Genomic DNA, 230686 nt, shown 5'->3' with positions numbered 1-230686 from the left:
AGATCGTCATCTGACGGGAAGTTTTCGCCGGGCAGGTCGTCGCGGAATACGGTGATGTCGATGTCTTCCGAGAACCGCTGGATCAGATCGAAGGCCTTCGAGAGTGACGTGCCGCCCTTGAAAAGCAGACGCTGCTCGATGCCCGCCTTGTTGTAGAGCGCGTCGAGGATCCAACAGACCCAAAAGTCCTTTTCGATGTTCTCCGGGGGGCACGAGAGACGCTGTCCGGTTTGTTGGAACAGTCCCCGCCGGTCTTCAGCGCTTGCTCGAATGATCTGCGGCAGGTCGGTCATGATCGCATCTCATTGGCCGCGGATCGGCGGGAGCGGATCTGGCGCCGTTGCGTCGGACTTGAGGATATCTTTTACGATAGGAACGAGCCAGTCGGGGAGATCACCCAAGTGGTCCTGCAAATCCTTTCGCATGCGGTGCCCGTCGTCGCCGTCGTTCAGGATGGACTTGAGGCGCTTTGCGATCTTGTCGCCATCCGAAGGAAGAACGTCGCGCAGCCAAATCAGAGCTTGCACCAACTGCGCGGCCGGGCGGTCAGCCCACAGAAGTCGACTTGGCGCGACTTTCTTGAAGTCGATGACCATTTGGTCGAGTTGGATCGGCTTCACGCGGGCGTCCGTCCACACGACCACCTTCGCCGGGACGGCGTTGGTAAGTCCCAAGTTGTTGGCGGCGGTTATTCCGTCGACCAGTACTTTGGCGCCGTCCCGTCTCGCGACCGCCTGAATCACCGACTTGTAGTCCGGTGGCGAAATCTTCTTCGTCAGTTGGTTGGTGCGAGCAAGATCGTAGAGACCTTGGTCGATGCGCCTGATGCGGTTGTCACTCCGGAGGCGGTGGAGGGCGACGTCGACAGCCGATCGAGTGCCGGTGTCCGCAAAATCGCGTGCGGTCCATACCTTGCTCGGCTGAGGGTCATGGCTCATCCGATCGTATATCTGGTTCGCTGTGCTAGCCATTTTACGGTTCCCTTGTAAGAAATTTGCGCCTTAAATCTTACAAAGTCAAGACCGCGTAAGAAATATGACTCATATTCCTTACGGCCGTCTAATTTCGGCGCCGGAACATATCGGAGCAGCGAAGCACCACGCGATGGGCCTCTTCCAGGAGCCATCGCGAGATTTCCGGCTGTTTCGGCGTCTTTGCCCAGTCAGATTACGTAAAATAGAGGATTCCCTCGGGTTGGTTTGGAAAAGTGCTAATTTACTTAGTATGGCTGAGCAAAAGGACAGAAAGCTAAACAAGCTCGAAAGGACTCTCCCTCAGGGGCTTCTGGTCGATGCTGCCTGGATGGAACGACAGGGTTATTCCACCAGCCTGCGCAGCCAATTGGCGCTTGATCCTGTTTTGTTCTCATCTAGAATATATTCCCAATAGAACGGCTCGCCCTGAGGCGTGGCCTTACGTCGACATGTCGTGATGCCTTCCGTGGAAAATCCCCCGGCCAGGTCGATATCGGCGACGCGGATGTGGACATCGAGAGCGGCGACATCGCAATCGCGCGCGGATGGTGTTCAATCCTGCTCTACGATGACGGGGGAATTCATGAGTTTCAAAGTAACCGCAGCCGGCGCTTCACACGAACCTACCCTGCATTGTCCCAACTGCAATCACGAGATCCGGTTGACGGAATCATTGGCCGCTCCCCTCCTCGCTGAAATTCGTCAGCGCTTTCAACAGCAGCTGGCCAGCAAAGATGCAGAGATGGAGCGTAAGACCGAGGCACTGCGGCTGGAACGCGAGCAGGTCGCTAAGGACCGCGAGCAAATCGAGGACCACGTTGCGAAACGATTGATCGCCGAACGTGCCCAGCTGGTCGCGGCCGAAAGCAAGAAGGCGCGAGAGGCGGCCGCGGCCGAGCTGCAGGCGAAGGAAGCGGAAGCCGCGGAGCTGCGAGCCAACCTGCTTACCAACAACGCAAAGCTTGCCGAGGCCCAAAAGCAGCAAGCCGAACTGATGCGACAGCAGCGCGCACTCGAGGGGGAAAAGCGCGAGCTCGACCTGACAATAGAGAAGCGCGTGCAGGCCTCAATCAGCGAAATCCAGATCAAGGCCAGGCAGGAAGCCGACGAGGCTGCGCGCTTACGCGTTGCAGAGAAGGACCAGACTATCGAGTCGATGTCTCGAACGATCGAGGAGCTCAAGCGCAAGGCCGAGCAGGGATCACAGCAATCCCAAGGGGAAGTACTCGAGCTCGAGCTCGAAGAGCTTCTGCGCGGACGTTTTCCGACCGATTCGATTGAGCCGGTTGGAAAAGGTGAGCTTGGGGCGGACGTTATTCAACAGATAAATGGCGCCATTGGCAAACCTGCCGGCATCATCCTTTGGGAAACCAAGCGAACCAAGGCATGGAGTGACGGATGGCTTGCCAAACTGCGTGACGACCAGCGTCGTTCCGCCGCCGACGTCGCTCTGATCATCTCTCATGCGCTGCCGAAGCACGTCGAGCAATTTGACCTAGTCGACGGCGTATGGGTGGCCCATCCGCGTTGCGCATTGCCGGTCGCCGTGGCGCTGCGCCAGGGGCTGATCGACGTAAGCGGATCGCGCCTCGTTCAGCAGGGTCAGCAGACCAAGATGGAGCAGGTTTATCACTACCTGACCGGCACGAAGTTTCGGCAGCGGGTAGAAGCTGTGGTTGAGAAATTCAACGATATGCGCGACGACCTGGACAAGGAACGCAAGTTCATGGGCCGGCAATGGGCCAAGCGCGAAACTCAGATCCTCGCCGTGGTGGAGTCGACCGTTGGCATGGTGGGCGATTTGCAGGCGATCGCCGGCAAAGCCATGCCAGAGATTCCGAGCCTGGATATGCCACTGCTTGAGAGCCACGCCGCTCCTGAACGAAAGGTGGGATGATGGCGGAAGCTGATGGCGAGCTCGAGTCGGAGAGCATACCTCGCTCCCGCCGCCTCCACCCGAGCCGGCGGACGGGATCGACTGAAGCTGGAGGCGTGAGGGAGCCAGGATAGCGGCACTCCTCGTCAGATCTCGTCTCCTCACCGGTTCAAGCGATTAGTCGAGGAAGCTAATCTCGATGCCCTTCATCCCCTCGCCGCTTCGCTGCTTACCTTTTTCACTTTGACTACCTGCCCGCCTTGCAACCTCTGATTATGTTGCTTTAAGACTTACTAGCGGGGACTCAGGTCGGTCCTGCAACTCGTCGCGAGGGTCCATGGAGTGGAAGGCGCACGGTTACCGGGTTGGTGCATCGAGCGAGACCTTCGATAGCATCCCAGAAAGCGCAGACGAACTTGATCGGTTCATCGCGCTACACCGCCGAAAGATCGAGCCGTGGCTCTCGGCGGTATTCCAAGCTGAGCATCTGAACCTCCTGCTTGGCAGCGGCTTTACCATTGCTGTGGGCTTCGCTGCCGGCGTCAAGGCGACGGGTATGGCGATTGCGACGGGGAAGTCGAAACATGCCAAGGCAATCCTCGTCACGCGACCGCAAGCGCCAAAAAGATGGGTCGCGGTCAAGCTAACATCGAAGATCAGTTGCGTAGCGCCATTGCTGTGCTCGATGGTCTTGACATCATCGATAAGGGGTCGGCGCAAGGTGTTCGCGACGACATTAACTCCGCAATCGCGACATTCCTAACCTCACTGCTTGCTACCGAGCGAGGTATTTTCGAAGCAAACAGTGCATCAGCACTGGCGACGGTGCAGTCATTTCTGCTCAGCTTCGTCAGCCGCGCCGCTTCACGCGAGCGTTTACATATCTTCACGACCAACTACGACCGGTTGATCGAACATGGCTGCGATCAAGCGGGGCTACGGATCATTGATCGCTTTGTGGGGAGCTTGCGTCCACTGTTCCGCAACACTCGGATCGAGCTCGATTATCATTACAACCCACCCGGGATCCGCGGTGAGCCGCGCTTTATGGAAGGCGTCGTCCGTCTGACCAAGCTCCACGGCAGCCTTGATTGGCGCTTCGACCCCATCGCGCATCGGATCTATCGGTCAGAGACACCATTTGGTGCCGACGACGATCATCCGAGCTTACCAGATTCTCCAGTTGATACCGTGATGATCTATCCTAATCCGGCTAAGGACGTGGAGACCACCCAATATCCTTATGCGGAGCTATTCCGTGATTTCGCCTCGGCAACTTGCAGACCCAACTCGGTGGTGGTGACCTACGGCTACGGGTTCGGTGATGACCACATCAACCGTGTTCTGCTCGATATGCTGTCGGTTCCGTCCGCACACCTCGTGATCATCGCCTTTGAACTAGACGATCGCATCAAGGGATTTCTCAATCAAACTCGTCCTGCACAAGTCAGCCTCCTCGCCGGCAACCATTTCGGAAGCCTCCAGCACCTCGTCGACGATTATCTGCCAAAGCCCGCGCTCGATTACATCACCGGGCGTATGTCTGACTTGCTGAAGAACCGCGCTTTCGCAGATGCCGCTGCGGGCCTGGCGCCAGCCGAACCGAGTCAGCCGCCAGCGGGCTCTGGAGGAGGAACGTGAGCTCCCCGATCGAACGGCTCGCTGAACTGGTCATCGGCACGGTCGAGTCGATCTCCTCGGATGAGATCCGTGTGCTGCTCGATCTCGATGCGCCACAGGCTACTGCGCTCAACACCGGCACACCGATGAGCTTCCCAAGGCTCAATAGTTACGTGCTGATACCGAATGAGGCTGGTGCTACCGTCGCCTACGTCACGTGGATCGGGATTGAACGATCGCCGTACCCCAAACGGTCGGGGCTTAAGGATTTCGGCCTGATCGATCTGCCATTCCCTCTGCGGAAGATGTCGCTCACTCCGATCGGCACCCTGTCTGTCGCTCGAAACCGACGCGAGGGAAGCAGTATGTTCGAATTGAGTCGAGGAATCGTTGCGTTCCCTTCGGTAGGCGATCAGATACCAATCCCAACGCCGGAACAAATCACAGCTATCGTCGGAGCAAAGGACAAGGACCGCCGCGTTCGCATCGGCTCGTCACCGCTGGCTGCAGATACCTCAATTATGGTCGATCCCGATAAGATCTTCGGGCGGCACGTCGCCGTACTCGGCAACACCGGTAGTGGAAAATCCTGCTCCGTCGCTGGGCTGATCCGCTGGTCACTCGATGCGGCGCAGGCCGCTCTTGAGAATGGCACAGAACAGCCGAATGCGCGGTTTATTATTCTTGATCCTAATGGGGAGTACGCCAAAGCATTTGCAGATAGGGGCGGAAATATCCGCCTGTTTCGTGTCCCGCCCATCGACCTCAACAGGGGTGAACGCGCGCTCCGTCTGCCGGCCTGGCTCTGGAACGGTCACGAGTGGACCGCGGTATCGTTCGCACGACCCGGAGCGCAGCGGCCCCTGCTGCTCCAAGCGCTTCGTGAACTAAAGAACGGGCAGCTGGCGGGGACGCCTCGCCAAACTATCGTCAGGCGGCATTTGTATTCCTATCGCATCATGATCGCCGCTATGTTGGCCGAAGGTGCCGCGACCTACGCTGGCAGCGCAAGCAATCGGCGGCGCTGCGGCGAACTGCTAGACAACATTGCATCAGACTGCAGCAATATGACGGAATCCGTTGATGGTGAGCACAAGACAGCTCTGGAAGAGATAAGCAGCATTATCGAAACTATCGCTAATTCCCGTCGGTCAGGAGACTGGTTCAACTCCTTCTCAGTACAGGACATGGAAGCGGTGCGGAGGTCACTGCAGAGCTTCGTAGATCTGGTAGAGGATGCTTTCGCCATCGCGCATCTTACGGAAGATGCACCGATACCATTCGACGTACACATGCTGCCAGAGCACCTTGAGAGGATAGCAGCGACGGAGGGAGGTGCGTTGGCCGGATTCATCAGCACGCTCGGCATGCGCATCCGCGGCATGATGTCGGACCCGAGACTCGGTCAAGTGATTGGAAGTGACCCGGCGATCACCTTCGATGCCTGGCTTGACGCGTTCGTGGGCAGCAACGCCTCGGCCAACGGACAGGTCGCAATCGTTGACCTTTCGTTGGTGCCTTCAGAAATAATCCACGTAGTCGTTGCGGTTCTGGGACGGCTGACGTTTGAGGCATTGCAGCGCTACCGACGGCTTCATCCTGATGGCAAACCTCTGCCCACGACCTTGGTTCTAGAGGAAGCACACAACTTTGTTCGGCGAGGCGCCAACGAAGATGGGCCGGCAGAAAACCCGACCCAGCTCTGTCGCGAGACGTTCGAAAAGATCGCGCGCGAAGGTCGCAAGTTTGGTCTTGGATTGATGCTATCGTCACAACGCCCATCGGAGCTCTCGCCCACGATCCTTGCACAGTGCAATACTTTCCTACTGCACCGGATCGTAAACGACCTCGATCAGGCGCTAGTTGGACGTCTCGTTCCCGACAATGTGGCGGGCTTGCTAAAGGAGCTACCTAGCCTACCATCCCGTCAGGCAATTTTGCTGGGATGGGCCACGCCGATTCCTTTGCTCGTGGAGATGGATGAACTTGCCGAGGCACATCGGCCGCAATCGTCAGACCCAGATTTCTGGGACGTTTGGATCGGCAAGAACCCACGTCCGATCGATTGGCCCACCCTCGTCGGCGATTGGACCGGCAGTGCGCAGAATTGAACAGACTGCGCTCCTCGATCAGACGTTTCCATGACTGCCGCACGCCTTATGAGTCCGACGGGAGAAAACAAGGTGAGCTGGTGATCTCATTGCTCAATGGCTTGCAGGACGAGACGGAGAGCGAGGTCGAGTTCGTCGAATCCGCTATTGTCATTCGGCGTCACAATTGATCCCTTCAGCATCCAATTTTGCATGCCGAATGACAGCTTGCCCGCTAAGTTGAGTGGCGTAAGTCGGCCGGCGTCAGCAGGCGATGAGATCGCTTCGACGGAAACACTGATCCGGCAGCAAGTGCCCGAGCATTGCTAACTGCGTTTCGTGTTGCGGGGACTTCGTGCTGAGCACAGACGAGGCTAGGGCCGAGATCGATCGGATCGACACCATTGCAATCAACTGGCGCCAAGTTTTTGAGGATGAGGGTGTCGACGAAATCGAAAGAATAGCACCTGCCTTCCCAATAGCAGACTGCTTTCCCCGCAAGCTCGTCTCCAGCCTTAGAGAGCTCAGCCGACTTTGCCGGCTGCGCTGGCCTTGCTTTTTACGGTCGTACTTCCACCGTTGTGACTGATAAGCACTTCTCTACGAGATGGAGAGCATGACCTTATCCCAGTTAGAGAATCCCTCCGCGAAAAAGGCCGGTCTTTTCGACCCCCGATCCTTATTCGATCGTTCAACTGCGCTCTCGACAAAGTCAGACGTATCGGCATTCAATGCCCGCACCACCTCTGATACAATATGGGGCCGACCACCGATGAGCGTGACCTCCGGCTCCGAGCGGCTCGATGATACAATCGGAAGTTCGATAAGCGCCGTATAGCACGACCCAAAACATTCGAGCGAAAAAGGCGTCAACAAAGCATCGTCAGAAGTCAGTTGAATTTCGTCAGGCCAATGGTTGAAGATGATATTGACGCCTGGCGTTGATGCTACGGCAAGAAATTCGATGTGAGTATCAACCCAATCGACGAAGTCGGCAAATTTAAAGCGGCGCGCTGTCTGCCGACCTGCCCGAACCATCGCCGATACAATCCTACGAAGAACTGGCGCGGCCGGAATCCAATGCGCAAATGGCCCTTCGCCTGGTGCCATTTCCAACTTGAGCTCTTTTCCCTTGAAACGGAGCGTTATCGATTTCTGCGGCCTGGCCAGTATGACGCCAATCTCGATGATGGCGACCGCCTCCTCCAGGTCGACAATTCGTTCACCGTCATAGTTGAGCGTTAGGTTCGCCTCCGCCTTCGGAAAGTCGATCAAAAATTCAAGGAAGTTGTTTGCAAGTCGCACCGGCCCGAGCTTTCCATCGAATATCGGAGTGACGAACATCTCGAGCTCTACCGAGGTCCACTCGCCTGCTTCCGAAGAAAGTTCAACCGTGGTTGACATCGATGACGATACGTTTAGCTCCAGCACCGCTTCCCGAAACTCATCGCGATCATTGTCGAGCGGAATTCCGAACCGGCGTCGCTCAATCGTCAGGTCCGTCACCTTAAGCGTGCGAGGGCCACCCAAAAAGAGCTGACCGATCTTTTCGCCCGCATTTTCTCCTGGAACGAAAAATCGACCGACAATGGATCTGTTATCAAAACCGCAAGTCTTGCGGTAGTCGACCTTCCCTGCAATATAATCGGCAGGTGCCCCTCCGAGCATTCCGTTTAAAGCCTTTGCCAGCCCTTCTCCTGCTGGAGACAATTCTACCGCACGATCGAGTGGCACAAGAATCGTGATTCTGTGAATGTTCCGCTTTCCTTTGGCTTCCTCGCTGCGAACCCGCTTGAGGGTGTCGTAGATCATTTTTTGATCGACCGGGACGAGGAGAGTGCGAATCGGCGTCCGCCCGTCTTTGACGAAAAACATGACGACGATCGCCGCCGGCAGGTCAGCATCAACGAGATGCTTGAGCGCCGACAGCTTGATCCTCGGCGGCTGAGATCCTTCTGTCGCTTTCACTTGGATCAAGAATTTCGGAAGATCGTTCTGGGAATCAAGCGGACGCTCTTTCATCCGCAAAGGCTCGCCTTCAAGGAGGTAGTCCCAGCCGAGACGGTCTGCCTGTGATTTCTGGGCACGAAACCCTTCCGGTTCACACCAACCGATGAACACATTCTCACCTCGCGCGCCAAGATCTGGAACGCTCACTGAATTCTTCATATTTTAGACCATAGCCTTAGCTACTGCTGAAACCAGATCGATAGTCGGGAAGAACCCGAGTTCGTGGAGTTGATGCAGTAATTCCTCAAATTGAAGGTGATTGGCGCTGCCCTTGGCGGCAAGCTTCGCCAGTTCATCGATTTTGCCGGCGAGTAATTCGATGTCCCGCTGGCGGCGTTTGGAGTCCGCAGGCGACAGCCGCTGCGGGCCATCGACAACAAACGCGGCCGAATGTTTTCGGACGTACTCCGCGACGTTGTCCAGCGCAATTTCGCTTTCGCCGGCCTTTGAAAAAGCCATGCTGATGCTGTACGCGGCATCTTCAAGGTACGGCCTGTCCCGCACGAGGTCCGGCGAGCTGTCTTTGCGGCGGTACCCGCTGAGAGAGAAGCTTCCGTTTTGCAGGTTGTAAAACCCGATCTCAAAAGGACCGAACGTCGCAACGCCTTTAGCGATATTGACCGACCATGGATTTTGCGGCCCGCCGCGAGCTTCGACCGCTTTGATCAGCCCGCTCACCTCTCGCGCATGAAGTCGCGCACGCTCGAGCTGAGCTTGGTCGTTCTCGAATATGGAAATGGCGTCCGGCTTCCAAGCCAAGTGCCGCGCGTGGAGTTGGTGCCAGGCACGCAGAGCGGCTTGGGCCGGACCGGGAATTTCCTCGCCTTCCATCCATCTTCGAAGCGTTCGCGTCGAAACTCCCAACAGTTGCGCAGCCTCGGCCAGGTCGAGGCCCAGAAATGTCAAAATTTCAGTCAGCTCAATACTTGTCATTATGTAAAATCCGTTTTGATAATTTGTCCTTCGTATTTTGACAATATGTCAGAAAAAAGAACCTGCTTTGTCCCCCTCCCCTTCCGCGGGAGTGTCGTCCCGACGCGCGAGTTGGCGAATGCCGTCACCAAAACAGATTGAAAAATGGACCGCCGCTACTCGGTCGTCGTCATCGCATTCCGTCGGTTCAGACGCAGATTTACCGCAAGAGTATTGGGATTCAATCCTGGCTGACGCGAGCGTCGGAACGAGTCCAGGCGTGCCAATTCAGCAGCGACGGCTATCGGAGATCCCTCGTCACGTTTTGCGGGTGACCTGCCAGCGCTGCAGTCGAATCGTTGAGATCCGAAAAGGCAGATGCGGTCGGGTCTTTCGATCAGCATGCAGTCTGGAAGGACGTCGGGCAGAAGTCGGCCGATCGGACATGTCAGAATCGTAGCGCGCGCTACGAGGAGGATGGCTGCTGGCTATCTTTCAAGAGCTCCTAAAGGATCCGCTCGCGATCGGTTTGTTACTCAATGGCGCTTAACCACCATCCAACACCCCTGTCCGGTGGCGATCGCAACGCTCTAAAGAAGGAGCTGGGCAAACGACTCCTTGAAATCGACGGGCAGGGCCAACCCGAAGGGGTAGGTCGTCGGAAAAGATCGGGGATGAAGGAGCCTTAACAAGCGGGACACGGATCGGGCTAACGACTTCACGCCGCCCGAAAAGCGGCCGGCTTCGAGTCCAGTTGAGAGGCCGCTGCCCGCTTTGGTGGCATCTGGCCCCTATCGAGCCCACGAGACGCGGCTTCCCGAAGTCTATCTTGTTGAGACGCTAGGCTGTCAGCCGGCGACCGCCGTCGTGCTGATCGTGTCGCCACGGTGGCGAGACTTGCCTGCCGATCGCCTGCAGATCATCCATCCAGGCAGCCGTTTGGTCCTCGACACCGGTAGCACACATCTCCTGCCCGGCGCCTACTATGTCGCTCTCCGTACTGGCACATCATCGCCACCGAGGAAACTCACTTTTCGCCGGCATCATCAGTCTGATCCCGACAGCCGCCTTCACAGGCATCCCGCAGTCGGGGCGCGCAGCACGCAAAGGCGTAGAGAGAGCGAAGCGTCTCCTTCTTGGCACTGTCGTGCAGCCCGCACCTCGTTCGTAATCAAAGCCTAAAGCTGCCGCGATCCGCATAACCTTTGGGCCGAATATCCAGCGCGGCGATCAGGTCCAGGCGCTGCTTCCGACAACCAAACTCGGGGTGATCTCCCACCTGGAGCCACGCTCCGTCACGGCGCTCAAGCCATCCGGATGCAAACACCTCGCCCGCCAGGAAACCGCCATTTGCCGTTCGGACCCAGCGTTCGCCGTCGATCGCAGGCCACAGAGCAACGTGGATTGATAGCTCGTCCCAATCCGCGTCGTGAACGCTGGCAATCGCCGCAATATCCTCGATCATGAATCGGTACGTTCGACCATCGTCCCCGTACCTCGGATCCAGCAGCGGCCAGCTGTTTTCTCCTGCACGCGGCGTAAACAATCCCTGGTCGATGCCAGCATTGATCCCGGCGACCATCACATTGCGCCAGGCCCGCCGCCTGCGGGACCCGTCGTATTTCACCTTGGTTACCCCCTTGGACGCGGTCGGAATCACGTCCGCACCCTCGTAGTTGAGGCGATCGAAGGAGAATCCGCGGAGGTCTTCGTCCGATGTCGGAACACCCGTCATCGCCGCGAGCCGGCTCAGGAACGGCAATTCCTCGAGCAATGCAAAGTCCGGATGCACCGGTGCACGCTCCAACATGCGGGCTCGCAGCGCTGCATGACTTGCAAAGCCGCATGCGGCTGCGATCGCCTCGGTCAGATGGGATGATTTGTAGTTCGGATAGCCCTGCCTAACCGCACGCTTCACGGACGTGAGCGCAGATTCAGTCAAAGGGATAGCGGTCAAAGGATCCACCTGTTCATATCGGCGGCCGATGTCCACAGATTACGCACCGACCTGGATATGACGGTCGATCCAAGGATTTGAAATAGTGCCCACTTTGACCCTGTGGCAGGTCCGGCGAGACGGCCGATTCGAAGAATGCACGATCTATCAGCCAGCTTTCAAGGACCTAGGCGCCTCAGGGCAGCCGCTCCATAGGGGTGTAACTTCCCGTTGACGGCTCCAATGCTGTTCGCGCGCTCGAGGAACATGACAAGCCGCCAGTGCACATCTACGTGCCAACCGATGAAACGGTTGGCGGAGCGCGCGGGCGCCTTACCTCGTCCGCTCATCGTCTCGCTTGTGACCGCGCAACTCGGCATCGATTCCCTGCTCTGCCTTGCGGCGACGGCTATTGGTGAGCTCCGAAAGCTCATTCTTTAGTGCATGCCGCCGGGTTTCAACGGCGGGCATGTCGTTCACGAATTGCCTAACCTGGCGCGCGAGCGCGTGATCTGCCGCCGCTCCAGAATGCTGCAGCTCGGCTGCGTAATCGAGATATCGCCGCCGGATCGCATCCTGACGTGACTTGATCTGCTCGTCCCAAGGACGTTTTGCAGTCGTGCCGCCCCTCACCTCCGAAAGCACCTCTTTCCGGGCGAGCCGGTCGACATCAGGTACGATTTTTCGCTTGCGCATAGCGAGCACCGCCCCGCGATCGGCCTTTTGAACTCGCCCGCGGGTTCGCCGCGGCGTTGCCTCGGCCGCTATCCCGCGAAGCCGGAGTTCGCCAGCAAATCGCTCCCGCCAAGCCTGCAGATCTGCCTTCCGAGGGTTGAGACGCTTGCCGTCGTGGCCCAGGGACCGGACGGTCAAGTGCACGTGGGGATGTTTGTCGTCGAGGTGCTGGACGAAGACATAGTCATGATTGTCCCCGAACGTTTCGATGGCAAATGCCCGGGCTGAATCCTTGACGGCGACGGCATCGGTGCCAGCCGGCATCGACAGAATGATGTTGATCGAAAGCGACCCATCACGGCGGCGCTTGTCGTCAAGGCCGGCATCATCCTCCCAGCGTTGCTGTAGGTCTTTCAATCCGGAACGACCGGCCAGACTCGCGCCCTGCTCTGTTTCCGCATCGAGCTCGCCGTTTCGCGTGATATACGCAAGGTGCGACTTGAGATGCGCCACGTCCTTGGTGCGGCCGGTGATCTTGACCATCACCTCTGGCGCTCGGCGCACGATCCGTTCGAGCTTCGCGCGCATAGCCGGCGTCAGGCGACTAGGAACCGCCGGATCGGGGATATCCCACTCGGCCCGCCGCGGGCGCCGATTGGGCGTTTCCCAAACATATGAGATCGGCGGAAGCTCGGAGGCCAGGTCTGCCGGCCGCGGCTTATGGCGCCGACTCATCGCCGCCCATCCCAATAATCCGCGTTGCCGTGCAGCGCATTGCGTAGTTGCGCGAGCTCTTTTTCGATGACCAACTGGGCCTCTTGAATTGCGGACAGATCGGGCTCGACCGCCCTGCCCTGCAGCACACTGGCGTTCGCTGCGCGCGCGATCTGATTGATGTTGCCGCCGATCTGGTTGAGCTCGCGAACAATCGCGCGGAGCGCCTCGTGCTCGCCTGGAGAATGCTGCACCGGTGATCCCAACCGCGAGCGCACCAATGCAACGATCCAGCCGGTTCGGGTCATGCCGCGCTGATGTGACACTTCCGCGAGCTGCCGCATCTCGCTCTCGCGAAATCGCACCGTCACCTTCTCCGGTCGCCCGACAGGCAGCACGGAGATGCGCGGCACTGGTTCAGCAAGTGCCTCAGCAATGAGACGCCGCAAGAGCGCGGATTTGCCGCCCTGGGTCGCTGCCAAAGCTGAGAACTCCGCAGCGACTTCGTCAGAGACGCGAAGCGAGATCAGAGCCATGCACTCCAATCCCAATCGCGATCTAATACATCGCTGGCGCGAAGCCTATCCTGCACTAGAAAAAGCGAATCCTTCCACTCCCTCCGTGTTGGTTCGAACCAACAGGCTCGGCATTCAAAGCTCGGGATTTGCTGCAGGTGAGATCCAACCCAGCCGACGATCGATGCGCAGAATTCCTCCGGGAATGGCGCCGCCGTCAGCCCCGGTGCTCTTATTCCACGAACGCCGCGCGTGGAGACCGGCAACATTGGCACCGGGTATGTGGACCGCGGCTTACCAGCAGCCTCCGGCCTCTCTACGGCGCTGTGGGGGGCGCGTTCGGCCTCCGGCTGCTGCGCTAACGCGCCATCCTTCGGATGGGAAATCCGCTCCGCCGGCATGCCAAGCGCAGCGGTCTTTCTGAGGAGACAGTCGAAGGCCAGCTTCATGCGAAAATGATCTCTTCGATGGTGATGGTCGATGCCGGCACCTCTTCCACTTCTTCTGCGCCATCGACCAACAGCACGGCATGGCGTGAGCCTTGAGACGCGAGCCGATCGACGAGAAGACAGCCCGCGCGATCTTGGTGGCGCACTCTGATCGTCACTGACGAACTCATTCGCTCATTTCGATGGACGGAAGACCTGGAGCTCTTCTCCGCGGCCGCCGTTACACGGTCTCTCTCTATGGGTCGCAATGCTACTTGCGGTGCGATCGGGCCTCGCGCCGATTGAGCTCCAGCGGCACCTTCGCTATCAGCATGGGAGCCCCCAACTCCGCTACGAATTTTGCGAGCCAGCTGGCGGGCGTGGGCGTCGGTGAAGCTCTCCTGTGCTGCACATATGGTCTCGACGGCGTTGGGCTGCTCACGCCAAGCCTGGTAGAGTTCATACACTGCACGGATTGACGAGCCCGCAAGCTTCGACCGGAGAAATTCCGGCATACCAGGCGGCGGGATCGCTCCTGATGGAAGCTGGGTTCATTGTCGCCCCGGCTTCTTCCTTCCCGTTCGCGTGCTATCACGATTGCATCGTCGGCTATTCCTGGAGCGCCTGCAGGCGGCGTTCGATGGCACCAAGCTCCAGTTGTTCGGCCATCTCGCGCACCTCGTCGAGCCAGCGGCATTCGCCCGCCATCTAAACGCCCTCCGCAAGGTCGAGTGGGTCGTCTACGCCAAGCGTCCCTTCGGCGGACCAGAACAGGTTCTGACTTATCTCGGGCGCTACACTCATCGCGTTGCGATCGCCAACGGCCGGCTTCTTACCTGTGAGCAGGGCCACGTCCGCTTCCGGTGGAAAGATTATCGCGCCGGGAACAAATCCAAAGTAATGACGCTCGACACTGAGGAGTTCCTTCGTCACTTTCTGCTTCACATATTGCCGAAGGGGTTCCGCCGCATCCGTCATTTTGGTTTCCTGGCGAACGCCTGCCGCGCCGCCAAACTCGCGCGCATCCGAGCGGCACTTGAAGCCCCGCAGCCACCTCCGCCTGCCGAAGCTGTCGACTATCGTGAGCGCTGCGCCATCCTCCTTGGTCACCGCCTCGACGTGTGCCCCATCTGCGGAGGCCGCATGGTCGAGATTGGGCCTGCGCCGCGTGCGCCGCCGCGACGCGCACCTCGCTGCGATACATCATGACCGACTACCTCGACTTATTCGCTCCCACTGCACGTCAAGCGACGCAGCAGCGCGCGCGGGAGGGACCTGTGGGCCGGTGGGGCGATCGGGCGCGCGGTGGTCACGCGTTTGTCCTATCGTCGGCCCGCCGGCGCAAGCTGTCGCCTCACCTCCGAGGACACGACCGCCGTGAGCTCCTCGTTCAACTGCGCCGCGATTGAATTTGCCACCCGCAGATTCTCTTCCTTCTTAGTGGCGGCCAGACGTTGCGCTTGCTGAAACACTGAGGCTGCGAAAGCAACCGCGGCGTGTTCCTCCGCTTGCCCACCACTATTATTGAGTTCGGCGGGGAGCTCGAACGATCCTCCCGTCTTGCCGTCCAGAAAATCCCAGCAGGTCCGAAATAAGTGGCGATAGCCTTGGGTTGCTTCCGGCCCCCTATCGACGACGCCGGCTTGCTTTGCGTACTGAAAATCCCGCTCATAACCGAGCTCTGTCAAGAGCTTCGCCCCAACCAGGTCGGTCACGACTTGCATCTCTTCGATGCTCAAGTCAGTTTGCCAAGCCTCCACTGAGCGGTCATCGACGGCCTTTCGCTCCAGGATCTTGCGATCTCCGAAAGTGCTGGAGCGGAGATAGTCCGTCTGCCCCCCCGGCGCCGATCCCGTCTCGGTCGGAGTGTAACCGAGGCCGGCAAGCACGCGCCGAATTTCGTCATCGGGGTGCGCCACAAGGGTCTCATAGTGGACCACCTGCGTCTGAGGTCGACTGCGGTATGCTGCTAGCGCAGGCAGGCCCAGGACAAGATCTGCGAGAGAAGATGCGATCGCGGGCGTGGGCTGGCCCAACGCGATATCGGCGAGACACGATGCGATGGCGGGCGGGGAACTTGCGGCCAGCAGAGGGACGCCCCATGTCGTCTTCAGTGATGCGGCGATGGCGTAGGGGTTACGCATGAGAACGAGACGCGGTGCTTCCGGATAAAGGGAATCCAAAAAGTCGAGCACCGTCCAATAGCGCGGCGTCTTGTCTATGAGAGTGCGTTTGCCTGCAGCAGCTAAATACTGGCAATAAGCTGCATCGGAAAAAGCGCGGGTAACGATCATCCGATCTATTCGCCCCAAGAACTGCGAGGTTGCGCTTTGAACCAATGATGCGCCGGCTGGGTGGCGGTGGTCGACTTTACCGAAGGCCTCAAGTGCCAACATGAGCCACGGTTCAGGCGGAGCCAAAATATCCGGGTGCCGCTGCAGCAAATGCGCTAGCAGCGTCGTCCCCGAGCGGGGAAGACCGAGCAAAAAGCACACCGCAGGCGCATGGCTTACATCGCGGTTCATCATTCAACAGCCTATCTTGGACAGACCGAGCGTCCGTCTTAAAACCTTCGTCCGGTAGAAAGAGACAACACCAGCAATGGCAATCCAGATAGGGTCAACCATCCCTATCCTCAGATGACGTGACATCCGCGAGGATGACATCATGCCGCGACAACATTCGATGGCCCTTGTGGCAGCTTTGGCTTGTTCGCTGCATGAGCGCCTACTGCGCGCTTCGGATGGACGCGCGCCATCTCCGATTGGCAATGCGTACGTAGATTGCCCGTTGTTCAGGTTTGTTGCAGATAGACCGTAACTCTCATCGATCCCATTCGTAGCGGAAATGGAAGACGACCCTATCCCTGTTTCGCATGATCTGGGTGCCATGAATTCAATCCATTTAGCCAGCCACAGCACCGCACCTGAGATCGGCTGCGCCCAGCTCCTTTCGGGGCCGGAGCCTCCAAGCATCGCCCCGCCGCGCGGAGCTAAGCCATATTGAGACCATCAGAAAAGCTATACCGTGGTTTATCGGAAATAAGCGGCAAAGCGACCGCGGAAGCCCGTCGCTTCGAGCCGCCACGATGCCATTCCCTCGCCAGCCAAAGAAGACGGTAGCTCATCTCGATGTCTAAGTGCGCCATCTGAACCCAATATCCGCCATTCGTAGGATCGGCAAAACTCAATAGTTTTGATGGAGCACATCCATACCGTGGATTGATGGCTTAACCGGCCAACGGCCTCTGCATCCAAAGAGACACGGCCGTGCTCTGCCTGTCATCTCGCAAGGAACAGAGCAGGGGTGCCGAAATCATTCCCGCATCTTCGGCATCCCCTTAAGCGCTCTTCTACTCCACACCATCATGCTCGTCGGCACGCGATCAGCCGCGCGAGCCCTCCAGAAGAGCAGGGAGCATCTCAAATGCCAGACCACCGCCGGCTGCCGCCGCGATACTTGCGGAGCCCCGAAGCGGCACGCTTTCTCGGCCTGTCCGCCGAACTTTGGAAAAGCATCGCACATACGGTACGGGGCCGACTTATCGCAAGCTCGGTGGGCTCGAAAACCTCGAAGCCTTGGTGGACCGCGGAGCCAAGAAATCGACCAGCGATCCCGGCACAGGAACGGTCTTGCTCGCAAAGCGGCAAATACCGCATTCCTTATGTGTCGCGCGCCATGGAAAACTGCCCCCCATATTGCCTCAGATGACAATGTTACCGAAGTCACCCTGGTGTCTTCTGGATCGACTGCCGCGAGTCGGAGCAAGCCGCTCGCGAAGCTCGCCCCCCAGAGCGCCGTAGCGAGCGAGCGGCTTGCGGTGCTTCAGCGAAAGAACCTGTCAGGATTAAATACGAAGGCGCGAAGCTTGGACCGATAGTGTGATCTCTGTGTTGCTGATGAGCTGTCGAGCGGCCTTTGATCGCCAATTCTTCACCAATCGCTGCACCGTGCGCCGCTGATGGCCGCTGAACCGACCGGGCGCATGCGCTTCCAGCAGGGAGAGAAGATCGACCGCAGACAAGTGCGGAGCTGCGGCGAGCCATTCCTCGATGATGGGAATGTATGGGTCGAGCATCGATGGCCGACGTGGCACAGGCTTGCGCCGCACATAGCGACGCCGATGAATGCCTCGCTGCTCACCCTGTTTCCAACCATCGCCGAGCTCTCGGGCAAAGGCCGCCAAATCACTGTGCCCCTGCGCGACAGTCATCGCTGACTTTCCAGCCCGTTGATCGACACGCTTACCCAACTCATTCTGAGCGTCCCGCATCTGTGCCAGCAATGCCACAGGATCAAGCGTCCGGTAAATCTCCCGCAGCCGACCTTTGAATGCCTCATTGAGCCTCGGGTGGACCAATGCTTTTTCGTACGGCGTAGCGGGAGGAAGATAGCACTTGATCATCTTGGCACCTTCGCGGTGCTTCTCCTTCAGCTTAAACGAGGGCTGGAAGAAATTGATGTATAGCCGGGCCGCCGCAAACAGGCGAACCAATGAACGGGCGGCATCAATGCCTTCAAACCGCCCGTAGCCCACCAGGCGGCGAACGATAGCTCCGTTCTTTTGTTCAACGAATGCCTGATCGTTCTTCTTGTAGGCCCTGGAACGAGTGACTTCGACATCGTGAGAACGGCACCACGACACGACCGTGTCGTTCATGAAGGCGCTGTCGTTGTCAAAATCGAGCCCCCGAACGGGCCAGGGAAATAGGTTCTGCGCGCTCGAGAGCTTCGACCACAAGAGCTGCTTCACGCACAACAAGCGGAAAGCATTCGGTCCACCCGCTGATCTGATCTCGCGCTTTGCGCGCATGCTGATCTTCCCTGCCATACCTGCCACCGAACTGATTCGGCAGCTCCGCCCCAGACACGGCAGAGAAGTTGTCCGGTAACATTTTTAGTGAGGCAATGCGGGGGGTCAGTTCCGGATGGCGGGAGCCGGTGACCATGTCGAATGACACATGCTCTGCTTGTGGGCAACAGCGCGGTCGACTCGATCTGTTTCACTCATTCCCGGCGATCTGGCGCCGCACGGATCCACGCCTCGCTTGAATAGCAACTGATGGAGCATTTCTATTATGGAGTTCGGTTGATCTCTCCTACTGAAACCATGACACTATTTAAATTCGCATAATTAATTATGGAATACTTTCGCAATTCTTGGAATATGGTCGAGTATGATCTCGGATTACTTTGATATACTTCCACTGACATTTTGTCCAGATCAGCCGACTTGTGGCGTGTCGCACGCCGGCTCCGAGCCCGGAAAGTGCCGCTGGACGTAACCGCGACGGGCGTTGCGCCTGAGCCAGGACTCAAGAGCCTCGACGGCTTGAACAGATCGAGTCGCCGTCGACCGCGCCCACCGAGACGGCCCCATTCGCGCACCAATGCCGTATCGCCAAAGAGCGTCGGCTCAATCGTGAGCACATAGAACCGCGCCATGTTACGGGCCGGATCGCGACGCTCGAGCACGAGATATTGCACGGTGAGTTCGGACATGCGCCAGAATCGCAGCCGCCGAATCGACCGTCCAATTAAATAAATGAATCGATCAGCGCCAACGATTCAAAAATTTCATGCTGACAACGAGACAGGTCGCGGCGAGGCTCGCGATGGGCGACTGAGCTGAGGCGCGCTCCGGCCTCGCTGGGTGGCAGCGTCTCCCCTGGAGAAGCCGTCTGAACAAGTTGCCATCGCATGGCCGCCAGGTAAATGGAGGGTTTCCTCCTCCGACCCCATGCGTTGCGCAAGACTTTCTCGACTTGCGCGACGAGCTTCGCCCTGTGCTCGGCAGGCAGTTTGTCCAGATTGATCTGCTTCCAGCGTATAGCCGGCAGGTCCGCCGCGCCAGGGACGCCCAGCAGGCTCCAATCCGGCTCGCCGCGCTTGAGGTCCGCCATCACGGCGAATGCGCAGGAGACATCGATATATTCTTCTCAACGGCTGCCTTCTCTGGATCCCAAACTAGAATCCAACACTGACCTTATCGGAATGCTTTGCGAGCTACCTTTTCAAGGTCTGCGGCCGCACTTGACGACCAGCCGTTCCGCTGAGCCCATCGGCGGACCTCAACTGGATCAAACGAATGCCCTTCCTGACGCAGCTGCGCGATTGTGCGCTCTGCGTGTTTCTTGTCTGAGGGATGATTGAGACCCGTACCCAAATTGACGGCTTGGGTCAGGCTCTGCAGCGCCTCCTCCACGGGCTCGGGCAAACTAACGGTCGGTGCCGGTGCAGTAGTGGCTCCTACGATCTGAGCTCCCCATGTCGCTCGCCAGTTTTTGCCGTCGGTATCGTTCCAAGGAAGGTAGACGATCGCTTGCGCGCCGATCGCATCGTCCAGCTTGTTCATGTCTTTGTCCGAGATGTGGCCGCCGATCAGCAGCCCATCTGACCAACTCCCCCGGGAGGTCTGCGCACTTTCCAACTTCATCTGAACGCCCTGCGCCACCAGAACGGGTTGCCCCTTGACGAGCGCCTTTACGACGTTCGGTCCGAGGAATTCGGCCACGATGGTCCGATCGAAGCCGCCCTTCTGCGGCACCACCAACGTCACGCTGGAGATATTCCTTTCCTTGCAAATTTCGAGGACGCTCTTGAAAGCGAGCCGGACCTGGTCCGGCGACCGCTCAACGACATATCGCGCGACTGATGCCACCTATTGTTCCCCTTTAATAGAAAAGCGACCGATCAAACGTAGTTGCTTTGCAAAAAGTTGCATCGCGAATGCGAGTGGTCCTTCGACAATGAGCGAGCGTCGCTTCATGTCTCCCGCCATGCTCTACCGATTTCCCAAGAGCTTGGTTCGAATGAGACTGAATAACTCGGCCTGATACTGCGCATCATGCAGGGCCTGATGATCGCCCTTCAACCGAGGCGACAGGCGCTCCGTCATTTTGCTCGATCGCGTATCGGCCCAATCGCACCCCGTCGCACCCATGAAAAGCGCCTTGATGTCCAAAGCCGTGAACCCGAATGGATTATCGCCCGTGAACCGATGGAAATAATAATTTACGAATGACCAATCGAACGGCGCGTTGAGCCCGACGAAGACGACCGAGCCGTCTTTTTCAACAAGCGCGTCGAGCCACTGCGCGAAGGCCCGCATCGCCTCCGCCGGTTCGAGCCCGTTCTTGGCAAGCTCATCCAGCGACAGGCCGGAAACCTGCAGGGCTTTCGGATCGGCATTGCGATTGATCGGCTTCAATTCGCAGGAGAAGGTCTTTGCCGGATCGTTGACAACGCAGGCGCCGATCGACAGAAGGCTGTACTCACCGGGGATCGGCCCGGCGGTTTCAACGTCGACTGAGACGAACACTTCGGTTTTACGCCTCATGAGATCAATGGCTCCGCCGGCACGAGCGAGGGTCGCGTGCGGATCGCCTGCCAATGTTCGCGGAAGGCGCGCCGGCGATCCTCGGCCGCGCCGCTGTTCTTCCAATGCAGGCCAGAGAGCGTGGTGATGTCAAACGGCAGGTCCGAGCCCTCACGCGCCGTCACCATAGTAGGCAGCCCGCGACCCAGAGCATATCCCAGCTCGAGGAAACAATTCGATCGTCCGCCGGTAATGTCGGCGATCACGACGGCGCTGCGGTGCAACTTGGCGAAGATTTCCTGATCGATACGGGCATGGTCGTGGGCTTGCCGGCCGTCGATGACGACGAGCCGGTAGCCAAGCTCGTTCTCGATCACCGGCTGCACGACGGTGTCGAAAAAGTCCTGCACGTCGGCATAGTCCGGCAGCGCCGGATTCAGCAGCCGCACCGCGAAGGCCTTTGGTCTTTCCAGGGACTCGAGCAGGTCGACGAGGACCGCGACGCGATCGGGGATGGACTGGCGCGGCGGAAACCGGATCTTGTTGAGCCAGTCATGGGCGTCGCCGTCATCCGCAACCTGGAACAGGCGGCGGGTTTGGCTGCTAGTCAATCCGAAGCTGTAGAGCCGGCGAGCGCCCGCCGTTTCCGGCGACACGGGAAGATTGAGGGGAATGATCGGCTTTCCGGCATCGTGGTAGAGATTTGCGAGGTAGAGGACCCCTTCCGTCCCCCCGAGCGCGACAAGAATATCGCCGAAGCGGGCCTGGGCTTCCATGCGCTTGCTGGCCATGTTCCAGTGCGCGGCGTTCTCGATCTTGACCATTGGCGAGCTGCGCAGCTCGTCCCATAGGTCGGCATACTCAGCCGGGACCTGATCTTCGCTCTTGTGGTGCTGCACGGCGACCGCGAGCGGGCCCGGAACATTCGCCGGGCGTGACGCGAGGCTCTCCCTGAGCGTCTTCCAGATCAGCCAGTCGAAGCAGATCGGAAGCCCGTCGGATTTGCGCAGAGGTTCAGCGTCGACAGGCACGACGAAATTCGCACCGCGACGGGCCAATTCCTTGACCAGCGCAGCAACGAGCTCGCGGGCCTGATTGACGTCGGCGGTCGAGGCGATGGCAAGGTCTTCGACGATGCTGCCGGCAATGTGGATGCGCCGGCCGAACAGAGGGGAGCGCGCCATCAGCGATCCTCCATCACCGGCGACGCGGTGATCGCCGCGGCGGCGAGCTTGAGTTGATCGAAGCGCAGTGGCCCGCTCGGGAAGGCCTTTGCCAGCGCGGCCGGATAGAGCCTCGTCCTGATATCCGAATAGGTCCAGGACGGCTTGCCTGCCCGCGCTCCGGTGGCTTCGACGAGCTGCGATAGCTGAATGGGCGTCAGAGACAACCCGGCCAGATCCATCGTGAGCAATTGGCGGCGCTCGTCGTCCGTTGGACGGCGGAACTCCTCGATGATGGCGGCGCGGCGGCACAAGGCAGGATCCAGGACCGACAGCCGGTTGGTGCACAGGATCACCACGATCCGGCCGCCGTACTGGCGCAGGTCATCGACGCCCTGAATGAGCGTGTTCACCGCTACCTTGTCTTCGTGGTGGCTGTGCTCCTGGGCGCGCGAGGCGGCGAGGCTGTCGCCTTCGTCGATGATCAGGACCGCGCGGCGGTGCTTGCCGGCCGATTGAATGACCTTCTTGAAGGCTTCCGCGATCAATGTTCCCATCTCGCCGACCATGCCGCTGCCGCGGACGCGGTTACTCAGCTTGAACAGGATCGAATCTTCGCTTCTGGCCTCGATTACCAACTTGTTGGCGATGCACTCCGCTGTTGCGGTCTTGCCGGTGCCGACATCGCCGTGAAAGATCACCAGCGGATACTGCTCGGCGACGAGATCGCAGATCGGAAGGCTCTTGCCGTGATTCTTGTGGCTCCAGCCCGCCAGCTCGCGGACATTCAGCAGCAGACGAAGCTGATCGTGGACCCGCGCATATCGGGTATCGAACCCCAGAAGGGTCTTCTCGCGTTTGGCCAGCGTATCGCTGGGCAGCGGCGTCTCGCTGTCGAAGATGCTGGGTTGACTCACGAGGCCCAATCCTTGCGCTGCATGCCATAGGCATTGCTGACATAGTTGCGGCCGCCAGCCGACGAGAGAGCGGCATGGCTGGTATCGTCGTAGCAGGTCACCCAACCGATCTTAAGCTTACCTTTCGTGGCTTCGCGTGCGGCACTGGTGTAGTCGTCGGTGTAGCTCAGCACGACACGAAGCTTGGCCCCTGCGACCTTCGGCCAAAGAACGCCGCCGGGCCGGCTCGTAGACAGCGAGCCGGCGTCGGTATCGACTTCGAACCTGACGGCCTTGATCTCGACCCCACTGCTGATCAGCGTGACGTCGACCCATTTGAGGTAGCCGTCCTTGGCCAGGACCTCGATGTCATGGGCGTAGTTGCGAGCCTCCTCCGGAGTCCAGCAGCCGGTGCTGTCCGCGATCATCACGAGATCGGCGTTGACGCGCCGAACGACGTTCTCGATGTCGACGTAGGTGTAGGTCGCGCTCGCGCTTCTGACCTGGGTCATGCTCATCTTCAGTCCTCCGTCTTGAATCGAGGGCCGAAGATCTCCTTCCAGACCTCATTGTCGTTCTCGGCCGATGCAAAATTGGACGTCTCCCAGGCCTCCTGGGCGGCGGCGACGATCTGTTTCCGCTCGTCCTCGGAAATCCGGCTGGTCACGTTGTTGAGGCTGTAGACCGGATCGAGAATGACCACCGGATCGCAGAACGTCGTGAATGGCGCGACATTCTCGGGAAACTTGATCTCTTCCTTCAACTGCGACTGCGCGACGTAGAGGAGGAAATTGCGAAAGCGCTGTTCGATGCTTGCACCGTTGCCCTGCTTGGCGAGGACATGCGCCATGATCAGCTCGATGGCGAAGGACTTCAGCGGCTTCAGTTCCGCCTGGTTGCGCCACTTCTTGGCCATGCGCACCAAGGTGCGGAAATCCGCGTCCTGGTCCTTGCGATCGCGGACGAACTTGATCTGGCAAGGCGCGCAGGTCTGCGTCTTCGTGCCGTCGTGAATGTCGAACTGCCAACCGTAGCCGGCGCGGTTCTCGTCTTCGATGACCGGCACGATATCAACGCTGAGGCCCGTGCCCACGAAGGTGACGGTCGCCGCCTTGCGCTGGATCTCAAAATCCTCGACCGACTTGTTCGGATACTGCTTGATCAGCAGCGCGTAGATCGTGTCGTTCAGGCTATCCAGCGTCTCCTTGCTGACGTCTCGGCCAGAAATGTAAAAAACGACATCGACATCGACCGGATCGACAGCGGTCTTCCGCAGAATCGTGTATTTGGCGAAGGCCGGCCTTCACGACCTTAGTGATCTTGATCTCGGTCTTGTCGCGAACGGTCTTGCGGAGTTCATCGATCAAGCGATCGACCTGCTCGTGGTATTCCTTGCGCTTGTCGGCAGGCAGGCGCAGCACGTTGCTGTCGTAGTACCGCAGTTGAGTATTGTTCAACATCGCTGCTCGATTCCTGCTGGTCGGTTTCGCCGGCGGCTGGCGCAAAAGTACGCCACAGTGGAACTTGTCCGACCCAGACCGGTTTACAAATCCGGGACAATGGAGCGGTATGCGGGCCATATAGGCTCAATTTTCCGCGCATCAAGGGTTTTTGGTTTACAAATTTGTGCCCATATCGTACTTCTGTAAACTGAGACGCAAAGGAGGCCCAGATGATCGGACACAAGCTTAAGGTCGCACGGTCGGCCTCGGGCCTGTCGTTGCGTGGCCTCGCTGACGCCATGGATGGCATCGTATCGGCCCAAGCCATTGGCAAATATGAGAGAAACGAGGATATGCCGAGCTCGCGGGTGCTGATCGCCTTGGCGGCGACGCTCCACGTGACGGAGGATTACCTGCTCAGCGAGGACGAACTTGCCCTTGAGGGCGTCGAGTTCCGCAAGAAGGCGGGCACGTCGTTCCGGGAAGAAGCCGCCCTCGAAGCCCGCGCGATTCACATGCTGGAGCGCTATCTCGCGATCGAGGACCTGCTCCAGATGCGCAGCATCGATTGGGAGCAGCCACGCAGCGCACCACATCCGGTGGCCGATGTCCGGGACGCCGAAGATGCGGCTCGCTCTGTCCGCGAAGACTGGGGTTTGGGAAACGATCCCATCCCGCAGCTCGCCGAGCTTCTGGAGGAGCGCGGGATCAAGATCCTGTCGCTCGATCTCGACGATATCGACGGGCTTGCCGCCAAGGTGCGACGCAAGGACCGCAACGCTGCGCGAGTAATCGTCATCAAGCAAAGCACGTGGTCGGAGCGGAAGCGCTTCAATCTCGCCCATGAGCTCGGTCATATGGTGCTGGCCCCATCCCCCGGCGTCGATGAGGAAAAGGCGGCGCATCGGTTTGCCGGCGCCTTCCTGATGCCGGCCGACGTCCTTCGGGCCGAAGTTGGGGTCAGCCGATCGTCGATCAGTCTTGGCGAGCTGGTCGCGCTCAAGAAGCGTTTTGGCGTCAGCATCCAGGCCATCGCCTATCGCTGCAAGGATCTCGGCATCATCAGCCAGTCCGCTTTTGGCCGGCTGTTCAAGATCTTCGCGGAACGGGGATGGCGGACGGCGCCCTATGAAGAGCCAGGCCGGATGAAGCCTGAACTCGAGGAGCCGAAGCGCTTCGAGAGGCTTTGCTATCGTGCGCTGGCCGAACGAGTCATCGGCGAAGCCCGGGCCGCTGAACTGCTGGGAATAACGGTTCGCGAACTGGACGCTCGTCTGGATCAAGTTGCGGCGTAAGCACCTTGGCGGTCCTCGTTTCCGATACCTCGGTTTTGATCGATCTGGAGCGAGGCGCCTTGCTCGAGGACCTGTTTCGTCTCCCTTTTGAGTTTGCGGTCCCCGACCTGCTCTTTGTTCGAGAGCTGGCCGGGGACCTGGGCGATCGCCTTACTGCGCTCGGCCTACGGGTCGAAGAGCTGTCCCCGGCAGAATTGACCCGCGCGACGACAGTCCGCGGCAACGCGCTCATCTCTCCACGCCGGACACGTTCGCGTTTGCCATCGCGGAGGCCCGCCAATGGACGCTTCTGACCGGCGACGGAGGGCTGCGCGAGTTGGCGACCTCGGTCGGGCTGCAAATGCACGGCGTGCTATGGATTTTCGACCAGCTCGCCGACGGCAACCACTGCGAACTGAGCCGACTGCACGCGGGTTTAACTGCCATTTCCAGGCATCCTCGCTGCCGGCTTCCAACGACGGAAGTTCGGCGACGACTGACCCGGTTCGGCGCGTGAACGATCCACCACGCCCCCCCCCGAAGACGACCGCGAAAGCGCCGAGCTCACGCCAGAGGTCGTATCCATACCCCCTGCCCGCCGGGACGGTCTCTGGACCATCGAAACCGGCGGCGCAAAGTCAATAGGCGCAAAATCCCTCGACGCTCGGCCTAGGTCCCGAGGAGGTTGGACCATTCTCCTTCATCAAGAGGAAGAAGTTTCATTTTGCCATCAAGCCCGACATGCAACTCAGACCAAGGGCTGCTGTCGCCCTGGCGCGCCAGCTGTCGACGAGGGAGTTTTAGGTCGATGGCGCGATAGACTCTCGCACTTCAATGCTAACGAAGGGCAACATCGTTCCTGGCGAACGCGAACCTCATAGGCGGCTCGCCGCTTTCTATCGGTCGTAGTGTTTGCCGCCGGTGCTGATTTGATAAAGGGTCGCCGAATAAGGAAGACGCAGGAGAATGGGACCTTCCTTCGTGACCTTGCCGAGGACGGCAGCCTGGCACAGGAGGCTGACACCACCCATTGTTCGGTCGCAAAAGGCGTCCGCGCTGTCGATAAAGTTCAGCTTTGTAAGGCGAGCTATGACGACGGTCCGCCCCTCGGGTAACGCGCCAATAGGCTGGACAACAAAGATGGTGATGAACTGCGCGCCAATGATGAGCGCTAGAAGGAGCGCACCAATACCGAGTCAGGCTTTCACCCTCCCCTCCGTCTACCTTGAATAATCTATTTCGGCATACTCGGCGCCGACCCGGGTCGCCATGATCAGGCTTCTCACCCGAGGTGGCGAATCCGGCTTGCAACATCGACGCGCGTTCAGCGGATAGGCGCATCGCGCGCCTTTTCTCGAGCAAGCTACGATCGGCAAAGACGATGTGGGCAAATCTCGCCAAGCCTGCCTCGCGCATCTTCTTGCCGCCAGAGGCGGTGATAAAGACGAGAACGATATTGCGGTTCATGCCCTCAATGCGCAAATCCGACAAACACAACAGCGAGCATTTCTGAGCGTCTGCTGTTGGAATAGGTGGTAGCCATTTTGGCGGCCGCGTGTCGTATGGTGGAGACCATCATACCTCTAGCCACGGCGGGACTTACATCGGCGGCTCGGGCTCTTCTCATAAAGGCGGCTCCTACCGAAATCCAAGCACCGGAAACGTGTACGGCACGCATAGGTAGGCGCGTCCACTGTTCGATAGGCGGCTGAGCTGAAGCCCGCAAGCTCTGGGCTCGCTGGGTGGCGGGCGTACCCCAAAAATTCTCTCAACAAGTTGCTACGAGCGTGCTCGACTGAGATCCCCTCCTCCGACCTCAGGCATTGCGCAAGACCTTCTCGAGCTGCGCGACGAGCGTCGCCCTGTGCTCGGCAGGAAGCTTGTCCAGATTGATCTGCTTCCAGCGCACCGCCGGCAGGTCCGCTGCGTCAGGGACGCCTAGCAGGTTCCAATCCGGCTCGCCGCGCTTGAATCCCATGAGGAAGTCCTTGCGAGCTTGCCGCATTTTTCCCGCGATTTCGGCGATCAGCGTTTCCCGGGTTTTGAGCAACTCGTCCAGGGTCACTTCATCGGCGGTCATGCCCTCAAAGCCGTGCGTGAATTCGTGCTGGATGTCCTTGCGACGAGGAACCACGACCTCGGAGATCGGCCGGTCATGGCTGATGAGGTAGACAATGAACGCTTTGCGGAGATCGTCCGTGATGCCTTCGTTGGCGAGCAGATCGCGGACATCGAAGAGGTCGCGCGGATGCTGCCGGTCGAGCGCCGCGACAAGCTTGCCGGCGTATAGATCGGCGAACGAAACGACTTTCATCTGCGCGAAGCCGAACGTCTCTTCGACGCTCGGCGACACGTCGCGCAGCTCCGGCTCGAAGACGCAGCCCCTGATCACCGGCGTGATCTCGATCTTGATCTGCGCGTCGCCTTTCTGGACGGTCAGCTTGGTGACGATCTTTTCACGGGGATTGACGACTTCCGTCAGCCGCGCGCCCGGCAATCCTTTCCTTATGGCCTCTGTCATGCGCTTCATCGCCGCATCTATCGCCGCAAGAGATTCGGGACGCGGAGCCACCGGCAGATATGTCAGGTCGATATCGACCGATAGGCGCGGCATATCTCGGTGGAAGAGATTGATGGCGGTGCCACCCTTGAGCGCAAAATCGGGCTCCGCCGCGACGAACGGGATCGTCTCGATCAACAAGGCCACTTGATGCCGATATTTTTCAGACAGGGGCATTGAGGTCGTCTGGGATGGTTATGAGGTATTTGGTGTCGAGTTTGCCGCCCTTGACGAGCATGCGCTTTCCCGTGCCGAGATTGACTTTCGACTTGTCGATCTGTTTGAGCCAAGCGTGCTGATGTCGCTCCGCGAACCAGAAAAACAATCGTTTGACCTTGACGCTTTTGCAGTCGTTCAGAAGCATTTGCAGCCGCCGGGGGCTCAGGCTCCTCAAGCCTTCCGCCAGTGCATCGACGTGATGGAAGCTTTCGTGGCGGGGCAATTCGTCGAGCAGTTCGAGAAACGCGCGTTCGGGCGTCGATACCGTGAGAGGCCAGTCGAATGGTCCCGGTATTTCCCGCGTTGTCCCCGACTCTGATGTGGGCAGGCTCCCGTGCGTTTTGAACAGGCTTTGCGTGCGGTGAACGCGGAATTTCTGTTTGAGCGGAAGTTTGCCGAGCCAGCCGGGAGCAGACCGCGTTCCGTATAGATGTATGGTCGAAGGACCCGTCTGGCTCAGGTAGTGGCCGAAGCCTTGCACTTCGATGGCGGTGCGTCCGCCAACGACGAAGTCGGAGCCGAGCAATCGCTGGAGTGACACGACGGCGCCCTGCCAGGAGAGTTCACCGAGCGGGCGCTTGAAGGTTCCCCGCGCCGGCTGAACGAGCCAGCCGGCCGATACGTATTGGCTGCGCAAGCTGGTGGAATATCCATGTCGTTCCATCCAGGCGGCATCGACCAGAAGTCCCTGCGGAAGGGTCCTTTCGAGCCTGTTTAGCTTTCTGTCCTTTTGCTCAGCCATACTAAGTAAACTAGCGCATATTCAAACTATATCCAAGGTTTAAGTTCTATCCATTTCCCATGGCCAGACTAAGTAAAATCGTCGTCATACAAACTCACCTCGGGATCCAAAGTTGACGCGCGTTCCTATTTTGTTCTATTCTGGACTACATTCGTGCGAGGCTGCTCGTGCACGCGTTCGGGTAGATCGACGTGTCGGTGGAAAACCCGCCGGCCAAGGTCGAAATCGACGACGCGTATGTGGACATGAAGTCGAGCGACATCGCAATCACGCACAGATCATGTTGAATCCGGTTGCAACGATGATGGGGAATTCATGAGTTTCAAAGCAACCGGCGCTTCGCACGAGGCGACCCTACATTGCCCCAACTGCAATCACGAGATCCGTCTGACGGAGTCATTGGCCGCTCCCCTCCTCGCTGAAACCCGTCAGCGCTTTCAACAGCAGCTGGCCAGCAAAGATGCAGAGATGGAGCGTAAGACAGAGGCACTGCGGCTGGAACGCGAGCAGGTCGCTAAGGACCGCGAGCAAATCGAGGATCACGTTGCGAAGCGATTGACCGCCGAACGTGCCCAGTTGGTCGCGGCCGAAAGCAAGAAGGCGCGAGAGGCGGCCGCCGCCGAGCTGCAGGCGAAGGAAGCGGAAGCTGCGGAGCTGCGAGCCAACCTGCTTACCAACAACGCAAAGCTTGCCGAGGCCCAAAAACAGCAAGCCGAACTGATGCGACAGCAGCGCGCACTCGAAGAGGAAAAGCGCGAACTCGACCTGACAATAGAGAAGCGCGTGCAGGCCTCAATCAGCGAAATCCAGATCAAGGCCAGGCACGAAGCCGACGAGGCTGCGCGCTTGCGCGTTGCCGAGAAAGACCAGACCATCGAGTCGATGACGCGCACGATCGAGGAACTTAAGCGAAAGGCCGAGCAGGGATCACAGCAATCCCAAGGGGAAGTGCTCGAACTCGAGCTCGAAGATCTTCTGCGCGGACGCTTTCCGACAGATTCGATTGAGCCGGTGGGAAAAGGTGAGCTCGGGGCGGACGTAATTCAGCAAGTAAATGGTGCTATCGGCCAATCTGCCGGCATCATCCTTTGGGAAACTAAACGCACCAAGGCATGGAGTGACGTGTGGCTCGCCAAATTACGTGACGACCAGCGCCGTTCCGGCGCCGACGTCGCTCTGATCATCTCCCACGCGCTGCCGAAACAAATCGAGCAATTTGACCTCGTCGACGGCGTATGGGTGGCTCATCCGCGTTGCGCATTGCCGGTCGCCGTGGCGCTCCGCCAGGGTCTGATCGACGTGAGCAGCTCACGCCTCGTTCAGCAGGGCCAGCAGACCAAGATGGAGCAGGTCTATCACTACCTGACAGGCACGAAGTTTCGACAGCGGGTCGAAGCTGTCGTTGAGAAATTCAACGATATGCGCGAGGATCTCGACAAGGAGCGCAAGTTTATGGGCCGGCCAATGGGCCAAGCGGGAAACCCAAATCCTGGCCGTCATCGATTCGACCGTGGGCATGGTCGGCGACCTGCAGGCAATTGCCGGCAAGGCCATGCCGGAGATTCCCAGCCTAGATGCTCCGCTGTTGTAGAACGCTGTCGAGGCCGAACGGAAAACTGGGTGATCCGTCCCCTACCCTCTTTGCGCTGCATCCAGCGATTGGGCTCGATCGCCATTGATGGCGAATACTAAAGCGGAAAACGATCAGCTGTTGCGACGATAGATAAAGGTGACCGGCTTCAAACGGTCGTTCTCTGGCTTCCACGGACGCTGCAAGTCGATCTTTCCCCCTGATTTCTTGCGTCGGCCCAAGGTGATACCGTGAAGGACAAACAGCACGCAGTCGTGCAGTGGATTCTGCGCGTGCCCTTACTTCGTTCGCCGTCAGCACGATCTGCTCACCAGCCGTCGTGGTCTAGTCGGCCAGGCAACAAGGTCCTTGCCTCCGAACTGGACCACTTTAGCATAGCTGTGTTCTTTGCGCCGGGTTGGAACTGCGACAAGGGTTCATCGGCATAGTCGTTGCAGCCCAGCCAGATGGGTAGGGTCTACGGCCTCCATCATCGCGATCAAGGCCGCCGTGGCAGCCTTACTCTCCTCCAGCGTCATAGAGGAAAACCCGATTAGGTCATCGATGTTATCGGAGTGCGATTCCAGTTGCACGAGACGTTCCAGCGCGGCCAGGCGCTCGCCGTCGAGCGTAGCATGATCTTTTCGCAACTGGCCCATCTTCGAAGCGAAACCTGCACTTCCCGGGCACCGGAACGCTAAGAAAACGTCGAGCACTCGCCGAAGTACATTCGGCATCATGTAGGCGTATTCGTAGTCTGGATCTGCGCTGGCGTTGAACTTCAGGACGTGATCCACCAAGTAGTGGTATTCAGACTCATCCTCACGGAGCAGCTTTGACATCTCAACAATAGCTGTTGAGCGTCCGTCCAGCCCTTTTGGAATTTTGACATCTAAAAACAGGAGGCTTGCCGTAGGCGGGGTCGCTTCGTTGCGAGGTTTGTGGAAACCCTTCCAGGCTTTCTTGAACTCGTTCATGCAGTTTTGGTTGTGTGTCAAAACGAACACCTGAGCTGCATTCCCAAGCCGACTTAAAAGAAGGGAACACGCTTAGTTCAACGCTCTGCTGTCCAGGCTAGAAATCGGATCATCCACGACGAGGATACGGTCCTTGATCGAACGCCCTTCAGCCTCAAGCCTTGAAAGGAAATAGCAGAGTGCGATCGCCGTCTTCTCCCCTTCGCTAGGACTGCTGTCTATCGGCCTACCGCGACGGTGGATTTCATAGCCTTTTTCTACGCTTGCAATAGAAAGTTCCTTGTGGCCAAGGTAGGCCTCGATCAAGCGATTGATTTTCTCCGCAGCCTGACCGTGCTCTTTGATCCGAGATCGCAAGTCCGTGGCTTGCTCTTGAAGTTGATTGTAACTGAGCGTCCTAGCATCAACGTCCGTTTTGGCTTCGCTCACCGCGTCGCACGCGTTCTGAAACTCCTGGGATTTGTCAGCCAAATGGTGGCGCCTCAGAGCAAGACGGGCTTCATCCTGCCGTTGGGTGAATTGCGCGAAGGTCTCGTTGTGCTGCTTGATGGCAGCGTTGAGCGTGCCCACCCAGGCGTTTACCAAGCCCAACGTCACGGCGATCGTCTCGTCGTCGTTCCACGCCAGTTCCTCCCGTAGCGCAATTGTCGGTCGGGCTAACTTTGCGTCGATGGCGGCAACCGCCGGACTGAGAACTGTCTCGACCGCTTCTAGCAGGCTGCTGAAAAAGTCGTTTCGTGAGGCGGCTGGAGTGTGATTCTGTGCATGCGGTTGATTCCTTTCGATTGAGGAACGGGATGCGCGGCGAAGATGAGCATGCGGAACGCCTTTTTAGCTACGTGCGGCTGGAGACCCGGATCCCGGCGGACCATCCGCTGCGAGCGATCCGGGAACTCGTTGATGCGGCGCTGAAGGATTTGTCGCGGTCGTTTGATCGGCTGTATGCCCGCGAAGGACGGCCATCGATCCCTCCGGAGCGGCTGTTGCGAGCGCTGTTGCTGCAGGCGTTCTACACGGTGCGGTCGGAACGGCATGATGGAGCAGCTTGACTACAACCTGCTGTTTCGCTGGTTCGTCGGCTTGTCTGCGGACGATTCGGTGTGGGACGCGACCGTGTTCTGCAAGAACCGCGATCGGCTTCCCTGCCGCAGCTCTGTTGAGACTGTACGAGCATGCGCACGCTTGAAGTTTGCTAGCTGTTGCTCCTTTGCGCGAAAGAGCGCTTCTGCCGCGATCTTGCGTTCGTTGGCAACCGGTAGCGCTGCCTCCTTCTTTGCAAGCTCGGCGGCTAACTCGGCCTGTTCTCGGCCGATGTAGAAGACGGGTTTGGCCCGACCAGCCGACCATTGCAGATTCAGGTCGATGAAATCTTCATTGAAGACTGCAAGGCGATTGCTCAAGCTATTGCCCGCACCCGCCTTTACCGTCGTTCCTTCGCTTGTCACAAACTCGAACTCGCAACCAGCGGGTACCCGCAGCTATACCCGCTACATGCGTGTCGCTAAGCTGAAGTCGGTCTGATCAGTCGGAGACCGACACTGCTTCAACTGTTCGACAGATGGTTCAATGCTGGCTTACTTGTTGCGATCTCTGACCGCGCGGAATTTCGCAATCGCCGCTTCTCCATGGTGAAGTGTGGCGTCGAGAAGATCGCGATAACCCACGGCGCTCATGATATCCGTGGGAAGCCCCTTATACTTCTCGGTGGGATCGGGAATATTCTTGAGCGGCAGCGGTGGATAACTGCTATGGCGGAGAATCCTCGAATAAGTAGCCATCGACATCGCGAACCAGCCGAGGGGATCGAGCTCATCCTTCAATTGAAGATATTCGTTTTGATCGGCCTCAGGCCAATGGGGAAACGAGGGCGGCAGGAACGGCTCGGAAAAGCCCATCAGCGGATCGAGCTTCGCTGTGATCACCGGAGTGAAACAATTTTCGAGCCAACTCGGCTCGAACGCGTTCTGAAACTGATCCCAGGTGACCAACTCGACATTTGTCATCTGCGCGGCATCGCGGGCTCCCGACTGAAAGCCCGAACTCGAGATGATGTAGCCCTTGTGGGCGCCGACATCCGTCATCACGCTGCGAAAGGAATGAACCACGGTTTGGGGAACGGCGGCCCTCCAATGCTTGCACCCACAAAGGATGATGTATTTTCGTCCTTTCAGAGTTTCCTCGGCATAGACGTCGATTTCCGCTTGGCCACGAACAAGCTTCACCTTTTTTTCGATTTCGACGGCAAACCCGCATTCCGCCAAGATGCGTGCGGACTGTTCCTGAAGATCTTGCCAGCTTGAGGGGGTTCTCGATGTGATCATGCGAAAGGCGATTGAATGAACATAGCCGACGATGGACAGGGCGGCGGCGCATCAATGTCGCTCGTTGGCACGCTTCTGCAAATCTGCGCAGCGCATCATCAGACCGGCAAAAGGCATGGCGTCGCCGAGAAGCAAACCGGCATCGACCATCTTCTGATAGTCGGCCTCAAGTTCTTTGCGCATTTCACCGTCAGGGACGAGCTGGAGTTTGCCGGAAACGGCGGCATGATAGTCAATCACGTTGCCGTCCCGATCTTTTGTGCGAAAGAATTTGCTTTTCCAGTCGGCGACTTCGTTTGCGAGATCCTGATCGTCGAATGCAGCCTTGGCATAGCCAGCATCATCAAGCTTCACAAGGTCATGCCAATGGCGGGAGATGCGATCGCCTTTGATGCCTTGGGCGCAAAGGACGTGGACGGCGGTGGCTTTCTCCCAGAAGGTGCGCTGAGGCAGCATGATCTTGGGCGCCGCTGCCGAAAACGATAATTCCGGCAGATAAGATGCTGCGTCGCATGTGACCTGGCGTATCTCGGCCGGCTCGCCGGTTGATCGAGCACCGAATTCGAGTTTGACGGACGGCGCTACATATTCGGAACCTTCGGAGACTTGGTGATAGTCGATATAGATCACATCCGCATCGACGCGGAATTTTACATTCACACCCGTCGCCGCGGCATGTTGCTGTAGAACCGGCAGGGCTTCATCTTTGACCCACACGACTAACTTTTCGCGCGCAGCCTTCGTCCATTTGTCGGCTTGGGCGCGTGTCTCGGGTATCGGGTGATCGCCTTTGGCGAGTTCGGGAATGATCTGACGAACGTCGTAGGTGAGATCGATATCTTCGGAGAAGCGCTGGATGATGCCATAACCTTTTGAGAGCGAGGTGCCGCCCTTGAAAACGAGATGTTCGCCGAGCTTCGTTTCAAACAGGCCCTGCAAGGCCCATACGACCCAACTATCTTTTTCAAGCAAATGAATGGGTCGGCTGAGGCGGTGGCAGCAACGCCAAGTGCCTCAAGCCGATCTTCGGCAGAAAACGTCAGAAAGGATTCAGCCATAGCTTAGCAGCGATTGGCTGATCGATTTTGACATCCACGCAGGCAGAGCGGGGCGCACGGCGATGAGGTCTTGCAACGTTTCCGCCGACAATTTCTGCTTAAGGACCCGCAGCGCATCGTTCGCTTGCCGTTTGCCGAGCCATTCCAAGGCGCGAATGGCTTGCCCGGCAGCCGGCTTTGCCGGAAACAGCATCCATTCTGGCGCATGCTTCACCTCAACGGTTTGTGCGCCGAGCTTAAGCTCCCGGTCAGGACCAGACGTCAGATAGACGAGTTTCGTTGGCACCTGGGTCGTAAGACCAAGTGCGTTTGCAGCTGCTGCCCCGTGCGGGACGATTGTTTCGGCACGCGTGGCAGCGAGCGCTTGGACGACTTTCTCCGCTTGCGGTGCGCGTACACCGAACCGGGTTTTGACCGGCAGGACGTAGAACCCATGAGCAAGGCGCATCAGCTCGTTGCGCTCAGAAAGCCTTTTCAGAGCTTGATCGACCGCTGCACGGCTCCCCAAATGCAAAGCATCCTTAGCACCAATCAAGGCGCCTTCGGGCAATGTTCGGGCATATTCCAGAATGCGCTCAGCTACGGTCTGCATGCCCCTCCTCCTATCTGTCAGAAATAGATAGTGATTTCTGACAGCCTGCAATACTTAGCATGCTTGCCAAGCAAAATCAGCAGGTTAGCTGCTAAATTCATCAAGCAGGTAGGTCGAAACACGCTGGATTTTGTTCCCGAGCGGGCTGATGGATCGCACGCCCGCACCCTAAGATAGTGTCATGAGGAATCCGTCACGCAAGCTAATTCACCGAGGTTCCGATGACCCGAATTGATCGTTACTCGCTGGCTGTCGTGCCGCTCGAACAGCTCTTCAATGAAGAGAGCCTGGACATTGCCATGGGTTTTATTTGGAGCCGAAACGGACGTTTCTATTTGGTCACGAATTGGCACGTCATCACATGCCGGCGATTTCCGACTGGCGAAAACTTGCATAGCCAAGGCGCGCGGCCGAACAGGTTGCGCGTCTTGTTCAATCTGGGATTTCAGCAATTTGGAAAGCAGGAGCACCTGATAACGATACGTGACGACGACTCTCGCCCTTGCTGGCTGATCCACCCGAACCGGAATGTCGATGTCGCTGTGAGGGGGCAGTTTTCCATGGCGCGCGACATGTTTCCTGCGCTCCCGCGGCATTACGGGTGTCTGGGCGCGCTCAGGGGCGTAACGAGTCTCCTACCACTCACTCCCGCAATCACGTTTCCGGGAACAATCGCGGAAACAGCACATCCAAGGCCTCAACCGGAAAGCGGAGCGATACCGCGCCCTTGGGCGTGTCTGATCCGAGCACGCCGTCGGCAAGCACGTCAGCAAGCACGCGACGCGCGGTGCGCTCAGGCAAACCCGTTATCCGGGCGACGTCACCACGCTCGAACTGCCCGCGAACCAGCGCCTCTTCGAGGAGGCGCTTTGCTTCTGGCTTGAGCGTGTCGCTGCGTTCGACATAGGTGTTTAAGCGCGAGCCTAGGTTATCAAGCTCAAACAGCCCGTCCATGAACTTCACCTGATCAAGACAGACCTGGAGAAACCATAGAACAAACTCGTTGAGCGCCTTCAGCGAAAGATTGCCCCGTCCGTCGAGGTCTCCCTGTCGTGACGAGTCCGCCATATCCATCATGCGCTTGTACTCGCTCGGCGATTTGAGGCCTCGGGCGAGGCCGCGCGAAATCGACCATAACCCGTGTGAACCGATGCCGGCCAGCTGGGCCATAGCGTGGCTCATCAAGCGGCTAACGCGGCCGTTTCCGTCAGGAAACGGATGGATGTAGTTGAAGCGGTGATGCGCCGCAGGGATCGCCATGATTCGGCCGGCTGTTTTCAGCGGCCTGAAGGCGTAGCGTTGCTCGAAATAGCGCATAAAGTCGTCAACACGCTCGCTAGATGGCGGAACGTGACGGCCTATCGCAACATCATGCTCAGGCTTCGACCGCCATTCGCCGGGCACCATCATAAAGGTCGTGTCGTTGCCGCGGATTTGGAGCATATCGCCCGGCGCCCCTCGATAGAATTCACGATGCAACCACTTGATAAACTCCACTGAGGCCGGCTCACCGAGCTCGCTGTCGGCGGTAAGGCGATCGATCTCCGTCTGCACGCGTACATGTGCCGCGGCCTCCAGCTGAAGGTTGCGACGGCCCTCGTCTTGGTCAAGCTCCCCCTCGAGCGCGCGAGCAATGTCCTTTGGCCGCGTGTTATGGCCCTCGATGAGGTTGCTGTAGTAGGTGTTCATCAGCCGCACCAAGTTGGCAAGGTTCGCAGCTGTGCGCTGATGAAGCCCGACACCGAGCCTGGCCGAGGCTGCCGACAGGTCGGCAACCACATCCGCGATGGCCTCGGACGTTTCCTCAAGCCGCGCCGGCTCAATGCGCTGGGGTGTTTCTATCGCCATTGGCCGATCTTATCGCAAATTAACTAGCTGATTTTACGCATGAATTTCCAAATTACAACCGAATTTGGCCCATTTATTGGCCGATCTCCGATTGCGCTTTCGTGACCGCTGGAACTTTCATTCAAGGCATTGACTTTAAAGCATATTTTAGACCTTTAACGTTTCGATTGGCCGGTATTTTGGCCGGTCCTGCGATCTCTACATGAAAGGTTCTTCATAGGCAGTCCTCTCACCCAACGGCCCTCCTCGCTGGCCGGTACATACATATGCCTCGCCGCCCACTACGAAAAATACCAGTCCCGACGTACTGGGATGTTTATAATCTTCGCGCGACATATTCGGCAAACTCGCGCGCCGTGACGTGCGGATAGCGGCCATGACGGCGAGTGCTGCGCTGCGGCGTTCCTACCCGAGTTCGTGCATCGGCCACGGTCTTGGGCAAACGCCTGCGTGGCGCTGACCGATGACGGTAAGGAGGCCAAGTAAAGCGCTGCCGCAGACATCACGTTCGCCGATTTGAAGCGAGCCGGCGTCCGCTGGGGCCGCACTTGGGTCGATGCCCGCGTTACTGTCGTTCGAACCACTGTTGCTCCCCCGAGCGGTTACTCGCGCCCAGAAGAACACGTCGTCGAGGTAGTTCAACGGCAATATCTCGGAGAGTGTCACCCGGTCTCCGGGCTTCAATTGGACGCGCGCGGGCGAGTAGTAGGCGGATCCAGACTCGACGACCGGACAATCGGATCGGAGGTTGACTGCGATATCCGGGGAAAGCCTCGTGCCCATCAAGAATCCACGCTTATCTGCGTCGAGGAGTATCTGCAGAGTACTCAATCCGAAAGGCATGTCGGGCGTATTTTTGGCGAGCCGAGCCGAACGTTTTCCGAGAAAGACGCACCCTGAAACCGCGATTTCGATAGCATCTACGGCCGTGCTCGTCGGCCTGGTTCCGCCGAGCTCGGCCATGCTCGGAATGGCTTTTCGCGCGATCGGTGACGCGGTCGGACCGCTGAGGATCGATGCGAAGCGCGTCACCGGAATTGCGATGCCTTGCGTCGCGCTGCCCGGCTGGTTGGTCGCTTCGATCATAAGTCCGATCACCCGGCCATCCGAATCCAGCACCGGCGAACCGCTGTCCGATCGGACGTAGTCGCCGGACAAAGTTATCTTGTCGGCGGTCTCATCGAGAACGCGCGCGGCCTGGGCCGTCGCTTTCGCACTCTCCTCGCGCAACTAATCTGCTAGCCTAGTGCTTTGCAGTGAGTCTCGGACGACGATGGGGAATTACTATGGTCTACGCAAGGTGCAACTGTGGTGCAGTCATGCTCTCGCTCCCGGAAGAACCGTCCAAGATAGTCGTTGCTTGTCACTGCATCGACTGTCAACGTCGAACAGGTGCGCCGTTCGGCGTGGGAGCATATTACCCCGCGGAGGTTGTTACCGTCTCAGGAACTTCAAAAGAGTTCGCACATGCCGCTGCAAGCGGCGGGGAAATGCATAACTATTTTTGTCCGCAGTGCGGATCAACGGTCTATTGGAAAGTCACCAGCTTGCCTTCGATGATCGGTGTTGCAGTCGGCGCGATGGCAAATCCAAAGTACCCAGCTCCCGGCATATCGGTTTTTGAGAAATCGAAACACGACTGGGTTCAAATTGAGGGTGCCGTAAAGCACTTTCGGGAAAACTACCACCCGGAAAATTCAGGCTGAAATCTCGCCCCGCGCCGACGAGGTGATTGACGCGTCGAACTTGCGGTCCGAGGTCGGCCACCGCCTGCTTAAACCAATCTTCGAGCAGACGAGGGTCGGATTCGATCCACTTGCCTTCCCGAAGAGCGAGCCGGAGTTCGTCCTGATTGAGGCGCTCGTATATCTCGTCATCGAGCGTCTCTGCATCAAGAAACAGCGCGCTGTCAGCCCGCTTGGTCAATGCGGCGTCCTCGGCCAGCCGAACGAACTCCTGATCCGGGATCGCGTACAGCGGAAGGTCGATGTAAGCTTTGCTGTCGAGGACGACGCGGACGCATTTTTTGGCTCGTCTATCCAACGTCCATTTTCGTTTTTCGCAGAGCGGCGCAAGGACCGTCTCGACCAACCGGTAGTAACCTGCGGCCGCGATCACGGGGTTTCCCGTCTTGGCGAGAAACGAGACCGGAAGGTAAACGCCATCGTCGTAATCAATCTGCTGCGGCGGATGTGCCGGATCATTGAGCGTGCGATACGCGGGCGAGGCACTACCCTGCATACGGAACTTCAGACGCAATCGAGGTTCGGTCGCGCCCTTCCGAACGGCAGTCGTTTCCATAACCAAACTACGATCCGCGAAGCGTTGCCAATCCGAAAATCCAGCCTTAAGCGTCTCTCGGATCTCGTCACGTGCCTTGCGGAGCTTTCCCTCGCGCGGCTCCGGTACCGTGAGCCGGGCGAGATAGTCGTTCTCGGTCGCCGCGTCAGTGAATGCGCGATGCAAGTTGAGTAGAGCCATTATCACCCCCAAATCGAGCGGAATATCAACAAAATGTGGTGGGCTGCTGCCCAGACACGAGAGGTGACGTGAACAAATAGGGTCCCGCCGGAACGCGCCTTCTTTCCCAGTTAAAAATGCGAGAGGATTCGGTCTTCCGGTGGGCAAGCCGTGGTTTGTAACAAAACTTCAAAAAAATATAAGTGATTTCAATACGATCTGGCAGAGAGAGTGGGACTCACCCCCTTTCGGGGTCGCGGACCCCTTGTTTACAAGCCTAACCTTCATTTTCAGGGGTTCTTGTACGGCCGGTCCCACACCGAGGTGCTCCACCATGTCGAATTTCAAGATGCCCAAGCCGATCAAGCGACCGACCTCCGAGAACTACTGGATCCGCAAGAAGGTGCCCCTGGTCGGCAAGACCGAGCTCTGGGCCACTCTGGGGACCAAGGACGAACGCCAGGGCCAACATCAAGATCGGCGCCGTCAACGTGGCCATCGAGGCTCAATGGGCCCGCCTGCGTGACGGGGCTGCCCGGGCGGCGAACTCGACCGAGGTAAGTGGCGACCCGCGCCAAGCTCAAGAAGCCTCTGTTCTACGATCCGGAACGTCGTCGCGGCGGAACGGTCAGGGCATCCTCAATTCCACAAGCTCGCGGAGCGGATCGGCGAATGGGTTCACGGTCCCGGAATCAACATACCCTACGACGTGAAGCCCAACCACGGCTGGCGCCATCTGTTCAAGAGCGTGGCGAGGCACGTCAAGATGGACCGCGAGGTCGAAGGCTTCATCACCGGCCACCGTCCCAAGGACTCGAACGCGGGCAACGACTACGGAGACTGCTGGATCGAGACGATAGCGGCCGAGATCGAGAAGTACCCGCGCTACGACATCGCCGCTCTTGATCATCCCCCGGTGCCGCACAAGCGCCGCGGGCGGACCAACTTCGACGTCGCGATCGCGAAGGTGGCGAAGGAAGGGCGCAAGGCAGCACGCGCGAGCCGGAACTCTGGTGCTGGCTAGGCGACAGAGGAGAGCGGGTGGATGGGGCAAGCGGAATTCGCTTCCCAATTTCCGGATTTCTCCGGGCAGGAGTAGCGGATAGTGAAGGAACTGGGGTAAAAACGACCTGTGATGTCGCAAAGCTGTCCACCTTCGCCGGAGTACCCGCCGATCAAGACCGCCGATCTCTACCTCATCGGATGCGGAATCCTGCCTGCGCGAGACGTCACTTTGGAAGCGCTCTCGATCCTGCGTCAGGTGGTCTCATATACGACGCTGCCAAGCCCCAATCTCCGGTCGTTTCTCGAAAGCAACGGGCTTGATTTCGTCAACATCGAGCACCTCTACGAAAAAGGGAAAGAGCGAGCGAAGATTTACGCAGATGTCGCCGCCCATATTTTCGAAAAGGCGACCAGGGAGCGTCCGGTCGCGTATTTGACCTACGGGCATCCGATGTATCTCGACGAGCCCGTTCGTTTGATGATAGCCGGCGCACCGGCAAGAGGTCTGCGGACGCACGTCGTACCAGGTGTCTCATTCGTCGATTCCATCATCGCACGATTGCCGCTTGTGGTCGGCCCGGCCGGCTTCCAGGTCATCTCGGCCGATCCCTTGGTCGAAGGCACAGCCTCGATCAATCCGTGGCGATCGACCCTCGTCGCGCAAATCGGCAGCTTTCGGATCCCCACCGCAGACGGCGAGCAGGCATTGGCTCCCGCATTGCTGGCACCATTGATGGAGCGGCTGCTCGAGCAGTATCCCGCCGACCACCGCATAACTTTTTGCGACCTCGATGAGAGCGGCGCGGAGCCGCTGTTTCTGACCGTTCCGCTTTGCGCTTGGAGCCTGGCGGCGGATGGGGTAAATTACGCGACGACAATCTACATTCCGCCGATCGACCCCGCCAATGGCGGTCGCGAGAACGGCTTTTGAAACGGGACGTTTGCCATGACTACCGGCCCACTTGAGCGCGTGCTCGCCAGAGCGAAGGAGTTGCTGCTGACGGCGCCCGACGATTGCGCCCGTGAAATCAGAGCAATGCCGGAATTCACACAGCTGTCATCAGCCGAGCGGTCGGCTGTCGCGCAGTTGCCCGTGCGCGAGATCGCCGGTTTCCTGGCGACCGCCGATATCAGGCGTGTGGCGTCACGGAAGGCTGCGCAGGCTTGACGCAGACAGGTGAGCCCGAACAGGACTCACCCCCGCCGTACCGCGAAGTCTACGCGGCGGCGATTATGCCGTTCTTGTACCAACCCAATATTCATGAGTTTGGGGGATGCGGGAGCACGAAGCACTTCACGCGAGTAAAGTCTGAAAAAAAGACGGCCAAGGCAGCGACGTCCCCCCAGCAGACGCCCGAAGCGGCGACACCAAGCTGGGTCAAGGCATTCGGCAAAGCTAGAGACAACATCTACAAGGCGCAACCGGCTTGGCGCGAGGTCACTCAGTTCAGCATCGAGGTGCCGATCGAAAAATTCGACCTCTATAAACAAGAGCTTGAAGAGAAGCCTGATAGAGAGGAGGCTAAAAAGCCGCGGAAATTTCCGATTGAGAATCCTCGCTTCAGGGCGATCGTTTCACTCTTCCCTGGGACGGGCGTCGGCACGATCGCCTTCTGGCTGAAAATCGGGTCAATCCATGCGTGCGATGCTTTGCAAGCGGTTGACCTCTTCAAGCTGACCGACCCCGCTGCGGCTTTCGGCTGTCTGAAGGTGGCTCACAGGTCGACCCCCTTTGAGCAGGTCTCGGACCTTGCAAAATTTTACCTGCAGATGTTCCGGGAAGAATCTCCGGCCTTATTCACCGAGCCCCCCGAGCGTCCTGCGGTTCATCCCGAGCTGCGACGATGGAACGAGACCTATAGGCAAGTCTTGGAACGTGCCCGAGCCTACTGGGCCAGATTTCAAGAGAAGTATCCGGATCTTTCGCGCGACTTCAAGGAACCAAGTCAAGAGGGTGATGAACAAGACCCGTCTTTCTCCTATCCTTTCTTGTACGTTTCCTCCGTCGCGGACACGAGAAATGCGGCCGACCTCAAAGAGGGGAAAACAGGGCAGGAGATCGTTTCGATCAACAACCGCTACCGCCTCTTGGACCAAACCATTGCGGCCTCCGAGGTCGAACAGGCGTTCGAGGCCAATCTACTACAATACGACTATGGGGTGATCCTGGTCTCGCGTGCGAGCACGGTCGAAATCCATGCGGAGATGCCGTTCTCAAGGCCGAAGGCCGGGCAGACGGTGCAAGACTCGATTCTCGACGACCTCTTCCAGTTGATGCTCCTCGCCGAGGTCCCGGTCATGCAGTTGTTTTCGCTGCAGCACGTGAATTTACGACTAGGGAGCGATCTCGAGAACGTTCGGACCGAGTTGCATCCTAGGACTTGGCGTAACCCGCTCGCTGTAGCCTTAATTTCGCTGGTGGCTCTCTTTGTTGCAGTAGTCATCATTTACGCATCTGTGCGGGCATCGTGGCCGCTAACACTTTTGAGATGGCCAGCGAGGCTTTTGGAAGTTTGCGCTTCCATCCTCTTCTGGCTGTCGATCTCGGTGGTCGCTTTCAGCTTAGCAGAACCGCTTTGGCAGAATTTGCTGCAAAAGCGGAAGTTCATGAACTTGATCAGCCGCTTCGGCACTGTGTGGGTAGCCGGTGAAGTGATCTACGGTCGATTCAACGATGCCTACCAAAGCGCGTTTCCGATCGCCCAACTGACGAAGAGTTACGAACAGAAGCAGGCGACACTCGATTCGCTGCTTGAGTCCGGGTTCCGTCTATTCGTTACGGTCGTAGGCCTGCTGGTCGGGCTGTTCACTGCGCTTGTTCGATGAGCACAAAGGCGCCGGTCTCGTCTCAGCGAATCCTCCTCGCCGACGATGGCACAGAAAGCATCTTCTCGGCGCCGGAACGACCAAGCTCGCTTACAAAGCCGCACGCCTGATCGCCTGGGCAGACGACACTGGAGGCTCTTGCGGAGCAAGGGGTCGACCGCGCGCTCGACCTCGGTCCGGGACACGCGCTGGCCCAGATGATGCAGAGCACATTCCCCTCGATCCGATGTTATGCTTCCGACGGATTCCACAGCATCAATGGTCTGCGCGACTGGATCGCCTTCAGGAAAGCGATCTCGTCCTCGGACGCTGTCTCGCAGACGTCGATGTACCCAGGATTTGGACCGACCGTCGCTGCCGTCGCTCCCGCGATAGCCGCGCCTCTTGAGTAAATCCTTGAGATCGAACGGGGATTGCTCCGCCCACACCCGCAGCGTCGGCTTGCGGGCGGTCCCGAGCAGGAGCGCGAGAGCAGGCTCTCCTGTTGTCGGCAGGTCGATCGAGAGGATTTCCAATAAAGCGTGGCAATCGTCGACCGCGCGATGCGCATGGTGGAAGAGGCCGGCACCGTTCAACAGGTAGCCGAGACGCGACCCCTCGAAGCCATGCTTCCGCCAGTCGACCTCGGTAGCCGAGCATCCCCAAGCCTTCGTCTCGAAGACCGGCCAACAGCGCGCCGCCATCTCTGCTGCGAATTGCGCCAGCCACGGCAGATCATACCGCGGTTTCATGAAGAGCGGCGATTTGCCTGTCAATCGGCCTGCAAATTTGACCCCTCATCGGCGTCCAATTTTGACCCCTTCGTGCGGCGGGCTTTGCTGGTAGCGCTCGTCTCGTCGGAGCTGGCCGGGATAGCGGAGGCGAGACGAGCGCGGTGGCGTGATCGTCGTCTCGGCTCTTGAACCGCCAGCTATCGTTGCCGGTTTCGACAATGTCGCAGTGATGGGTCAATCGGTCGAGCAGCGCGGTGGTCATTTTGGCGTCGCCGAACACGCTCGGCCATTCGCCGAAGGCGAGATTGGTGGTCACGATGACGGAGGCGCGCTCATGGAGCCGGCTGACGAGGTGGAAGAGAAGCTGGCCACCGGACTGGGCGAAGGGCAAATAGCCGAGTTCATCCAGCACGATGAAGTCCATCCGGGTCAGATGCTCGGCGAGCCGTCCTTGCCGTCCGTTGCGGGTCTCGGTCTCGAGGCGATTGACGAGGTCGACGACGTTGAAGAAGCGGCCACGGGCACCGGATCGGATGCAGCTTCTGGCGATGGCAATGGCCAGGTGGGTCTTGCCTGTGCCGGTGCCGCCAACCAGCAAGACGTTGCGTTGTTGGGCGATGAAGCCGCCGCCAGCGAGATCATTGACGAGAGTCTGATTGATCGGCGTGCCGTCGAACTGGAAGTCGGCGATGTCCTTGGCCAACGGCAGCTTGGCAATGGTGAGCTGGTATTTGATCGACCTGGCTTGCTTCTCGTTGATCTCGGCGTTGAGCAGGTCGCCGACAATGCGCTGAGGTTCGTGCTGGCGCTTGACGGCAGTTGCCATGATCTCGTCGAAGGCAGCCTTCATGCCGTAGAGCTTGAGTTCGCCCATGAGGTCGAAGATTTGGGTTCGTTCCATCAGATGGTCCTCCGGAGGTTGTCGTAGCGGGCACAATCGGCGATCGGCGCATGACGGAGCGTCAGTGCGGCCGGCGTCATGATGTTGGCCGGTGGGGCGGGTTCACGTTGACGGGCCAAGATATTGAGCACGACATCGGCGGAATGGACGCTGTGACTGAGCGCTTCGGCACAGGCCGCTTCCACCGCGGGCAGACCGTCAGTCAGCACCGCGTTGAGGATGTCGATCATTTGCCGATTGCCATCGTCCGTGCTGGCAAGTTTGCGCCGGATCCGCTCGATCGCGGCCGGCAGCACCCAGTCTTTGAAGGGAGCACCGTTGCGCAAGGCGCCGGGTTTGCGGGCGAGCACCGGCACGTAATGCCAGGGGTCGTAGACGGTATCGCCGCGGCCAAAGGATCGCGGGTGCTCGGCAACGATGCGTCCATCCTGACGGATCACGATGCGATCGGCATAGGCTTGAACCTCGACCGGCCGTCCGACTGCGCTGGCTGCGACCGAGTACTTGTTGTTGTCGAAGCGCACCAGGCAGGTCTTCGAGACCGATGCCGTCACCGCATGGAAGCCGTCGAAGCGGCCAGCATAGGGAACGAGTTTGGGGCGTTCGGCTTCGAACACTTCCCAGATCGTCTGATCGACCAGCTCCGGATGGCGATGAGCCTTGGCGTAGGCGATGCATTTGTCGAGCAGCCAGGCGTTTAACTCGTCGAGGTTTTTGAACCGCAGCCGCGGCGTGAAGAAGCGTTCCCTGACCAGCCCGACCTGGTTCTCGACCTGCCCCTTCTCCCAGCCCGACGCTGGCGTGCAGGCGACCGGATCGACCAGATAGTGGCTGCACATCTGCAGGAAGCGGCGATTATAGAGACGCCCTTTACCGACGAAGATCGTCTCTACGGCGGTCTTCATGTTGTCATAGATGCCGCGGGTGCAGGTGCCTTTGAACAGCGCGAACGAACGGTCGTGGGCGTCGAACACCATCTCCTGCGTCTCCCGCGGATAGGCCCGCACGAACAGCATGCGGCTGTGACAGAGCCGAACATGGGCGGCCTTCACCATCACCGTGGTGCCGCTCAGCAAGACCACCTCGTGGCTCCAGTCGAACTGGTAAGCTTCGCCTGGGGCAAAACTCAGCGGGACATAAGCGGCTGCGGTCGATTGCCCGCGTTCCTTGCTCCAGCGCCTGGCGTAACGCCGCACCGCATCGTAACCGCCGTCGTAGCCGCGGCGGCGCAGCTCTTCGAAGATCCGGATCAACGTCAGCTGTTCACGAGCCGGTTTGGCCGCGTTCGCCGCCAGCAATCCGTCAAGCTCTACTGCCCATCGGCCCAGCTTTGGCCGCGGCTGCACCTGCCGCTCGTACTCGAAGGAGGTCTCTCCCGACCTCAGCACCTTCCGGACCGTGTTCCGCGACACCTTCAGGTCACGGGCGATCTCCTTGATCGTCTTGCCCTTGATGAAGTGCTCGCGCCGGATCCGGGCAATCGTCTCCACGATCAGCATCCCCCACCACCTGCTTCGTTCCAAAGCAGGCAGCGCAACAGACCAATCTGTAGGGGGTCAATTTTGGACGCCGATCCCCCGGCTTAGGGGGTCAATATTGCAGGCCGAATGACAGTTTGAGGCCAAGCTTGATCACCTTGCACCGAAGAGCGACACGGCGAAGGCTTTGCGTTACGCGCTGCGTCATTGGAACGGCCTGGCGCTCTACCTTGATGACGGGCGCATCGAATTGGACACGAATGCTGTCGAGCGTGCGATGCGGCCGATCAAGCTCAACGCCAAGAACTCCCTTTTTGCCGGTTGCGACGAAGGTGCCGAGAATTGGGCATTGCTGGCTTCGCTCATTGAGACCTGTAAGCTCAATGGCGTCAGTGCCGAGCACTGGCTCGCTGACGTTCTCGCCAAGCTCGTCAATGGTTGGCCTGCGGCGCGGTTGGACGAACTGCTTCCCTGGGCGTCGACCTATACGATGCATACACTTGATCCGAGGCTGGCGGCATGAACCTGAACACGACCGCGGTCCGGATCAAGGTGACCCTCAAGGATGTGAAGCCGGCGGTGATGCGTCGCCTCGTCGTACCCGTCACCTTGCGCCTTGATCGGTTGCATCTGACGCTTCAGGAGGCATTCGGCTGGACGAACGGTCACCTCTTCGAGTTCTTCGCTGGCGATGTTCATTGGGGAATTCCTGATCCCCACAACGATTACGGCCACCAGCCCATGGATGCGAGCAAAGCGCGCCTCTGCGACATCGTTCGCGAGACCGGCGCCAAGACGATCCACTATCTCTATGACTTCGGCGACAGCTGGGACCATGTGATCAAGCTCGAAAAATGGTTCGAGAACACCACGACGGAGGGACTTCCCTTCTTGCTCGAGGCCGCCGGTCGTTGTCCTCCGGAAGACGTAGGCGGTGCGCCGGGTTATGCCGAATACCTCGAAGCCATCAGAGACCCCGCCCATCCGGACCACGAACATATGCGCCTCTGGGGCCCGGGGCGGTTCGATCCCAACGTCGTCGACCGGAAGGCGCTCGAAGCCGCCGTCAACGCGTTGTCCGACATATGGAAACCGCGGCGGCGCGCTACGCGAACAAAATAGGCGTCAAGCGCCATTCAAAAGGGCCGCAGAGCTACACTTACCATGAATCCGAAGGTAATGCTGTTCGACGAGGTCCTGCCGCGCTCGATCCGGAAACAAAGAAGGAGGATCTGGTCACCATTCGCGATCTCGCCGCAGAAGGCATGACCTGCATTCTCGACACCTACGAGATGGGCTTCGCTCGCGAAGTGGCGGATCATGGCTACTGCACCGATGGCGGCGTCATCGTCAAGCACGGTGCACCAAGTTCGATCTTGGGTACGCCACGCGAAGAACGGACCCGGGTATTTCTCGATAAAGTACTGGGTTGATCTAACCGCCGCAGTATGAAGATTCAGGAAACGCCGGTGGCGTGAAGGAAAGTACGCTTTCCGCGCCAGCAATAGGAGCGCTCACCGACTCCTACGGCGCTGCACCATGAGCGCCTTCTTGGTGTTAGAGATATGTGCTTCGAGAAGATCGACGGCCTTTTCAACGTTCCCGGCGCGGCAAGCTTTTAAGATATCCACATGCTCTTCTTGCGGCGTTTTCTTGCCTGACGCCATAGAGACTTGTGCCCGGACGAACAAGCTCACCTGCCCGTAGTTGCCTTCGATAAGAGACAGCAATCTAGGTAGATTACAGGGGATATAGAGGGTTTCGTGAAACTTCCAGTTCATCTCCGCCCATTGAGCGGGGTCGCTTTTCTTGTCGTATTCCACGAGAATACGTTTGGCCTCATCAAAATCACTCTGAATCATATTAGGAATGGCTAGACGCAACGCGCGGCACTCCAGCGCAATGCGAATTTCCATCAATTCGATCACCTCGGCCGAAGTGAATGAGACTACCTTGGCGCCCCGATTGTTTAGGAGCGTGACCAGACCCTCCGCCTCGAGGTGTCGCAAGGCCTCCCTTACCGGAATGCGGCTCGTTCCGAATTTGTCCGCCAATTCCTCTTGGCGAAGCTGCTCGCCGGGGGCGAATGTCCCAGCAAGAATGTCAGCCCGGAGAAGCTTTCTCACCGTCTCAGTCGCCGAAGGCCTTTGTTGATTGTCCAGTTCTGTCACAAACTTCGCCTCAAATGTATCCTCTTTGCCGAAATTATATACAAAAGGAGGACGAAAGCAATTCGCTCACCCGAACATCAAGCGTTTCTGGGCCTTCCGACCTCCGTTGTTCTCCCTAAATACCCACCACCAGCAGATGTTGATTCTGACAGATTGTATTGACTACTCATCCAGAAGGCTATCGACTTCCGACCACTGCACAGTTTCGAGTTTCATCAGCATATTCCAAAGATCCCTGGCTTTCGGCTTTCCAACAGAAAGCGCTGCACACGTTTCGAATTTTCGTCGGAGCCTTTCAGGCGGAGCCGGATATTGATGGTTGCCGACCGCCACGCTTTGCCGCTTGAGATGGATCTTCCCCGACTTGTGAACCGCTTCGATTTCGGTAAAGGCGGCTCCTTTGGTATAGACCTTTTCGAACTGCTCCTTGGTTGACAGGTCGGGATGAACATAGGCATTGACTTTGCCCATGCGGCCGCGGATCTCATTTCCGGCAACGGACTGGTCGGAAAAACTCCCAAGCGTTACGTCGCCATGCGCCAATGCCGCCGCTATGCAATACGGGATGCTGAACCTCGCCTGCAGTGCATCTTTCGGATCGTTGTATCGCATTAAATTCAAAGCATGGTAGCTGACGCCCACATTGATGACCTCGAGGTCGTCCGCCACGATTTCGCCACTCGCAATACCCTCCGTTACAAGATCCAGGGCCGGATGTACAAGCGAGCATGTCGGATAAAGCTTGGGGTTATTGCGGATGAGTTCGAGGGATAGGCCAAGATCGCGGATTGCTTCGTCCGCGTTCAGCTTTTCTGGATCTGTAAAGAGATCGAAAAACCCCTCGTGCCCCTCGATCGCATTAGGGCTTGATCGCATTCCGGCCTTAGCAAGTTTGGCGGCAAGGACGCCGTTCTGCGCTGCGAATCCTGCATGTAGCGGTTTGGTCATGTATCCGAAGTTTTGACGTAATCCAGATGCAAGCGAGGCTGCAATTCCGAAGGCTTCTAGCATGAGCTTGCCATCAAGCCCCAACAGGTTTCCGGCGGCAGCGGCAGCTCCGAATGTCCCGAGCGAGGAAGTTGTGTGCCAGCCACGACCATTGTGTTCATAGGTTACGGCGATGCCGAGACGGCCTTCCATCTCGACACCGGCCGCATAGGCCGCAATGATATCTGCACCCGAAGCTGCCAGTTCGTCTGCGAGCGCAAGGATAGCGGGCAATACTGGGGCGGATGGATGCCCCACCATCGCATAATTACCGTCGTCGAAGTCATGCGCATGAGCCATAGCGCCATTGGCCAGAGCAGCATTTCGAGCTGTCGTTCGCAGCGCAGTATTCCAGACACGTGCCTTTCCTGGTTCTTCGGCGAAGAACCCGCCCATGACTCCCGCAACTTCCTCAGCTTTCGCCGCTAGGGCAACAGACAACGTGTCGGCAATGCCCCTCTTTGCGGCCTCGACGGCGGCAGCGGACATTGATTCGAACTTCAGCTCCGCGCAGAAGTCAGCAAGGATGCGGCCGACTTCCGGTCGCTGCTTTTGAGAGTCTGACGCTCTTTTCGCGTTCATTTTGCTTCCTTTTGCTTATCTATCGATTATGCCGACCAGACGTTTTTGTCCGGCCAATTCGGTTCGAGCTCGATTGGCATAGGTCCGCCATTTTTCAAATCGCGCCTTCGGTGCGCGGCAGCGCGATCCGGCCGCTTACGCATCCAGTTCGGCGAGAATTCGCCGTACACTTTCGAACCTCCCAATCGTCTTGCGATCCCAAATCTAACTTTTTCTTAGTTCGACACTCCGTCGATACGCAGCGCTGGTTGCAGCGCGTACTATCTTGGGAAGGGCCCCCTCACGCTCCATTTCGATCACGCCAGCCTCAGTGGTCCCTCCCGGACTTATGACGGCTCGCTTGAGCTCGGAAGGCGAGCGCGGATCAGCTGCTAACATCGCCGCCGAACCCAACATCGTCTGCGCAACGAGCAACTGAGCGAATTCTGTATCAAAATCCAGCCTCGCCAGCCGCTTGCGCCGCTGCTCAGCAAAAGCGAAAATATAGCGAGGCGCGCAGGCGTAGAACGGCATAGCCTTGTCAATCAATGCCGCGTCCACCACCCATTCAAATTTGCCGACTGGCGCGAAGACTTGCTCTACGGCCGTTTTTGCCGAGATTGGAAACGTCTGCCCGGTTACGCCGAGGCTCGTCCCTTGACCAACAAACGCAGGAAGGTTGGGCATAACGCGCGCCACTCTCGCACTGCCGCATACCTCCATTAATCGCCCAAGCGGCATGCCGGCCATAACCGAAAGAACCGGACTCTCGGCCAGCAAGCGTCGATGTCCATCAGAGAAAGTTGCAACATTCTGCGGCTTCACCGCCAATACGAGCAGATCGTAGCCTGATGATGAACTCGGAGCGTCCGGCAAGATTGATACGCCTTGAAGACCACGCACAGCGTCTTCCACTCGGCCGACATCCGGATCAACCAAGATCAATTTTAAATTAGGTAGTGCTTGGCGTACTCCTCGGATAAGAGCCGAACCCATATTTCCCCCGCCGAAGAACAGCAGTCGAGTGGACTCCTTCATCACCACCATTTCCCTATCCTGCTGGTCCAACTTTGAGATCAGGTTGCATCTGCACCGGCACGGAATTCCTCGTACATTGCCGTGCCACGCACGCCGACGAATCTGAATGGCTCGGGCGGCAGCCATCCGGGACGGCCGAGCGGTCCAGTCACCGTTTCTTGTGCGACTTTGCCGGCGACTAGTTCGGCAAGACGGCGCCCCAATGCGGTACCTTTCGCGACACCAGAGCCGTTATAGCCGGCACTTATAAAAAGCCCCTGCTCCAGCTCTCCCCAAAATGGAGCGCCTCCACGCGTGACGTCGGTAACTCCGCCCCATACGTATTCGAAGTCGATATCCGCAAGATGCGGATAACGACGGCGAAACCGATCGAGCAATCTTCGTCGGATTACGCTCTCCTTGAGCTCGGCCTCATAGGAATAGAGGCTGCGGATCATACAGCGTCCGTCGGAAAGTCTACGAAGGGTGCTACCACCGGCCCGTTGGGCCGACGTCATGCCCCATTCCGGAAGACTACCGAGCAGACGTGCCCTGTTGCCCAGCCTTTCCGTCACGCCCACATAAGTAAATAAGGAAACCAACCGATCTTTGCCGTATCCCAGCAGCTTAACAAAGGCATTGTTGGCCAGGATGACGTTCCGCGCGGATATCCGCGCCTGCGGACAAGTCAAGTGCCAACGCTCACCTACTTTTTCGATGTTGCTGACAGTGGTTCCTTCATGAAAGACAATGTCAGAAGGTAGATGATCTGCCAGACCGCGCACGAGCGCAGCCGGCTGAAATAGATGTGTAGACTCGGATCGAATGGCCAACCGATAAAAGCATGTGCCGGTTAGCTCTTCCAAAGCATCTTGTTTGTAAACCGGAAGCGTGCGGCCCTGTGTCGATGCGCTCTCGCTCATTCTCAACAGAGCCGCAGCGGCTCGCTCGCTTACAGCGGCCTTGAACGAACCGACCTGTCGAAGCCCGCAATCGATCCCGTACCGGGCCACGAGGTCTTTCAGCCAAGCCAAACCCTCGGCATCAAATACGGCTATGACGTTCTGTTTGCTTAGAGCATCGGCTGAGGCGTCAGCTCTGCTGGCCGATGCCATACTCACCGTTGGCAGATCGCTGCCAGAAAAGCCGGAATTCCGACCTGAAGCATTCTCGCCAACTGTTCCGCCGTCAATGATGAGAATATCAGTTTCGGGTTCCAGCTCTTTGAGCCTTCTTGCAACAGCGAGCCCAGTGAAACCTGCGCCTACAACGGCATGATCGACGCTCAGCTTTCCGTTGAGGGCGGGCCGGCAAATGCGAGGCGGTAGCATCGCGTTCCAACCGCTTCGCATCTGATACGTGCTTGCGCGATACATATCCGTTCTACTGTGCGAAAGCCGGCTGGCGTTTGACGCTCGACAGCCGGTTGAAAGTAAAAGGAGAAGGATCGACGATAGGTTTTTCGGAAGTAACCAGATCAGCCGTCAGATGCCCGGCCGCAGGACCAATCCCAAAGCCGTGACCGGAGTACCCGCTACTGATAAAAAATCCCGGAATGGTGTCCACTGCCCCAATGACCGGCTTTGTATCGGGCATGACATCGATCAGGCCGGCCCAGGTTGCGGCAACTCTCATATTGGCGAATACGGGAAACTCGCGACTGATATTACGCTGCGCCTGACGAAGATCGTATAGTGATGGCACGGGATCCAGGACACGTGTCTGTTCAAAAGGCGTTTGTTCATCCATGCGCCAGCGCGATTTCTGAAACAGCTCCGCAAGCGTGCGCCGCCCCAGACGCAGCCGTACATTGTTTCCACCAGTCAAAATCATCGGCAAATAGTCGACGAGATAGCGGAAACTGTCGGGCACGATTTCCGTTCGATTCCACGCGCCGTAACCTATGGTGAACCCTCCATCGTGCCGAGTGCGGATCGAAAAATCGGGGCCCTTGATCGACGTTTTTGGAGCCCCTTCCAACGGGTACGCTCGGACAAGGCTCGACATTGTCTTGAGTTGCGGCAACCGCAAACCCATATTGTTACAAAAGAGCGAAGACCAAACTCCGCCCGCCAAAACAACTGCTTCGCAAGATACTGGCCCGAGCTCCGTCACAACGCCACAAATGCGTCCCGCCCGGGTTTCAATTCCTCTCACAGCGCATGACACGACAATCTGCGCGCCGAGCGCCCTCGCCGCGCTTGCGTACGCAGCAGCTGCCAATGATGGCTCCGCCCTGCCGTCATTGGGAGAATACAGGCCGCAAGCCCACGGTCTTGACGCGCCAGGCAGCAAGGCTCGCAATTCAGCCCCTGAAACGATGCGAGCAACGATATCGTCGGGACAGGTGTTGGCGAGCCAGCTTTCACAAGCTTCTGCTTCCTCGTCGCGCTTGAATACCGTCAAAATACCCGTCTGTTTAAAGCCGACACTTTGGCCTAGCTGCCGCTCCAGATCGTTCCAGATTCGCAAACTTTCCCGGATCAACGGCATTTCTTGAGCGTCGCGCTTTTGAGCGCGAACCCAACCCTGGTTGCGTCCGGATTGCTCTGCTCCGATAAGTCCCTTCTCGCAAAGCAAGGTTGGAACCCCTCGCTTGGCCAGGTAGTAAGCAGTTGAACTGCCGATAATTCCGCCCCCTATCACGATCACTTTGGTTGAAGCGGGCAGTTGGGACATGACGAACCAGCAAAAAGTCAGGGCGAGAGACTTGGTGCATACTTAACTTAGCTATTGGATACAATCAACCAACTTCTGCGTCGAAAGGTGAGAGGGCGCTTGGATCGTACTCAAGATCAAAGCATTGCTTCGGGTTTTGGCGGAAAATCGCTTCGCGTGGGAACAATCCGGCTATCAATCAGGCGATGCACACGACGCAGATCCTTAGGCCCCCGATGTAGACTGCGAAGCGACGCCAAGTTGTCAGCGTCTGCCCGTACACGGCGGCCATGATGACGCAGATATTCGATCCACGTTGGCGAGTAGTAGCTTTCAACCCAGACGAGTGGCCGTTCAATGTCTCGTAACAAGGCCCAACGACGGGCCCAGTCACGCAAACGGATACGACGCCGTTCTCGCATCAGCTCAAGAAAGCGAAGAGTATCCTCGTGGGCAATTTCATACTCTATTAAGACCAAGACCGGCCCCGAATCCGGCTTGATCTCGACCATAGGCTCGGGCGCTTGGAATGGTCCGATGGGATCGAGATCATCGCCGGACAACGCGTGAAGCGGATATTGAAAGCCCAAGACCGCTCCGATCATCATTACGGTCCCTGCCGCCACGAAGGCGATCGAAAGACCGTGTGAACCTGCAACTTCGCCCCAAAGCCAGGATACAAGGGCCATCCCGCCGAAAGTCGCGGTCTGATAGAAGGAGAGCGCTCTTCCAACCACCCACCGTGGCGTGACAGTTGCACGGTGACGTTGAATAAGGACAATGAAATGACCCAACAGGCACCGGCGACAAGTAGTGCGATGCAGCTAAGGGGCATCGAAGTTGAAGCGCCCAACAAGATGAGCGCGAGCGCAAAATTCGCGAAAGTTGCGCGAATGACAACCTCGTTATTGAACTTGCGGACAATGGCAGCGTTTGCCAAGCCGCCGCCGATCGCACCGAAGCCAAAAGTGCCCAACATCATGCCGTAGGTTAGTGCCGTTCCCTTCAACGTGTCTCGTGCAACCAACGGAAGCAGAGCCAAAACGACGACACCGGCCAAGTTGAAGATCGCCGTTCGTAGGAGAACTCTCAAAAGATGGGGAGACACCCTGATGTAACGAAGGCCGGCACCAATCGCTGCTCCCACATGCTCGGGGGGAGCTCCGGCTTTGGATAGTGCGGCTTCCAATGCAAGAGCGCGCCTATCAGCGGCAGTGTGAGAAGAACATTCGCAGCGAACGCCGCGGCGGACCCTGCCACTACGACGACCAATCCGCCCGAGGCAGGGCCAACGCTGCGCATCATGTTGAAGCTGAGCCCATTCAAACCGACCGCGCCGGCAACATCTTCCTTTGAGATGACATCGCCTATCGAGGCTTGCCACGCGGGATTGTACAGCGCGTTGCCACAACCGATTAGAAATGTAAGGGCGAGAAGAAGCCAAGGATCCAGAACATTGAAGCAGATAGAAGTCGCGAGAACCGCGGATACTAACACCATGCCACCTTGTGCCATGATCAATATGCGACGACGACTATAATTATCCGCCAGCGCACCCGCTATCATCGAGAAGATCATCACGGGAAGGGAATTCATTGTCTGAACCAGCGCCACCATGGCCTGCGAACCCATCATAGTGGCCATGACCCAGCTGGCGCCCACCGACTGCACAAGCGTCCCGAGATTCGACATCATCGTCGCGATCCAGAGCGATCGAAACGCCTTTTGCTTTAATGGAGACAGAAACAGGGGAACCGGCACAATTGTCTCGGTGATGCTTTTGGCAACACTTGTCGCCTTCGCGATATCAAGATCGCTAGTCCTCCGCCAAACTGAGAACGCGCGCCCAATTGCGCGCATCGACCGACAGCATTCCGCTTTCATGCACCGCTTGGCGACGCCGATAGCGGTTATCGGCCGGCATGCGAGTTGATCCTGCGTGTTTCAATTCCGCTATTAGCCTCTCCAACTGTCCCTGGAACGAAGCATTCCCGCCAGCACCGGGATCAAGGGCCAAAATGAATTGCCCGGCATTCGAGGTCTTCGCCCCAGGAAAGTTGGAAGAACAATCTTCAAATCCGAAGGTGCCGCCGGAGAGTGCCGCCACCAGAACCTCGGCCATAAAGGCAAGCGACGCTCCTTTTGCTCCGCCGAACGGCAGGAGCGCCCCCCCGTCCAGTATCGCCGCCGGATCAGTAGTTACGTCTCCGTCCCTGTTAATTCCGACCCCTGAAGGAACGGGTCTACCAGCGGCAGCGTGCAGCAGGATGTCGCCGTGCGACATGATGCTCGAAGCTTGGTCCCACACCAAAGGCGGCGCGTTTGTCCTTGGACAGGCAAATGCGATCGGATTGGTGCCGAGCGTCTTTCGCTTACCCTGCCAAACAGCCATATGGCTGCGACTGTTCACCATCGCAATTGAGATCAGACCGGCGCGCGCCAGGGGTTCCACGTCCTGCCACAAAGCACCAAAATGATGCGAATTGCGGACAAACATCGTCGCGACACCTTGGCTCCGAGCCATACCAGCAAGACGGTTCGAGAAGGCGCGCGTTGCTTGTTGAGCAAACCCGTTGTCAGCCTCAACCGCCAAACAGCCGGGCCGCGTCTGCTCGCAAGCCGGTTTAGCTGCAGTATTAATCCAGCCGCTGGATATGCTTGAGACATAGCCGGGCAAGCGATGGATCCCGTGGCTTCTACTGCCGTCGATTTCGGCGCCGGCAACCGTTTCGGCAATGATTCGTGCGATGGGTTCCGACAGTCCCGCTCTGCGCAAGGCCGAAGCTAATTTGGGTTCGAGGATCTCTAGCGGGATCTGAATTTCGTCGTCCGCTACGGTCAAGTGACGCTCCGCGATGAACGCTGTTCTATTCGACAAGCTCTGTCAGTGGCGTCACTTGTCCACCGCCTCTCTCAATCGTGTCGCGCAAAGTCTTGGCAATCTCGACCGAGCCAGGCGTATCTGAATGAACCAGAATGCTTTTCGCATCCAACTTGATTCGTTTTCCCGTGATAGCTGTCACCGTGCCGTCATTCAAGAACTGGCTTGCTCTCGCGGCGATTTGATCGAGATCGTTGATGACTGCTCCCTGCTTCTTTCGCGAAACGAGCGAGCCGTCTTCCTCGTAGGCCCGGTCGGCATAAATTCGTCCAACAGTCCGCAACCCGATCTTCCGCGCGTAAGCTTGCCAAGGGCTGCCGGGTTCTCCCGGCACGATGATGTCGGGATCATAGGCTTTGAAAGCATCGAAGATGAGCTGAAGATATTCCGGTGTTTCGCGCGACATCATGCCAAAGACGCCATGCGTACCGGCATGTGTCACCTTATAACCTTCAGCCTTGGCGATCGCCGAGAGAGCGCCCAACTGGTAAAGTGCGTGTTTCCGCATATCGTGGGGATCAATCTTCATCGGAACACGACCGAAGCCTAGTAGATCGGGCAGGCCGACATGCGCTCCTAGCGCCACTCCCCGCGCTCTCGCCTGCGCCGCCATGTCGGTCATGATGACCGCATCACCCGCGTGAAAACCGCAGGCCACATTCGCGGACGAAATCAGCGCCATCAGAGCGGCGTCATCGCAAAGCCGCCAACGCCCGAACCCTTCTCCGATGTCAGAATTGATATCGATTTTCATCGTTCGCCATCCCTGCCTCGGTTTCTCGCGAAATGCGCGCTGGTACGCCGCCGTTGTCGGCCGTCGCTATCAGGCAACCCAGCCTGTCCAAATATTTCACGATCTCAGATAGAGCCTTACGCGCTTCGGTTACCGAACATTCCACGAAACGGAACACGCTGCCTGGCCGCGCTTGGGCGACGCGCCAGAGATCGGCTTCTATGACGTAACCAATTTTCGGATAGCCACCCGCAGAGTTGCCGTCGACCAATTGCACGATAGGGCGCCCGCCTGGGGGCACCTGGATCACCCCGGGCGTGATCGGACATGATCGCATTTCTCCGGGGTCGGTACGCATCAGTTCGGCGCCATCCAATCGATAGCCCATTCTATTGCTCTGAGCGGAGACCCTCCAGGGATCACGCCAGAACGTTTGCTGCGACCTAGATGTGAAATCATCATATTCTCCGGCACGAACGACGCGGAGAACAATATCGTCCTGCTCCGCTAATGCGTGAAGTCCGCGTTCGAGAACGTTGTCGGGCGGCAAGACGGAGAGTTCGGGTTGCGGCTGCGCACTCTTTTTCAGAGCGCCTAGCTTGTCGCCTACGCGAAGCATGCGCCCTTCCAGGCCACCAACGCGTTGCCTGAAATAGGTGCTGCGGGATCCCAGCACCTCGGGAACGTCGATGCCTCCGGGCACACAAAGATAGGCTCTAAGCCCCATACGTGCCGGTCCAATCGCCAGCTCGTCGCCCGGCGCAACCGCGAAACGCGACCATGGTGCGACTTGACGTTGGTTGAGAACGGCCTGACAATCGGCCCCACACAGTGCAACCATGATTTGCTGATTGAACAGCAACCGCATGGGACCCATCTGGACCTCAATTCCGGCGGCCTCAGTGGAATTTCCAAGCAAGATGTTGCCCACCGATAGAGCGACCCGGTCGGCCGCTCCCGTTCGGGCAATTCCATGGTGACGTTGCCCTATCCGCCCCAAATCCTGCACAGAATTCAAGGGAAGCGTTTGAAGCACTTCGATCATGTCTCAACCCGTTCGATTCGGAAACGAATGCAGTCTCCCAGGTCAAGAACGTTGGGCGGCGTTTTGCTGAAGTCGAACGGTATGGGCGATGCCGGTGCATGTCCGAGTGCGTACCAGCCGCTTGGAACGAGCGAAGGCTCCTCCCCCGGCTTCAACGGCGGTCCAAGAGACGTCTGCGCTCCCGCCATGCTCAAATTTGGACCATTGGGTACCATTTGAGGTTCAGGCCGGCGTGGCAGGTGCAGCCGTCTATCCAGTCCGAAGAGAAAGCCGAAGCCTGGACCCGTTCCAGGCGCAAAGACAGTGTAATTGCCTGCCGAATGCAATTCAGCCACCCTGCTCGGCGATACTCCGAGACGATCGGCAACTTCGCGCAGGTGCCGACCTGCAGCTCCCCCGTAAACGATCCCGATTTCGAGTGTGCGGCCATTACCGGACCAAGCGGTCGTTCCATTCCATTCCGCCAAAAATCTCATCGCCAAAGGCTCGGTGTCCGTTGTCAAAGGGTCGACAACGATTAAGAGGCTGTTCAATCCCACCTGCGCGTCAGTCACCTCTTGCCAATTCCGGACCGTTCTATCCAACGCCCAAATGCGTTGCTGCGTTTGCAACGAAAGTGGCCCTTCGGCATCGAGCAGCAGAGCCGAAGCACCGCAGTGACTGACCCTCGGTGCATCAAGAACCACTAGCTTTGCGCACATGCCCGTACTTTGTCCGTCACTGCAGCTCTTCAAGGCCCAATAGAATTGGTGTACCGACCCGGTTCAGCCTGTCCAAATGTTGGAAACGTGTCAAAATAAGATCCGACCTGGCGGAATCGAACATTCCATCAGTACACGCCCGATATTTCCGCTCCAGATGTTCCCAACTGACGGGGTCGCTGCTCGAGCCGATATAATTGGATTTGCGCCGTTTAAAGAGACTCCCGTCTCGCCGCATGACATCAACTTCGGTAAAGGCTTTTCCGGCTCTGTAGAGCGGCTCGAAAAGCTCTGGCGTGCTCTGGTCTGGATGAACATAAGGTTCAACCGACTCCATTATCTTGCGCGTCGCGGGATCCTTGAGCGCATCGGGAGTGAAATCGGCTAGCGTGACGTCGCCTTTTCGCAGTGCCACAGCCACGCAATAGCTGTAGCTAAATTTTGCCTGTAAGTGACTTTCAGGCCGATCATAACGCATGATGTTAAGCGTTTGATAGCTGGTGCCGCAACGCACCGAGGTTATATCTGCCAGATCAAGCTCTTTATTTCGGAGGCCTTCGACAAGCACGTCGAGAGCCGGGAGCACCATCGCGCAAACCGGATATAGCTTGACGTTGATGCGCATCACTTCAAAGGGGGCTCCCATGTCGCGCATTGCGTCTTCAAAACAGATCACACTCAAGTCACCGAATAGGTGCATGAAACCTTCATGACCCTCGATGGCAGTCGGGCTTGCGTCGATGCCAGCCAGAGCCAGCTTTGCGGCCATTACGCCGTTCTCGGCAGCACGGCCGGCGTGGACGGGCTTGGTCGACGTTCCAAAGTTCTGACGGATGCCACAAGCCATCGAGGCGGCGATCCCCAACGCATCTCTGGTCTGCTGCGCGTCCAAACCCAACAGCTTTGCCGATGCAGCCGTCGCTGCGAAGGTTCCGAAAGTCGACGTCGTATGCCAACCGTTGGCATTATGTTGGTAGGTCATCGCCCGCGCAATCTTGGCGCCGACTTCCATCCCAGCCACATACGCGGTGATCAGTTGTTCGCCCGAAACGTTGCGCTCGTCGGCCAGCGCAAGAAGCGCCGGAACCATGCCAGTGGATGGATGGCCAAGCATAGTCGCGTTGCCGTCATCGAAATCGTGCACATGAGCTGCCACACCATTGAGAAAAGCCGCCGTTCTCGCCGTCGTGCGCAAGGAAGTGCCGATAACCAGCGATTTGCCGGGTTCATCGACCAAAGCTTGACGCGCCCTGCTTGCGGCCGCCTCGCCTGCGCCCGCAAGCGTCACAGACAACGTGTCTGCGAAAGCGCGCTTGGTCGTCTCCACCGCCTCTGTCGGGATGTCGGAAAAGCGCAGTTTCGTAACCCAATCAGCAAGGAAGGCGGTCACGGGTGGACGTGATCGCGTCGCCTCGGCGGCACTGGAAGTGATCTCGTTCATATTATGATACTTCGAATTTGGTTCAGCGTAAGGCTAGAACCGCGGAGCGGATCGCTGCCACGGCGGTACGCAAGTCGTCGTCCGACGACGCGATGGAGATACGGAAGTAAGGAGAAAGGCCATAGGCCGCGCCTTGTACAACTGCGATGTCGGCCTCGGCCAGTAAGTAATCGCACAGAACGCTATCAGACGAGATTCGGCCGCCTGCCGGCGTCGTTTTCCCAATCAGATCGGTACAGCTCACAAAGATATAGAACCCTCCCTCAGGGCGCTCGGCGGAAAGACCTGGAATTGCCTTGATGATCGGTAAGACAAAATCTCGCCGCCGGTGGAACACAGCTACGCGCTGGGCTAAGAAATCTTGTGGCCCTTCGAGTGCGGCCAGAGCAGCAGCCTGCGCGATTGAACATGCGCCACCCGTCGCTTGCGACAAGACTCGAGTAATGTCCCTGATCAGCCAATCCGGCCCGGCGCAATAGCCGATACGCCAACCCGTCATGGCGTATGCTTTGGAAACGCCGTTGACCGTCAGGATGCGCTCCCGCAAATCGGGCGCAATCTGCGCCAAGGTGTAAAACGGCCGCCCATCAAACCGAATGTGCTCATAGATGTCATCTGACAAAGCAAGGACGTTAGGATGGCGACGCAATATTTCGGCGAAGGAAAGCAATTCCGCCTTTGAGTAAATTGATCCCGACGGATTGTTTGGCGAATTCAAAAGAAGCCAACGCGTCCGAGGTGTGATGGCCGCCTGTAGTTGTCCAGGCTGCATCTTGAAGTCACTTTCGACGCCGCACGCGACTATCACCGGCTGTCCGCCGGCGAGCCGCACCATGTCTGGCATCGGCACCCAATAGGGTGCAGGTATAATGACCTCGTCGCCGTCGTTTAAGGTTGCGGCGAAGGCATTATATATACTTGGTTTCGCGCCCGGAGCGACCACGATCTGATTGACTCCGTATTCCAAGTCGTTGTCGCGTCTCAGCTTGCGCGAGATGGCCTCGCGCAGCTGAATGGTACCCGTATTGATGGTATAGCGGGTTTCTCCAGCTCGGATCGCCGCAATTGCCGCTTCCTGAACGTGCTCTGGCGTATCGAAGTCAGGTTCGCCCTGTGCAAGGCTGATAACGCGCTTGCCTGAGGCCACTCTCAACTTTGCTTTTTGAGCCATGCTCTCGGAGACATCGACCTGAATCTTGCCAACCCGCTTCGATCTGCTTCGTGTATTCAAATTAGTCACCGCTTCCTAGTCCGTGAGAACGACGCCAGGCTTTCGACCCGTCTGCGCGCGGGCTCGGCTGTCGCAGCCTCTTATTTGATGAGCCAAGCGTTGAACATTTCATTCGACTTGGACAAGTTTTCACCCCAGAAGCTGACATCGAGGGGCACGAGCTGCTTAAAGTTGTCAGGCTGCGTCGGGATCAAATACAAGATCTTGGGGTCGATATATTGGTAGGCGCTGATCGAAGCCGTTCCGTTCAGGACGCGCGCTGCACGCGCGGCTTGTCGCTTCGGATCAAGAGTGAATTCGATGAGCTTCTGAACCATCGCCACCTTCGGATTCCCTTTCGGAATCGACCAGCCATATGCGGTGTAATAGCCTTGATTCCATAGGATCTTAAGATCCTCTCCTTGCACGATAAGCTCCGCTGCCCGGTTGACATAGGTCGCGGTAATGTCGATTTCGCCGCTGTGTAACAGCTGCGCGCTCTGCGGCGCCGTCGTCCACCACATAGCGATCCGCGGTTTGATTTGATCGAGCTTCTTGAATGCCCGAATCCAACCGGCATCTGTTTTCAGTTCGTTTATGATGGCCTGGCCGGGCTTGACGCCGTCGGCGCGCAATGCCCACTCGATGTTGTCCCGGCCGCTGTTGCGGAGGGACCGCACGCCAGGGATCGCTTTGTCCCACATGTCCGCAACGCAAGTCAGATCTTTCCCGGTCGCGGAGGTCCGATAAACCGTTGAATAGGCTGATATCGAGTCGGGCACAAAACCGGCGAGGTTCCTCAGCTCCACCGGAAGGTCGTCATACAGGTGTTTTGGAAGGGTGATCTTTTCAACCAAATCCAAAGCCAAATATCGAACTGCTTCGTCCATGCCTGCGCCAATGCAAGCATCGAAGATATAATTCTTCGTGTCGACCATCGACTGCATCTGGGGCAGCGGCTGCGCGGCTCGCACCACGGGAACGACCGTGATGCCGGTAGCCTCCGTGAAAGGAGTGTAAAAGAGCTCCTTATAAATCTGAGATACGGAGCCACCAGCATCTGCAATGTAGAGAGTTTCGCCCGCTGCCGAAGCGCGACCCATGATCGCGGGTGCTGCTAACGTTGCGCCCGCCAGCATTGTGGTCTTAGTAAACTTTCTTCTGTTCATTTCTGGCCTTCCGTTAGCGACTTACGCCGACCGCGGATTTCATCGAATGTCGTCGGAGGCAATCATCCCGGGGCGTTCAAAGGGATGGTCGTTGCCGATAGTGCCGATCATCATTCGTCATTTCACAAGCCACTGATTGAACAGCTCATTCGATTTCGTGAGATTCTCTCCCCAAAAAGCCACGTCCAACGGGACCATCTGCTTGAAATTATCTGGTTGCGTCGGGACGTACTCGAGCACCTTCTTGTCGATAAATTCGAAGGCACTTTTCGAGGCGCTTCCTTGCATCAACTCGGAAGCAAGCGCGGCTTGACGCTTCGGATCCAATGAGAACTCGATGAGCTTCTGCACCAAATGGACCTTTGGATTGCCTTTTGGGATGACGTACCCATAGGCAGTGTAATAACCTTCGTTCCAAAGCACTTTGAGGTTCTCACCTTGCCGGATCAGCGTTGCAGCCCGGTTCGCATACGTCGCTGTAATATCGATCTCCTGAGCTTGCAGAAGCTGAGCGCTTTGTGGGGCCGTACTCCACCAAGTCAGGATTTTCGGTTTGATCTCATCCAATTTTCGAAATGCGCGCTCCCACCCGGCTTTTGTTTTCAGCTCATTGATAATGGCCGGTCCCGCGGGAACGCCATCCGCTCGAAGCGCCCATTCTATGTTGTCGCGACCGCCAGTACGCAGCGAGCGAACTCCCGGAATGGACATGTCCCAAATATCGGCAACTCGTTTCAGATCCCGTTTTGTCGCTAACGGCCGATATACCGTCGCAAACGCTGCAACGGAGTCCGGATAGAAGCCCGGAACATTTCTGATGGAGTCAGGAAGGTCGTCATATATTGACCTCGGCAACTCAATTCGTTCGCTGAGCCCCTCAGCATCGTAGCGGACACCTTCATCGAGACCGGCGGCCCCATGCACATCGAACGTATAGTTCTGCGTTTCCACCATGGTCTTCATCTGAGCCAGCGCTTGGGCTGGCCGAACGACCGGAACGACATCAATTCCCGTGCTTGCAGTAAAGGGCGTATAGATAACCTTCTTGTAGGACTCGGTGTACGCACCGCCCGCATCCGCAACATAGAGGGTCTCACCGGCCGCCGATGCGCGTCCGACGATGGCGGGTAGTGGGAAAGTCGCGCCGGATAGCGCAGCTATCTTGACGAATTGCCTTCTATTCATTGTTGGCCTCCTCACTAACCATTGCCTCGAACTGACGGCTCTAATGTCGGCCCATCCAACCGATGCAAGCGCTACACGCGTCTGGACGTCCCGCCAACGGAATTGGCTATGAGCATAAATCCGAGAATTAACGCCAGGAGTAGCGTCGACACTGCTGCCAACTCCGGTGACGCCCCGTACACTGCCTGTTGGTATAGCTGCTTCGGAAGCGTGGTGAAGCTGCCTCCCGTGACAAACAGAGAAATCGTCACTTCGTCAAACGACTGGATGAATGCGAAAAGAAACGCGCCATAAACTCCAGGCTTGATGATCGGCAGCATGATATATCGGAAGGTCTTGAATTTTGACGCGCCCATCGTCCATGCGGCATAGTCCAACGAACGATTGTAATTTTTGAGCACGGCCATCAGTGACATCGTGGCATAGGGCAGCGCAAACACCATATGCCCCATGATCAATCCGACCCATGTGCCAATCAGCCCGAAGCGGGCATAAGCGTAGAACAGCGCGACCGCCGTGATGATATGAGGCAGAAAAATCGGAATGGTCAGCAGCAGAATTATCAGGAACTTTGCCCTCGTCTTTTGACGAACGAGAAATAGTGCCGCCGGAATAGCGATGGCAATGGCCATCAAGCTGGTGATGGCGGCGATGCCAACCGATCGCCAGAAAGCCAATACCCAGATTGGTGAGCTAAGGACCGACGTGTACCATCGGAGTGAGAAACCCTGGGGCGGCCAGCCGAACAGAAGGCTGTTAGAGAATGAAATCGGAACGATACAGAAGATCGGAAGTATCAAGAACAACGCAATTGCCAGCGAAACCATCGACAGAATGGGTCTACTCACCCTTTGCCTGAGCTTCACCGTCCGTCCCGTCAGTTTTTCGGCGACCAATCCGAAGCTGGCGGTAATCCATGAAATTCCGTTGATTAGTTTCATTCCGCCACGGCGGAGCATTCGGTTCAGTCTCGACGGATGCTGGTCGCCCTCTTCTCCGGTCAGAATGTGCATTCCAACCACCCGATCAAACAGAAAGAAGGAAATAAGTGTTGCCAGCAACAGCATGGCGGATATCGCCGCAGCGAAGTTCCAGTGCAACACCTCGGTAACTTGTTCGATGATCAATTGAGCGATCATCGTTTCCCGAGGACTCCCGAGCAGCTGCGGCGTGATGAAAAACCCAAGAGCACTCACAAAGATCAAGATACCGCCGGCCGCCACTCCCGGTAACGACAGAGGAAAATAGACCCGCCAAAAACCATGGGAGGGGCGGGCACCCAGCGTGCTCGCCGCTTTTTCCAAGTTCGGCTCGATGCCCTCCATTACGGAGTACATCGTAATAATCGCCAAAGGCAAAAGCGAGCTGCTCAGGCCGATCATCACGCCGTTCCAGTTGTAGAGGAAGGCGATCGAATGATCGAGCCAGCTCAACTTCAAGCCGGTTACGTTGATCAAACCGCGGCGACCGAAGATAATAATCAGTGACAGATTGCGGATCAGAAAGCTAGTCCAAAGCGGCACCAGAACGGACGTCAGGATTGCTGCTCGAACCCCTGCATTTGCTTTGGAGAGTGCATATGCAACGGGGTAACCGAGCGTCAGGCAGATCCCGGTGGCCCAAGCAGCGGTTTGAATCGTTCGCACGAGCACGCTAACGTATAGATTGGTCTTAAATACTCGCGAAAAATTCTCTAGCGTCAGCGCACCGTGAGCGTCAAAGAGGCTGAGAACAAGAATTCCGCCGACAGGCAGTACAAATACGACGGATAGAAACGTCAGCAGCGGTGCTATCTGAAGAAACGGCCAGCGCGCTAGCAATTCGCTCAGAGGTAGGCGCCGATCTGATCGCGGCCATGATCCCGGGATGGTCGTCCGATCTGTCACGTTCCTACATCCTTTATTTCTACCGACCGGGAGGCGGCCCAGCTCAAGATGCAACGTTGACCGTTCTCGATATCGTGAGGAGCCTGTGCATTCAGAACAAGGGCTGAAAGGACGCGATCGGACGCCGACTTGAAGAAGTACCGGGTTGTCGGCCCAATATTGATGCGCTCAATAAACGTCGCTTCGGTCCGGTGGTGCGCGGGAACGACGTCGGCGTTGACGCGAACGTATTCAGGTCGAACCATCAGTCGCGTTCCCGCCTGCATGGGCGTCACGTTGCCGCTTGCATCGCTCACTTCGCCAGCCGCCATGATATTGGACTGTCCGATGAAGTTAGCGGCGAAGACCGTCGAGGGGCGATCGTAAATTTCGTTCGGTGGTGCCAGTTGCTCGATCTCGCCACCGTTCATCAGACAGATCCGATCTGACATGGCCAACGCTTCTTCTTGGTCGTGGGTCACGTAGATGATGGTCGTCTTTAATCGCTTATGCAGATGCTTGATTTCGATCTGCATCTGCTCGCGCAAGTTCTTATCCAGCGCGCCCAAAGGTTCGTCCATCAGTACGATCGACGGCCGGTAGACCATTGCGCGTGCGAGAGCCACGCGTTGTTGCTGACCACCCGATAGCTCCTTGGGCACACGCTCGGCAACGTGAGGTAAGCTGATGATCTCCAACATCGACTTTACCCGGTCGCGTATATCAGCCTCCGGCATCTTCCGCATGCGCAGCGGAAATGCGAGGTTTTCCGCGATACTCAAATGAGGAAACAAGGCATAGTTCTGAAAGACCATGCCAATATCCCGATAAAACGCGGGCTCGTTGGTAGCTCGACGACCGTTGATGTAGATCTCGCCGGAGTTTGGAGGGGTTAGTCCGGCGATCATGGTTAGGAGCGTCGTCTTTCCGGAGCCAGAAGGGCCCAATAGAGTCAGAAATTCTCCTTCGGCCACATCGAGAGACGTCGGCTTCAAAGCGTCGAACGCACCGTACCGTTTCGAGAGGTTTTCGATCTTGAGCTTCATTCGTATGCCCGCTCTAACGATGCGCAGGAACTGAGTTGCGGGGCGGTCCCGCCAGGAATGAAATGCTGCGTACAATCGTGTAGTTCAACAACCCCTCAGCCCCACCCTCACGCGCATACCCCGAGTCCTTTGTTCCCCCAAAAGGCGTCTCCGGCAGCGATGACGTGAAGTGATTGATCGCAAGGTTTCCGACCTGCATGTGGTCGGCGATGTAGCCGGCGTAGTCAGCCGAATGAGTCATCGCGTAACCCGCAAGCCCATAGGGCAGTTCGTTGGCGCGCTTGATCGCGTCTGGCAGCGAAGTAACCGAATTTACGAGTGCGACTGGGCCAAACGGTTCTTCCTTCATAATACGCGCATCCGCGGGCACGTCGGCCAATACCGTAAGAGGCCAATAGTAGCCGTTATTCTTGATGCGCTCCCCACCGGCAACAAGCCTGGCACCTTTCGCGATCGCCTCGCTGACGAGTTCCTGTATCGCAGCAAGGCGCCGTGAATTGGCTACGGGCCCCATCTGCGTGGCCGGATCGAGGCCATTGCCGACCTCAATTTTTCGAGCCGCCTCGCCCATGTTGTTGACAAACTCTCCATAAATGGAGTCGTGGACGAACCAGCGTGTCGGTGATGTACAGATTTGGCCCGAGTTGCTGGCTTTAGCGGCAACCGACCTGCTCGCTGAATCGAGCGGATCGACATCGTCACAAATTATGACCGGCGCATGCCCGCCCAATTCCATAATGCAGGGCTTCATATGCATTCCGGCTTGCGCGGCAAGTCCCTTGCCAACTGGAACGGAGCCAGTAAACGCAACCAGTCTGATTGACGGGTGTCCTATCAAATAGCGCGAGATATCTGCGGGAATGCCGAATACCAAATTCAACACGCCATCTGGCAGTCCGGCTTTCACAAAGGCTTCCGCCAGATGCACGGCAGCCGCCGGTGTTTCCTCAGAAGCTTTCAGGACGAGACTGCAGCCTGCCGATAGCGCACCGCCAACCTTCCGGGCGACTGAACTTAAGGGATAGTTCCAAGGACTAAAGGCCGCTACAGGGCCAATCGGATAGAGTTGCACGGTGTTTCGATACCCGGGCTCGGACGGAATGGTCCTGCCGTAAAGTCGGCGTCCTTCTTCCGCATCCCATTCCAACACCTGACATGCCCGCCGAACTTCGGTCTGCGCGTCGCGTAGCGGCTTGCCTTGCTCCAGAGTGATATCGCGGGCCACCACATCGGCATTCGCACGCAGGTTCGCCGCGGCTTGACGAATTATCTCGGATCGCCGGGCCGCTGAGGTCAGTGACCAAACGTTGAAGCCGTTCGTTGCAGCATCGACGGCAGCGGCAAGATCGGCCTCCCTTGCCATAGGAACGATCCCCAGCACGGCTTCGTTTGCGGGGTTCAATATCGGAGCGCCGTTACGTTCGATCCATTTTCCACCGATAAACAGCCTTATTGGGGTGTGCCCAGTCATCGGGTCACTCCGAGGAATTTTCGTGTGTCGGCCACCACTTTTGCCGGACTACGCTTACGCCACGGCGCGCGCTGACCTGGCGGACGGTTTTCGATTTCTGGGTGGATCTTATTCCAGACGAAGACGGGCCCGTCCTTCGCCAGGATTTCTGGCAGGGCGGCAGTATATGTGGCTAGATCATCGAAAAAATAAGTGCGATTGATGCCACATCCGCGAGCCACAAGGTCATAAGCAACGTTCTTCGCGTTCGGTACGGGCTGTCCACCAGTTGTGGCATAGCATTCGTTGTCCATCAAGAAGTAGTAGTAGTTTCGAGGCGCCTTTTCGGCGATCGTTGTCAAGATGCTGAGGTTCATTAGTAGATCGCCCTCAGAATCGAAAACGACTACCGGCTTCTCAGGTTGGGCCAATGCGAGCCCAAAACTAAAGCCGGCATGACCGCCCATGGAAGGATCACCGACTGGAAGGTCCGCACCTCCTTCGCTGATGTCCAACCAATATTGACCCGAGCGACCCGAGACGACGAGCGCATTCCTGCGATGAGGTGCGAAAGCGTGGACAAGATCTTTTGTGTAAATCATCGACCCGCGCCTCAATTAAAACCGTGAAATTCGTCGGCGATCAGTACGACGACTGGGCGCTGAGTTAGTTCAGACTCGGTGAAAGCGAGCGAGATGCGATCGGCGTCCGCATTACTTTCCACCATGTAGAACTTGATTCCGAAAGCGAGCAGGAAGCGTTCTGTATATTCGGCCGCGCTATCGTGATTGACGCCGTGCCGCGTGTAACCGCGGTAACCAACCAAGAAGACGACCGGAACGTTCAGATTGAGCAGCCAGCCGCGCATGGAATCTCCCGATTCCATCATGCCGGTATTCTGCACCAACACGATCGGCTTTGCTCCTCCTGCGAAAAGTCCGGCCGCTATTGAGCAGGCATGCCCTTCGCGGGCGACGCCGACCAAGCTCAGCGATTGCTCCTCCTGCATTTTCAAGAACAGCCAGTTCGTCTCGCTATCTGGCAGCCAAACAACATGCGACACGCCGTTTTGCTTCATTTGCGCAACGACCGATTCGGGACTCAGTGCCGCGGCTTGCTCGTCACTCATCATCGTCCTCTTTTCGCCGGCCGCCATGGGAGCGAGGGCCCGCGGCCCAATTTGTATCCGAGACGTTAATTTAGGATACGATTAAAGGGCCTCCGGCACATTCGTGTCAACCTGAATGTGACGAAATCGTAATTTCCGAATGGAATCCTCATTTTCAGAAAGCCACGAACAATGCCCGAAACTCGGCAAGCCCCCCAAAAGGGCTCGGTCTGCGACAAGTCATTGGGGGGATCGCGAACGGTTTCATATGTATCCGGGAGGGATTGCTACGGCGCCCCCTCGTTCGCGGTCAAACGCTTGCGCAATCCGGAAGGCCGTTGCATCACCAAAACGGCGGACGGTAATTTGCAGACCTACCGGCATAAGGGCTGCGAGCCCCATGGGTATCGATATAGCGGCCAAGTCCATTAGATTGGCTATACGGGCGAGGAGACCAAAAGGTGCGGTTTGCTCGTGCGCCCCCTCGATCTCTGGAGTCACGATCGGAGCCGAGGGCAAGAGAAACGCTGCTGCGCCTTCCAGATAACGATCGAATTCCACCTGCATTTCGCGGCGGGTTGTAAGCAGGCCGAAATAGTCCCTCGCGCTGATGCCACTGCTTTTGCGCATTCGCTGCGCTATCAAACGATCAACTCGACTGTCGAGCCCCTCGATGTATTGCGATAGCCCATTCCAGCCTTCGGTCCCCGTGATACCGGATGCGTGAGCCGCATATTCTTCGTGACTCCGAGGCATGGGACGCACATCTATGTGAGCGCCTAGTCTCTTGAGGTCGCCCAGTGCCTTATGGAAAAGGTCCATAATTCGGGGGTCGACGAATTTGAGCTGAGAGTCAGTTGGCGCTCGCAAGATCAAGCCCTCGACGCCAGCCGTTAACTCGCCAAGAGGATTTATGCGCCCAATTCCGTAGGTCGAGGGATCCTGGGGATCCCGCCCTTGCAAGGCATCGAGTACCAACGCGGCATCCCGGATGCTGCGGGCCAACGGACCCACAGTGTCAAATGTCGGCGCCAATGGAAAGACGCCGCCCCGGCCGACCAAGCCGAGCGTACTCTTGTGGCCAACAATTCCACAAAGCGATGCGGGGGTACGAATTGAGCCGCCGGTATCGGTCCCGAGCGCAACCGGCACGAGCCCCGCCGCGACCGCGACTCCCGATCCGCTGGATGATCCGCCGGGTACTCTCGCAACCGAGGTATCCCAGGGATTCACCGGCGTACCGCAGACGGGATTGCACCCCCAACCACCAAAAGCGAATTCAACGGTGTGCGTTTTCCCGATGAGAACCATTCCTCGATCGAGGAGGCGCTGAACAGCGTGGGCTGTGTTCTCCGCAGGGGTCGATGCGGTCGCAAGCGATCCGGCCCGGGTCGGTCTCCCCTTGACATCAAATAGATCTTTGACCGCGAAAGGTATCCCGTCCAGCATATGCAAAGCGTTGCCGCCCGCACGCCGTGCATCGGCGGTCTTGGCAGCTACGCGAGCCGAATCCGCGTAGATTGCGACGAAGGCATGGAGCTGCGGGTCGAACTTCGCAATCCGCGCCAGAAAACGCTCCGTGATCTCGAGCGACGTGACCTGCTTGGTGGCCAATGCGCGCGAAAGCTCCCCGATCGTAGCGAACGCGACGTCACCAAGGGGCAATGTATGGCTGTCACTCATCGGAGTTCCCAACTAGTCCAACGCTAGGCGCGTATCTCTCAAGCAATGCATCAATCGGTCGGGCGCAGACATCAAAGCAGCCCCGCGCCCACCGAGCCCAGATCAGGGATCAACGAAGGATCCGTGAACCTGTCCATTGTGAAGACAGCCGATCCGGGCAACGGCTTATCCGCAACCCATGCGGCCGTTTGCTCTCCGACAGCGCAAGCCATCATCGTGCCAAAGCCGGAAAGACCGACGCACATATAGGAGCCTTCCGGTCCCATGGGCCCGACCAGCGGCCAATTGTCGTGGGTCCGCGTATACCAGCCGCTATAATGATGCAGACCGCGCGTCAGCCGTCCGATATAGGTCCTGAGTCCGGGGTTGAGCCTCGAAGCCCCTCGAAGCACAATTTCGGGAAAGCGGTCGTCCAGCGGAACGTCCCAGGTCGCGTTTACCTGCGCCCTCTCGTTGTAGGCCCATCCGAGCCGTAGCCAGCTGCCGCCGTCTCCTCCGTCGGGACGGCAATGAATTGCGCCGGTCATTGGTTGTGTGAGCCAGGCAGTGTCTGCACTGGCCCGAAGCAGGCTAGCTTCTTCTTCCGTCCAATTGATCATTTGATCATCGAGGTCGATCGAAAACGGCATGTCCCGAGGAATGACCTTGTGAACATCCTCGAAGGCGATTTTCTGCTGCATCACATTGAATAGGGGCAACTCGACGTCGAGCATGGCGGCAATGTCGTTCGCAAAGGGACCCGCACAGTTAATTAGCTTGACCGCTCGGAGAGTCTTAGAGGTCCCCTCGTCCTTAAAAGCGATAGTAAACCCGCCTTCTCGCTCCGCCCTAATGCCGTCGACCATGCCCTGCATGCGGTGCGCGCCGACGCTGCCCGTGTATTCCAGCATGAAGGCTCCCATCTGCTGCCCCGAAATGTCGCCGGCTTGGCGTACATGCAGGATTGTTCGCAGGTCGCGATCATAATTGGGAAACAGCGATTGGATCAGCTCGGGATTGCGAAGCAGATCGAAGCCTCGTGGCGCCAGCGTCCAGTCAGCGTCTGCGGGTCGTTGATAACTGCGGCTCGTGGTACCCTCATGGATCCGTACCTGCTCATCGAATTCCGCACCCAAGCTGAAGCGCAATCCCTCGATCAGCTCGGAGGCATCTGTCTTTCGCGACGCCAAGACATATCCGCGTCGAGTCATGTTCAGCCGATTGCCCGACTCTCGCGCGATGTCTTCCATGAGCTGGATGGAACGATCAGAGAGACGAACCATCAGTGGATGGGTCCACCAATTTCGATAATTCTCGCCAGACTGAGCGGACGTGAAGGCCATCGGAGGGCCTTGGTCGATGAGCGCGATATCAGTGATGCCGTGGTGTTTGGCCAGATAGTAGGCGACCGCGATACCAATCGTACCGGACCCGATGATAGCGACCTCGGCGCTTTTCACGCTCGCCATATTTTGCATCCCTTCTATTGTTTTTGGATACATTTTATATTGCCACACCGCAACTGATTTCGCATCGCCGATCGCGTTTTACGGAAGGGTTCCAAAGCGCCGTTTCGAGGTCACACGGTCCGTGGCGCGTGGCGCCTCAAGGAGAACGGCCTCGCGGTCACATCGGAAGGTCTTGGAAGGCAAAGCTCCCAAATCCCACAGGCAGGGGAAAGCGTTGAAACTATATGATGCCGCGCTCGGGCAGAGGGGCGTCGTCGATCAGTCGCTGCCAACCGAAACGAGTTAAATCCAGCGTTTCGTATCGTCCCTTCAGGATAAGTTCGGAAATCGCCAGACCACAGCCGGGCGCATGCATCAGGCCGTGACCTGAGAAGCCCGCCAGCATGTGGAAATTGCCCAGACCATCGGCCCCCGGCCCGATGATGACATTGCCGTCGAAGTCGTTCTGATCATAGAGACCCGGCAAAGTTGAACGGCATTTCGTCCGTTCGAACTGCGGGAAACGGTGCGCCAATGCTGGCCACACAACTGATTCGAAATAGTCGTAGTCGACCTCGAAATTATAGCCCCGCGGTTCCGCGAGCGTCGGAACACCGCCTGAATAGCCGGCGCCTTCGGGACGGAAAGCTAATCTTTCGGGGTCTTTGAGGTAAGGCAGCGGCTCGATGGGTTCTTGCGTTTCGAAGTAATGTTCGAAACGCCGCAGCGGGGTGATTGGAACATCGAACCCCAGTTGCTTGCAGATTTCCTTTGCCCACGCTCCTGCGCAATTGATGAATTGATCCGCTTCAATCTGAGCGCCGGATGCCACTCGGGCATGCGTTACAGCATGAGCGGCGCGGTCCATCCCCACCACATCGTCGGCAAGATATTTGACGCCGAGAGATTGCGATTTCTTACGAAAACCCATCAGCACACTATGCGGATCCAGCCAGCCGTCATCGGGAGAATGGACGCCGGCGCCAAGGTCCGAAACGTTCATCGAAGGGAATTTCTCTTTCAGACCGTCCGGCGTCAGCCATACGACATTGCAACCTTGATCTCGTTGAGCGTCGTAATTTTGACGCAACATCCCCGTCGCACTAAGGGGCACGATGAAGAGGTAGCCATTTTTCTTAAAGCCGATCTCGGCATCCACGCCTTCGATCGCCATCGTCTTCGGAAATGACTCAAAGAAGGGGATTGAGAAATTTGAAAGCTGGATATTCTCGGAAAGCGCGAAAAGACGTCGGACGCCACCAGACGCCCGTGGCGTCGAGGCTATCGCATAGGTCGGATCGCGCTCTATCACTATGACATCTGAAGCCGGCGCCATGAGCTTGAGAAAATAGGCAGCCGCGGAACCGATGGCTCCGCCCCCAATAATTGCGACATCATATTTCATTTTCCTACCTGCCCGAGTAGAGTAGATGGTGTGATACTATGCCAACGCCGTGCGCCGATGCCGTTCGTAGATGCCGCCTACTCCACGTCTACCGGAAGGATCTCGAACAAGGGCGCGCCGTAACTAACCGCGGCGCCTTCTTCGATAAGAATTGTGACCAACCGCCCCCGCTGCGGCGTTCTGATCGGGATTAGAATCAAATCATCCTGTAGGTAGCCGAGGATATCATCCGAGTTTAAAGACGAGCCCATCGGCACCGCCGCTGAAGCCGCCGCGGGATGCCTTGGTAAGAATCTTCCCGGCCCAACCGCGCGAACAACAATATTTGCCGTAGCCGGCGGCGCCGCTCGCACCTTCTCGTCGGTCGTCGCCGCAAGCTCAATGTTTATAAACTCGCCGCCTTCCTCATATTCCAGCCGGATCAAGCCATGGCGCCTCATGATGGCAGTCAATTGCGGAATGTAATCGCAAAGACCCGTCATGATGCCACCGCAGAAGTGGCTCTCTTCAGCCTCAGCCCAGCGGCCAACCAATTCTTCAGAAACCGGATGTCCGCGCTGCCGGCTTTGAACGCTTCAATGGCACCGCAGGCGCGCTCCATTCTAACGGCTATTTCCCCACGGTTGGCGATCAGCACCTTGTCAAACATTTGCTCACTCGAGAACGAGAAGAGTGTCACCCGCGCAAACCACCTGGCCGTCGTCGGGTAGGATTGCTCGCACCGTCCCCGCTCTGTCAGCTTCGACACGGAACAGTGTTTTCATGGACTCTACGACAGCAACGATCTGCCCCTTGGTGATTGTCTGCCCTACTTCAACCGCAGGAGAACCACCCTGGACATCCGAGCGATAAAACACTCCGTCGGTCAAAGCTCGTATCTTATGACCTTCTTGATTCGAACCGAGACTGTCAGCTTTTTGCAGTGACAGCGGCGCGCTGGTGAAAGCGGATGTCACTTCAGCGGCGGCGATCAGCAGCAGCCGAATGTCCCCTCTTTTCAGCTCAATCTTCTGCAAATTGAGCTCAGCCGCCTTCCGGCAAAAAACTTCGATCTGCTTCAGGTCCATGAAGGCCGCGGTCTCCCGAAGAACGAACTAATCGGCAACCGAAGACGGGGCTGACAGCATCAAACTGCGCCGGGCCGTTTGCGCCGATCGCGAGACAATGAGCACGACGCCCATAACAGTCAAGCACAATGTATTCTATTGCGGCCCTTTTGGATACATCATCATGTTGCGATAGATGCTGGCCGGACATATCGACCACCCAATGTTACTCAAGGATGGCATTCACGGCTTCATCAAGAGCTTTAGCGGCGCGTTCGCGAACACAACGCAGCTTTTCCTGCTGCTCCGCATCTCTGGTCTGGCTCTCGCGAGCGAGCTTTATCTGCGCGCACACATTGGCGGGCGCCGGGCTGCCGTAAGTCGAACGTCGGCCAACGAAAGCGAGTGGACTAAGGCTTTCCCGAAACAGTTGGGGGTCAAGGCTTGGTGCAGGAAAACCGAGCTGATTTGCTGCTGCATCCAAGTCGGCACTTGTCACCGTGTTTGGCATCATTCCGCAATTGAAACAGTGCGCCACGAATCCGGCGACCAATTCATGCGCTTTACGCCACCCCAACGCAGTCTCGCGCGCTATGGCCGCAGCAAGGTCCGTTGCGGTGCACCAGTTGGCACCCGCCAAATAGCTCATTCTCGCGACATCAAAGCGCACATCGCCCACAAGGCGCGACAGAGTATCCAGTCGTGCGGGAATCATTTCACCAATGGCCTTGAGCTGACTGTCCGTATTGACCCGCTCCATGGTGGTAAAACCAGTAGGTCCGCGTTCGGACATGCTTACAGCCAGGAAGGCCGATGATGCTTGCGTCGCCAAACTCTTGATGTCCTCCAGCCCATCAGGATTTTTCTTCTGCGGCATGATCGAGCTAGTACCACACAGATAATCCGGCAATTCGACATAGCCATATTCAAATGTCGACCATAACTGCAGATCATCGGCCAAGCGAGCGAGCGAATGCGTTAAACCTGCCATGAGACCGGCATATTCGATCTCCATGTCGTGGCTGATGATCGCATCGAAAGTGTTGGGCAAGGGCCCATCGAAGCCGAGGAGCTCTGACGAGCGCCGACGATCGATCGGAAAATCGCTCCCAGTCATGATGGCAGCGCCAGCAGGCGACTGATTGATGCGAGCATGAGCTTCTTGATATCGCTGCTGATGCCGGGCTGCGACCAGTTCAAACATCAGAGCCCAATGCGCCAGTGTTGTTGGCTGGGCGTGCTGGCCATGCGTGTTGCCCGCCATGACGGTCTCGATGTGTTTCGACGCCAATTCTATGAGAGAATGGCGCAGCTTCATCATGCCATCCAAGGCTGAACAGATCTGAGCCGCAAACGCCCTCCTTCGAGAAACGGCATTCAGATCTCCCGAACTGCGCCCGGTGGCGATCTGCCCACCAATTTCACTGCCATAAAGCTTTGTTAGATATCGTTCGCCCGCGTGCAGGCCCGAGTTCATCTTAGAATGAACATTTAGAACACCTTCTGCCTCCATCTGTCGCAGGCCGGCTAGAAGTTGCTGTCCGATTTTACGCTTAATTGCGCCCCCTTCGGTTAGCGCAACTAGATGGGCCTTGTCGAACGCATGAATATGCGGAGCCGTTATCGCATCGAACCGAGACTTGTAGTTGTCAAGATAATCTAGAGGAACTTGCTTCAAACGCGCTCCGGGGTTGGCGGCGCTGCGATAAGTTTGCGGAGCGTGGGTTTCCATTTAAGGATCTGCCTTAGCTTCGGGCCCGAACGAGCCGGTTTGCCGGCCACCGACACAACCAAGCAAGCCTGATGTATGCATATTAATTATACTGTATCCAGTCGCGCTGCCTGTCAATAACATGACACTGGGCGTGGCCGATAGCCTCCGGCGAAGCGGACGAAAAATCGATGGCGAGGTGGCCGCTGAGGTGACGGGTCAGAAGACAAATGGCTTGAGACGAGTTGTGCTGCGTGTTCACTTCAGTCATTGTCATTGATGCCAAGCTGCTTCTCGACTGCCGCCAGCAGAATTGAGATTGCAATTGCCTCAGCTGCAATCCGCACGTCTTCCAACGATGCAAAACTTGGCGCAATGCGGATATTGCTGTCCTTGGGATCATGCCCGTTTGGAAAAGTCGATCCTGCTGCAGTGAGAGAGATTCCCGCGTCGCCCGCCAGCCTGACAGCTCGTTGCGCTGCGCCTGCAATAGTATCGACGCTGATGAAATAACCGCCCTCAGGCCGAGTCCAGACGGCAGCACCTTTGCCTGCGAGACGTCTTTCGAACGCTTGGAGCACTGCGGAAAACTTGGGAGCAAGAATAGCGCGGTGTCTTTTCATGTGTCGTGTCACGCCCCCTGCGTCCTTGAGGAAACGCGCGTGACGAAGTTGATTAAGCTTGTCTTGACCAGCTCCACGCCGCTTGGCGCAGTCAAGAAACCAACGAACGTTCGCGGGAGAAGCTGCGAAGAAGCCGATACCGGCTGTGGCGAAGGTAATCTTTGAGGTAGACCAGAACATAAGCGGTCGATCCGCATTCCCGGCGGCCGCGCAAGCAGGCAAGATCCGTTTAGCTGGCTTGCTGTTATCGGCTAAGTGATGGACGACATACGCATCGTCCCAGAAGAGCCGAAAATCTGTGGCCGCAGCCTCCATCGCAGCCAGTCGATCAATTACTTCATCGGACCATATTTCGCCCGTCGGATTGGCATAAGTCGGCACGCACCACATGCCCTTCACACGTGGATCCCGCACATGATGCTCCACCACCTTCATGTCTGGCCCCTTGGGCGTGACAGGGACCGGAATCAGATCGATGCCATACTCGATGCACATGTTATGATGCAGTTCATAACCAGGCACGGGGCTAAGGAACGCGATTCTTCCCTGTTTCATCCAAGGGGTCGCAATTGCTGTCACACCCTTTAGAAGAGCCCACACAATTACATCATGCATGATCGCAAGGCTGGAGTTACCTCCTACCACGACTTGCTCCACTGGAACGTCTAGGATGGGAGCGAATATGCGGCGGAGTTCGACAAGTCCCTTCGGATCGCCCCCGTAATTTCGTGCATCGTCCCCAGCTTCCGTGATCCAATCATCGGGTTTCGGTAGCGAAAGCAGTTCGTTCGACAGATCGAGCTGCTCTTCTCCCGGGCGCCCGCGCGCGATGTTCAGCTTCAATTTGCGCGCGCGAATAGCATCGTATTCCGCCCTCACGTGGCGGAGCATCTGCTGAAGTTCGTCGGCGCTCATCTCGGCAAGCCGCATCATGATCCTCTCTCGCACCTGGCGAAGATGAGGCCTGTGGGACGATCCGATCCCGAGGTCTTGCATCATCGCACGTACGGCTTAGCTCTTCGCACTAATGCCATTTCGACGCCTGAGCCGATCTACTGCTCGCCTCTTGGCCATCATCGCGTGGTCTCATCCAGTTGCAGGCGAAACCCAGATCGCGCGTCACCACCAACATGGTCACGCGCTTGTTCCTCCGCATGGTCCATCCGTCGCCTCAGGCCAAAACGCAGCACTTCTGGTCGTGGCGGAGACACGGAGTTTCGGGAAGCACCCAGTTGCTCCAGCCGGCCCACAGCCGCCGCATCTTGCCGGAATTCCACCTGGAGGATTCGATCTCAGAAGCTCGGCAAAGCTGTTGATTATACACTTGACGGTGTTTGGATACGAAAATAGCGTCTGGTAGTCAAGCAGCGCTGGCGACCGCGAAGCGGAATGCCAGACTTGCGCGCCAACAGCAAGAAACCCGGAGAAGGTTGGCGATGGCAGCTCCCGTAACACGGCAACTCACAAAAATCTGCGCCTCACGGCGGCACCTTCGTCGCACTGCCCAAGCAGCTTTGGGAAGAAGCGATTTACCGCGCGACCCCTTCTCTTGCCGCGGTCTCCGCTTGGCTTCTGCTGGTCGTGCGCTCTGTGATGCTTATCGCTCACGTGACCGCAACGAGAGCCAACGCGACAGTGGTAAGGGCAATCAGGAATTCTAGGAACGCCATGAACAGAAGGACGTTTTTAAAATGGACGGCGCGCGCAACTGCCTCGTTGGCCGCGCCCACAGTCTGGAGTCCGGCGCACAGACATTATACGTTGCGGATACCGGAGGAGCGATGACTGAAGTCAATCGTGAGCTTCTCTATGGGCCATTTGAGAAAGCCACAGGAATCCAGGTCGTCCCCGTAATCCGTAGCGCTAGTCCGACCACCCAGATCAAATCGATGGTAGAGACCAAGAACTACATGTGGGACTGTGTTTTCGGGGCCGGCGCCGATGAGTCGCTGCAGTGGCAGCAGGCGGATTTGCTAGAACCGCTCAACGTGAGTGGCGAATTCGTCGATCAGATTCCCGAGGAGATGCGGCACAATCCAAGCTTTATGCCAGATATATCTCTGCCATTGCTCTGGTATGCCTTCCCTCTGCCACCAAGAAGGAGCTGACGTCTTTCGCCGACATGTGGGACTTTTCGATCCCAGGAGCTCGTTCACTTCGCAATGGCGGCCGCGACGACAGCGAAGTTGCCTTGCGGGCTGACGGGGTGCCCGGAGGCGAGGAGATCTACAAGGTTCTTGAGACTGACGACGGCTGGAAGCGCGCCTTCAACAAACTCGACAAGATCAGAAGATAGTGACTTGGTGGACGACTCCGCCACAAGGCGCTCAGCTGTTCCACAGTGGCGAGATCGATATTATGCCAACTTTTTCGAACCGGGCCTATCAATTGATCGCGCAAGGGGATGGGCTGGCGATTTGCTGGAATCAGGCATTTTACAACTCTTATGGCTGGGTCATCCCGAAAGGTAATCCCAAAGCCGAGCTGACTCGACGTCTCATCGTTTTCTCGCTGGAACCAGAGAGTCAGGCAGCTCGTTGCGCCAAGATCGGTGCCGGACCGTCTAATGTGAACGCATATCAGTTTATGAGCAAAGACGTCAGTCGATAATGTCCACCTATCCTGACAATCTGAAGCAAATGGTGCCGGTCGACAACGAATCTTGGAGCAAGAACCTTGCCGAAGGCGAGGAACGATTCAGGCAGTGGATACTCCAGTGAGCTGGCGTAACTTCGGAGCAGGCTCTTACAGGCCGGCAGTGCCGAAGGGCGTCAGAAGAGTGACCATGGTTCAGAAGGCATGGACGCAGCTACCCTGGCTTGGACCCTCCACAATCATCGGAGAAAAAGCATCCCTTTCCCCCGCAAACAGCTGAGGCGAGCATGTCACTACCATTAGTATATGTATTGACGACTGGCGGCACGATCGCGGGCAAGGGCGACTCGTCGGTTCGCCCTGCCGACTACGAGGTCGGTCTTCTTACCGGCAATGACCTCGTTCAGGCCATCCCCGAACTCGCTCAGTTAGCGGACACACGGGTCATCGAGATTGCGAACATTGGCAGTCAAGACATTTCGTTCGGTCATTGGAAAAAGTTAGCTGAGACTGCAAACGGTCTTCTCAGTTCTAAAGAAGAGAACATTGCGGGCATTGTGGTTACCCACGGAACCGATACCCTGGAGGAGACAGCCTACTTTCTGAATTTAACGATGAAATCGGACAAGCCGGTGGTCCTGGTCGGATCGCAGCGTCCCCCAACTGCAATGAGTACGGATGGACCCTACAATCTCTACAGTGCAGTTCGCGTTGCCATTCAGCCAGAGGCGGCAGGCAAGGGAACTCTGGTGGTCATGAACGAGCAGATCAACGCTGCTCGCGAGGTTGTCAAGACCAGCACCTTCCGGCTAGAGGCCTTTAAGTCGGGAGACTTTGGCCTTCTAGGCTATGTCGATACGGATAGGATTGTTTTCTATCGGGCACCTGTCCGTCGTCATGGCAACAACTCTGAATTTGATATCAAGAACATCAACGAGTTGCCGACGGTGCATATTGTTTACTCCTACGCCGATGCACCGGGAACACCGATCCGGGATGCTCTCGCTTCGGGCGCGAAAGGAGTTGTCATTGCCGGCGCGGGTGCCGGGACCCTATCCCAAAATGAGAAGGCGGCCGTCGCGGCTTATCGTAAGACAGGTGGTGAAGCCATCATCATGCGTTCCAGCCGCACTGAACGGGCGCGTCATTGAACGCGACCACTACCTAGAGCTTGGCGTCCTCAACGCAGACAATTTAAGTCCGCAAAAGGCTCGCATCCTCCTTGCGTTGGCCCTAACCAGGACCAACAAGCCGCATGAGATAAAGCGAATCTTCTCCGAGTATTGACCGACATGGACGAGTGCGCATGTCCTAGATGGCTACCTTGTCCCTCTGCGACGCGCCAGTGCGCTCATCGGATGAAGGGGACGGGTGGTGCATCATTCATGAGGGTGCTGAGACGTTCCTTGAAGCAGGCAACGTCGCACGGCACTTCTGGCGGTCATCTCAACGACCAGCATTCCCGACCACCCGCTTCATTCCAAGCCGACGGCGCAACAGCCCAATATTAGGAGGCATCCGCGCATGCTTCGCATCCCAAACGGCTTTCTCGCCATCCCAAATCCTGGGCGAGAGGCATCCCCGGCGACGGGGGTCTTTCTGTTGTGGCTTCGCGAGGTCCTGGCCGAGAGTTCTTTGGCCGCAGTCGAAAATCGCTGAAAGACCCGACCCGCCGGCTGGTCCGCCTGGTCAATATGGCGATATCTGCATAATGCGCATGGCCAAGGGCTTTGAGAAGATTACTGATTGACTCGATGCAGTCATTGACAACAAGCGCGCCGAACGACCCGAACAATTGACTTTGGGTGCTACCGTTGCGCGGAAACCAGAAGCATCATCGGTCGCTCCAACTCTTCTTCCAGCTCTGGCGTTTGTGTGATCTGCTCGGGGGACGGGGCAAACTCTTCGACGGCTAAGATCCGGAAGCCAGCACGGATCAAGGTGTTAAGCGTCGTGCCGATGGTCCGGTGATATTTGATTACGCCTTTCGCAAACCAGTCAGTCTGGCGCTCACCCTCGATCGAATAGCAATTGACTGGCCAAGTCTTGCGCCCGTCCTCGTCGGCGATCCAATGCGGATGGACCGCTGCCATAAAGATCGGATGCTCGATGGTGAATACGATATGCCCGCCGGGCGTGAGCGCTTGGTGGACCATGCGCGCGAGACGGCTGAAGTCCCTGATATAGTGAAAGGTGAGTGCACTATAAGCGAGATCGAAGGCTGCCGGCGGCAACTCCACTGTCTCCAGGTCTGCAATCCGGTATTTAATTTCTGGATCGTTGGTATCCGCCTTTGCCCGGCTGATCATGTTTTCGGAGAGGTCCAGGCCGAGCACCGAGTTTGCGCCTTGCTTGCGCATCCAGCGCGACGTCCAACCAAGGCCGCACCCCAAATCGAGGACGCGCTTGCCGAAAATCGCTGGCAAAATCGCGCGTATGGAGGGCCATTCAGGCGCACCGTCCAGACCGCGAATTTGTCTCGGAAGCTGGCTGTAACCGGCGAAGAAATCGGGATTGTCGTAGATATTCTGTGCCATGGTGTTCTCTTGTCCGGCGTAATGGGATTCGGATCATACGACAGACCGAGATTCCTTTTGTTCCCCTTTCGTCGCGTTTACGGCGCGAATTGGTTTCAACCAATTCTCACTATTTGGGGCAGTGGCGGCGGCGAGCTTCCCCTTGAACCCAGCGATGCGGGGCTCAATCTAGACCTAGGGGATGCAGCCGACACTCTGCACGCCCAAAGCGGCTGGAAGAAACGTCGGATGATGCCGGGATTATTGGGCGTCAAAAAGAACAGAGCGACTTGGAGACTCTAGACCCCATCCCGGACGCTCTATTGCCCGTCGCCAATGAGGTTTGGCAAAAGCAAAATCTGTCTCGCCTTCTCATTGCTGACTTTGTCGCCCCGGAAACGGGAGAGGTCTGCCTTACGTAAATGACGCGGTTCAAACGCTTCCAACCATTCTGCCGCCTGACATCACTCCGGAGTATTACCGTCGTCTCCAAGGGCCGCTCAACAGGAACTATCAGGACAACCGAGGCACGGCTCGTATTACTCTTCATAGCGCAAGTGTTACTCAGTAAGGCTCTAGGTAAGCCGCTTGGAAAGAGAGCTCTGGTGGGCATCACCAAAGGACCGGGTATCTCAACAGAGCGCCGTCAATTCAGATGAAGCTTGCTTTGGACTACGTGGTCATAGAGCGCTTTCGTGGAGCGGCCTGGAAGTCGCCGCCCCGTTCGCTTTCGGCTTCGCAATTCAGCGATGGCCCCCCTGACATCGCAATGCGGGACTGAGGCCGGCGTTCGGATCCGAATTGCAGTTCTCCATGGATCATTGGACTCTCGGCAGAGACTTCGCGAAATCGAGCACCCGTCCGCTTACGCTGGTATCCACCGTATTGTACGAGCTGAATTGAGAGATATGCCCATGGCCCAACAACCGGAGTAGCAGGGGGCAATGGGACGCCCGCAGCGCCAAGGTGGCGAATAGTTCTCCGGCTTGCACCTGCATCGGAACCGGATCGTATTCCGCGTAGGTGATCAAGGTCGGCACGTCCGGGGCATCTATCAGACGGGTCGTCGACATCTCCAAATATCGGGCAGTCTCCTCGCCGAAATAGGCCTGATTGCGCAGGTCGGGAGAAGGTATACCGAAAGCCGCAGCCGCGACGCGTTCGAGAGCGACGTTGTAAGACCCGGACTGCAGAACCACGCCGGCCGCTCGGAGAGGTCGCCCCTTGTGGAAGGTGGAGACGAAGGAAGCGAGAGCGACGTGCGCGGCTCCCGCCGATTCTCCGAGCAGACATATTCGTCTCGGATCTCCTCCATGATCTTGCGCATTCTCCTGGGCCCACCTCAAGGCAGCAATCACGTCGCGTGCCCCAGACGGCCACTTGCATTCCGGGGCAAGGCCATAGTTCGCGATGAAGGCCGTGACCCCGTTGCGGGCAAAGAAGTAACCCACATTGCTCCTATCGGACTTGTCGCCGCGACTGTAGCCGCCACCGTGGAAGAACAGCACCACAGGCACCGAACCCGATGTCGCAACCGGCCGATAGACGTCCAACGACTGCCTGGTCCCGTTTCCGTAGCGGATGTTGGGAATGACGTCGACTCCGTCGGTCGGCTGGTGAGCCAGGATGTCTGCGTAGATCCGCGCGGTTCCGGGCGGATCTATCACCGGCCCCAAGGCTCTTATTCTTTCTGCTATCTCGTTCGGCGGCGAAGACATCCAGCGATTGTTTTCGAATGGAGCGGTCATGCCTCCCCCTTTGCCCTTTCATCCAAAGTCCAGCCTCCGAACCTCTGCCGGCAGGCGTACGTCAGCACGCCAGCTATCAGGACGCCGAATACGAGAGGCAACGCGGCGGTTTCGAAGAAAGCGGTACCGGAGAGTTGCTTGGACATCAGGAAGCCTCCGAACAGAGGGCCTCCGATCGCTCCGAGGCGGCCGATCGCCATTCCCCACCCGACGCAGTTCGACCGGATGGTGGTTGGATATAACATTCCGAAAGCCGAGTTGATCGCGGATTGGGTACCGGCAACGCATATGCCGGTCACAAGAACCAACCACGGCAGGACTCCGCGATCGACGAACGGCTGGCCGATGAGCGCCATCGAGGGGATCGCGACGATGTAGAAAGCGACGATGACGAGAAAACCATAGCGATTGAACCCCACCGTAAGCATGAAGCTTCCGATCAATCCTCCGAGACCGAACAGGGTCGCCGTGAGCGCGGCGGCTTCGGGTGAAAGTCCAATGTCACGCAAGACCGTCGGAGCCCAGCTCGCCATCAGAAGGGTCGTGAACAAATTGACCACCGCGAGTAGCCAGAGGAGCGGTGTGATGATGTGCATGCCGTTTCGAAGCGGCACGAGCGGGGACAAGGCTCCCCTCGAGCCCGTGGACTTCAAGGCGAAAACCGCGTCGTCCGGAAGGTGGCCCCTCGGGTCGAGAGCCCTGGCGATCCTGAGAAGCTCCGCTCGCTTCGATGGAACGAGCGACAGGTACTTGATGGACTCGGGCAGTACGAAAACGAGCACCGTCGCCAGCACCACCGGAGCGGCGCCTCCTATATGGAAAAGTACTTCCCAGCCGTAGCGGGAGACCAGATACGCGGCGACGAGGCCGGGTACTATGCCTCCGATCTGCACGCCGAGCTGTACGACTATGAGGAAGGCACCGCGGACGCGGCGTGGAATGAACTCCGATACGAGCGCGGTCGCGTTAGGGATGATCCCGGCAAGGCCGACTCCCGCGACGAAACGAAGAGCGCAGAACTGCGCGACGGAAGCGGCCAGCACGGTCGAGCACGTGGCTAGGCCGAAAAGCAATGTCGACAGAACGATCAGAGGCTTCCTGCCAAAACGGTCGCCGAGATAGCCGGCTATCGGAGTGCCGATCAGCATTCCGACCAGGCTGGAGCTCAGGATGACGCCCATCGCGCTCCGATCGAAGTTCAATATCTTGATGATCTCGGGGGCGGCATAGCCCATTACGACAAGATCGAAACCATCTGCGATCGTGACCAGCAGTGGCCAAAGCACGACATTGAGGTGGAAGGCGCCGATCGATCGGCCTTCCACGAATTCGTCCAAGTCGATCCTGCGGCCGTCCGGTCGGCTATCGACCGGAGCGGACCCATCGAACGGAACGACGACTTGTCCTCCGATTCCCATATTCCCTCCCGCTTTTTCGTTCGTTTTGGTTCGTCAAGCTCCGCGCACCCGGTCGATCACAGCCGTCGGATCCTCCGGTGGAGCGTTTCCGTGCCATGCGATGTGCTGGTCGGGCCTGACCAGAACGAGTTTGGATTGGTAGGGCTGGCCAGGAGCGGGACAACGGACCACCGACAGCGGGAGCCTCCGCAGCTTCGCGGCCTCGAGCAACGCCTCGAGAGGTTCTCCGCTTTCGAAATCGACAAGGGTGTAGTCTCGACCCAACAGATCGTAGAAGCCGCGTCCGGGCGACGGCCAGAAGTGGGGCGAACGCGCTCCCGGAAAGTCGGCGGGCTTGTAGTTGCTCCATGTGTCCGGAGGCGCGGCAGTGCCATTGGCACAAACGATGGGGGAGGATTCGTACCGCTCGCCCAACTGCAGTCCGGACGTGTCGTATTCGTCGAGATCGTCTACGACCACGAAATCCCCGAACGTCTTCCGGGCACGCGCACCGGCCTCGCCTTCATCCTCGATGGTCGGCGGGATCAGCCACTTGCCTTTCCGTTTCGAGCAGTGGATGCCGATCTTCGAGTTCCTCAAACCGATGGATCTCCGCTCGGCCTCGTACGAATCCAGGAGGTTGGGACCGGCCCACCCCGAGTATGCTGCCGCAAGCTTCCAAGTCAGGTTCAGGACATCTCCGATGCCCGTGTTCATGCCGAAGCCACCTAGAGGTGTGTAGAGGTGCGCCGCGTCGCCAACGAGGAAAGCGGGACCTGCCCGGTATGCCGCGGCAACCAAAGACAAACCGCCGGTCCACGGCCCCTCCGCGAGGATTTCGTACGGAAGGTCTTTGCCGAATATCGACCGCATCACCTCGTCGCTGCGGACCTGCTCCCAGCCGAGGCCTTCCGGAACCTGATAATGAATGATCCAGCGCTCGCGGCCGTCCTGGGCAAAAACGAACGCGCGGAGGTCGTGATTTATGATCCAGGTGATGGTCGCCGGCGCACGCCTGCTCTCCTCCAGCAGAGTCGGGGCCCGAACGAAATACGTGATCATGGTGCCGGAGACGAACGCATTGTCGATGCGCCCGTCGTCGCCCGCCATGGAAATGTTGAAGTGACGACGAACCGGACTCCGAGCCCCATCGGCACCGATGACGTACCGAGACCGGATTCGTTTGCGCACTCCCGTGCGCACGTCTTCGACCGTTGCGATCGGAGCGCCGTCCTCCCCACCGAGCGCGACCAGGCGTGTACCGAAGCGCACGTCGACCGACTCCGAGGCCTCGGCATGTCGGCGCAGCAGCGGCTCCAGAAAGAGCTGGGAGATGGACAGGCCGGACTCCGGTCCGAGCTGCCCTTCACTAAGGCGCGTCTTCAGCAGATCGATGTTACCGAATTCGTGGCCGCAGAAGCGCGTGACGAAGGCTACGCGCGGATGCATTTTGGCAAGCGGCGCCGCCGCGCGAACTTCCTCCGCCAGTCCGAGACGACGGAAATGCTCCATAGTGCGTGCATTCACGAAATTGCAGCGGGGCTGGGTCGCCGTCTCGAGGTTTTCCGTAATCAGAATGCAAGGTACCCCCCTCTGCGCGAGATCGATCGCGGATGTCAGCCCGACGGGTCCTCCGCCTACGATAAGAACGAACGTTTCCTCGAAATCGCCTGTCATTTCCTCTCTCTTCGGCTTCTTGTTTGTTTTTAGGAACGCTGCCTAGCAAGGCGTTCGCGTCACGACACCGGGCTGGGCTTTTCCCTGCAACAGCAGTTGCTGCCGGCAGAGTTCGGCGGTCTCGCTGAAGTGTCGTGTCAGCAGGACGACCGCCTCGTCCGGACGGTGCGCGAGCACCGCGTCGGCGATCATCTTGTGGTCGGCGGTGCGGGCTCCGCCGACGTGTGCGGCGCGAGACATGAACCGATACCTGTCGGCGCTGTCGAACAACTGATCGCAATACGCCAGAATGCGCGGCGCGCGGCACGCGGAGAGAAGCGTGGCGTGGAAGACACGATGCGCGCGCTCCCATTCCGGGTCAACGGAAGCCGGCGTAAACGGAATGCGGGACAGCCGGTGCCATGAGAGCAGGACCTGCTCCTCCCACTCGGCCCCACCGTACTCGAACGATTTTCTGAGAGCGAACTCGTTGAGCACGATCCTGGTCTGCAAGAGGTCGTCCAAATCCTCGATGCTCAACGGCGCGACGGAAAAGCCGCGCTGGTCGGAATGCATGATGAGGCCGTCTTTGGCCGCCCGGGTCAGAGCCTCGCGCATCGGAGCTGCGCTGACCCCATAACGTTCGCACAGCGAGCGGATCTTCAGCTTTTGGCCGAAGGAAAACATCCCTCCGATCACGTCCATACGGAGCTTCTGGTAGGCGGCCGTTGCGAGCGTCTCTGATGCGTCCGACAAACTACCCCTCCTGAAATAGAAATTTCTTGCCTTGACGTATGATAATCTTTATTTAAGTCGGGCAAGTCAAATAATATATTGTTTGGAGCCGAAATGGACCTCGGTTTGGCGGCTAAACGGGCCCTCGTATGCGCGTCCTCTAAGGGGTTGGGTTTTGCATGCGCGACTTCGCTCGCCCGCGAGGGCTGCGAAATCACACTGAACGGCCGGGATGAGGAGCGCCTTCGCCTGGCCGCAAAGTCCATCGAGGCCCTCGCGGGTAAGCCAGTGGCGTTCGTCCAGGCGGACATCGCGGAAGAATCGGGTCGCCAAACGGTTATCGAGGCCTGTCCCGAACCCGACATCCTCATCAACAACAATCACGGGCCGGCGCCCGGAAATTTCCTCGAGTTCGGCCGCACGGAGTGGTTGGAGGCGATCGAGCAGAACATGCTCGCGCCCCTTCACTTCGTAAAAACCTTTCTTCCTGGAATGCGGGACCGGAAGTTCGGGCGGATCATCAATATCACGTCTGCCATGGTGAAGGCGCCGCATCCCAAGATGGAACTCTCGTCAGGCGCGCGCGCCGGGCTCACGGCGGCCTGCAAGTCGCTTGCCCGGCAATACGCCGCCTACAACGTCACCATCAACAACATGCTGCCCGAGCGCATCGATACCGATCGTCAGCGCTTCATGGCGGAAAGGATGATGTCGGAGCTGGGAATATCGCTTGAAGAGGCACGCACCAGGATCGCCGACTCGCTTCCGGCGAAGCGATTCGGAAAGCCAGAAGAATTCGGGGATGCCTGTGCCTACCTCTGCAGCGTACAGGCGGGCTTCATCACCGGCCAGAATCTTCAACTGGACGGCGGCTCCTACCCCGGCCTGATTTGAACGAAAACCAATACAAGGGAGGACTTGATGGCGATACCGCGACCCGTATTTCGTCCACCGTTCAACATGACCCGAGCAAGCCATGTCGTGCTCGCGGTGAAAGACCTGAAAGAGAGCAAGCGCTTCTACGTCGACGCGCTCGGATTCGTAGTCAGCAGCGAAGACGAAAACCGCCTCTACCTCCGAGGACTCGAAGAAGGTTGCCATCATTCCCTCGTTCTGGAACAGGGCGGCAAGCCGAGCGCGCAACACATTGGCTTTCGCGTTCTGACCGAAGAGGATTTGGATGCTGCAGAAGCTTTCTTCCGGGATCTAGGTCATCGTCCGACCTGGGTCGAGGTACCTCATCAGGCTCGTACGCTGCGTGTTTCCGACGCCGCGGGTGTTCCTCTCGATATTTGCGCCTCCATGGAAACGAGGCCTCGTCTGATCTTGCAATCCAGCCGTTTTAGCGGCGCCTGTCCGCAGCGGCTCGACCATTTTCAGATTTTGACACCACACGTGGACCGGGCGCTCGAATTCTACACTCGTCTCGGATTCAGACTGTCGGAGTACATTACGCAGGACGGATCGGAAGAACCGAGCTTCGTTTTCCTGCAGAGAAAGGGCAATCCGCACGACATAGTGTTCGCCCCAGGTCCGGGCCCAGGACCTCTCCTTCATCACGCCGCCTTCACCATCCCGGAGACCTACCATCTCATGTTCATCTGCGATCTGCTCGCCGAGATGGGCTTCGGTAGGTCGGTGGAGTACGGCCCGGCGCGCCATTTCGCTCCCGGATATGCCCGCTTCGTTTATCTCCGCGACCCGGACGGACACCGCATCGAACTGTTCAACACTCACTACCAGACGATCGACATCGAGGACGAACCGCTCAAATGGGAGATGGCGAAGGTATTGGCCGGTGGATGGGGCCCCCCTCCTCCCCAATCGTGGATGACCGAGGCAGCTCCGTTCGGCGCGGCAGAATAGTCCGGCCAAACTGGCTGCGGCAGAGGGCCACCGGCTATTCCGAATAGTACCTCTAGAAGAGGCGCACCCGGGTGGAATTCAGGACTGAAAAGCTAGAGCGACGCGAGGTTAACCATCAGCGCGCCGACTGCCTGCGTCGGGAGCTCGGTGATCAACTTGGAGCCCTAGCCTTCAAAGGGTGTATCCGACGTGCTATATAATGATACACGGCAACGGCTAGAGGATCCGGATGGCTTTCCATATTAAGAATCCTGATACTGACGCGCTGGCCCGCAGGATCGCGGCGCTCAAGAAGATCGGCCTCACCGAGGCCGTGCATACGGCGCTCACCCATGAGCTGGAGCGTGAGCAGGGTAAGCCTACCTTGGTCGACTTGGGCGTACAGTTCTGTCGCGATCTCCGGGCCAGGGGCAATCCGCAAAAAAGTAGGCCGGCAGACAAGGTGTTTCGCGACGGCCTTTACGAAGTTGACTGATGTTTATCGATGCCTCGGCGTTGACCGCGATGTCGATCGATGAAGACGAAGCGCGGGAGCTGTTGACGCGCCTTCAACAAGCGGCCGCGCGTTGACACTCGCCGCTGGCAGTGTGGGAGGCGGTGATCGCCGTAGCCCGAATACTTGGTCTTCCAATCTCGGACGCTAGCGAAGCAGTCGAGAGCTATCTGGCGCTAATGGAAATCAAGATGGTGCAAGTGCCGCCCGAAACGGCCCGGATCGCGCTCGACGCCTTTGACCGTTAAGGCAAGGGCCGACACCCAGCACGGCTGAATTTCGGGACTGTTTTGCTTATGCATGCGCCTGCCATTTAGGAGAGCCTTTGATGTTCAAAGGCACCGATTTTCCGCAGACTAATATTGAAGCTGCATGATGCCGTCCGCGCAGGAGTGCTCACGGCAAGTGTAGGCCAGGACGAGAGCTACAAATCCCGGTCAACGACCGGCCAGTGACTGGAAAGGGCAGGTGGCTTTCCGAAGAACGCGGGCAGTCTCATCTTCTTCCCGAAGAGTGGTGCATTGACTTCCAGAGCGGACGCGCCACCCTAGACTCCGTCGAGACAGAACTGTTGCAGCTCTCCCGAGTTTCCAACTCGTTCACCTCCGCGGTGGCTCATAAATATGCGCAAAACGCCTGTCGGAATACACATTCGACGCAACCATGGATGCCATCATGGAGCTCGACATGCTCACGACGGCGTTTGTCGTAGCCTATGTGCGTCTGCATCAGGGCGGAAACGGCAGCGGATTCGATCGCCATAACCTTCCTTAAACGTTTCACAAAGTTCATGATGAAATCATCGAGATGCGCAACAAGATTCGCGCATAAAGACAGCCACCTTCACGAACTCATGGGGCTCGATTTTTATGGCGAACGCTTCTTTCTTAAATGCGGCGGAGAGGATGAAGGAGGCTGCATCCGACAAGTCCGCATTGCACGATGACGTCGACCGAGGAGAGCAAAGTGAGGAATTCAAGCGCATCACCGGCGCAGCTAGTGAACGATCGGAACGACCATGCTCGGCGCTGCCGCCGAGCATCTGAGGACCGAGGTCAAATTGACCGGCATTTAGGGCAACCGGGTGCAACGCTGCCATGTCCAAGCGGCACGCCGCCTATTCGCTGGATAGTTTCGATTGTCGCACGGTCGAACGACGCCTCCTATGTCGCGACGCCGGCGGTTGTAACCGCGACACGGATTTATCACGGTAAGCGCCTTGAAGGATCAGCTCGGTTTCCCGCGGGCACCCGTGTTGGAGCGCCGATGGCGTGGCGGCCTTCCCCGATCCCGTGTTCCTGCCGACTCCGCGCTCATTTGCGGAGCACACCTACCGACATGCCAACAGGCGGCCATTTCGCAGCGATGGGAGAGCCAAAGCTGATGCTGGCCGACTTGCGAGCTATCAACGGCAGAGTCTTGGGAGAGCGCTGCTAAAGTCGGAACTCTCGCTTTCCGAAGCGCGGCGCATCACGCTTGCGGCCCAGGGCTTCAATATCCCTCGTCGCGGCGGAGCCACCAGAGCGGCGCGGCTACAACGAGCGATCAAGCGGCTCTGCCTGCTTCAAGGGGCCCATTGGTTCAGCGTTGTTTGCTCGTCCACCTGCGGCAGAGACATCGTCGATGTCCTATCTCTTGCGACGCCGCCTTCGACAATTCGCGGACAGCTATAAGCATGACCTCACTGGAAGCCCACCGAAGGCATGCCATTCACCACCAGAGGGCCAACATCGACCTTGGTTGACATGAGAACGATCTCGGCAACTGGGATCTTTCCGTCACCGATGTCGCACAGCGCCAGCGTGCGAGCCACATTTCCGAGACAAATTGCTTGACCTAATGCGCGAGCGCGCTATCCGCGATAGTTGCTTCGTGTCGGCGGCGGCTGCTACGGAGCACCACGCATATTCTCGCAAAGAAGCATCAGAACCCCGCCTTTCCGATCGCATCAGCAAACGAACGATCGACGATCTCCGCCGCAACCAGCTTCTGCTTGATGAGGCCCCAGCGGAAATACAGATCAATCGTGCCCTGCTCGTCCGCAACCACGCCGTCGTCGATCGGCGCGATCCGGATTTTTGCGCGCGAGAGCCAGTTCTGCGGTACTGATGTCGGGATGTTCATCCACTTGCCCCAGGTCGCGGCATAGCTGTCGATATTGTTCAGCGACCACGCGCGCGCCGCGGTGAGGCGACGGATGAAGTCGTTGAGCTCGGTGCGCTTGTCCCTGATGGCATCGGATCGCGCCACCTGGAAGCTGAGGCCCGGCGTCAGGCCTTCCGAGGTGATGATGCGGCGCGATTTGAACAGCACCTCTTCCTGGCTGACGTACGGCTCCCAGGTCGACCAAGCATCGACCGAACCTTGCGTGTAGGCGATTTTGGCATCGGACGGCGCCAGGAATGCGATCTGCACGTCACCGGCACTCCAGCCGTTCTTTTCGAGCGCGGCCAGGATCAGCTGATGCCCGATCGAGCCACGGCCGGTCGCGATCTTTTTACCGCGCAGGTCGGCGAAGGTCTTGATCGCCGAGCTCTCGGGCACGAGGATCGCGAGCCCCTCGCGCGTCTGCCGGATCGCGGCGATCGCCTTGACGGGCGCGCCGGAGGCGGCGGCGAAAGTGAAGGGCGCGTCTCCGACCAGCCCGGTCTCGATCGCGCCGGCGCTGAGCGCTTCCAGCAGCGGCGCCGCGGCCGGAAACTCCTTCCATTCGATCTTGTAGGGAACGTCGTTGAGCAGGCCCGCGGCTTCCATCACCGCCCGCGCATTGCCCTTCTGGTCACCGACGCGCAGCGTCGTCTGCGCGCTGGCGAGACCGGCGCCCGCAAGGGCGAGCGCCAAAGCAGCGATGAGCCGGATCATTCCGCCGCGATGCCCCGTTGCTGGTCGCGTGTCGCGATCAGCTTGCGCGTCAGCGGGATCAGCTCGCGGCCGTAGTCGATGGCATCGGGCAGCGGATCGAAGCCGCGGATCAGGAAATGGCTGACGCCAAGATCATAATAATCGGCGAAGACCTCGGCGACCTGCTCGGGCGTGCCGACCAGCGCGGTGGTGTTGCTGTTGGCGCCGGTGAGCTTTGCGATCTCGGTCCACAGCCGCTTGTCAATGCGCGCGCCCTGGTCAGCCAGCGCCAGGAGCCGCTTGGCGCCGTCGGTGGCGTGGTTTGGCCGGCGATAGCCGGTCTGGTCCTGGAGCGCAGTTGCGCGTTCGAGGATGTGCTCCGCCTTCTGCCAGGCCTTCTCCTCGGTCTCAGCGAGGATCGGCCGCACCGACAGGCTGAAGCGCGGACTCGGCCGCCCGTGTTTCGCAGCCGCTGCGCGCACCCGCGCCGTGACGTCGCGCACCTGCGCATAGGACTCGCCCCAGAGCGCAAACGTGTCGGCATACTTGCCCGAGACCTCGATCGCGGCATCCGAGCCGCCGCCGACGAAGGTGTAGATGCCGCCCTTCTGCAGCGGCTTCACCTGGGAGAAACCGTTCTCGACGGTGTAATATTTGCCGCTGTAGTTGAACGGCTTTTCGCTGGTCCATTCCAGCCTGACCACGTCGAGGAATTCGCTGGTGCGGGCGTAGCGTTCGTCCTTGTCGTCGAAGGTGTTGCCGTCCTGACGCAGCTCGGCGGCATTGCCGCCGGTGATGACGTGCAGCGAGACGCGGCCGCCATAGAGCTGGTCGAGCGTGGCGAGCTGGCGCGCCAGCAACGTCGGCGCGGTGAAGCCCGGCCGCTGCGCAATCATCACCTTGAGCTGTTTGGTGATGGTCAGCACATGCTGGGCAACTTGCAGCGCATCCGGCGTGGTGGAATGAAACGCGAGCAGCGCGCGGTCGAAACCGGCAAGCTCATGTGCTTTTGCCACCGTCTCGATATAAGCGGGATCGAGGATCGGTCCCTGGCGCACGATGGTCTCGGAAGCATTGCTGTTGGCGATAAAGCCGATGAACTCGACCGACATGATAATCTCCCTGTTGTTTTCGGAAAGGCTAGAGGCCCAATGCGGCGCGGCCGAGGCCGGTGCGCGTGGCATCGTCCTGCGGCGTGTGCACGCGCCCGCACAGGACATCGCGATAATGCCGCTCCAGCGGATTGCTGCGGGATAGGCCGTGATTGCCGGTCAGCGACAGCGCGTCCTCGACCGCGGCGACCGCATTGTTGGTGACCGTCAGCTTGATGACGTTGGATTCGCCGTTGGAGAGATCGACGCCGTCGTCGAAGTCGCGGGCGAAGGTGTCGAGCAGCCGAGCATTAACCGCGAGCCTGGCCTCGATCGCACCGAGGATTTCCTGCGCGCGCGGCAGCGTGGCAAGCGGCGCGCCGAGGCTGGCGGGCACGCGCTGCTTCAGGAACTGGACGAACCAGTCGCGCGCCGCACGGGCAATACCATCATAGATCGCGGCGACGAAGACGGTGTGGACGGTCGCCTGCGCGACGTCGGGGGCGCGCCAGTCGGCGGGCTTGCGGACATCGACCTCGGCGTCGAGCGGGATCACGACGTCGTCGAAAATGACGTCATGGCTGCCGCTGGCGCGCAGGCCGTGATGGTCCCAGGTCTCGACGATCCGCGTTCCCGGCAGGCCTGCCGGCACCAGGAACTGGCCCACCCGCGGCTCGGCTTCGTCGGTCCGCGCCCATACCAGATACCATTTCAGGATCGGCGCGCCGGTCGAGTAGATCTTGTGGCCAGAGAGCCGCCAGCCGGTCTCGGTGCGGCGGGCCACTGTCGCCGGCAGGCCGCCCCGCGCGGGCGAGCCGAGTTCGGGCTCGACCCGGAGCGCATTGATGAGCGCGAGGCCCTCGACGCTTTCGCGCGCAAGCTTGCGCGACAGCCGCGCCGGCCAGGTCGGGCTGCGCGCCATCACCAAATGATTGATGTAGTGCATCGACAGCACCAGCGCGGTCGACGGATCGGCCTTGCCGATGATGCCGAGCACACGCGCGGCATATCGTGCGCCCGCGCCGGCCCCGCCGAGAGCCGCCGACACCGTCAGTGACAGCAGGCCGGCTTCGGAGAGCTCGCGAAAGTTCTGGAAGGGAAAGCTGGCGGCGCGGTCGTGCTCGGCTGCGCGCACGGCAAAGCCCGGCGCAAGCGCCTCGGCGCGCGCGATATAGTCGGGTTCGCCATGCGCCACCCGTCCCTGAGCGATAGAAGTCACCATGTTGCATCCAATCCCAGCAGGCCAAGAATCTGGCGGCGCAGGTCCGCAAGATATGGATCGCCGCGATGGCGCGGATAGGGACGGTCGACGCGGATGTCGGCCTTCACGCGCGCCGGACGCTCGCTGAAGACGATGACGCGGTTGGCGAGCACCAGCGCCTCCTCGGCATCATGCGTGACGAGGAGCGTGGTAAAGCCCTTGCGCTGCCACAACGAGACCAGCTCGGCCTGCATGGTGATGCGGGTCAGCGAGTCGAGCTTGCCGAGCGGCTCATCCAAAATCAGGATCTTGGGATCGTTCACCAGCGCCCGCGCCAGCGCCACGCGCTGCGCCATGCCGCCGGAGAGCTGGTGCGGATAGGCATTGCGGAACGACGACAGTCCGACGAGATCGAGCGCATCATCGACACGCTGCCGCTGGCTCTTCAGAATGCCCTGGGCTTCGAGGCCCAGGGCGACGTTGTCCCAGACCGACCGCCAGGGAAACAGGGTCGGATCCTGGAACACGACGACGCGTGACGGATGCGGCCTGACGATGCGGACTTCGTCCTCGCGCAGACTTCCCGCCTTGGGCTTGTCGAGCCCTGCCACCAGCCGCAGCAAGGTCGACTTGCCGCAGCCGGAAGGCCCCAGCAGCGCGACGAACTCGCCGGGCTCGACGGCGATGCTGACATCGCTCAGCACCGGCAGCGCGGCGCCGTCGATGTCGAAGGCATGGCCGACCTGCTCGATGTCGAGCGCGGCACCGGCGGCCGGATGCACGATTGCCTCTACCATTTCACGGTCCCCTTCTGCCAGACCAGCAGACGGTCGCGGATCGCAAACAGCAGCGTGATCGCGCCGGAGCAGAGCAGCGACATCACGATCAGCGCCGCATACATGTTGGCATAGGCAGCCCAGCCCTGCGCCCATTGCAGGTACCAGCCGAGACCGGCCTTTACGCCGATCATCTCGGCGACGACGAGCACGGCAAAGGAGGCGCCGAGCCCCATGAACAGCCCAACGAAGACGTGCGGCAGCGCGGCAGGGATCGCGACCTTCAGCACCAGGAAGGACGGTTTTTCCCCGAGCGTCCGCGCGACATCGTAATAAGCACTGCTGACACTCGCGACGCCCGACCATGTCAGCACCGTGACGGGAAAACCGGTCGCGAGCGCGATCAGAAAGGTCGACGCGCTCCAGCTCGAGGGGAAGGTGAAGAACGCGATCGGCAGCCAGGCGGTTGCCGGCAGCGGCCCGATGAAGCGCAGCACCGGGTGCACCCAATAGCCGACCGCGCGCGACCAGCCGATCGACACCCCCGTCAGGAAGCCGACCGCAGCGCCAATGATGTAGCCGCCGAGCTGCAGCTTGACCGAGGCGAACAGGCTGTCGAGCAGCTTCGGCAGATCGTCGGTATAGACCTCGATGATCGCCTGCGGCGGCGGGAAGAACGGCAGCGGCAGCCAGGCAAACTTGGCGGTCGCGACCTCCCACAGCGTCAGGAACGCGCCGAGCGCGATGAGCCAGGGCGCGCGCTGGCGCAGCGCCCTGCCCGCCGTGCCCAGATAGTCGGCGCCGACGGTCCCGAACAACACGACCGCGGCAATGACGAGCGCCGCGATGCCGAGCGAATGGGTGCGCGACCAGTCGCCGACATCCTCCCACCACAGGCAGGAGAGGCCGAAGGCAATCCACGCGATGCTGGCGAAAACCCCGGCGCCGGACTCGCGCACCCAGCTGGCAAACGCCGTCGTGGTCCGCGGCGCGCCGGAGGCGAGCCCGTCAGACAGAGAATACGTCGACATAGATGCGCTCCGCGAATTTGGTCGTATCGGTGCTCTGCTTGAAGACCTGCACGCTCTTGAGATCGTCGGCGTAAGCCTTCAGTTCGCGCTTGAGCACCTCACCGGTCGGATGATGATGGTGGGTGTGGTAGCGCACCATGCCCTCGATATCGGCGAGCGTTGCGGCCTTCGGTGCGTAGGGCTGGAATGACTTTGCCGCGACGGCCGGATTCTGCGAGGTGAACATGGCGGCGTCGAGCAGCGCCTGAGTGATCGCACGCGCGACCTGGGGTTCTTCGCGAACCAGCGAGCCGCGCAGGCCGACGATGCAGCAGCTCTTGTCGCGATAGTCGCCATCGAGGTTGGAGGCGACCTCCCTGTACTGGGTGTCCTTGAGCCAGAGATAGGCAAGCGGGTCGGACGACAGGAAAGCCTGCACCTCGCCCTTCTGGACCGCAACATCGAGCAGATTGCCGGGATAGGCGCGCCAGTCGACGTCCTTGTTAGGATCAATGCCGAGTTTTGCCAACTGGATCGAGAAGAAGTTCTTGTCGGGACCAGCGAGATCGCCGACCGCACCGATCTTGCCCTTGAGATCGGCAAGCTTGTTCACGCCGGAATCGGCGCGGCTCAGCACGCGCATGCAGCCGCCATGGGTGCCGGCGGCGATCTTGACGTCAAAGCCCTGCTCGAGCGGTTTCAGCCAGCGCAGCGCCATGCCGAGACCGGCATCGCTCTTTCCGGTCGCGATGGCCTCGAGCAACTGGTCGGTCGAACCGGAATAGTTGACGAGCTCGACATCGAGATTCTGCTTCTGGAAGAAGCCGTGCTCGATCGCAACAGGCAGCGGCGCAAGGCACACCGCGCCGGCATTCCACGAGAGCTTTAGCTTGCGCGGGGCTCCCGTGAGCACAGGACCGTCCGCGGCCGTGCGGCATAGCGGGAATTCCGAGAAGTCTATGCCAGGCGCGGGCGCCTGCGGCACAAACGCCTGTGCGCCCAGGGCGCCGAACGGGGCCGCAAAGGCCGCCGCCAGTCCCGCCTGAAGCAAATGACGCCGGTCGAGGCTCGATCCGTTGCGCTTAATGTCGTTTCCCATCAGCCCCACTCCTGAGTTGGCACGCTCCGCCATCGGCACAACTGTTCGCGTTGCGGATGTTCCTGAGGGAGCTGCGTAGAGAGAATATTTTTCGCGGGTCGCTTCCTGCGTCCACGTTGATGCGATGTGCAAATCATGCGGCGCGGGTACCGCATCGTCAATGAAATGGAATTTCGAATCTGGCGCGATGCGAAGTCATTCTCTCCATCGGCACACGCAACAACGATGAAACGATTTTCGCTGACGCATCGGCTCCCAGGCAGCTTCACGACTCTGCGAGAGGATCACTGTCACCCAGTCTGAGGCATGCGCACGCCGCTTTTCTGAAAAGCACACATTCATTGAAATGTCCTTGCTCATCGCGCGCGCAATACGGTTGGCCATTTCATTGACTGCGTATCACGCGGTCATAGACTTGATCGTCTCGCCGCATCACGCGCCCACGTGTCGTAACAGGCAAGCAACAAGACAGATCACATGAGCATCAACTCTTCGGACCATTCGATCACGCACCGCCTGGCGGCCTCTCTGTTCGCCGCGGTCGTCACCTTGTCGACGGCAGCCGCGTCGTTCGCGGCCGATACAGTCGTGCTGCGCGTCGGCGACCAGAAAGGCGGTAAACGCTCGCTACTCGAGATCTCGGGTTATGCGAAGGACCTGCCTTACAAGATCGAATGGTCGGAATTCCCGGCGGCAGCTCCCATTCTGGAAGCGCTCAACGCCGGCGCGCTCGACGTCGGCTACACGGGCGATCTGTCTTTCCTCTCCGTCTATGCAGCGGGCGCGCCGATCAAGGCGATCGGCGGCACGCGGTCGGATGCCAAGACGCAGGCGATCCTGGTTCGTCAGGATTCACCGATCAAGTCGGCCGCCGACCTCAAGGGCAAGCGCCTCGCTGGTACGCGCGGCGGCTGGGGCCAGTTCCTGATCGATGCAACCCTGGAGAAGGCGCAGATCAAGCTGGACGAGGCGACCTTCGCGCCTCTCGGCCCTGTCGATGCCAAGGTGGCACTGGTGGCGGGGTCAGTCGACGCCTGGGCGGTGTGGGAGCCCTATGTCTCATTCGCGACGTTGAAGGACAAGGCGCGCGTCATCGCCGACGGCGACGGCCTGACGCCGACCATCACCTTCATCGTCGCCTCCGACAATGCCATCGCCACCAAGCGCGCCGCGGTTCAGGACCTCGTGCAACGGCTGAACAAGGCACGGCTGTGGTCGCTGGACCATATTGCGGAATACGCCAGGAGCACGGCCGAGCTGACCAAGCTGCCGGAGGACGTGCTGATCTCGGCCTACACCGCGCAGCGCACCAGCCCGATTGTGATCGACGAGGGCGTGGTGAAAGAGGTGCAGGAAGCCTCCGACCGCTCGACCCGCTACGGCATCCTGCCGAAGACGCTCGACGTCAGCAAAGCCGTCGACCGCAGCTTCACGGCTGCTGCGGCGGGATCGAATTAGGTTGGCTCAGGTGGCGGCCGTCCGGACGAACATCACCACCGATTCGCTTGAACGCGGGCGCAAAGACGCAGTGTTCGAGCTATCGGGACCTTGAGAAGGGCTCCAACTTCATCTCGATGTTCCGACTTCAAACCAGGATAAGGTAGCTTGACGTAGAGAGCGGAAAGCCTTCCTGATGAGCCTCGATCACGGCGAAGGTACGCTATTGTTGTACTATGGAATACTGCAATTCTCGGAATAGATTCGAAATACCTTCGGATTACTTTGACATACTTTAATTGGAGATTTTCTCCAGATCAGACCGCTTGCCGCACGTCGCAGCCGGCTCCAAGCGAAAGTGCCGCTGTACGTAACCACGACGGGTCTTGCGCTTGAACCAGGACTCAAGCGCCTCTGCACGTGCCCATCGAACAGATCGAGCCGCCGTTGGCCGTGCCCACCGAGGCGGCCCCATTCGCGCACCAATGCTGTATCGCCAAACAGCGTCGGCTCGATCGTCAGCACGTAGAACTTTGCGGGCTTATTGCACGGTGAGTTCGGACATGCGCCAGAATCGCAATTCCCGAATCAACCGTCCAATTAAATAAGTGAATCGACCAGGGCCGACGATTCAGAAATTTCATAACGGCATTTGTGGCAATCGCTGCTGAGCTCGCGATAGGTGACCGAGGCGAAGCCCGCAAGCTCCGGGCCTGTCGGACTTCAACGAAAACGGCGAACGCACCGCGAAACAGCGCCGCGGGTACGACAGGCACGATTTTCTGAACTGCCCCGGGCAAGCGCTGGATCAAGATCATGGCGCCCCTACTCTTCATCTACATCACTGAATATCTCGATCAACGCTCCGGAGATCTTCGGCGAAGATTTGAAAGTTTCGCTTCGCCGCGGGGAGGCCGCTGGTCCTCATCCTCGTAGATCATCTCGTCCATCCGGCGCAAAGCCGTTGACAACGCCGCTTGCAACGCGTCATCGTCCCAAAAATACTTTGCGGCGGCCTCGAGAGAATCGCGAAAGTCACGATACATTCCTGCCTGATCGCTCGAGCTGTAACTTCTTCGCGTGCGACCGACCGACGCACCAAGGTCGGCAAGCCATTCCCATTTCACGTCGGCGCAGAGCCGTTCGAATTCGTCAGAAGGCAACAGTGATCGCACACGTCCATCCTGGAAAATCGACTCGTCGAAGCATTCCAGCGTATTCCCGTATCTCCCTCATCAGGTTTCAATGTCCTCTTCGGACAAAGGACGATTTGTTTGAATCGGGCAAGCAAGCGGATGTTATTGCCGTCAGCCATCGGAATATGCAGGGGAACTACCAAATCTCTGGGCGCGCCTCGACGAAAGTGCGCAGAAATCTTCATCACAGCGCTCGGCTAGGAAGTAATGAAGGACGCTATTGATCGGCACGTCCAATAGTACCTTCTGCGCTCTATGGCGTTCTGACGCATCGACATCGCTGCGACGTCCGCAAAACACGTACGCCAGCAGTCGCTCGGATTTGGCTCCGGGCAGGTATATCTCGACGAGGTCGGGGCCTCCCGCGACGAATAGGCATCCGCGATCGTCGGATGACGAAAGGTCCACCTGTCGCCTTCCTCGTGCTCGGCTATAGCAAGGTCATCCAGCGCGCCAAGAGACGATATCGCCGCGATCATCGATTTGCCGGAAGCCGGATCCCGCGAAGCAAGACGAACCGGTGATCCAGCAGCGCTTCCACGCTCCGTCTATGCGCGTCCGTGGTCGCGAAGCAGCGCAGATTTGTCGCCCATCGCGCCGAGTAGATGTCATGCCTGAAGATAGGCTCCGCCGTCGATGAATTGTCGGAGATGCGTGAGGTTGTAGATTCGCGGAATTAGCATCCTCGGGGACGGGCGGCTCCGAAGCTGGGCCGCGACCCAGTCGCCTCCAAACACGCGACAACGCTGCACACCGGCCTTTTCGAAAGCCTGCAGATGCTTGCCTCGGCAGCTCCCGAAACCCCGGCGTTCGTAATGAAGATGTAATCGCCTGCGCGCCCCCTGGGCAGCGAGCTCCTTGGCATTGCCCGGCTGTCGCGCGCCATGGAAAACTGCCCCCTCAGTTCCGGATGGCGTTTGACACCCGGCTTCTTGGTGAGGTGCGACAGAGATAGACGGGCGGCGGCATTTCCGAAATGCTTGATCTGGATCGTGCACTTTCCGGCGCGGGGCGGCCTCGCCTCCTTCCCAAGCGCCGGGAAATGCTCGTCCGACCGCCATCGTGGGAGGCCAAAAAGTTCTGTATCGGGGACTTCAAATCTTCCGCCACGATGGCGAGGCACAAATCTTGGAATGCCTCCCGTCCGATACGAGGCAAATCGTCGATCGTACCTAAGTGGATAGGGCAGAGGGAACCCGGCCGCGCCTTCGCAAGTCTCTGGCGCATCACTACGTAGTAGTCAAATATGATATATTGAAGCAGATAACATTTCATATATGATGAATTATAGACCAAGCGCTGTGTCGCTCTGATCATGGACGAAGGCGGCTTCGTAGTCGCGCGATTGGGCACGGCCGACCCCTGCCCGTCGGAAAGTTTCCCGCCATCCATCGGACACGCGTTGAGCTGTATCTCGGATGATCTTTCGCGCGTTGGCGTCGGTGATTTCGAAAAACTCGCAGGCCTCGAGGGCGAGCTTGATTGATCGGTCGTGCGTGCCACCTTCCATGATCGCCGTCTCGAGATGCGGGTTGCGATCGGGCGCCGGGTTCACATCGAACATCGGCGACAGACGCCACCGTCCCGAACCGACGTACAGGAAGCCATGGTTCTTCAGATGATCATCCTTGTTCGAAACAAGGATAGTGAAGACCATCCGCCGATAGAGCTCCTCAAAATCGACTTGCGGATCCGGAGCTGACGTCCGCATGAAATCGACAATCTCCGTGTACGAACCGAGCTCTAAGCCTGTCTTCCCGAGCGCCGTTCGGGCGGAGATGTAGGGAATGCGGGCGCGGCCGCGTCGATCGAAACGCTGGACCAGCGCGACCGGAAATTTCGTGTCAGCGAGTTCCAGTCTGACCTCTGGAATGCGGATGCCGCACATCCTGGCAAGGTTCAGCGTCGCGACCTCGACCTGTTCGATCGGGTGCTGATCGTGGACGGAAGTGAACTTGGCAAGCCAGAGAACGTCGCCGTCACGAACGTTGGCTTTGGGCCGAGCCCCGCCCGAGCCGCCGGCTCCGGCAAGAGCTTGCATGTCCGCAGGGGAAATCTCCTTGCCTTGTTCGTAGGCGCGGGCAATCGCCGTGATCGCCTCTAGATCAAGAAGACGCGGTACCGCTTCGTTGGCCTTACCGGTAATGATCTTCCCATGTTCATCGATGAAACGCAGAGCACCTTGCCGGCATGTATCGTCGGACAGTGTGAGATATTCGAATTCAGAGAGGCCATTGCCATAGGCACGTTCAAGCAGTCTGCGCCCCCAGCTGTCGGGCGCAGCATCGGAGAAGACGCCAGCAAGCGCCTCGCGCGAATTGCCAGACTGCGCCGACGCATGAAACGGCCCGCCCTCAAAGGGCATGTTCGGCTGCAATGCGAAAGCACGCGGATCCTTCGCCCAGGCCGGGTCATAGGTGAAGATCGAAAATTGACGAGGCCCGGTCTGCGTGAAGCGTAGTTCACCGACTCGCGTTAAGCCTTCGCCAAGGGCTACTTGGGCGTAGTATTCAGTCATCAGAAGGCCACGCCGTTCGGATCAACATCGTCCGGTTCGTTTTTCCCGTCCTTGTCGCCCTGCCTCTCCTGCTTGCGCAGCCTTGCAGCGTACGATCGACCGCGCTGCGGCAACCGCTCCGACGTCAACGCCAAACCCAGATCGTCTTTCCGTATATCGACGAGATCGGCGAGATTCTCGATAAGCCCGAGAGAGACGAGCACGTCCGCGAGCGTGCCTACGGCGACTCCCGGATCGCCTTTTTCCAGGCGTGCGATGGTGCTAGGCGACGTACCCGCGCGCGCAGCCAAGTCGGCCACAGCCACACGACGGCGCAGGCGAGCCGATCGAAGGTCGTGACCAAGACGTTCAAGCGCGGCATTGGATTTGGGCGAACTCATAATATCACCATATGTGGCGACTAACACTTGTTTATATGCCATATATGACGAATTGGTTTACTTGACAACAGCCTGAGCAGCTCCATTTGGGTCCGGAAGCCGGACATTTCTTCGACGCTCGACGAGACATCGCGCAGCTCTAGCTCGGCCCTGATCACCGGCGTGACCTCGATCCTGACCTGCGCGGCGCCTCTCTGGACGGTCAGCTTGATGACAATCTTTCACCGGCGCTGACGACTTCCGTCACCCGTGCTGCCGGCAATCCTTTCCTGATGGCCGCCGCCATGCGCTCCATCGCCGCATCGATCGGGGCCAGAGATTTGGGGCGCGGAACCACCGGCAGATAGGTGTGGTCGATATCCACCGACAGGCGCGGCATGTCGCGGTGGAAAGGATTGATGGCGGCGCCGTCCTCGAGCGCAAAAGTAGGCTCCGCCGCGACGAATATTTGCTAAATGTAAGCTACTCAAAGACGCCTGGGTCCGTCGACGATCTTGTGTGTGATGAGACCAAACAAGCGGAGTAGGCCGGCAAGCAATATCTCGTCAGATTGTCAGACGTCGCAGCTACCATCTCAAAAGAAGCGATGGTGACCGACCGGACGAAACGTTTCGAAGGTCAAATTGTGGCCGGCCCGAGGTAACATCGTTCACGCTGATTGTTCGGCGAGGTTAGATCACGATCCTATATCAAGGTGACGTGACGGGCCAGATCGATTGGCTTGCCGTTCGGTATGATGCTATTCTTTCCTTTAGGCCGACCTGCGAAGCGGACGCGATGAGCCTCAGCATGTCGAAGCCGTCACCCGTTTCTCCGCGAACGCTGCGAGCACTCGCTGCAGCCATCCAAATCGATTGATGCGTCGAACTATCTAGCCGACAGGCGCGAGCGGTCTCGCTAGACACTGCCCTTTCGATGTCTTCGTAGCCAATTTGTTTCATAGCCAAGCCGGATTCCAGCGCGGATTGCGCATCGACCGTCGCCCCTCCCATGATCCATTCCGCGGCCGTCGCGGCGCCGACGATCTCGGCGAGCCTTGAGGTACCCAAGACAAGGCCGAAATTCGCTCCCGGAAAGACGAACGACGACCCCGGTAGGATCCAACGGATGGCACAGGCGCAGAACAGGTCGGCCCCGGCTCCGATCGCTCGCCCTCGGGCTATTGCCAACGTCGGGAAAGGTGCATTCTTGATCGCCTGGAGACAATATTCGATACGGACGAATCTTGCCAATAGCGTATCGTCTGTTTCCTCCTGGAGTCGCGACAGATCAAAGCCAGTGCAGAAGTTGCGCCCACTCGACTCGACGATCATAAGCCTGGCGCACGATCTTCGTGCCTCCTCTACCTCGCGCGTGAGGGCCGCGATCAAACCTGGGTTCAAGGCGTTGCCTACTTCCGGTCGGTTCAGGCGCAATCGCACGACACCGTCGGCGCGACCGACGAAAAGGTCTTCCGTCCCACTCACTGCGCTGGCGCCCAGAGGTTGGGAGTGAGAGCATTGGAATAACCCGAGACAAACTCTTGGGTCTCACCGAGATCTTTGAAGACATGACGTCGGATTCTCCCGATATTCCCACCGTAGCAGTGGATACTAATGGACACGCGGTCATCGAACGCATTTCGCACTTGATGAATGTCGCCAACCGCTTCCGACACGATTTCCACGTCGCCTGGCTCCAGTCGCTCGGAACCACCGATCGGGTCCATCCCATAGGCCGTCCGGCCGTACCTCTGGTTGATCTCGGATCCTCGCAACATGCCGATGACACCCCACACGGAATGGTCATGGACCGGCGTCTGCTGGCCCGGTCCCCAAACGAAGCTCACGACCGAAAAGCGATCAAGAGGGTCTCCATATAGCAGATGTTGCTGATAGAATTTGGGATCGGACAGCGCCATCGTCTCAGGCAACCAGTCATCCGTTGACACAAGCTCGCTCATCGCCTTCCTGACGCGCGAAACGACTATGACTTCGTCCTGAACGTTTTCGACACAGCGTGTCACCTCGGCCACAAATGCAAGCAGCTTTTGGCTCACCTCAGTCCTCCGACCTTGTTGAAACTCGGTTGAGGTCCGGCTGCCTGCGGCTGTAGGCGTCACGGAACTCCTTTGTATGTTCACCCAGCAGGGGCGGTCGGCTCCGGATTTCAAAGCTTTCGCCGCCGAACTTCAGGGGCGATGCGAAAGTCTGCGTCGTTCGTCCACCCGGCAACTGGAGTTCTTTGATCCATCCCATGTGGCGCGTCTGAGGATCTCCAAGGGCCGCGTCGTAGCTATTAATCCTTGCATGAGGCACACGAGCCTTCGCGAAGGCTCCGATCCAGTAATCGACCGGCTGGGTTTCGAATACGGCCTCCAGCAGCTCCTTGAGGGAGTGCTGGTTCGAAGCCCTGTCAGCGGTGGTAAGGAAACGCCCATCGGTGACGAGATAGTCGCGTCCGACGACACGACAGACCTCGCGCCACAGTCCGTCGTTGCCAGCCGCAATCGCGAAGAAGCCGTCCGCCGCTCGATAAGCCTGGTAGGGCGCATTACGCGGGTGGGCGGATCCCAATCTGCGGGGGAGCAGACCAGTCCCGAAAAATTCACTTGTCTGTAACGCGGCTATACCCAACGTGCAGCCAAACATCGGAACGTCTATGTGAGCGCCGTTGCCCCCCGCCCGAACCCGCACCAGAGCGGAGGTCACGGCAAAAGCGGCGTATAGACCCGACGCAAAATCCGAGATCGGAACTCCGCATTTGACCGGCGCTCCATCGCTTTCGCCCGTTACGCTCATCACGCCAGCAGCGGCCTGAATGGTGAGATCAAACCCACCTTCGTCGGCTCGAGGTCCGGTTTGACCATATGCGGATATCGAGCAGTAGATAAGATCCGGCCTCTCCGCGGCGAATTGCGGATAACCGAGCCCCAAGCGCTCCATCACGCCGGGACGATTGTTCTCGATCAGCACGTCGGCATCGAGCACAAGCCGCCGCGCAATGTCATTGTCCTCATCATTCTTGAGATCCAGGACGATCGATTTCTTGTTGCGATTGAGTGAGGCAAAGTTCTCGCTAAATCCTTCTGTCAACGGCGGCCATTGGCGTAAGCCATCTCCATTTGGCGGTTCGACCTTGATGACGCTCGCTCCCATATCCGAGAGCAGCATGGACGCGAAAGGCCCCGCTGCCGTCGAGCAGAATTCGACTACGCTAACCTGATCCAGGGGAAGTGGCTTCGACGACATATTTTTTTCCGGTCGCAGTCGTTCTGCGCTGAATGGATCACGTGAGGCCGGATGCGTGGTCTTCCGGCCGCACTCACGCGAAGCTCGAAGTGCGGAAAGCGTGGTTTGCCTTTGCTCCGAATCGCAGCAAACCGGTGAACCGGGACAGATGCCCTTCGCTCTCGATATTGTTGATGGCCTCGAAGAGCCTATCGGAGGATACCTTGTCCAATCTAGATTTGCAGCAATCGTCGAATTTTGCTTTGCGGTCGTCGAGGCTAAACGGGTATTTGAGGGTACCGACCGGAAGATCCCGCGACCGTTCCAGCGACCGGCCATTCTTCAACTTGACGGTAATGACATGAGGACGCATTAGGTCGACGTTCTTCTGCTCCTCCGCAGGATCGTAGCAACTGACGGTTGTCAGTCCGAAAAGTCGACGGTATTTTTCCTGCTTGACGGATTGCGGCGTGAAGTGACTGAGCTTCGGAGCACCGTCGACAAGAGCCACGGCCATGCAATATTGCATAGAGAATCTAGCCTCCATTTCGGAGACTGGATTTGTGTACATCAGATTTCGCGAGTTACCGTATCCAATTAGCGTGTTGATGCTTTCGACCTCGTCGGCCTCGAACTTCTCTTGCGCCCTTAGCTCGAAGAACGCGTCTAGAACCCGGTGCGTCGAGGCGCAACACGGATAGCGTTTGAACATGAGACCGCGAGACTCCGCCGTCATCGGCGCGCCCAGTTTCTCGATGTTTTTTCCCCAGCCAGCCGGTCCTTTGCCGCCGAACAATTCGAGAAAGCCCATCCCTCCTTCAAGCGCATTCAGCCGTCCCTCGACGCCGGCCGCGGCCAATTGGGCCGCCTCGATGGCGTGCTGAGCGGCAAGCCCGGCGTGCAGAGGCTTTGCCATGCTGCCAAACTGGACCTTGCACCCAGACGCCATACTCGTCCCGAGGCTGAGCGCATGCGCGAAGCGCCTGGCATCCAGCTTGAGAAGCCGCGCGCAGGCGCCGGCGGCTCCGATGCACCCGATCGTCGAAGTGGAGTGCCAACCAAAATCGTAGTGGCTACGCATCACACCGCTGCCGACCGCGAATTGGAGCTCTAGACCGACCAAATAGGCATCGATTAATTCGGCGCCCGAGGATCCCGCTTGCTCGCCAAGCGCCATGAGGGCCGAGACGAGAACCGAACTGGCGTGATTGACGCCCGGAAGGAACGTATCGTCATAGTCCAATGCATGGCCGGCCGTTCCATTTGCGAGCGCCGCCAGCTGCGGCAACACGGCCTTCTCCTCTCCGACGACCGTGCCAGGACCGGCACTATCGGAGGCGTACACCATCTTGCGGACGTTAGAGGCGCCGAGATCGTTGGATCCCGCTATGATGCAGGCAATTACGTCTTCAACAGCGTGCCGAGCGACGTCTCGCGCTGCCCTTGAATGTTCGAAGGGCGCTTCGGACCCCCACTTTGCAAGATGCTCGATGACCGTCATTGAATATTCTCCTCTCTCGGTGTCCAGTTGTCGATTTCCTCTATTGCGGTTTCCAAGCGCGGGCCTGCGCCCGGAGCTCAGCGGGATCGAAACCGCCACAATCGTTCTTGAACCGTTGGTCCGCGTACTTTGATATTTCCATCCGCTCCGGAAGGATTCCGTTCTCGTACAGCTTGTCGACGGTGTGCTGAACGGTCGGCAGTTCCTGGTAGCCGATGATGCCACCGGCTCCTCTGTGGTTCACGACGTCGAGCTTGGCTCTCAGGATGACCTCGCCTTCCCGGACCGCTTCATCAAGTGGTTTGTTCGATGGGAGCTGGCCAGGATAGACCTTAAAGTGATTGCGCACGGTCCCTTCGATGTTTCCTTCGGCGAAGAAGAACGATTCGTAGAGCGCACGGCACAGGCCTGCGACCACCTTCGGATGCTTTTCGATTTCACTGCGGGTGACAACCATACCGACCATACCAACGAGATCGTTCAGCGGGGACGGCACGTCTCTCATCTTCACGCCGAGGAGATTTCCGATCACCGCGTTCGGGCTATCGAACCCCGCGAAAGCCTGGATCTTGCCGCTTTTCAAAGCGTCCGCCGCTGGTGCTCCGAGACCGACCGGCAGGAAGGTCACGTCCTTGTCGGGATCGAGGCCGGCTTCCTTGAGGATAGCCTTGCCATACGGATAGGCCGCCGTGCCAAAACTACCGACTCCAATAACTTTACCTTTCAGGTCTAAGGGACCCTTCACCGGACTATCGGGGGGCACAATCACCCGGAGAGAATTGCCGGGGTCGAACGAGACGATAACAAGGTTCGGGTCTTGACGGGCGAGCGGCAAGAAGGACGCTAACGCCACCAAAGTATAGAATGCATTGCCGTTGCTTACGGCCTGCACCGCAGCCGTCGCGCCAGCGGTAGGTTGAAACTTGACCGTCACCCCCGCGTACTTCTCCGGCAACTTCAAGGTGGGCTGGAGCGATGAGTAAGGCGCGGACCCGATGCTCAATGCTGTATCCGAGGATGCGAAGGTCACTTCCTTCAGACTCTCGGCTTGCGTCGCACCACAGACGAAGACGGACAGATTGGCTGCAACCGCCAAACAACCTACTAAACGCAAGGACTTCCTCCATTCAATCGTGCCGAAAGGCATTGCGTGCCCATACCTGCAATCAGCCCCACGCCATTGACTGAAGAGCTCGGGTCACCGTCCTGACGATGCTTCTAAGGCTTATGCCGATTGCGGCCGTGAGAGCGAGGACCGCATAAACGGCCGCTATGTCGCCCGTGAACGACTTTTGTTGAATGACCTGCCCCAGACCTGCGGCTCCGCCGACCAGTTCGGCAGCGATTGCTCCGAGCAAAGCCAGCACGATGGCCACATCGAGAGAAGGCACGATGAAAGCCATCGCGAAGGGCAGCCTCAATTTGCGAAGTTCTTGTAGCCGCGTCGCCTTCATCGATCGCAGCAGATCGATCATGTCCGAGTTCACTTCAGTGAATCCGGCAAGTGTAGCGGTGAATACCGGAAAGAAGGCGAGTAGAGCCGAAATGATGACCTTCGGTCCTATGCCGTATCCGAACCAGGCTATCAGCAAGGGAGCGATAGCGATCTTCGGGAACGTCTGAACAGCAATGACGTAGGGATAGCCGGCACGCCGCAGGAGCCCCGAATATGCGAACGTCGCCCCCAGAGTGATGGCGACGACCGTTCCAAACAGGAAGCCAAGTACGGTTTCGTTGAATGTCACGAGGATGTCGTTCAGGAAGCGTCCGCCGACCACGCCTTCGTAGAGCGCGCCCGCTACCAGAGCTGGGCTCGGGAGGATCAGAGCGGACACAAGTCGATATTGGGACGAGAGTTGCCAGATAGCGAGAAGCAGCAGCGCAATGCCGAGCGCTAGCAGTGCTGCTCCGAATTTTCGGCCCCCCTCTAGGATCGAGGGGACTGAGCCGATCTCGGATTCGCTTCTCACGGCCTGGCTGGACACTTGCATTCTCCGTTTACAACATCGAACGATAGGTCCCGAGTCACAAATGAAGCCTATCGAAGGCATCCCGGGCTCTCGCCACCTCCCGGAAAAATTCTTGCTTCTTCCGGAGTGAGGCGTCCCTCACAGCGGGAAAGCCCTGCGCTTCGATGATGCTGTCTAAGCGCCCGGGTCTTGGGGCCATCACTCCGATGCGATCAGACAGAAAGACCGCTTCGGATATGTTGTGCGTGACGAAGATGATGGTCTTTTGCGCGCTCTTTTGCAGACCCATCAGTTCATCGTTCAGGCGCTCACGCGTGAATTCGTCGAGCGCGCTGAAGGGCTCGTCCATGGCCAGGATTTCGGGATCTGTGATCAACGCCCGAGCTATCGCCGCTCGTTGTTGCATGCCGCCGGATAACTCGTCTGGCGAGCGATTTTTGAAAGCGGCAATTCCCATCATCTCAAGCAGGCGATCGGCCCGCGATCTCGCCTCTTGCATCGAGCATGATTTCGTCACCTCGACGGGAAGGAGAAGATTCTGAAGAACCGTTCGCCAGGGTAGAAGCGTGGACTTCTGGAAGACCATACCGATCCGTGAATCCGGTCCGGTCACTTGCGTGCCATTTATGAAAACGCCACCTGTCGTGGGGGTGGTGAGGCCGGCGATGATGCGGAGCAAGGTTGTCTTGCCGCATCCCGACGGTCCGATGAAGCTGAAGAACTCGCCCTTCCGGATCGTGAGGGAAAGCGGCTTGAGCGCCACGGTCTGTTCCGAAGCGCCGAGCGCGAAGATCTTCGATACATCGCGAACGTCGATGCCGGTAGCCGACGGCGCGGCGTCTTCGCTGCGTGCCGTCGGCACTTCGCGCCTCTTCGACTCAGCCGCCCGCACGAGCTGCATCCGCCAAAGCAGCCTTGAAACGGACGCGGCACACGGCCGGATCCAGAGTTCGCTTAAACTTCGGCGGATCGGTGGGCTTGACCCGCATCAAGATGAAGACGGCATCTTCAGATTCCCGCAGCAACTTGCTGCCTTTCGGTAGCTCGGCTGCTGTACCGATAGTCAGGGTGCGCCTGATGCCGGACCCGACGGCGATCTTCTCAAGGTCTACGCCCAAACTCGTATGGCTGCGCTGGTAGCCGGTTTCGCCGTAGTGACCGTTGTCGACACAAACGATTCTCAAGTTGGGAGGATTGCGGACGCCGATGGTGGCCAGGGACCCGACGTTCATCAGCAACTCTCCGTCACCGCAAAAGGCGATGACGGTACGATCGGGACGAGCGAGAGCGAGACCCAACCCCATCATCGTCGCCGCCCCCATGGCCCCTCCGAGACCATAGGCGGACGGACCATCGTTCACCAGCGAAGTCACATCGCGCGCGGTGCCAGCCAAGCCCGCGATGAACAGGAACTCCTTGTGACCTCCCACTAACGCTGGAACGGCCTCACGTCGATCAAGGACGTAGCGCTCGTCGAACTCCGGATTGCCAACATTTGCTTTCATGATCATGCCCCCTAGAACGCCTTCGCGCCGATGAGTTTTTGAGTGAGGAGGACCGCAACTGCCTCGCCGCCTTGGAAGGCCATCGTGATGGCAGCCGAGACGACAGGCACGACGTCCTCAGGCCGGTCTACACGCAGACATCGAACCGACATCGCTTCCAGGACCGGCTCGACGGCCCTCCCCATCGGCATCTGCCAGGGATTACCCTCGCCGAAATCTCCGCGCATACTCAGGAGCGTCAAGAAAGGGAAGCGTCCGCCCGCTATCAGGGAGAGAAGGTTGACGCAATTACCCGCGCCGCTGCTCTGCATAAGCAGCACGCCACGGGCGCCGCCCAACTCGGCACCCGCCATCATCGCGACACCTTCTTCTTCGGTTGTAAGCGCGATCGACTCGACCTCGGCATCTGCGAGCGACTCGTTGATGAGAACGGTGTGGCCGGCATCCGGGACGTAGGCAAACTGCGTGAAGTTGTTTCGTCGGAGCAGGTCGTACAACTCATATTGCCAGCCCGCCCGGGCGGCTTCCTTCGCCTTAACGCGGCTCTCTGCGTGCACAGCTGCTGACAATGAACGATCCTCCTTGTATCTCCGACCAACCCGGCAACCGGGACGACGTCGTAGTGATTGCTACGATCAGTGAGCCGGAGACGTCAAGGCGAGATCGACAGCCGGTCGCTTCCCGCGCTGCACCAAACCACGGCCGTCGCGACAAATTTACTCGAAGTCCCCGAAGCTTACGCGCAGGACAAGCCTCCTCTTTCATTTTGATCATACTTCCATAACAGCTGCTGTCGTTGCCCATGCTGCTACCTCGATCTATTGAGCTGCTTGTTGCGAACGCTCAAACGGAGGAGATGGAATGCAGCACTTCGAGATGGTGATCGGAGGAAAAAAGCGCGCGTCAAAGAGCCAACGGCGATTGGAAACACAGAACCCTTTTACATCAGAGACCTGGGCGACTGTCCCGCAAGCCGATGCTTCCGACGTGAACGACGCAGTCGACTCCGCACACAGGTCATTCGTCGAAGGACCTTGGCCTCGGCTGACCGGAAAGCAGCGAGGGGTTATTCTTCACCGGGTTGGAGATCTCGTGCTGAAGAACATCGAGAGCCTGGCGCGATGGGAGATCCGCGACAACGGAAAGACTATTTCCGAAATGCGGACCCAAATGCAGACGATGGCGCAGTGGTATCACTACTACGCCGGCCTTGCCGACAAGGTCCACAGCTCCGTTATCCCCGTCGATCCGGAGAATTATTTCAACTACACACGATACGAGCCGATCGGCGTCGTCGCCGCGATCACTCCGTGGAATTCGCCGTTGAGACTTCTTTCCTGGAAGATTGCCCCGGCCCTCGCCGCCGGCAACACGGTGGTCGTCAAGCCATCAGAATTCACATCCACATCGACACTGTTGTTCGTGGATCTGCTCGAAGAGGCTGGAGTGCCGCCCGGCGTCGTGAATGTTCTTACCGGCTACGGCTCCGAGATCGGACCCGCGCTGGTCCAGCACCCACTAGTCGCCAAGATCTCCTTCACTGGTGGTGTCGACGCCGGTCGCAAAGTCTACGAGCTCGCCGCTCGCCACCTCAAACCGGTAGCCCTGGAACTGGGCGGGAAATCGCCTAACATCATTTTCGAGGACGCCGATCTGGATGCTGCGGCAGCCGGTGCCGTCGGAGGTATTTTCTCCTCGACCGGGCAAACATGTGTCGCGGGCTCCCGCCTACTCGTTCAAGAGACGGTGCTTGAACAGATCCTTGAAAAGCTGGTCCGGCGTGGAAGCGGCATGCGGCTGGGCGACCCGTTGGATCCAGCGACCGACATCGGCCCTGTCGCGACGGAACAGCAATTCCGCAAGATACTTTCGATGATTGACACAGCCAGCTCGGAGGGCGCGCGGCTAGTGCTTGGCGGCAAGCGATCCCACGCCCCGGAATGCGGCAAGGGATGGTTCGTCGAACCGACGATCTATGCCGATGTGAAGAACACGATGACGATTTCCCAGCAGGAAGTCTTTGGTCCCGTTCTTTCTGTTATCGCGTTCAAGGATGAAGAGGATGCGATCCGCACGGCTAATGCGACCAACTTCGGCTTAGCCGGGGGATTCTGGACCAAGGACGTAAGTCGCGCTCACCGCGTCGCAGCCCGACTCCAGGCCGGAACGGTCTGGATCAACATGTATCGGAAGACTGATCCTGCCGTTCCCTTTGGTGGTTACAAGACATCCGGCTTGGGGCGTGAAAGTGGGATCGACGCGATGAAGGATTTCCTTCAGACGAAGAGCGTGTGGCTCCGATTGCAGTAGACATCCCGCTGCTATTTCGGGCCTGCGTGCTTGCACGCCCGCAAGTTCTCACGTGATCGCCGGCGCTGCGAGACAGCCGCGCGTCCTCCATCCGCTCGCGGGCGCTTAGTCGATTGCTCCCGGGCCGTCGCTTATTGATAAATCGGAGCCAAAATGAGCATCTATAGTGGGCCCGTCTTCGAGATGGCTTCACGACAGTTCACCGTGATTGCCGATCATCTGGCAATTCCCATCGACGAACGCAGCCGCTTGCTTCTTCCCAAGCGCGCCATCTCGGTTTCTTGCCCCATCCATTGTGATGACGGGTCGATCTCCGTATTCGAGGGCTATCGAGTCCAGCATCACCTTACACTCGGGCCGACCAAGGGAGGAACGCGCTTTGCCGCTAGTGTTGATATCGGCGAAGTCGCCGCCCTCGCGATTTGGATGAGCTGGAAATGCGCACTGGTCGGACTACCCTATGGCGGCGCGAAGGGCGGTATTCGTGTCGATCCAGCGAAGATTTCCCACCGAGAGCTTGAGGCGCTCTCGCGCCGCTATATGCAGGAGATGATTCCGTTCGTGGGTCCGCACGTCGACGTCATGGCTCCCGATATGGGCACCAACGAGCAAGTGATGGCGTGGTTCATGGACACGTATTCCATGTACCAGGGGCGTACCGTAACGGAGATCGTAACCGGCAAGCCTGTTGGCGCGGGAGGCACCTTAGGGCGTCGGGAGGCGACAGGACGCGGCGTCGCCCATCTGGCCAAACGAGTTTTGAAGGATCTGTCGATCGACTGGTCGACGGCGACCGCGGTGGTTCAAGGCTTCGGCAACGTCGGCTCGTACGCGGCACTGGAGTTGAGCAGGAGCGGCGTCAAGATAGTAGGTGTCGGCGACCACACGGGCGCATTTTACGACCGTGCAGGCCTCAACGTCACACAGTTGATCCGTCATGCGGCGAGGCACGGAAGTCTGTCTGATTATCACGAAGCGCCCCGTCTCGATCCAGCCGAGCTCCTGCAGCTTCCTTGCGACGTCCTTGTGCCAGCAGCCATGGAGCGGGTGATCGATGATCGCGTGGCGCGGGATCTGCGATGTCGCGTGCTTGCTGAGGGCGCCAACGGCCCGACCACTCCGGAGGCTGATCTGGTCCTAGAGAGGCGCCGCAACGAGATATTCCTCATACCGGATATTCTCTGTAACTCGGGCGGCGTGATCGTGAGTTATTTCGAGTGGCTTCAAGACCTCCAGCAATTGTTCTGGGAAGAAGAAGAGGTTATGCGGAGGGAATATCAGATCCTCGATCGCGCATTCAACGATATGGTTACCCGCGCCGCTCGTGACAACGTCTCTCATCGAACCGCCGCCATGGCCATAGGTGTCGAACGAGTGCGGGCAGCGAAAACGACCCGAGGGCTTTTCCCATAATAAGCTCACCATTCTTCGCTAACGGCGAGCGGCACTCTGCCCATCCTCATCTCACGAAAATGCCGAGACCTTTGAAGGCCTCGGCGAGTCAGGGAGGAAACGCCTCATGCGAGGCCGAGATCTAAAGCGCACGCGGCGAACTCTTTGTAAACTCGTTTCTGCCGAAAGCCGCCCTCGCGGTGGGCGAACACTGGCTGATTATGTCCGCAGGGGGCCGGCATCTCCGCCGATTTCGGCGAATCGAGACCTAGTAGACCTCGCTATGTCCGCTATTAGTCTCTGCACCAGATCTGATACGGGACGATCGACCGGGAGGCAGACCACAAGATTGCGTTGGGCCCAGTTATCCGACAACTCGACAGCCCGCGCTCCTGCGTCCTTCACCGAAGAAGAGATGACGCTTACTGGGACGACGGCAACGCCGGCGCCCGCAGCCACCATGCGGCAAACACTTTCAAACCCTCGCAAACGTATGCGGATGACCAGCTCTCGACCGAGCCTTCGCGCATGATCGGCGAGATATGTCTGAATGGATGCCTGCTCATCTAGGCCGATGAAGTGCTCGTTCAACACCTCGGCGAACCCTATTGAGGTGTAGTCGGCGAGCCAATGCCCCGGAGGAACCAGTACGACAAGGCGGTCCACTCCGAATGGCTCCGTTCGCAGCCCTTCAAACTGCGCATTCTCGGCGGCAATTCCGAGGTCTGCTTCACCCGCTCTTACCGCCACCGCGATGAGATCCGACGTCTGCTCCTGGAGATCGACCGTCACGTCGGGATGCCGGGCGAGATAGCTCGCCAAGACATCCGGAAGGAAGCTTGCGATGGCATTCGAATTGGCCCGCATCCGTATCAGGCCCCGTTCGCGCTTTCTCCACGATCGGACCGCCCCGCTCAGCCGCTCTGCCTGCATAAGTATGCTGCGGGCGTGCCCGGCGAACTCCAGTCCCGCTGAGGTCGGTCGTGTCCCTTTGACCGTACGCTCGAACAACTGCAGGCCAGCCCGCTCCTCTAGCGATTTCATGCGTTCGGACAGCGCAGAAACAGAGAGGTTGGCATGTCTGGCTGCCGCGGCAAGCCCACCTCTGTCCACGACGAGCACAAGCAGCCGCAGATCCACCAGATCGAAATGCATGCCTTTCTCCAACTCCGAATGCTGTTGCTGGATAATACGACTGTTGGTCCACCAGCGATATCCAATAGGTTCGACCAGAACGAGAGGTCTAGATGGTTGACGGACACGACTACCAGGAATGGATCGGGCGCACAGTAACCCAGGAAGACATGGTGACAGCCAGTCCGATTGAGCGTCTGGATGCGACCCTCGAAACCGACCACCAGCTCTATTCAACGGGGGTTGCGCTGCCTCCGCTGGCCCACTGGTTGTATTTTCTACCTAACGAACGGCAATCGACATTAGGGCCTGACGGGCATCCCAAGCGCGGGGGCTTTCTTCCTCCCATCCATGACCTTCCCCGGCGGATGTGGGCGGGCAGCAGGCTCACCTTTAAGAGCCCGCTGCGCGTGGGCATGCATGTCAAGCGGACATCGACGATCGAAAGCGTGACGTCCAAACAAGGTACGACCGGCCCTCTGGTGTTCGTCACGGTAGGGCACGCCGTCCACGACGAGAACGGCCATCTACTTCTGACGGACCATCACGACATTGTCTATCGAGATGTCACAGCGCCCGCCGACAGAGCGAGATCAACTGCACCGAAAGGACCATGGCATCGCAGCATCGTGCCGGATACCGTCATGCTGTTTCGCTATTCGGCTCTCACGTTCAACGGCCATCGTATTCACTATGACCGAACGTACGTCTTTGCGGTGGAAGGTTATCCAGGCCTGATCGTCCATGGTCCGCTCATTGCTACTCTCCTGATCGATCTCGTTAGGCGCAGTCTCCCTTCCTCAGTGGTGGTGAAGGCATATTCCTTCCGCGCGGTGTCGCCGCTTTTCGACGGCAGCGAACTTCATCTGAATGGCAGTCCGCCGGACGAAACCGGAAAAATCCTGCTGTGGGCCACGAACGATCGGGACGAGCTTATCATGAAGGCGGAAGCTACAATCTAAGGTCGGAGGTGTCGTGACGCGGCCACTGGACGGGGTATTGGTCATCGCAATCGAGCAGGCAATCGCGGCTCCCTATTGCACGCGTCAGCTTGCCGACCTCGGCGCCCGAGTCATAAAGATCGAACGGCCCGATGGTGGCGACTTTGCTCGGGCCTATGATACGCGTGCGCGTGGTCTTGCCAGTCATTTCGTCTGGACCAATCGGTCGAAAGAGAGCGTCACCTTCGACCTGAAACGGCCGGGAGCGTTGGAAGCCGTGCAACGGCTCATCGCGCACGCAGACGTGTTTGTGCAAAATCTTGCTCCAGGGGCAGCTGCCCGCCTAGGGCTCGCCGATGGCGTGCTGCGCTCCACATACAAGCAGCTGATTACTTGCAACATATCTGGATACGGTCCGAATGGGCCGTGGGAGAAGCGCAAAGCATACGATCTACTGATTCAGGCGGAGGCCGGCTTTTTGTCAACGACCGGCACGCCGGACGCCGTTGCAAAGGCCGGCATCTCGATTGCTGACATCGCTGCGGGCACAATGGCTTTTCAGGGCATTTTGGCCTGCTTGCTGCGTCGAGCCAAAAGCGGACAGGGCGATCATGTCGAAGTCTCGATGCTGGAGGCCATGGTGGAATGGATGGGATATCCGCTTTACTATGCGATGGACGGAGCACAACCTCCGGCTCGGGCGGGAGCTGGCCATGCCACGATCTTCCCATATGGGCCCTACGAAACTGCTGATGGCATGGTACTTTTCGGACTTCAAAATGATCGCGAGTGGGCCGCGTTCACGACGATCGTCTTACAACGGCCCGAGTGGGCCAGCGAAGCACGCTTTAAGGGCAATGCGGGCCGGATGAAAGAGCGAGCTGAGATCGATGCCGTCATCTGTGACACGTTCCGCAAGCTGCCGTCGAACGAAGCCATCTCGCGCCTCGAGACCGCCGGGATCGGTACGGCTCGCGTGAATGACATGTCCGCCGTGTGGGATCATCCGCAACTGCGCAGCCGCAAGCGCTGGGCTTATATCGAAACCCCGGCGGGCCCGATGCCATCTTTGCGACCAATTAGCGGTGAGTCCTGGCAGCCGCGTATGGACCCGGTGCCGTCCCTCGGACAACATACCGAGGCCGTCTTGAAGGAATTCGGTCTGACCGAGTTCCGCGAGAGCTGATATCTTCCTGGGACCCGAGCCCGAAGTCATCGACTCGATCGGACGCGATCTCGCACTGCACGAATTCGCCCAAGGCTGCCCGCCTTTGATGCGTGCTCGATTGCACATTAGGTTCGACGGGCCGTCGCCTATCACGCTCACCGTCGATCGGACGAGGCGCGCCGTCGAAGGATGTCTTCCAAGGAGTGGATGCTAAGGCGCGCGTCCCGAAAGGACGCGTCCTTCAATACCACCGAGTGAAGCTCGGTGTTCAACCGGATACCCTCTGCGCGCAGGTCTGCCAAGGCCGAAAGCATGCGCTCGATACACTCCGAACGATCCTCGCCCCTAGCGATCACCTTGGCTATCAAGGAGTCGTAGTGTGAAGGGACTTCCGAACCTGCCACGATATGGGTATCGACCCGAATTCCCGGTCCGCCCGGAGCCAGCCAGCTCTCAACACGACCAGGAGAAGGAATGCCGTCGAAAGGATGTTCCGCATTGATCCGGCACTCAATAGCATGGCCTCTGCAGGTGACCTCGGATTGACGAAGTCCGAGCGGCTCGCCCAATGCCACCCGAATCTGCTCGCGCACGATATCGATGCCGCTGGTTTCCTCGGTTATTGGATGTTCGACCTGTATGCGCGTATTCATCTCGATGAAAGCGAATATCCCGTCCTGGTAGAGAAATTCGAAGGTGCCTACGCCGCGATAGCCGATCGCCCGGCAAGCGGCTACACAGCGCTCCCCAAGTTCGGCGATATTGGCCTCAGGCACGCCTGGCGGCGGCGCCTCTTCAATTAATTTCTGGTGGCGGCGCTGCATCGAGCAGTCGCGGGCGCCGAGCCATACTCCCTCGCCTCCCCCATCGCAGATGACCTGGATCTCGACGTGCCTCGGGTGCTCCAAAAATTTCTCCAGGTAGATCGTCGGATTGGCAAATGCCCGCCTCGCCTCCTCCCGCGTGGCTCCGATCGCTTGGTGGAGACTTGCGCTGTCTCGTACGATCCGCATGCCGCGACCGCCGCCGCCGCCCGCCGCCTTAATGATAAGAGGGTACCCAACCTCGGTCGCACACGCTTGGCAGAGCTGCGGATCATCGGGAAGCGCGCCATGACTTCCCGCAACGCAAGGCACGCCGAGCTCGCGCATTTTCGCCTTCGCGGCGATCTTATCCCCCATTAGCCGGACAACATCGGAGGTCGGACCAATGAAGATGAGCCCAGCGCCTTCGACCGCTTCCGCGAAGTCTCCGTTCTCCGACAAGAACCCGTATCCGGGGTGAATTGCGTCGGCACCAACGGCGGCTGCTGCGAGCATCACCGCCCCAATATCCAGATAGCTCGTATCTGCCGCCGCGCCGCCGATGCAGACCGCTCGATCGGCAAGAGCAAGGTAAGCCGCCCCTCGATCTGCCTCGGAGCAGACAGCGATTGTTCGCAGCCCCAGCGTCCGACACGCGCGAATGATCCGGAGCGCTATCTCGCCTCGATTAGCGATCAATATGGACCGCACCGACATTACGCCGCAAGCTCCGTTAGCGGAACGATACGTCCTCCGCCGTCTTCGACCACCGTCCTTACGGCTCTCGCGATTTCCACAGCGCCCGGAGTATCGCTATGGACCAGGACACATTTTGCGTCGACCTTGATCCGCTTTCCCGACACGGACGTGATAGTCCCGTCATCGAGGAACTGGCTCATTCTCCTCGCAACCTCGGTCAGATCGGTGATAAGTGCGCCCGGATGTCGCCGATTAACCAAGCGAGCCTCGTCGTCGTATGCCCGGTCAGCAAAGATCTTGCCTACCACCCGCAATCCGAGCGACTTCGCGAATGTGCCTGCGTGACTCTTGACCGAAGCCGCGATGATCAGATCCCTGTCGAACGCCGCGAACACTTCGAGAATCTTCTCGATATATTCCTTGTTTTCCTGTGCCATCTGGCCCAGGGCGCCATGGGTCCCCGCGTGGGTAACCTTGTAGCCATTGACCTTCGCGATAGCAGAAAGCGCACCCAGTTGATAAAGCGCATGCTTCTGCATGTCACGCGGATCGATCTTCATCGGGATACGCCCGAAACCGAGTATGTCCGGCAGCCCGACATGTGCGCCGAGAGCTACGCCGTTCTCTTTCGCTGCCTCGACCATGCGCGTCATGATGACCGCATCGCCCGCGTGAAAGCCGCAAGCGACGTTCGCTGATGAGACCAGCTTCATCAGCGCCTCGTCGTCTCCCATCCTCCAACGGCCAAGGCCTTCGCCAAGATCAGAATTGAGATCAATCTCCATGGGTGCTCCTTTCGGCAGGACCTTCGTTTCAGCCCGATGCCATTATGCGGTATAGCGTCGTTCCGTATTCGACGTCGCTCTCACTGCGGCAGACCTGCTCGATCACACGACCGGCGACGGGCGCGATCACCGGCCTGAAGATTGGTCCGATAGCGATCACCCCGAGCAAGTCACCTTCTTGAACGTGATCTCCTACGGTCGTCGCCTCTCCCAACGGGTGTCTATTCGAGAACCTACCCACAGCAGGAGCCCGAACGAACGTGGCTGCGTCGGTCCGCTCGACGCCAGCCAGCTCTAGCGCTCTCGTCCCCACCATTTTGCGGTTGTGCCGGCCCAGAGAGAGGCGGATCGAACTCTCTCCGCGTTGCGCCTCCAACTCTTTCACGCCTGCCCGTTTCATTTGGGCGATCAACTCCGCTAATTCCCAAGACTCGATGCTCATGGGAGCTTCGCTCGCGGGGAACACCTACAAAACTTTGCCAACCGTCGGATCTCCTCGATGTAGCTGCGCGTCACCCTCTCGACATCGCGAGCTTCGGCGAAGCTGCACCGAACGAAGTGAAGACACTGGCCTGGCCTTGCTTGCCCAATCCGCCAAAGATCGGGCTCGATGACGACACCAATCTTCGGGTAACCGCCCGCAGAGTTACCGTCCGCCAGTTGTATCACCGGATCACCGGAAGGCGGCACCTGAATGACGCCAGGTACGATCGGGTGCGACCTCATTTCCACGTCATGCGTCCGGCACAGTGTCGCGCCCGTAAGATGATAGCCCATCCGGCTGCTTTTCGTGGAAATCGTCCAAGGTGTGGTCCAAAAGGCGGTTTTGGAGGATTCGTCGAACAGGTCGTACTCCGATGCCGTAATGACGCGGAGGATGACTCCCCCCGGGCTGCTGCCCGCCCACGTCGCCGACGGCAGCTCAGACAAGGCTGGACTGGCGCCATATCCTCCTAAATCCCGCAGAGTGACCGGAGCGGCGTGCCCTACCTCCAATTGGTCTCCGGCCTTAAGCGAGCGCCCTTCAAAGCCGCCGAAGCCATCGCGCAGCTGCGTACTGCGAGATCCGAGTATTACGGGAACTTCGACGCCACCGGCGATCGCCAAATACGTCCGCAAACCGTCCACCGGCTCGGACACCACAAGCTTTTGGCCGCCGCGAGCCGGCGTCACCCACCAAGGAAGTACCGCCACGCCATCGAGCTTTGCACGAGCTGTCGCGCCTGTAAGCACAAAAAGAGTGTCAGAATGAAACTTCACCGCGAACGGATACAATTGCAGTTCGATGGCGGCCGCGTTCTCCTCGTTTCCCAAAAGCGCATTGGCCGCCGCCAAGGCCACGTGATCCATCGCCCCGGATCGTCCAATCCCAAATCCTCGAAAGCCGACACGGCCGTCATCCTGCACGGAGTTGAGCGGCGGAGTCTGAACAACCTCAATCATCTCTCTATGCGCTCCACGCGGAAGCGAATTCGATCACCGACATCGAGAAGATTTGGCGGATTGCGACTTAGATCAAACGGCACCGGCGCCTCCGGTACGTGCCCGATGACGTACCAGCCGGTCGGAAACGTCGGTGGCCCACCGGCGCCGCGAGGATTTCCAAGATTTGATTGCCCGCCCCCGATCGTCACATTTCCCCCAAACGGACGCACCACGGGCACCTTTCTTCGAGGTGTGAAGAGACGTGGGTCTAAACCGAAGAGATAGCCGAATCCCGGCGTCGTGGAGGGCGCGAACACGACATATTCCGGAGTGGAATGCAGCTTTACGACGGTCTCCGGATCGATACCGTGATGAGCAGCCAGTTCACCAAGGTCCATGCCGCGATCGCCTCCATAAACGACACCAACCTCAAGAAGCTTCCCTTGTGGACCGCCCGGTTCAACTTTCCTCCAGCTCTCCAGAAGTCTCGATGCAAGTGCTTCCGGATCGGCCTTCGAAGAGTCGAACAGGACGAGAAGATTATTCATACCGACTTGAGTATCGACAACCACGTCCCATTGACCGACCTGCTTGCTAAGAGTCCAGATACGCTCCTGTGTGGGTAGACACATCGGCCCCTCCGCATCGAACAAGAGCGCCGCACTTCCGCACAAGCTCACCTGCGGGTTTGCAAACTCTATCGGCCTGGAAGGCTTCATGTCGCTTCGCCATCGCTACTGGTATTGCTATTGCACTTCACCTTGAACAATGGCCGTTCGGCCTGCACTTCCACTCCGTTTTCCACCAATATTTGCTCGATTACACCGGCTGTCGGAGCGAGCAGTGGAGTGAAGAGCTTCATCGCTTCGATGATGCCGACCTGCTGACCTGTGGAGATCCGGCTTCCAACTACTACGAAAGGTTCGGCACCCGGCGCGGGCGCGCGATGGAAAATGCCCTGCATTGAAGCGCAGACGAACGACGTCGTTTCGTCGACGGCTTCGTTCGACACGGTCGCATCAACTGGCGGATCGGAAGGCGCCGCCCCATGCATTTCCTGCCTACCCTGTGCGGCCGCAAACATCGTGATCTTTACGCGCAAGTCTCCGTCGGATGCTTCCAGCTCCTCGACCCCTGATCCATGCATCAAGCCAATGAGCTTTGAGATCATCTTGAAGTCTTCGCTTTTCATGGCTCCTTTTCGTCTCCAAGACTCATCTTCTTGCGTCGCAAACGTCGAAGCCATTCAGCCATCGATCCTCGATGGAGCTGCGTGCCAGCCATATGCTGGGCAACACTAAAAACAGTTCGCCAAAACAACGCCAATAACAAAAGTACCTACTTTCATGCATATGATGCATATAGCCCCGGCTGACGGCAGCTTCTTTTTTCCGCCGTCAAGCACCTCCTGTCGGAAGAGACCGGACGCCTTCTACACAGCAGCCGTTGCTATCGCCGGCCTGGCCCTCCCTCGGCCTCAGCAAACGCCTCCAAGCCAACCAACCTCTGCACAGCGATCAGTACAAAGACGGTTGCTCCGATCAACATCGTCGAAATTGCCGATATAATCGGACTTGCGTCCTCCTGTATCGCGGCAAAAATCTTGACTGGCAGAGTTGTGGCGTCGGGTCCGATTAGGAAGAGCGTCACGGTCGACTCGTCGAACGAAATGATAAAACTGAAGATGAGTGCCGTGACAATGCCCGGCCGCATCAGTGGAAGAATAACCTTGAAGAACATCACGACGGGCGTCGCGCCCAGATTCATCGCCGCCTCCTCGACATCCTTCTCAAGGCTCCGCATGTTGTTCAGGATCGGTCGATAAGCGAAGGGTAACGCTAGGATTGTATGGGCCAGCACAATGCCGCTATACGTTCCATTCCAGCCGAGCGATCCGATCACGGTCAGCATCACGACACCCATTGCGGCGTGCGGCAATACCAGCGGCACCAAAATCATGAACTCGAATGATGCGCGGCCCCAAAAATGGCGGCGCGCGGTCACCAATGCGGTTGTCAGCGCTAGGGCAGTGCTCGCCACCGCGACAACAAAAGCAATGACGACGCTGTCGGCCGCCGTTAAAATCCACTCGTCGCTACTGAAGAATTGACTGTACCACTTCAGTGAAGGCTGGCTGAGCGGAACTTCGATGAATCCCGACTCGAAGAATGAGGACAGCACCACGACCACAATCGGTGCGAGCAAAAAGGCGAGCACTAGGACGGCGACTATGCGGCAAGCGACTTTCATCCTACCTCCCTAAGAGGCCGCACTTTTCTTCGCACGAGCCTCGAGTAGCTGCAGAGGCAGCACGACCGCCAGGGCAGCGACGCAAAGAATCATCGCTAGCGCCGCGGCCTTCGGAAAATTGAAGAGTTGAAAGACATCTTGATAAATTTGCGCACCAAGCATCTTGTCACGCATGCTGCCGAGCAACAGAGGAGTGACCACCGATCCCATTGACATCAGAAACACGATGATGCTGCCCGTCACGATCCCAGGAAAGCTCAACGGCAACAGTACCCTGCGGAACGTTTCAAACGGTCCCGCGCCGAGACTGGCTGCCGCCTCCTCCAGTGATTTGTCCAGCCGGATCAGAACTGTCACTATCGCAAGGATCATGAAGGGTGAGAATACATGAACCAGCCCGATCACGATGGCGGTCGGACTGAACAGGATTTCTAATGGACCCGCGATCAGGCCTGATGACATCAACGCCTGGCTAATGACCCCTTTCTTGCCCAGGATCACTATCCAGCCGTACGTTCGCACGACGACGCTTACCAACCAGGGCATCATCAGAATGATGAGAAAGATGTCGCGCCTTCCCGGATATCGCGCGATCCAGTAGGCAGTGGGATAGCTTATCAGGAGCGAAATCGAGGTCGTGAGACCGGCCAACCAAATCGTTCGATAAAGAGTCTCAATGTAATCTTTACGCGCCAAGACTGCCTGGTATTGCGCGAAGCTCAATTCGTTGTTCGACGTGAACGAGCCGACCACGAGTGAGATGACACCGATCGCCAGAAGCATCAACGGTACGCTAGTTGGAACGAGAAGAAGAAATTGGGAGTCGACTTTTACCGGCCGCGCCTTGAACAACATTCCGCTGCCGCTGTGCCGCCGGGTCGTCCTCTCAGTTCCGACATCCGTCATTGACCCGCCGCTTTCCAATTTATTGCTTACTTGACCTGAGAGTAGATTTGTTCGACCAAATTGACCCGCTTCTCCTGGTTCGCGGCAAGCACCGAACAGTCTGGCTGGTAAAGTTTCGAACGCAACGATTGCGGCGAACCAACCTCCTTGAGCTGTTCCTGGCTAAGCGCGGCAGTTTGATTGAGCGGTAGGAAGCCAGACGCATCAAGCATGGCCAATTCTGGTGCTGGCCTTAAAGCATAGTTTATCCAGGCTTTCACGGCGTCCAGATTCTTCGCGCCTTTCGGCACGATCAAGAAATATGACAGCAGCAATCCTCCTTCGGAGGGTATTGTGATATCGACGTTCTTTACACCGGAAGCCCGCATGGTCCAGACGCGGCTCGAATAGTAGGCTCCCGCCGTGACCTCTCCGCGCGACAGCAGGGCATTCATCTGAGCAGTGGAGTTCGTGACAGTCAGAGCATTACGCGCGATCGACGTAAGCAGAGGAATGCCGGGCTGAATGTTGTTTTCGTCGCCCCCTCCGACTTTCGCAAAGAGAACCAAATCATTGGGAGCAGCATAGATCGGCCGGGCGATAGCGACTTTATCCTTGAATTTCGGGTCGGCCAATGCCCGCCAGGACTCGAAGTCTGACGCTTTTGCCTGATCGCTGTTGAATGCGGCCCCGTAATACTGAAAGTAGATGCCGAAAGCGTAAACTTCGCCGTTCTGGTCTATCAGATAGGACGACTTCTCGAAATTAGCCAGTTCGGGGAAGTCTTCCTTCTTAAAGCTTTCCAGCAATCCATCCTTTTGGAGATTTGCGGCGTTGTAGCAGGTGCCCAGTGCGACGTTGAACTGAGGTTTTCTCGCTTGGGCTCTTAACGTCGGCTCCGGATCCGACCAGTCGCGGATCTTGACCACGATACCGGACGACGCGGAGAACGGCTTGCCGACTTTCTCTCGCCACATCTCGCTGTTGCCTCCTCCCCAGGTGCCCATGACAACTTCTCCGTCGGCGGCGCACGCAACCGTCGTCGAAAGGCTGAACAAGCTCAGGGCCATCAATAGACCGGCAGCGTGCTTCACTTCCGCACCTCCTTGTTCGCGAAAACGATGGCGTCCTCCAAATCCCATGCCAACTTGACCTGAGTTCCCGGAAGCAGGCCTTGCTGCTGCACATGCCGGGCCGTCGTATCCACCACCACGACCTTGTCGTCGACCACAACGCTTTGACGGACGGTCGCGCCCATATAGATGTTCGCCACGATCTGGCCGACCATAAGACAACTGTTACCCCACACTTCGCGTCCCACACGTACGTTCTCGGGACGAATCGATATCGCGACTTCTGCGCCGATTTTCATCTCTGGAGTTGCCACTATCAGAGCGTCGGCCGAGACCTCGCTCAGGTGCAGACTCGCACCGTTTTTCTCGAGAGACTGCACGTGGCCGACGAAGATGTTGATATCCCCGAGGAAGCCTCCGACGAATGCATTCTTCGGGTTCTCGTAGACCTCACGCGCGCTGCCCAATTGTTCGAGCTTTCCATGATTGAAAACGGCTATCCGATCCGACAGGATCATCGCCTCTTCCTGATCATGAGTCACGAATACGAATGTTGTGCCGACTTGGTGCTGGATACGCTTCAATTCGATCTGCATCTGGCGGCGCAGCTTGAAGTCCAGTGCACCGAAGGGCTCATCCAGCAGGAGAACGGACGGGCCAGTGACCAGCGCGCGCGCCAGGGCCACGCGTTGACGTTGACCGCCCGATATCTGTTGTATCCGACGTCGTCCGAGCTCGCTCAGATCCACCAACGCGAGCGCCTCGCGTACTCTTGCTACGATTTCGTCGCGTTTGACCTTTTTCACCGCCAGCCCGAAGGCGATGTTCTCCTCGACAGTAAGGTGCGGAAATAGCGCCAAACCTTGGAAGACCAAGCCGACGGGACGCCGATAAGGCGCAACGCCCGTCATCACATGGCCGCCGATCTTGATTGATCCCGCGTCCGGCTGCTCGAACCCCGCGATCATGCGCAAGGTCGTTGATTTACCGCAGCCTGACGGTCCCAAAAATGTCAAAAATTCGCCCTGCTTGACCGTCAATGACAAGTTGTCGACGATCGAGTTATCTCCAAATCGTTTCGACACTTCGATGATTTCGAGCGCGGCCACTCTATCCGCGTCGGAATCGATCGAGCATGCTGGCGGTTCGACGATCCTGACGGCGCGGTTAGGCATTGCTCAACTCGAATACCGGTGCTTCTTGTGGCCGCCGCTCCTTGAACAGGCGGCCTACCCCCGTTGAGGTGACATCGATCTTCATCCTTCGGAGTGCCGCCCAAAGAGAGGCTTGGTTCGAGGTGACAACCGGCAGGTTCAATTCCCTTTCCAATCGGTCGATTTGATCCATCACCAGCAAATTGGTGCAACTGACAAACACGGCGTCACACCTTGAAATGACCTCACGGCTTGAGAGCACCTTGGAGGCAACGTCCGCCGACGAGATGGTCAGGATCTGTCGTCCATCTGCGCAAAAGAAGGAATCGACGGCCTCCACGCCGAAGCCATAGTGCTGCAGAAAGAGGGCCTCTTCCTTGTTGATTAGATCCGGATAGGGAGTGAGCATGAATACTCTGGTCGCCCGAACGGCCTTCAAGGCTTCGATGACGGCTGTTGAAGTGGTGACAGCGGGAATTCCGGTCAACATCGTGATGCGGTCGGCTAGCTTGGCTTCGTTGCCTAGCCCCTCTAGGAAGCTGGCACTCGTACATCCGTAAACTATCACCTCCGGATTCGCCTGTGCGAGATCCGAGGCCGCTCGATCCAACGAGTTGGCCATAGCGAGCTGCGCTTCCTTCGCTATAGCGGTGCCGGGTTTGGTGAGCCTGTTGTGATTGAGCTTGACATTGGGAGGAACGTAGGACGGTAGCTCGGTTTCCATAGCCACATTTATCGGCGGCGCGAGGATACCTATCCGTCGAATGGCGGCCATTACTTCCTCCCTTGTCGATCGCTTTGAGGCTAGCCATTTGGTAGTATTATTTCAAGCTACCAAATACCTCGACTTTCGTGGAGGCGGTTTTGCAAGACCAGCTCAGCGGCCAGCTCGATGAGTTGATCTTGGCGGTTCGCCCGTTTGGCCGCGATACAGAACGCTGGTTAGAGAGCTCATGCGGCCCTGGAGCAATGATGACATCATGTCGCAGATCTCCATTTCGCATCACGGACCCGATGAACCGCAAAACGATATGAGCTGCTCGAATGTGGTCCGACATCGCTCCACACGTATTGTCAGGGCAGCGAGCTGCATCAACTCAGTCGACTGCATGCCCGGGCTATGCGGACACAGGCCTCCTTTAAGGTTTCGTCCGCAGTAGCATATGAGATTCTGAAGTGGGGCGATAAGCCATAGGCCGCTCCGTGCACCACCGCCACCCCTTCGGCATCGAGGAGATACTTGCAAAAGTCCTTGTCATCGGCAAGGACGGTTCCGTCCGGGGTCCGCTTTCCGATCAGGTCGCGGCAGGAGGGGAAGACGTAAAAGGCGCCGGACGGCTTGTCGCAAGCCAACCCGGGCACGGACGCGAGTCCTTCCAGAACCAGATTGCGCCGTCGTTGATATTTCTCTGCTCGCTCTCGAAGCCCCTCTTGCGGCCCGTTCAAAGCCTCGACGGCCGCAGCTTGGCTGATGGACGATGGATTGGCCGTGGCCTGAGATTGCAATTTCGCCATTTGGGATATCAACTTCGCCGGACCCGCGGCATAACCGATGCGCCAACCCGTCATACAATAGGCCTTCGAGACGCCATTGACGACCAGGGTTCGCTCCGCGACGGACTGATCGATCGCCGCCGGCGTACAATATTCGAGCCCGTCATAGACAAGATGCTCGTATATGTCGTCGCTAAGGAGCCAGACGTGCGGATTTCTTCGCAATACATCGATGATTGGCTCCAGCTCCCTGCGCGTGTATACGGCCCCCGTGGGATTAGAAGGCGAGTTCAAGAGGAGCCACCGAGTCCTCGACGTGATCGCACGTTCCAAATCGATCGGATCGAGCTTGAAGTTCCTCGCCGCCGGGCAAGCGACGATTTTGGGTACCCCACCGAAGAACGACACCATTTCCGGGTACGACACCCAGTACGGAGCCGGGATGATGACCTCGTCTCCGTGATCCAACGTCGCCGCCAACGCATTGAATAAGATTTGTTTGGCGCCGTTGGCGACCGAAATTTGACTGACCTTGTAGGAGAGGCCGTTCTCACGCGCGAATTTCTTCGCAATTGTCTCTTTCAGGACTGCCGTACCATCCGTGTTGGTATACTTCGTCTCGCCCCTCTTCATGGCGGCGAGCGCAGCCTGCACGACATTATCGGGTGTGTCGAAGTCGGGTTCACCCTGGGTCAGATTGAGAATTGTTCGCCCCTGAGCCTGCAATTCCCGCACTCGCTGGGCCGCAGCACCACTCTGCGACGGTTGAATTCGATTCACGCGTGCGGCAAACTCGGAGCGGTTGGACGCAGACGCGGCGTCGAAGACTGTCATTGGTAGTTCCTCTCGTCGTTGTCATCTGCCGGATGTGCAGCAGGCCATTCGCGAGCCGATTTCGATTTCAAACCTATCGGCGCAGGAGCGGCCCCCTCATCGATATCGTCCGGATGCACAGGTAATCGCGTCCGTAAAACGGTCCGCACACGCTGGATCAGATTTGCCGGTCTCTCGATCTCGTATGTGCAGAACACCGTTCGCAATCTCGAAATACGATCCATGCAACGTGAGCTGCTTGCGACCTACGCGATCGCACACCACGGAAAACTCATTAGATTGAGCAAGGACTGATCGATCGCAGCCAGCTCCAAGTCGGTGTGATCGTCGTCCAGGCCGCCGCAACACGGCCAGCTCTGTGCGCCACCGGGACCAGACGTTGCATCCATGGAGTCGTGAAGCTTTCTGGTGAGGCCGATACCTTGCCTTTGGCATAAGCGGGGACGCCCCACACCGGGCGTGACCGAGCACAACCAGAGCAGCCCCGGCGGCGTGGAATTCTCCCTCGACACCGAAGGGCGGTACGCGCTGCAACGTTTCTGATGACGAAGATTTCCTCGGGTCTCGCATTGAATATCAATTCGGGTGAAACGCGGCTGTCGCAACATCCGATCACCAGGGCTTCCGGTGACTGCCCCGCGCGCGGCCAATGAATCGAACCTTTGTCGTTCCTGAGGAAAGCGGTCCAACATGAAAGCGGCGTAGCCCTGCATCAATTGTGCGGGAAAGCTCGACACGTCACTGGACATTCCGGATCCTACCACCGATGAGCAATTGCTGTCGGCCTGGCCACAGCGGACAGGATTGACCGATCGCTTATGGGGCCAAATTATCAATCACGCCTCGCCACGACGCCAATTACTAAAGCGCCTGCAACCATGCATGACGAGAATAATCTCGAAATTCGCTGTCGCGGTTGCACTTCAAACCCAAACGCGGCGTCAACTTGGCACGGCTGACGCCATTCCGGTCGGCGCCTAGCTGCCGACGGTATTTCCGAGCGCCTTGATGTTAATCGGCTCTTACAATGCGCTCCGCAAATCAGCTCATCCCGTGCTTGCCTTTGTAGGGCGAGGGTTCAGGCGACTTCCAACCATTCAGCGCGCCCTTCGCGGGACGAAGGATTTCCACCTTCAGGGGATAGCACTTGGGGGTCTGCCCTGGGACCCGCGGCCCACAGTCGCCGCCGGGACAGGCGGATAGCGCACCAAGGAGATTGATCTCCGCGAAGAATTCGATGAAGTCGCCTGGACGAACCGGGCTTGCCTTTTTGATATACTCGTGACTTTCGACATCGAAGCCTGTGCACATAAAGACGTTCATGACGTCGTGCACGTAGCCCTCGGCTTCCTTCGCCGAAATCTTTCTGAAGGCAGATAGGGCTCGAACGAGATTGGAATGGCAACAGTGATCGTAATCTTCACCGGTTATCATTCTTCTCGTGTAAGGGTCGCAGCGTGTTCCGATCACATCGTGAATTCCACAACCATCGGAATCCCACCCATACCATCCCAGACTGTCGTAAGTGATAGTCGCCATCGGCCTCAGGTATGGCATGCTGCTCCACAGGCGATCACCAGTAGAAATGTGCGTCGCATGAATCGCCCGCGTCTTACCGCTGTAGAAGTGTTCAGAAAGATTGTCGCTATTCCAAAGATTAAAATCACCAACCTGCGATCCCTCCACGCTCACGATCCGAAAGAGGTGCCCGGCAGGCACTTCGAACGCGCCGCCATCCCGAGCAGGGATCGTCAACTCCGACACTTTCTCAGCACCGGACCCAACGTTCTGGTAGAATTCCATATCGAGCGCCGGAATTTGTCCGACGGCGTAGACCGTTTCTTTGCGCGCCGACCGGCGAGTCTGAGCATTCTCCGGCTCGGGCATCGAAATGGATCTGGAAGTCATTTGAGTGTCTCCTAAGAGGAATTCGACTGCTGAGACTAAGATCGTCAGGCGTCCAGGACCGACTTTAGAAACGCCTGGGTTCTCGCGCTTTTCGGTTGAGAAAAGAACTGGTACGGCTCTCCTTCCTCGACAATTCGGCCGTGATCGAAGAAGCAAACCCTGTCGGCGATCTCTCGCGCGAAGGACATCTGATGCGTTACCATGATAACCGTCAGTTCCTTTTGGTGAGTCAGCTCCCGAATGACCGCTAGCACCTCGCCAACGAGTTCAGGATCGAGCGCCGAGGTCACCTCGTCGAATAGGAGTATTTTCGGTCTCATCGCCATTGCTCTCGCGATCGCAACCCTTTGTTGCTGACCGCCTGACATCCTCGCAGGGTAGTAGTCGCACCGATCTTCCAGTCCCACCCTTCGAAGCAGCTCCTTTCCGAGGCTCACGGCTTTCTCCTTCGGCATCTTGAGGACGCGAATCGGTCCCTCGGTCACGTTTTCAAGCGCCGTAAGGTGAGGAAAAAGATTAAAGCTCTGAAAGACCATGCCGACATCGCTCCGAATCGTACGTGTTTGCCGGGCCGATGCTTGGCGTGCTGCGCCGGTCGAATCGCACGACCACAACTCACGGCCGCAGATAGAGACACTGCCTCTGTCGATTCCCTCCAATGTCATGAGAACCCTGAGGAGAGTTGATTTTCCCGATCCACTCGGACCGATGACCACAAGCTTTTCACCCTGTCCGACTTCGAGATTTAGGTCATTTAGGACCGTGGACGCCCCAAAACGTTTTGTAACGTTCCTTAGCTGTACTGAGAACGGTCCGGCCGACATTACCGCCATCCCTTCTGGGACAGTCGCTCGAGCCTGTTGATGAGAAACGCGCCGGCAATGCTGAGGACGAGAAACATTATCCCAACCATCGTTATGGGTTCAAAGTACTGAAACCGCCTGGCTCCTTCCGCCTGAGCAACGGCCATGAGTTCCCAAACGGATATGGATGCGAGCAGCGGCGTGTCCTTCAGCATGTAGACGAAGTAACTTCCGGCATTTGGAATGATGAATGGGATCATCTGTGGAACAATGATCCGCCGATATGTGTCGAACGTTGAGAGATTTATGGATGTTGATGCCTCCCATTGCCCGGCCGGAACACCGATCATTGCGGCACGGTAGACCTCGGCCATATACGCACTGTAGTGCAAGCCGAGAGCAATGACGCCGGTCACCAGCGGGCTGATCACGACGCCTGCCGAAGGCCCCACGAAGTACAGAAAATAGATCAGGACCAGGAGCGGCACCCCTCTTGCGAATTCGACGTAGCCGCGAACTAAGATTTTGGTCAGACGGTGCTTAGCGCTGTACAGCGCAAAGAGAAGGAGGCCGCCAAGCAGGGAGGCGATAAAACCGAGGACGGCGGCGAGCAATGTGGTTTGCGCCGCGACCACGAGTTGCGGAAGCAACTCCCAGGCATATTGGAAATCGACCTTCATGCCGACCAGCCCCTGGTTGCGCCGTGCGTTGGCTTACCCTGCCATAACCCGAGACGTCGCTCTGCGTACGCGATTGCCGCTCCTATCAATTGCGCCGCAGCCACATAGAAGATCATGACAACGAGATAGATCGGCACGGTCTGAAAGGTTCTGATATTGAGAGAGTAGGCTTCAAAAGTCAGTTCCGGAACGGTCGCCAAGGCGGCAACCGAGGTGGCTTTCAATACCAGGATGCTGAGGTTACCGAGAGGTGGTATCATCGACAGCATTGCTTGAGGAAGAATGATCCGGCGCATCATCATTGATGGCACCATATTGATCGCCAAGGCGGCGTCATACTGGCCCCGCGGGATAGCGCCGATCGCCGTCCTGACGACCTCAGCTCCATAAGCCCCGAAGCACATGCCTATGGCGAGTGTGGCCGCCCAAAAGGCGGAAATCGCAACCCCGAAGAACGGCAAAACAAAGTAGAGCCAGAACAGGACGACCACCAGAGATATGCCCCTGAAGATCTCGACATAGAGCAAACTGATGGTTCGGATCCACCAGCTCTTGGATGTCCTGGCGATACCGAAAACGAGCGCGCAAGCGAACATCAATACTGTCGAGAGCGCGTAAAGGGCCATCGTCGTTACCGCACCAGAAAGGAGCAGCCATCTACCCTCGTAGAGCGCCGACATCTGTCACCGTCCGCTTCGGGCACGAGTCCTACTGCTTACAAAGAGTATCGAGCTTGACGTCGGCCGCCGGCACTTCGTTCTGCGTCATGCCGTACTTTTTCAGGATCTCAACATATTCCGAAGAATGCACGATCTTGAGCATCTCGGCATTAAATGCGTCCCGAAGCTCCGAATCCTCCTTACGGAAGGCAAATGCGCCGTAGTCTTGCTTCGGCTTGCCATCTATGAGCAGGCCCGTGTATGGTTCGGCGACTTCCAGGGTCGGATCGTTCTTTGCGTTCCAGCGTGCAGTTACCGATATAAGCAATGCCCCGTCGATCCTGCCCGCTTTCAGGCTCGCGACATTGGAGGGGATGTCCGGAAAACGCGTGATTTGGCTATCCTTCACGCCGGCCTTGACTGCATTCTGTGTCGGCTGGCCACTTATGTTGCCACCAACCTTGATGTCCTCGTGTTTGACGATGTCGTCAAGACTATGGATTTGCTTGGGATTGCCTTTGCGAACGAGAAGACCTTCCTGAACGGTGAAGTTGGGCTCGGTGAAGAGAACCTGAAGGCAGCGCGCGGGAAGGATATAGAGTCCGGTCGCGATAAAATCGAAACGTTTGGCTTGAAGTCCCGGGATGAGCGATCCGAACGCAACCACCGTTCCTTCGATCCGCTCTACTCCAAGGCGGTTGAATGCGAGCTTTGCGAGATCGTAGTCTGACCCGGCCAATGATCCATCGGCCTGCTTGAACGCGAAGGGCGGCTCGTTGCTGAAGCCGAGGGTAAGGCCGCTCTTCTTTGCGTCGTCCAGCCTGGCACCGGCAAAACTCGATGACGAGAAAGTCAGGAAAGCGAGTGCTAGAAAAATATGCAAAGTTCGTAGCATGTGTTTCCTCATCTGTCTCGAATGCGTCGCCATTGACACACCGGCATCTCTTTTGGCTTCTGCTCAGTTTGGATTGAGCCAGACTCGCATCCTACATATCTGAAGGGTTATTCGGAACCGCAGCAATTCAATTAGCGTAATGGATGCATTACTTGCTGTAATATCGAGGACGCGCGACTTGCCGGATCCTCCCGATTCCTCAGGAAAACGTGGTCAAGTTGGCTGTGCGTACCGCCGCGACCCGCGCGTCTACAGCACTGCACGGAAGAAGTGCAATTTATCGAATTGTTTGCCCTTGCACGAATTCGAACCGCCCCATCAAATTCTCCAGAGTGCTCCTCACGATTTCGGAAAACCGGACCGCCTGCGCCGTCTTCTTCGAATGGCGCGGATAGACGAAAGCATAGTTGAGCCTTGCCGACGTCTTGCAAGGGCGAACCACGACATCTCGCTCTGCTAGCAGCGCTGCGCTGAATGGATCCGATATCGACACACCCATTCCGGCTCCCACCATTTGGCACGCGATGAACGCCGACGACACTTCAACCCAAATGTTCGCGGCAAGGCCAGCTTGTACGTACATTCCATCAACGATCTGCCGCAACAACGTCGTCCGGTCCAGCGCAATAAAACGGTCCTCGATCAGATCACTGGGGAGAATCGTCTTATTCGCCGCAAGTGGATGATCGGGATGAAGCACCGCAACGGGAACCAATTCGGCGAAGGAATGCGACGTCAACATTTCAAATTGAGTCGGGAGCATTACTATCCCAACGTCGAACCTAAGTCCCGAAGCCCAACGTTCGACTTCGCGTCTTTCCCTGACTTCCAAAGAAATCGAAACACTCGGAAACTCCTTCGAAAATTGGGCCAGTGCCGGCACGAGTAGACTTCGGGCGAGTTGTGGCATTGCCACGATCCGAAGGCGACCGCCTCGATTGGCGCGGATTTCTTTGCCGATGCGGGTAAGATCGTCGATATCCAGCAGGATACGCTCGCATTCCCGCGAGAAGGCTTCTCCTTGAGGAGTCGGAACCAGGCGCCCACCAAGCCGGTTGAAGAGCTTGAATCCCAGCTCCGCTTCAAGGGCAGACAGCGAACGGCTTACCGCTGGTTGGGTCAAATGAAGTCGAGTTGCGGCCCCGGTGACCGAACCGGTCACGATTACACTATGCAGCGCGCGCAACTTTTGAAGGTTCAAAGCCAACTCCCCCTTAAGATTGCTGCTCCTTGCAGGCGCGCGAAACACGCCGGCGAAGCGTGCCAATCGCCGCGACAGACGCGTTAGATCTTTTCTTCTTTCAGCTTGGATTTTTTCTCAACTCGACTCGCGGTAAGCCCTAGAAGGCTTTCCAGCGCCGCAACTTGCGGTGCGGGAAGATACTTCCTTCGAAGCTCGATAATAGCGGGGCCGAACGTCTTCTGGATCGGTTGCCCGAACATTTCGAATATTTCCGCGAAGTAGATCTCGTGCCGCAATAGGGAGTCAGCAAGATTAACTATCGGCTTATTTCGCGTGTAGGAGCCGCCTTGCGCACGAATCTCCGCCACCAGAGCTTCTTCGAAATCCACTGTAAGGGTTACAAGATGCGGTGCGATTCCCACGGGAATGCCGTTTCCCTCGTGGAGATAAGTTCGCGACTTCGCACCGAATTGAAACTTCTCGACTTGAGTCCCGAAAAGGATGATGAGAATCGCAACCCCGCGGTCTGCAGCACGTCGAAGCGCGTCGCGGTGCGGCAGCAGTATTTTCTCTTCTGTTTTTACCCAAATGTGTGATTTCGCTCCGTCGATCATAGCCTCCATCTTGGCGGCGATCGCGTCCTCGCCGTTAATGGTCCATACGTAGCCACCGTCGTTGGACTGTGAAACAGCCGGAATCGTTCGGATCAACTTTGCGCAGCGCTTGCTCGTCGCTGTCGCAATTCGCTCAAACAGAACCTTGGGCGCTACCGCCACATACCGCAGTGGAGTTTCGGAGATCGGTTGAGCCGCCTCCTTCTTTGCCAGACTCTCGAGGACAGAATATGCGTTCGCCTTGGGTAAGCCTGCAAGTTTGGCTACTTCGTAGGCAGTCGCCTGCGAAAGCTCATAGAGCGCGAGGTAGGCACGCGCTTCGTACTCGCTAAAACCCAGAGCGAGCAAGTCTGGCATCAACTCACTTAGATTAGCTTGCTTATCGCCGCTCACCCGATTTTTCCTGATTTGAGCCAAGCAGCGCCCCCACCCGTCGACAAGAAGTGCTTTGCCTCAGTTGATCAATTCGCCTTCGAAGCTTGATTGTCACGCCCTAGCTGACCATTCCGACGTAGCTCCTTGCCGCTCGACGCCGTCGGCGCTCAATTTTGATAGAAGCGCAAGTCTTTGATATCCAGCGGGCAAAGCGAAACTAACATGGGTAGCAGCCTTTATGACTATGGCTTTCGTGTCAAGTGCATGACTTGATCGCGATGGCGCGTTCGACCAGATCGCGACCAGCCGATCGCAAAGCCAGCCAAAGCGAGCGCTCGAGATGAGATGGCCACAATCATCGACCTAATCAGGCCCACCCGACTCGCCAGATTTTCCGGAGAGCGGACTGGGGGCACAGTCTCAGCCTCCAAGCAACAGAGGACCCTGCCCAAAATATCCTGTCGGGGCGCCCCCTCGGAGAACATATTCCCATTACGGCCGCTCAAAACGAGACCTCGCTACCATTGCATCCAACGGCCAACCACCAATAATTTGCGCGTCGGCACAAGAACCGCGATGGGATGTCCTGACTACGGACCCCTCGGACGTTGATCGGATTGCAGTGCAGCAGACATCTGGCGAACTGTCTCGCTATCTATGGTGGATCGGATAAGTTGCTCTCTGGATGTTGCTGACGCAAACTGGGTTTATCTCGCGCCGCTCGCCTTTTTTGATCCGCCGTCACGTCCAGCAAAGCCTTCCGAATGACGAGACGATCCCGCGACTCCATCATATTGATGTCATGGGGCGACACCTATGATTCGCTCAAAGGCAATCGCGGCAGGAATTTTGGTTCGTCCCCGTACTTCCACGTGCCAAAGCGTGCGCGATATCTGCAGATCCTTCATTTTTATCGCCTTGAGCCGGCCAAGCTTGATCTGATCGCCAATGGTTGATGTTGAGACGATCGAGACACCAAGACCGCATGCGACAACTTGCTTGATCGCTTCCGTGCTGCCGATTTCGAGGGTTTTGCGCGGCCGCACGCCATGGTTCAACAGCGCCTGCGCGACGATCTCCCGTGAGCCGGAGCCTGGTTCCCGAACGATCAGGATTTCATCTTCGAGGGCCGCCGCATACACGTGATTTTCCGATAATGCGAAGGCGTGAGTCGGACCTGCTATCAGGCTCATCATGTCCGTCCGCCAGGCCGTACTGACGAGATCATCGTCTTCGACCGGTCCTTCCACGAGGGCGATCTCTATTTCATGCGCGCGCATCATTCCGGCAATATCCCGCGTGTTGGCGCTTACCAGATGCACATCGATGCTCGGATACCTGCGCCGGAAGCTGCCTATGTACTCAGCGATCATGTAGGTCGCGATCGTGGTGCTTGCCCCGATGTGAAGCGATCCGCTCGCGAGGTTGCGCAGCGACGACAGTTCCTCTTCGGCGGCCCGCTCGGCAGCGAACAGATTTTCTGCGTGCCTGAGAAGTGCCCGCCCCTCGCGGGTCGTACGTACTCCTTTCGATGTACGATCCAGCAAGCGACAGCCCACTTGCAGTTCGAAATCGCGTACTCCTTTCGAGACCGCGGGCTGGCTAACGCGCAAGATGTCCGCTGCTCGCGAAAAGCTTCCAGCCTCAGCGACGGTGGTAAAGAAGCGGAGGAAATGCAAATTCATTGGCATAACGCCTGCTTATCGGCCTAGATCAAAATTCTACTGTTATGAGCCCTTGGTTCTCGGGCATAGCCTTGTCGGCTGGCGAGGGACTCATGGCTCCATGCAAAGATCTTCCCAAATCGAGCAAGGTAGACGCGCCTGCCGGTCGTTTGGTTGCATTGCTTCCCGGCATCCTCTTATGCGTGCTCCTGACGCTGCTGTCGATTGGAATCCAGGAGGCCGAGGAGCACATCTTCCAACATCCCTATGTTGAAGCCTTGGTCATCGCCATCCTGCTCGGGATGATGATCCGCAGCGTCTCAACTACTTCCGAGCGCTGGAAGGTCGGAATCGCCTTCAGCGCGAAACAACTTCTCGAAGTGGCCGTGATGCTGCTCGGGGCCTCGATCAGCTTTGGGGCAATCCTGCCTTCCGGATTATTTCTGATTGCCGCGATCGTCGGAACGGTTGCGGTCACGCTTGCCGTGAGTTTCGGCCTCAGCCGCATGCTCGGCCTACCCACTAAGCTTTCGCTCCTGATCGCCTCCGGAAATTCCATTTGCGGCAATTCCGCGATCGCCGCGGTCGCCCCCGTTATAGGGGCAGATGGCGATGATATCGCGTCATCGATTTCCTTCACCGCGGTCCTTGGCGTGCTGATGGTGCTCGGGCTTCCACTGCTCATTCCACTCTTGGAGCTCTCGGCTACTCAGTACGGGATTCTCGCCGGCCTCACCGTGTACGCCGTTCCCCAGGTGCTTGCCGCGACCGTTCCGGCAGGAATCGTCAGCACTCAAATTGGCACCGTGGTGAAGCTCGTTCGGGTCCTCATGCTAGGGCCGTTGGTGGTCGGCTTGTCGCTTGTCGCACCACGCCTGCGTGGCGAAGTCGCGCCCGGCAAGCGCATTAACCTCATCAAATTGGTACCTTGGTTCATCATCGGCTTCTTGGTACTGGCCGGCCTTCGTTCGTTGCAGATCATACCCAGCAGCGTTGCCGCCCCCGTTGCGAAGCTCGCCAGCGTGCTAACCGTAGTCTCCATGTCCGCACTCGGGCTGGGTGTCGATATCCGGGTGCTTTCGAAGGCCGGCGGGAAAGTCACGATTGCGGTGACCTTGTCTCTGATACTTCTGCTCGCGATGAGCCTCGGCCTGGTTCAACTCTTCAAGTGAGGGCACTCTCTGCTTAACTTCGGGTTGCCAGCTGCGGTGAACATCGGGTTCACCGAAAGGATGTTGCAGGATGTGGTCGTATCACTTAATACTACCCCATACAAGTCAGCTTGTTGAGGATCGATGGGGACCTCCGCGGGTACTGTACAGGCACTACTTCCGCCTTGCATCGTTAAGTCGGCGCAATGAAGGCCGTACCTAAGCAGTTCGAGCCAGAGGCTGCTGGCGCGCTTAACGGCGTCCGTGTCGTGGACCTTTCGCGTCTGGTCGCCGGGAATATGCTCACCCTGCAGCTCGCCGACTTCGGAGCCGAAGTCATCAAGATTGAGGACATCGTCTCGGGCGACCCTCTGCGCGCTTGGCGGGTCAACGATGTCAGCATCCATTGGAAGACCTACGCCCGGAACAAGAAGAGTGTCGCGCTAGACCTTCGCGACGAGAGAGGTCGGACGATCCTATCGGATCTGCTCGCGACGGCGGACGTGCTGGTCGAGAACTTCAGACCCGGAGGTCTGGAAAAGCTGGGTTTGTTGCCCGAGGTCCTTCGAGCACAGAATGCAGGACTGATCATCGTGAGAATCTCGGGATGGGGGCAGACCGGTCCCTATCGGGACAGGCCCGGCTTCGGCACTCTGGTCGAAGGCATGTCAGGCTTCGCTTCCCGCAACGGATTCCCTGATCGACCTCCGCTGCTGCCACCCGCCACGCTCGCCGATATGGTCGCGGGCATTTACGGATTTGGGGCAACCATGGTTGCGCTCAGGCATCGAGAAGTGAGCGGGGGTAACGGCCAGGTTATCGACTTGCCCTTGTTAGATCCGCTTTTTTCCCTCCTCGGTCCCGAAGCCGGAATCTATCAACTAACACAGCAGGTACGCCCGCGGACCGGCAGTCGATCGCTTACCGGAGCGCCGCGCAACACATTCCGTACCAGCGACTCTCGCTGGATCGCAATCTCCGCCTCGATGCAAGTTGTGGCCGAGAGGTTGTTCCGGACTATCGGTCGCCCTGACATGATCGTGGATCCCCGATTTTTGACGAACTCTGATCGCATCAAAAACGCCGATGCTTGCGAGGAGCCTATCGCGGAATTCATTGCCGCGCGGACGCTTGAAGATAACATGAGTATATTCGAGCGGGCAGACGTAACTGCTGCACCAATCTACGACATCGATCAATTCTTGGATGACCCCCATGTTCAAGCTCGCGAAATCGTCGTTGGGTTACCGGACTCCGAACTCGGAACGGTTTTAATGCACAACGTGGTCCCGAGGCTCGAAACTACGCCCGGAAGGATTCGGATGCCCGCTCCGGATCTCGGTCAACACACGTTTGCGATTCTGCGCTCCCTCGGCATCACGCAGGCCCGGTTGGAAGAACTGCGCGAGGCTGGCGTCATCGTGCAGGCTAAGCCATCATCCCAATGACCCGTAGGCGACCGGAAGACACCAGTGTACCGATCTCTGCTTTATGTCCCCGCCTCATCTGAGCGCTTCATTGCAAAGTCGGCGCTTTGTGGCGCCGATGCCATAATCCTGGATCTTGAAGACAGCGTCGCGCCCGCACAGAAGGAGGGGGCACGCAATAGGCTTGCGTCGTCGATAAAACGATGCGCTGCCGCAGGAGCTGACATTTGGGTGCGTATTAATCGACCTCTGTCGGCTGCCGTCCGAGATATCGAGGCTTCGGTGCTCGGTGGTGCCAAGGGCATTCTGATTACAAAAGTCGAGGGCGCCGAGCACGTGCGGTTGCTTCTAGAGGTTGCTGAGCGAACCGAACGGGATCATGACCGTCGCGAGCCACTCCAAGCGATCGCAGTCATCGAGTCCGTCAAGATTTTGGCCAAAGCGGACGACATCGCACGCGCCCACGAGCGGGTGATAGGCCTGATGGGCGGTAGTGAGGACTTAGCGCTATCGATGGGAGCTAATCCCACTCATGAGGCACTTAAGATACCCAAGATGCTGGTTCACATGGCCGCTGCCGGAGCCGGAAAATACTCGTTCGGATTGTTCGGCTCCGTTGCGGACTACAAGGATGTCCGACTAATGCGCGAGCTAGCGGAGGAGGCATTCGGTCACGGAGTTACGGGTGCGACCTGTGTCCATCCTTCAGTGGTACCGATCCTAAACAATGCCTTTGCACCGTCCGACGCTGATGTCGCAAGGGCGCAATTGATCATCGAGACCGCCCGTCAGCAAACCGAACGTGGCGTCGGCGCCTATTCGCTGGAAGGCAGGATGGTCGACGAGCCCGTCGTCGAACGTGCCCGGCAACTCTTGGAGCGGGCGCGGCGCCACCGGCGTGCCGACGCAAGCTGATCAGAGCGTTAGAGTGTCGGCCTGCGGTAATCTGGGCTATTGATTCACAGCGCTCTATGAGCGGCCAGCAAACGTCTGGCGTTCGCGCTTCATCGCCTTGTCGACTTCCGCCGACAGAAGAGCCGTAACCTCGTCTTCGTATCGCCGGACCTGCGGGTCCCTTAAGTCCCGAGGGTGGGGTAGCTTGATCGCCACGTCCGCAATTATTCGCGAGGGCCGTGAGCTCAGAATAAGCACTCGATCGGCAAGCTGAACGGCCTCTGATACACTATGAGTTATCATCACGATAGTTCGATTGGCCTCGACCCAGAGGTTTTGTAGATCCTGGATCATGTAGTTCTTTGTTTGCACGTCGAGTGCGCCGAACGGCTCATCGAGTAGCAGCACCTCCGGATCGTAACTAAGTGCCCGAGCGATGGCGACGCGCTGTTTCATGCCGCCCGACAGAGACGATGGATAGGCATTCTCGAACCCCGAAAGGCCTGTCAGACGAAGCCACTTCCTCGCCCGCTCCTCAGCTTCCTGCCGTGGCACACCTTTGATGTCCAGGCCCAGCGTCGCATTACGCAACACCGTAAGCCAGGGGAACAGCACGAACTCCTGAAAGACCACGCCACGGTCGGGTCCTGGCCCCACCACGAGTTCGTTGTTGATTAGCAGTTCCCCCTGGCTTGCCTTCTCGAATCCAGCGATCAGGTACAGAAACGTCGACTTGCCGCAACCGCTTGGACCGATGATAGCCACGAATTCCCGTTCGTTGATCGTGCAAGAAATGTCCTCCATCGCCAGCACGTTTCCGAAATACTTCTGGACATTCTTGGCGACAATCTTGGGCTTGGTACCGGCACCGTCGCGCAGCGGGAGTATTTTTGCCGTTTCAACGCTCATTGAGTACTCCCCATTTCTCGATGGTAGCAGCTTCGATCTTGCCAACCAGAACGTTCTCAAGAAGATAGCCGAGCGCCGCAATCATCATCACGCCACCATAGATGACGCCAATGTTCATGTATTCGGAGGCGTCATAGATCATGAAACCCAGGCCATAGCTGCTGGCGGCCAGCATCTCGGCGGCGATCAGAGCGCGCCAGGCGTAACCTGTACCGAGCCGTGTGCCGGTGATCAGGCAAGGAAAAATGCCGGGAATAATGACGCGCCAAAATACCTGCCGTCGGCTCGCGCCCATCGACCAAGCCACCCAAAGCATTTTGACGTTCAGCATTTCGATGCCGCTCGCGACGATGTATATCATTTCGAAAACCGCTGCGAGAAATACGACTAGGATGGTCGTGCGGTTATCGATACCCATGACCAACAGCAGGACGGGGGTCCATGCTAGCGTCGGCACAGGCATCAAGATGCTAATGATTGGCTGAAACACCAGCCGCGCCCGCTGACTCATGCCAAGTCCAACCCCGAGCAGGGTACCTATGATTACCGCAAGTGATAATCCCGAGAGCAAGCGCAGCATGCTGTCTGCCACGTGCCACAGAATTGCATATGGCGGGTTTCCGTTTGGGCCGGATTGCACCCAAAGCTTGTTGAGGATCGCGGACGGCGCCGGAAACAAGAAGCCGTTTATCAACCCTAACCGCGAGCACACCTCCCAAGCCACCAGCGGCACCAGGATCAGCGCGATACGAGCCATCGGTATCGCGAGACCGGACGAGGCTGGGGACCGAGTATATCGCTGCAGACGGATGCCGGATGTGTCCACGCTCATCGATGGCTACCCACTTTTCCGTTACCGTGCCAGCGGTGAATGGTAAGTGCTTCGAGCGAGCCAAACACGCCACGTTCGATAAGGAGACCGATCAGGGCCAGGCATACGATGCCGACGAACATCGTGGATACGTCCATATAGGAACGCGCCGCGAATATCATGAATCCGAGGCCATGGGTCAACGCAGCTAGCATTTCGGCCGCGACCAGCGTGCGCCACGAATGCGCCATTCCAAGCTTCAGCCCCGAGATCAGCGCCGGCAGCGCACCGGGTAACAGCACACGCCGAAAGATATCAAACCGGCTTGCGCCCATGCTGCGCACGACCCACAAGGAGTGTCGGCCGATTGCGCGCACGCCCTGGATAGTACTGTACAGAATCGGAAAGAAGGCACCGAGGAAACAGACAGCAATGATCGTGATATCGCCTTGACCGAAAATGACCAGGAAGATCGGAGCCCAGGCAACTGCCGGTAGCGGCAGTAACAGGCTCAGGAGTGGGGAAGCAATCAGATAGGCCGTCCTGTTGAGGCCCAGGAAGAGGCCCATTGGGATGGCCAGCACGCATGCCAGAGCGAACGAACTCAGCGCACGCCACAAACTAACGACAATATGCGTCAGCAATATGCTCTTGGCGGGATCGGCTGGATCAAGCAGCACCCACGCGCGCCGCGCGATATTTGATGGCGAAGGCAGGATCGTCGCATTGATCCAGCCGAGACGTACCGTTGTCTCCCATATTAACAGGAAGACGATGATTGGCAGCGCGAACAAGAATGCCGATGCCGCCCCGCGGTACAAGATGCTACGCAGCCTCTGCTCGTCGGCAACACCCGCGAACGGCGCCGACGGCGTCGCGTTAGACATGATGGAGCCCTTAGTTGGTAGATGACGCGAGTTTCGCCGCTTCCTCATAGAATTGATTGCGCACGAGGCTCTTGAAGTCCGGAATGTTGGGAATCTTTCCGGCCGCCTTCATAGACTCGGCAACCGGCATGAGCTCGTCGGTCATCGCGTCGGTCAGCTTTGGATCGACGTTGATCCGCGTCAAGGCAAGCTCCAGCGCCTTTGGATCGATGTCCACGCCCTGCTTGCTGATATCGGCTGCAACCTTGCTGGCGGCATCGTCCGGTTGCGTCTTCATGTACGTGCCGGCATCGATCAACGTGGCAAGATATCGCGCCACGGCCTCGGGATGCTCATCAGCAAACTTGCGGCGCACCAGCACAAGGTTCGGCGATTCACTTACGCCCTTCATCGACTGAATACGCTTTACCACGCCCATCGTCTCGCCAATCGCAACATGCGGCTCCCATGCCACTGCAGCGTCGACAACACCTTGCTGCACGGCGGCTCGCAGGTCCTCAACCTTCATATTGACGATCTGGAAGTCGCCTTCCTTCATCCCGTTCTTGTCTAAAAAGACACGGAAAGTGCTGAAAGAGCCGGATCCGGCAACCGCGCCGATCTTCCTTCCTTTGAGTTCAGCCACCGCTTTGACAGATGAATGGTTCGCGACAATTACGCCGTAGCGATCGCCCCCATACTGATCGGCGGCAATAATGTAGAACAGATTGGGCTGCATCGCAGCCATAGTGATTAGTCGACCTGAGCCTCCGTTGCCGATATCGATTTGCCCGGCGACAAACGCCTTGAGTATTTCGCTTCCAGAGCTATAGCTCCCGATGTCAACCTTAAGGTTGTACTTTGCGCCCCAATCCTTGGTGCGATAAACGTCGTCGGTTGGAACGGCTTGCAGACCTATCTTTATTGTCAGCGCATCTTTGGACGTGGCGTGCGCTGGAATCAGCATCACGCAGGATGCCACAACAAATGCTACACGACGCAACTTGTTTTGGATTGAGCGAGCCATTTTTGTGCCTCCCTGTCGGCAGTTTATGATGCAGTTTGTTCTGCAACTTATTGATCAGGCCGCTGAACGGCTCTTGCTTGCAGCGACTGCCGCAGCAGCGCTCTCACCTGCGATCTTCCCGAATACAGCGCCTGAAGTGAGCCCCGTGCCACCTGGATAGTTATGATAGAACAGCCCCCCGACCAGCTCTCCAGCTGCGAACAAGCCGGGAATCGGAAGGCCGGCTGTATCCTGCACCTGACCGCTCTGGTCAATCTTGAGTCCACCGAATGTGAAGGTGACACCGCACGTGACGGCATAAGCCTCGAATGGTCCTGTATCAATCGTGTTGGCCCAATGGGACTTGCGCGGCGAACTCTCCGCGGAGCGGCCATCTTTCGCATTCGGGTTGAAGGGAACGTCCTGCCGCACCGATGCGTTAAATTCAGCGACGGTCTTGAGAAAGGCGTTGCGATCAACGCCTTCGAGTTGGTCGGCGAGACCCTCCAGGGTATCCGACGTAATCTTGGTGATTTGCCGGATCCTGTATTCGTCGCGCAAAAGGTGATGCACCTTAGCATCGAATACCTGCCAAGCGAACTGGCCGGGTTGCGCTAGGATTTCGCGACCATACTTGGCATAGGTATAATTGCGAAAATCGGCTCCCTCATCAAGGAAGCGTTGGCCTCGGGAATTGACCATGATGCCGAATGGGTAGCTGTGCTTCTGGTAGGCATCCCCTACTGCGAGATCGCCGAACGCCGGAGCATTTTGGTCCCAGCCGACGGCATGTGCTCCGGACCAATGTCCACATGGCATTGCACCAATCGCAAGCGCCATTTGGATTCCAGCGCCGGTATTGAAGCGTGTGCCACGAACTTTCGCCAGGTCCCAGTTTGGTCCGAGATACCGCGCGCGCATTTCCGTATTAGACTCGAAGCCTCCGCACGCCAGGATGACAGCATTTGAATGCAGATCGCGCTCCTTGCCTTGATGCCGGACGCGAACTCCAACGACCCCGCTATTGTCATTGATCAAACTGACCGCGGCAGTTTCGTAAAGAAACTGGATACCCTTCCCTTCCGCGGACTCTAGCAGCATGTCCACGAGACCGGGACCACCACCCCACACTTCCACACTGAGCCCACCCCAGAATTGGAACCGTCCGTTCACTTTGTAGGCTTGCCGCCCATGACTAGTTTGAAACCTAACGCCTTGCTCTCGCATCCACCGAAGCGTCGGCAAGCTGCGCTTGACTAAAATCTCGCATAAGTCAGGATCGGTCCTGAATTGCGTCACGCGAAACATGTCATCGAAAAATTGGTCCTCGGTGTAAGTGCCGAAATCAGTATTGGCTAACGTATCGGGATTGATGTCCGGCACTACGCTTAGCACGTCCTCCACACCATTGAAGACGTATCGCATGGCGCCCGCCGTATAGGTCGAGTTCCCTCCCCGCTCGTCCCGAGGCGCCGCCTCAAGCATGAGGACAGTCGCGCCATTATTGCTGGCGGATATGGCCGCACAAGCGGCAGCATTTCCTGCCCCTACCACGATGACGTCAGCGTCGAATTCACGAGGCATAATACGAGTTCTTTCCTGGCGGGGTCTTGGGCTCGCAGATTCCGCCTTCCCTGCTTCCTGGAATATGGTAGTAGCATGAGATACTATCCTTCAACAGATGTCAACTGCTGCAATTGTTGAGGAAACCCTGATGAAGGTCTTAGTGCCGGTAAAGCGGGTGGTCGATTACAATGTCAAGGTCCGCGTCAAGGGCGATGGATCGGGCGTTGAACTCGCCAACGTCAAGATGTCGATGAACCCCTTCGACGAAATCGCGGTTGAGGAAGCGCTGCGCCTGAAGGAAGCCGGCAAGGCGGCCGAAGTCGTGGTGGTCTCCATTGGACCGGCGCAGGCGTCGGAGACGATCCGCACCGGTCTTGCCATGGGCGCCGATCGCGGCATCCTGGTGAAGGCCGAAGGCACCGTCGAGCCGCTCGCCGTCGCCAAGATCCTCAAGAAGGTTGCAGAAGAAGAGCAGCCCGGCCTGATCATTCTCGGCAAGCAGGCGATCGACGACGACAGCAATCAGACCGGCCAGATGCTGGCTGCGCTGCTGGGCTGGTCGCAGGCGACGTTTGCCTCGAAGCTCGAGGTCGAAGGCTCCGACTTCAAGGTCACCCGTGAAGTCGACGGCGGCCTGCAGACCGTCAAGCTCAAGGGACCGGCGATCGTCACCACCGATCTGCGTCTCAACGAGCCGCGCTATGCCTCGCTGCCCAACATCATGAAGGCCAAGAAGAAGCCGATCGCGGAGAAGACCGTTGCCGATTACGGTGTCGACGTCACTGCGCGCCTCGAAGTTTTGAAGACGGCTGAGCCCGCGGGCCGCAAGGCCGGCGTCAAGGTGAAGGACGTCGCCGAGCTGGTGTCGAAGCTCAAGAACGAAGCCGGGGTGCTCTGATGACTGCGTTGTTGATTGCTGAACACGAACAGGAGGTCCTCAAGGACTCCACCAACAAGGCGCTGACCGCGGCGTCCCAGCTCGGCGGCGACGTCCACGTGCTGGTCGCTGGCGGCGGGCAGGGCACCAAGGCTGCGGCCGAGGTCGCCGCGAAGCTCGCTGGTGTTGCCAAGGTGCTGGTCGCCGAAGGCGAGGCCTACGCGCACGATCTGGCCGAGCCGCTGGCCGCGCTGATCGTTTCGCTGGCCCCGTCCTACGATGCGATCGTCGCGCCCGCGACCTCGCGCTTCAAGAACGTGATGCCGCGCGTCGCGGCGCTGCTCGACGTCATGCAGGTCTCGGAGATCACCAAGGTGGTCGCGCCCGACACCTATGAGCGTCCGATCTATGCCGGCAACGCCATCCAGACGGTGAAGTCGAAGGACGCCAAGAAGGTCATCACGGTCCGCACCTCGACCTTTGCGGCGGCAGCTGCCGGTGGCAACGCGCCGGTCGAAAGCGTCGCTGCCGCGGCCGATCCCGGCCTGTCGACCTTTGTCGGTGAGGAAGTTGCCAAGAGCGACCGTCCCGAGCTGACCTCGGCCAAGATCATCGTCTCTGGTGGCCGGGCCATGCAGAGCCGCGAGAACTTCGCCAAATACATCGAGCCGCTCGCCGACAAGCTGGGCGCCGGCGTCGGTGCCTCGCGTGCGGCGGTGGACGCCGGCTATGCGCCGAACGACTGGCAGGTCGGCCAGACCGGCAAGGTCGTGGCCCCCGAGCTCTATGTCGCCGTCGGCATTTCCGGTGCGATCCAGCATCTGGCCGGCATGAAGGACTCCAAGGTGATCGTCGCGATCAACAAGGACGAGGACGCGCCGATCTTCCAGGTGGCCGATTACGGCCTGGTCGCCGACCTCTACCAGGCGGTTCCGGAGCTGACCGACGCGCTCTCATAACCCCGCTCCACAAGCTTGGTGAGGCGACCGAGAAACGCCTGCAAGTTAAAGTCTGCTGGTGTCTCAGAACAGCCAAACGCCATCCGCGACCACCTCAAAGGCCTCTCGCTCCTGCGCAGGCCACTGTTATATCGACGGCGCCTAGCACTACTTTGGCAGATTGTTGATTTTGCCGCGTTTTATAGGATTGAACGAAGCCGCTGGCGCGGCATGTAGGGAGGCATAGCAAGGATTGCCTCCTGTCTGAGAGGATTGCGGGTTTTCGAAGCCCAACCCTTCAGACAGGAGGTTTTCCGATGGCTGAGATCAGCCCACTTCGCCGCCGCATGATCGAGGACATGACGGTCCGCAATCTGTCACCGGCGACGCAGCAATCCTACCTCAACGCCGTAGCGAAGTTGAGCCGGTATTTCGGTCGCTCTCCCGACCGCCTTGACCTGGAGGATATCCGTGCCTTCCAGGTTCATCTGGTGGCGACGGGGATGTCCTGGCCGGCGCTGAACCAGATCGTGTGCGCGCTGCGGTTCTTCTACGGTGTGACGCTTGGTCATGACACCGTTCCGGAGCGCATCGCCTATGCGCGCCAACCGCGCAAACTTCCGGTCGTGCTGAGCGCCGACGAGGTCGTGCGCTTCCTGGAAGCAGTCCCGAGCCTGAAGAGCCGTACCGCGCTGACCACGGTCTATGCCGCCGGACTACGCGTATCGGAACTGGTCCTCTTGAAGGTTGTCGACATCGACAGCCAACGGATGCTGATCCGGGTCGAGCACGGGAAGGGCGGCAAGGACCGTTACGTTATGCTCTCGCCGCAGCTTTTGAGGATTCTGCGGACGTATTGGCGGCTCACTCGGCCAAAGCGATGGTTGTTTCCCGGCCGCGACGACGAGCGTCCGCTCGTCCCGAACGTGCTGCACGCCGCCTGCCGTTCAGCTTGTGCGGCGGCCGGCTTGAGCAAGTCGGTGACGGTGCACACGTTGCGGCACACATTCGCGACCCATCTCCTGGAGAGCGGGGCCGACGTGCGCATCATCCAGGTGCTGCTCGGCCATGCCAGCCTGGCCAGCACGGCGCGCTATACCCAGGTCGCCACCAAGACCATCAGCAATACGCCAAGTCCGCTGGACCGGCTCCACCTGGAGGTCGTGCCGCCCGGCTGAGCGGGCGCCATGGCTCCGGTTCTGGAAGTGGCGGATATCTTCCGCCGCCACGGCGAAGTGTTTCGACAAGCCCGTGCCGAGCATCTGGGCCGCGTCGAGCGGCGCGTCATGGGCGCGATCACGGCATGCCGGACGGCTGTGCTCGGCGGCCACGTCGAGCAGTGCGATGACTGCGGCGCCACACGCATTGCCTACAACTCCTGCCGCAATCGGCATTGCCCGAAGTGCCAGGGCGCGGCGCGCGCGCAATGGCTCGCCGAACGGCAAGCTGAACTCCTTCCCGTACCGTATTTCCACGTCGTCTTCACCATGCCGGCCCTCGCCGGAGGGATCGCCTTCCAGAACAAGGCCGTCGTCTATGCCATCCTGTTCCGCTGCGCAGCCGAAACGCTCACCACCATCGCAGCCGACCCCAAGCATCTCGGCGCTCAGCTCGGCGTGACTGCCGTCCTCCATACCTGGGGCCAGACCCTGCAACACCATCCGCATATCCACTGCGTCGTGCCGGGCGGTGGACCCTCGCTCGACGGCACACGCTGGGTCGCTTGCCGGCCCGGCTTCTTCCTGCCAGTGCGCGTCCTCTCCCGGCTGTTCCGCCGCCTGTTTCTGCAAGAGCTGCAAGCTGCCTACGCGGCTGGCCAGCTGAGCTTCTTTGGCGCTCTCGCCCATCTCACCGATCCCGCTGCATTCGCCGCGCGCCTTAATCAACTTCGACGGACCGACTGGGTCGTCTATGCCAAGCCACCATTTGGCGGGCCCGAACAGGTGCTGGCTTATCTCGGCCGCTATACGCACCGCGTCGCCATCGCCAACAGTCGGCTGATCTCGCTTGCCGACGGCAAGGTGAGCTTTCCCTGGAAGGACTATCGGCAGAATCGTAAAGCCAAAGTGATGACGCTTGATGCCGATGAGTTCATTCGGCGCTTTCTGCTACACACCCTGCCGGACGGCTTCCATCGCATCCGCCACTATGGCTTCCTCGCCAATGGCGGACGCAACGATAAAATCGCTCTCTGCCGTCAACTCCTTGCTGTCCGCAACGCGCCGACTGATCAAGAAGCCGGCGACGATCCCCTCACCACATGTCAGATCCCCGTCTGCCCGCATTGCGGCGGCACCATGCGCCGCGTCGATGTCGTCCCGCGAGCCCGTGCCCACGACCATCCGTTTCGTTGTGATACGTCATGACCAGCGCCTGCACCATCCACCTCTTCTGTGATCACCTTCGCGGTGGCAACGTCCGAAGTCGCCGTGGCCGCACTCGTCTCCGAACACCCGGCCAATCGTTCGGCCACGCATCCCAGCGCAGCAAATCGCTCGCTGGATCGCGCCCTTGGCCCGATCAATCCGGCCGCTCACATCCGATGAACGTCTCGCCGACGCCCGGCGACCACAGGCGCGCCTTCCCCGCAGCCGCACCCGCTGCACTATTCCCATAGCGCCCACAACTCCGCAGCTTCGTTCAATCCGGCTTCTATGAGGTCGCACCCACGACCGAGCGCGCGGCTCGCGCCTGCCACGCGACCTCACAGAACCCTCAAGATTCCCGAATCAATTTTTCAATGATTCATGGGTGGTCGGCTCTTGGAGGGCTGACCATGCCAGGATGGGAAGACGAACTCGAACGCTGGTTGATGCCGTTCTTGGACCGGCTGGGTCATAAGACCCGGCAGCGGATGTGTCCTCTGTATGTTGCGGGATTGATCGGTCCCGGCGATCGTAAGAGCGTTCAGCCGATGGCGGAACGCCTTGCCACCAGCACCTACGACCAGTTGCACCATTTCATTGCGGACGGTGTCTGGGACGCGACGCCGCTGGGGACAGAGTTGCTCAACCAGGCGGATCGACTTGTCGGCGGCAGGGCTGCGGTGCTGGTTATTGATGACACCTCACTTCCCAAGAAGGGTGAGCGCTCGGTCGGTGTTGGGGCTCAATACGCCTCGGCACTCGGTAAAACGGCAAATTGCCAGACACTGGTGTCTTTGACGCTTGCGAGCGGCGAAGTGCCCGTGATGGTCGCGTTACGTCTCTTTCTGCCTGACAGTTGGACAAGCGACGTATCTCGTTTGAAGCGCGCTCGCGTGCCAGTCGAACATCGAACGCCACGGTCCAAGCCGGAGATTGCTTTGGCCGAGATTGACCGCGCGATAGCAGCCAACGTGCGCTTTGGATATGTGCTGGCGGTGCAGGATACGGTCTCAGCGTACCGTTTCGACTAGGGCTAACAGAGCGCGGGCTGGTCTGGGCTGTCGGAATCCCTCGGCACCTGAAAGTGTACCCGGTCGATGTGAAGCTCATTTGGCCGATTACCAAAGCCCGCGGGAAACCACGAAAGCACCACGTGCCTGATATCTTGTCGATTGGCGCAGAACAAATGCTGGCCAGCGCCAAATGGAAAGCCGTGAGCTGGCGCAGCGGGACCAAAGGTCGGCTGACAGCCCGCTTTGCTGCTCTCCGTGTCCGCACCGCCGACGGCCCTCCTCAGCGGATTTGGGATAAGGGTCAGCAGCATCTCCCGGGCGACGAAGCTTGGCTCATTGGCGAGCAACGTGCCTCAGGGGATCGGAGGAGGTTCACATTCCCGGGACTTGAGGACGTCGCAAAAGCTCGACGTCGCGCTAGTCCTTATCCTCGTCGCGTTTCCTGCGACGGATCTGGGATCAGCTTGAGGCGTATCGCCTTGATGATACCCTGGACGCGGGTCCTCGTAGCAAGCTTTCGCAGGGCGTTCTTATGATAATTGACCGTATTCTCGCTGATCTTCAGTTCCCTCCCAATTGCCCAAGACGATCTCCCTTCTGCCGCGAACTGCAGGCATTGTTTTTCGCGCTCGGATAGCTTTATTGACGTATCGTGGCTCATGTTTGAGGCGCTCCGTATCAAGATCAGATCGCAATGCCGAGACAGCAAGCCCCATGCCAATGGGGGGTTGAGAAAATCAGGCGGGAGGAAATGATTGAGAAAGGGCGGACGATCGATTTGCGTCCCCTTAGCGGTCGAAGCATTACGACATAGGTCGGAAGCTCAACGTCCCCTTTGCAGCATCGGCTACAATGATCGATATCGATCAAGAAGAGCGCGGCCTAGAACGGGACCGTTTTGCTCTCTTCTTCTGCGGCGACAGCGCGGTGTGTAACTGAACAGTGTCCGCTGCGTTCACGAGGATATGAAAGCTCCCTACCACGATACGTGCTGGAAGATGCGTCGCACCATCATGAGCAAGTCGCGAACTCGGATCGTCTCGAGGCTGACCAGAGCTAAGACTGCTGAGTCGATTAGGATTACCGGTTGCCGAATGGATGCGCCTTTTTGACTTTCTGCCACCCAGATCCACCATCCTGTCATCCGCCGCGATCGGCTCGCGGCGGAAATACGCCATGCTTGGGTCATAGGGCATATGGTGCAGCTGCATAAGGCCGGATGCTTATAGTAGGGGTAGACGTTCGCGCCCGTGGTCCACAGCACGATCCTGGCGTCGACCCGGTCCGCAAGCTCACAAACCTGCCAAAGCGCGATTGCGCCGCCTCCTGGTCCGGCTTAAGTTGCGGAAGCCGTGGAAATACCAGGAAGATTTGCTCTATTGGCTTGGCCCTGGACTTGCAATTCAGAGAAGTAGCAGGATTCTCCACCGTCTTGAGCTCGAGGTTGATGAAGGTGTCGGTTCGACGTTCGGCGAGCTCCCGTCGTGAAGTTCGACCTCGACAGCAGCGCCGCTTAGTTGGTGTAGGAAGGTCAGTGGGTTTCCTTCATCGCGTTGGCATAGACGCCGCTGAATGTCCTCCGGCGTTATGGCATGAAAGGCGCGACGTTCTCCTCACGAACTCCGAATCCGAGTAGTCGTGGATTGCCTAAAATCGCTGGTGCAGCTTTGAGTCCGGCTCGGACAGGTTGGTGCGGTCCTCGGCAAGCGCAGGTCCTTCCTTTCCGTGTAACCGGACAGGCAGACGTCGGCGATCAGTGCGGTCAGGATCTGTAAGGGTGCTTGCGCAGCCAGCGAAGCGACAGGAGCGTTGAGCAAGCGGGCGATCCTGCTTCTGGCTCTGCTCGCATCATTATCAATGCGGAAGGGGGTTGCCGAAACCTCGAAGGTGTCTAGTGCATGCGCCCTATTGCATTGTCGTATATCCTGGCAAAGAAACCGAACCGCTTCGGCCATGGGAGGGCCGCGGGCTATCGGCCAAAGTGCGGTACCGCTGACCTCGCCCTGTCCCTTGACGGCAGCGTGAGTAAGCGCCAGCACAATGCATATGCTCCCATCGGCATTCCCATTGTTAAAACGGAAAGCAACTTCGGTTGGTCATGTGAAGCGTACGATACAATTTTTGCTGAGCTAACTCAGAGCGCAGCTGGCTTCTAAGAGCGTCTTGCGCCATTCGTCGCAGATCAAAGCATGATCGAGATCTCACATGATATCAAACGCTGGTTGCTGGTCCTGGTTTCCAAATTGCTTTACATCTCCCGCCATGTCGACGAGTTCAGAATGTTGCGCTTCAAATCTCGCAGATCAAGCGCGTCTCATTGCGACGAGAAGCCAAAAAGCCGGAAGGTCTAGTGGCTCTGCACAGTGATTTTGACGTGTTGCGCGTCCGGCGGTCAGATTAGCTCCGGCAGGCTCTTGGGATCAACGAGGACCTCGATGCTGCGGGGTATCCTTGGCTGCCGTCTGATTAGGCCAGCTCGTTCCAGAGTCAGCACCATCTGGTGAACCGAAGGCGGGCTGACGCGAAAATACTCTTGCATGTCGGTTTCCGCCGGGGCCCTGCGGTGCAGCCGCGTATAGAGGTGGATGAAGGCAAGGTATTGCCCCTGTTTGGGCGTGAAGGTTTTTGCCGAAGGACTCACGCCGGCCATCCGATTCAGTTGTACGTGCGTGCCTCGATCAAGGAAACTCAGCCAAGTCGAGCGCACCGAACTCAAGACCCTGCTCAGCGGCGGCAAGCATGCGTCCCGCAAGCTCAAGCGAGCGCAGATTTTGCTGGCTGCCGATGCCGGGGTCGGCGACGAGGAGATCGCCAGAAGTGTCGGCGTGGGCGGCTCGACCGTGTACCGGACTAAGCGACGCTTCGTGGAACGCAATCTGGAGCGGGCGCTGAGCGAAGAGCCGCGTCCCGGGGCGGAGCGCAAACTCACGGGCAAGGAAGAAGCCTTGCTGGTGGCCACCGCCTGTGCCGGTCCGCCGGAGGGCCGTGCCCGCTGGACGCTCAAGCTGCTGGCAGGTGCGCTGGTCAAGCTCACCGAGCACAAGAGCCTGTCGCACGAGACGGTTCGGCGGCGCCTGGTCGAAAATGACCTCAAACCCTGGCGCAAGGACATGTGGTGCATTCCGCAGATCGATGGCGAATACGTCGCCCGCATGGAGGACGTGCTGGATCTTTACGCCAAGCCGTCCAATCCCGAGCGGCCGGTGGTGTGCTTCGATGAAAGCCCGGTGCAGCTCATCGGCGAGGCGCGCTAGCCAATCCCGGCCGAGCCCGGGCGGCTCAAACGTTACGATTACGAGTATCGTCGCAACGGTACGGTCAGTCTCTTCGTCCTGCTTGACGTGCATCGTCCCTGGCGCAAGGTCAAAGTCACCGAGCGGCGCGCGGCAGAAGACTACGCCCAATGCATGCGCGAGCTCGTCGACATCCATTATCCGACGCCGAGACCATCCGGGTCGTCCAGGACAATCTATCGACTCATTCTGCCGGCGCCCTCTATCAGGCGTTCCCGCCTGCCGAAGCCCGACGGATCTTGCGGCGGCTCGAGTTCCACTACACCCCCAAACGCGCAAGCTGGCTCAACATGGTCGAGATCGAGATCGGCGTCTTGCGGGGACAGTGCCTCGATCGCAGGATCGATGACCCCAAGCGGCTGCGCCGCGAAATCGCCATTTGGGAACGCCAGAGGAATGCCGCACGCTCCCGCATCAAATGGATGTTCACGACAGACAGGGCCCGCGCCAAAATGGGCCGCGCCTATCCCGACACTTCCAAAGAGTCATAATAATTGTGCAGAGACACTAGTACGGCCAGCACACTATCTGGCAAACGGGGACGAACTCGCAAAAGTTCCGCAGCTGACCGCCACCCATTGCGCGCGCAGTCAAACCGGCTGGCCGCCGCAGATTCCGAGTGCGTACGTCAGATCGTGGACGGCATGCTGCGAGAGGCCAAACCCGACAATAACACGATCTACAGCCTGGCTGGCAAGGAGATAACCACAGCGCGATCTGCCGAGCTGGCGACTAAGCCTAACGCATTCAAGCGTGGAGCACGGAATGGCGGCGACGATAGAGCACGTCGCCACCTTCATGCGCCGAGGACTCGGCCCTACGTTGCAAACAACGTCAATTTCCTGCGCGCCGCATTTGCCGTCGCTGAACTTTGTTCGCAGTGATGCTGTGACTTAAGCGTATCACTCGGCGAGAATGGAATAATTGACAGCGCGACCTATCCCGCGACGCAAACCCTCCAGTCTCAGGGCCTGCCCGGGCGCGATATTGGCAAGATTGACATCCGGGCCGAAATCCTGCAGCAGGCCGACATGTTGTTTTGGGTAGCGGTACGGATCAGCCTCAATCAAAATTCGTTCGAACCAAGGCGCGGCCGCCAGCGCCTTGAGCAGATCGGGCGCGCTTTTTGCAGCCATGTCTATCTCGGACTGCTCCACGATAATATGGTCGACGCCTCGATTGGTTAACGAAGTGACGAGACCTTCAAGTTCTTCCATCCGCATCGGCTGCTCGGGGTTCTTACGCCCAAATTCGTAGATAACCGAAAGCCCAAGGCGCTGAAAGCGCTCGATGAACGAAAGACGCTCGTTGTCGTTCAGCGTGATGTAATTTTCCGAAATCTCCAGAGAAGTGAAGCCGATCGAACACAGATGACTACTGAAGCGATCGATTTCGTTGCGCTGATAAGCATATTCGAACAGAATGCCGCCTGAATAGCAGTTCACTCCCGAGTCGCGGTACAGTTTGACGATCCGCTGCACGACCGGTTTTGGCAAAAGCAGTGCGTTCATCGCATAGATCTTGGCGAAGTCGATATACTCGGCCGCGCAATCAAGCAGATCGGCCACGCCTCGCTCTCCCGTCCAACCGAAGCCGTCCGGACCGTAGTCGATAACCGCTGTCATCCCTCGCTTGCGGGGTTTCCCCTGGCGCGCGGGGGGAACAAAGCCATCGTCGTGCGATTGCATCTCACTCATCAAGCTATCTTTCTGGCCAGAGCAGCGGCCAGCTCCTCAAACTTCCGTCGGCGAATATACACGGCCCCATCCATAATGATCCGTGCCGTACGCTCGATTTGCGCGCTCTCGATGATCGGGCCACTTGCTCCCTGAGCGATACTCGAGGCTACTCGCAGCACGCCGCTCGGATGGCCAAGTCGGACGTTCTGCAACGGCTTGCCGATGGCTGCCGCAACTACCGAGTTCGGGACCGAGCAGGCCACTGCGGTACACACCGCACCGGTGACGGCGAGCGCCTTGTGGGGGCGCTGCATGGCGAGCTGCCGAACGCAGATATCGATGTCCGATGCCGCGACCTCATGGCCACCAATAGCCGAATAGGACCTCGGCGGCGAGACCATTATTACACGCGGAATGTTTGGGCTTTTGGTGCGGGCCTCGGCTTGATCTGTCACCAGACCGAGTTTAACAGCCGCCCATCCCCTAACCTGCTCCAAGCGGGACATTAGCATTTCGTTGATGCGTAGCGCGTCCGGCGACTCGGTGCCGACTGCCCCGACATCGACCGCGTTGACAAAAACGAATGGTGTGGCCGCGTCGATCAGTGACACTTCAATGGTCTTGCCATCGATCGATATAGCTTCGCGAGCGCGCCCCGTGGGCAATAGCTTGCCTGATACGGCGCCGGCACAATTGCCGAAATCTAAACGGATCGGCGCCCCCGTATCGGGCACACCGGCGATTGCGCAGTCGCCGTCTGACAGCGGCTCACCATCGCGAACCGGAATGCGGGATACCACGACCTGCCGAGTATTGGTGTTATATATCCGCACAATCGTTTCTGGCTCGACCGCATCGATCAAACCGCGACGGATAGCGAACGGCCCGACCGCGGCAAGCATGTTACCGCAGTTGCCACCTGTCGAAACCGAAGGATTATCAATGCCGACTTGGTAGAATGTATACTCGATCTCGGCATCCGGGCGCGACGACAACTTCACGACGGCGGCCTTGCTGGTCAGTGGATCTGCGCCACCGATACCATCGATCTGGCGGTCGTCCGGCGATCCATACGCCGCGAGCAGGACGGCAGCCCGTTGGACTTCATCCTGCGGCAGATCGTCGTCCAGGAACACGCCCCCCCGACTGGATCCCCCGCGCATAAATGTGCAGCGGATCGGGATTTGATCTCCGCCGCCCGCATTCATTGCGGACGGCATGACCGGATCGACGTTTGCGTTATGCTGCTCGAAGCGACGGCCCATTATCCACCACGGCAGCTTGAGGAACGACATCGGCCTTGGGTTGCTTTTCGAGCGACATCATGAGGTCGCTGATTCGACGTGCTTGCTTCTCTTCGATCACCATAGTCGTCATCGCCAAGAACTTCGCTTCCAGCTCGTCGGAGGTGAGAGGATTGGACGGTTCACCCTTCGGCTCGAGGGAGCTGCGAGTCACGACTTTGCCGTTCTTCAGCGCGATGTCGATCTGAGCCTGACGTCCGCCCAGTCCATAGGCCGCCTCCTTCTGCAACTCGATCTTCCCCATGCCCTCGTGGACAGCCGCCTGCTTGTAGCCGTCCCAATATTCCTTCAGGCCATTCTTTCCGGAGGCCAACGCCAGCGCGATGCTAAATTGCGTGCTGCCCATCGCCGCATTGAGGTTGGTAACTTTTGGCTTTGACGCCTGACGAATCGCAAGCTCGCTCATATGAACGGTAACACGATCGACATTGTCGAGACGCACGCCGTCGAGCGCGAACGCATCCTGCGCGAGGTCGATCGGGCCGTGGGCATATCGGCACGCCGCATGTGGCTTGAATCCGACTTCCATGATCGCGAAATGCTTGCCGAGGTTGTCTTGCAAGTCGTCGAGGCGGACACTGTCCGTGAAGGCATTCAAGAAGCCCTCGCGCGACTCTAGCACTTTCTTAGGACCGCTGAAGCCGCGGCTCGCCATGATCGCCGCGAGAACGCCGTTAAAGGCGGACTTACCGGGGCTAAAGGGTTTTGCCATGCAAGGATCGTCGAGATATGACTGAATGCCCGCCGACTGCATGCAAGCCAATCCGATGGCCCAGGCGATCTGTTCAGCATTGCAGCCCAGAAGCTTCGCGCACATAGCAGCAGCACCGATGGCTGAAACGGTTCCAGTCGTGTGATAACCGCGCTGGCGGTGACCGGGATTGATCGCTTTCGCGATTCGGATTGCCACGTCATAGCCTGCAACAACCGCCGTGAGGACGTCTTTACCTGAAGCGCCCGACAGTTCCGAAATTGCAAAGGCTGCCGGAACGAGAACGGAACCGGCCTTTATCAATCCAGAGCCATGCGCGTCGTCCAGCTCGATTCCGTGCCCCATCATCGCATTAACGAGCGCAGCATTGGGCGTCGGCACTTTCATGCCATGGCCAATGATGGTGCTCTGCGGCGTGCCGGCCCACTCTTTGACAAGCTCGATGACTTTATTTGCTGGCTCGCTGATAGCGGATGCAGCAATTTCATTACCAACGCCATCGCGCAGGATCAGCTTCGCCTTGTTGCTGACGTCAGCGGGAATTTCCTCGAACTTGAGCAAAGCAACGTGCTCAGCGAAACGCATCGTTAGGCCGATGAGGGCCTCAGATTGCTGGGGGGTCGACACAGAGGTCATCGAAAGGCTCCACAAAGATGATGGTAGTAGTGCATAATACTATCATTTGGCGATGTGTCAACGCTATCGGGTCTGAGCTCATGATGCGATCTCGCCCGCGGATTTCAGACGTGGCTCTGCTACAACTACTCATCTTGGCCTTTTAAGCTATCGGAACTGAACTTCCCGATGACGAAGCCATTGAAGGAGACGTCGCAAATCTAAGAAAAAGAGCGTGCGAGCGCCTTCAGGCAAGCATCGGCGGATATCGAAAGCTCCGCTGGGGCCGCTCTTTGATGCGTCGTTGCTGTGATTTTTCTGTGCGCATCCAGAAGACCCCAGATAGCGCAGGTAACGCTCGTCAGGGAGCGACGATGGCTTGCTGAGAGGCCTTCAATTCCACAGCAGCTGGTCGGCGACTCTGTTGGCTGGACGCACAAGTAGCCGCGCAGGACGTCCGAGAGCCACGCTTTGGGATCATCATCGGTCATCTTGCAGGTTCGATGATCGTGTAGACGCCCTCTAGCACGGTGATTACCGGCGTCTGAGCCGGCGAAGGTCGAGTTTCATCTGCCGGCCGACACCCTCGCGCTGTTCAGCAGCGTTGTTGGTGAGGGAAGCGGGTGAACGCGGCCCACCGGTTCAGCAGCAAGTTGATCGCTTTCGCGATGTCGGCGCGGTGCGCCGTTCGCCGGCGAATCCCTCGATCACCCCCGCGGTCGCCAGCGCAGTCGACGAACAGCTTGTCGCCGGCCGCACGCGACTGGCGCATCGCAAACCTCTCCGTCAGCATCCCGGAATTGTAGCGAGATCGTGTCGGCATCTGAGCGACCGGCGAAGAAGCTGCGCTATCGCCGCTCCTACCAACAGCGCGGAGGTCGGCATGCGCGCGAGGACTGTGCGTAATCTCGATACTTCGCTCAGCCTCTTCATCCTGGAAATGGATTCCGAGATTCTATTCTCGGGCGACGTCGGCATACCAGGGCGGGCACGGGACGACGTTTTTAGAGTTTGACGATCTCGTGCAATCTGTGCTCCACTACGTACAAATGTACGCTGAACGTACGAGCGGAGACAGCATGATTACGCGACGGTTATTCCACGTCGGCGTTATTGGGACGGCCGTCATGGCCAATGCGCCTTTTGCCCGGTCTGCCAGTTATCCGACCAGAACGATAAGGTTGGTCTGCCCATTCCCTGCCGGCGGCGTTGTCGACGTGCTGTCTCGGTCGCTAGGACAAACCCTTTCGACCGAGCTTGGCCAGACGGTGATCGTGGATAACCGCGCGGGAGCTGGGGGCATGATTGGCTCTTTAGAGGTCGCGCGCGCTAACCCTGATGGCCACACCTTGCTCTTCAATTCGTCGAGCCTTGTACAGGCGCCGGCCGTTGCCGCCCAGAAACTCTATGATGCGGTGGACGATTTCACGACGATCGGCTCGCTCGGCCGGACCGTGATGCCACTCGTGGTCCCCGCCCTGTCTCCCGCCAACACGATGGAAGAATTTGTCGCCTACGCTCGCGGCAAAAGACTTGCATACGGCACTTTTGGCGCCGGCACCACGAGCCATGCTTTTCAGCAGCTATTTTCCGACTATAACAAGCTCGAGATGGTTCATGTGCCCTACAAGGGCGAAGCGCCGATGCTCAACGATCTGTTGAGTAACCAAGTGGCCTGCGCAATGGGCACGATGAGCACGATAGCGCCTCAAATCGAGGCCCGTACGGTCAAAGCTTTGGCGATGCTATCGCCCGATGAAGTCGACGGCTTTGCAAACATTCCGACATTTAAGAACCTGGGCTATCCTGCCGAATTCGATTGGCGAGGCGGCTTCATTGGCCTGTTTGGTCCGGCAAAGCTTCCCGCGGAGATAACGGATATCCTCGAGAAGACTTTTACCAAGATCGTTTCAACCAGCGCGATGCAAAATATCATGAAGCAGAATTTCGTCGTCGGCAAGCCAAGCGTTGGTCGTGATGCCGCCTCCGAGGTCGCCGCGACGCAAGAAGCATGGACAAGTCTTGTCTCGCGGCTTGGCCTGGTTATTAACTGAAACTCAACAACCCGCCAGGAGTGAACTCCGTAATCTCGTAGAACGCCACGAGCGCAAAATGGACTTTGGCTGGTTGTCAGACGTCAGCTTCGACCCATGCAGGCACCTGCCGAATCACTGCACGCCGCAGATCGTCGTAGCCGACGCGGCAGAGACCCGGGGCTTCCGTCCAGCCGCGGAGAATGCAATATGACGAAGTTGCGAGCCGAAGACACCGAAAGACGTCAGGCAGCGGGCCGCGGGCCCGATTTCCTCGAAGTGCTATCGCGCAGCCTGAGCGTCATCGAGACACTTGGCAATCATCGCGAGCCTCCGACTATCAGCGATCTGGCAAGGGCGACGGATCTTCCCAAGCCGAGCGTCCGCAGGATCCTGCACACCCTGACCACGCTTGGCTATGCAGAGACTTCGGGTCGTACTTTCAGGCTGACGCCAAAGGTCGTCCGTTTTGCGACGTCCTACCTTGCGAGCGGCGGTCACGCCCAGGTGCTGCAGCCTGCCTGTGAAGAGCTCTCGCGGATCACAGGACAATCCTGTCTGGTCGGCGTCCTCGACGGCGCAGAGGTGCTCGTCGTCGCCTACACGATGCCCGAACAACTGATGTCGCGATCGCTAGGGGTGGGCACGCGGTTTCCCGCCTACTGCACCGCGGCCGGTCGCGTGCTGCTGGGCCAGAAGACCGAAAACGAGCTCACCTCCTACTTGGCGAAACTGAAGCCGGTCGCACAGACAGAGGCGACGCAGACCGATAAAGCAGTCATCAAGTCCGAGATCATGGCCGCGCGCAAACGCGGCTACAGCGTGATGGAAGACGAGTTCGTCATGGGATGGCGCACAGTTGCGTTCCCTTTGTATCGGCACGACGGCTCGATCTTCGGAACGCTTAATCTCAACTGCAAAAAATCGCCTACGCTGACCAATGACGAATTCGACCGCTTCGTCGGATTGTGCGGACGGAAAGCGGAATCATTGAAGTCGCTTCTCATATGAGCACCGGATCTGTCGGAGACATTCCTTGACCAAGAAGATCGAAACCCGCCTTGCCATTGACATCGGCGGCACGTTCACCGACGTGGTGCTCGATGGCCCCTTCGGCAGGGTCACCCGCAAGGTCCTCACTACGGTTGCGCAGCCCGAGGTCGGGTTGATGAACGGCGCGAAGCAGCTTCTCGCGACGGTCAACCTCGACTTCTCGAAAGTCGACGTCTTCATCCATGGCACGACGCTTGCGACGAACGCGGTGCTCGAACGTAAAGGCGCGAAGACGGCACTAATCGCGACCGCTGGCTTCCGCGACGTGTTGGAAGTCGGCAGTGAGGGGCGTTACGACCAGTACGATCTGCAACTAACCAAGCCTCTGCCGCTGATACCCAGAGAGCGCCGCTACACCGTGGCCGAGCGCATCGACGCAAAGGGCGACGTCAAGCTCGAACTGGATCTCGCGGAGCTCGCCGAAATCGTCAACAAACTCAGGAAAAGCCTTGTCGAGAGCGTGGCGATCGCTTTCCTGCATTCATATGCGAATTCGGAGCATGAACGGAAGGCCGCGCGCTTCCTCGCCGGGCAGATGCCCGACCTGTCGATCACAATGTCGTCCGACGTCTGCCCGGAAATCCGGGAGTACGAACGCACGTCAACAGCGGCCGCCAACGCCTACGTGAAGCCGCTCATCAACGGCTATCTTGAAAGGATGGAGGCGGCGCTCACGGCAGCGGGCTTCACCGGTCGGCTTTTCCTAGTGACGTCCGGAGGCGGTCTGACTTCCATCGAGACCGCCAAACGCTATCCGATCCGGCTGGTCGAGTCCGGCCCCGCGGGCGGAGCGATCTACGCCGCACAGCGCGCCCGCAGGCTTGGGGACAAGCGGGTCGTCTCTTTCGATATGGGCGGTACGACCGCAAAGGTCTGCCTAATTCAGGACGGCGAGCCGGTCACCGCCAACTCGTTCGAGGTCGACCGGACGCACCGCTTTATGAAGGGCAGCGGGCTGCCGCTGCGGATCCCAGCCGTCGAGCTCGTCGAGATCGGAGCGGGCGGCGGATCCATCGCAGGCGTCGACCGGCTCCGCAGGGTCACCGTCGGTCCGCAGAGCGCGGGCTCGCAGCCGGGGCCGGCCTGTTACCCGGGTGGTGGGTCCGGGGCGACAGTGACCGACGCCGACCTCGCGCTAGGGCTCTTGGATCCCGGCGCGTTCGCGGGCGGACGAGTTCAACTCGATCCGCAGGCAGCCTCCCGTGCGCTCGACGCCGCCGTTGGCAAGAAGCTCGGCCTTTCGAGCAAAACGGCGGCCTTCGCCATCACCGAGACCGTGTGCGAAAGCATGGCGAGCGCGGTCCGCGTGCACGCAGCCGAACGCGGCGAGCCCATCGCCGACTATACGATGATCGCATTCGGCGGTGCGGCCCCACTGCACGCCGCTTGGGTTGCCGAGAAGGTCGGCATCCGCAAGGTGGTCGTGCCGCGCAACGCGGGCGTCGGCTCGGCGGTCGGATTCCTAGAGGCGCCGATCTCCTTTGAACTGATCCGGAGCAAGCACGTCAATCTCGCTTCCGTCGATCCAGCCGAGATCGGCGCTTTTCTCGACGCCTTGGCGGCCGACACCATCGCCCTGGTGAAGACCGAGGGCGCAGAGCTCGTCGAGCGTTGCGTGGCGCACATGCGCTACGTGGGCCAGGGTCATGAAATCTCGGTTGTCCTGCCGGACCGGTCCAAGCCTCTGACGGGCACCGTGCTGCGCGAATGGTTTGAGGATCTCTACGGACGCCTCTTCACCCGGTTCATTCCGGGCGCTGCCATCGAGGTCCTGAGCTGGTCGGTGACTGTCTCGACGACGCGCAAATCCGTCGAACCGACAGCTCTCATTTGGAACATCGGCGAGCCATCGGATGCAGGCGTGCGCGAGGTCTTTGATGGCACGGCCTCGAAGTCCATCGTTGTCCCCGCCTACAATCGTTCGCAGATGGCAAATGGATTGACCATCCGCGGCCCGGCACTCATCGTGGAGGACGAGACCACGACCTTCATCACATCACGCTTCTCCGCCTCCATCGACGGGGACGGCAGCATCGTCATGCAGCGGATCGCCGCCTCGGAACAGGCGGTCGAAACCCGAAATCTAAATTCCGCGATCCACCATCAAGTCCTCTGGAATCGTCTGCTGGCCCTCGTTGAGGAGCAGGCGCAGATTCTGATCCGCACCGCCTTCAGTCCACTAGTCCGCGCCTGCGGCGACGTCTCGGTCGGCGTATTCGACCTTTACGGCCGGATGTTGGCGCAGGCCGTGACCGGCACGCCGGGCCACGTGAACACGATGGCAGAGTCCGTGAAACACTTTCTGGGTCGCTTTCCGACCACAACGATGAAGCCGGGCGACGCCTATATCACCAACGACCCGTGGCTCGGAACCGGCCACCTCAACGACTTCGTCGTTGTCACGCCTTGCTTCCACAAAGACAAGTGTGTCGCTCTGTTCGCCTGCACCAGCCATCTCATGGACATTGGCGGGCTGGGCGCGGGGACTGAAGCTCCGGACGTATTTGCGGAAGGTCTCTACATTCCGTTGATCAAGCTAATCGACGCCGGCACGGTCAACGAGACGCTCATGGCGGTGATCGAAGCTAACACGCGGCTTCCGGTCGACACCATCGGGGATACCTACTCGCTCGCGGCGTGCAACGATGTCGGCGTCAGGCGGCTTCAAGAGACAATGACAGAGTTTCGCCTCGATGATCTTTCGGAGCTCGCCGACTTCATTCTCGAGCGCTCCCGCCAAGCGGTGCTTAAGGAGATCGTGTCGCTTCCGAAGGGAACTTGGAGAAACGAGATGATCGTCGACGGCTACAACGAGCCGCTGACGCTCCGGGCCGCACTGACGATTAACGAGGACGGCATCGTTGTCGACTTTGCCGGCAGCGCCCCCGCGGTGATTAAGGGCATCAACGTTCCCTTGACTTACGCGACCGCCTACACGTCCTTCGCCATCAGTTGCGCCATCGCTGACGACATTCCCAACAATGCCGGATCTCTGTCCCTGTTGAAGGTCCTCGCGCCGGAGGGTTGCATCGTCAACGCCAGGAAGCCCTCGCCCGTCGGAGCGCGGCACGTGATCGGCCAGATGCTGCCGGATCTGGTGTTTGGCTGCCTCTTGCAAATCCTGCCGGAGCGCATCCCCGCCGAGGGCAGTTCGTGCATGTGGAATATCGCACTGCGCGGGACCTTCACAGTCGGAGAGCGCAAGGGGCGCAACTACTCGTTGACGGTTACCACCAGCGGCGGTATGGGAGCCCGCTTCACAAAGGACGGCTTGTCGGCGACAGCGTTCCCAACGGGCATCCAGTGCATGCCAATCGAGATCGCGGAAACGCAGATCCCCTTCGTGTTCTGGCGCAAGGAGCTCCGCATAGACAGCGGCGGTCCGGGGCGCACGCGCGGTGGTCTCGGCCAAATCATCGAGGTCGAGAACGCCGACGGCACCGCGTTCCGGCTCAGCGCCGCCTTCGAGCGCGTCAAGAATCCGGCGCGAGGACGCCTGGGCGGCGAGAACGGCGGGGCGGGCTATGTCGGCCTCGCGTCCGGACGGCCGATCGCCGGCAAGGGGCTTCAGACGATCGAGGCGGGCGACCGGCTGGTGATCCATACGCCCGGCGGTGGTGGTCTCGGCAACCCGAAGGAACGACCGGCGGCGTTGATCGAGAGGGACGTCTTCGAAGGACGTCTGTCGCAGGAAGCGGCCGCTCGTCTTTACGGCCACCGCGACCGCGAAGCTTCATGATCGAAAGAGAGCGGCGATGACGAATATTTCGACTGAGGCCCTGCTAACCCTCGAAAAGACGGCCGTCGCGACCGTCTCGACTGTCCTTCGGCAGAAGGGCTTCGCCCGTGTCTCGCTGCGCGGACCGCGGGCGCTGGTGGAAGGGCAGAAGCGCATCGCGGGGCCGGCCTACACGATGCGTTTTGTGCCGGCGCGCGAAGATATCACGACGACCATGGCCGTAGCCGGCCCCACGTCGCCGCGCACGGTCATGGAGAAGATTCCCGCCGGCGCCGTGGTGGTCGTGGATGCGATGGGGCTGCGGTCGGCCGGCGTGTTCGGCGACATCATCTGCGCTCGGATGCAGACGCGAGGCATCGCAGGTCTTGTCACCGACGGAGCGATACGCGACCTCGTCGGCATGAAGAAACTCAATTGGCCGATCTGGGCGGACGGCACCACCGCGCCGCCCTCGCCGTCCGAGTTCTTCTGTGCCGACACGCAGGTCGCGGTGGCGTGCGGCGGCGTTACGATATTTCCCGGCGACATCGTGGTTGCGGACGACGACGGTGCCGTCGTCGTGCCGGCCGCGATCGCAGAAGCCGTTGCGGTCGAAGCCTTCGAGAAAGATCGCTTCGAGGAGTGGGTCTACGATCAGGTGAAGGCGGGAGCATTGCTCGACGGTCTATATCCACCGAACGATGCGACCAAGGAACGCTACGCGAAAGAGAGGCGCTGATTCTATCGTCAGCGCCCTAATCAAAGGATTTTTCCAGGAAAGCAAGATGTCATTCGTGTCCGACGCGCTCGAGCGCATTCAACCCTCCGCCACTATCTTCGTCACGCGCAAGGCGCGCGAACTGAAGAAATCCGGCTGTGATGTCGTCTTCCTCTCCGTCGGGGAGCCCGACTTCGATACGCCGGACAACATCAAGGAGGCCGCCAAGGCGGCGATCGATAGGGGCGAGACCAAGTACCCAGGTACGCCCGGCGTGCCGGCGCTGCGGGAGGCAGTTGCCGCGAAGTTCAAACGGGAGAACGGGATCGACTACAAGCCGAGCGAAACCATCGTCGGGACGGGTGGCAAAAACGTGATCTTCAACGCGCTCCTTGCGACGCTCAACAAGGGCGACGAGGTCATCATTCCCGCGCCGTATTGGGTCAGCTATCCGGATCTCGTCCTGTTTGCTGGCGGCAGGCCAGTTTTGTGCCAACTTGTCTGTCTGACGGTTTCAAGGTGACCGCGGCGGCGCTCGAGGCGGCCATTACACCGCGCACGAAATGGCTGATTCTGAACTCGCCGTCGAACCCGACCGGTGCCGCCTACAGCGGCGATGAATTGAAGGCTCTTTCCGAGGTGCTGGTCCGGCATCCGCACGTATGGACGCTGTCGGACGACATCTATGAACATCTCACCTACGGCAATTTTGTCTTTACCACCATGGCGCAGGTCGAGCCGGCTCTCCGCGACCGAGTCCTCACGGTCAATGGCGTCTCGAAATCCTACGCGATGACCGGTTGGCGCATCGGTTACGCGGGTGGGCCCGAGAGGCTGATCAAGGAGCTCGAAAAGCTGCAGAGCCAGCAGACGTCGGGTGCCTGCTCGATCGCGCAATGGGCGGCTGTCGAAGCGCTAAACGGCCCGCAGGATTACATTGCCAAGAGTCGTTCTGTCTTCAAGGAGAGGCGCGATCTCGTCGTGTCGTTGTTGAACGAGGCGGATCATCTCAAATGCCCGGTTCCCGACGGGGCCTTCTACGTCTACCCGTCCTGTGCAGACGCGATCGGAAGGAGCACCCGCTCCGGTAAGTTCCTCCGGAACGACGAGGATTTTGCCGCGGCACTCCTCGAGGAGGAAGGCGCCGCGGTCGTGCATGGCGCCGCGTTCGGCCAGGGGCCGAATTTCCGATTGTCTTATGCGACCTCGACCGAGGTTCTCCTTGATGCCTGTGCACGCATTCAGCGGTTCTGCTCAGGGCTCAAGTAGGTCGGTTGTTGCGGGCGCCCAGGGTACGCACCTCAAGCCGCTACTCGCGCAGTTCGTCGCAAAAGTTAGTCGTCCGTGAAGAGCGGCTAAACGACTGAGCTGGGATCGCATTATTCGTTGTTGCCTGTTTTGGGATTGCAGGGTTTTGATGCTTCGGGCATCGGAACCCTGCAATTTCGTTTTGAGGATTCCATCGAATCGCCAGTCATGATTCCGTCCTCGCATCGGAGGTGGCGATGCGACCGAAGAAGCCCAAAGCGACGGGATCGGGCGATCTGTTCCGGGCCAGGCTGGACCAGATCATCAACATGAAGCACGAGCTGGTTCAGCTCGCCGGCAAGGTCGACTGGGACTGGATCGACGGCGAGATCGCGCCGCTCTACAGCGAGAACGGTCGGCCGGGCATCGCGACCCGCTTCATGATCGGGCTCTTGCTGCTCAAGCACATTTACGGCCTGTCCGATGAGGGGGTGTGCGAGCGCTGGGTCCACGACCCGTATTTCCAGTACTTCACCGGCGAAGAGTTCTTCCAGCACGCCTTCCCGCACGAGCGCTCGGACCTGAGCCACTGGCGCAAGCGGCTCGGCGACAAGCTGGAGCTGCTGTTGGCCGAGAGCCTGCGGGTGGCGCACGAGGCCGGCGCGTTACGCAGCCAGGACCTCAAGCGGGTCACAGTCGACACCACGGTGCAGCCAAAGGCCATCACCTTCCCGACCGATGCCAAGCTGCTGCACGCGGCAATCAAGGGGCTCAACCGCCTGGCGAGGAAGCACGGGGTCAAGCTGCGGCAGTCCTATCTTCGCATTGCCAAGACCGCGGCGATGATGGCGGGACGCTACGCCCACGCCAAGCAATTCAAGCGGCATCAGCGGCAGTTGCGCATCCTGCGCAGCCGGTTGGGCCGGATCATCCGCGATATCCGCCGCAAGATCGAAGGTCAGGCCGTGCTCGAGAACGCCTTCGCCCTGCCGCTCGGCAGGGCCTCGCAGATCCGCTCGCAGCAGCAGCGCCAGCGCGGCTGGAAGCTGTATTCCTTCCATGCTCCAGAGGTCGAGTGCATCGGCAAGGGCAAGGCCGCCGCACCCTACGAGTTCGGTGTCAAAGCCTCCATCGTCACCAACAACCGCCGTGCTCCAGGCGGCCTGTTCGTGCTGCACGCCAGGGCGCTACCCGATAACCCGTACGACGGTCACACCTTGCGGGACGTCATCGACCGCACCGAGACACTCACCGGCTGTGCGATCGAGCGGGCCTATGTCGACAAGGGATACCGCGGCCATGACGCGCAAAATCCTCGTCGCGTCTTCATTTCCGGCCAGAAGCGCGGCGTCTTCGGTGTCATCAAGCGCGAGTTGCGCCGCCGCTCCGCCATCGAGCCCATCATCGGACACCTGAAGACCGATGGTCACCTCGGCCGATGCTACCTCAAAGGCCGCCCCGGCGATGCGGCTAACGTCATCCTCTCCGCCGTCGGTCACAACTTCCGCCGGGTCCTCGCCTGGCTGAGGGCTCTTTGGTGCCTGATCCTGACCACCTTCATCGCGGCCGCCAGCGACCGCTCATCGCTACAATCGGCTTCTTAACGGACGACAAGTTAAGGACAATGTGATTGCGACCGCGCCGCCGGCCGCCATTGCGGCAATCGTCGCCTTGTTTTTGGTCATATCTTCGGCTAACGGCCCGCCTTCTTCAGTCAGGCCGTGACATCGTGAATTCGAAAACACGATTTTACGCGCAGACTCAATACTTCGACCGCCTCACTCCGCGGCTTCGGCAGGCGCGCTCTTAAGCTCCGCAAATTTCGCAGCCATTGTCGGATTGCCCCGAGTTAGCTTCTTAATCGTCACGTCCTGTGCCTTGTCATTGGCAAGACGCAGGTTGCGATCCGCACCGATCAAGGCATCCTTCGTCTTCTGCAGATGATCGATCGACTTGTCGATCTCCGTAAGAGCCGTCTGAAAGTGCCGGGAAGCAAGATCATAGTTCTTTGAGAATGCGGTTTTGAACGATTCGAGCTGGTTCTCAAACTGGGTTATATCGACATTCTGCGCTTTCACGAGCGCAAGCTCGGTTTTGTACTTCAGCGAATTGACTGCCGCGTTCCTTAGGAGCGTAATCATAGGCAGGAAGAACTGCGGCCGGATGACATACATTTTTGGGTAGCGGTGGAAGACGTCGACGATGCCGGCATTGTAAAGCTCGTTGTCCGGTTCAAGCAATGAGACCAAGATAGCGTACTCGCAGCCCTTCTCGATGCGATCCCGGTCAAGTTCTTTGAGAAAGTCTTCGTTTTTGCTTTTCGTCGCGGTCTTATCGCTCTCGTTCTTCATCTCGAACATGATCGAAATGATTTCAGTGCCTGCCTCGTCCGAGTCGCGGAAAATGTAATCGCCCTTGCTGCCGGTCCGCGCGTCGTTGTCCTTCTCGAAATAAGCGCGCGGAAAAGCCATCGACCGGACCCGGTTAAACTCAGTCTCGCAGTGTTGCTCGAGGGTCTCGCCCACCATCTTGGTCGAGAGGCGGGCCTTCATATCCTTGAGACGCTCGATGGCGTCGTCGCGATCTTTGATCTGGGTTTCGTACTTATCCTTCAACGATTGCTCGGAGAGCTGCTTTTCGAGCTGTACTCGACTGATGCCGCTTTTCAGCTCATCACGCTCTTTTTCGAGGGCACCTACCGCTTCAGTCACGGCGAGCTTCTTCTCAAGCTCAACTGCCTGAACCTTCGCCTTCAGATCCTGGATCTCCCTTTCCTTGGCAGTAGCAATCTTGTGCTGCTCGCTCGCCAGGAGCGCGTCAGCAAGCTCCGAGGCCGCCTTCTTTTCGCGCTCGGACTCAGCTAGCGCGTTCGCGAGTCTATCCCGCTCCTTTTCGACGGCGCTGAGCGCTTCAGCAACCGCGAGCTTCTGGGCAACGCCGCTCCCCTCAAGCTTGGACTTTAATTCCTGGATTTCAGCGTCCTTAGCAGCCGTGGTCTTCTGCAGATCGCTGCTTACCTGGGCCTTGGCCAATTCAACGGCGCTCTGCTTGTCACGCTCGGCCAGCTCCAACCGTTCGTGGAGCTGCTGAGCGAAATCCGCGTCACGGACTTGCTTCAGGATGTCCGCGTAACCGGCTTCATCAACCTTGAAGGCCTTGTCACAGTGGGGACAGATGATCTCGTGCATGGTTCCTGGCCGGATCGTGGCGCTGCTGTTGTCATTGAAAAGGGACGGACCGGCAGAATCGGACCCCAGGAGAACAAAATTAGAACGAGCGAACTTGGAACGTCAAGTCAAGCCCAGCAAGTTCTGGGCGCTTTGCTTGGACTATCCCCCGCTTTCATGAACGCCATAGGTCGGCCCAGATCACGACATTCGCTTTGATGACCACCAGTGCTCATGTCAATCAGAGTGTCCATTCCGAATCGTCCTTGCGGCAGGGCGGTATTGATCCCGACTGTGTTCGCGTCGCTGCTTTGCGCCGCGCTAAAACACGACACGGCCACGCTCCCCTCCGGCCAGCGCATCCAGATCGACCTTCGCCTGGCGGCACGAGCATCGACAATAAGTACGCCTCGATCGCGCGGATCGTCGCGCAGCGCCGCGATGCTCATGCGCTATTTCGAGCATATCGCGGCCGCGCCTGCTACGTTCAAAGTAGCTTTCGAGTCATTCTGCCGCAGTTGTCCCGCCGCCTGCGGGCGCCGTGCTTCTTCCGGACGGACTAACCTCCAATCCAGCCCCTCGAAAAAGGCCGCGAACATCGCCCGCGACATCCGCATCACGCCGTCCGCAATCGTTGGCCTCGGTTCGATCGGAACACGAAGGCCGCGCCGAGGAACGGGTCGAGACGAAGCATCTCCTGCACCTCCGTCGCAAGCCCATCATGGCCGCCGCGGAAGTCGATCGGCCGCGTTGCAAATCCGCACCAGCCGCGATCATCGTGACGCTCGCACCGCACGGATTACCCGGGACAGCTGCTCGGCATCAATGGCCATATCCGTCCGCAGCACGACATCGCCGATCGCGATCTCAAGCTTGATCGCCGGAACCTGACGCTCCTCCAACGCACCTTCCACGACCAGCGGCGCGAATGTCGGCTGCGACGCTTCGCACGGCGGCAACATGTCTCGCTGTCGCAACCCCCTCGCCAATCGTAGATCTGCCAGCGCGTCGCTCCGTGCTTGCGCGCCACCTCGGACACCTGAGCACCGGGCAACAGACTCTCGGCGACGATCCGAGCTCTCTCTGTCGCGCGGCGATCAGGGTGGATGGCGCCACCACCGTGCATTCGTGGCCGAGCGATTGGATCAGACGATAAAGGCCATGGCCCGTCGGGCCGGCCTCGTAACAGAAGTGGATGCGATTAAACCGGCTGGCGAATCCACACTATAATACAATACGGCGCACGTTAACGTCCGAAGCATCGACTTCACCGAAGAAGCGAACCCCTCCCTCCCAGCCTGCCTCCGCAATCGCGACGGCATTTCTCAGTTTGGCGACACGATTCCAACAAATGCTTCCCTATAATCCGCCACGGCGCCTCGGCTCGGACCTAAGCAACCTCGGACACGCAGTGTAGGGCGAACGACCCCACCGGCAGAGACGGACATGCGGTCTTACAATCAATTCCTGCCATGACGATGAGATCAATCTATTCCTTTACCGCTTGGAGCGATGAGGCCGGCTTCGACCAGCAGTTTTCCCCGAGAGAGTTCCATCACCCATGTCGTGAGCCTGACTACCATCTCGGGATATATACTCCTGCGAACGTTTAGCATGGCGCCTTGCGCCGCCTAGTGCAAGGCGCACTGGCCCGGCACTCGCGACGTTCTGACCACAACGTTCTGCGTAAGCGGCCCCCCTAGTGTCGGCACGCCCCCGGGTAACTGTTGCAAACATACTGGCCAAATGGATATGGAGCAAGATCTTCACATCCATTAGGGTCGCCGACGCAAGGACTTGATGGTCCGGCTCCGAGTGCATCGGCGTTGAGATGCTGTCTTGCGACGTAGACGAAAGACGTCGCCGCCAGCGCGAGGGCGAGGACGATCGCCGATATAATCCAAACGTTCTTCATTCCAGCCGTAACTTCCTTAGGTTGACTCGGTGACGCTTAGCCAAATGGTAACAACGCGGAGCTCAACTCGAGCGCAATTGAGCTTTCATTTCTTGGCTGCTCCACACCTCGGCCTTTGTGATGGCGAGGCTCTTCGCGTCTCCGGCTTGCGACCAGTCAGCGGCAGTCGACTCCGAACGGGTAAGTCGAGCTGCAAACCACGTTCTCATCTGCTCCGGTCAGCAAATCTCTTGAGATCGCGCCGATCACGATCTCTGTTGCGCTTCTTTGCTGACGCCCCGGGTGGCCGATGCCGAACGGCAGCTCGGCCCCTCGACGGCGGCTATTGCCCTTACCAAAGGAACTTCGCGCCGTCTGGCAGCTCGCAGACAAATTCACCCTGGATCACGGCTTCGGCCGCGCCAGCAACCAACTTTGAGGCCTTTACCTTGAGCTTGCCTTCGCGGTTAAGGCTGTGGCGGATGTATTCGGTAACAGGGTGTCCTGAGTCGTCCAAGGTTTGATGCACATTGGCGAAGCTGATTCCGTTCTGCGCGCTAACCCTGAAGGCGCTGATAATCAGACCACCTTGCATGGCTGGTCCGGGCTGACCGCCATCAACGGTTGTGCAACGATCGAGATCTAGTATTAGCGTTACTACCTTGCCGGCCCGCAGGGCACTTAGCACGTCTACATATTTTGCAGAAGGCTCGCCGGCCTTCGCTGTCGTGCTTACGCTTGCCACTAAAAGCAAGGAAGACAGTCTCGTTAGACATGTGATATTGAGCCGCATATGCTCTTCTCCAATACAAGACTCACATACGTAGCAGTACCCGTCTCGTCTCGTGCTCGGAGACTTTGGCGGGCACCGAACGTCAGGCGAACGTCGCCGTTGCGATAAACAGCATGCGCTACTACCGTACGCAAGTGGTTGCGAACGCAAACCTAACGTCACAATCTCGTATGTAAGGTACGCATACGACGAAGCTTTCAATTACCCACATTTCCAGCCGCTGCAATTTCGGCACCGAGTTTGATATCTGTGAGTCTCGAGAGACAGCGCCAGATGACAACATTTCCCGGTGGCGGATCGGCTGCCCGGGCCAAGTAGCCCCCTAATCGTGCAAGTTTGGTAAGATAAAATGCAAGGGTTCCAGGCCGACATCGTCGATGGCTGGCGCCGCTGATGAGTTGATCGAGCAATGCGATCTCGGTGTCTGTCAGTGCGAGCTTCGGTGACGCGTTTGGGGCGAGGCGATTGAGCATGGTGAGCCAGAGGACGCGCCAGCTGAGAATGCAGAAGACTGCCATTAGATTGGCAAGTCGCTCCGCGGTCCGGAGTTTTGAGTCTTCCGCCTTACAACCCGATTTCAGGATCTTGTGGAACGCCTCGATTTTCCACCGCATGGCGTACCAGTTGATCTTCTCGATTGCCTCCGAGCGCCTGCGGACGGCTAGGTCCGTGATGAGCTTCCACTCAATCGGTTTACGGCCCTTTGGCGTACCGCGCTCAGTGGCATGGATTATAGTAAGGTCGAGGGCTGGATAATGTTTCTGCTTCCCGATGGGAGGCAAGACCGCGATCCGCTTGAACTTGATTTCCAGCGCGGCCTTCGTCGTCTCGCCCTTGTCGTTGCGCACGTCGATGTAATGCAAGCCTTTGACGCTGGTCTCTTCCATCTCGGTTGCAATCGTATGACCGCCATCGCCTGCCAGCCGATCGACGCAGGCGCGGACAAGGAAGTGAGCGCCAAGCTCTTGCGTCAGGCAATACAATTCGTCGATGTCGCTTTCACGGTCACCGATATGAATGCAACGCTCCGGCTGTCGGAGCCGCTCGATCGATTGCCTGAGATTGTCGAGCCAGCGAACGCTCTCCTTCTTCTCGATCGGAACGCGGGTCGGGTTGATCTTCTTCTTGAGCTGCGCCCTGCCTTTGAACTTTTTTCGTGTCCAGAACTTCACCGCCGCCAATCCCAGCGGCAAGCCTCGACAGTCACAGCGAGACTGGAATGCATCAGCATTCCGCAGACCGTGTGATGGCGCCAACGACCGTCCTTGTTCCGACCGCTGTTGACGCTCTTGGTTAGGCCAATGGCGCTCGTGTTCGCGCGTTGATAGGAGAATTCCGTCGTGTCCTGAATGAGGAGAATTGGGCCTGTACAATCATCGTAACGTGCGCGTGTGGCGGCGAAGTGGCCGCTGAGGATGTCGGCTTCCTCCACGCGCTCGTTGGCGAAGAAGCGGTAGGCCGCCTTCGTGTTCGCCCAGTCCTGACGCGCGAACGGTATGCTCCCGCCCATACCGTCACCAATTTGCTTCAACAGCTCGCCAAATCGTTGACCAAGACGAGCATCCTTGAAAGCTGTCTTGTCGATCTCGCGCTCCGTCCAGTGTTCGACGGCGCTTTCATCACCATCATCCTGGCGACCATCCGGGCCGGCCGACCAACGAGATGTCGTTCCACTTGAACACATCAAGGCACCTCGCCGTCGCGATTCAGGTGCTCGACAATGAATCACAAGCGATTCATCCGATTCAAGATTTTTCGATCAGGGCTACCGCAATCGAATAAAGCATTCGTGGGTAATTGAAAGACGACGAAGGTCGCCTGATTGACGCATGCGCGCGGGGGCCGGGTAGCGCTATGATAGCGCTGCGTGAAGGTTAGGCAGCTTGCTGATCGGTAGGTTCGTCGGCTTGGCGCGGGAGCTTCCATTCCCAGGGCAGCAGTTCGTGCAGACGCGAAGCGGGAAGATCGACGATCCGGGCGAGGACGTCGGCAAGCCCGGCTTTGGGATCGACATCGTTAAGACGACAGGTAGTGATCATCGTCAGCATGATGGCGGCGCGTTCGGCGCCGCGCAGGCTGCCGGCGAAGGTTCAATTGCGCCTTCCCAAGGCGATGCCGCAGCGCTCTTTCGGCGGCATTGTTGCTGAGGCAGATCCTGCCATCGTCGAGGAAGCGCGCAAAGTCGGCCCAGCGCCTGAGCATGTAATTCATAGGCTTCAGGACCTCGGAAGAGCGCGAGAGGGTTTCTCGCTCGCGCAGCAGCCAGGCGTGCATGTCGTCGAGCAGCAGCTTGCTTCGCGGTGTGCGCCGCTTGAACTTCTCCCTTGGCATCACAACGACTGGTTCCTGCAGTTCTCTACAAGAGCCTGTATCCAGATCGCGTCCCCTAAACGCCGGTCGCCATCCGCGCAGTAATCCAGGCGTCTCACGGATTGATCTCAGGGATGGCACGCGCCCCTGATTTTGGCGACGCCTTAGTAATTTTCGACGCGTCATCGGAAGATTTGCTTTCGCTCGCCTTCTGGATACGTACCTGCCCCGTAAACCCGGGACTTTTGCAACACTTGCTGATGACCGCGCCTTTTAAACGAAGCCACAGTGTCGTGGTTTTGCACCTGCGCCTGGAACACCGATGCAGGAGGGCCGTCCTCCATCTCTCATAAAGCTGTACGCATCAAATTCGGATATTCACCTCCTTCATGCTCTGCAGCACACCGTGCCAGATCACCTTTCACAAGATCGCTTCGGCGACCACGGAAGACGAACAGGTGACCGCTGAGCGGGTCCTTGCGCAGCACCTCCTGCACTTGGCGCGCCAAGGACGGAAAGCCTCGGCGCATATCCGTGTGGCCGGTCGCCAGCCACACTCGCGCACCCGCCGGAACCGGAATCATCGGCGCACCAAAGCATCGAGAACACGACGCAGCGCGTCTCCATCACCATCCCTGGAATGCGCACTCCATCAACCTCGCCATCGATCCGGATGCGGGGTCCGGTACCAAGATCAATCTCGATGATGCCTTGGCTCTTCCGTCGACGCCCCGATGTCGTCGCCAAAGGGGCTTCGGCAACCTCCCGCGGCGGCACAGACGGCCGACTCTCGACCGGCACGAACGGCCGCTATACTCGCTTCACCGTGCTTACAAAGCTCTTTGCGCCACCGGAACAGCTGGCTCACATGAAGGCCGGCCGTGCGAGCCACCTCGGAAACATTGGCTCCGGGCTCGAGCGATGCTGCAACTAGCCGTTCCTTCTCATCCCGCGACCACCGGCGCCGCCGCTCGACCGATGTGATCACCTCCGCCCTCGAAATCGTCATAGCGCTTCTCCTAGGATTACCCCTAGGACCTGCAGCGTTCGCCTCCGTCAAACAAGGCGGCCCTCAACGGAGGAATACTATGTAAGTGTTACGAGCGGCACACACTTTGCAATATCGTTCGGCACTATCAATCCGGCGAAAGGCGAAGGGCAGCACGCGCACTAAACGACGAGGTCGATGATCTTCTATGTCAGCGCCAGGGGACTTACCTAATTCCGCATTGAAGATTAGCCTCTGCATCCGCGCTCGTGCTTGACGCGAGACGATTCATGATCCCGTAAGTCGAGTAACGATACGGAGGTCAGCCGTCGTGCTCTCTTGATCCCTAAATTGCATCCTCTCGACACGACGCCCCACTAGACGCGGCAAGCTCAGAAGCGTGACATTGAGGACACTTGGCGCCACATCGCTCACCTCGTCCACGACATCCAGCCTCGCGAATGCACCTGAATGCATTTCGACAACGCTTGCGAACACCCAAGTGGTCCGGACATAAAGCGCTATGTGACAAACAGAAAGCCGGCCTTAGCGGCTGGTTTCTTGAAGGCGACTAACCAATTTGCATCCAGATTGCTTGTTCTTAGGGTCGCCAGCCCCGATGCTATCCGTTTCCGTTCGGAAGTCTAAAGCCTGGCGCATCTTGACATGGGCACAGCGGACCTTGACGGCTTGATTAGACGAACGGCCACGGCGCTGGCCCCAAGCGCACTTGCGCGGGCCCACAAAAATGTTGGCCAAACCGTCTTCTCCCGCCTATTGCAAGGAGAATACAGCATATCAGTCCACTCGCCTGCTGCGCGCATTCAGCGTCATTAAAATCGGCCTTTGTGAACTTCAGCGCTTGGGCTCCGCCCCTTGCACGACGAACCCGCCCGGCTGCGACATGGCGACGAGGCGCGCCGCCGGCGGAGGAGCTGGCTAGTGACCTATTGTGGGTACCTTGGCTGATAGGCCTCGATCCGATCGAGGCAAGTTGAGAAAGCAGTGCCGCATCTGCGACTTCGCGACATCGCCAAGCCGCCAGCTTTCGCGGATAATGTCGAGGAGGTCTCCATCTTGACAGCGTCGGTCCATTTGCTGGCGCCCCCTTGCGCGAGGCCGTCGGCCGACCATTCTATGGCTCCCTTGGCGCCGACCGTTGGACGGACAATAGCGGCACGTGCCAAGTCAAGCGGCTGGCGTCCAACGCTCGGCTACCCCTCCTGTGCAACTCGAGCTGTCTGCACGCGTACACATCTTAGAAACGTTGCCAGCTACCTTCCCAAAGGCAGCTACCAATCCCGAGAAGCTCCGGGGTATCGCCGATATAGGAAACGTGAATCAAATTCTGGCCCGAATGAGCGAGCCAATTCAACAAAGGAATTGGACTTCAGTTGGTCGGAGGCATCTAGGCGGTTTGCCTTGAGCAGATCGACAAGACCGAATTAATCTCCATGGCGCTGCCTAAAATTACGGCGAGCGTCAAGGCTTGCAGGTAGACAGCGAGCTATACGGAGAGCAGAAGGGGCGCTGTGGACGAGAACGTTAGGACAGCCACCAGCCTTACAATCGGATGGCTCGAGCACATGACAAACCTGAGGAGAGCGATCCGGATCGAACCGCCGGCACGCTCTCGCGATTGGCTCACACTAGCCCGTCCACCCTCTTCCTCTCCATCAGAAGGAGCCGCTCAAAAGGCTTTCGCCCGGCCCTTTCCGGAACGACACACGGCCTCCTCAAAATCCCTGAGACTCAGCAATGCCCCGCGGCCATCCGTCCACCGTTTGGTTTTGCACTCCTCTGCCACTCGCCGCGGCAATCCAGATTGTAGCATTGCCGCCAACGAGGAGGACCGCTAAAAGCACGATACGCCATTGATTTACTATGTGAGCGTACGATTTCTACCATGTAAGAGAACTATACGAAGGTTTGTAATGCGCCTTTTTTTTTGGCTATGCTGATTTCGGCGGCCGACGTAGAAAGCGCTCAGGAGCGCTTGTCCGGCGGCTCGAACAAATTCCTGCATTTTAATCATCCCGCCAGAAGGGCCGGACGGATACAAGCATGTTTAATTGGCTCATCGCGTTTGGACGTTCATCGGCGCAATTTATTTTGGCTAGCATTACGCTCGCGGCATTGACGCTAGCTTCCTTGTATCTTCATAGCCCTTTCGCAGCCACAGCGCTTGTCTATTTGGTCGTGATTTTGGTGTTTTCGCTGATTGGCACTTTCGTCGCATCGTTGGCGCTTTCCATAGTCGCCGTCAGCGCTTTAATTTACGTCCTCACGTTCAATCCCCAGATCGACGCCCCTCACGAGCTTTTGGTGATTATCGCTTTCCTTACTGCGTCCATCATCGGAACGCGCCTGATCGCAAAACTCCGCTACGAAAAGGAAGCAGCGCGTGAGGTCGCCGCCGAGCTAAGGCACAGCGCGGACGATCTGCGCAACCGAGAGAAACTCTGGCGCGAGATCTTTGAGCATAACCCGGCCATGTACTTCATGGTCAATGAAACCGGAACCGTCCTGAACGTCAATAGTTTCGGCGCGATCCACCTCGGCTATACGCCCGCGGAACTGATCGGCCAATCGGTGTTCAGAGTCTTTCTGAAAGACGATCGCGAGGTCGTTCGCAAATCCATCGAGCGATGCCTTACATATATCGGCCAATCGCGTACATGGGAAATCCAGAAAGTCCGTAGGAACGGCTCGGTGCTGTGGGTGCGCGAGACTGCCAAGGCGATCTTGTGGGCCGACGATAAGCCCATCGTCCTCATTGCCTGCGAAGATATCACCGAACAGAAGCGGACGGTTCTTGCTCTTCAGCGGAGCGAAGCGCATTTGGCTCAGGCGCAAGAATTGAGCCACACAGGCAGCTTTGGCTGGAACGTGGCCACCGGCGAGGTCTTTTGGTCGAAGGAAAGCTTTCGGATATTCCAGTATGATCCAGAGACCAAAGTAACGGCGCAACACGTCATTGACCGCACTCACCCAGAAGACAAGACTTCTGTCCAAGACACTTTGAATCGGGCCCTTCGAGGCGAGCATTTCGAGCACGAATACCGATTGCTGATGCCCGACGGCTCGATAAAGTACATTCACGCGGTGGCACGTGCTACGAGAACCGCGTCCGGGAATATCGAGTTTGTCGGGGCGGCCACGGACGTCACGACAGCAAAGCAGACGGAACAACAACTGCGCCGTAGCGAGGCCTATCTGGTCGACGCGCAGCAGCTCAGTCGCACGAGCACCTGGTCGTGGGACTGCAACCGTCGCTGTTTTGCTTATCGCTCCGCCGAAGTCAGTCGTCTATTTGGCTTTGACCCGGATGAGCCGGTGACCATTGAGGCCATCCGATCGCGGATTCATCCAGACGACTTGCCGCGGCAACAGGAAATCCAACGTCAGGCCATTGAACAAAAAACAGGGAATTTTGAATACGATTTCCGAATCTGTCTTCCCGACGGCGCGATACGACACATACATGCTGTTGCGCACGCCGTGCTGGCAAGCGATGGCTCAACTGTCGAACTCGTCGGAACGCACATGGATGTCACTGAGCAGCACGCAGCCAAACAACAATTGGAAGACACTCTTGCTGCGCTACGCGAGAGCGAGCAGCGCTTTCGTGACTACGCCGCAACTGCTTCTGACTGGTTATGGGAGACCGGGCCGGATCACCGGTACACCTTGTCGGAGCACACCAACGCTACGGACCTCTTGGCAAGAGCGGTCATCGGCCTGCGTTGCTGGGAGATTGCGAGCGACGTTGAAGAAGAGCCCGAGAAGTGGCGGCAGCATGAAATAACGCTAAATGCCCATCTTCCATTTCGCGATCTGGTCTATCGTACCGTGGGGAGGACCAGGTCACCAATCTACTTCCAGAGCAGCGGCAGGCCCTTATTTGATGTAAGCGGCCATTTTCTCGGCTACCGAGGCGTGGCCACTGATATCACGGCGAAAGTTCGCGCCGATCAGGCTGAACAAGGACTGCGAAAGGCACAGGCGGATCTTGCGCATGTGACGCGCCTGACGGCGCTGGGGGAACTAACAGCCTCTATCGCCCACGAAGTGAACCAACCGCTCACGGCCATAATCAGCAACGCCGATGCGTGCCTTGGCTGGCTACGTCGCGAAGCTCCCGACATTTCCGCCGTGCACAGATCCGTAGAGTGGATCATTGATGACGCTATGCGCGCAAGCGAAGTGATTCGCAGGGTCCGCACACTCGCGAGGAACGGTGATATCGAGATGGTAGCGCTAGACATTAATGAGGTTGTGAACGACTCTATCGCGCTGGTAACGCGTGAGCTGATTAACCACCAAGTGACCTTGCGAACTGAGCTAGCACCATCACTTCCCAAAATTCTCGGTGACCGGGTTCAGCTGCAACAAGTAATCATCAATCTGGTGATGAACGGAGTAGAGGCCATGCAAGCTGTTGACGACAGAGCGCGCGAACTGATGATTCAGTCATCCAGAGACAATGAGAGCCGCGTGCAGCTCTCCGTGACTGATAGCGGCGTCGGCATCGCTGAGGGTGATAGGATCCGAGTCTTAGATCCGTTCTTCACCACCAAATCTACCGGCCTTGGAATGGGTCTGTCGATCTGCCGCTCGATCGTAGAAGCTCACGGAGGCCGCCTGTCGATCGTCCAGAAGCAAGAGCCGGGCGCATCCTTTCAATTTGTCCTGCCAGTCGTGTCATGATTGGAATTTGACTAGCCGTGTGAAATCGGGTCGACAAGTACGATCGTGCTTATTGTCGAAAGCTAAACGGCTCGATGCCTCGACGAAACTTTCGCTCGGCATATCTGGATATCGCCGCATTCGGATCGGCTCACGGAATGCTGCAGGGCACACCTTCGGGTCGCATGGCCATCGGGTTCTTGACACCGACTGCTGGGACCGTGAGTTTGTATCTAACCTGGCGAAGTTGAATGTTCACCCCGCATGAACCTCAAACTGAGGAAGGCGAAGCGTTCGATCGGATCGCAACAGAATCGAAGCTGAGCAGACGATCACGACGCCTCGCTGGCAAGCAGCTTTGGCACTGGGCACCACCGGCTCCGATTCAGGGCGCTTTCGCGTGCTTCCCGCTCGACGGCCCGAATGCCGCTTCCGTCCGCAGAAGGATGCACGAGCTGAGCAGCAGACCACTCGTTAGATAGCGAAGCGCTGGCGATTAGCCGCAGTCTCAAGAGCTAACGCTGCGGGTTCCCTAGTCACACCGCCGGCGCCTTCAGGGCCTTGAGTGACGGCCTTAACCGCTTTCCGGCCAGATTCGCCACAAATTCCATCGGTACTTTTTGAAGGGGTCGATCCCTTTCGGGGTGTCAGCCCTAAGAAGCTGAGTTCCTTCAGCAAGCGCGTCGTGCCGCTTCGGCTTGACCGTACAAGCTGATCAGCTTGGACTTGCACGCGTTGCTGTACGAAATCCCCGGCGCCGCGATACGATTATTACGGCTCCTCGATCTGGCCGAAGCGGAAAGAGGACGAGACGTTCGAGGCCCCCTCCTTCAAAGCGTTGAGCCGATGGGACGTCCTGGGCCATAGCGGAACACATTGACGCACAATCGAGCGCCGGCACCCAACCTGCGCGTCAACAGCGACGCCCGATGCTCGCGGTTCTGTTTTTCGACGCGGCAAGCCAACGCATAAGAGCGTTGCTGCTTCCGCTTATTCATCGGCTCGCGGCGAGCTAGGCGCTGACTCTCCGCGCCGCTACGTGCATTCCCTTTGCAACCTATTCGCGGCTTGGATGAACACTATCAAGAAAATTGATTTTTCGATCCTACCTGAAGCCTCGTAAGTCGTATCCGTTCTTTACAAGGAGGACGCAGCTACTCGTGCGGTTCGATTTTCTCTTCAGTCAAATGCTCGACAATTGCAGCTGCTCGACCAGGCGGGGGGATCATCGTAGCTCCGTGCCGACAGTGATGCGCTCAGGCCTCGACACAATCGCACTATAGGCGACCACAATGCGAATCCTACTGGTCGATCAGGACGCCGCCTTCGTGCGAGCCGCCAAGAAAACCCTGTTCGTTCGCGGTTTTGCCGTGGACCTCATCTCTACTCTTGACGAAGCGGAGACCGCGCTGAGTTGTGCCAGCTATCACATTCTCTTGCTCGAGTTGGCTCTGCCGGACGGAAATGGATTGGACTGGTTGAAACAGTTGAGACGTGAAGGATATTCAATGCCTGCCATGATGATGAGCAGCCTGAGCGATCTTGAGACCAGGATCGCGATATTCAATGGTGGCGCCGACGATTTTCTTCCTAAGCCGGTGTCTATCGATGAGCTTATTGCTCGAATGCGCGCCATTTTGCGACGATCGACGCAATTGACGGCACCCGTGATCACCTTCGGGAACTTACATTTCGATCCTATTGGCCGGCAAGTCTCAGTTGACGGTCGGCCACTCAGAATTGCGCGCCGCGAAGTCTGCATTCTCGAACATCTGCTCAGCCGAGCAGGCCGCACCGTGCCGCGAGCGTTGCTAGAGGAAAGCCTCTATGCGTTTGACGATGAAGTCTCGACCAATGCCTTAGAAGTCGGGATCTATCGATTGCGCACACATTTGAGCAAGTCCGGCACAACGCTACGAATCAAAACCGCGCGCGGCGTCGGCTACGCGCTTGAACTGAAGAACGATCCGCTGCCTTGCCGCCACACTTGAAAACGACGCTCAGTTGAAGTTCCCCCTTGATGTTCGCAGCTGCCGATGGCCGACGGCGGTCACCTCAGCTATTCGCTCGCGCCTTCTGTATGTCGTTTGCTCGCTTCCTCTCGTGCTGCCGCCCACTACCGCAGCTCAGATAAAGCGCGACCCTAATCAGGCGTCGCCACGGTCAACAACTGACAGCCTTAGCGGGGTCTTGAATCTTTCCTCCTCTCAGGGCCAGACGATTCATCTTCCGGCGCCGGCGGCCAGCATATTCGTTGCCGACCCAACGATAGCCGACTACCAGGCCCCATCGAATACAACCATCTTCGTCTTTGGAAAACAGTCGGGACGGACCAGCCTATTTGCTTTGAACGACAATGGAGAAGCGTTAGCCGAGTTACGTGTTGTCGTTACCCAGCCTATCGAGGATTTGCGTGCTGCACTAAAGGCTGAGCTCGGGGACCATCCGATCCAAGTCACCTATACGCCACGCGGCGCAATTCTGAGAGGGACAGCACCAAGTGTCGACGTCGTTGAGCGCGCCAAGAAGATTACCGAGCAATTTCTGGGCGCGGGCGCGCTGGTCGTCAACAACATCCAAGTGGCCGGCTCATTGCAAGTGACGCTTAGCGTGCGCGTGGCGGAAGTCTCGCGCAGCGCCGTGAAGGAGCTTGGCATCAACCTCTCTGCATCGGGCCAAAACGGAGCGGTCATTTTCGGGTTTAGCAGTGGCAAGCCTGGCGGTTCCGGTGCGAGCCGGGGTGGCGGCACGGCAAGTGTCGGAGTCGGCGTTGGCAGCACGAACATCAGTGCTGTACTTGACGCCCTCGCCAACGAGCATCTCGCGTCGGTATTGGCGGAGCCAACTCTTACCGCGATGTCCGGCGAATCAGCAAGCTTCCTGGCAGGCGGCGAATTTCCAATTCCGGTCATGCAGGACAATCGTCAACTCTCAGTTCAATTCCGTCAATTCGGAATCAGTCTGGAGTTCGTTCCGACCGTTCTCAGCAACAATCAGATCAATATCCACGTCAAGCCTGAAGTCAGTGAGTTATCCAAAGAAGGTGAAGTCAATATCAACGGAATGTCTCTGCCTGGCCTCTCCACGCGACGTGCCAGTACTGTTGTCGAGCTTGCCAGCGGTCAGAGCTTTGCAATCGGCGGGCTCATAAGACGCAATTTCAACACCGACATCAGCACGTTTCCCGGGTTAGGCGATGTCCCGATCCTTGGTGCACTGTTTCGGTCCTCCTCATTTCAGAAGCAGGAGACGGAGCTTGTCATCGTCGTTACCCCTTACATCGTGCGGCCAGCATCATCTGCCGCCAAGATAAGCGCGCCGACTGACCGCCTCCGGCCGCCATCAGACGGGGGGCGCATTTTAACGAATACGTTGGCGCGTCCCCCGCGAAGCCGCGAGGCTCCCGCACCGAACCAGACGCGACCGGCGGAGCCGGCTTTGTTATCGAATGAGGACCGCTAATGACCTTGCGAAACCTGGGCCACTTGATTGCCGTAGCGGCAACCGTAGGCGGATGCACACATAATGCTGCGATCTATTCTGAGCCGACTGATCAAGCGATTCAAGTGGAGCAGAAGACCAGTATCTTGCGACTACAGAGCCTTCGTCGCGCCGAGAGGTATGGTCTGCGTAATTTCATTGCGAACGCCAGCCGCGGTCGGCGGGATGCACTCCATCTGGACGTCAGTGGTTCGCCCCGGCTCATTACGCAGGTGGCTCATGAGGCCCGCGAGATGGGCGTTCCCGCCTATAATATTCGCCGGTCCGCTTCCCCCGTAGATCTGCCCAGCCATTTCGGTGTCCAAATCGAGGCGATCATTTACGAAGCACGTCCTCCGCTCTGTCCATCCCTTTCAATCATCGGCCCTTCAGTAGACGACAATTCTTTCAATCCAACGCTCGGCTGTTCGATCCGCAATAACCTCGCGGTCACGGTCAACGATCCCGGCGACTTGCTCGAGAACAGAGCTATCTTGCCAACCAGTGGTGACCGTGCGGTGCTTCCGCTTACCGCACGGGGAGGTCTCGCCGCAGGCAACAAGAGCCACTTGGAAAGTGACACTCATAATCGCATTGCGTCAGAAGCCCAATGAGCACTCTCAATGGCTGAGCGGCAAGAGCATTGGCGATACTCTGGCGGCCAACTTCCGCAGACGCCACGATCTGCTTCCGCCTTTCCAGACGACGTGACTTACAGATCAAGTAGCGACTGGACGTCTTTGACTAACACGCCCGAATGCATCGCATTGCCGCGCCAAGCTAGACCAGGCCAGCGGCAAAGACTGCCTTTGCAACCCCCTCGAAACAGTCCTTCGGAACGGCCTTGCCCATTATTCCCTTTCGGATCAGCTGACGCGCCAAAGCAGGTTCCTGAATAATGCTCAGATGCAGCGCCCTCGCCTGATCAAACAACTGTGAAGCAAGTTCGTCCTCACCGCGGCATACCAAAACCGGCACTCCGGTCTGTCCACGAACGTAGCGCAGTCCAACTAACATCGCGGGGCCCGTCAGTATCAATGTGGCCCGATTGACTCCGAGCGGCGGCTCACTCGCCGATTCCCGACGAAGCCGGCGGTGTTCGCCCTTTACATGTGGGTTGCCTTCCTGCTCCTTAGACTCGCGCTTCGCTTCACTCTCCGTCATGCGCATGTCACGCAAGAATAGCCAGCGCTGAATTAGCAGGTCGGTCAAGCCGCCGATCAGAAACGCCCCAGCAGCAATTTCAATTAAGAATTTGACCTCTTTGAATACAAAGCTGAAACAACCCAAACCGCAGACAGGCAGGTACACCAGCGCCTTCCAACTTGCGAGTGAGGTGAAAAACAGCGTTACGCCGAGAAGGAACACTTTGATCAACGACTTACCAAGCTCGACAAGCGACTTCTGAGAGACAATCCGTTTGAGCCCTTTGATTGGATCCAATTTCTTAAGGCTTGGTTTCAGCGGCTCCACGGAGAACGTCAGCCCACCAGCAGCCAAGACACTGGCTAGAATGCCTGCAGCCACGGCCGCTCCAATGATTGGGGCAACGCTCGTCAACGAAAGTTCGATCAATCCGACCAGTGCCTGCTGGACCGCACTGTTGAAGGGCTGCCCCTGCAGCTTGTCGACGAGCCGCACCCCCTCACGCCATACGCCCTCGATCGCGCCCGCTCGGAAACATAGACAGCCGAATGCGGCGCAAATGCTAAGCGCGCTCACAAAATCGGCGCTGCGCGGGATCTGTCCCTTCTTACGCGCCTGCCGTAGCTTCTTGGGAGTTGGCGGACGCTTCTTCTCTTCGCTCGAGTCGCTCATTTTAGGAACTTCCCGAGCCACTCCAGCACTCCGTAGGACTGGATAATCTCCGTTCCCATGTATTCCATGAGGAAGACGGTGTAACTCACCATGATGATGCCAAAGGCGGCGTTCTTGATGGTGGGGGAGAGGTCGTTCAGCTTAATTTGCGGCGCAAACCGCCCTAGCAACATGAGGGATATCTCAATCAGGAGCAGCAGAGCCAGCACGGGTCCGGAAAATAGCAGGGCCGTGTGCATGATATGATCGAGAAGCGCTACAACTTCCATTGCCCCTTGCATTGTCAGAGGAGGTAGTAGCCGGTACACGGGCCAGATCAGATAGCTGCCATACAGGCACCGAACCATCGTCTGTAGACCTCCAGACGCAACGAAAATAGTAACCCCAGCAGTTCCGAGAAAGAGACCCGTGGCGGAGGCCTGGCTGCGCGTCGCAGGATCGTCCAACTGGCTTGAAACGCTCCGTTGCGTGTCAATGATGTCGCCAACTGCCTGGATGCTCCATAGCGGTATACTTAGGAACATCCCGAACAGCAGGCCGACGAATATCTCTTTGAGACCGAGGAACGCGACCGCGGCCAGACGGGTGGCCGGATCTAGAGTCTGCAGACCGGCCTTGACATGCGCAAGGCATGGCAGTCCAATCACGATCGTCAAGCTTGTGCGGATCATCCCGCTAATCTGCGGCCGCGTGAATACGGGAAGCACCAACATAATGCCTAAGGCCCGCGCAGCGCTAAGGCCCGCTGCAACGACGAACTCGACAGCACTCTGAATTAGAGCTTGCGCCTCGGTGGGTGACAAAGCATGCATTCGCGGCGCTCGTTGTTCGCCTCAGCTAATCTAACCGGTTCCGCTCGCCGTGCCTTAATGTTTGACGCCAAGGCCGCAAATAGTCGGCGGTGTTCGTTCTAATAGCGCTCAACGAGAGCACCAGCCGCACTGCGAGCCCGCAGGGTAGGCCGTCGATCCCCATACTCTCATGCTCGCTCGACAAACTGGCCAGCCACTTTGGTAATTCACCGGTGATGTCGATGGGCGGTTTTGTCCTCACAAACTCGGCCTTCGGTTCCTCACTAATACCTCGATGTGAGAGAGGGGAACTCCGTGAAGATATGTTTGGCCTGTTCGATAAGCGGCGCACTCAGCACCCGAGAAAACAGAACGAGCACGGCGACGACGACGAGGAGCCTCACGGTTAGGGGCAAGGTTTGATCCTGGAGCTGCGTTGCCGCCTGTATTATGCCAACACCCAAGCCGGCCACGAGAGCTGCTAGGAGCGGTGGCAGAACCCACATCATGAAGAGGACGAGCGATCGGGTCAAATGCGTGAGGATGCTGGTCTCGTCCATATTAACCTCCGGCCGTGGCGTAACTTAACACCAACCCGTGCATGAGCCGCGACCATCCGTCGATCGTGACGAACAGAAAGAGCTTAAAAGGAACAGATATCATTGTGGGCGATACCATTGACATGCCCATGGCCATCAGAATCGTCGTTACAATCAGATCAATCGTGATGAATGGAAGATAGAGAAGGAAGCCGATTTCAAAGGCACGCTTTAATTCCGAGATCAGAAAGGACGGTACAAGAATCGCAAAATCATCCGCTGTAGCGTTTGCCCGCATCTCCTCTGACCAAACATGTTCTGTGGATGACAGGAAGAACGTGCGCTGCTCCTCACTGCTGAACTTTTTCAGGTGAGCGCGCAGCGGCTCGCTTCCCTCCTTAGCGGCTGTCGCCCAGTCATCGAGCGTTTGGTAGTGAAGTTGCGGGGCGGTAACGTGGTTGTAGATCTGCTCCAGCACTGGAGCACCAATGAAGACCGTAAGGATCAATGCAGCGCCATACAGAACGATGTTCGGGGGTATGGATTGGGTTCCGAGCGCGTTGCGCACGAGGAAGAGAACGACGGAAACTTTTATGAATGCCGTCGTCGTGACAACTGCGAACGCCAGCAGACCGAGACCGACCGTCGCTGCAAGAAGTGCAGGAATGCCTGGCTGAATGTCAGTCATTGACCGCCAACCCACCACGTAGCCTGATGGCCAGTTCCTCCCCGACACGCACGATGTCGCCGTGGCCGATCAATCGACCATTGGCAACAATGTCAACCGGACGGTCAACGGGACGGCCAAGTTCAAAGACATGCCCTTCGTTGACGCTCCTCAACGTACCCAGCGGGATAGGCCAACGGCCGCATTCGAACACGAGCGTAATCTCAATGCTGTCGATGTCGGTTTCCGAGGGCAGGGTCGATGGCTGGGTTTGGGGTCGTGTTGTCATATATGCACTCTTGAGAGGGTGGGGTTGCAGGCGGAAGGGTCCCCGCAAGATTAGTCTGTCGCCAGCAATCTCCGCCGGCGCCCACAATTTGTCCGCAGTCAGGATGACCTGACCGCTCGCAAAGGGAATGACGTCCGGCAACAGCGCATCGCCAGTTTGTGCTTGGCGAAGAAGCCCGACGGACACGCGCAGCGAGCTAATCTCGCTGGCAACCATGATGGGCAACTCCGGGGAAAGCTTGCGCATTTCTCGGGGCAATTGGCCAAGCATCTCGCCTAACTTACAGAAGGCAGCCGGAACCGGACCCTCAAGAGACGAGAATAGGAACAGCCGCGCCTTGCCCACGAGCGCCCCGTAGACGATGTCGAGTTCCAGATAAGGACCTTCCATCGTTGCTTCGTCGATGCGGATAATTTGCAAATCCTGCGCTAGCAGATGCTCTACTCGAGTGAACCATGGTTCAAGCGCAAGTTCGAGGACGAAAGAGCGGGCTGGGTCCGAAGGTAACGTAAGGCCATGCTGCACTGTCGAAATCAATGCCTCCGCCAACTGGCGCGGCACCGACAAGACGGCCATTTCGGCTCCGACGCGAAATACACAATCAAGCATCGGCGCGGTCGATTGCTGCGCCTGCCACACAAGCCGGTTAATACATATCGAGACCGGCGTATCGCCAAGGCGGCTCTTCAGAACCGTTCGCCGGGGGGCCATCAAATTGAGGCACGAGACCGCGCTATGCGACAATCTTAGCCGCGGCACGAATCGTGCCGGTTCACCGACCGCATTTTCCGCGCTCATGTTCACGGGGTCGGCAGTTCGCGCCGACATAAGAGAAGCAGCCATTAAATCAAAACGCCAATTGCCTGGCTTCGCGAGCCACTCTGATACCGGAGCAAGACCTCATCGTCCGTTTCGATTTGAGCTGCACACTCCGAGCAAGCGTTGGTCGAGCGCTGCACATCGCACTCAATCTGCTGCCATTTCTGGCTCGCCGCCGAACGCTTGGCCCACACGACCCGCGCCTCAACAACCGCCGCCTGGGCCTGCTGTTGAGCGATGCGCGCTTGCTCAAGCACCTGGCGTGCAGTTGCGATCTCAGCTGTGAGGCGTCCAATGACGAGATGAAGCCTACGGTCGAGTTCGGTGACGCACATCCTGTTAGACGATGCGAGTTCTAAATAAAGTTCAGCTTCGAGGCTTGCGCGGCGTTTCTCGGCGCTGGCGGCATTCTTGGAAGCTTTCTCCATCGCTTTAACCGCAATTTGGCGTTCGGCTTGCGTATTGGATAATTGACGAAGCGCACTTCGCTCCCTCATGTCCTTCACCAGCCGCAATTTCGACGCTTGGCTGGGATTCAGTCGGTAAGACGCGACATCCACGTGATGGCCTCCTCAAAGCTGGACGGTTCATCCTGCCCCTGGCGCAAGAAATTCCGCAAGTCCTCGATCGACGCGATTGCTCGGTCGGTCAGCGGATCGCCCCCTGGCTTGTACTCACCGACCTTGATCAAAAATTCGGCCTCATCATAGCGCGAAAGAAGATCTCGAAAGAAAGAGGCGGCCTTTCGATGTGACACAGAGACGACCGCATCCATCACGCGACTTCGGCTCGACAACACGTCGATGGCCGGAAAATGCTCTCGCGATGCGAGCGCGCGTGAGAGAATGATATGACCATCGAGAATACCGCGCGACTCTTCGGCGATTGGATCGCCTGTCCCGTCACCTTCGACAAGTACGGTATAGAAGGCCGTGATCGAGCCCTGCTCGCCCATACCGGCACGTTCCAACAGAGCCGGCAGCAGCGCAAAGACGGAGGGAGGAAAGCCTCGCCGCGTCGGAGGTTCTCCCGCGGCTAGGCCGATTTCACGCATCGCGCGGCTGAAGCGCGTCAACGAATCCATCATGAGAACGACCCGCTGTCCCTGATCACGAAAGTACTCGGCGAGTGCCGTCGCCGTATGAGCACATTGCGCGCGCTCCATTGCCGACCGGTCGGAGGTCTCAACGACAGCGATCGTCCGATCGATGGCATTGCCAATATGGCGCTCGATGAATTCACGCACCTCACGTCCGCGCTCTCCTATAAGCGCAACGACGGTGACCTCAGCGTCCGCGCCTTTAACAATCTGCGACATCAGCGTCGACTTGCCGCAACCAGCGTCTCCATAGATTCCGATCCGTTGGCCTTCGCCACACGTCAGAAGTCCGTCGAGCACGCGGACGCCGAGCGGAAAAGGCTGCTCGATCCCCCGCCGCCTCATTGGGTTGGGTGCCCTGCCGCGTAGGGGACGAGTGTGGGTCGTCTTTATTGGCCCCTTCCCGTCGAGCGGACGGCCGAAGCTATCGATGACGCGGCCCAGCAAATCGGCACCGACCGCAACTTCCTGCATTCGCCCGGTCGGAACCACTTCCGCACGGCTAGACATGCCTACCATGTCGCCGATTGGCGTGAGCAATACTCCATCCGGCAGCAGACCGACCACCTCCGCATCAAGTGACCATCCCGTACTGTGATCCTGCAATAGGCACAGCTCCCCAACGTGGGCCCCGGGCAGCACGGCATGGACCAAGGTGCCGACGGCTCGGGTGACTCGTCCGCGCACAGCACGCGTATCGACATGCTTTGCCGTAGATTTCAGAGATGATAATGCTGCGTGCACCGCGCCTTCAGCAGCCGCATTGCCATAGCTTGGCCTTTGGGAAGTCATTGTTCGTCCTCCTGAACAGGCGGAGCAAGGGCGAGGCGCAGTGTGCGGAGCTGCGCGGCAAGTCCTAGATCGACATTACCAAACTCACTCCACAAAACGCATTGGTCCGGCGTTAGAGCCGGGTCCGGATCAATTCTGACCTTCGGACGCCCATGCGTTCCATGGAATGACGCGAACTCGCATGTCATGGCATCGACGTTCACAGGAGACACATGAAGGCGCAATTCCGCACCGCCATATCTTTGCTCGATAGCGTGACGAACCGACCTCACTAACATCTCGCCCGGATCGAACGAGCCCACCAAGTCGTTCAGGACCTCAATGACAAGTTGTGGCAGCTCCTGTTCCAGCACGGCTTTTCGCCGCGCCAGCTCAGAAGCAGCTCGAGCAACCAGCCGCGCCATTTCGTCCGAGCCTGTCTTCAGGCCTTCGGAGTGCCCGCGCGCCTGCTCGCGATGATAAGCGTTCCTTGCCCAGTTGCGAACCTGCTGTAGATACCGCTGAGCTAGCGCGCGCGTCTGTACCACATCGCACCAGATCCCAAGTTCCGAGGCTGGTATGACTGGACCCACCGGACGTATCTGCGGGCGTTCTGGCAATGCTGGCTCACCCGCGGTCATGCCGGCCGTGTCTCTGCGGCCAAATGGGTCATCACCAAAGACATCAATTGGCCCGCGGCTTTGTGATGTTCGGCGGCTGGACTCTCCGCGGCAGTCCCGACAGGCAAGCAGAGAAGCACGCGCGTACGGTCGAGTTCTGAGGCTCGCTTGAGGAAAGCGCCAAGGCAGGCATATCCGTCATGTGCAATCCGCTGCGAAAGTTGCTCCGGATCGACAATCAATTGGGTTTCGACGGCGCTGGATACATGTCGGATAGCGAAAGCATGTGCTTCCGCACCAATATTTCCGATCAGTGGAGCAAGATCATGCTTTGACACCAGCTTCAGTACCGAACGGGCATGCCAAATGCCGCCAGCGAGCAATGCCGCACGATGCGGATCATGCCCAAGCAAAGCGCCCCTTCCCCAGCTACTTCCCTTCAAGACCAGTTCACTGCCTAGGAGCAGTTCGACTAGTCTTTCCTGTAGTCTGGGAGTTTTCTGCAGTTGCAGCACTGTAGACGCCGCCAGCGACGCATCAAGACGTTCAGCAAAACGGCTTGGATGGATTATCGCAGCAAGCTCCCGCGGCCGACCGGAATGTTGGTTGAGCAAATGATTTGGTTCGTTGGATGTCATCGTTGCGGACATTGCATTCGGCCTATCTCGCATCGGAGTTCCGCTTTTTGCCAGCGGCTAGGACGGCGGGCATACTCGCCGCTGTGTCAATATTCGGCACTTTCCGCCAGAATTGACCTAGCTGGCGCACACGTGTGCTCAGCAGCACGTAAGATAGAATGCCGACCGCGGCGCCGACACCCCCGACCACGATCGCAAGAAAGGTGGCTGACGTGAACTTGGTCGGGTGGATCGAAGCAGCTGCTGGTGCAGAGAACATCTCATGCTGCGCTCGCTCAACCGGCACGAAAACGACGGCCACCTTGTCGTATGATAGTCCTTCAATGCCATTGGCGACGAGCATCTTGATTTGGGGCAACAAGGCTGAGAGGTTCGCATTGGAACCATGTCGAATGAAGACCGACGCCGAGGACGGGGTCGCATCCTGTCGCAAAAGGTCGTTCTTCGGCAAGACAACATGAACCCGGGCGGAGAGAACCCCATCGATATCATTGATTGTGCGCGACAATTCTTCGCTTAGGGCATAAACGTAACGAGCGCGCTCCTCAACTGGGGACGCAACCAGGCCGGATCCCTTGAACACCTCCCCAAGATTCTTAAACACCTGGCGCGGCAAGCCCTGGCCATTCAGCAGTTCTATCGAAACGGCCAATTGCTTTTCTTCGACCTGAATCGTGCTGCTACCGTCCTTAGCGACAACACGGACTGCATCGACACCCTTACTAAGGAGAAGGGCAAGCATCTCGTTGGCTTCACGCTCCTGAACTTTCGTATAGAGATCGGCCTTGCAGCCGGCTAGCAACAGCACAAGCGGCAATAGGAGAACGGCATGCACCTGCCTTCCAGAAGTCGCGCCGCGACCGATCTTTCTTTGCGCGAAAAGAACCATCAACCGCCGCTCAGCCCGCTGATAGCAGCTTATTCAGAGATGAACCGACGGCGCCAGCACTCTTGGAGATGAGCGAAACCTGAATGACGCCGTTGTAAACATCCCGCAGATTCTGCAACGTCGACTCGAAATTGTCGGCACCTTCTGGTTTTCCGATAACATGGACATCGACTCCGTCCAAGCGCGAGATAGGCCGCGCGGCGGGCCCAAGCTGGACGCTCTTCGAAGGGCCCGGCTCGCCGATCGAAGGGAGTCCGGTCGAAGGATATGGTTTGCCTAAGTGCGCTCCAAAAAGATTCTGCAGAATGCGATCGCCCAGTGGACCTGTCTGCGCGACTGCACGCTGAACCTCCGGTACAGGTGGCGCCAACGCGCTGTCGGCCACCAAAGAGGCGGCGCCTTGTTTCGATGCCGCCTTTGCAAGATGCTCATGAAAGTTGCCCGGCGCCGATGAACACCCCTCGGTGAGACACTCGCCGAGGTTGGCAGAGATCGGCATCGCGCCAAACATCACGGAAGGAATCATTGCTCTCGCGTCTATTAGCTGTCGTTGCCGGGAACGGCTCGGCACCCTAGCGAGCCGAGCTGACCAAAACCTGACGTGGATCAAGAGCTACGTCATCCAAAAATCACGATTGGCTTCCAATTTGCGACGAAGTTCGTCTTCCAACTTTGGAAGAGTACCAGCGCATGACCGCCTGGAATACTCAACCACACCACGAGGCTGCACACGTTGAAGAACATTCTAATTGTTGGTGTTTTCATCTCCTTGAGCGCGGTTAGGGCGCTCGGCGCCACTCTAGAGCTGCCATCCACGCCTTATACTTACACAGTTCTGGATCAGGATCTCGCGGCCGCACTGCAGGAGTTCGGCAACAATTTGAATATTCGAATCAATGTCAGCACCCATGTAAAGGGGCGGATTCGCGGGCGCATGCCGGATCTCGCGCCGCGAGATTTCCTCGAACGCGTGACCACTCTTTATAATCTTCAGTGGTACTATGACGGGCTGGTGCTGTACGTATCCGACGCGCACGAGGCGGAAAGTCGCCTGCTTGTCTTAAACCCGGTCACTTTCGATGCATTCAAGGCGGCACTCGATGCACTCAAAATTTCCGATGAACGCTACGTCGTGAGAGCCGCACCGGAAGATGGACTGGTCTTCGCTTCTGGTCCGCCTCGCTTCATCGCGCTCGTCGACCAAATGCTCAACGGCCTAGTGGCGGAGGCCCAGGCGCGACGAACTCTTACGACAACCGCAAAGCCGGCGCCCGCGTCGGTCTTGATGTTGTTTCGGGGCTCCTCAAGTACGGTTATTCGTGATGGACGACCGGAGGGACCTGTTTTGCCCGAGGCGACGCATCAAGATAACGTGGCTCACGCGCCCGGCCCAAGCCAGAGATGAATTGGACAGCAAAAGTCGCTTACAACGGCGCTCAATGCGGTCGCGGCTTTCTTTGTGAGCATGTTGAAAGCTGATGCTGTCGGCATGAGAGCCCGAGACCTAGACGGTGATGCCTTCAACTGGAAAGGTGGGCAGCATCATTCTTGCGCTGGCTACGGCTTTAGCTCCACTCAACGATCGACGATCTCAACCGTTTGAGTACATTTGCCGGCAAACGGTGACTGATCCCATAATGCTTCATGGCGCTGACGGAGCAGACGCTAACCCTCTCGTAACGGGCCGTAAGCGCGCCCACTCGCCATCGCCAGACGACGCGGCAGTATCATTTAATTTTGTTGCACGAACCCGCGCCGATCTTCCGCGGATTGCAGGCCCGAGTTCCCATTTTTGCCATCTGCCGCGTGAGGACGCGACGGAGTGGCAGACACTTTTGGGGGGATGCGGGTATTGCGCAACACCGCATTCATGTCCGTTCGCGCATTCCGCTGAGCGCCGTCAGCTTCTCGAAAGCTAACTCCCGCTACTATAAAAGGGGGTGAATATCTAGCAGGCAATGAGCCTGTTGATCGGGACCTGAGCACTGGACGCTCACTCAGCCGCCGGGAGCAGCCGCCAGGAGTTGTTGGATCTGCCCATCAACACTTGGTGTTCGTCGCGAACTCGGGCTGCACGGTGTGACAGGACGGTGGCGCAATCTCACAGCACAGGATGTATAATGTCAGTCAACAACCTATCCCTCGCCGCCAACTCGAACGTGGCTTTGTCCGGGCTTGCCCCCGGGCTCACTCCGGCGCAAGAGCTGTCAAGTTTCGAGGCGGTGCTTGCGAGCTACGCCTTAAATGACACGACCGGCGATCATTCCGCACCACAGGATTCGGCCTCGGAGTCGACTAAGAACCTGACGGAGGAGCTCATACAGCTGACGGGGAATATCGTGCCACCCGACGTTAGGGCTGCATTGGACGCAGAAGCGTATAGCCAGCCCCCGCAGTCAACCTCTGCTGCGGCCTCCACTGCGATTGCAGCGGCGCCAGTACCCAGCTCACGGATTACATGGAACAGTGGCACTCTGACTGACACCGAGTTGCAGATTGTGTCGGTGCTGAACCGTCATAAAGATAAATGCCCCCTAGATTGGAAGTCGCTCGTAGATTTGGCGACGGACCCCTCCACACCGCCGGATCTGAAGACGGCGATCGAAGCATTGCAGCAGGATCCGGAGCTCTTCTATGCGATAGGCTCACAAGGCGATGGCCGCTGCGGGGGGACAATCAAGGCAGGAGATCTCTCCGGCTTCTCCGATCATCACTCACAAGTGGCTGCATTCCAGGAGCAGCAGGCGCGGCGCTACGAGCATAACTACGTTCCGTCGGACGGCACCGGAAACGGCCAGCCCTGCGTTATGACCCAGACCGACGCACTGCGTGAGCTCTATCGCTATTCTGATAATTTGCCCAAGAACCTGAGCCTCGCGGATTTCAGGCAGATCGTTGATGGCGAGGCTAAAACGGGTAAATGCCCACCTCAGGTTCTCGCAGCCGCGAGATACTTCCTCAATCATCCAGAGGAATGGAAACAGTTGTATGGCGGCTCGGTAGATAAGGTCCACAAAGAGGACTTCTTGCAGATGGCTTCGTCATCGATGAACCTCACGCATGCCGAGTTGGATACGCTAGGTACGATCAATAAGAACCAAGCGGCTTTTTTCGGGAAGGGTGACCTGACCCGGGAGACGCTCACTAGTATGGTCGATGACAAGAGTCTCGCCCCGGACGTGCGAAAGGCGGCCTCCCAGCTGTTGTCGGATCCTCTCTTGTTCGGATTGCTGAACAACTCGATCACAGGCTACAAGACCCACCACAAGTTCTTCGACTTCGGCGGCGGCCATACGGTCGATTCCGGCAACATCAGCAGTAACGATTTCACCCATTTCTTCAGCAACATGTCCGGCGCGAACCGCACCGCTCACCAATTGAAGCAGCACGCTGTTCAGCCGGCTGCCGACCAGGCGGCCGTCAAGGACATGATGACGGGCGTGGCGGACCAGCCGGACGTCAAGTCACCCAAGAAAAACGGAGGTGCCTTCATGCACGCCTTTGATGAAGTGCTCAAGGTGGGCTCCAACGTGCTTGACTGGGCTGCGACGGCAGTTGGTGTACTCGGCTTCATTCCAGGTTTGGGGGAATTGACCGATCTCGCGTCAATGATACTCGAGAGCGAGGCGCAAGCAGCAAATCTTCTGCACACAGCCATCACAGGCGGCAACATAAAGCAGGCGCTGGAAGAAGCGGGACTCAATCTTGCGGCACAGGCGGTGGGTTGTATCGGCGGCCCGGAGGTCAAACTAGCCATGCGCGAAGGCTTGACGAAGCAGGCAATTCAAGAAGCCGCGACGGCCGGCGTCAACCTTCCGGTCTCGATGGCACAATCTTACGCGGAGGACTATTTGAACTCCCTAAAGGAGCGGATTGAGTCCGCGGACATGCAAGCTGCAGGCGTTTACAGCTAGTCAGAGTGACTTGGGGCTCTCGGCTCACAACTGCGTGGCTAGACGAGCTTGCGCAGCCCTCGTGCGGTTGGGTCTCCACTCCAAACCGGTAGGGGCTCGCAAGCTTTGCCAGCATGTTCGAGCTCCTTACCCACATCCGACGACTTTGCTTCGCCGGTTTTCACCATGGCCCGCTTTATGTTTGGCTGGACTCGACCGGTGCTTCGAGAGCAGCCCCAAATGCGGCACGTCGTCGCAACAGTTCGATAGGCGGCCGTCCGGTTCCAACAGCCGACGCTGAACTTGTCGACTTTCTTAACACCGGGACAGAACGAGATGATGTCGACGAGAAGGCACACGCCGCACTGAGATGCGCAATAGGGCAGAACGAATGAGACCAAGGGCGACCGCTCGAGGCTTGCCCTTTGCCCGCTCAGCGGGAAAGTGCTCGATGACGCTGAGGGCTTAGCAGACTTGGCGGATTTGCCTTGACGCTCTAATCGCTTCAGCACGCTTAACATTCCAGGTCGTGTTTGATCCGATCTAGGCACATCGCCGCCTGCGCTTGGCAGGGAGAAATGTCTTAATGCCTTACCTGATGGAGATGCCGCCGGCGACGGCGAGCGGGACGTTATAGCATCTCGGCCTCAAAGCCTGATGATCAACGAGACCGCCCGATCAACCGGCTTCATAACATGATCGTCTTTCTTGGTGCCAACTGTCTGATCTCCACACGTGGCCGATGCACCAATCACGTCGAATTCGTTAATCCGCCAAAACCGGTTGAATTTCTGAGATCCGTCAGCTTGTCGAAAGCTAATGCTCGCACAGTGAGGAAAGCCACGACGGCATGACCACCTTGACATAGGAGACGCCTTTAATGCGCATTCCGAGTTCAAGCGCCACTGCGCGCGTTGCTCCTGACTTCCATGCTGCTCGTGGTGACAAGAACGGCTCCCGCACACCCGACGACAATGACAATCATGGTCAATCGCCTGGTACAAGCAGCGCTGGAAATGGCACGTCAACTCCGGACAGTAGCTCGCAAGAGGCCGCGTTGCGCCAAGCATTCAACGCCGCTCTCGGAGCCGCGGCTGTCCAAATGGCAAGTAATGCAATGGCTCGTTTCCATGAGGCCATTAGCGAGGAGGATTCCTGACGCCGGATGTTGCGGCGTCGGGAAATAGGAGCCGCCAGGAGCGGCGACACCCGAACACACAGGAGAACAATATGCCTTCTAAAATTGGTGCGACTACTGCCTCGGTCGCAGGGGGGGCCGCTGGCACCGCTACGGCCGCAGTTGGTGCTGCAGCTGCTGAAGTCACCGGAGACGCCGCTTGGCACGCCCAAATCGCCGCTCTGACTGCTGAAACCACCAAAGCGACTGAGAGGGATGTGCAACTTCGCATCGTTTCAACAGAGCTCACGACGATCAAGAAGGTCGCCGACGAGCGGGTGCAGTAACGGAGGAGGTGGGACGACGTCGTCGTTCCACCTTTCTTCGCCTGCGTAAGCTGCAAAGCTCGCAACGAGCCGTACGGCTCTCTCGCTGTTCAGGAGACCGTCGACCGTGAATGAACCACACTCCCTGCATTTCGAGGTGCTGTCGGGGCTTTACTCCGGGCTGACCGGCAAATTGGGCTTTGGATCGAGCCTGATTGGTAGCGACCTGGATGCTGACTTGGTTTTCATCGAACAAGGGCTCGAACGTCATCACTTTCGTATCACCCCCCATCACAATTCGATTGAAATCGAGCCTCTTGCGCCGCAAGTAAGGATAGAGGGACAACGGGCACTTCTCCCGAACGAGCGCGTTGCTGTTTCTCTTCCCGCCGTCATCCATGCGGGCGAGATGTCCATCCGTTGTTCCATAGAGGATTCCAAACAAGCTGGCTCCATCAGCCGCTGGCTCGGATCGACCGCGGTACTCGCCTCTGTCCTGATCAGTTCCGTCGCGGTCGGCGCCGTCTCAACGAGTTTCGTCGAGACGGACAGCGCTGTTGACGTGAACGCCGACTTGCACCGTAACGTCGACGTTGCACCTAAGCTGGCGCCCAACGCTCCTGATGCTCCGACCGCCGAAGCAGCTGCCACACGGCTGCAAGAGGAAGTTGATCGAGCGGGCCTTTTTGATATCAAAGTCCGATCTGAGCCGGGTGTTGTCGCTGCTGACGGTACCGTAACGCGCGCTTCTCTCCCAAAGTGGCGGGAAGTTCAAGAATGGTTCGATCGCGATCGAAAGGACGCATATGTTCTCGTCAATGCAGTCGCCATCAGGGAGGAGAAGACGCCGTCCTCGATTTCCGTCGAAGCCGTTTGGCGAGGAAGTGAGCCATATCTGGTCATCGCTGGTCAAAAGTATTTCGTGGGCGCGCTGTTGAATAACGGATGGACCGTCAATGGGATTGAGGAACGACGTCTGCTGCTGAGCAGGAACGGCCGGCTTGTTGCCCTCCCCTATTAGAGTTTCAGCCCGCGAATAAGGAGGAAAGACTCATGACTAGGCTGTCTGAGCATTCGCTTGAGCCCGGCGCCTCTTTTGAGGAGCTCAAGGTCGACGACAACCCACCTGCTATTACGCCGGCGACTGCTAGAGCCACGGAATCCGCAATCGAGAGAACTCATGCAAATGGTGGCAAGAGCTTCGCGATTTTCCAGGATGATCCCCCGCAAGATCTGCCTGTTGTCTCCGCGATCGTAACCGCACTGGACCTTACCTCTATTGATCCCGTTTCGCGCGTCAATGTCAACGAGGCGCGCGGCGAGATTGGTGAGATCAAGCCAGGCTCAGAACTTGCTTGGCTTAATGGTCCCAGTCTCGCGGACAACCTGCTCTCCTTTGTCACGCCGCGCCTATTTCATTCGCATGTTTTGCGCCCAGAGAAGCAGGGCATTCTTCTCGAGCGTTTGGCCGATACGCTCTCGGCCGCGCCAGAGAGTTCGGTGTCTCGTGAAGACCTCGCGATTGTGCAGTTGGAGCTGCGACGGTTAATTCTGCTCCGGCAGAATGACAACGGTTTAATCAAAGGCTAGCAATGGCCGCGCCTGACGGAGAGCAACACCTCACACCTGCTCCGCCGCCACACTTATCACGTGCCGGTGAGGTTTTGCACATCACAAGAAGGGAGCGTGATTTGCTCTGCGCGCTTTCGTATGTCCATCTTGCCTGCGGTCAGAGCGCACAGAGCCTGGCTCTGTTGCAAATCGTAGCTCACGAACATTCTTACGACGTCGAGCTGCTCCGCATTCTGGTCTACGCTCTGATCTCGGAGGGCCACGGTGACGACGCATTGGCGGCACTGGACAGGTTAGACAAGCTTGACGACGACCCGTCTTCGCGCCTGCCTTTGATGGTCTTGCGCAGTCATGCGCTTCGTCAGGCCGGCCGCATGGCCGAGGCACGCGCACTCTTCAAGAGCTATGTTTCATTGCGGAGCGCTGCTCCAATCAAACAATAACAGGCTTCTCATGGCCAATACCCTGCATAGTCTCATCGTGCGCGCACCAGCTAACCCAGATTTGATGGTCGCGTTGATGCTTCTTCTGGCGATCGGAATGATGATCATGCCGATCCCGATCGTATTGATCGACATGCTGATCGGCTTCAACCTCGGCTTTGCCATACTGCTGCTGATGGTGGCCCTGTATCTCAAGACGCCGCTTGACTTTTCGTCCTTGCCAGGCGTCATCCTGATCTCGACCGTCTTTCGCCTAGCGCTTACCGTCGCGACGACGCGGTTGATTCTTGCGGAGGGGGATGCCGGCAGCATCATACATACATTCGGCGATTTCGTTATATCCGGCAATATCGCTGTTGGCATCGTCATATTCCTCATTGTGACCATGGTGCAATTCATGGTTCTCGCCAAAGGCGCAGAACGGGTCGCAGAAGTGTCGGCGCGTTTCACGCTCGACGCGCTTCCGGGCAAGCAGATGGCAATCGACGCGGAACTGCGCAACGGGCACATCGATCAGAACGAATCTCGCCGTCGGCGAGCGGCGCTGGAGCAAGAGAGCCAACTTCACGGCGCTATGGATGGCGCTATGAAATTTGTGAAGGGCGACGCCATCGCCGGGCTCATAGTTATCTGCATTAACATGCTGGGCGGCATCACAATCGGCTTGCTCTCCAAGGGCATGCCCCTGGAGGAGACGCTGCATCAATATACGATCCTCACCATAGGTGATGCGCTAATTTCGCAGATCCCGGCTCTGCTGCTGTCAATTACGGCTGCAACCATTGTCACTCGTGTCAATGGTCCTTTGCAGCTCAATCTGGGTGGCGATATTGTCAGCCAACTGACGGCCAGCACGCAAGCGCTGCGGTTGGCCGCCGGCGTCCTGATTGTGATGGGGCTCGTACCGGGTTTCCCTTTGCCTCCGTTCATCATGCTGGCCGTACTCTTCGGCGCGGCGAGCTTTGTCAATGTTGGCGTGCAGCGCGCCAAGAACGCCGCCAAGACGGAGGTCAGTAGCGCCGGTACGCCTCAAGCTCCATCGCAGGGTCAGAAACAGACCTTGCCTGCAGAGGCCCTTCCAATCGCGCTGTTCCTCGCACCAAACCTTGCAGGTGCAATCGACAAAGAGGAACTCGAGCAGGCAATCGTGCGAATATCGACACTGGTCTCATCTGATCTTGGTATCACAATTCCGCGCATACCAACCAAGATAGACCAGCTTTTACCTGAATCGCAATTCAGGGTAGACGTTGAGGGAGTGCCCGTTGGGCGAGATTTTGTGGATCCGACGCAACTCATGCTCAACGACGACGTAGCGAATATTGAATTGAGCGGTATCCCCTTTCGGCAAGACGTAGAGACAAATCGGATTTGGATCGAACAACTTCATGCGCCGGCTCTCAAAGCAGCCGGGATAGGGTATCACCGTCCGAGCGAAGTCGTCGCCTTGCGCGTCCAGTCGACATTGATGCGCTATGCACAGCGCCTGGTGGGCATTCAGGAGACCCGACAATTGCTGGGCCGAATGGAGCAGGAATATGCCGATCTGGTGAAGGAGGTGCTGCGCACGATGCCGGTTCCCCGGATCGCCGATGTCCTGCGCCGCTTACTGGACGAGGGCATCCCAATTCGCAACACTCGCTTGGTCCTGGAGGTGTTGGCAGAATGGAGTGAGCGCGAACAAAATGTTGTGTTGCTTACCGAATATGTTCGCTCCGGTCTGAAACGGCAGATCTGTCATCGCTATGCCAACGCCCACCGTGTCGTGGCAGCCTTTATCGTAGAGCGCCACACCGAGGATATCGTGCGCGGTGCGGTGCGCGACACCGCCGTGGGTCCTTATCTCGTTTTGGACGATTGCGATAGCGAGATGCTGCTTTCGCAGTTTCGCAAGATCCATTCGAGCATCGCACGCGGTCAGAGCCAACCCGTCATTCTGGGTTCGATGGATATCCGGCGTTTCGTCCGGGGTTTTCTCACCCGCAACGGGATCGACCTTCCTGTTCTTTCGTATCAGGATCTCGCTGCGGATTTTACGGTTCAGCCGATTGGATCCGTCAAGCTAGAGGCTTCACAACATAAGACTTCCCCAGGAGAGCGTCGTGACCCGATCGCCGCAACCAGCTAACAAAGGCACAGCAGTGGTCGTGAGATAGCAGTTGAATTTATGTAAAATGAATGTCTGGCGGCGGTTGTTCTCACTTGATCCGAAGTTATACTCAGCCATCCTCGCTCCGCTTGCCATTCTGCTACTCGGAGGCTGCGCGAGCTCGCCTAAGCCCAGTCCTTCATCGCAGCAAGAGACCGCTCCAGAACGCTAGGCGACAAGGATATCGATCCTGCTATGCGCGACCGCATTGCCTACGCTCTCCAAGCGGACGCTGACGAGGAGACTTTTCGCGAAACGTTGAAACAACAACCGGGCAAGGTCAATGCGGCGATTCCTCTGGCGCGTGCCCTGCTGGTGCGCAAGCGCCCGGATGAGGCGCTTGATGTCCTCGACAAGGTCTTGCTCGCGGTCCCTGCAGACCTGCGCGCCCTGAATTGCGAAGGGAGTTGTGCTTGACAGTGAAGGACGTCACCGTGAAGCACAAGCGCTATATCGGCAAGCTCTCGCAACGACCCTCGATAATCCGATGCTGCGCAACAACTTAAAGCTGTCGCTCGTACTTAATGAGAAGGCCAAAACAGGAAGCGCGAGCCTACAGCAGTTTTAGCCGCCCATCAGGGGGCGCAATCTCGCTAGCGCCGTTGCTCGCTAACGATACATTTCCTGCAGGGTTTGGTAGGTTGAGCACGGCTCAGCCTGCATCCGCTGGGGTCCTTTTTCGGCTAACGGGTTAGTCGCGAGTCAATGTGCAGATGCTCTCTTATCCCCGAGGCTTGGGATTGCGTGTGCTGGTTCTGACACTCATGTCTGTCTTCCAGCGACCTAGTGTATGCGATGGAGAGAGCATTTGCTGGTTTTTCTCTACAGCAACGCCGAAGAAACATTACGCACGACGCAAGCAATTCGCATTGCTTGTCGCACCGGCCGCCGACGAACAACTTGATGGTATGCTCAGCACGAGGTGGCTCGACATCTCTCCAGATTTGGCGTCTTCGATCGAAACGGCCGAAGACACACCATCAGATTCGCTCCTCAAACGGAAATCACTTTGGACCGTTCTGATGGTGGACATTGGCGCACACCGCGACTGGGCTGGAAACCGGCACGATGACGCGTGGCCCCCATGGCGTCAATCCGCGAATGATTCCTCCTCTCCGGATGCAAATGGAAAGCCCCGGCTCGAAGCCGGGGCTTTTGTTGAGCTATCATCGCCGCGCAACTCTCATAGACCACGGTGCGGTTGTTACCAGGGATCTCATCCGGTCAAAGCGGTCGGCTTCGACCCGCCGAGGACTCAACGTAAGCCGACAATGTCGACTTACGTTGCTCCACCGCCCGCCGCGACACGAACGCTTGCAGATCCGCGCTACATAAAGTCACCGTCCTCGTCGGAATCTGCTGCAGCTTCAGTATCACTGTCCGCTTTGGAGAGATAGCGCCGAGAACTAGTTGCACGTTGCCATTCACCATCGCTGTTTAGCTCCCACTTTCCGGACTGGGTGGGATCGAGCACCATGTCGTCCTCATCCACTTCAACGAACCCCATTGCTTGCGCGCGGGCTTTCGCTTCTGGATTAGCAGGACGCCAATTCACCAACGGTCGTTCGCCGTCTTGCCGAAGTTGGTGCTCGAGCAGAATATCGCCAGCATTCGTGACAAGCGGATGAGCCACCTGAAAGTCGACAACTGAGGTGACTTCACTTCTTCCGGGGAACTGGTCTCGCCACCTACCGCTTTCGAACTCAGTCATGCTGAATCCGCGTTCAGTCCTTTGCAGGCCGACGCTCATATTTCCTAACTGGTAGCTGTAGTATCGGGCGTCCTCGGAATCTCTTCTGACGGCGTACTTCTCGGCAACCTCTACCGTGCGCCTTGCTCTTTCAGATACAAGCTCAGAGTATTCGTGAGGATTGTTGGCGATTCGATTGATAGCTTCCCCATGATAGTTCCGCGCCTCTCTCCTGAATGTCGCTTGATCGATCTCAACCACGGGTGGCCTTGCAAGGAGGGCATATTGCGGATGCGAAGATGAGCTGCCGGCCGAATCTTGCAACTGCATTCTAGCGAACGCGTCCGCGAAGTCTTGGCTTTCGCAATTCGAATGCTCCGCATCTTGCCGATAATAAGTTTCGTTCTCGGAAAAATTGTTGATTCGACCGTACATGATGAGCACTCTCCTATGGTTCACATGTCTTGCATTGTGTCGGGCCGCTGACCAACCCACTCGTAGACCCCTAAGCTGTCCATACTCTGACACCAGCCTATAAATGGAAGGGACCTGCTGCTGCGCGGTGCTGGTCAGCGAGTACAGTTTCGGCGCCATGCCTCGGAACCGGTTGATGAGCGCCGTAACGAACAGGCCTCGCCTCCGCTAGGGCGAGGACCTTCCGAATAGAGTTGCATCATCCAAGCTCGCTCCTCCTCAGCATAGGATTAAATCAGACAATTCCCCTCTGACGATGTCGATTCGGGAGAAACAACAGGCTCTAGATCGAGATCTTACTTGGCCTGTTTGGATCGTGGTCGAGTAGCTCAGCCATTTGGCTTTCGCCCTCACAGATCCGGGCAGGCGGCTTTCCCGCACCCGGCTCTTCCCGAGAGTAACCCGCGTCATATCCGCGCCTGCGCCCAAGTGCGAGTGATGCCCGGACCGGGCAGACGGAAGTGTGTCGTCAGGGTCTCGAACTCCGACCAGCCCATGCGCCGACTTTTCTGGCTACGCCGTCTCAGACAGCGCATCCACGTCCGACGCACTTCGCGGTAGAAGCCGTTGAGCGCTGGATAATTGTGCGGCCTGCCGTAGTAGCCGTAGTGTCCACGCAGAACAGCGGCGAACCACTGGTGCTGCGTGGCCAGTGACTCGTGCATGAGCCGCCAGGCGTCCTGGCGCAACGCCGTCAGCTTGCGCGTCAGGCGTTTCCCGTCCGTCTTGTGCTTCACCATGAACCGGCCGTCCCGGGTCCGCCCGCAGTAGTGGGTGAAGCCGAGGAAGGCGAAGGTCTCGGGCCGCCGCTCGCCGCGCCGCTGACGCGAGAGGGCCTCAAACCGGCCAAACTCGATCAGCCGCGTCTTGCCCTCATGAAGCATCAGGCCAAAGCTGGCCAGCCGCACCTTGAGGGCCAAGAGCATCTCCTGCGCATCCGCCTTACTCTCGAAGCCCATGACGAAGTCGTCGGGCATAGCGCACGGTGCGACCGCGTGCATGGCGACGGCGCCATTGGTGGGCCCAGAGATCGAGGACGTAGTGCAGGAAGACGTTGGCGAGGAGCGGGCTGATGCCCGCCCCTTGCGGAGTACCCCTGTCCGTTTCTTGCTTCTCGCTGCTCTCCAGAACACCGGCCCGCAGCCACAGCCCAATGAGCCGTAGAATGCGAGGATCGGCGATCCTGTGCGCCAGCATCCGCAACAGCCACTCGTGGTCGACCGAGTCGAAGGAAGCGGCCACACACTACCCATCGCCATGATATCCCAGCTTCGGTGACGATCACGCGCAAGCGTCACGCATTCGAAGGTCAGGCGTTGGCCGTGATCGGCACCATTAGGCGGCGCGGCGTCCGCTATCTCCTCACAGTTCTGCCAGATGGCAGTCGGTCGTTGATTCCGGCGAGTTGGACCGATTGGAAGGTTGAGCCGCTTGGAGGCACGCCGCCGACCGATGACGCTGTCCACGATCTCGGCAGGCTCGGTGATTTGCTCCACTTGCGCAAGCTCGTCGACGCTCTTTGCATCGGGGGTGCCGAGTCGGCGCCGTGCAAGGAGAGTCGCCATGCAATTGAACCTGGAGTTTTTCGATCAGCCCGATGTTCCACCAAGCGCGCCAGCAGCGTGGGACCAAATCGACGAAGCCGCCCGCATGGCGGCAATCGAGATTCTGGCGCGCCTCATTGCACGCCTGCTCCCGGACGACCTGGCGATGGAGGCAAGCGATGAGTGAGCGCGTCAAGATTACGTCAAGTCATCTCTCTCGACAGGCTTTCGTCTATCTGCGCCAATCCAGCGCCGCACAGGTCGAGCACAACCGCGAATCAACCGACCGGCAATATGCGCTTGCCGGCAAAGCGCGTGACCTCGGCTGGCCCGATGAACGCATCATCGTTATCGACGAGGATCTTGGCCTCTCCGGTTTGGGCTCGGTGGCGCGTTCGGGCTTTGCCCGCCTCACCGCCGAAGTGGCGCTCGCGCGCGTGGGCCTGGTGCTCGGTCTCGAAGTCTCGCGGCTCGCGCGCAATAACGCCGAATGGTACCGCCTGATTGATCTGGCCGGATTTACCGACACGCTGATCGGCGATGCCGACGGCATCTATCATTCGGCCGTCTTCAACGATCGCCTCTTGTTGAGGCTCAAAGGCACGATGAGCGAAGCCGAACTGCACGTGCTGCGGGCTCGCCTCAACGGCGAATCCGCAACAAGGCGGCGCGGGGTGAACTGCGCCGCGGGCTGCCGGTCGGCTTCGTCTGGGGCGAGGCTGATGGCGAGGTCCGCTTCCATCCTGACGAAGCTGTCGTCATCGCCATTCGCAGTGTTTTTGCACGCTTTGCCGAGATGGGATCGGCGCGTCGCGTTTGGCTCTGGTTTCGTTCCGAGGGGCTCACGTTCCCGCTGCAGCTGCACGCCCGTGCCCAGATCCGTTGGGTCGAGGCAAGCTACACCGCCATCCACCAGGTCTTGACCAATCCCGTCTATGTCGGCGCCTATATCTATGGCAAAACGCGTCAAGAGACGATTCTCTTTAGCACTGGTGCCCGCAAGAGGCGGATTCGATTCTTGCCGCGTTCCCAATGGCAGGTTCTCATCCCCGAGCATCATCCAGGGTTCATCGACTGGCAGACCTATGAAGCAAATCAGCAACGTCTCGCCGCGAACACGCGACCCCAGCCGCACAAGGGCGGCGGCGCCGTGAGAGAGGGCAACGCCCTCCTGCAAGGTCTTGTCAGTTGCGGCCATTGCGGCCGCCGCCTGCACACCCACTATCGCGGACGCAATTCTTCGCCAGGTTATCACTGTGCTGGCAAAGTGCTGGTCGAGAACCGAGGCGTTTACTGCCTCAATATCGGCGGCGTTCAGGTCGATGACGCCATCACCCGGGCGTTCATTGCCGCGTTGGAGCCCGCCAAACTGACCGCGACACTCACCGCCGAGAGGGAGGCGACGGGAAGTCTAGTGTAGTGAACACCTAACTTTCGTGCGCTAGTGTCGGGGGCCGCGTGAGCTGTCGTTGTGTGAGTGAGCAAACTGCTCGTAGATCGAGCTAATCAGCTCAACGGGGATGATATCGAAGCGGTATGGAAATAGCGAATGCTGCCCAGTCTCCGGGTCAATGGCTTCGAGAAAGTCCGCAACCGAACAAAGTGCTTATGGCGCAAGCGGCTCATTGGCATGGAGGCTGGAAACATGTCTCCGTTGAACGTGGCGCGAAGCCATGCAAATAACGCGTGCGAAGACGTCGTATTGCGTAAGGCGTCAGGCAACGTGTCTTCGCCGCAATGTTTTTTGAGCTTGCGCTTATCTACGATACCGCGGTCGACGAGATACTGGGTAAATATTACTCGGCCGATTAGACCTTGAGCGATGCCTCGCTCTAGGTCATCAGCGACGAGGTCCCGCTCGAGAGCGCTTAGATCGGACAGAAGCCTTTGATCGACGGTATTCTTCCGATTGATGGAATCGTTTCGAAGCCAGAATTGGCCGCTCTCCATTGCGAGGCGCCCGGCGAGTTCGTCCAGCGCGGTTAGCTCGCTAGCGATGATCTTGAACGTGTGGAGTCGGTTAGCTTCCGCATCGCCTTGTGCAAGCGGCCGGCCAAAGCCGTTGTAAAGCTCGATTGTGCTCGGGCTGACGATCCACAGGAGGGGCGTGTCGTGCCCATGGCGTCGCCAGCCTCTCAAGCTCGCTCGTCGATCACGCGAAGTCAAAGGAACTTGCCGTTCGCACCAGGGACGTCGCGTTACCAACGGCCCCGAGTAGAGCAGTTGTTCAATCGGTTTCCTCTTAAGCACGCAAGATGCGCTGAAAGCGCCCTGGCGTTCACCACAAGTCGGCAGCCGACATTTATCGGAAATTGAACGGTGATGGGTTGCGCCGGCTCGCCGCGAACAGAAGCCCTGCGTCCATTCCGAAGCCGAGCTTTTGAGTGTCTGCCTTTCGCAAGAACCGTTAGTTGCGGGGATACGCAACACCCGATTGTTGCGTTTGGTAGAACAGGAAATTCCGAGAGCCTCTGCATAACTGATCAGAAATGGCGACTCTGCGCCCCAACGCCTTCTAAGCTGTTGATTTAAAAGGTAGTTCATCGCTGCGCAGGTTGCTCGACCTGCTTCGCGAGCGCTAACCGGATCTCTCGGCCGCTCGAGGGACGGAATGAGTGTCACTTCGCTGGGGACATCGCAAGGCGCGGTCGGTCGCCACAAAGCGCTCGATCATGGGAGGAATCAATTTAGGGGGCTCTGTTGGCGTCGCGCTGCGGTTCCGTGTCAGAATTTCCGCGTTGTCCGGCCTCTAACGGGGCTATTTCATGCCTGTGATGTCTGGTTGCTAAGACGGTCGCCGGACATCCACACGATGACGAGGTTGGCCGAAGCGTTGAAGGAGGTCTTATCCTAGTGTCTTGAACCAGAAGTTCGCAACATCGGGTCTTGTTTTTCCGGGGCGCTGTAACGACAGAAGCGCTCGATGGAAGCAAGGATGTCGTCGGCGGATTTGGTCCATCGGAACGGTTTCGGATCGGCGTTGTGTCGTTCGATGAATGAGGCGATGTCTGCCCTGAGGGCGGCTACGCTGCGATAGACGCCGCGCCTGATCTTCTTATCGGTAAGAAGCGCGAAGAAGCGCTCGACCTGATTGAGCCATGACGAACTGGTCGGGGTCAGGTGCACATGCCAGCGCGGCCGTTTAGCCAGCCATTTCCGGATCAGCGGAGTCTTGTGGGTGGCATAGTTATCCATGACGAGATGGACGTCGAGTTGGCGGGGCACAGCGGCCTCGATCTCGTCCAAGAACTTGCGGAACTCGGCGGCACGGTGCCGTCCGTAGCACTTGCCGATAACCCGTCCGGTCGCAATGTCGAGGGCGGCGAACAGCGATGTGGTGCCGTGTCTTTTGTAATCGTGGCTCCTTCGGGCCGGCTGGCCGGGACGCATTGGCAACATCGGCTGACTGCGGTCCAACGCCTGGATTTGCGACTTTTCGTCTACACACAGAACGATGGCGTGTGCCGGCGGCGAGACGTAAAGGCCTACGACATCGCGCACCTTGGCCACGAAGTTCGGATCGGTCGAGAGCTTGAACGTCTCCATCCGGTGCGGCTGGAGGCCGAAGGCCCGTCAGATGCGTTGTACCGTCGATACGGATAGGCCGCTCGCCTTCGCCATGTCCCGGGAGCTCCAATGAGTGGCGTTCTCAGGGCAACTCTCCAACGTTCTCACGATCACGGCTTCGATGCGGGCGTCGTCAATCGTGCGAGGCGCGCCGGAGCGCGGCTCATCATGCAGCCCGGCCACGCGCTGCTCCACAAAACGTCGTCGCCACTTGCCTACTGTGCCCCGCTCCAGGCCTAGCTTGGCCGCCACGTCCTTGTTCTGACCACCTTCCGCGCAGGTCAGCACGATCCGGGCTCTCAAAGCCAGCGCCTGCGCCGTCTTCCGCCGCTTCGTCAGCGACGTCAGTTCGGCGCGCTCGTCATCGCTCAATATCAGGGGGGCAAGTTGCTGGACCGCCATCGGAGACTCCGTCGCTGTTTGCCGCCATCTTTGGCACAGCGACGCGAATCTAATGCGAATCTACGATTGCGAACTTGTGACTCAGGACACTAGAGTTTTACTTCACCGATCTGGCGAACAGTCGTTGCAACGCGACTGCAAAAAAAGGGAGGCTGCCAACTGCGCGGGTGTGAATTGGCCGGATAGCTCTCGACTTAAGCAATGGTTTCCACGATTTCATAGCGCCGGATCAGCGGTCCGATCCCCTCGTTGAGCAGGGTCAGGACGTTCTGCGTTGTCGGAGCGAGGAGTTCAATCCGCTCGATGCGAACTGGACTCCATGAAGGCTGCTTGTCCTCATCCGAGGCGATTTCCTCGCGGAGTTCGAGAACGATCTGTCGCACCTCTTCCAGCTCTGCAAAAAAGAAACTCTGGATTCCTGTGTCTTTCCAGCGATCTTCGTTCGGCTCAATCTCGCGTGAGTAGGTATATAAGATCATGGTTCCTCGCCTGCATGGGCGGCGGCGATCAAGGTGAGACCTTAGCGACAATCAGGATGAGACTGCGCGGATGGGGACGGACCGAAGGGAGGGCGTAGCCCGACCGGAGGACCGTTCCCATCGGCGTCGCGTTTTTCGGACCGGTCTGGCGGCTGGGTGCGGCTGGTGCAAGCTGTTGATTCGTCTCGACAAGAGGGAATCGATGCCTTGCCTGGCCTTCACATCACCGACCACCAGATGAGATGGGATGGTTGCCGCCCTCCCCAGACGGCATCGTAATGTGCCAAGAACGCAGTGTTTGAACCCCGAAGCGAAGAGGACGGCAAATTGATGGATACGGTGATCGGAGTGGATCTAGCCAAGAATGTGTTTCAGCTCCACGGGGCGTCAATGGCGGGACACTTGAAATTTCGAAAGAAACTGTCGCGGCTTCAGTTTCGGAAGTTCATGGCGGGCCACCCATCGGCAGTGGTGGTGATGGAAGCCTGTGGCAGCGCCCACTATTGGGCACGGGAGATGGTCAAGCTCGGCCATGAAGTGAAACTGATCGCTCCGCAATATGTGAAGCCTTTTGTGAAACGCCAAAAGAACGACGCGGCTGATGCCGAAGCAATCGTGATCGCGGCACAGCGCCCCGAGATGCGCTTCGTCGAGCCGAAATCGGAAGAACAGCAGGCCAGGGCAGTGCTCTTTCGGGCTCGGAAGCGCCTTGTTCATCAGCGCACCGATCTGGTGAATGCGCTGCGTTCTGTTCTCTACGAATTCGGCCATATCATCCCGCAAGGAATCGAACAACTTAAACGCATTGACGCAATCCTCGAAGATCCGAACAGCGATCTACCAGAACTGGTCCGCGAGGAATGTCGGAGTCTCATTGATCAGATCGCCTACAAGACGGAGCGGATCGATGCCAAGGCAGAGCAGCTCAAGAAGTTGGCGACGCGGACGGTCACGGCGCAGCGGCTGCAGACAATGCCGGGGGTCGGCCCGCTGACCGCACTCGCGATCGAGGCTTTCGCGCCCGACATGGCGGCCTTTCGACGTGGCCGAGACTTCGCGGCTTGGCTCGGCTTGGTCCCACGGCAACATTCCTCAGGGGGAAAGGAAAGGCTCGGACGCGTTTCGAAGGAAGGACAGGCGGACATTCGCCAGTTGCTCATCGTTGGGGCGATGTCGCGGCTGAACTGGCTCGGGCGCAAGTCGATCCCTAGCGGATCCTGGCTGGCGCAGATGCTGGCGAGGAAGCCGCGCATGCTTGTGGCGATCGCCTTGGCGAACAAGATGGCTCGGACGATTTGGGCCATGCTCACCCGGAAGGAGGATTATCGGAACCCAGCGCAGGCAGTGACGGCATGACTGCATGCAGCACGAAATAGCCTGACGTTGGCGAAGGGGGTGTGAGAAGGCGACGACCCGAATGGGCGCAACGATCGAACAGATCTGGATCAGGAAACCAGCTAGAGCCAAAGAGCCGACGTGCTCGGAGATGAGAATTGGACCTGGTCCGCGGATCACCATACCGGCCAGCGGCTTCTGAAAATGCCGTAAAGGAAGGCCTGACAGAAGACCGCACTCGATCACACGCCAAAGGGTCAGAAACTTCTTGCATTGCGGGCGGCAACCACAGAAGGCTGTACATGACCTACCGACTGACATTGTCTCCCGAGGCCGCGGCGGCCAAGGCGGGGTTCTCGAAAGCGAGCGCGTATCGGATCGAGGACGATTTGCGCCTGCCATCGCAGAAGAAGGTGCCGAGAGGCCGGCGACGGTCCGATCCGCTCGTGCCCTATTGGGACGCCGAGATCGTTCCGATCCTGAAGGCTGCGCCCGGCATCCGCGTGATCGGCGTGCTGGACGAGCTGCGCCGTCGGCATCCCGACCTCAACCCCAACATCCGACGCACGCTGGAGCGGCGCATCAATGCCTGGCGGGCGCTCAATGGCCCTGAACAGGACGTGATCTTCCGCCAGGAGCACGAGCCCGGTCGTCTGGGTCTGTCCGACTTTACCGATACAAGCCCGCTCGGCATTGCCATTGCTGGTGAGACGCTCGATCACCGGCTCTACCACTTCCGGCTGGCGTTCTCCGGCTTTGAGCATGCCCATGTCGTGCTCGGCGGCGAAAGCTTCGTCGCCCTGGCCGAGGGCTTGCAGAACGCCCTGTGGGCGCTCGGCGGCGTTCCGCGGGAGCATCGCAGCGACAGCCTGTCGGCAGCATTCCGCAATCTGGCGGCCGACGCGCGGGAGGATCTGACACAGCGCTACGCCGCGCTGATGGGCCACTACGGCATGGCGCCAACGCGCAACAATGCGGGCATTGCACACGAGAACGGCTCGATCGAGAGCGCGCACGGTCATCTCAAACGAGCGCTGGAGGATGCGCTGTTGCTGCGGGGCACGCGCGACTTCATCAGTCTCGATGCCTACCGGGCTTTTGTCGACGAGATTGTCGGCCGGCGCAACGCCAACCTCGCTAAGCGGATCGCGCTCGAAAAGGAAGCACTGGCGCCACTGCCGAAAGGCCGCACGACCGACTTCGAGGAGAAGGTGATCCCGGTGACGTCGTCAGGCGGCTTCATCCTGCGGCGCGTGTTCTACACTGTGCCTTCAAGACTGATTGGCCATCGCCTGCGTGTGCGCATCTTCGACGACCGGCTCGAATGCTTCCTCGGCGTCACGCCGGTCGGGACGCTGCGGCGCGGGCGGCCTGTGTCGGAGAACCACGGCGGGCATGTCGTTGATTATCGGCACGTCATCCATGCCCTGCGGCGCAAGCCGATGGCGCTCGTCAATCTCGTCTATCGCGATCAGCTCTTCCCGCGCGCGGCTTACAAGCGCCTCTTCGAGACCTTGCGGGAGCATGGCGACGACCGGCGCGCCTGCAAGGTGACGGTCGAGCTTCTGGCTCTGGCCCATGAGCGAGCCTGCGAAGCCGAGCTCGCCGAGGCGATCGCGACCGCTCTCGATGCCGGACGGTTACCCGATCTTGCGGCATTGCGCGATCGCTTCCGACCCGAGGCGGCCTCGATCCCGAGTGTCGCCGTCAAGCTGGCGTCGCTCGACGTCTACGATGAGCTGGCCTCCGTCAGCGTCGTGTCGGCCCACTCGAACCTGGGAGGAGCAGCATGACCAGCGGAGCTACCTCCATCGATGCCGCCCGCGTCGAGCTGCTGCTCAATGAGTTGCGCCTGCCCGGCGTCAAGGCGATCTGGCCGAAGCTCGCCGCGCAGTCGGACAAGGAAGGCTGGCCCGCCGCCCGCTTCCTTGCGGCCCTTGCCGAGCACGAGGCAGCCGATCGCACCCGCCGCCGCATCGAACGACACATGGTGGAAGCGCGTTTGCCCGCCGGCAAGACGCTCGCCACGTTCGAGTTCGAGAGCGTGCCTATGCTGTCAAAGGCACAGGCGATGGCGCTCGCCGCCGGTGACGTCTGGTTGAAGACCGGCGCCAATCTGCTGCTGTTCGGTCCACCCGGCGGCGGCAAGACCCATCTCGGCGCAGCGATCGGCCTGGCTCTCGTCGAGGACGGTTGGCGCGTTCTCTTTGCACGTACCACTGATCTGGTGCAGCGGCTGCAGGTGGCCCGGCGCGAGCTGGCGCTGGAGTCCGCAATCGCCAAGCTTGACCGCTACGACCTCCTGATCCTCGACGACATCACATATGTGAGCAAGGACCAGGCGGAAACCAGCGTATTGTTCGAGCTGATCGCCTCCCGCTACGAGCGACGCTCGCTGCTGATCACGGCCAATCAGCCATTTGGCGAATGGGGGCGTATCTTCCCCGATCAGGCGATGACACTGGCGGCGATCGATCGCCTGGTGCACCACGCCACGATCCTCGAGATGAACGTCGAGAGCTACCGTCGAAAAGTTGCTCTCGATCGCAGGCGCGGTCCAGGCCGGCCGCCGGTTCACGCCACTCCAAATGAACTCGAGAAGGCGGTGACTGACGCTGGCAATGCCGCTTGATTGTCGCGCAGCGTCAATCAAGCCTTGCCAAGCCCGCAGCCAGCGTCAATTATCTTCTGACTCGGCCGCCTCGTCTCATCTTGATTGACGCGCCGCTCTCATCCTGATTGTCGCGCCATACCTGCATACCTGCGATATCCCCGCCGGTCTTATACTTTCCAATTCTGCCATGGAAGATCAAATCCCTTGTTGAGGACGATGTAGTTGTCACTCTCCGGCTCGTGCGAGTCCGATGAAGTGCGTGCACTCCGGGCGGCAAACGGGCAATGGCGCGACACCTCCAGGCCTTCAGCCATCTCGTGAGGACTTGTCGACAAGATCGGACAGCTTCAGTTGGAACTGTCGCCGTCGGAATCCCTGCAAACCGTCCCTGACGGCGAGTAAATGCGTCCAGCACTATGGCCGTATGGGCGGGGGCGATAGCCAACGACAGCTTCCGTGGCGTCGGGCGCTGCATGGTACCAATCGTTGCCCACGAGTAGTAAATTCAAATTGCAGGCTTGTGTGGCAAATATCCGGTTCAGGAGGCAGCCGCACTTGCGCTCACAGCGCCGGGGCGTCCATTCCTACGCGATTGGGTTCAAGGAACCTATTCTGTGAGTGCGTAGGGTGGACTGCCCCGGCCCAGTGAAGATCGGGCCAGTGACGCTATCAACCATCAAGATCGATAGCGAGCTAGTGCGGAGCCGATACAAAAACCCGACGCTCATCTCATTAGCACTGTGAGCGCTAGCGGTACGAGGAAAGATGTGATTAGTGCGTTTAGGCTCATAGCAATTCCAGAAAACACGCCAGCCACCTCGTCCACCTGAAATGCTCGCGCGGTGCCGATCCCGTGCGCGGCGATTCCTGCCGCAAAGCCACGAGCCCGAAAATCGGTGATGCCGGTACGGTTCATCAATCGCGTGACAACGGTCGCTCCCATGATCCCGGTGAGGATGACCGCGACTGCCGTCAGAGACGGATCCGCCTGCAGCGTTTCGCTGATGCCCATTGCGACCGCGGCCGTTACCGACTTCGGGGCAAGGGACAGGATCACCTCGCGAGGCAGGCCGGCAGCCTCCGCAAGCAGCACAATCGAGAAGACGGCCGTGACCGAGCCCGCAACGAGCGCTGCCAGCATCGGCACGATCGAGGCAAGGACAATCTTGCGATTTTCGTATAGCGGGACCGCGAGCGCGACGGTTGCCGGGCCGAGCAGGAAATGCACGAACTGCGCTCCGCCGAAATAGATCGCATACGGCGTGCCAGTTGCGAATAGAAACGCGCCGATGATCCAGACCGCGTGCAGCACGGGATTGGCAAGGGCATGACGGCGAAGCGCAAGCGACACGGCATCCGCGATTGCATAGACCAGCAAGGTGACCGTCAACCAAAGCAACGGGGATTGCGAGAGATAGACCCAGAGGGAGAACGGATTGTCCTTCACGGTGCCTCGCTGAACAGCCGACTGATAAGGCGGAACGTCAGAACCGTCGCAAGCAAAGTCACCATGACCGAGACAGCAAGGATCAATATTATAGCGAGCCCGTGCGTCGCGAGGAGATCGAGCTTTTCCACGACGCCAATGCCGGCTGGGACGAACAGGAGCGACAGATGCTTGAGCAGCCCCTTGCTTGCTGTTTCCACGCCGCTATTTCGTAGTGGGCCTCGAGCGATGCTTGAAAATCTGTCACGGGCAAGCAGCAGAATCAGCAAGAGCAGGAGCCCGAGCACGGGACCTGGCAGCGGTAGGCCGAGGCCCCGGGTGATGACTTCGCCGGCGAGTTGGCAGAGCAAGATAAGACTGAGACTTGCAAGCATGAAACACCCTGAGCGGCACATTCATATCAGGAGGAGCTACCGAAAAATTGTCCATGGCCGCGTGGTCGAGAACCGACCGCCCCTTCTTCGATTTGCTCAAGTCCGAGACGGCTTCTGACCACATCAGGTGCTCGCCCGGATCACGAACTTAGTACTGAGATATCCCTCGATTGCTTCCACCCCGCCTTACGAACCGTAGCTGGAATCCCTGATGTTTCCGAACGGGACTTCTGAAAGCGCCAAGCTAGGTATTTGATGGACACCATACCGCTTTCAAGCGGTCGGCCCCGAAGGCACAAGCCGTCGATTGGCCTCCTCGGCGACCTCGTCGTAGCTCTTGAATGCAATGATCTGGCGCGAGCGGCCAAACGACTCTTCATTCATGATACACGCCTCGGGCGAGGTCCCCGTCAGGACCGTTGACTCGACGAAGAACCCTTCGTTGCCAATGCGCTTGCCATCGGTCTGCAAGAATGCGCCGCGCTGGACTGACAGCGCCGGCAACGAAGCTCTCCATCGCATCGGCCAGCCGCGAATTGGCGAGTTGTCCCCCATTCGCGTATCCTTCTCGAACACATTTCCGACCTTGATGCGCCAAGCTTCTATCGTAGTTCGCCAAGTCGGCCCTTCTCGCCACATTTCAGACCTTTCTTGATAGGGCATTGAATTCGAGCAGCAGGCAATCCGCTATGCCTTCACCATGGCTGCGACCACCAGGAAGGAATGAACGCGTTCTCTGAGAAGCGTTCGCCGAAGTTTCGGGGTAGCTAGACGAGAAAGAGAGCTGGGGAGTAGTCATCAGAGGCCGTTGGGTCTGCACCGGCTATCGCGGCCGGACACCGGGCTTGCCAACCACAGGGAACGTAAATTCGATTCCCGCTTCAGAAAACGTCTTCCGCAACGTTTCCATCAGCTCATCAGACATCTGGGGAGTGTCATTGTACTCCTCCAGCCGCCGAATGACCGCGGAAGACACGCCCGCTCGCTCCGCTAGCTCCTTTACCGACCAGTTTAACATTCCACGCGCTGCACGCAGTTGCCTCCCCGTGACCTTTGAGGCCCCTCTTCGCTCCCGCGCGAGTATATCATGGTGTGCGTCGCTCCACGTGCCGAGCCATTCTCGAACGCCACCCTCGCTGTTCTTGAGGGGCACCGCCGCGCCCTGGTGCCAGCGATAGATGCCGTCCGGCCGGCGCAAGCGACATTCGACGTTATAAGGCTGCGCTGTCTCGACCGAGACCGCCCACTCTCTTAGAGCTGCCTCGCGGTCATCCTCATGGATGAGACCGATCCAGTCCTTGAAACGTGATCCATGATCTTCGGCAGTCTCTAGCGCATTGGAAACTGCAGTGAGGCGACCATCGCTACTGCTTGTCCATGGGAAACCCCGACAGATCTCAGCCAATGCCCTGTAGCGCTCCGCTTCTACTTTGAGCGCGTCCAAGAGATTGCGCTGTTCAGTGATATCGCGCGCGAGCCCAAGAATGCACTCTGGTTTGCCGGCCTCATCGAGCAGCGGTTCGGCCCGGCCGTGGATCCAGCGCAAAGTTCCGTTCGGACGGATGACACGAAATTCACCCTCGAGCAACGATCGATTGAGCTCCCGTGCGCCGAAACAGCGCATGCTGCTGCGGTCATCGGGATGAATCCTTTTCTCGATTTCCGCGTATGCTGGCGTAGTTCGACGCGGATCCAGCCCAAATAGCTCATAAAGGCCACGGGACCATTGCATCTGGCCGTTGCCGTCGCTGCGCCACAGTCCGACAGAGAGCTTCTCTTCCAAGAATGGAAGGACATTTGCAAGGCTGAGGCCGCTCTCGAAGTCAGGCAATGTGAGCTCCTGGCCGGACCTGGGGCCGAGTTCGGTGCATCTCGCGCGCGATCATCTTTGACGCCTCGCCCTCCTCCCGACCGCAACCAAGACGCCTCGCCCGACGGTTCACGGCAAATGACCTTGTCCTTCTTAGCAGGCAGCCACGCGGAGATTGTTTGTCGCGCCTCTATGTCCGAATGGCAGGCCAAAAACCACCACCGCCAGGTCGCCCGACCGCGCATAACCTTCCCGCTGGGCCGCCACGGCGGCGATCTGGGTTATTTCCTCATAGCCAGAGGGATCGCTGGCCACCACACTGTGTACGCCCCACAACAGGCACATGCGCCGCGCCACGTTTTCATCCTGCGTCAGAGCAAGGATCGGAACCGGCGGCCGCTTGCGCGAGATGCGGGCCGCGGTCGTCCCGCTGGCTGTGAAGCCGACGATGGCTTTGGCCTCGATGGTGGCTGCAAGATCTGCACCCGCGGCAGCGACCGCATGCGGAGGCGTATTCTCCTCGTCAACTCGTGAGGCCTCAATCAGGGACCGGTAGAGACGATGCTGCTCTGTACTCCTGATGATGCGATCCATCATGGCGACGGCCTCGATGGGATAGGCGCCGCTTGCCGATTCGGCTGACAGCATCACGGCATCGGCGCCATCATAGATGGCGGTCGCAACATCTGAGGCTTCCGCGCGCGTTGGCGTCGGCGCCGCCACCATAGAGTCGAGCATTTGGGTTGCGACGATCACGGGCTTTGCGGCCAGCCGGCAGGCGCGGACGAGTTCTTTTTGCCGGCCAGGCACGTCTTCTGGGGGGATTTCGACCCCGAGATCACCGCGCCCGACCATGAGAGCGTCTGACAACTGAATGATATCGTCGATGCGATCAAGCGCCATGGGCGTCTCGATTTTGGCGACGAGGCCCGCTGCTTCACCAATGAGGGCCCGCGCCTCGATCAGGTCTGAAGGCTTCTGAACAAATGACAGCGCAACCCAGTCGACACCGAGCTCCAGGCCGAAGGCGAGATCGGCGCGATCTTTCTTGGTGAGGGGCGAGATATCGAGCGACGCCCCCGGCAGGTTTACGCCCTTATGATCGCGGATCGGGCCGCCGACAATGACGCGCGCGACCATTTCGCGATCGCCCGGTCTTTCGACGCTCAGGCGCACACGGCCGTCGTCGATGAGCAGCTTTTGGCCTGGATGCGCAGCTGCAAATATTTCCGGATGCGGCAGAGGGATTGCCTGCTTTCCACCTCTTGCTCCGTCGAGGACAAAGCGGACGCTCTCTCCAGCATGCAGGCATAGCTTGCCCTCTTCAAGCAAGCCGATCCGGATTTTCGGGCCTTGCAGATCCTGTAGCACTCCGATGGGACGGCCGAACTCTTGCTCGAGCGCGCGGATCGCCGAAAACGCGCGCGCGTGGTCGTCTTGGCTGCCATGGCTGAAGTTCAGGCGAAAGGTATCTGTGCCTGCAAGATAGAGATCACGGATTTTGTTAGCCTCGGTTGTGGCCGGACCGAGGGTTGCGACGATCTTGGCGTGGCGCGAACGACGCATCAAAATTGAATCCTGTGCAATGGGCTACGTTAGGGATCGGCGCTCATAGCTGTTGCCAATACCGGGTTTATCACGCGCCTCGCCCGCGCCATTCCCAAGTCGACATCACGCTCCCGAAGCGGCAGCAGCTTTCTCTTGCTGCGTCGAGGAAACGATACTGTTGACGGCCCGGTACGCGAACACAATGGCTGGCCCAATGGTGATGCCTGCTCCGGGATAGATCCCACGCATCGGGGAGGTCATGTCATTGCCGCAAGCATAGAGTCCTGGAATTGGCCTTTCCTGACCGTCCAATACCTGCCCGCAAGTGTCGGTTGCCAATCCGGTTGCAGTGCCGAGCGTTGCCGGAACGATTGGGAGTGCGACGAACGGGCCGGTTTTGATTGGCCCAAGGTTTGGGTTCTTCTTGCCCACGGCCGAATCGCCGAGCGTGCGATTGAAAGCCGATTCACCGCGATTGAACAGCGGATCGCGCCCCTCAGACGCATGCGCGTTGTGTTCTTCGACAGTCTTTTGAAGCGCGGCGGACTCCAATCCCAGCTGCTTCGCAAGCTCTGGAATCGTCCGGGCGACCTTGATGTAGCCAAGGCGCGCATATTTCCCGATGCTCAAGGTCCATGGCCATGGCAGCAAATGCCCCATCCCTCTCAGCCGTACGAAGTCGTGGTCGCAGATGAAATAGAACCGCTTGTCTGCCGGATACCCACCGTTGAACATCGCCAAGCAGATGTCGTGATAGGAATTGGATTCGTTGACAAAACGCTTTCCATCTGGCCCCACGGCAATGACGCCGGGACGGCCGCGGTCGAGCCAGCCGTAGGGAACGACTTGCGAGGAACTGCCGCTCTTCAGAATCGATACGGGCGTCCAGAAGCCGGCAGAGGCAACATTGTTGTCGATTGCCGCTCCGAGCCTTGTCGCAAGAGAGATGCCGTCGCCTGTCGCATCGGGATGGGCGAGCGTGTCGTCGTGCTGGTGGGGGCCACTGAGCTCGGCTCTCAATTGCGCGTTACGCGCAAACCCGCCCGTTGCGAGGATCACCCCATGGGAAGCGCGCACGCGAATCTCGGAATCGGCCGACTTAACGACCGCGCCGGTGACGCGGCCTTCTTCCTTGATCAACTCTACGAGCGGGGATTCCGGCCATATCTCGACGCCGTACTTGCGCAGGCTCACAAGCAAGCGCGCGATCAGGGCGTTGCCTCCGCTGAGCTCGGTGCCGCGCCTGTGGCCAAGCCGGTCACGCGCGTAGCGGCTGACGCGGCGCAAGACGTGCCTGAGCGAGGCAAAGGATTGAAACGGATTGAGGAAGCTTCTCACCTCGCTCGATGAGATCATCATTCCGCCGAGCACAACGCGGATGGGATTGCCTATCAGATCGAAGTCGCTGCCAAGAAGCCGTCCGTCATAAGGCGCGGGGCTCAGTGCCCGGCCCTTATCGACTCCGCCGACCTGGCTTGAATGGTAGTCGGGGGCCGAGGCCAGCGTGAACTTGACTTCAGTCCCGTTCTCAAGGGCGGCGAGCGCAGCCGGGCCGTCCTCGAGATAGGCATCAACAAAGCCTGACCGGTAATATGTGCCAAGTTCATGTTGCAGGTAGGTCTTCGACTTCGCAAGCGAGTCGTCGATCTTCGCCGAGCGCGCTTGGTTCGAGCAAGGAACCCAGATCATTCCATTGGAGAGAGCTGTCGTGCCGCCAAGCCGCGCCGACTTTTCGCAGACAGTGACGCGCAGTCCTGCCTTTGCTGCATAGAGCGCAGCCGAAAGCCCGGCCGCACCACTACCGACCACGAGAACGTCGGTTGCCCAATTGTGCTCCGGCCTCCCCTCTCGGGCGAGTGCGACGGTCTTTCCCTTGCCTGATTGGCCCATCGGGTTATTCATTCGAGCCTCGCTGCGAGTGTTCTCTTGGAGCTGACGTCAGTGATGCCGCGGAAGCGGGACGGCTTTGAACTCCTCAGCCGCCGCCTTCACTGCCCGTTCGATCGGGATTCTTTCGATGGACGAGGCGCCAACGAAACCCACGCATTGCGTTGATCGGTACACCACGATCGTATCCTCCGGCTCCGCGATTGCACCGCCATGGCAAAGCAGGATCACATCGGAGCGCACGCTCCTTGCGGCGTCGCTGATGTCGTTGATGCGCCTGATCGCCTCTTGGATGGGCTGTCCTTCCTCATGGCCGACGAGCCCGCCTCGGGTGGCTCCTACGTGAGGGACGATGCAGTCCGCACCTGCGCCCGCCATCGCTTTGGCGTCGTCAGGGCTCGCGACATAGGCAAGCGAGAAGATGTCCTTCTTGCGCGCAGCCGCGATCATCTCGACTTCGCGTTCGAAGCCTAGTCCGACGCGCCCGCGGCGATAGCGCCATTTGTCGCCCATCGTGGAGATGGTCGGATAGTTGATTACGCCGGAGAAACCGGCCGACCAGAATTTGTCGAGCAGGGCATCAAGATCGAGCCGGAGGGGATCCCATGCCTCAATGCCGCCGATCACGGGCACCGAAGAAACGACGTTGCGGACTTCCGAGGCAAGTTCGAGCGTGCGCGCATTGGAATCGCCGATCCGGCTGGTCGGAAGTCCCATTAGGCGCGACAGCCCGGTGCTGTAGACGACCAGCATGTCCGCGCCCCCGAGCACTGCACATTTCGCAACCAGACCACAGCTGCTGCCCGCGGCAAGAATGGCTTTTCGCTCCGCCACCTGGTTTGCGATCTTGGCCAGGATTTCGGTTCGCTCAAACATTCGCATCGCCATCAGCCTTCTTGCCCAATTGCTTGAGGATCCATCTCGCAGCCGCCTCCGCAAATTCGGGATCGTTGATGTGACAGTTCAATTCGCGGACCGTAACCTTGGGCGGCAGATTGTCCTTAAGCGCATCGAGCCACGCGCGGTCCGCATCAGGATCTCGAAAGATGCCGCCGTCGCGGTCATAGTCGGAGACGCCTTTTGCCGGCCAAAGGACCATGACAGGCCCTTCTGCCAACGACAGCCGCTGGGCCGTAAGCCGGCCGATGCTCGTATTCTCGGCGAGGGTTGTGCGCATCAGCGTCGTGTACGGTGTATGGGAGTAGAATAGCCGGCCGCGAAATTGATCAGGAACGCTGGATGGCGCACCAAAATTGACCATGTCCACCGCGCCAGGCGCGATAACATGCGGTATTGATTGCTCTGCCGCTCCCTTGAGCCGATCCGGCCCGGCGCTCGCGGTGCCACCCACGATTTCGTCGGCGAGTTCGGTTGTGGTCAGATCAATCACAGCATCGAATTCGCCGGCCGCGATCAGCTGCTCCATCTTGCGGCCGCCCGCCCCGTTTGCAGGAAAGACGATCGCGTCGACCCCGGCCTTGCCGAGGCGCCCAACGCACTGAGTTGCCGCCGGCGTCGTCACTCCGAAGGCCGTGATCGCAACGATCTTCGTCTTTCGCGCAGCTTTGGCGGGCGCATAGCGCATGGCGGCGATGGCCTGTCCTGCATTCTGCAAGACCCGCTCGGTAAACGCATTGATCCCGAAGAGATCGACCAATGTCGGATAGAGCATGATGTCGTTGTGGACCGCCAATTCGGCGAGAAGTGCTGGCCTTGCGCTGCTCACGAGCAGCTTGGGAAAGCCATAAGGCAAATCAGATACGACTTCGCCGAACACCGCACTCCCCTTCCCACCGGCGACCCCGACGATCGCGCCGATGGCCCCTGATGCCAGCAGATCGCGAACTTTCCCGCGTGTTGTTGCGGCGATTTCTTTCAAGAGCTCGGCGGGCGAGGCGACGCGAACGCTATGACCGCCTGCTTGATTCGTCCGGGGCGCAATCTTCGAGGTGCCGACGTCAATCAGGACGGTCTTGCGGCCACACTTACAGATGATATCGGCCAAGTAGGAGACTTCGCGGCCCTTGGTATCGAGCGTAGCCACAATCGCGACTGCGTTCGAAAGCTCGGACAGGCTACCATCCCGGACCGCCCCCTGGCCGTCCGTGCAATGGTGAGACACGATTTTTCTCCTAGATCATTCTGACCAACGCGAGGTCTAGACCGAGCGGGATCGGCGTATAAGACCGCAAAGCGTCTAAGTGGGTAAGATTGGGTAGCCTCCTCCCGAAGTTCGAGCTACGTGCGCGCGGGCTTTTCAAGTGTACGCATACGACGAAGGCCGCCTGATTGACGCATGCGCGCGAGCACGGCGAGTTCTACGATGGCGTTGCGTGAAGGTCAGGCGGCTTGCTGATCGGCGGACTTGCCGGCTTGGTGCAGGAGCTTCCATTCCCAGGGCAGCAGTTCGCGCAGACGCGAGGTGGGAAGATCGGCGATCCGGGCGAGGACGTCGGCGAGCCAAGCCTTGGGATCGACGTCGTTGAGGCGACAGGTCGTGATCATCGTCAGCATGATAGCGGCACGGTCGGCGCCACGTTGGCTGCCAGCGAAGGTCCAGTTGCGCCTTCCCAAGGCAATGCCTCTCAATGCACGCTCAGCGCAATTGTTGGTCAAGCAGATCCTGCCATCGTCGAGGAAGCGGACGAAGTCGTCCCAGCGCTTGAGCATGTAGTTCATGGGCTTCAGGACCTCGGCGGAGCGGGAGAGGCTTTCTCGCTCGCGGAGCAGCCAGGCGTGCATGTCGTCGAGCAGCGGCTTGCTCCGCTCCTGGCGCACAGCACGCCGCTCGTCGGCACCACGGCCGTTGATGGCGCGCTCGATCTCGAACAGGGCGTCAAGACGCCTGACCGCCTCCAGCGCGATCGGGGAGACCGGTTTGCCCTTGCCTTCCCGGGCGGCTTTCTCGATGTCAGCCAGCTCGAAGAATCCCCGCCGCGCATGGGCCAGGCAAAATGCCGGCGTGATCGGCATTGCTTTCCTTTTTGGATCGAACAACGGCTCGAAGCCGCCATAGCAATCCGCCTGCAGAATGCCGGCGAAGGCGGCCAGATGCCTCTGAGGATGTTCGCCCCGTCGGTTGCCCGAGGCATAATAGACCGCCGCCGGCGGCGCAGGCCCGGCGAACGGCCGGTCATCCCGCACATACGTCCAGATCCGGCCGGTCGTGCATTTGCCCTTCGCCAGGATCCGGATGGTGGGGTGAGTAGGCCGGAGGGATTTCACCTCCAGCCTCTCGCAGAACCGGGCGTGAGACTCTCGCCTCACCCGGCTCCCATCAGGCAATCTTGCCGCCATCGCCGAGTTGCCAATGCACAAAGAGCCTGCGGTTCTCACGCGCGATCTTCTCCAGGAAGAGACGCGCGCGTCCTAAACGGTGATGGAAGCGCTTGTACTTTCGCTTCAACCAAATACCTAACGTCTGGTTGATGTAGCGCGCCAGCGGATAAAGCGCTGAGCGGGTGTATTGCCCATAATAAGCGATCCACCCCCTAACCATCGGGTTTAGCTCGCGAGCAATATCGTCCAGCGTCACCTCGGCTCGCCTGCGAAGTTTCAAGCCTCGGACCTTCGCCCGCATGGCGTTCAGCGCTGGTTTGCTGACCGCCGGGGTGAACCCACAGAACATCTTCTGCGAATGCGGCCCCAGGACCGATCGTGGCCGGAAGCAATAACCGAGAAAGTCAAACATGACCGTCTCGCTTTTACCTCGGCGTCGATCATCCTTGCAGTAGACGATCCTCGTCTTCGTAGGATGCAATTCCAGATGGCACTCCGCCAGCCGAGCCTGGAGCGCTTCGCGAACGCTTTGCGCCTCCATCTCATTCCGATAATGTACCAACCCGTCATCCGCATACCGACACCACCTGAGATCGGGGAACGTCCGCGCCATCCAGAGATCAAATGCATAGTGCATGAAGAGGTTGGCGAGGATCGGGCTCACCACGCCCCCTTGTGGGGTGCCGCGGCTTCGCTCGATTATCGTTCCATCCTCTTGCACCATCGGCGCTGTCAGCCATCGTTCGATGTAGAGCAGCGCCCATGCGCACGTCACATGTTTCCGGACGGCCCGTAGCAACAACTCGTGGTCGATATTGTCGAACAATCCTTTGATGTCGAACTCTAGAAACCAATCATACTTCCAGCACCGCTGTCGCGTGACGCCTACGGCATCGAGAGCCGATTTTCCGGGTCTGTAGCCATAGGAATCCGCCAGAAAGATTGCGTCAAGAGCCGGCTCAATCAGTTGTTTAACAACTGTCTGTGCCACGCGGTCCGCCACGGTGGGCACCCCGAGGATCCTCTGGCCTCCACTCTTCTTTGGAATGGAGACAGCCCGAACAGGCGGCGGGAAGTAAGCGCCTGAACTCATTCGATTCCAAATCTTGTAGAGATTTCCCTTCAAGTCGGACTCGAACTGCTCAATCGTCACTCCGTCGACACCGGCTGCGCCACCATTGGATCGCACCTGCAGATATGCTTCGTACACCTCTCTCTTGTCGATGTTGAACGGCTTGCTCGGCTGGTTCATCGACGTCCTCCTGTTGCCAGTTGCGACGATGGCCAGCCCACCTGATCCGATCCCTTCGCTCCGGCCCCATTACGAGCCTTCGTCGCTAATACGGATCGGTCCGTCCCAGTGCTCCGCGTCGGTAATCTCGCCTCGCGGTCTTCTCCGCTTGTGCTTCTCCCTTTCCATCGGAGCGACTGGTTCCTGCAGTTCCGCGGCAGCGCCTGCATCCGATTCACGCCCCCTCAACGCCGGTCGCCGCCCGCCCGGTCATCAGGCTCCCGGCGGGCTCATCCCAGAGGGACGACACACCTCTGGTTTTGACGACGATTTCCACGTTACGACGGTTCATCGGCGGGTTCATTTTCATTCGTCTCTCGGACGCGTATCCGTTCGGGTCTCCCCCGACCGTTAGCTTCAACGCTCACGACCGCGCCTCTTAAGCGAAGCCGCTTGAAGTGATTTGAGACCTACTCCTGAAAGTCGATCCCGAGGGGCCTACCCTCATCGCTGCCACAGCTTGCGCGCACAGATTTTCAGATCATTTTGATCATCCTTTCTGTGTGCTTCTGCAGAACACTGTCATCGCCGTGCAGCCGCTCGGCGGCGAGGACATGGCGCTCAATCAGCTGGAACAACGGCATGACGGCGAAGGTTCCGTGGCCGACCTGGTCGGCCAGCGTCGACAGCGGCAGGTCGATCCGCTCAGCCTTGAAGCGCACGCTCTGGCGATTGAGCGGGATATGCATGCCGAACTTGTCGAACAGCATTGTCGCCAGCAATTGCGGACCGATGAAGCCGCGCGGCGTGGCATGGAACGGTGCCGGCGGCTGGCTTATCTTCTCGCAATCACGGCAGGTGAACTTCTCGCGTACCGTCTCGATGACCTTAAAGCGACGCGGAATCTCCTCCAGCGTCTTGGTCACATCCTCGCCTAGCTTCG

General features: G+C 58.5%; 196 protein-coding genes and 25 pseudogenes (2 of these 221 cut by a window edge). 64 read left to right on the top strand and 157 right to left on the bottom strand.

What is annotated here, in order from left to right; translation table 11 throughout:
* Both XH83_RS36605 and XH83_RS36600 read right to left on the bottom strand, forming a co-directional pair.
* Positions 1–293, bottom strand: the beginning of a protein-coding gene (locus tag XH83_RS36605; RefSeq protein WP_232995576.1) for a nucleotidyl transferase AbiEii/AbiGii toxin family protein. It extends 739 nt beyond the left edge of the window; the window shows 293 of its 1032 coding nt (coding positions 1–293); its start codon is at positions 291–293; its stop codon lies off the left edge, out of view.
* Between the two features lie 9 nt (positions 294–302).
* Complete coding sequence (locus XH83_RS36600) at positions 303–971, bottom strand: DUF6088 family protein (RefSeq protein WP_128929578.1); 669 nt, start codon at positions 969–971, stop codon at positions 303–305.
* A gap of 586 nt (positions 972–1557) precedes the next feature.
* Here XH83_RS36600 and XH83_RS36595 point away from each other — a divergent pair.
* From XH83_RS36595 to XH83_RS36585, 3 genes are all read left to right on the top strand, one after another.
* Positions 1558–2871 (top strand): DUF2130 domain-containing protein, encoded by a 1314-nt coding sequence (locus tag XH83_RS36595; RefSeq protein WP_128955173.1) that lies wholly within the window; start codon positions 1558–1560, stop codon positions 2869–2871.
* A gap of 606 nt (positions 2872–3477) precedes the next feature.
* Positions 3478–4491 (top strand): SIR2 family protein, encoded by a 1014-nt coding sequence (locus XH83_RS36590; protein ID WP_232995577.1) that lies wholly within the window; start codon positions 3478–3480, stop codon positions 4489–4491.
* Positions 4488–6581 (top strand): ATP-binding protein, encoded by a 2094-nt coding sequence (locus tag XH83_RS36585; protein WP_128929580.1) that lies wholly within the window; start codon positions 4488–4490, stop codon positions 6579–6581. Before XH83_RS36590 ends, XH83_RS36585 begins: the two co-directional genes overlap by 4 nt.
* Positions 6582–7160: 579 nt before the next feature.
* Here the strand turns inward: XH83_RS36585 and XH83_RS36580 are convergent.
* The 6 genes from XH83_RS36580 to XH83_RS40005 all read right to left on the bottom strand — a co-directional run bounded on the left by XH83_RS36580 (position 7161) and on the right by XH83_RS40005 (position 13929).
* On the bottom strand, positions 7161–8717 hold the full coding sequence (locus XH83_RS36580) for a hypothetical protein (RefSeq protein ID WP_128929581.1): 1557 nt from the start codon (positions 8715–8717) through the stop codon (positions 7161–7163).
* Between the two features lie 15 nt (positions 8718–8732).
* On the bottom strand, positions 8733–9503 hold the full coding sequence (locus tag XH83_RS36575; protein WP_128929582.1) for a DNA-binding transcriptional regulator: 771 nt from the start codon (positions 9501–9503) through the stop codon (positions 8733–8735).
* A 1150-nt stretch (positions 9504–10653) separates the two neighbouring features.
* Entirely contained in the window at positions 10654–11475 is an 822-nt protein-coding gene (locus XH83_RS36570; RefSeq protein WP_232995578.1) for a hypothetical protein, read from the bottom strand.
* Positions 11476–11751: 276 nt separating this feature from the next.
* Entirely contained in the window at positions 11752–12681 is a 930-nt protein-coding gene (locus XH83_RS36565; protein WP_232995579.1) for a relaxase/mobilization nuclease domain-containing protein, read from the bottom strand.
* 143 nt (positions 12682–12824) lie between these two features.
* A complete protein-coding gene (gene mobC / locus XH83_RS40505; RefSeq protein ID WP_128929583.1) occupies positions 12825–13343 on the bottom strand; it encodes a plasmid mobilization relaxosome protein MobC in 519 nt (172 codons plus the stop codon).
* 424 nt (positions 13344–13767) lie between these two features.
* Positions 13768–13929, bottom strand: a complete 162-nt coding sequence (locus XH83_RS40005) for a hypothetical protein (RefSeq protein WP_232995580.1) — start codon at positions 13927–13929, stop codon at positions 13768–13770.
* Positions 13930–14263: 334 nt separating this feature from the next.
* On the opposite strand from XH83_RS40005, the pseudogene XH83_RS36550 reads away from it, so the two are divergent.
* Positions 14264–14959, top strand: a pseudogene (locus XH83_RS36550) (transposase); the annotation flags it as partial.
* Positions 14960–15072: 113 nt separating this feature from the next.
* On the opposite strand, the gene XH83_RS36545 reads toward XH83_RS36550, so the two are convergent.
* Positions 15073–16278, bottom strand: a complete 1206-nt coding sequence (locus XH83_RS36545; RefSeq protein ID WP_276575773.1) for a sulfotransferase — start codon at positions 16276–16278, stop codon at positions 15073–15075.
* A gap of 898 nt (positions 16279–17176) precedes the next feature.
* Between XH83_RS36545 and XH83_RS40000 the strand changes: the two are divergent.
* Positions 17177–17397, top strand: a pseudogene (locus XH83_RS40000) (helix-turn-helix transcriptional regulator); the annotation flags it as partial.
* 200 nt (positions 17398–17597) lie between these two features.
* On the opposite strand, the gene XH83_RS36540 reads toward XH83_RS40000, so the two are convergent.
* The 9 genes and pseudogenes from XH83_RS36540 to XH83_RS36500 form a co-directional block, all read right to left on the bottom strand.
* Complete coding sequence (locus XH83_RS36540; RefSeq protein WP_128929584.1) at positions 17598–18581, bottom strand: hypothetical protein; 984 nt, start codon at positions 18579–18581, stop codon at positions 17598–17600.
* Positions 18582–18826: 245 nt separating this feature from the next.
* On the bottom strand, positions 18827–19252 hold the full coding sequence (locus tag XH83_RS36535) for a WGR domain-containing protein (protein WP_371746380.1): 426 nt from the start codon (positions 19250–19252) through the stop codon (positions 18827–18829).
* Between the two features lie 35 nt (positions 19253–19287).
* A complete protein-coding gene (locus tag XH83_RS40500; RefSeq protein WP_128929585.1) occupies positions 19288–19653 on the bottom strand; it encodes a hypothetical protein in 366 nt (121 codons plus the stop codon).
* Between the two features lie 83 nt (positions 19654–19736).
* A complete protein-coding gene (locus XH83_RS36525; RefSeq protein ID WP_128929586.1) occupies positions 19737–20411 on the bottom strand; it encodes a hypothetical protein in 675 nt (224 codons plus the stop codon).
* A 123-nt stretch (positions 20412–20534) separates the two neighbouring features.
* Positions 20535–21089, bottom strand: a complete 555-nt coding sequence (locus tag XH83_RS36520; RefSeq protein WP_128929587.1) for a 3'-5' exonuclease — start codon at positions 21087–21089, stop codon at positions 20535–20537.
* Positions 21086–22252 (bottom strand): hypothetical protein, encoded by a 1167-nt coding sequence (locus XH83_RS36515; protein ID WP_128929588.1) that lies wholly within the window; start codon positions 22250–22252, stop codon positions 21086–21088. Before XH83_RS36515 ends, XH83_RS36520 begins: the two co-directional genes overlap by 4 nt.
* Positions 22252–23148 carry an ATP-binding protein gene (locus XH83_RS36510; protein ID WP_128929589.1) on the bottom strand — a complete coding sequence of 299 codons (897 nt, stop codon included), beginning with the start codon at positions 23146–23148 and terminating at the stop codon, positions 22252–22254. The genes XH83_RS36515 and XH83_RS36510 overlap by 1 nt, the downstream gene beginning before the upstream one ends.
* Complete coding sequence (locus XH83_RS36505; RefSeq protein ID WP_128929590.1) at positions 23145–23645, bottom strand: hypothetical protein; 501 nt, start codon at positions 23643–23645, stop codon at positions 23145–23147. The genes XH83_RS36510 and XH83_RS36505 overlap by 4 nt, the downstream gene beginning before the upstream one ends.
* A gap of 2 nt (positions 23646–23647) precedes the next feature.
* Positions 23648–24587 (bottom strand): annotated as a pseudogene (locus XH83_RS36500) (CBASS oligonucleotide cyclase).
* A gap of 212 nt (positions 24588–24799) precedes the next feature.
* On the opposite strand from XH83_RS36500, the gene XH83_RS36495 reads away from it, so the two are divergent.
* Entirely contained in the window at positions 24800–25864 is a 1065-nt protein-coding gene (locus XH83_RS36495; RefSeq protein ID WP_128929591.1) for an XRE family transcriptional regulator, read from the top strand.
* A gap of 1795 nt (positions 25865–27659) precedes the next feature.
* On the opposite strand, the gene XH83_RS36490 is transcribed toward XH83_RS36495, so the two are convergent.
* Both XH83_RS36490 and XH83_RS36485 read right to left on the bottom strand, forming a co-directional pair.
* Positions 27660–28580: a nucleotidyl transferase AbiEii/AbiGii toxin family protein gene (locus XH83_RS36490; protein WP_128929592.1), complete on the bottom strand. Its 921-nt coding sequence runs from the start codon at positions 28578–28580 to the stop codon at positions 27660–27662.
* The gene (locus XH83_RS36485) at positions 28567–29364 is read right to left on the bottom strand and encodes a type IV toxin-antitoxin system AbiEi family antitoxin (RefSeq protein WP_128929593.1); all 798 of its coding nucleotides are present in this window, start codon (positions 29362–29364) and stop codon (positions 28567–28569) included. Before XH83_RS36485 ends, XH83_RS36490 begins: the two co-directional genes overlap by 14 nt.
* A gap of 315 nt (positions 29365–29679) precedes the next feature.
* On the opposite strand from XH83_RS36485, the pseudogene XH83_RS36480 reads away from it, so the two are divergent.
* A pseudogene (locus XH83_RS36480) lies at positions 29680–30955 on the top strand (DUF2130 domain-containing protein).
* 416 nt (positions 30956–31371) lie between these two features.
* Here the strand turns inward: XH83_RS36480 and XH83_RS39990 are convergent.
* Positions 31372–32583, bottom strand: a pseudogene (locus XH83_RS39990) (AAA family ATPase).
* 125 nt (positions 32584–32708) lie between these two features.
* Here XH83_RS39990 and XH83_RS36465 point away from each other — a divergent pair.
* Positions 32709–33051 (top strand): annotated as a pseudogene (locus XH83_RS36465) (transposase); the annotation flags it as partial.
* On the opposite strand, the gene XH83_RS36460 reads toward XH83_RS36465, so the two are convergent.
* The 7 genes and pseudogenes from XH83_RS36460 to XH83_RS36430 all read right to left on the bottom strand — a co-directional run bounded on the left by XH83_RS36460 (position 32961) and on the right by XH83_RS36430 (position 38960).
* A complete protein-coding gene (locus tag XH83_RS36460; protein WP_164935606.1) occupies positions 32961–33356 on the bottom strand; it encodes an AAA family ATPase in 396 nt (131 codons plus the stop codon). The pseudogene XH83_RS36465 and the gene XH83_RS36460 overlap by 91 nt on opposite strands.
* Positions 33357–33485: 129 nt before the next feature.
* Positions 33486–34232 (bottom strand): restriction endonuclease, encoded by a 747-nt coding sequence (locus XH83_RS36455; RefSeq protein ID WP_128929596.1) that lies wholly within the window; start codon positions 34230–34232, stop codon positions 33486–33488.
* A 51-nt stretch (positions 34233–34283) separates the two neighbouring features.
* Positions 34284–35290, bottom strand: a pseudogene (locus XH83_RS36450) (nucleotidyl transferase AbiEii/AbiGii toxin family protein).
* Entirely contained in the window at positions 35283–35882 is a 600-nt protein-coding gene (locus XH83_RS36445) for a DUF6088 family protein (protein WP_128955174.1), read from the bottom strand. Before XH83_RS36445 ends, XH83_RS36450 begins: the two are co-directional and overlap by 8 nt.
* 179 nt (positions 35883–36061) lie before the next feature.
* Positions 36062–36478, bottom strand: a complete 417-nt coding sequence (locus XH83_RS36440; RefSeq protein WP_128929598.1) for a hypothetical protein — start codon at positions 36476–36478, stop codon at positions 36062–36064.
* A 58-nt stretch (positions 36479–36536) separates the two neighbouring features.
* Positions 36537–37730 (bottom strand): Fic family protein, encoded by a 1194-nt coding sequence (locus XH83_RS36435; RefSeq protein ID WP_128929599.1) that lies wholly within the window; start codon positions 37728–37730, stop codon positions 36537–36539.
* Between the two features lie 405 nt (positions 37731–38135).
* Positions 38136–38960, bottom strand: a complete 825-nt coding sequence (locus XH83_RS36430) for a hypothetical protein (RefSeq protein ID WP_128929600.1) — start codon at positions 38958–38960, stop codon at positions 38136–38138.
* Between the two features lie 56 nt (positions 38961–39016).
* Between XH83_RS36430 and XH83_RS36425 the strand changes: the two genes are divergently transcribed.
* Positions 39017–39436, top strand: coding sequence for a GFA family protein (locus tag XH83_RS36425; RefSeq protein WP_128929601.1), 420 nt, complete (start codon positions 39017–39019; stop codon positions 39434–39436).
* A gap of 52 nt (positions 39437–39488) precedes the next feature.
* Here XH83_RS36425 and XH83_RS40335 read toward each other — a convergent pair.
* Positions 39489–40211 (bottom strand): annotated as a pseudogene (locus XH83_RS40335) (CBASS cGAMP synthase); the annotation flags it as partial.
* Positions 40212–40524: 313 nt separating this feature from the next.
* Here XH83_RS40335 and XH83_RS36415 point away from each other — a divergent pair.
* From XH83_RS36415 to XH83_RS36395, 5 genes are all read left to right on the top strand, one after another.
* Positions 40525–40716 (top strand): hypothetical protein, encoded by a 192-nt coding sequence (locus XH83_RS36415; RefSeq protein WP_128929603.1) that lies wholly within the window; start codon positions 40525–40527, stop codon positions 40714–40716.
* 240 nt (positions 40717–40956) lie between these two features.
* Positions 40957–41214: a hypothetical protein gene (locus XH83_RS36410; protein WP_128929604.1), complete on the top strand. Its 258-nt coding sequence runs from the start codon at positions 40957–40959 to the stop codon at positions 41212–41214.
* Between the two features lie 111 nt (positions 41215–41325).
* Positions 41326–42126, top strand: coding sequence for an SAM-dependent methyltransferase (locus tag XH83_RS36405; protein ID WP_194408521.1), 801 nt, complete (start codon positions 41326–41328; stop codon positions 42124–42126).
* 15 nt (positions 42127–42141) lie between these two features.
* A complete protein-coding gene (locus tag XH83_RS36400; RefSeq protein ID WP_128929606.1) occupies positions 42142–42363 on the top strand; it encodes a hypothetical protein in 222 nt (73 codons plus the stop codon).
* Positions 42360–44021, top strand: a complete 1662-nt coding sequence (locus XH83_RS36395) for a hypothetical protein (RefSeq protein ID WP_128929607.1) — start codon at positions 42360–42362, stop codon at positions 44019–44021. Before XH83_RS36400 ends, XH83_RS36395 begins: the two co-directional genes overlap by 4 nt.
* Before the next feature lie 280 nt (positions 44022–44301).
* Here XH83_RS36395 and XH83_RS39985 read toward each other — a convergent pair.
* The 3 pseudogenes from XH83_RS39985 to istA (XH83_RS36385) form a co-directional block, all read right to left on the bottom strand.
* A pseudogene (locus tag XH83_RS39985) lies at positions 44302–44701 on the bottom strand (hypothetical protein); the annotation flags it as partial.
* Between the two features lie 211 nt (positions 44702–44912).
* Positions 44913–45635, bottom strand: a pseudogene (istB, locus tag XH83_RS36390) (IS21-like element helper ATPase IstB); the annotation flags it as partial.
* Positions 45636–45643: 8 nt separating this feature from the next.
* Positions 45644–47134 (bottom strand): annotated as a pseudogene (gene istA / locus XH83_RS36385) (IS21 family transposase); the annotation flags it as partial.
* A gap of 115 nt (positions 47135–47249) precedes the next feature.
* Here istA (XH83_RS36385) and XH83_RS36380 point away from each other — a divergent pair.
* The 3 genes and pseudogenes from XH83_RS36380 to XH83_RS36370 all read left to right on the top strand — a co-directional run.
* A pseudogene (locus XH83_RS36380) lies at positions 47250–47636 on the top strand (transposase); the annotation flags it as partial.
* On the top strand, positions 47633–48235 hold the full coding sequence (locus tag XH83_RS36375) for a plasmid pRiA4b ORF-3 family protein (RefSeq protein WP_128929609.1): 603 nt from the start codon (positions 47633–47635) through the stop codon (positions 48233–48235). The pseudogene XH83_RS36380 and the gene XH83_RS36375, both read left to right, overlap by 4 nt.
* A complete protein-coding gene (locus XH83_RS36370; protein ID WP_371746379.1) occupies positions 48199–48546 on the top strand; it encodes a hypothetical protein in 348 nt (115 codons plus the stop codon). Before XH83_RS36375 ends, XH83_RS36370 begins: the two co-directional genes overlap by 37 nt.
* 81 nt (positions 48547–48627) lie before the next feature.
* On the opposite strand, the gene XH83_RS36365 is transcribed toward XH83_RS36370, so the two are convergent.
* The 27 genes and pseudogenes from XH83_RS36365 to XH83_RS36235 form a co-directional block, all read right to left on the bottom strand.
* Positions 48628–49284 (bottom strand): GntR family transcriptional regulator, encoded by a 657-nt coding sequence (locus XH83_RS36365; RefSeq protein WP_128929610.1) that lies wholly within the window; start codon positions 49282–49284, stop codon positions 48628–48630.
* Between the two features lie 162 nt (positions 49285–49446).
* Entirely contained in the window at positions 49447–50853 is a 1407-nt protein-coding gene (locus tag XH83_RS36360; protein WP_128929611.1) for an MmgE/PrpD family protein, read from the bottom strand.
* A 204-nt stretch (positions 50854–51057) separates the two neighbouring features.
* The gene (locus XH83_RS36355; protein WP_164933845.1) at positions 51058–51879 is read right to left on the bottom strand and encodes a pyrroline-5-carboxylate reductase; all 822 of its coding nucleotides are present in this window, start codon (positions 51877–51879) and stop codon (positions 51058–51060) included.
* A 29-nt stretch (positions 51880–51908) separates the two neighbouring features.
* Positions 51909–53225, bottom strand: coding sequence for an FAD-binding oxidoreductase (locus XH83_RS36350; RefSeq protein ID WP_128929613.1), 1317 nt, complete (start codon positions 53223–53225; stop codon positions 51909–51911).
* A 7-nt stretch (positions 53226–53232) separates the two neighbouring features.
* Complete coding sequence (locus XH83_RS36345) at positions 53233–54528, bottom strand: FAD-binding oxidoreductase (protein WP_128929614.1); 1296 nt, start codon at positions 54526–54528, stop codon at positions 53233–53235.
* Positions 54529–54644: 116 nt separating this feature from the next.
* Positions 54645–56199, bottom strand: a pseudogene (locus tag XH83_RS36340) (MFS transporter).
* A 124-nt stretch (positions 56200–56323) separates the two neighbouring features.
* Entirely contained in the window at positions 56324–57349 is a 1026-nt protein-coding gene (locus XH83_RS36335) for an Ldh family oxidoreductase (RefSeq protein WP_164933844.1), read from the bottom strand.
* Between the two features lie 25 nt (positions 57350–57374).
* Positions 57375–58142: a LamB/YcsF family protein gene (locus XH83_RS36330; RefSeq protein ID WP_128929616.1), complete on the bottom strand. Its 768-nt coding sequence runs from the start codon at positions 58140–58142 to the stop codon at positions 57375–57377.
* Positions 58120–59166 carry a biotin-dependent carboxyltransferase family protein gene (locus XH83_RS36325; RefSeq protein WP_128929617.1) on the bottom strand — a complete coding sequence of 349 codons (1047 nt, stop codon included), beginning with the start codon at positions 59164–59166 and terminating at the stop codon, positions 58120–58122. The genes XH83_RS36330 and XH83_RS36325 overlap by 23 nt, the downstream gene beginning before the upstream one ends.
* Positions 59163–59867, bottom strand: coding sequence for a carboxyltransferase domain-containing protein (locus XH83_RS40495; RefSeq protein WP_128929618.1), 705 nt, complete (start codon positions 59865–59867; stop codon positions 59163–59165). The genes XH83_RS36325 and XH83_RS40495 overlap by 4 nt, the downstream gene beginning before the upstream one ends.
* A gap of 16 nt (positions 59868–59883) precedes the next feature.
* Positions 59884–61308: an MmgE/PrpD family protein gene (locus XH83_RS36315; protein ID WP_128929619.1), complete on the bottom strand. Its 1425-nt coding sequence runs from the start codon at positions 61306–61308 to the stop codon at positions 59884–59886.
* Positions 61309–61330: 22 nt separating this feature from the next.
* Positions 61331–62548: a pyridoxal phosphate-dependent aminotransferase gene (locus tag XH83_RS36310; RefSeq protein WP_128929620.1), complete on the bottom strand. Its 1218-nt coding sequence runs from the start codon at positions 62546–62548 to the stop codon at positions 61331–61333.
* 71 nt (positions 62549–62619) lie between these two features.
* The gene (locus tag XH83_RS36305; RefSeq protein WP_128929621.1) at positions 62620–63687 is read right to left on the bottom strand and encodes an extracellular solute-binding protein; all 1068 of its coding nucleotides are present in this window, start codon (positions 63685–63687) and stop codon (positions 62620–62622) included.
* Between the two features lie 117 nt (positions 63688–63804).
* Positions 63805–64872 (bottom strand): extracellular solute-binding protein, encoded by a 1068-nt coding sequence (locus XH83_RS36300; RefSeq protein WP_128929622.1) that lies wholly within the window; start codon positions 64870–64872, stop codon positions 63805–63807.
* 71 nt (positions 64873–64943) lie between these two features.
* Entirely contained in the window at positions 64944–66758 is a 1815-nt protein-coding gene (locus XH83_RS36295) for an ABC transporter permease subunit (protein WP_164933842.1), read from the bottom strand.
* Positions 66755–67783, bottom strand: coding sequence for an ABC transporter ATP-binding protein (locus XH83_RS36290; RefSeq protein WP_128955179.1), 1029 nt, complete (start codon positions 67781–67783; stop codon positions 66755–66757). Before XH83_RS36290 ends, XH83_RS36295 begins: the two co-directional genes overlap by 4 nt.
* 13 nt (positions 67784–67796) lie before the next feature.
* The gene (locus XH83_RS36285; RefSeq protein WP_128955180.1) at positions 67797–69254 is read right to left on the bottom strand and encodes an NAD-dependent succinate-semialdehyde dehydrogenase; all 1458 of its coding nucleotides are present in this window, start codon (positions 69252–69254) and stop codon (positions 67797–67799) included.
* Positions 69251–69835, bottom strand: coding sequence for a thiamine pyrophosphate-dependent enzyme (locus XH83_RS36280; protein WP_128929626.1), 585 nt, complete (start codon positions 69833–69835; stop codon positions 69251–69253). The genes XH83_RS36285 and XH83_RS36280 overlap by 4 nt, the downstream gene beginning before the upstream one ends.
* A gap of 11 nt (positions 69836–69846) precedes the next feature.
* Positions 69847–70362 carry a thiamine pyrophosphate-binding protein gene (locus XH83_RS36275; protein WP_164933841.1) on the bottom strand — a complete coding sequence of 172 codons (516 nt, stop codon included), beginning with the start codon at positions 70360–70362 and terminating at the stop codon, positions 69847–69849.
* Positions 70363–70605: 243 nt separating this feature from the next.
* Positions 70606–72024 (bottom strand): amidase, encoded by a 1419-nt coding sequence (locus XH83_RS36270; protein ID WP_128929628.1) that lies wholly within the window; start codon positions 72022–72024, stop codon positions 70606–70608.
* A 71-nt stretch (positions 72025–72095) separates the two neighbouring features.
* Positions 72096–73472: an FAD-binding oxidoreductase gene (locus XH83_RS36265; RefSeq protein WP_194408520.1), complete on the bottom strand. Its 1377-nt coding sequence runs from the start codon at positions 73470–73472 to the stop codon at positions 72096–72098.
* 220 nt (positions 73473–73692) lie between these two features.
* Complete coding sequence (locus XH83_RS36260; RefSeq protein ID WP_128955182.1) at positions 73693–74856, bottom strand: FAD-binding oxidoreductase; 1164 nt, start codon at positions 74854–74856, stop codon at positions 73693–73695.
* A 77-nt stretch (positions 74857–74933) separates the two neighbouring features.
* Positions 74934–75338, bottom strand: coding sequence for a biotin/lipoyl-containing protein (locus XH83_RS36255; protein ID WP_128929630.1), 405 nt, complete (start codon positions 75336–75338; stop codon positions 74934–74936).
* Complete coding sequence (locus XH83_RS36250; RefSeq protein WP_164933826.1) at positions 75335–75505, bottom strand: biotin carboxylase N-terminal domain-containing protein; 171 nt, start codon at positions 75503–75505, stop codon at positions 75335–75337. The genes XH83_RS36255 and XH83_RS36250 overlap by 4 nt, the downstream gene beginning before the upstream one ends.
* Before the next feature lie 4 nt (positions 75506–75509).
* Positions 75510–75923: a biotin/lipoyl-containing protein gene (locus tag XH83_RS36245; RefSeq protein ID WP_128929632.1), complete on the bottom strand. Its 414-nt coding sequence runs from the start codon at positions 75921–75923 to the stop codon at positions 75510–75512.
* A gap of 205 nt (positions 75924–76128) precedes the next feature.
* A complete protein-coding gene (locus tag XH83_RS36240) occupies positions 76129–77634 on the bottom strand; it encodes an argininosuccinate lyase (RefSeq protein ID WP_128929633.1) in 1506 nt (501 codons plus the stop codon).
* 242 nt (positions 77635–77876) lie between these two features.
* Complete coding sequence (locus tag XH83_RS36235) at positions 77877–79169, bottom strand: aminotransferase class I/II-fold pyridoxal phosphate-dependent enzyme (protein WP_128929634.1); 1293 nt, start codon at positions 79167–79169, stop codon at positions 77877–77879.
* 848 nt (positions 79170–80017) lie between these two features.
* Here XH83_RS36235 and XH83_RS36230 point away from each other — a divergent pair.
* The 4 genes from XH83_RS36230 to XH83_RS40490 all read left to right on the top strand — a co-directional run bounded on the left by XH83_RS36230 (position 80018) and on the right by XH83_RS40490 (position 82118).
* Positions 80018–80344, top strand: coding sequence for a hypothetical protein (locus XH83_RS36230; RefSeq protein ID WP_128929635.1), 327 nt, complete (start codon positions 80018–80020; stop codon positions 80342–80344).
* A gap of 187 nt (positions 80345–80531) precedes the next feature.
* Positions 80532–80846: an extracellular solute-binding protein gene (locus XH83_RS36225; protein ID WP_164933840.1), complete on the top strand. Its 315-nt coding sequence runs from the start codon at positions 80532–80534 to the stop codon at positions 80844–80846.
* Positions 80847–81118: 272 nt separating this feature from the next.
* Positions 81119–81982, top strand: a complete 864-nt coding sequence (locus XH83_RS36220) for an asparaginase (RefSeq protein WP_128929637.1) — start codon at positions 81119–81121, stop codon at positions 81980–81982.
* Positions 81894–82118 (top strand): hypothetical protein, encoded by a 225-nt coding sequence (locus XH83_RS40490; RefSeq protein WP_371746378.1) that lies wholly within the window; start codon positions 81894–81896, stop codon positions 82116–82118. Before XH83_RS36220 ends, XH83_RS40490 begins: the two co-directional genes overlap by 89 nt.
* A 521-nt stretch (positions 82119–82639) precedes the next feature.
* Here the strand turns inward: XH83_RS40490 and XH83_RS36215 are convergent.
* The 5 genes from XH83_RS36215 to XH83_RS36195 all read right to left on the bottom strand — a co-directional run bounded on the left by XH83_RS36215 (position 82640) and on the right by XH83_RS36195 (position 88904).
* Positions 82640–83368 carry a bifunctional 2-polyprenyl-6-hydroxyphenol methylase/3-demethylubiquinol 3-O-methyltransferase UbiG gene (locus tag XH83_RS36215; RefSeq protein WP_128929638.1) on the bottom strand — a complete coding sequence of 243 codons (729 nt, stop codon included), beginning with the start codon at positions 83366–83368 and terminating at the stop codon, positions 82640–82642.
* 797 nt (positions 83369–84165) lie between these two features.
* Positions 84166–85095: an alpha/beta hydrolase gene (locus XH83_RS36210; protein WP_206733167.1), complete on the bottom strand. Its 930-nt coding sequence runs from the start codon at positions 85093–85095 to the stop codon at positions 84166–84168.
* Positions 85092–86432, bottom strand: coding sequence for an MFS transporter (locus tag XH83_RS36205; protein WP_164933839.1), 1341 nt, complete (start codon positions 86430–86432; stop codon positions 85092–85094). The genes XH83_RS36210 and XH83_RS36205 overlap by 4 nt, the downstream gene beginning before the upstream one ends.
* A 114-nt stretch (positions 86433–86546) precedes the next feature.
* Complete coding sequence (locus XH83_RS36200) at positions 86547–88169, bottom strand: FAD-dependent monooxygenase (RefSeq protein WP_128929640.1); 1623 nt, start codon at positions 88167–88169, stop codon at positions 86547–86549.
* A 42-nt stretch (positions 88170–88211) separates the two neighbouring features.
* The gene (locus XH83_RS36195) at positions 88212–88904 is read right to left on the bottom strand and encodes a GntR family transcriptional regulator (RefSeq protein ID WP_128929641.1); all 693 of its coding nucleotides are present in this window, start codon (positions 88902–88904) and stop codon (positions 88212–88214) included.
* Positions 88905–88997: 93 nt separating this feature from the next.
* On the opposite strand from XH83_RS36195, the gene XH83_RS36190 reads away from it, so the two are divergent.
* The 4 genes and pseudogenes from XH83_RS36190 (at position 88998) to XH83_RS36175 (ending at position 91618) form a co-directional block, all read left to right on the top strand.
* Positions 88998–89777: an SDR family oxidoreductase gene (locus XH83_RS36190; RefSeq protein ID WP_128929642.1), complete on the top strand. Its 780-nt coding sequence runs from the start codon at positions 88998–89000 to the stop codon at positions 89775–89777.
* A gap of 27 nt (positions 89778–89804) precedes the next feature.
* Complete coding sequence (locus XH83_RS36185) at positions 89805–90749, top strand: VOC family protein (RefSeq protein ID WP_128955087.1); 945 nt, start codon at positions 89805–89807, stop codon at positions 90747–90749.
* Between the two features lie 229 nt (positions 90750–90978).
* The gene (locus XH83_RS36180; RefSeq protein WP_128929644.1) at positions 90979–91224 is read left to right on the top strand and encodes a type II toxin-antitoxin system VapB family antitoxin; all 246 of its coding nucleotides are present in this window, start codon (positions 90979–90981) and stop codon (positions 91222–91224) included.
* Positions 91224–91618: pseudogene (locus XH83_RS36175) on the top strand (type II toxin-antitoxin system VapC family toxin). The gene XH83_RS36180 and the pseudogene XH83_RS36175 overlap by 1 nt, the downstream one beginning before the upstream one ends.
* A 423-nt stretch (positions 91619–92041) precedes the next feature.
* On the opposite strand, the gene XH83_RS36170 reads toward XH83_RS36175, so the two are convergent.
* The 7 genes from XH83_RS36170 to XH83_RS36140 all read right to left on the bottom strand — a co-directional run bounded on the left by XH83_RS36170 (position 92042) and on the right by XH83_RS36140 (position 99260).
* Positions 92042–92347, bottom strand: a complete 306-nt coding sequence (locus tag XH83_RS36170; protein WP_164933838.1) for a hypothetical protein — start codon at positions 92345–92347, stop codon at positions 92042–92044.
* 818 nt (positions 92348–93165) lie between these two features.
* Complete coding sequence (locus XH83_RS36165; RefSeq protein ID WP_128929645.1) at positions 93166–94104, bottom strand: ABC transporter substrate-binding protein; 939 nt, start codon at positions 94102–94104, stop codon at positions 93166–93168.
* A complete protein-coding gene (locus XH83_RS36160) occupies positions 94101–95195 on the bottom strand; it encodes an LLM class flavin-dependent oxidoreductase (protein WP_128929646.1) in 1095 nt (364 codons plus the stop codon). The genes XH83_RS36165 and XH83_RS36160 overlap by 4 nt, the downstream gene beginning before the upstream one ends.
* 28 nt (positions 95196–95223) lie before the next feature.
* Positions 95224–96396, bottom strand: a complete 1173-nt coding sequence (locus XH83_RS36155; protein ID WP_128929647.1) for an acyl-CoA dehydrogenase family protein — start codon at positions 96394–96396, stop codon at positions 95224–95226.
* A complete protein-coding gene (locus XH83_RS36150) occupies positions 96390–97172 on the bottom strand; it encodes an ABC transporter ATP-binding protein (RefSeq protein ID WP_128929648.1) in 783 nt (260 codons plus the stop codon). The genes XH83_RS36155 and XH83_RS36150 overlap by 7 nt, the downstream gene beginning before the upstream one ends.
* Positions 97166–98182, bottom strand: a complete 1017-nt coding sequence (locus XH83_RS36145; protein ID WP_128929649.1) for an ABC transporter permease — start codon at positions 98180–98182, stop codon at positions 97166–97168. The genes XH83_RS36150 and XH83_RS36145 overlap by 7 nt, the downstream gene beginning before the upstream one ends.
* Entirely contained in the window at positions 98160–99260 is a 1101-nt protein-coding gene (locus XH83_RS36140; RefSeq protein ID WP_128929650.1) for an ABC transporter substrate-binding protein, read from the bottom strand. Before XH83_RS36140 ends, XH83_RS36145 begins: the two co-directional genes overlap by 23 nt.
* A gap of 477 nt (positions 99261–99737) precedes the next feature.
* Here XH83_RS36140 and XH83_RS36135 point away from each other — a divergent pair, with 477 nt between their 5' ends.
* Positions 99738–100718, top strand: a complete 981-nt coding sequence (locus tag XH83_RS36135) for an ABC transporter substrate-binding protein (RefSeq protein WP_128929651.1) — start codon at positions 99738–99740, stop codon at positions 100716–100718.
* Between the two features lie 213 nt (positions 100719–100931).
* Here XH83_RS36135 and XH83_RS36130 read toward each other — a convergent pair whose 3' ends face one another.
* From XH83_RS36130 to XH83_RS36065, 14 genes are all read right to left on the bottom strand, one after another.
* Positions 100932–101222: a WGR domain-containing protein gene (locus XH83_RS36130; RefSeq protein ID WP_232995584.1), complete on the bottom strand. Its 291-nt coding sequence runs from the start codon at positions 101220–101222 to the stop codon at positions 100932–100934.
* Between the two features lie 332 nt (positions 101223–101554).
* Complete coding sequence (locus XH83_RS36125; protein WP_128929652.1) at positions 101555–101872, bottom strand: hypothetical protein; 318 nt, start codon at positions 101870–101872, stop codon at positions 101555–101557.
* 1306 nt (positions 101873–103178) lie between these two features.
* A complete protein-coding gene (locus XH83_RS36120) occupies positions 103179–104411 on the bottom strand; it encodes a type II toxin-antitoxin system HipA family toxin (RefSeq protein ID WP_128929653.1) in 1233 nt (410 codons plus the stop codon).
* The gene (locus XH83_RS36115; RefSeq protein ID WP_128929654.1) at positions 104411–104791 is read right to left on the bottom strand and encodes a helix-turn-helix domain-containing protein; all 381 of its coding nucleotides are present in this window, start codon (positions 104789–104791) and stop codon (positions 104411–104413) included. Before XH83_RS36115 ends, XH83_RS36120 begins: the two co-directional genes overlap by 1 nt.
* A gap of 202 nt (positions 104792–104993) precedes the next feature.
* Positions 104994–105170, bottom strand: coding sequence for a hypothetical protein (locus tag XH83_RS39980; RefSeq protein WP_232995585.1), 177 nt, complete (start codon positions 105168–105170; stop codon positions 104994–104996).
* A gap of 310 nt (positions 105171–105480) precedes the next feature.
* On the bottom strand, positions 105481–106212 hold the full coding sequence (locus tag XH83_RS36105; protein WP_232995649.1) for an enoyl-CoA hydratase/isomerase family protein: 732 nt from the start codon (positions 106210–106212) through the stop codon (positions 105481–105483).
* Positions 106213–106253: 41 nt separating this feature from the next.
* On the bottom strand, positions 106254–106829 hold the full coding sequence (locus tag XH83_RS36100; RefSeq protein WP_164933837.1) for a cysteine dioxygenase: 576 nt from the start codon (positions 106827–106829) through the stop codon (positions 106254–106256).
* A gap of 1 nt (position 106830) precedes the next feature.
* Entirely contained in the window at positions 106831–108021 is a 1191-nt protein-coding gene (locus XH83_RS36095) for a CaiB/BaiF CoA-transferase family protein (protein ID WP_128929657.1), read from the bottom strand.
* 73 nt (positions 108022–108094) lie between these two features.
* Complete coding sequence (locus tag XH83_RS36090; protein WP_128929658.1) at positions 108095–109501, bottom strand: MmgE/PrpD family protein; 1407 nt, start codon at positions 109499–109501, stop codon at positions 108095–108097.
* A 40-nt stretch (positions 109502–109541) separates the two neighbouring features.
* Positions 109542–110597: an ABC transporter substrate-binding protein gene (locus tag XH83_RS36085; RefSeq protein WP_194408519.1), complete on the bottom strand. Its 1056-nt coding sequence runs from the start codon at positions 110595–110597 to the stop codon at positions 109542–109544.
* Positions 110598–110667: 70 nt separating this feature from the next.
* Positions 110668–111486: an ABC transporter permease gene (locus XH83_RS36080; protein WP_164933836.1), complete on the bottom strand. Its 819-nt coding sequence runs from the start codon at positions 111484–111486 to the stop codon at positions 110668–110670.
* A 40-nt stretch (positions 111487–111526) separates the two neighbouring features.
* On the bottom strand, positions 111527–112333 hold the full coding sequence (locus XH83_RS36075) for an ABC transporter ATP-binding protein (RefSeq protein ID WP_164933835.1): 807 nt from the start codon (positions 112331–112333) through the stop codon (positions 111527–111529).
* Positions 112334–112349: 16 nt separating this feature from the next.
* Complete coding sequence (locus XH83_RS36070; protein WP_206733166.1) at positions 112350–112982, bottom strand: thiamine pyrophosphate-dependent enzyme; 633 nt, start codon at positions 112980–112982, stop codon at positions 112350–112352.
* Between the two features lie 5 nt (positions 112983–112987).
* Positions 112988–113545, bottom strand: coding sequence for a phosphonopyruvate decarboxylase (locus tag XH83_RS36065; RefSeq protein ID WP_232995587.1), 558 nt, complete (start codon positions 113543–113545; stop codon positions 112988–112990).
* A 292-nt stretch (positions 113546–113837) separates the two neighbouring features.
* On the opposite strand from XH83_RS36065, the gene XH83_RS36060 reads away from it, so the two are divergent.
* Both XH83_RS36060 and XH83_RS36055 read left to right on the top strand, forming a co-directional pair.
* A complete protein-coding gene (locus XH83_RS36060) occupies positions 113838–115286 on the top strand; it encodes an aldehyde dehydrogenase (RefSeq protein WP_128929662.1) in 1449 nt (482 codons plus the stop codon).
* Positions 115287–115439: 153 nt separating this feature from the next.
* Positions 115440–116699 carry a Glu/Leu/Phe/Val dehydrogenase gene (locus XH83_RS36055; protein ID WP_128929663.1) on the top strand — a complete coding sequence of 420 codons (1260 nt, stop codon included), beginning with the start codon at positions 115440–115442 and terminating at the stop codon, positions 116697–116699.
* A 198-nt stretch (positions 116700–116897) separates the two neighbouring features.
* Here XH83_RS36055 and XH83_RS36050 read toward each other — a convergent pair whose 3' ends face one another.
* The gene (locus XH83_RS36050) at positions 116898–117833 is read right to left on the bottom strand and encodes a LysR substrate-binding domain-containing protein (protein WP_128929664.1); all 936 of its coding nucleotides are present in this window, start codon (positions 117831–117833) and stop codon (positions 116898–116900) included.
* Positions 117834–117925: 92 nt separating this feature from the next.
* On the opposite strand from XH83_RS36050, the gene XH83_RS36045 reads away from it, so the two are divergent.
* The gene (locus XH83_RS36045) at positions 117926–118774 is read left to right on the top strand and encodes a MaoC family dehydratase N-terminal domain-containing protein (protein WP_128929665.1); all 849 of its coding nucleotides are present in this window, start codon (positions 117926–117928) and stop codon (positions 118772–118774) included.
* 13 nt (positions 118775–118787) lie between these two features.
* Positions 118788–119939, top strand: a complete 1152-nt coding sequence (locus XH83_RS36040; RefSeq protein ID WP_128929666.1) for a CaiB/BaiF CoA-transferase family protein — start codon at positions 118788–118790, stop codon at positions 119937–119939.
* 137 nt (positions 119940–120076) lie between these two features.
* Here the strand turns inward: XH83_RS36040 and XH83_RS36035 are convergent, their stop codons facing one another.
* From XH83_RS36035 to XH83_RS35935, 21 genes are all read right to left on the bottom strand, one after another.
* Positions 120077–121441: an acetyl/propionyl/methylcrotonyl-CoA carboxylase subunit alpha gene (locus tag XH83_RS36035; protein ID WP_128929667.1), complete on the bottom strand. Its 1365-nt coding sequence runs from the start codon at positions 121439–121441 to the stop codon at positions 120077–120079.
* The gene (locus XH83_RS36030) at positions 121441–122208 is read right to left on the bottom strand and encodes a LamB/YcsF family protein (protein WP_128929668.1); all 768 of its coding nucleotides are present in this window, start codon (positions 122206–122208) and stop codon (positions 121441–121443) included. Before XH83_RS36030 ends, XH83_RS36035 begins: the two co-directional genes overlap by 1 nt.
* A 28-nt stretch (positions 122209–122236) precedes the next feature.
* Entirely contained in the window at positions 122237–122650 is a 414-nt protein-coding gene (locus XH83_RS36025; RefSeq protein WP_128929669.1) for a biotin/lipoyl-containing protein, read from the bottom strand.
* Positions 122647–123651: a biotin-dependent carboxyltransferase family protein gene (locus XH83_RS36020; RefSeq protein ID WP_128929670.1), complete on the bottom strand. Its 1005-nt coding sequence runs from the start codon at positions 123649–123651 to the stop codon at positions 122647–122649. The genes XH83_RS36025 and XH83_RS36020 overlap by 4 nt, the downstream gene beginning before the upstream one ends.
* Positions 123648–124352, bottom strand: a complete 705-nt coding sequence (locus XH83_RS36015) for an allophanate hydrolase subunit 1 (RefSeq protein WP_128929671.1) — start codon at positions 124350–124352, stop codon at positions 123648–123650. The genes XH83_RS36020 and XH83_RS36015 overlap by 4 nt, the downstream gene beginning before the upstream one ends.
* Complete coding sequence (locus XH83_RS36010; protein WP_164933834.1) at positions 124349–124825, bottom strand: biotin/lipoyl-containing protein; 477 nt, start codon at positions 124823–124825, stop codon at positions 124349–124351. The genes XH83_RS36015 and XH83_RS36010 overlap by 4 nt, the downstream gene beginning before the upstream one ends.
* A 257-nt stretch (positions 124826–125082) precedes the next feature.
* Positions 125083–125883 carry an ABC transporter permease gene (locus XH83_RS36005; RefSeq protein ID WP_128929673.1) on the bottom strand — a complete coding sequence of 267 codons (801 nt, stop codon included), beginning with the start codon at positions 125881–125883 and terminating at the stop codon, positions 125083–125085.
* A gap of 9 nt (positions 125884–125892) precedes the next feature.
* Positions 125893–126789, bottom strand: coding sequence for an ABC transporter permease (locus XH83_RS36000; RefSeq protein WP_206733165.1), 897 nt, complete (start codon positions 126787–126789; stop codon positions 125893–125895).
* Positions 126790–126815: 26 nt separating this feature from the next.
* Entirely contained in the window at positions 126816–127862 is a 1047-nt protein-coding gene (locus tag XH83_RS35995) for an extracellular solute-binding protein (protein ID WP_164933833.1), read from the bottom strand.
* Positions 127859–129016, bottom strand: coding sequence for an ABC transporter ATP-binding protein (locus XH83_RS35990; RefSeq protein WP_128929675.1), 1158 nt, complete (start codon positions 129014–129016; stop codon positions 127859–127861). Before XH83_RS35990 ends, XH83_RS35995 begins: the two co-directional genes overlap by 4 nt.
* Entirely contained in the window at positions 129009–129770 is a 762-nt protein-coding gene (locus tag XH83_RS35985; RefSeq protein WP_128929676.1) for an aspartate/glutamate racemase family protein, read from the bottom strand. Before XH83_RS35985 ends, XH83_RS35990 begins: the two co-directional genes overlap by 8 nt.
* Before the next feature lie 317 nt (positions 129771–130087).
* Positions 130088–131323 carry a pyridoxal phosphate-dependent aminotransferase gene (locus XH83_RS35980; RefSeq protein WP_128929677.1) on the bottom strand — a complete coding sequence of 412 codons (1236 nt, stop codon included), beginning with the start codon at positions 131321–131323 and terminating at the stop codon, positions 130088–130090.
* 274 nt (positions 131324–131597) lie between these two features.
* On the bottom strand, positions 131598–131939 hold the full coding sequence (locus tag XH83_RS40330) for a carbonic anhydrase (protein ID WP_283810013.1): 342 nt from the start codon (positions 131937–131939) through the stop codon (positions 131598–131600).
* Positions 131940–132364: 425 nt separating this feature from the next.
* Positions 132365–133231 carry a DUF1989 domain-containing protein gene (locus XH83_RS35970; RefSeq protein ID WP_128929678.1) on the bottom strand — a complete coding sequence of 289 codons (867 nt, stop codon included), beginning with the start codon at positions 133229–133231 and terminating at the stop codon, positions 132365–132367.
* 44 nt (positions 133232–133275) lie between these two features.
* A complete protein-coding gene (ehuA, locus tag XH83_RS35965; RefSeq protein WP_188637407.1) occupies positions 133276–134055 on the bottom strand; it encodes an ectoine/hydroxyectoine ABC transporter ATP-binding protein EhuA in 780 nt (259 codons plus the stop codon).
* Positions 134055–134714: an ectoine/hydroxyectoine ABC transporter permease subunit EhuD gene (gene ehuD / locus XH83_RS35960; protein ID WP_128955088.1), complete on the bottom strand. Its 660-nt coding sequence runs from the start codon at positions 134712–134714 to the stop codon at positions 134055–134057. The genes ehuA and ehuD overlap by 1 nt, the downstream gene beginning before the upstream one ends.
* Complete coding sequence (locus XH83_RS35955) at positions 134711–135394, bottom strand: amino acid ABC transporter permease (RefSeq protein WP_128929681.1); 684 nt, start codon at positions 135392–135394, stop codon at positions 134711–134713. Before XH83_RS35955 ends, ehuD begins: the two co-directional genes overlap by 4 nt.
* Before the next feature lie 28 nt (positions 135395–135422).
* Positions 135423–136268: an ectoine/hydroxyectoine ABC transporter substrate-binding protein EhuB gene (gene ehuB, locus XH83_RS35950; protein ID WP_164933832.1), complete on the bottom strand. Its 846-nt coding sequence runs from the start codon at positions 136266–136268 to the stop codon at positions 135423–135425.
* A gap of 277 nt (positions 136269–136545) precedes the next feature.
* Positions 136546–137469: a LysR family transcriptional regulator gene (locus XH83_RS35945; RefSeq protein WP_128929683.1), complete on the bottom strand. Its 924-nt coding sequence runs from the start codon at positions 137467–137469 to the stop codon at positions 136546–136548.
* Positions 137470–137552: 83 nt separating this feature from the next.
* Positions 137553–138458 (bottom strand): TrmB family transcriptional regulator, encoded by a 906-nt coding sequence (locus tag XH83_RS35940; RefSeq protein WP_206733164.1) that lies wholly within the window; start codon positions 138456–138458, stop codon positions 137553–137555.
* 782 nt (positions 138459–139240) lie between these two features.
* Entirely contained in the window at positions 139241–140125 is an 885-nt protein-coding gene (locus XH83_RS35935) for a LysR family transcriptional regulator (protein ID WP_232995588.1), read from the bottom strand.
* A gap of 92 nt (positions 140126–140217) precedes the next feature.
* Here XH83_RS35935 and XH83_RS35930 point away from each other — a divergent pair, with 92 nt between their 5' ends.
* The 3 genes from XH83_RS35930 to XH83_RS35920 all read left to right on the top strand — a co-directional run bounded on the left by XH83_RS35930 (position 140218) and on the right by XH83_RS35920 (position 143597).
* Entirely contained in the window at positions 140218–141276 is a 1059-nt protein-coding gene (locus XH83_RS35930; RefSeq protein WP_128929685.1) for a YeiH family protein, read from the top strand.
* A gap of 185 nt (positions 141277–141461) precedes the next feature.
* Complete coding sequence (locus tag XH83_RS35925; RefSeq protein ID WP_128929686.1) at positions 141462–142703, top strand: CaiB/BaiF CoA-transferase family protein; 1242 nt, start codon at positions 141462–141464, stop codon at positions 142701–142703.
* 24 nt (positions 142704–142727) lie between these two features.
* The gene (locus XH83_RS35920; RefSeq protein WP_128929687.1) at positions 142728–143597 is read left to right on the top strand and encodes a CoA ester lyase; all 870 of its coding nucleotides are present in this window, start codon (positions 142728–142730) and stop codon (positions 143595–143597) included.
* Between the two features lie 54 nt (positions 143598–143651).
* Here XH83_RS35920 and XH83_RS35915 read toward each other — a convergent pair whose 3' ends face one another.
* The 5 genes from XH83_RS35915 to tcuA form a co-directional block, all read right to left on the bottom strand.
* Entirely contained in the window at positions 143652–144485 is an 834-nt protein-coding gene (locus XH83_RS35915) for an ABC transporter ATP-binding protein (protein ID WP_128929688.1), read from the bottom strand.
* The gene (locus XH83_RS35910; protein ID WP_128929689.1) at positions 144475–145242 is read right to left on the bottom strand and encodes an ABC transporter permease; all 768 of its coding nucleotides are present in this window, start codon (positions 145240–145242) and stop codon (positions 144475–144477) included. Before XH83_RS35910 ends, XH83_RS35915 begins: the two co-directional genes overlap by 11 nt.
* A gap of 71 nt (positions 145243–145313) precedes the next feature.
* Positions 145314–146183: an ABC transporter permease gene (locus tag XH83_RS35905; protein WP_128955089.1), complete on the bottom strand. Its 870-nt coding sequence runs from the start codon at positions 146181–146183 to the stop codon at positions 145314–145316.
* 10 nt (positions 146184–146193) lie between these two features.
* Complete coding sequence (locus XH83_RS35900; RefSeq protein WP_206733163.1) at positions 146194–147189, bottom strand: ABC transporter substrate-binding protein; 996 nt, start codon at positions 147187–147189, stop codon at positions 146194–146196.
* A gap of 54 nt (positions 147190–147243) precedes the next feature.
* The gene (tcuA, locus tag XH83_RS35895) at positions 147244–148752 is read right to left on the bottom strand and encodes an FAD-dependent tricarballylate dehydrogenase TcuA (protein ID WP_128929691.1); all 1509 of its coding nucleotides are present in this window, start codon (positions 148750–148752) and stop codon (positions 147244–147246) included.
* A 130-nt stretch (positions 148753–148882) separates the two neighbouring features.
* Between tcuA and XH83_RS35890 the strand changes: the two genes are divergently transcribed.
* The 5 genes and pseudogenes from XH83_RS35890 to XH83_RS35870 form a co-directional block, all read left to right on the top strand.
* Positions 148883–149632 carry an electron transfer flavoprotein subunit beta/FixA family protein gene (locus tag XH83_RS35890; protein WP_128929692.1) on the top strand — a complete coding sequence of 250 codons (750 nt, stop codon included), beginning with the start codon at positions 148883–148885 and terminating at the stop codon, positions 149630–149632.
* On the top strand, positions 149632–150570 hold the full coding sequence (locus XH83_RS35885; RefSeq protein WP_128955090.1) for an electron transfer flavoprotein subunit alpha/FixB family protein: 939 nt from the start codon (positions 149632–149634) through the stop codon (positions 150568–150570). The genes XH83_RS35890 and XH83_RS35885 overlap by 1 nt, the downstream gene beginning before the upstream one ends.
* Before the next feature lie 296 nt (positions 150571–150866).
* Positions 150867–151727 (top strand): site-specific integrase, encoded by an 861-nt coding sequence (locus XH83_RS35880; protein ID WP_128929693.1) that lies wholly within the window; start codon positions 150867–150869, stop codon positions 151725–151727.
* A 9-nt stretch (positions 151728–151736) separates the two neighbouring features.
* Positions 151737–152915: an IS91 family transposase gene (locus XH83_RS35875; RefSeq protein ID WP_128955091.1), complete on the top strand. Its 1179-nt coding sequence runs from the start codon at positions 151737–151739 to the stop codon at positions 152913–152915.
* A gap of 374 nt (positions 152916–153289) precedes the next feature.
* Positions 153290–154302: pseudogene (locus XH83_RS35870) on the top strand (IS701 family transposase); the annotation flags it as partial.
* Between the two features lie 50 nt (positions 154303–154352).
* Here XH83_RS35870 and XH83_RS35865 read toward each other — a convergent pair.
* On the bottom strand, positions 154353–154589 hold the full coding sequence (locus XH83_RS35865; RefSeq protein ID WP_128929695.1) for a response regulator transcription factor: 237 nt from the start codon (positions 154587–154589) through the stop codon (positions 154353–154355).
* A 2008-nt stretch (positions 154590–156597) separates the two neighbouring features.
* Between XH83_RS35865 and XH83_RS35860 the strand changes: the two are divergent.
* Positions 156598–157712 (top strand): annotated as a pseudogene (locus tag XH83_RS35860) (IS630 family transposase).
* A 411-nt stretch (positions 157713–158123) separates the two neighbouring features.
* On the opposite strand, the gene XH83_RS35855 reads toward XH83_RS35860, so the two are convergent.
* From XH83_RS35855 to XH83_RS35840, 4 genes are all read right to left on the bottom strand, one after another.
* Entirely contained in the window at positions 158124–158918 is a 795-nt protein-coding gene (locus tag XH83_RS35855) for a phosphosulfolactate synthase (protein WP_206733162.1), read from the bottom strand.
* Positions 158918–160195 (bottom strand): 2-methylaconitate cis-trans isomerase PrpF family protein, encoded by a 1278-nt coding sequence (locus XH83_RS35850; RefSeq protein ID WP_206733161.1) that lies wholly within the window; start codon positions 160193–160195, stop codon positions 158918–158920. The genes XH83_RS35855 and XH83_RS35850 overlap by 1 nt, the downstream gene beginning before the upstream one ends.
* Positions 160140–161552 (bottom strand): MmgE/PrpD family protein, encoded by a 1413-nt coding sequence (locus XH83_RS35845; protein WP_128929697.1) that lies wholly within the window; start codon positions 161550–161552, stop codon positions 160140–160142. The genes XH83_RS35850 and XH83_RS35845 overlap by 56 nt, the downstream gene beginning before the upstream one ends.
* 574 nt (positions 161553–162126) lie before the next feature.
* The gene (locus tag XH83_RS35840) at positions 162127–162303 is read right to left on the bottom strand and encodes a hypothetical protein (protein ID WP_164933831.1); all 177 of its coding nucleotides are present in this window, start codon (positions 162301–162303) and stop codon (positions 162127–162129) included.
* A 355-nt stretch (positions 162304–162658) separates the two neighbouring features.
* Between XH83_RS35840 and XH83_RS35835 the strand changes: the two genes are divergently transcribed.
* From XH83_RS35835 to XH83_RS35810, 6 genes and pseudogenes are all read left to right on the top strand, one after another.
* Positions 162659–163585, top strand: a complete 927-nt coding sequence (locus XH83_RS35835) for a tripartite tricarboxylate transporter substrate binding protein (protein WP_164933830.1) — start codon at positions 162659–162661, stop codon at positions 163583–163585.
* A gap of 189 nt (positions 163586–163774) precedes the next feature.
* Positions 163775–164575, top strand: a complete 801-nt coding sequence (locus XH83_RS35830) for an IclR family transcriptional regulator C-terminal domain-containing protein (protein ID WP_164933829.1) — start codon at positions 163775–163777, stop codon at positions 164573–164575.
* 25 nt (positions 164576–164600) lie between these two features.
* A complete protein-coding gene (locus XH83_RS35825; protein WP_128958244.1) occupies positions 164601–168356 on the top strand; it encodes a hydantoinase B/oxoprolinase family protein in 3756 nt (1251 codons plus the stop codon).
* A 16-nt stretch (positions 168357–168372) separates the two neighbouring features.
* Entirely contained in the window at positions 168373–169074 is a 702-nt protein-coding gene (locus XH83_RS35820) for a ribonuclease activity regulator RraA (protein ID WP_128929700.1), read from the top strand.
* 46 nt (positions 169075–169120) lie between these two features.
* Positions 169121–170322, top strand: a pseudogene (locus tag XH83_RS35815) (pyridoxal phosphate-dependent aminotransferase).
* Positions 170323–170558: 236 nt separating this feature from the next.
* The gene (locus XH83_RS35810; protein WP_128929701.1) at positions 170559–171905 is read left to right on the top strand and encodes an IS5 family transposase; all 1347 of its coding nucleotides are present in this window, start codon (positions 170559–170561) and stop codon (positions 171903–171905) included.
* Between the two features lie 174 nt (positions 171906–172079).
* On the opposite strand, the gene XH83_RS35805 is transcribed toward XH83_RS35810, so the two are convergent.
* From XH83_RS35805 to XH83_RS40475, 11 genes and pseudogenes are all read right to left on the bottom strand, one after another.
* On the bottom strand, positions 172080–173489 hold the full coding sequence (locus XH83_RS35805; RefSeq protein WP_128929702.1) for a DUF2130 domain-containing protein: 1410 nt from the start codon (positions 173487–173489) through the stop codon (positions 172080–172082).
* 107 nt (positions 173490–173596) lie between these two features.
* The gene (locus tag XH83_RS35800; protein ID WP_128929703.1) at positions 173597–173917 is read right to left on the bottom strand and encodes a hypothetical protein; all 321 of its coding nucleotides are present in this window, start codon (positions 173915–173917) and stop codon (positions 173597–173599) included.
* Positions 173918–174084: 167 nt separating this feature from the next.
* A complete protein-coding gene (locus XH83_RS40485) occupies positions 174085–174171 on the bottom strand; it encodes a hypothetical protein (protein WP_371746381.1) in 87 nt (28 codons plus the stop codon).
* A 70-nt stretch (positions 174172–174241) separates the two neighbouring features.
* A complete protein-coding gene (locus XH83_RS39965) occupies positions 174242–174430 on the bottom strand; it encodes a hypothetical protein (RefSeq protein ID WP_232995589.1) in 189 nt (62 codons plus the stop codon).
* 65 nt (positions 174431–174495) lie between these two features.
* Positions 174496–174594: pseudogene (locus XH83_RS39960) on the bottom strand (hypothetical protein); the annotation flags it as partial.
* A gap of 1120 nt (positions 174595–175714) precedes the next feature.
* Complete coding sequence (locus XH83_RS35785) at positions 175715–176155, bottom strand: VirK family protein (protein WP_128929705.1); 441 nt, start codon at positions 176153–176155, stop codon at positions 175715–175717.
* Positions 176156–176352: 197 nt separating this feature from the next.
* Positions 176353–177327: an IS4 family transposase gene (locus XH83_RS35780; protein ID WP_232995590.1), complete on the bottom strand. Its 975-nt coding sequence runs from the start codon at positions 177325–177327 to the stop codon at positions 176353–176355.
* Entirely contained in the window at positions 177324–177839 is a 516-nt protein-coding gene (locus tag XH83_RS40480; RefSeq protein ID WP_232995591.1) for a transposase DNA-binding-containing protein, read from the bottom strand. The genes XH83_RS35780 and XH83_RS40480 overlap by 4 nt, the downstream gene beginning before the upstream one ends.
* A 190-nt stretch (positions 177840–178029) precedes the next feature.
* Positions 178030–178456 (bottom strand): annotated as a pseudogene (locus XH83_RS35775) (transposase); the annotation flags it as partial.
* Between the two features lie 428 nt (positions 178457–178884).
* Positions 178885–179049, bottom strand: a pseudogene (gene tnpB, locus XH83_RS35770) (IS66 family insertion sequence element accessory protein TnpB); the annotation flags it as partial.
* 110 nt (positions 179050–179159) lie between these two features.
* Complete coding sequence (locus tag XH83_RS40475) at positions 179160–179474, bottom strand: transposase (RefSeq protein WP_128929707.1); 315 nt, start codon at positions 179472–179474, stop codon at positions 179160–179162.
* A gap of 2043 nt (positions 179475–181517) precedes the next feature.
* On the opposite strand from XH83_RS40475, the gene XH83_RS35760 reads away from it, so the two are divergent.
* From XH83_RS35760 to XH83_RS35745, 4 genes and pseudogenes are all read left to right on the top strand, one after another.
* Positions 181518–184163: a PAS domain-containing protein gene (locus tag XH83_RS35760; RefSeq protein WP_128929708.1), complete on the top strand. Its 2646-nt coding sequence runs from the start codon at positions 181518–181520 to the stop codon at positions 184161–184163.
* 1271 nt (positions 184164–185434) lie between these two features.
* Entirely contained in the window at positions 185435–186133 is a 699-nt protein-coding gene (locus XH83_RS35755) for a response regulator transcription factor (protein ID WP_128929709.1), read from the top strand.
* Positions 186134–186203: 70 nt separating this feature from the next.
* Positions 186204–187594 (top strand): annotated as a pseudogene (locus XH83_RS35750) (type II and III secretion system protein family protein).
* Between the two features lie 9 nt (positions 187595–187603).
* Positions 187604–188236: a CpaD family pilus assembly lipoprotein gene (locus tag XH83_RS35745; RefSeq protein WP_128929710.1), complete on the top strand. Its 633-nt coding sequence runs from the start codon at positions 187604–187606 to the stop codon at positions 188234–188236.
* A gap of 166 nt (positions 188237–188402) precedes the next feature.
* Here XH83_RS35745 and XH83_RS35740 read toward each other — a convergent pair whose 3' ends face one another.
* The 11 genes from XH83_RS35740 to XH83_RS35690 all read right to left on the bottom strand — a co-directional run bounded on the left by XH83_RS35740 (position 188403) and on the right by XH83_RS35690 (position 197088).
* Positions 188403–189440, bottom strand: coding sequence for an EscU/YscU/HrcU family type III secretion system export apparatus switch protein (locus tag XH83_RS35740; protein WP_128929711.1), 1038 nt, complete (start codon positions 189438–189440; stop codon positions 188403–188405).
* Entirely contained in the window at positions 189437–190252 is an 816-nt protein-coding gene (gene sctT, locus XH83_RS35735) for a type III secretion system export apparatus subunit SctT (RefSeq protein WP_128929712.1), read from the bottom strand. The genes XH83_RS35740 and sctT overlap by 4 nt, the downstream gene beginning before the upstream one ends.
* A gap of 263 nt (positions 190253–190515) precedes the next feature.
* Positions 190516–190791 (bottom strand): EscS/YscS/HrcS family type III secretion system export apparatus protein, encoded by a 276-nt coding sequence (locus XH83_RS35730; protein WP_128929713.1) that lies wholly within the window; start codon positions 190789–190791, stop codon positions 190516–190518.
* 1 nt (position 190792) lies between these two features.
* Entirely contained in the window at positions 190793–191458 is a 666-nt protein-coding gene (gene sctR, locus XH83_RS35725; RefSeq protein ID WP_128929714.1) for a type III secretion system export apparatus subunit SctR, read from the bottom strand.
* Positions 191451–192524, bottom strand: a complete 1074-nt coding sequence (gene sctQ / locus XH83_RS35720; protein WP_128929715.1) for a type III secretion system cytoplasmic ring protein SctQ — start codon at positions 192522–192524, stop codon at positions 191451–191453. The genes sctR and sctQ overlap by 8 nt, the downstream gene beginning before the upstream one ends.
* Before the next feature lie 44 nt (positions 192525–192568).
* Positions 192569–193105, bottom strand: a complete 537-nt coding sequence (locus tag XH83_RS35715; RefSeq protein ID WP_128955093.1) for a hypothetical protein — start codon at positions 193103–193105, stop codon at positions 192569–192571.
* Positions 193081–194436, bottom strand: a complete 1356-nt coding sequence (gene sctN, locus XH83_RS35710; protein WP_128929717.1) for a type III secretion system ATPase SctN — start codon at positions 194434–194436, stop codon at positions 193081–193083. The genes XH83_RS35715 and sctN overlap by 25 nt, the downstream gene beginning before the upstream one ends.
* Entirely contained in the window at positions 194433–195056 is a 624-nt protein-coding gene (gene sctL / locus XH83_RS35705; protein ID WP_128929718.1) for a type III secretion system stator protein SctL, read from the bottom strand. The genes sctN and sctL overlap by 4 nt, the downstream gene beginning before the upstream one ends.
* A complete protein-coding gene (locus XH83_RS35700) occupies positions 195053–195685 on the bottom strand; it encodes a nodulation protein NolU (RefSeq protein ID WP_232995592.1) in 633 nt (210 codons plus the stop codon). The genes sctL and XH83_RS35700 overlap by 4 nt, the downstream gene beginning before the upstream one ends.
* Positions 195686–195695: 10 nt before the next feature.
* Complete coding sequence (sctJ, locus tag XH83_RS35695) at positions 195696–196562, bottom strand: type III secretion system inner membrane ring lipoprotein SctJ (RefSeq protein WP_128929719.1); 867 nt, start codon at positions 196560–196562, stop codon at positions 195696–195698.
* Between the two features lie 10 nt (positions 196563–196572).
* Positions 196573–197088, bottom strand: a complete 516-nt coding sequence (locus tag XH83_RS35690) for a nodulation protein NolB (protein ID WP_232995593.1) — start codon at positions 197086–197088, stop codon at positions 196573–196575.
* 207 nt (positions 197089–197295) lie between these two features.
* Here XH83_RS35690 and XH83_RS35685 point away from each other — a divergent pair, with 207 nt between their 5' ends.
* The 8 genes from XH83_RS35685 to XH83_RS39955 all read left to right on the top strand — a co-directional run bounded on the left by XH83_RS35685 (position 197296) and on the right by XH83_RS39955 (position 206479).
* Positions 197296–197967: a nodulation protein NolW gene (locus tag XH83_RS35685; protein WP_128929720.1), complete on the top strand. Its 672-nt coding sequence runs from the start codon at positions 197296–197298 to the stop codon at positions 197965–197967.
* Between the two features lie 715 nt (positions 197968–198682).
* Positions 198683–200476, top strand: a complete 1794-nt coding sequence (locus XH83_RS35680) for an HrpF/NolX family T3SS translocon protein (protein ID WP_128929721.1) — start codon at positions 198683–198685, stop codon at positions 200474–200476.
* A 1209-nt stretch (positions 200477–201685) separates the two neighbouring features.
* Positions 201686–201919 (top strand): hypothetical protein, encoded by a 234-nt coding sequence (locus tag XH83_RS35675; protein WP_128929722.1) that lies wholly within the window; start codon positions 201686–201688, stop codon positions 201917–201919.
* A gap of 106 nt (positions 201920–202025) precedes the next feature.
* Complete coding sequence (locus tag XH83_RS35670; protein ID WP_128955094.1) at positions 202026–202919, top strand: hypothetical protein; 894 nt, start codon at positions 202026–202028, stop codon at positions 202917–202919.
* Between the two features lie 32 nt (positions 202920–202951).
* Positions 202952–203488 (top strand): hypothetical protein, encoded by a 537-nt coding sequence (locus XH83_RS35665; RefSeq protein WP_128929724.1) that lies wholly within the window; start codon positions 202952–202954, stop codon positions 203486–203488.
* 2 nt (positions 203489–203490) lie between these two features.
* Complete coding sequence (locus XH83_RS35660; RefSeq protein ID WP_128929725.1) at positions 203491–203913, top strand: histidine kinase; 423 nt, start codon at positions 203491–203493, stop codon at positions 203911–203913.
* A gap of 10 nt (positions 203914–203923) precedes the next feature.
* A complete protein-coding gene (gene sctV, locus XH83_RS35655) occupies positions 203924–206041 on the top strand; it encodes a type III secretion system export apparatus subunit SctV (protein ID WP_128929726.1) in 2118 nt (705 codons plus the stop codon).
* Positions 206042–206257: 216 nt separating this feature from the next.
* Positions 206258–206479: a tetratricopeptide repeat protein gene (locus XH83_RS39955; protein WP_232995594.1), complete on the top strand. Its 222-nt coding sequence runs from the start codon at positions 206258–206260 to the stop codon at positions 206477–206479.
* A gap of 910 nt (positions 206480–207389) precedes the next feature.
* Here XH83_RS39955 and XH83_RS35645 read toward each other — a convergent pair.
* From XH83_RS35645 to XH83_RS39950, 3 genes are all read right to left on the bottom strand, one after another.
* Positions 207390–208187, bottom strand: a complete 798-nt coding sequence (locus XH83_RS35645) for an effector protein NopP (RefSeq protein ID WP_276575808.1) — start codon at positions 208185–208187, stop codon at positions 207390–207392.
* A gap of 446 nt (positions 208188–208633) precedes the next feature.
* Complete coding sequence (locus XH83_RS35640) at positions 208634–209203, bottom strand: maturase (RefSeq protein WP_232995595.1); 570 nt, start codon at positions 209201–209203, stop codon at positions 208634–208636.
* Positions 209169–209423 (bottom strand): hypothetical protein, encoded by a 255-nt coding sequence (locus XH83_RS39950; RefSeq protein WP_232995652.1) that lies wholly within the window; start codon positions 209421–209423, stop codon positions 209169–209171. The genes XH83_RS35640 and XH83_RS39950 overlap by 35 nt, the downstream gene beginning before the upstream one ends.
* A 366-nt stretch (positions 209424–209789) precedes the next feature.
* Here XH83_RS39950 and XH83_RS35635 point away from each other — a divergent pair, with 366 nt between their 5' ends.
* From XH83_RS35635 to XH83_RS39935, 4 genes and pseudogenes are all read left to right on the top strand, one after another.
* Positions 209790–209957, top strand: coding sequence for a DUF2309 domain-containing protein (locus XH83_RS35635; protein WP_164933827.1), 168 nt, complete (start codon positions 209790–209792; stop codon positions 209955–209957).
* Positions 209950–210693, top strand: a complete 744-nt coding sequence (locus tag XH83_RS39945; protein WP_232995596.1) for a recombinase family protein — start codon at positions 209950–209952, stop codon at positions 210691–210693. The genes XH83_RS35635 and XH83_RS39945 overlap by 8 nt, the downstream gene beginning before the upstream one ends.
* Positions 210594–210824: pseudogene (locus XH83_RS39940) on the top strand (recombinase family protein); the annotation flags it as partial. The gene XH83_RS39945 and the pseudogene XH83_RS39940, both read left to right, overlap by 100 nt.
* A gap of 96 nt (positions 210825–210920) precedes the next feature.
* Complete coding sequence (locus XH83_RS39935; RefSeq protein ID WP_232995653.1) at positions 210921–211190, top strand: zinc ribbon domain-containing protein; 270 nt, start codon at positions 210921–210923, stop codon at positions 211188–211190.
* 86 nt (positions 211191–211276) lie between these two features.
* Here the strand turns inward: XH83_RS39935 and XH83_RS35625 are convergent, their stop codons facing one another.
* The 4 genes and pseudogenes from XH83_RS35625 to XH83_RS35610 form a co-directional block, all read right to left on the bottom strand.
* Positions 211277–211909 (bottom strand): hypothetical protein, encoded by a 633-nt coding sequence (locus XH83_RS35625; protein WP_128929727.1) that lies wholly within the window; start codon positions 211907–211909, stop codon positions 211277–211279.
* A gap of 439 nt (positions 211910–212348) precedes the next feature.
* A complete protein-coding gene (locus tag XH83_RS35620; protein WP_232995654.1) occupies positions 212349–212498 on the bottom strand; it encodes a DUF2274 domain-containing protein in 150 nt (49 codons plus the stop codon).
* Between the two features lie 122 nt (positions 212499–212620).
* A pseudogene (locus XH83_RS35615) lies at positions 212621–213739 on the bottom strand (IS630 family transposase).
* 194 nt (positions 213740–213933) lie between these two features.
* Positions 213934–214218: a hypothetical protein gene (locus XH83_RS35610; RefSeq protein WP_128929728.1), complete on the bottom strand. Its 285-nt coding sequence runs from the start codon at positions 214216–214218 to the stop codon at positions 213934–213936.
* Between the two features lie 330 nt (positions 214219–214548).
* Between XH83_RS35610 and XH83_RS35605 the strand changes: the two genes are divergently transcribed.
* From XH83_RS35605 to istB (XH83_RS35595), 3 genes are all read left to right on the top strand, one after another.
* On the top strand, positions 214549–215574 hold the full coding sequence (locus XH83_RS35605) for an IS110 family transposase (RefSeq protein ID WP_164934317.1): 1026 nt from the start codon (positions 214549–214551) through the stop codon (positions 215572–215574).
* Positions 215575–215855: 281 nt separating this feature from the next.
* Complete coding sequence (istA, locus tag XH83_RS35600; RefSeq protein ID WP_128929730.1) at positions 215856–217346, top strand: IS21 family transposase; 1491 nt, start codon at positions 215856–215858, stop codon at positions 217344–217346.
* On the top strand, positions 217343–218185 hold the full coding sequence (gene istB / locus XH83_RS35595; RefSeq protein WP_128955095.1) for an IS21-like element helper ATPase IstB: 843 nt from the start codon (positions 217343–217345) through the stop codon (positions 218183–218185). Before istA (XH83_RS35600) ends, istB (XH83_RS35595) begins: the two co-directional genes overlap by 4 nt.
* Before the next feature lie 706 nt (positions 218186–218891).
* Here istB (XH83_RS35595) and XH83_RS35590 read toward each other — a convergent pair.
* From XH83_RS35590 to XH83_RS35540, 11 genes and pseudogenes are all read right to left on the bottom strand, one after another.
* Positions 218892–219614, bottom strand: coding sequence for an LrgB family protein (locus tag XH83_RS35590; protein WP_128929732.1), 723 nt, complete (start codon positions 219612–219614; stop codon positions 218892–218894).
* Complete coding sequence (locus XH83_RS35585) at positions 219611–219988, bottom strand: CidA/LrgA family protein (RefSeq protein WP_128929733.1); 378 nt, start codon at positions 219986–219988, stop codon at positions 219611–219613. Before XH83_RS35585 ends, XH83_RS35590 begins: the two co-directional genes overlap by 4 nt.
* Before the next feature lie 273 nt (positions 219989–220261).
* Positions 220262–220543 carry an aldehyde dehydrogenase family protein gene (locus XH83_RS35580; RefSeq protein ID WP_164934311.1) on the bottom strand — a complete coding sequence of 94 codons (282 nt, stop codon included), beginning with the start codon at positions 220541–220543 and terminating at the stop codon, positions 220262–220264.
* Between the two features lie 268 nt (positions 220544–220811).
* Entirely contained in the window at positions 220812–221819 is a 1008-nt protein-coding gene (locus XH83_RS35575) for a PAS domain-containing protein (RefSeq protein ID WP_128929735.1), read from the bottom strand.
* A gap of 132 nt (positions 221820–221951) precedes the next feature.
* Positions 221952–223364 carry a pyruvate kinase gene (pyk, locus tag XH83_RS35570; RefSeq protein WP_128929736.1) on the bottom strand — a complete coding sequence of 471 codons (1413 nt, stop codon included), beginning with the start codon at positions 223362–223364 and terminating at the stop codon, positions 221952–221954.
* A 105-nt stretch (positions 223365–223469) separates the two neighbouring features.
* Entirely contained in the window at positions 223470–225248 is a 1779-nt protein-coding gene (locus XH83_RS35565; RefSeq protein WP_128929737.1) for an FAD-dependent oxidoreductase, read from the bottom strand.
* A 36-nt stretch (positions 225249–225284) separates the two neighbouring features.
* Positions 225285–226172, bottom strand: a complete 888-nt coding sequence (locus XH83_RS35560) for a phosphoenolpyruvate hydrolase family protein (RefSeq protein ID WP_232995597.1) — start codon at positions 226170–226172, stop codon at positions 225285–225287.
* On the bottom strand, positions 226102–227355 hold the full coding sequence (locus XH83_RS35555) for a Tm-1-like ATP-binding domain-containing protein (protein WP_232995598.1): 1254 nt from the start codon (positions 227353–227355) through the stop codon (positions 226102–226104). Before XH83_RS35555 ends, XH83_RS35560 begins: the two co-directional genes overlap by 71 nt.
* A gap of 218 nt (positions 227356–227573) precedes the next feature.
* A pseudogene (locus tag XH83_RS35550) lies at positions 227574–228431 on the bottom strand (IS66 family transposase); the annotation flags it as partial.
* A 79-nt stretch (positions 228432–228510) separates the two neighbouring features.
* A complete protein-coding gene (gene ltrA, locus XH83_RS35545; protein WP_128955096.1) occupies positions 228511–229764 on the bottom strand; it encodes a group II intron reverse transcriptase/maturase in 1254 nt (417 codons plus the stop codon).
* 551 nt (positions 229765–230315) lie between these two features.
* Positions 230316–230686, bottom strand: a pseudogene (locus XH83_RS35540) (IS66 family transposase zinc-finger binding domain-containing protein); its annotated part runs 439 nt beyond the window's last position; the annotation flags it as partial.

It is taken from the genome of Bradyrhizobium sp. CCBAU 53351 (genome assembly GCF_015291745.1).
In the GTDB taxonomy this organism is placed as follows: domain Bacteria; phylum Pseudomonadota; class Alphaproteobacteria; order Rhizobiales; family Xanthobacteraceae; genus Bradyrhizobium.
This window is presented reverse-complemented; position numbering and strand designations above follow the sequence as displayed.

Bases quoted from the DNA above. Each gene is read 5' to 3' on its own strand.
- XH83_RS36600 (WP_128929578.1), bottom strand. From the start codon at position 971: ATGGCTAGCACAGCGAACCAGATATACGATCGGATGAGCCATGACCCT.
- XH83_RS36595 (WP_128955173.1), top strand. From the start codon at position 1,558: ATGAGTTTCAAAGTAACCGCAGCCGGCGCTTCACACGAACCTACCCTG.
- XH83_RS36590 (WP_232995577.1), top strand. From the start codon at position 3,478: ATGGGTCGCGGTCAAGCTAACATCGAAGATCAGTTGCGTAGCGCCATT.
- XH83_RS36575 (WP_128929582.1), bottom strand. From the start codon at position 9,503: ATGACAAGTATTGAGCTGACTGAAATTTTGACATTTCTGGGCCTCGAC.
- XH83_RS36565 (WP_232995579.1), bottom strand. From the start codon at position 12,681: ATGCGCGCGAAGCTCGAACGGATCGTGCGCCGAGCGCCAGAGGTGATG.
- mobC (WP_128929583.1), bottom strand. From the start codon at position 13,343: ATGGCTCTGATCTCGCTTCGCGTCTCTGACGAAGTCGCTGCGGAGTTC.
- XH83_RS36545 (WP_276575773.1), bottom strand. From the start codon at position 16,278: ATGATGAACCGCGATGTAAGCCATGCGCCTGCGGTGTGCTTTTTGCTC.
- XH83_RS36540 (WP_128929584.1), bottom strand. From the start codon at position 18,581: ATGGCAGGGAAGATCAGCATGCGCGCAAAGCGCGAGATCAGATCAGCG.
- XH83_RS36535 (WP_371746380.1), bottom strand. From the start codon at position 19,252: ATGTCCGAACTCACCGTGCAATATCTCGTGCTCGAGCGTCGCGATCCG.
- XH83_RS40500 (WP_128929585.1), bottom strand. From the start codon at position 19,653: ATGGCGGACCTCAAGCGCGGCGAGCCGGATTGGAGCCTGCTGGGCGTC.
- XH83_RS36520 (WP_128929587.1), bottom strand. From the start codon at position 21,089: ATGAGGCGTAAAACCGAAGTGTTCGTCTCAGTCGACGTTGAAACCGCC.
- XH83_RS36515 (WP_128929588.1), bottom strand. From the start codon at position 22,252: ATGGCGCGCTCCCCTCTGTTCGGCCGGCGCATCCACATTGCCGGCAGC.
- XH83_RS36505 (WP_128929590.1), bottom strand. From the start codon at position 23,645: ATGAGCATGACCCAGGTCAGAAGCGCGAGCGCGACCTACACCTACGTC.
- XH83_RS36495 (WP_128929591.1), top strand. From the start codon at position 24,800: ATGATCGGACACAAGCTTAAGGTCGCACGGTCGGCCTCGGGCCTGTCG.
- XH83_RS36490 (WP_128929592.1), bottom strand. From the start codon at position 28,580: ATGCCCCTGTCTGAAAAATATCGGCATCAAGTGGCCTTGTTGATCGAG.
- XH83_RS36485 (WP_128929593.1), bottom strand. From the start codon at position 29,364: ATGGCTGAGCAAAAGGACAGAAAGCTAAACAGGCTCGAAAGGACCCTT.
- XH83_RS36455 (WP_128929596.1), bottom strand. From the start codon at position 34,232: ATGATCACATCGAGAACCCCCTCAAGCTGGCAAGATCTTCAGGAACAG.
- XH83_RS36445 (WP_128955174.1), bottom strand. From the start codon at position 35,882: ATGCAGACCGTAGCTGAGCGCATTCTGGAATATGCCCGAACATTGCCC.
- XH83_RS36440 (WP_128929598.1), bottom strand. From the start codon at position 36,478: ATGCCGCGGGAGCGCAGGAAACATGTCGCGCGCCATGGAAAACTGCCC.
- XH83_RS36435 (WP_128929599.1), bottom strand. From the start codon at position 37,730: ATGGCGATAGAAACACCCCAGCGCATTGAGCCGGCGCGGCTTGAGGAA.
- XH83_RS36425 (WP_128929601.1), top strand. From the start codon at position 39,017: ATGGTCTACGCAAGGTGCAACTGTGGTGCAGTCATGCTCTCGCTCCCG.
- XH83_RS36415 (WP_128929603.1), top strand. From the start codon at position 40,525: ATGTCGAATTTCAAGATGCCCAAGCCGATCAAGCGACCGACCTCCGAG.
- XH83_RS36410 (WP_128929604.1), top strand. From the start codon at position 40,957: ATGGACCGCGAGGTCGAAGGCTTCATCACCGGCCACCGTCCCAAGGAC.
- XH83_RS36405 (WP_194408521.1), top strand. From the start codon at position 41,326: ATGTCGCAAAGCTGTCCACCTTCGCCGGAGTACCCGCCGATCAAGACC.
- XH83_RS36400 (WP_128929606.1), top strand. From the start codon at position 42,142: ATGACTACCGGCCCACTTGAGCGCGTGCTCGCCAGAGCGAAGGAGTTG.
- XH83_RS36375 (WP_128929609.1), top strand. From the start codon at position 47,633: ATGAACCTGAACACGACCGCGGTCCGGATCAAGGTGACCCTCAAGGAT.
- XH83_RS36370 (WP_371746379.1), top strand. From the start codon at position 48,199: ATGGAAACCGCGGCGGCGCGCTACGCGAACAAAATAGGCGTCAAGCGC.
- XH83_RS36360 (WP_128929611.1), bottom strand. From the start codon at position 50,853: ATGAACGCGAAAAGAGCGTCAGACTCTCAAAAGCAGCGACCGGAAGTC.
- XH83_RS36355 (WP_164933845.1), bottom strand. From the start codon at position 51,879: ATGGTGGTGATGAAGGAGTCCACTCGACTGCTGTTCTTCGGCGGGGGA.
- XH83_RS36350 (WP_128929613.1), bottom strand. From the start codon at position 53,225: ATGTATCGCGCAAGCACGTATCAGATGCGAAGCGGTTGGAACGCGATG.
- XH83_RS36345 (WP_128929614.1), bottom strand. From the start codon at position 54,528: ATGTCCCAACTGCCCGCTTCAACCAAAGTGATCGTGATAGGGGGCGGA.
- XH83_RS36330 (WP_128929616.1), bottom strand. From the start codon at position 58,142: ATGAAAATCGATATCAATTCTGACATCGGAGAAGGGTTCGGGCGTTGG.
- XH83_RS36325 (WP_128929617.1), bottom strand. From the start codon at position 59,166: ATGATCGAAGTGCTTCAAACGCTTCCCTTGAATTCTGTGCAGGATTTG.
- XH83_RS40495 (WP_128929618.1), bottom strand. From the start codon at position 59,867: ATGTGCGCAAAGCTAGTGGTTCTTGATGCACCGAGGGTCAGTCACTGC.
- XH83_RS36315 (WP_128929619.1), bottom strand. From the start codon at position 61,308: ATGAACGAGATCACTTCCAGTGCCGCCGAGGCGACGCGATCACGTCCA.
- XH83_RS36305 (WP_128929621.1), bottom strand. From the start codon at position 63,687: ATGAACAGAAGAAAGTTTACTAAGACCACAATGCTGGCGGGCGCAACG.
- XH83_RS36300 (WP_128929622.1), bottom strand. From the start codon at position 64,872: ATGAATAGAAGGCAATTCGTCAAGATAGCTGCGCTATCCGGCGCGACT.
- XH83_RS36290 (WP_128955179.1), bottom strand. From the start codon at position 67,783: ATGAAGCTCAAGATCGAAAACCTCTCGAAACGGTACGGTGCGTTCGAC.
- XH83_RS36285 (WP_128955180.1), bottom strand. From the start codon at position 69,254: ATGACTGGGCACACCCCAATAAGGCTGTTTATCGGTGGAAAATGGATC.
- XH83_RS36280 (WP_128929626.1), bottom strand. From the start codon at position 69,835: ATGATTTACACAAAAGATCTTGTCCACGCTTTCGCACCTCATCGCAGG.
- XH83_RS36275 (WP_164933841.1), bottom strand. From the start codon at position 70,362: ATGAGTGACGAGCAAGCCGCGGCACTGAGTCCCGAATCGGTCGTTGCG.
- XH83_RS36270 (WP_128929628.1), bottom strand. From the start codon at position 72,024: ATGAGTGACAGCCATACATTGCCCCTTGGTGACGTCGCGTTCGCTACG.
- XH83_RS36265 (WP_194408520.1), bottom strand. From the start codon at position 73,472: ATGGCGAGCGTGAAAAGCGCCGAGGTCGCTATCATCGGGTCCGGTACG.
- XH83_RS36260 (WP_128955182.1), bottom strand. From the start codon at position 74,856: ATGAAATATGATGTCGCAATTATTGGGGGCGGAGCCATCGGTTCCGCG.
- XH83_RS36255 (WP_128929630.1), bottom strand. From the start codon at position 75,338: ATGACGGGTCTTTGCGATTACATTCCGCAATTGACTGCCATCATGAGG.
- XH83_RS36250 (WP_164933826.1), bottom strand. From the start codon at position 75,505: ATGTTTGACAAGGTGCTGATCGCCAACCGTGGGGAAATAGCCGTTAGA.
- XH83_RS36245 (WP_128929632.1), bottom strand. From the start codon at position 75,923: ATGGACCTGAAGCAGATCGAAGTTTTTTGCCGGAAGGCGGCTGAGCTC.
- XH83_RS36240 (WP_128929633.1), bottom strand. From the start codon at position 77,634: ATGGAAACCCACGCTCCGCAAACTTATCGCAGCGCCGCCAACCCCGGA.
- XH83_RS36235 (WP_128929634.1), bottom strand. From the start codon at position 79,169: ATGATGCGGCTTGCCGAGATGAGCGCCGACGAACTTCAGCAGATGCTC.
- XH83_RS36230 (WP_128929635.1), top strand. From the start codon at position 80,018: ATGACTGAAGTCAATCGTGAGCTTCTCTATGGGCCATTTGAGAAAGCC.
- XH83_RS36220 (WP_128929637.1), top strand. From the start codon at position 81,119: ATGTCACTACCATTAGTATATGTATTGACGACTGGCGGCACGATCGCG.
- XH83_RS40490 (WP_371746378.1), top strand. From the start codon at position 81,894: ATGAGAAGGCGGCCGTCGCGGCTTATCGTAAGACAGGTGGTGAAGCCA.
- XH83_RS36215 (WP_128929638.1), bottom strand. From the start codon at position 83,368: ATGGCACAGAATATCTACGACAATCCCGATTTCTTCGCCGGTTACAGC.
- XH83_RS36210 (WP_206733167.1), bottom strand. From the start codon at position 85,095: ATGACCGCTCCATTCGAAAACAATCGCTGGATGTCTTCGCCGCCGAAC.
- XH83_RS36200 (WP_128929640.1), bottom strand. From the start codon at position 88,169: ATGACAGGCGATTTCGAGGAAACGTTCGTTCTTATCGTAGGCGGAGGA.
- XH83_RS36190 (WP_128929642.1), top strand. From the start codon at position 88,998: ATGGACCTCGGTTTGGCGGCTAAACGGGCCCTCGTATGCGCGTCCTCT.
- XH83_RS36185 (WP_128955087.1), top strand. From the start codon at position 89,805: ATGGCGATACCGCGACCCGTATTTCGTCCACCGTTCAACATGACCCGA.
- XH83_RS36180 (WP_128929644.1), top strand. From the start codon at position 90,979: ATGGCTTTCCATATTAAGAATCCTGATACTGACGCGCTGGCCCGCAGG.
- XH83_RS36165 (WP_128929645.1), bottom strand. From the start codon at position 94,104: ATGATCCGGCTCATCGCTGCTTTGGCGCTCGCCCTTGCGGGCGCCGGT.
- XH83_RS36160 (WP_128929646.1), bottom strand. From the start codon at position 95,195: ATGTCGGTCGAGTTCATCGGCTTTATCGCCAACAGCAATGCTTCCGAG.
- XH83_RS36155 (WP_128929647.1), bottom strand. From the start codon at position 96,396: ATGGTGACTTCTATCGCTCAGGGACGGGTGGCGCATGGCGAACCCGAC.
- XH83_RS36150 (WP_128929648.1), bottom strand. From the start codon at position 97,172: ATGGTAGAGGCAATCGTGCATCCGGCCGCCGGTGCCGCGCTCGACATC.
- XH83_RS36145 (WP_128929649.1), bottom strand. From the start codon at position 98,182: ATGTCGACGTATTCTCTGTCTGACGGGCTCGCCTCCGGCGCGCCGCGG.
- XH83_RS36140 (WP_128929650.1), bottom strand. From the start codon at position 99,260: ATGGGAAACGACATTAAGCGCAACGGATCGAGCCTCGACCGGCGTCAT.
- XH83_RS36135 (WP_128929651.1), top strand. From the start codon at position 99,738: ATGAGCATCAACTCTTCGGACCATTCGATCACGCACCGCCTGGCGGCC.
- XH83_RS36120 (WP_128929653.1), bottom strand. From the start codon at position 104,411: ATGACTGAATACTACGCCCAAGTAGCCCTTGGCGAAGGCTTAACGCGA.
- XH83_RS36115 (WP_128929654.1), bottom strand. From the start codon at position 104,791: ATGAGTTCGCCCAAATCCAATGCCGCGCTTGAACGTCTTGGTCACGAC.
- XH83_RS39980 (WP_232995585.1), bottom strand. From the start codon at position 105,170: ATGCCGCGCCTGTCGGTGGATATCGACCACACCTATCTGCCGGTGGTT.
- XH83_RS36095 (WP_128929657.1), bottom strand. From the start codon at position 108,021: ATGTCGTCGAAGCCACTTCCCCTGGATCAGGTTAGCGTAGTCGAATTC.
- XH83_RS36090 (WP_128929658.1), bottom strand. From the start codon at position 109,501: ATGACGGTCATCGAGCATCTTGCAAAGTGGGGGTCCGAAGCGCCCTTC.
- XH83_RS36070 (WP_206733166.1), bottom strand. From the start codon at position 112,982: ATGATCATGAAAGCAAATGTTGGCAATCCGGAGTTCGACGAGCGCTAC.
- XH83_RS36060 (WP_128929662.1), top strand. From the start codon at position 113,838: ATGCAGCACTTCGAGATGGTGATCGGAGGAAAAAAGCGCGCGTCAAAG.
- XH83_RS36055 (WP_128929663.1), top strand. From the start codon at position 115,440: ATGAGCATCTATAGTGGGCCCGTCTTCGAGATGGCTTCACGACAGTTC.
- XH83_RS36050 (WP_128929664.1), bottom strand. From the start codon at position 117,833: ATGCATTTCGATCTGGTGGATCTGCGGCTGCTTGTGCTCGTCGTGGAC.
- XH83_RS36045 (WP_128929665.1), top strand. From the start codon at position 117,926: ATGGTTGACGGACACGACTACCAGGAATGGATCGGGCGCACAGTAACC.
- XH83_RS36035 (WP_128929667.1), bottom strand. From the start codon at position 121,441: ATGTCGGTGCGGTCCATATTGATCGCTAATCGAGGCGAGATAGCGCTC.
- XH83_RS36030 (WP_128929668.1), bottom strand. From the start codon at position 122,208: ATGGAGATTGATCTCAATTCTGATCTTGGCGAAGGCCTTGGCCGTTGG.
- XH83_RS36025 (WP_128929669.1), bottom strand. From the start codon at position 122,650: ATGAGCATCGAGTCTTGGGAATTAGCGGAGTTGATCGCCCAAATGAAA.
- XH83_RS36020 (WP_128929670.1), bottom strand. From the start codon at position 123,651: ATGATTGAGGTTGTTCAGACTCCGCCGCTCAACTCCGTGCAGGATGAC.
- XH83_RS36015 (WP_128929671.1), bottom strand. From the start codon at position 124,352: ATGAAGCCTTCCAGGCCGATAGAGTTTGCAAACCCGCAGGTGAGCTTG.
- XH83_RS36010 (WP_164933834.1), bottom strand. From the start codon at position 124,825: ATGAAAAGCGAAGACTTCAAGATGATCTCAAAGCTCATTGGCTTGATG.
- XH83_RS36005 (WP_128929673.1), bottom strand. From the start codon at position 125,883: ATGAAAGTCGCTTGCCGCATAGTCGCCGTCCTAGTGCTCGCCTTTTTG.
- XH83_RS36000 (WP_206733165.1), bottom strand. From the start codon at position 126,789: ATGACGGATGTCGGAACTGAGAGGACGACCCGGCGGCACAGCGGCAGC.
- XH83_RS35990 (WP_128929675.1), bottom strand. From the start codon at position 129,016: ATGCCTAACCGCGCCGTCAGGATCGTCGAACCGCCAGCATGCTCGATC.
- XH83_RS35985 (WP_128929676.1), bottom strand. From the start codon at position 129,770: ATGGCCGCCATTCGACGGATAGGTATCCTCGCGCCGCCGATAAATGTG.
- XH83_RS35980 (WP_128929677.1), bottom strand. From the start codon at position 131,323: ATGACAGTCTTCGACGCCGCGTCTGCGTCCAACCGCTCCGAGTTTGCC.
- XH83_RS35970 (WP_128929678.1), bottom strand. From the start codon at position 133,231: ATGACTTCCAGATCCATTTCGATGCCCGAGCCGGAGAATGCTCAGACT.
- ehuA (WP_188637407.1), bottom strand. From the start codon at position 134,055: ATGTCGGCCGGACCGTTCTCAGTACAGCTAAGGAACGTTACAAAACGT.
- ehuD (WP_128955088.1), bottom strand. From the start codon at position 134,714: ATGAAGGTCGATTTCCAATATGCCTGGGAGTTGCTTCCGCAACTCGTG.
- XH83_RS35955 (WP_128929681.1), bottom strand. From the start codon at position 135,394: ATGTCGGCGCTCTACGAGGGTAGATGGCTGCTCCTTTCTGGTGCGGTA.
- ehuB (WP_164933832.1), bottom strand. From the start codon at position 136,268: ATGCTACGAACTTTGCATATTTTTCTAGCACTCGCTTTCCTGACTTTC.
- XH83_RS35935 (WP_232995588.1), bottom strand. From the start codon at position 140,125: ATGAATTTGCATTTCCTCCGCTTCTTTACCACCGTCGCTGAGGCTGGA.
- XH83_RS35930 (WP_128929685.1), top strand. From the start codon at position 140,218: ATGGCTCCATGCAAAGATCTTCCCAAATCGAGCAAGGTAGACGCGCCT.
- XH83_RS35925 (WP_128929686.1), top strand. From the start codon at position 141,462: ATGAAGGCCGTACCTAAGCAGTTCGAGCCAGAGGCTGCTGGCGCGCTT.
- XH83_RS35915 (WP_128929688.1), bottom strand. From the start codon at position 144,485: ATGAGCGTTGAAACGGCAAAAATACTCCCGCTGCGCGACGGTGCCGGT.
- XH83_RS35910 (WP_128929689.1), bottom strand. From the start codon at position 145,242: ATGGCTCGTATCGCGCTGATCCTGGTGCCGCTGGTGGCTTGGGAGGTG.
- XH83_RS35905 (WP_128955089.1), bottom strand. From the start codon at position 146,183: ATGTCTAACGCGACGCCGTCGGCGCCGTTCGCGGGTGTTGCCGACGAG.
- XH83_RS35900 (WP_206733163.1), bottom strand. From the start codon at position 147,189: ATGGCTCGCTCAATCCAAAACAAGTTGCGTCGTGTAGCATTTGTTGTG.
- tcuA (WP_128929691.1), bottom strand. From the start codon at position 148,752: ATGCCTCGTGAATTCGACGCTGACGTCATCGTGGTAGGGGCAGGAAAT.
- XH83_RS35890 (WP_128929692.1), top strand. From the start codon at position 148,883: ATGAAGGTCTTAGTGCCGGTAAAGCGGGTGGTCGATTACAATGTCAAG.
- XH83_RS35885 (WP_128955090.1), top strand. From the start codon at position 149,632: ATGACTGCGTTGTTGATTGCTGAACACGAACAGGAGGTCCTCAAGGAC.
- XH83_RS35880 (WP_128929693.1), top strand. From the start codon at position 150,867: ATGGCTGAGATCAGCCCACTTCGCCGCCGCATGATCGAGGACATGACG.
- XH83_RS35875 (WP_128955091.1), top strand. From the start codon at position 151,737: ATGGCTCCGGTTCTGGAAGTGGCGGATATCTTCCGCCGCCACGGCGAA.
- XH83_RS35865 (WP_128929695.1), bottom strand. From the start codon at position 154,589: ATGAGCCACGATACGTCAATAAAGCTATCCGAGCGCGAAAAACAATGC.
- XH83_RS35855 (WP_206733162.1), bottom strand. From the start codon at position 158,918: ATGAGTGAGATGCAATCGCACGACGATGGCTTTGTTCCCCCCGCGCGC.
- XH83_RS35850 (WP_206733161.1), bottom strand. From the start codon at position 160,195: ATGTCGTTCCTCAAGCTGCCGTGGTGGATAATGGGCCGTCGCTTCGAG.
- XH83_RS35845 (WP_128929697.1), bottom strand. From the start codon at position 161,552: ATGACCTCTGTGTCGACCCCCCAGCAATCTGAGGCCCTCATCGGCCTA.
- XH83_RS35840 (WP_164933831.1), bottom strand. From the start codon at position 162,303: ATGCGCCAGTCGCGTGCGGCCGGCGACAAGCTGTTCGTCGACTGCGCT.
- XH83_RS35835 (WP_164933830.1), top strand. From the start codon at position 162,659: ATGGCCAATGCGCCTTTTGCCCGGTCTGCCAGTTATCCGACCAGAACG.
- XH83_RS35830 (WP_164933829.1), top strand. From the start codon at position 163,775: ATGACGAAGTTGCGAGCCGAAGACACCGAAAGACGTCAGGCAGCGGGC.
- XH83_RS35820 (WP_128929700.1), top strand. From the start codon at position 168,373: ATGACGAATATTTCGACTGAGGCCCTGCTAACCCTCGAAAAGACGGCC.
- XH83_RS35810 (WP_128929701.1), top strand. From the start codon at position 170,559: ATGCGACCGAAGAAGCCCAAAGCGACGGGATCGGGCGATCTGTTCCGG.
- XH83_RS35805 (WP_128929702.1), bottom strand. From the start codon at position 173,489: ATGCACGAGATCATCTGTCCCCACTGTGACAAGGCCTTCAAGGTTGAT.
- XH83_RS35800 (WP_128929703.1), bottom strand. From the start codon at position 173,917: ATGAGCATCGCGGCGCTGCGCGACGATCCGCGCGATCGAGGCGTACTT.
- XH83_RS39965 (WP_232995589.1), bottom strand. From the start codon at position 174,430: ATGTTGCCGCCGTGCGAAGCGTCGCAGCCGACATTCGCGCCGCTGGTC.
- XH83_RS35785 (WP_128929705.1), bottom strand. From the start codon at position 176,155: ATGCGGCTCAATATCACATGTCTAACGAGACTGTCTTCCTTGCTTTTA.
- XH83_RS40480 (WP_232995591.1), bottom strand. From the start codon at position 177,839: ATGTGTTCAAGTGGAACGACATCTCGTTGGTCGGCCGGCCCGGATGGT.
- XH83_RS40475 (WP_128929707.1), bottom strand. From the start codon at position 179,474: ATGACGATTTCGAGGGCGGAGGTGATCACATCGGTCGAGCGGCGGCGC.
- XH83_RS35760 (WP_128929708.1), top strand. From the start codon at position 181,518: ATGTTTAATTGGCTCATCGCGTTTGGACGTTCATCGGCGCAATTTATT.
- XH83_RS35755 (WP_128929709.1), top strand. From the start codon at position 185,435: ATGCGAATCCTACTGGTCGATCAGGACGCCGCCTTCGTGCGAGCCGCC.
- XH83_RS35745 (WP_128929710.1), top strand. From the start codon at position 187,604: ATGACCTTGCGAAACCTGGGCCACTTGATTGCCGTAGCGGCAACCGTA.
- XH83_RS35740 (WP_128929711.1), bottom strand. From the start codon at position 189,440: ATGAGCGACTCGAGCGAAGAGAAGAAGCGTCCGCCAACTCCCAAGAAG.
- sctT (WP_128929712.1), bottom strand. From the start codon at position 190,252: ATGCATGCTTTGTCACCCACCGAGGCGCAAGCTCTAATTCAGAGTGCT.
- XH83_RS35730 (WP_128929713.1), bottom strand. From the start codon at position 190,791: ATGGACGAGACCAGCATCCTCACGCATTTGACCCGATCGCTCGTCCTC.
- sctR (WP_128929714.1), bottom strand. From the start codon at position 191,458: ATGACTGACATTCAGCCAGGCATTCCTGCACTTCTTGCAGCGACGGTC.
- sctQ (WP_128929715.1), bottom strand. From the start codon at position 192,524: ATGAGCGCGGAAAATGCGGTCGGTGAACCGGCACGATTCGTGCCGCGG.
- sctN (WP_128929717.1), bottom strand. From the start codon at position 194,436: ATGACTTCCCAAAGGCCAAGCTATGGCAATGCGGCTGCTGAAGGCGCG.
- sctL (WP_128929718.1), bottom strand. From the start codon at position 195,056: ATGACCGCGGGTGAGCCAGCATTGCCAGAACGCCCGCAGATACGTCCG.
- XH83_RS35700 (WP_232995592.1), bottom strand. From the start codon at position 195,685: ATGTCCGCAACGATGACATCCAACGAACCAAATCATTTGCTCAACCAA.
- sctJ (WP_128929719.1), bottom strand. From the start codon at position 196,562: ATGGTTCTTTTCGCGCAAAGAAAGATCGGTCGCGGCGCGACTTCTGGA.
- XH83_RS35690 (WP_232995593.1), bottom strand. From the start codon at position 197,088: ATGATTCCTTCCGTGATGTTTGGCGCGATGCCGATCTCTGCCAACCTC.
- XH83_RS35680 (WP_128929721.1), top strand. From the start codon at position 198,683: ATGTCAGTCAACAACCTATCCCTCGCCGCCAACTCGAACGTGGCTTTG.
- XH83_RS35675 (WP_128929722.1), top strand. From the start codon at position 201,686: ATGCCTTCTAAAATTGGTGCGACTACTGCCTCGGTCGCAGGGGGGGCC.
- XH83_RS35665 (WP_128929724.1), top strand. From the start codon at position 202,952: ATGACTAGGCTGTCTGAGCATTCGCTTGAGCCCGGCGCCTCTTTTGAG.
- XH83_RS35660 (WP_128929725.1), top strand. From the start codon at position 203,491: ATGGCCGCGCCTGACGGAGAGCAACACCTCACACCTGCTCCGCCGCCA.
- sctV (WP_128929726.1), top strand. From the start codon at position 203,924: ATGGCCAATACCCTGCATAGTCTCATCGTGCGCGCACCAGCTAACCCA.
- XH83_RS39955 (WP_232995594.1), top strand. From the start codon at position 206,258: ATGCGCGACCGCATTGCCTACGCTCTCCAAGCGGACGCTGACGAGGAG.
- XH83_RS35645 (WP_276575808.1), bottom strand. From the start codon at position 208,187: ATGTACGGTCGAATCAACAATTTTTCCGAGAACGAAACTTATTATCGG.
- XH83_RS35640 (WP_232995595.1), bottom strand. From the start codon at position 209,203: ATGCCCGACGACTTCGTCATGGGCTTCGAGAGTAAGGCGGATGCGCAG.
- XH83_RS39950 (WP_232995652.1), bottom strand. From the start codon at position 209,423: ATGCTGGCGCACAGGATCGCCGATCCTCGCATTCTACGGCTCATTGGG.
- XH83_RS35635 (WP_164933827.1), top strand. From the start codon at position 209,790: ATGCAATTGAACCTGGAGTTTTTCGATCAGCCCGATGTTCCACCAAGC.
- XH83_RS39945 (WP_232995596.1), top strand. From the start codon at position 209,950: ATGAGTGAGCGCGTCAAGATTACGTCAAGTCATCTCTCTCGACAGGCT.
- XH83_RS35610 (WP_128929728.1), bottom strand. From the start codon at position 214,218: ATGATCTTATATACCTACTCACGCGAGATTGAGCCGAACGAAGATCGC.
- XH83_RS35605 (WP_164934317.1), top strand. From the start codon at position 214,549: ATGGATACGGTGATCGGAGTGGATCTAGCCAAGAATGTGTTTCAGCTC.
- istA (WP_128929730.1), top strand. From the start codon at position 215,856: ATGACCTACCGACTGACATTGTCTCCCGAGGCCGCGGCGGCCAAGGCG.
- istB (WP_128955095.1), top strand. From the start codon at position 217,343: ATGACCAGCGGAGCTACCTCCATCGATGCCGCCCGCGTCGAGCTGCTG.
- XH83_RS35585 (WP_128929733.1), bottom strand. From the start codon at position 219,988: ATGCTTGCAAGTCTCAGTCTTATCTTGCTCTGCCAACTCGCCGGCGAA.
- XH83_RS35580 (WP_164934311.1), bottom strand. From the start codon at position 220,543: ATGGGGGACAACTCGCCAATTCGCGGCTGGCCGATGCGATGGAGAGCT.
- pyk (WP_128929736.1), bottom strand. From the start codon at position 223,364: ATGCGTCGTTCGCGCCACGCCAAGATCGTCGCAACCCTCGGTCCGGCC.
- XH83_RS35565 (WP_128929737.1), bottom strand. From the start codon at position 225,248: ATGAATAACCCGATGGGCCAATCAGGCAAGGGAAAGACCGTCGCACTC.
- ltrA (WP_128955096.1), bottom strand. From the start codon at position 229,764: ATGAACCAGCCGAGCAAGCCGTTCAACATCGACAAGAGAGAGGTGTAC.